The 230686-nt window shown below is 30.5% G+C and carries 189 protein-coding genes, 6 tRNA genes and 36 pseudogenes (2 of these 231 cut by a window edge); 105 read left to right on the top strand and 126 right to left on the bottom strand.

Features of this window, described 5'->3' with window-relative positions:
• Positions 1–1487, top strand: the 3' portion of a protein-coding gene (locus JJC03_RS06650) for a S9 family peptidase (RefSeq protein WP_235874199.1). 430 nt of this gene lie to the left of the window's left edge; only the last 1487 of its 1917 coding nucleotides appear in the window; the start codon falls outside the window, past its left edge; its stop codon occupies positions 1485–1487.
• A 58-nt stretch (positions 1488–1545) separates the two neighbouring features.
• On the opposite strand, the pseudogene glmS reads toward JJC03_RS06650, so the two are convergent.
• From glmS to JJC03_RS06630, 4 genes and pseudogenes are all read right to left on the bottom strand, one after another.
• Positions 1546–3390: pseudogene (glmS, locus tag JJC03_RS06645) on the bottom strand (glutamine--fructose-6-phosphate transaminase (isomerizing)).
• A gap of 1 nt (position 3391) precedes the next feature.
• Positions 3392–3667: a DUF4270 family protein gene (locus JJC03_RS06640; protein ID WP_258932487.1), complete on the bottom strand. Its 276-nt coding sequence runs from the start codon at positions 3665–3667 to the stop codon at positions 3392–3394.
• Positions 3649–5028 carry a DUF4270 domain-containing protein gene (locus tag JJC03_RS06635; RefSeq protein WP_235874197.1) on the bottom strand — a complete coding sequence of 460 codons (1380 nt, stop codon included), beginning with the start codon at positions 5026–5028 and terminating at the stop codon, positions 3649–3651. Before JJC03_RS06635 ends, JJC03_RS06640 begins: the two co-directional genes overlap by 19 nt.
• A gap of 4 nt (positions 5029–5032) precedes the next feature.
• Positions 5033–5842: a glycogen/starch synthase gene (locus JJC03_RS06630; protein ID WP_088397509.1), complete on the bottom strand. Its 810-nt coding sequence runs from the start codon at positions 5840–5842 to the stop codon at positions 5033–5035.
• A 107-nt stretch (positions 5843–5949) separates the two neighbouring features.
• Between JJC03_RS06630 and panC the strand changes: the two genes are divergently transcribed.
• The 11 genes from panC (at position 5950) to JJC03_RS18720 (ending at position 15162) form a co-directional block, all read left to right on the top strand.
• Positions 5950–6798: a pantoate--beta-alanine ligase gene (gene panC, locus JJC03_RS06625; RefSeq protein WP_235874196.1), complete on the top strand. Its 849-nt coding sequence runs from the start codon at positions 5950–5952 to the stop codon at positions 6796–6798.
• Positions 6799–6812: 14 nt separating this feature from the next.
• Positions 6813–7163, top strand: coding sequence for an aspartate 1-decarboxylase (panD, locus tag JJC03_RS06620; RefSeq protein WP_088397511.1), 351 nt, complete (start codon positions 6813–6815; stop codon positions 7161–7163).
• Position 7164: 1 nt separating this feature from the next.
• Positions 7165–7827, top strand: a complete 663-nt coding sequence (locus JJC03_RS06615; RefSeq protein WP_258932482.1) for a lysylphosphatidylglycerol synthase transmembrane domain-containing protein — start codon at positions 7165–7167, stop codon at positions 7825–7827.
• Between the two features lie 20 nt (positions 7828–7847).
• The gene (locus tag JJC03_RS17510) at positions 7848–8126 is read left to right on the top strand and encodes a hypothetical protein (RefSeq protein ID WP_258932480.1); all 279 of its coding nucleotides are present in this window, start codon (positions 7848–7850) and stop codon (positions 8124–8126) included.
• A gap of 131 nt (positions 8127–8257) precedes the next feature.
• Positions 8258–9523 (top strand): alpha/beta hydrolase, encoded by a 1266-nt coding sequence (locus JJC03_RS06610; RefSeq protein WP_088444962.1) that lies wholly within the window; start codon positions 8258–8260, stop codon positions 9521–9523.
• Between the two features lie 6 nt (positions 9524–9529).
• A complete protein-coding gene (gene radA, locus JJC03_RS06605) occupies positions 9530–10891 on the top strand; it encodes a DNA repair protein RadA (protein ID WP_088397514.1) in 1362 nt (453 codons plus the stop codon).
• 99 nt (positions 10892–10990) lie between these two features.
• A complete protein-coding gene (locus tag JJC03_RS06600) occupies positions 10991–11506 on the top strand; it encodes a hypothetical protein (RefSeq protein WP_088397614.1) in 516 nt (171 codons plus the stop codon).
• Position 11507: 1 nt separating this feature from the next.
• Positions 11508–13484: a transglycosylase domain-containing protein gene (locus JJC03_RS06595; RefSeq protein WP_258932476.1), complete on the top strand. Its 1977-nt coding sequence runs from the start codon at positions 11508–11510 to the stop codon at positions 13482–13484.
• A gap of 58 nt (positions 13485–13542) precedes the next feature.
• Positions 13543–13854, top strand: a complete 312-nt coding sequence (locus JJC03_RS18730) for a DUF4140 domain-containing protein (protein WP_309597766.1) — start codon at positions 13543–13545, stop codon at positions 13852–13854.
• Between the two features lie 143 nt (positions 13855–13997).
• Positions 13998–14219 (top strand): hypothetical protein, encoded by a 222-nt coding sequence (locus JJC03_RS18725; RefSeq protein WP_309597765.1) that lies wholly within the window; start codon positions 13998–14000, stop codon positions 14217–14219.
• Positions 14116–15162 (top strand): DUF4139 domain-containing protein, encoded by a 1047-nt coding sequence (locus tag JJC03_RS18720; RefSeq protein ID WP_309597790.1) that lies wholly within the window; start codon positions 14116–14118, stop codon positions 15160–15162. Before JJC03_RS18725 ends, JJC03_RS18720 begins: the two co-directional genes overlap by 104 nt.
• Before the next feature lie 70 nt (positions 15163–15232).
• On the opposite strand, the pseudogene JJC03_RS06585 reads toward JJC03_RS18720, so the two are convergent.
• The 3 pseudogenes from JJC03_RS06585 to JJC03_RS06575 all read right to left on the bottom strand — a co-directional run bounded on the left by JJC03_RS06585 (position 15233) and on the right by JJC03_RS06575 (position 18099).
• Positions 15233–16266: pseudogene (locus JJC03_RS06585) on the bottom strand (aldo/keto reductase).
• Between the two features lie 87 nt (positions 16267–16353).
• Positions 16354–17321 (bottom strand): annotated as a pseudogene (locus JJC03_RS06580) (OmpA family protein).
• Positions 17322–17341: 20 nt separating this feature from the next.
• Positions 17342–18099, bottom strand: a pseudogene (locus JJC03_RS06575) (exodeoxyribonuclease III).
• A gap of 254 nt (positions 18100–18353) precedes the next feature.
• On the opposite strand from JJC03_RS06575, the pseudogene JJC03_RS06570 reads away from it, so the two are divergent.
• From JJC03_RS06570 to JJC03_RS06560, 3 genes and pseudogenes are all read left to right on the top strand, one after another.
• Positions 18354–20163, top strand: a pseudogene (locus JJC03_RS06570) (lysophospholipid acyltransferase family protein).
• 91 nt (positions 20164–20254) lie between these two features.
• Complete coding sequence (locus tag JJC03_RS06565) at positions 20255–20677, top strand: hypothetical protein (RefSeq protein WP_088397520.1); 423 nt, start codon at positions 20255–20257, stop codon at positions 20675–20677.
• A 217-nt stretch (positions 20678–20894) separates the two neighbouring features.
• Complete coding sequence (locus JJC03_RS06560) at positions 20895–21314, top strand: septal ring lytic transglycosylase RlpA family protein (protein WP_309597789.1); 420 nt, start codon at positions 20895–20897, stop codon at positions 21312–21314.
• On the opposite strand, the gene JJC03_RS06555 is transcribed toward JJC03_RS06560, so the two are convergent.
• Positions 21252–21725, bottom strand: coding sequence for a CYTH domain-containing protein (locus tag JJC03_RS06555; protein WP_088397522.1), 474 nt, complete (start codon positions 21723–21725; stop codon positions 21252–21254). The two genes, JJC03_RS06560 and JJC03_RS06555, sit on opposite strands and share 63 nt — an antisense overlap.
• Positions 21726–21808: 83 nt before the next feature.
• Here JJC03_RS06555 and dinB point away from each other — a divergent pair, with 83 nt between their 5' ends.
• A complete protein-coding gene (dinB, locus tag JJC03_RS06550; protein ID WP_088397523.1) occupies positions 21809–22885 on the top strand; it encodes a DNA polymerase IV in 1077 nt (358 codons plus the stop codon).
• A 5-nt stretch (positions 22886–22890) separates the two neighbouring features.
• Here the strand turns inward: dinB and pyk are convergent.
• From pyk to JJC03_RS06500, 11 genes and pseudogenes are all read right to left on the bottom strand, one after another.
• Positions 22891–24323: pseudogene (gene pyk, locus JJC03_RS06545) on the bottom strand (pyruvate kinase).
• Positions 24324–24325: 2 nt separating this feature from the next.
• Positions 24326–24595, bottom strand: coding sequence for an IPExxxVDY family protein (locus JJC03_RS17505; RefSeq protein WP_258932472.1), 270 nt, complete (start codon positions 24593–24595; stop codon positions 24326–24328).
• A gap of 38 nt (positions 24596–24633) precedes the next feature.
• Positions 24634–24810: an IPExxxVDY family protein gene (locus tag JJC03_RS17500; RefSeq protein WP_258932470.1), complete on the bottom strand. Its 177-nt coding sequence runs from the start codon at positions 24808–24810 to the stop codon at positions 24634–24636.
• A gap of 553 nt (positions 24811–25363) precedes the next feature.
• A complete protein-coding gene (gene bioA, locus JJC03_RS06535; protein ID WP_088397526.1) occupies positions 25364–26635 on the bottom strand; it encodes an adenosylmethionine--8-amino-7-oxononanoate transaminase in 1272 nt (423 codons plus the stop codon).
• Between the two features lie 52 nt (positions 26636–26687).
• Positions 26688–27304 (bottom strand): annotated as a pseudogene (bioD, locus tag JJC03_RS06530) (dethiobiotin synthase).
• A gap of 384 nt (positions 27305–27688) precedes the next feature.
• Complete coding sequence (locus JJC03_RS06525) at positions 27689–28579, bottom strand: DUF3078 domain-containing protein (protein WP_088397528.1); 891 nt, start codon at positions 28577–28579, stop codon at positions 27689–27691.
• Positions 28580–28590: 11 nt separating this feature from the next.
• On the bottom strand, positions 28591–29097 hold the full coding sequence (locus JJC03_RS06520; protein WP_088397529.1) for a DUF2480 family protein: 507 nt from the start codon (positions 29095–29097) through the stop codon (positions 28591–28593).
• A 71-nt stretch (positions 29098–29168) separates the two neighbouring features.
• Positions 29169–29492, bottom strand: coding sequence for an SUF system Fe-S cluster assembly protein (locus JJC03_RS06515; RefSeq protein ID WP_014166706.1), 324 nt, complete (start codon positions 29490–29492; stop codon positions 29169–29171).
• A gap of 76 nt (positions 29493–29568) precedes the next feature.
• The gene (locus tag JJC03_RS06510; RefSeq protein ID WP_088397530.1) at positions 29569–29988 is read right to left on the bottom strand and encodes a SufE family protein; all 420 of its coding nucleotides are present in this window, start codon (positions 29986–29988) and stop codon (positions 29569–29571) included.
• Positions 29989–30009: 21 nt separating this feature from the next.
• Positions 30010–30540 carry a hypothetical protein gene (locus JJC03_RS06505; protein WP_088397531.1) on the bottom strand — a complete coding sequence of 177 codons (531 nt, stop codon included), beginning with the start codon at positions 30538–30540 and terminating at the stop codon, positions 30010–30012.
• 13 nt (positions 30541–30553) lie between these two features.
• A pseudogene (locus tag JJC03_RS06500) lies at positions 30554–31767 on the bottom strand (aminotransferase class V-fold PLP-dependent enzyme).
• A gap of 480 nt (positions 31768–32247) precedes the next feature.
• On the opposite strand from JJC03_RS06500, the gene JJC03_RS06495 reads away from it, so the two are divergent.
• Entirely contained in the window at positions 32248–33588 is a 1341-nt protein-coding gene (locus JJC03_RS06495) for a serine hydrolase domain-containing protein (RefSeq protein WP_235874195.1), read from the top strand.
• Between the two features lie 132 nt (positions 33589–33720).
• On the opposite strand, the gene JJC03_RS06490 is transcribed toward JJC03_RS06495, so the two are convergent.
• The 9 genes and pseudogenes from JJC03_RS06490 to JJC03_RS06455 form a co-directional block, all read right to left on the bottom strand.
• Positions 33721–34467 carry an SH3 domain-containing protein gene (locus tag JJC03_RS06490; protein ID WP_088397534.1) on the bottom strand — a complete coding sequence of 249 codons (747 nt, stop codon included), beginning with the start codon at positions 34465–34467 and terminating at the stop codon, positions 33721–33723.
• A gap of 108 nt (positions 34468–34575) precedes the next feature.
• Entirely contained in the window at positions 34576–36372 is a 1797-nt protein-coding gene (locus JJC03_RS06485; RefSeq protein WP_235874194.1) for a BatD family protein, read from the bottom strand.
• Between the two features lie 67 nt (positions 36373–36439).
• The gene (locus JJC03_RS18715; protein ID WP_309597764.1) at positions 36440–36715 is read right to left on the bottom strand and encodes a hypothetical protein; all 276 of its coding nucleotides are present in this window, start codon (positions 36713–36715) and stop codon (positions 36440–36442) included.
• Complete coding sequence (locus JJC03_RS18710; protein ID WP_309597763.1) at positions 36712–37056, bottom strand: tetratricopeptide repeat protein; 345 nt, start codon at positions 37054–37056, stop codon at positions 36712–36714. The genes JJC03_RS18715 and JJC03_RS18710 overlap by 4 nt, the downstream gene beginning before the upstream one ends.
• A gap of 207 nt (positions 37057–37263) precedes the next feature.
• Positions 37264–38301 (bottom strand): VWA domain-containing protein, encoded by a 1038-nt coding sequence (locus JJC03_RS06475; protein ID WP_088397536.1) that lies wholly within the window; start codon positions 38299–38301, stop codon positions 37264–37266.
• 42 nt (positions 38302–38343) lie between these two features.
• Positions 38344–39344, bottom strand: a pseudogene (locus JJC03_RS06470) (vWA domain-containing protein).
• A complete protein-coding gene (locus JJC03_RS06465) occupies positions 39344–40942 on the bottom strand; it encodes a BatD family protein (protein WP_088397538.1) in 1599 nt (532 codons plus the stop codon). The pseudogene JJC03_RS06470 and the gene JJC03_RS06465 overlap by 1 nt, the downstream one beginning before the upstream one ends.
• Positions 40943–40948: 6 nt before the next feature.
• Positions 40949–41815 (bottom strand): DUF58 domain-containing protein, encoded by an 867-nt coding sequence (locus tag JJC03_RS06460; RefSeq protein ID WP_088397539.1) that lies wholly within the window; start codon positions 41813–41815, stop codon positions 40949–40951.
• Between the two features lie 75 nt (positions 41816–41890).
• Positions 41891–42895, bottom strand: a complete 1005-nt coding sequence (locus JJC03_RS06455) for an AAA family ATPase (protein ID WP_088397540.1) — start codon at positions 42893–42895, stop codon at positions 41891–41893.
• A gap of 174 nt (positions 42896–43069) precedes the next feature.
• Between JJC03_RS06455 and JJC03_RS06450 the strand changes: the two are divergent.
• Positions 43070–44205, top strand: a pseudogene (locus JJC03_RS06450) (ATP-binding protein).
• Positions 44206–44226: 21 nt separating this feature from the next.
• Here the strand turns inward: JJC03_RS06450 and rnc are convergent.
• The 3 genes and pseudogenes from rnc to JJC03_RS06435 form a co-directional block, all read right to left on the bottom strand.
• Positions 44227–44912: pseudogene (rnc, locus tag JJC03_RS06445) on the bottom strand (ribonuclease III); the annotation flags it as partial.
• 67 nt (positions 44913–44979) lie between these two features.
• On the bottom strand, positions 44980–46230 hold the full coding sequence (gene fabF, locus JJC03_RS06440; RefSeq protein ID WP_088397543.1) for a beta-ketoacyl-ACP synthase II: 1251 nt from the start codon (positions 46228–46230) through the stop codon (positions 44980–44982).
• A 195-nt stretch (positions 46231–46425) separates the two neighbouring features.
• Positions 46426–46662, bottom strand: coding sequence for an acyl carrier protein (locus JJC03_RS06435; protein ID WP_014166687.1), 237 nt, complete (start codon positions 46660–46662; stop codon positions 46426–46428).
• Positions 46663–46881: 219 nt separating this feature from the next.
• Here JJC03_RS06435 and purN point away from each other — a divergent pair, with 219 nt between their 5' ends.
• Positions 46882–47448, top strand: a complete 567-nt coding sequence (purN, locus tag JJC03_RS06430) for a phosphoribosylglycinamide formyltransferase (protein ID WP_088397544.1) — start codon at positions 46882–46884, stop codon at positions 47446–47448.
• A gap of 13 nt (positions 47449–47461) precedes the next feature.
• Positions 47462–47940, top strand: a pseudogene (gene rnhA, locus JJC03_RS06425) (ribonuclease HI).
• 177 nt (positions 47941–48117) lie between these two features.
• Here the strand turns inward: rnhA and JJC03_RS06420 are convergent.
• From JJC03_RS06420 to gdhA, 8 genes and pseudogenes are all read right to left on the bottom strand, one after another.
• Entirely contained in the window at positions 48118–48711 is a 594-nt protein-coding gene (locus JJC03_RS06420; RefSeq protein WP_088397546.1) for a lipoprotein signal peptidase, read from the bottom strand.
• A 112-nt stretch (positions 48712–48823) separates the two neighbouring features.
• Positions 48824–49204: a TraR/DksA family transcriptional regulator gene (locus JJC03_RS06415; RefSeq protein ID WP_088397547.1), complete on the bottom strand. Its 381-nt coding sequence runs from the start codon at positions 49202–49204 to the stop codon at positions 48824–48826.
• A 55-nt stretch (positions 49205–49259) separates the two neighbouring features.
• Positions 49260–52654: pseudogene (gene ileS, locus JJC03_RS06410) on the bottom strand (isoleucine--tRNA ligase).
• 90 nt (positions 52655–52744) lie between these two features.
• Entirely contained in the window at positions 52745–53158 is a 414-nt protein-coding gene (gene recO / locus JJC03_RS18705; RefSeq protein WP_309597788.1) for a DNA repair protein RecO, read from the bottom strand.
• Entirely contained in the window at positions 53140–53457 is a 318-nt protein-coding gene (gene recO / locus JJC03_RS18700) for a DNA repair protein RecO (RefSeq protein ID WP_309597762.1), read from the bottom strand. Before recO (JJC03_RS18700) ends, recO (JJC03_RS18705) begins: the two co-directional genes overlap by 19 nt.
• Positions 53458–53461: 4 nt before the next feature.
• Positions 53462–54115, bottom strand: coding sequence for an acyltransferase family protein (locus JJC03_RS06400; protein ID WP_374226247.1), 654 nt, complete (start codon positions 54113–54115; stop codon positions 53462–53464).
• Positions 54116–54461: 346 nt separating this feature from the next.
• The gene (gene porZ, locus JJC03_RS06395) at positions 54462–56750 is read right to left on the bottom strand and encodes a type IX secretion system anionic LPS delivery protein PorZ (protein ID WP_235874192.1); all 2289 of its coding nucleotides are present in this window, start codon (positions 56748–56750) and stop codon (positions 54462–54464) included.
• Between the two features lie 115 nt (positions 56751–56865).
• Positions 56866–58209: an NADP-specific glutamate dehydrogenase gene (gene gdhA, locus JJC03_RS06390; protein ID WP_088397552.1), complete on the bottom strand. Its 1344-nt coding sequence runs from the start codon at positions 58207–58209 to the stop codon at positions 56866–56868.
• A gap of 210 nt (positions 58210–58419) precedes the next feature.
• Between gdhA and JJC03_RS06385 the strand changes: the two genes are divergently transcribed.
• Entirely contained in the window at positions 58420–59208 is a 789-nt protein-coding gene (locus JJC03_RS06385) for a THC0290_0291 family protein (RefSeq protein WP_235874353.1), read from the top strand.
• A 61-nt stretch (positions 59209–59269) separates the two neighbouring features.
• Here the strand turns inward: JJC03_RS06385 and JJC03_RS06380 are convergent.
• The 4 genes and pseudogenes from JJC03_RS06380 to JJC03_RS06365 all read right to left on the bottom strand — a co-directional run bounded on the left by JJC03_RS06380 (position 59270) and on the right by JJC03_RS06365 (position 64133).
• Positions 59270–60417: pseudogene (locus JJC03_RS06380) on the bottom strand (cystathionine gamma-synthase).
• 392 nt (positions 60418–60809) lie between these two features.
• Positions 60810–62378 carry an L-piperidine-6-carboxylate dehydrogenase gene (amaB, locus tag JJC03_RS06375; RefSeq protein WP_088397617.1) on the bottom strand — a complete coding sequence of 523 codons (1569 nt, stop codon included), beginning with the start codon at positions 62376–62378 and terminating at the stop codon, positions 60810–60812.
• 77 nt (positions 62379–62455) lie between these two features.
• Positions 62456–62986, bottom strand: coding sequence for a 3-hydroxyanthranilate 3,4-dioxygenase (locus JJC03_RS06370; RefSeq protein ID WP_088397555.1), 531 nt, complete (start codon positions 62984–62986; stop codon positions 62456–62458).
• A 54-nt stretch (positions 62987–63040) separates the two neighbouring features.
• A pseudogene (locus tag JJC03_RS06365) lies at positions 63041–64133 on the bottom strand (endonuclease/exonuclease/phosphatase family protein).
• A gap of 136 nt (positions 64134–64269) precedes the next feature.
• On the opposite strand from JJC03_RS06365, the gene JJC03_RS06360 reads away from it, so the two are divergent.
• The 6 genes and pseudogenes from JJC03_RS06360 (at position 64270) to JJC03_RS06335 (ending at position 73614) form a co-directional block, all read left to right on the top strand.
• On the top strand, positions 64270–67080 hold the full coding sequence (locus JJC03_RS06360) for a carboxypeptidase-like regulatory domain-containing protein (protein WP_235874191.1): 2811 nt from the start codon (positions 64270–64272) through the stop codon (positions 67078–67080).
• 10 nt (positions 67081–67090) lie between these two features.
• Complete coding sequence (locus JJC03_RS06355; RefSeq protein WP_235874190.1) at positions 67091–67723, top strand: choice-of-anchor J domain-containing protein; 633 nt, start codon at positions 67091–67093, stop codon at positions 67721–67723.
• Positions 67724–67729: 6 nt separating this feature from the next.
• A complete protein-coding gene (locus JJC03_RS06350) occupies positions 67730–69175 on the top strand; it encodes a DUF5689 domain-containing protein (RefSeq protein WP_088397559.1) in 1446 nt (481 codons plus the stop codon).
• Positions 69176–69272: 97 nt separating this feature from the next.
• On the top strand, positions 69273–70493 hold the full coding sequence (hflX, locus tag JJC03_RS06345) for a GTPase HflX (RefSeq protein WP_235874189.1): 1221 nt from the start codon (positions 69273–69275) through the stop codon (positions 70491–70493).
• A 208-nt stretch (positions 70494–70701) separates the two neighbouring features.
• Complete coding sequence (locus JJC03_RS06340) at positions 70702–71628, top strand: PfkB family carbohydrate kinase (RefSeq protein WP_088397561.1); 927 nt, start codon at positions 70702–70704, stop codon at positions 71626–71628.
• Between the two features lie 88 nt (positions 71629–71716).
• Positions 71717–73614, top strand: a pseudogene (locus JJC03_RS06335) (amidophosphoribosyltransferase).
• Positions 73615–75450: 1836 nt separating this feature from the next.
• On the opposite strand, the pseudogene JJC03_RS06330 reads toward JJC03_RS06335, so the two are convergent.
• The 5 genes and pseudogenes from JJC03_RS06330 to JJC03_RS06310 form a co-directional block, all read right to left on the bottom strand.
• Positions 75451–77315 (bottom strand): annotated as a pseudogene (locus JJC03_RS06330) (M1 family metallopeptidase).
• A 62-nt stretch (positions 77316–77377) separates the two neighbouring features.
• Positions 77378–78987, bottom strand: a pseudogene (locus JJC03_RS06325) (S8 family peptidase).
• Positions 78988–79047: 60 nt separating this feature from the next.
• Positions 79048–79907, bottom strand: a pseudogene (locus JJC03_RS06320) (MBL fold metallo-hydrolase).
• Between the two features lie 187 nt (positions 79908–80094).
• A complete protein-coding gene (locus JJC03_RS06315; protein WP_235874188.1) occupies positions 80095–81096 on the bottom strand; it encodes a M48 family metallopeptidase in 1002 nt (333 codons plus the stop codon).
• A gap of 91 nt (positions 81097–81187) precedes the next feature.
• Entirely contained in the window at positions 81188–82147 is a 960-nt protein-coding gene (locus JJC03_RS06310; RefSeq protein WP_088397567.1) for a YjgN family protein, read from the bottom strand.
• 161 nt (positions 82148–82308) lie between these two features.
• Here JJC03_RS06310 and JJC03_RS06305 point away from each other — a divergent pair, with 161 nt between their 5' ends.
• From JJC03_RS06305 to sufD, 5 genes and pseudogenes are all read left to right on the top strand, one after another.
• Positions 82309–82638 carry a HesB/IscA family protein gene (locus JJC03_RS06305; RefSeq protein WP_088397568.1) on the top strand — a complete coding sequence of 110 codons (330 nt, stop codon included), beginning with the start codon at positions 82309–82311 and terminating at the stop codon, positions 82636–82638.
• A gap of 100 nt (positions 82639–82738) precedes the next feature.
• Positions 82739–84187 (top strand): Fe-S cluster assembly protein SufB, encoded by a 1449-nt coding sequence (gene sufB, locus JJC03_RS06300; RefSeq protein ID WP_088397569.1) that lies wholly within the window; start codon positions 82739–82741, stop codon positions 84185–84187.
• Between the two features lie 19 nt (positions 84188–84206).
• Positions 84207–84641 (top strand): HAD family hydrolase, encoded by a 435-nt coding sequence (locus JJC03_RS06295; RefSeq protein WP_235874187.1) that lies wholly within the window; start codon positions 84207–84209, stop codon positions 84639–84641.
• A 20-nt stretch (positions 84642–84661) separates the two neighbouring features.
• Complete coding sequence (gene sufC / locus JJC03_RS06290; protein ID WP_235874352.1) at positions 84662–85414, top strand: Fe-S cluster assembly ATPase SufC; 753 nt, start codon at positions 84662–84664, stop codon at positions 85412–85414.
• 68 nt (positions 85415–85482) lie between these two features.
• A pseudogene (sufD, locus tag JJC03_RS06285) lies at positions 85483–86798 on the top strand (Fe-S cluster assembly protein SufD).
• A 301-nt stretch (positions 86799–87099) separates the two neighbouring features.
• On the opposite strand, the gene JJC03_RS06280 reads toward sufD, so the two are convergent.
• On the bottom strand, positions 87100–87510 hold the full coding sequence (locus JJC03_RS06280) for a CvpA family protein (protein WP_258932591.1): 411 nt from the start codon (positions 87508–87510) through the stop codon (positions 87100–87102).
• Between the two features lie 286 nt (positions 87511–87796).
• Here JJC03_RS06280 and JJC03_RS06275 point away from each other — a divergent pair.
• From JJC03_RS06275 to JJC03_RS06265, 3 genes and pseudogenes are all read left to right on the top strand, one after another.
• Positions 87797–88158, top strand: a pseudogene (locus JJC03_RS06275) (hypothetical protein).
• A 97-nt stretch (positions 88159–88255) separates the two neighbouring features.
• Positions 88256–89275: a phenylalanine--tRNA ligase subunit alpha gene (gene pheS / locus JJC03_RS06270; protein ID WP_088397574.1), complete on the top strand. Its 1020-nt coding sequence runs from the start codon at positions 88256–88258 to the stop codon at positions 89273–89275.
• 70 nt (positions 89276–89345) lie between these two features.
• Positions 89346–89753: a hypothetical protein gene (locus tag JJC03_RS06265; RefSeq protein WP_088444506.1), complete on the top strand. Its 408-nt coding sequence runs from the start codon at positions 89346–89348 to the stop codon at positions 89751–89753.
• Between the two features lie 68 nt (positions 89754–89821).
• Here the strand turns inward: JJC03_RS06265 and JJC03_RS06260 are convergent, their stop codons facing one another.
• On the bottom strand, positions 89822–90817 hold the full coding sequence (locus JJC03_RS06260) for an NAD(P)H-dependent glycerol-3-phosphate dehydrogenase (protein WP_235874186.1): 996 nt from the start codon (positions 90815–90817) through the stop codon (positions 89822–89824).
• A 180-nt stretch (positions 90818–90997) separates the two neighbouring features.
• On the opposite strand from JJC03_RS06260, the gene JJC03_RS06255 reads away from it, so the two are divergent.
• On the top strand, positions 90998–91873 hold the full coding sequence (locus JJC03_RS06255) for a nicotinic acid mononucleotide adenyltransferase (protein ID WP_088397577.1): 876 nt from the start codon (positions 90998–91000) through the stop codon (positions 91871–91873).
• A 127-nt stretch (positions 91874–92000) separates the two neighbouring features.
• Here JJC03_RS06255 and JJC03_RS06250 read toward each other — a convergent pair.
• A pseudogene (locus JJC03_RS06250) lies at positions 92001–93162 on the bottom strand (iron-containing alcohol dehydrogenase).
• Positions 93163–93519: 357 nt separating this feature from the next.
• Here JJC03_RS06250 and JJC03_RS06245 point away from each other — a divergent pair.
• The 15 genes and pseudogenes from JJC03_RS06245 (at position 93520) to JJC03_RS06180 (ending at position 105109) form a co-directional block, all read left to right on the top strand.
• Positions 93520–94211: pseudogene (locus tag JJC03_RS06245) on the top strand (NUDIX hydrolase).
• A gap of 75 nt (positions 94212–94286) precedes the next feature.
• On the top strand, positions 94287–94988 hold the full coding sequence (prs, locus tag JJC03_RS06240) for a ribose-phosphate diphosphokinase (RefSeq protein WP_309597761.1): 702 nt from the start codon (positions 94287–94289) through the stop codon (positions 94986–94988).
• A 161-nt stretch (positions 94989–95149) separates the two neighbouring features.
• Positions 95150–95953, top strand: a complete 804-nt coding sequence (locus JJC03_RS06235) for a TIGR02452 family protein (RefSeq protein ID WP_235874351.1) — start codon at positions 95150–95152, stop codon at positions 95951–95953.
• A 20-nt stretch (positions 95954–95973) separates the two neighbouring features.
• The gene (locus tag JJC03_RS06230) at positions 95974–96819 is read left to right on the top strand and encodes an ADP-ribosylglycohydrolase family protein (RefSeq protein ID WP_235874185.1); all 846 of its coding nucleotides are present in this window, start codon (positions 95974–95976) and stop codon (positions 96817–96819) included.
• 2 nt (positions 96820–96821) lie between these two features.
• The gene (gene ybiA / locus JJC03_RS06225) at positions 96822–97370 is read left to right on the top strand and encodes a riboflavin biosynthesis intermediates N-glycosidase (RefSeq protein WP_235874184.1); all 549 of its coding nucleotides are present in this window, start codon (positions 96822–96824) and stop codon (positions 97368–97370) included.
• On the top strand, positions 97354–98274 hold the full coding sequence (locus JJC03_RS06220) for an ADP-ribosylglycohydrolase family protein (RefSeq protein WP_235874183.1): 921 nt from the start codon (positions 97354–97356) through the stop codon (positions 98272–98274). Before ybiA ends, JJC03_RS06220 begins: the two co-directional genes overlap by 17 nt.
• A gap of 13 nt (positions 98275–98287) precedes the next feature.
• The gene (locus JJC03_RS06215) at positions 98288–99232 is read left to right on the top strand and encodes an ADP-ribosylglycohydrolase family protein (RefSeq protein WP_235874182.1); all 945 of its coding nucleotides are present in this window, start codon (positions 98288–98290) and stop codon (positions 99230–99232) included.
• Positions 99233–99298: 66 nt separating this feature from the next.
• Positions 99299–100168, top strand: a complete 870-nt coding sequence (locus JJC03_RS06210; protein WP_235874181.1) for an MBL fold metallo-hydrolase — start codon at positions 99299–99301, stop codon at positions 100166–100168.
• 309 nt (positions 100169–100477) lie between these two features.
• Entirely contained in the window at positions 100478–100777 is a 300-nt protein-coding gene (locus JJC03_RS18695) for a macro domain-containing protein (protein ID WP_309597760.1), read from the top strand.
• Positions 100758–101000, top strand: coding sequence for a macro domain-containing protein (locus tag JJC03_RS18690; RefSeq protein ID WP_309597759.1), 243 nt, complete (start codon positions 100758–100760; stop codon positions 100998–101000). Before JJC03_RS18695 ends, JJC03_RS18690 begins: the two co-directional genes overlap by 20 nt.
• Before the next feature lie 64 nt (positions 101001–101064).
• Positions 101065–101625, top strand: coding sequence for an RNA 2'-phosphotransferase (locus tag JJC03_RS06200; RefSeq protein ID WP_235874180.1), 561 nt, complete (start codon positions 101065–101067; stop codon positions 101623–101625).
• 47 nt (positions 101626–101672) lie between these two features.
• Complete coding sequence (locus JJC03_RS06195; protein WP_088397589.1) at positions 101673–102398, top strand: metallophosphoesterase family protein; 726 nt, start codon at positions 101673–101675, stop codon at positions 102396–102398.
• 119 nt (positions 102399–102517) lie between these two features.
• Positions 102518–102895 carry a GxxExxY protein gene (locus JJC03_RS06190; protein WP_235874179.1) on the top strand — a complete coding sequence of 126 codons (378 nt, stop codon included), beginning with the start codon at positions 102518–102520 and terminating at the stop codon, positions 102893–102895.
• Between the two features lie 152 nt (positions 102896–103047).
• Complete coding sequence (locus JJC03_RS06185; RefSeq protein WP_235874178.1) at positions 103048–104496, top strand: nicotinate phosphoribosyltransferase; 1449 nt, start codon at positions 103048–103050, stop codon at positions 104494–104496.
• Positions 104497–104542: 46 nt separating this feature from the next.
• Complete coding sequence (locus JJC03_RS06180; RefSeq protein ID WP_258932435.1) at positions 104543–105109, top strand: alpha-ketoglutarate-dependent dioxygenase AlkB; 567 nt, start codon at positions 104543–104545, stop codon at positions 105107–105109.
• 522 nt (positions 105110–105631) lie between these two features.
• Here the strand turns inward: JJC03_RS06180 and nadD are convergent.
• From nadD to JJC03_RS06145, 7 genes and pseudogenes are all read right to left on the bottom strand, one after another.
• Positions 105632–106213, bottom strand: coding sequence for a nicotinate (nicotinamide) nucleotide adenylyltransferase (nadD, locus tag JJC03_RS06175; RefSeq protein WP_088397593.1), 582 nt, complete (start codon positions 106211–106213; stop codon positions 105632–105634).
• 32 nt (positions 106214–106245) lie between these two features.
• The gene (locus JJC03_RS06170; RefSeq protein WP_088397594.1) at positions 106246–106611 is read right to left on the bottom strand and encodes a four helix bundle protein; all 366 of its coding nucleotides are present in this window, start codon (positions 106609–106611) and stop codon (positions 106246–106248) included.
• A gap of 36 nt (positions 106612–106647) precedes the next feature.
• Positions 106648–107223, bottom strand: coding sequence for a guanylate kinase (gmk, locus tag JJC03_RS06165; protein WP_088397595.1), 576 nt, complete (start codon positions 107221–107223; stop codon positions 106648–106650).
• Positions 107224–107344: 121 nt separating this feature from the next.
• On the bottom strand, positions 107345–107590 hold the full coding sequence (locus JJC03_RS06160; protein WP_258932430.1) for a four helix bundle protein: 246 nt from the start codon (positions 107588–107590) through the stop codon (positions 107345–107347).
• A gap of 31 nt (positions 107591–107621) precedes the next feature.
• Positions 107622–108483: pseudogene (locus tag JJC03_RS06155) on the bottom strand (YicC/YloC family endoribonuclease).
• Between the two features lie 89 nt (positions 108484–108572).
• Positions 108573–109475 carry a DMT family transporter gene (locus JJC03_RS06150; RefSeq protein ID WP_165624360.1) on the bottom strand — a complete coding sequence of 301 codons (903 nt, stop codon included), beginning with the start codon at positions 109473–109475 and terminating at the stop codon, positions 108573–108575.
• Positions 109468–109824: an arsenate reductase family protein gene (locus tag JJC03_RS06145; RefSeq protein ID WP_088397598.1), complete on the bottom strand. Its 357-nt coding sequence runs from the start codon at positions 109822–109824 to the stop codon at positions 109468–109470. Before JJC03_RS06145 ends, JJC03_RS06150 begins: the two co-directional genes overlap by 8 nt.
• 154 nt (positions 109825–109978) lie before the next feature.
• Between JJC03_RS06145 and JJC03_RS17495 the strand changes: the two genes are divergently transcribed.
• The 3 genes from JJC03_RS17495 to JJC03_RS17485 all read left to right on the top strand — a co-directional run bounded on the left by JJC03_RS17495 (position 109979) and on the right by JJC03_RS17485 (position 112269).
• Complete coding sequence (locus tag JJC03_RS17495; RefSeq protein ID WP_258932428.1) at positions 109979–110770, top strand: AAA family ATPase; 792 nt, start codon at positions 109979–109981, stop codon at positions 110768–110770.
• A 62-nt stretch (positions 110771–110832) separates the two neighbouring features.
• Positions 110833–111858 (top strand): hypothetical protein, encoded by a 1026-nt coding sequence (locus JJC03_RS17490; protein WP_258932426.1) that lies wholly within the window; start codon positions 110833–110835, stop codon positions 111856–111858.
• Between the two features lie 39 nt (positions 111859–111897).
• Positions 111898–112269: a helix-turn-helix domain-containing protein gene (locus JJC03_RS17485; RefSeq protein ID WP_258932424.1), complete on the top strand. Its 372-nt coding sequence runs from the start codon at positions 111898–111900 to the stop codon at positions 112267–112269.
• Here JJC03_RS17485 and JJC03_RS06135 read toward each other — a convergent pair.
• The 6 genes and pseudogenes from JJC03_RS06135 to JJC03_RS06110 form a co-directional block, all read right to left on the bottom strand.
• A pseudogene (locus tag JJC03_RS06135) lies at positions 112225–113396 on the bottom strand (aminotransferase class I/II-fold pyridoxal phosphate-dependent enzyme). The gene JJC03_RS17485 and the pseudogene JJC03_RS06135 overlap by 45 nt on opposite strands.
• 42 nt (positions 113397–113438) lie before the next feature.
• Positions 113439–113864 (bottom strand): hypothetical protein, encoded by a 426-nt coding sequence (locus tag JJC03_RS06130; protein WP_235874177.1) that lies wholly within the window; start codon positions 113862–113864, stop codon positions 113439–113441.
• Between the two features lie 89 nt (positions 113865–113953).
• A complete protein-coding gene (locus JJC03_RS06125) occupies positions 113954–114235 on the bottom strand; it encodes a F0F1 ATP synthase subunit delta/epsilon (protein WP_088397602.1) in 282 nt (93 codons plus the stop codon).
• An 84-nt stretch (positions 114236–114319) separates the two neighbouring features.
• Positions 114320–115831, bottom strand: a complete 1512-nt coding sequence (gene atpD, locus JJC03_RS06120; protein WP_088397603.1) for a F0F1 ATP synthase subunit beta — start codon at positions 115829–115831, stop codon at positions 114320–114322.
• A 188-nt stretch (positions 115832–116019) separates the two neighbouring features.
• Complete coding sequence (locus tag JJC03_RS06115; protein WP_165624359.1) at positions 116020–117624, bottom strand: SGNH/GDSL hydrolase family protein; 1605 nt, start codon at positions 117622–117624, stop codon at positions 116020–116022.
• A 23-nt stretch (positions 117625–117647) separates the two neighbouring features.
• Complete coding sequence (locus JJC03_RS06110; protein WP_088397605.1) at positions 117648–120416, bottom strand: TonB-dependent receptor domain-containing protein; 2769 nt, start codon at positions 120414–120416, stop codon at positions 117648–117650.
• 313 nt (positions 120417–120729) lie between these two features.
• Here JJC03_RS06110 and JJC03_RS06105 point away from each other — a divergent pair, with 313 nt between their 5' ends.
• Positions 120730–121191 carry a regulatory protein RecX gene (locus JJC03_RS06105; RefSeq protein ID WP_088397606.1) on the top strand — a complete coding sequence of 154 codons (462 nt, stop codon included), beginning with the start codon at positions 120730–120732 and terminating at the stop codon, positions 121189–121191.
• On the opposite strand, the pseudogene JJC03_RS06100 reads toward JJC03_RS06105, so the two are convergent.
• The 10 genes and pseudogenes from JJC03_RS06100 to JJC03_RS06055 form a co-directional block, all read right to left on the bottom strand.
• Positions 121183–122338, bottom strand: a pseudogene (locus JJC03_RS06100) (beta-ketoacyl synthase N-terminal-like domain-containing protein). The gene JJC03_RS06105 and the pseudogene JJC03_RS06100 overlap by 9 nt on opposite strands.
• Positions 122339–122507: 169 nt before the next feature.
• Positions 122508–124013, bottom strand: a complete 1506-nt coding sequence (locus tag JJC03_RS06095) for a hypothetical protein (RefSeq protein WP_235874176.1) — start codon at positions 124011–124013, stop codon at positions 122508–122510.
• A gap of 2 nt (positions 124014–124015) precedes the next feature.
• Complete coding sequence (locus tag JJC03_RS06090) at positions 124016–125929, bottom strand: type VI secretion system Vgr family protein (protein WP_235874175.1); 1914 nt, start codon at positions 125927–125929, stop codon at positions 124016–124018.
• A gap of 926 nt (positions 125930–126855) precedes the next feature.
• Positions 126856–127245 carry a type VI secretion system tube protein TssD gene (tssD, locus tag JJC03_RS06085; RefSeq protein WP_088401346.1) on the bottom strand — a complete coding sequence of 130 codons (390 nt, stop codon included), beginning with the start codon at positions 127243–127245 and terminating at the stop codon, positions 126856–126858.
• 242 nt (positions 127246–127487) lie between these two features.
• Positions 127488–127874, bottom strand: a complete 387-nt coding sequence (tssD, locus tag JJC03_RS06080) for a type VI secretion system tube protein TssD (protein ID WP_088401344.1) — start codon at positions 127872–127874, stop codon at positions 127488–127490.
• Between the two features lie 312 nt (positions 127875–128186).
• A tRNA-Gly gene (locus JJC03_RS06075) sits at positions 128187–128259 on the bottom strand.
• 113 nt (positions 128260–128372) lie between these two features.
• Positions 128373–128445: transfer RNA gene (locus tag JJC03_RS06070), tRNA-Gly, on the bottom strand.
• 257 nt (positions 128446–128702) lie between these two features.
• Positions 128703–129272, bottom strand: coding sequence for a PhnA domain-containing protein (locus tag JJC03_RS06065; RefSeq protein WP_088398354.1), 570 nt, complete (start codon positions 129270–129272; stop codon positions 128703–128705).
• Positions 129272–129769, bottom strand: coding sequence for a DUF6646 family protein (locus JJC03_RS06060; protein ID WP_088398355.1), 498 nt, complete (start codon positions 129767–129769; stop codon positions 129272–129274). The genes JJC03_RS06065 and JJC03_RS06060 overlap by 1 nt, the downstream gene beginning before the upstream one ends.
• A gap of 33 nt (positions 129770–129802) precedes the next feature.
• Positions 129803–130528 (bottom strand): metallophosphoesterase family protein, encoded by a 726-nt coding sequence (locus JJC03_RS06055; RefSeq protein WP_088398356.1) that lies wholly within the window; start codon positions 130526–130528, stop codon positions 129803–129805.
• Positions 130529–130631: 103 nt separating this feature from the next.
• On the opposite strand from JJC03_RS06055, the gene JJC03_RS06050 reads away from it, so the two are divergent.
• From JJC03_RS06050 to JJC03_RS06030, 5 genes are all read left to right on the top strand, one after another.
• Complete coding sequence (locus JJC03_RS06050; RefSeq protein WP_088398357.1) at positions 130632–130838, top strand: hypothetical protein; 207 nt, start codon at positions 130632–130634, stop codon at positions 130836–130838.
• A gap of 104 nt (positions 130839–130942) precedes the next feature.
• Complete coding sequence (locus JJC03_RS06045; RefSeq protein WP_088398358.1) at positions 130943–131146, top strand: hypothetical protein; 204 nt, start codon at positions 130943–130945, stop codon at positions 131144–131146.
• A 239-nt stretch (positions 131147–131385) separates the two neighbouring features.
• Complete coding sequence (locus JJC03_RS06040) at positions 131386–132585, top strand: tetratricopeptide repeat protein (RefSeq protein WP_235874174.1); 1200 nt, start codon at positions 131386–131388, stop codon at positions 132583–132585.
• 20 nt (positions 132586–132605) lie between these two features.
• Complete coding sequence (locus JJC03_RS06035; RefSeq protein WP_235874173.1) at positions 132606–133349, top strand: sensor histidine kinase; 744 nt, start codon at positions 132606–132608, stop codon at positions 133347–133349.
• 20 nt (positions 133350–133369) lie between these two features.
• Positions 133370–134023: a response regulator gene (locus tag JJC03_RS06030; protein ID WP_088398360.1), complete on the top strand. Its 654-nt coding sequence runs from the start codon at positions 133370–133372 to the stop codon at positions 134021–134023.
• Here JJC03_RS06030 and rnpA read toward each other — a convergent pair.
• From rnpA to JJC03_RS17480, 3 genes are all read right to left on the bottom strand, one after another.
• Positions 134016–134411: a ribonuclease P protein component gene (gene rnpA / locus JJC03_RS06025; protein WP_088398361.1), complete on the bottom strand. Its 396-nt coding sequence runs from the start codon at positions 134409–134411 to the stop codon at positions 134016–134018. The genes JJC03_RS06030 and rnpA overlap by 8 nt on opposite strands.
• 203 nt (positions 134412–134614) lie before the next feature.
• Positions 134615–141037 (bottom strand): S8 family serine peptidase, encoded by a 6423-nt coding sequence (locus JJC03_RS06020; protein WP_235874172.1) that lies wholly within the window; start codon positions 141035–141037, stop codon positions 134615–134617.
• A 160-nt stretch (positions 141038–141197) separates the two neighbouring features.
• Positions 141198–141398 carry a heavy-metal-associated domain-containing protein gene (locus JJC03_RS17480; RefSeq protein WP_374226262.1) on the bottom strand — a complete coding sequence of 67 codons (201 nt, stop codon included), beginning with the start codon at positions 141396–141398 and terminating at the stop codon, positions 141198–141200.
• 227 nt (positions 141399–141625) lie between these two features.
• On the opposite strand from JJC03_RS17480, the gene JJC03_RS06010 reads away from it, so the two are divergent.
• On the top strand, positions 141626–142492 hold the full coding sequence (locus JJC03_RS06010; RefSeq protein ID WP_088398364.1) for a DMT family transporter: 867 nt from the start codon (positions 141626–141628) through the stop codon (positions 142490–142492).
• Between the two features lie 285 nt (positions 142493–142777).
• Here JJC03_RS06010 and JJC03_RS06005 read toward each other — a convergent pair whose 3' ends face one another.
• The 6 genes from JJC03_RS06005 to trmB form a co-directional block, all read right to left on the bottom strand.
• Complete coding sequence (locus JJC03_RS06005) at positions 142778–143836, bottom strand: NAD(P)/FAD-dependent oxidoreductase (RefSeq protein WP_088398365.1); 1059 nt, start codon at positions 143834–143836, stop codon at positions 142778–142780.
• A gap of 104 nt (positions 143837–143940) precedes the next feature.
• Positions 143941–144183 (bottom strand): NifU family protein, encoded by a 243-nt coding sequence (locus JJC03_RS06000; protein WP_088398366.1) that lies wholly within the window; start codon positions 144181–144183, stop codon positions 143941–143943.
• Positions 144184–144239: 56 nt separating this feature from the next.
• A complete protein-coding gene (locus JJC03_RS05995) occupies positions 144240–145367 on the bottom strand; it encodes an Mrp/NBP35 family ATP-binding protein (RefSeq protein WP_088398367.1) in 1128 nt (375 codons plus the stop codon).
• Positions 145368–145536: 169 nt separating this feature from the next.
• Positions 145537–145878 carry an MGMT family protein gene (locus tag JJC03_RS05990; RefSeq protein WP_205729698.1) on the bottom strand — a complete coding sequence of 114 codons (342 nt, stop codon included), beginning with the start codon at positions 145876–145878 and terminating at the stop codon, positions 145537–145539.
• Positions 145872–146453 (bottom strand): LysE family transporter, encoded by a 582-nt coding sequence (locus JJC03_RS05985; RefSeq protein WP_165782023.1) that lies wholly within the window; start codon positions 146451–146453, stop codon positions 145872–145874. The genes JJC03_RS05990 and JJC03_RS05985 overlap by 7 nt, the downstream gene beginning before the upstream one ends.
• Before the next feature lie 317 nt (positions 146454–146770).
• Entirely contained in the window at positions 146771–147445 is a 675-nt protein-coding gene (gene trmB / locus JJC03_RS05980; RefSeq protein WP_088398369.1) for a tRNA (guanosine(46)-N7)-methyltransferase TrmB, read from the bottom strand.
• Between the two features lie 86 nt (positions 147446–147531).
• Here trmB and JJC03_RS05975 point away from each other — a divergent pair, with 86 nt between their 5' ends.
• A complete protein-coding gene (locus tag JJC03_RS05975) occupies positions 147532–148599 on the top strand; it encodes a glycosyltransferase (protein WP_088444652.1) in 1068 nt (355 codons plus the stop codon).
• Between the two features lie 95 nt (positions 148600–148694).
• On the opposite strand, the gene JJC03_RS05970 is transcribed toward JJC03_RS05975, so the two are convergent.
• The 3 genes and pseudogenes from JJC03_RS05970 to JJC03_RS05960 form a co-directional block, all read right to left on the bottom strand.
• The gene (locus JJC03_RS05970; protein ID WP_088398371.1) at positions 148695–149015 is read right to left on the bottom strand and encodes a toxin-antitoxin system YwqK family antitoxin; all 321 of its coding nucleotides are present in this window, start codon (positions 149013–149015) and stop codon (positions 148695–148697) included.
• Positions 149016–149162: 147 nt separating this feature from the next.
• Positions 149163–150206, bottom strand: a complete 1044-nt coding sequence (locus JJC03_RS05965; RefSeq protein ID WP_088398372.1) for a sensor histidine kinase — start codon at positions 150204–150206, stop codon at positions 149163–149165.
• Positions 150206–150888: pseudogene (locus JJC03_RS05960) on the bottom strand (response regulator transcription factor). The gene JJC03_RS05965 and the pseudogene JJC03_RS05960 overlap by 1 nt, the downstream one beginning before the upstream one ends.
• A gap of 191 nt (positions 150889–151079) precedes the next feature.
• Here JJC03_RS05960 and JJC03_RS05955 point away from each other — a divergent pair.
• The 6 genes and pseudogenes from JJC03_RS05955 to JJC03_RS05920 all read left to right on the top strand — a co-directional run bounded on the left by JJC03_RS05955 (position 151080) and on the right by JJC03_RS05920 (position 159125).
• Entirely contained in the window at positions 151080–153746 is a 2667-nt protein-coding gene (locus JJC03_RS05955) for a TonB-dependent receptor (RefSeq protein WP_309597787.1), read from the top strand.
• 36 nt (positions 153747–153782) lie between these two features.
• A pseudogene (locus JJC03_RS19475) lies at positions 153783–154833 on the top strand (beta-helix domain-containing protein).
• Between the two features lie 210 nt (positions 154834–155043).
• Positions 155044–155385: a T9SS type A sorting domain-containing protein gene (locus JJC03_RS05935; protein WP_088398376.1), complete on the top strand. Its 342-nt coding sequence runs from the start codon at positions 155044–155046 to the stop codon at positions 155383–155385.
• A 364-nt stretch (positions 155386–155749) separates the two neighbouring features.
• Positions 155750–156721 carry a T9SS type A sorting domain-containing protein gene (locus JJC03_RS05930; protein ID WP_103714566.1) on the top strand — a complete coding sequence of 324 codons (972 nt, stop codon included), beginning with the start codon at positions 155750–155752 and terminating at the stop codon, positions 156719–156721.
• A gap of 266 nt (positions 156722–156987) precedes the next feature.
• On the top strand, positions 156988–157644 hold the full coding sequence (locus JJC03_RS05925; protein ID WP_235874167.1) for a T9SS type A sorting domain-containing protein: 657 nt from the start codon (positions 156988–156990) through the stop codon (positions 157642–157644).
• Between the two features lie 290 nt (positions 157645–157934).
• Positions 157935–159125 (top strand): C1 family peptidase, encoded by a 1191-nt coding sequence (locus JJC03_RS05920; RefSeq protein WP_088398379.1) that lies wholly within the window; start codon positions 157935–157937, stop codon positions 159123–159125.
• A 125-nt stretch (positions 159126–159250) separates the two neighbouring features.
• On the opposite strand, the gene accC is transcribed toward JJC03_RS05920, so the two are convergent.
• The 6 genes and pseudogenes from accC to pdxA form a co-directional block, all read right to left on the bottom strand.
• Positions 159251–160600: an acetyl-CoA carboxylase biotin carboxylase subunit gene (accC, locus tag JJC03_RS05915; protein ID WP_088444655.1), complete on the bottom strand. Its 1350-nt coding sequence runs from the start codon at positions 160598–160600 to the stop codon at positions 159251–159253.
• A gap of 95 nt (positions 160601–160695) precedes the next feature.
• Positions 160696–161193 carry an acetyl-CoA carboxylase biotin carboxyl carrier protein gene (gene accB / locus JJC03_RS05910; RefSeq protein ID WP_235874166.1) on the bottom strand — a complete coding sequence of 166 codons (498 nt, stop codon included), beginning with the start codon at positions 161191–161193 and terminating at the stop codon, positions 160696–160698.
• A 28-nt stretch (positions 161194–161221) separates the two neighbouring features.
• Positions 161222–162216, bottom strand: a pseudogene (locus JJC03_RS05905) (beta-ketoacyl-ACP synthase III).
• Between the two features lie 166 nt (positions 162217–162382).
• On the bottom strand, positions 162383–162577 hold the full coding sequence (gene rpmF / locus JJC03_RS05900; protein WP_014165712.1) for a 50S ribosomal protein L32: 195 nt from the start codon (positions 162575–162577) through the stop codon (positions 162383–162385).
• Positions 162578–162586: 9 nt separating this feature from the next.
• Complete coding sequence (locus JJC03_RS05895; protein ID WP_088398383.1) at positions 162587–163105, bottom strand: YceD family protein; 519 nt, start codon at positions 163103–163105, stop codon at positions 162587–162589.
• A gap of 184 nt (positions 163106–163289) precedes the next feature.
• Positions 163290–164328: pseudogene (pdxA, locus tag JJC03_RS05890) on the bottom strand (4-hydroxythreonine-4-phosphate dehydrogenase PdxA).
• A 54-nt stretch (positions 164329–164382) separates the two neighbouring features.
• On the opposite strand from pdxA, the gene JJC03_RS05885 reads away from it, so the two are divergent.
• Positions 164383–164973 carry a riboflavin synthase gene (locus tag JJC03_RS05885; protein ID WP_088444657.1) on the top strand — a complete coding sequence of 197 codons (591 nt, stop codon included), beginning with the start codon at positions 164383–164385 and terminating at the stop codon, positions 164971–164973.
• Positions 164974–165025: 52 nt separating this feature from the next.
• On the opposite strand, the pseudogene atpG reads toward JJC03_RS05885, so the two are convergent.
• The 13 genes and pseudogenes from atpG to JJC03_RS05830 all read right to left on the bottom strand — a co-directional run bounded on the left by atpG (position 165026) and on the right by JJC03_RS05830 (position 176078).
• Positions 165026–165882, bottom strand: a pseudogene (gene atpG / locus JJC03_RS05880) (ATP synthase F1 subunit gamma).
• A gap of 71 nt (positions 165883–165953) precedes the next feature.
• On the bottom strand, positions 165954–167531 hold the full coding sequence (gene atpA, locus JJC03_RS05875; RefSeq protein WP_088398387.1) for a F0F1 ATP synthase subunit alpha: 1578 nt from the start codon (positions 167529–167531) through the stop codon (positions 165954–165956).
• A 32-nt stretch (positions 167532–167563) separates the two neighbouring features.
• Complete coding sequence (gene atpH, locus JJC03_RS05870; protein ID WP_088398388.1) at positions 167564–168097, bottom strand: ATP synthase F1 subunit delta; 534 nt, start codon at positions 168095–168097, stop codon at positions 167564–167566.
• 12 nt (positions 168098–168109) lie between these two features.
• Positions 168110–168610, bottom strand: a complete 501-nt coding sequence (locus JJC03_RS05865) for a F0F1 ATP synthase subunit B (RefSeq protein WP_088398389.1) — start codon at positions 168608–168610, stop codon at positions 168110–168112.
• 91 nt (positions 168611–168701) lie between these two features.
• Positions 168702–168896, bottom strand: coding sequence for an ATP synthase F0 subunit C (locus tag JJC03_RS05860; RefSeq protein ID WP_014165720.1), 195 nt, complete (start codon positions 168894–168896; stop codon positions 168702–168704).
• Between the two features lie 51 nt (positions 168897–168947).
• Complete coding sequence (gene atpB, locus JJC03_RS05855) at positions 168948–170162, bottom strand: F0F1 ATP synthase subunit A (RefSeq protein ID WP_088398390.1); 1215 nt, start codon at positions 170160–170162, stop codon at positions 168948–168950.
• 162 nt (positions 170163–170324) lie between these two features.
• Positions 170325–170696 (bottom strand): hypothetical protein, encoded by a 372-nt coding sequence (locus tag JJC03_RS05850; protein ID WP_088398391.1) that lies wholly within the window; start codon positions 170694–170696, stop codon positions 170325–170327.
• On the bottom strand, positions 170696–170926 hold the full coding sequence (locus tag JJC03_RS05845; RefSeq protein WP_088444659.1) for an AtpZ/AtpI family protein: 231 nt from the start codon (positions 170924–170926) through the stop codon (positions 170696–170698). The genes JJC03_RS05850 and JJC03_RS05845 overlap by 1 nt, the downstream gene beginning before the upstream one ends.
• Entirely contained in the window at positions 170916–171302 is a 387-nt protein-coding gene (locus tag JJC03_RS05840) for a bactofilin family protein (RefSeq protein WP_088398393.1), read from the bottom strand. The genes JJC03_RS05845 and JJC03_RS05840 overlap by 11 nt, the downstream gene beginning before the upstream one ends.
• A gap of 3 nt (positions 171303–171305) precedes the next feature.
• Complete coding sequence (locus JJC03_RS17475) at positions 171306–172163, bottom strand: hypothetical protein (RefSeq protein WP_258932393.1); 858 nt, start codon at positions 172161–172163, stop codon at positions 171306–171308.
• A gap of 74 nt (positions 172164–172237) precedes the next feature.
• On the bottom strand, positions 172238–172882 hold the full coding sequence (locus tag JJC03_RS17470; RefSeq protein ID WP_258932391.1) for a hypothetical protein: 645 nt from the start codon (positions 172880–172882) through the stop codon (positions 172238–172240).
• A gap of 26 nt (positions 172883–172908) precedes the next feature.
• On the bottom strand, positions 172909–173832 hold the full coding sequence (gene porW, locus JJC03_RS17465) for a type IX secretion system periplasmic lipoprotein PorW/SprE (RefSeq protein ID WP_258932389.1): 924 nt from the start codon (positions 173830–173832) through the stop codon (positions 172909–172911).
• A 227-nt stretch (positions 173833–174059) separates the two neighbouring features.
• Positions 174060–176078 (bottom strand): discoidin domain-containing protein, encoded by a 2019-nt coding sequence (locus tag JJC03_RS05830; protein WP_235874165.1) that lies wholly within the window; start codon positions 176076–176078, stop codon positions 174060–174062.
• A 162-nt stretch (positions 176079–176240) separates the two neighbouring features.
• Here JJC03_RS05830 and JJC03_RS05825 point away from each other — a divergent pair, with 162 nt between their 5' ends.
• Entirely contained in the window at positions 176241–177296 is a 1056-nt protein-coding gene (locus JJC03_RS05825; RefSeq protein ID WP_088444662.1) for a ferredoxin--NADP reductase, read from the top strand.
• A gap of 38 nt (positions 177297–177334) precedes the next feature.
• Here the strand turns inward: JJC03_RS05825 and JJC03_RS05820 are convergent, their stop codons facing one another.
• Positions 177335–178363 carry a glycosyltransferase family 9 protein gene (locus tag JJC03_RS05820; RefSeq protein WP_088444669.1) on the bottom strand — a complete coding sequence of 343 codons (1029 nt, stop codon included), beginning with the start codon at positions 178361–178363 and terminating at the stop codon, positions 177335–177337.
• A 99-nt stretch (positions 178364–178462) separates the two neighbouring features.
• Positions 178463–179065, bottom strand: a complete 603-nt coding sequence (locus JJC03_RS05815) for a DUF4254 domain-containing protein (protein ID WP_088398398.1) — start codon at positions 179063–179065, stop codon at positions 178463–178465.
• A gap of 30 nt (positions 179066–179095) precedes the next feature.
• Between JJC03_RS05815 and JJC03_RS17460 the strand changes: the two genes are divergently transcribed.
• From JJC03_RS17460 to upp, 3 genes are read left to right on the top strand one after another with little or no spacing between them, the layout of a single operon-like run.
• The gene (locus tag JJC03_RS17460) at positions 179096–179707 is read left to right on the top strand and encodes a hypothetical protein (protein ID WP_258932383.1); all 612 of its coding nucleotides are present in this window, start codon (positions 179096–179098) and stop codon (positions 179705–179707) included.
• Positions 179674–180090, top strand: coding sequence for a glycosyltransferase (locus JJC03_RS17455; protein ID WP_258932381.1), 417 nt, complete (start codon positions 179674–179676; stop codon positions 180088–180090). Before JJC03_RS17460 ends, JJC03_RS17455 begins: the two co-directional genes overlap by 34 nt.
• A 3-nt stretch (positions 180091–180093) precedes the next feature.
• Entirely contained in the window at positions 180094–180747 is a 654-nt protein-coding gene (upp, locus tag JJC03_RS05805) for a uracil phosphoribosyltransferase (RefSeq protein ID WP_088398400.1), read from the top strand.
• Here the strand turns inward: upp and JJC03_RS17450 are convergent.
• Positions 180742–181293: a DUF6427 family protein gene (locus JJC03_RS17450; protein ID WP_258932379.1), complete on the bottom strand. Its 552-nt coding sequence runs from the start codon at positions 181291–181293 to the stop codon at positions 180742–180744. The genes upp and JJC03_RS17450 overlap by 6 nt on opposite strands.
• Before the next feature lie 426 nt (positions 181294–181719).
• Here JJC03_RS17450 and JJC03_RS05795 point away from each other — a divergent pair, with 426 nt between their 5' ends.
• Positions 181720–181950, top strand: a complete 231-nt coding sequence (locus tag JJC03_RS05795; RefSeq protein WP_088398402.1) for a DUF6341 family protein — start codon at positions 181720–181722, stop codon at positions 181948–181950.
• Between the two features lie 251 nt (positions 181951–182201).
• Here the strand turns inward: JJC03_RS05795 and purD are convergent, their stop codons facing one another.
• On the bottom strand, positions 182202–183476 hold the full coding sequence (gene purD / locus JJC03_RS05790) for a phosphoribosylamine--glycine ligase (protein WP_088398403.1): 1275 nt from the start codon (positions 183474–183476) through the stop codon (positions 182202–182204).
• Positions 183477–183573: 97 nt separating this feature from the next.
• Between purD and JJC03_RS05785 the strand changes: the two genes are divergently transcribed.
• Positions 183574–184485: a hypothetical protein gene (locus JJC03_RS05785; protein ID WP_235874164.1), complete on the top strand. Its 912-nt coding sequence runs from the start codon at positions 183574–183576 to the stop codon at positions 184483–184485.
• A pseudogene (locus JJC03_RS05780) lies at positions 184485–185792 on the top strand (phenylacetate--CoA ligase family protein). The gene JJC03_RS05785 and the pseudogene JJC03_RS05780 overlap by 1 nt, the downstream one beginning before the upstream one ends.
• On the opposite strand, the gene JJC03_RS05775 reads toward JJC03_RS05780, so the two are convergent.
• The 8 genes and pseudogenes from JJC03_RS05775 to JJC03_RS05740 form a co-directional block, all read right to left on the bottom strand.
• On the bottom strand, positions 185787–186554 hold the full coding sequence (locus JJC03_RS05775; protein ID WP_088398406.1) for a glycosyltransferase family 2 protein: 768 nt from the start codon (positions 186552–186554) through the stop codon (positions 185787–185789). The pseudogene JJC03_RS05780 and the gene JJC03_RS05775 sit on opposite strands and share 6 nt — an antisense overlap.
• Positions 186555–187538: an exopolysaccharide biosynthesis polyprenyl glycosylphosphotransferase gene (locus JJC03_RS05770; RefSeq protein WP_258932589.1), complete on the bottom strand. Its 984-nt coding sequence runs from the start codon at positions 187536–187538 to the stop codon at positions 186555–186557.
• Positions 187539–187889: 351 nt separating this feature from the next.
• Complete coding sequence (locus JJC03_RS05765) at positions 187890–188873, bottom strand: UDP-glucuronic acid decarboxylase family protein (protein WP_088398407.1); 984 nt, start codon at positions 188871–188873, stop codon at positions 187890–187892.
• Positions 188870–189730: a dTDP-4-dehydrorhamnose reductase gene (rfbD, locus tag JJC03_RS05760; protein WP_235874163.1), complete on the bottom strand. Its 861-nt coding sequence runs from the start codon at positions 189728–189730 to the stop codon at positions 188870–188872. The genes JJC03_RS05765 and rfbD overlap by 4 nt, the downstream gene beginning before the upstream one ends.
• Positions 189724–190275, bottom strand: coding sequence for a dTDP-4-dehydrorhamnose 3,5-epimerase (gene rfbC / locus JJC03_RS05755; protein WP_088398409.1), 552 nt, complete (start codon positions 190273–190275; stop codon positions 189724–189726). The genes rfbD and rfbC overlap by 7 nt, the downstream gene beginning before the upstream one ends.
• A 70-nt stretch (positions 190276–190345) precedes the next feature.
• Entirely contained in the window at positions 190346–192565 is a 2220-nt protein-coding gene (locus JJC03_RS05750) for a polysaccharide lyase family 8 super-sandwich domain-containing protein (protein ID WP_235874162.1), read from the bottom strand.
• Between the two features lie 246 nt (positions 192566–192811).
• Positions 192812–194494, bottom strand: coding sequence for a DUF6909 family protein (locus tag JJC03_RS05745; protein WP_088398419.1), 1683 nt, complete (start codon positions 194492–194494; stop codon positions 192812–192814).
• 181 nt (positions 194495–194675) lie between these two features.
• Positions 194676–196687 (bottom strand): annotated as a pseudogene (locus JJC03_RS05740) (M13 family metallopeptidase).
• Between the two features lie 191 nt (positions 196688–196878).
• Between JJC03_RS05740 and JJC03_RS05735 the strand changes: the two are divergent.
• The 9 genes and pseudogenes from JJC03_RS05735 (at position 196879) to JJC03_RS05700 (ending at position 204047) form a co-directional block, all read left to right on the top strand.
• Positions 196879–197555 (top strand): annotated as a pseudogene (locus JJC03_RS05735) (SCO family protein).
• Between the two features lie 26 nt (positions 197556–197581).
• Positions 197582–198544 carry a leucine-rich repeat domain-containing protein gene (locus tag JJC03_RS05730; RefSeq protein ID WP_235874161.1) on the top strand — a complete coding sequence of 321 codons (963 nt, stop codon included), beginning with the start codon at positions 197582–197584 and terminating at the stop codon, positions 198542–198544.
• Positions 198545–198580: 36 nt separating this feature from the next.
• Positions 198581–200182, top strand: a complete 1602-nt coding sequence (locus tag JJC03_RS05725) for a fumarate hydratase (protein WP_088398413.1) — start codon at positions 198581–198583, stop codon at positions 200180–200182.
• Between the two features lie 178 nt (positions 200183–200360).
• Positions 200361–202232: a M1 family metallopeptidase gene (locus JJC03_RS05720; protein ID WP_258932372.1), complete on the top strand. Its 1872-nt coding sequence runs from the start codon at positions 200361–200363 to the stop codon at positions 202230–202232.
• A gap of 75 nt (positions 202233–202307) precedes the next feature.
• The gene (locus JJC03_RS05715) at positions 202308–203366 is read left to right on the top strand and encodes a M50 family metallopeptidase (RefSeq protein WP_309597758.1); all 1059 of its coding nucleotides are present in this window, start codon (positions 202308–202310) and stop codon (positions 203364–203366) included.
• 23 nt (positions 203367–203389) lie between these two features.
• Positions 203390–203656: a site-2 protease family protein gene (locus tag JJC03_RS18685; RefSeq protein ID WP_309597757.1), complete on the top strand. Its 267-nt coding sequence runs from the start codon at positions 203390–203392 to the stop codon at positions 203654–203656.
• Between the two features lie 72 nt (positions 203657–203728).
• Positions 203729–203802, top strand: a tRNA-Asn gene (locus tag JJC03_RS05710).
• Positions 203803–203838: 36 nt separating this feature from the next.
• Positions 203839–203912, top strand: a tRNA-Asn gene (locus tag JJC03_RS05705).
• Positions 203913–203973: 61 nt separating this feature from the next.
• Positions 203974–204047, top strand: a tRNA-Asn gene (locus JJC03_RS05700).
• A 127-nt stretch (positions 204048–204174) separates the two neighbouring features.
• Here the strand turns inward: JJC03_RS05700 and JJC03_RS05695 are convergent.
• The 3 genes from JJC03_RS05695 to JJC03_RS05685 form a co-directional block, all read right to left on the bottom strand.
• A complete protein-coding gene (locus tag JJC03_RS05695; RefSeq protein ID WP_258932370.1) occupies positions 204175–205023 on the bottom strand; it encodes an ISAon1 family transposase in 849 nt (282 codons plus the stop codon).
• A gap of 125 nt (positions 205024–205148) precedes the next feature.
• Positions 205149–205505: an ISAon1 family transposase N-terminal region protein gene (locus JJC03_RS05690; RefSeq protein ID WP_235874160.1), complete on the bottom strand. Its 357-nt coding sequence runs from the start codon at positions 205503–205505 to the stop codon at positions 205149–205151.
• Positions 205506–205706: 201 nt separating this feature from the next.
• Positions 205707–205780, bottom strand: a tRNA-Asp gene (locus JJC03_RS05685).
• 327 nt (positions 205781–206107) lie between these two features.
• On the opposite strand from JJC03_RS05685, the pseudogene JJC03_RS05680 reads away from it, so the two are divergent.
• Positions 206108–206595 (top strand): annotated as a pseudogene (locus JJC03_RS05680) (nuclear transport factor 2 family protein).
• A gap of 1 nt (position 206596) precedes the next feature.
• Here JJC03_RS05680 and JJC03_RS05675 read toward each other — a convergent pair.
• On the bottom strand, positions 206597–207550 hold the full coding sequence (locus tag JJC03_RS05675) for an NAD-dependent epimerase/dehydratase family protein (protein WP_103715427.1): 954 nt from the start codon (positions 207548–207550) through the stop codon (positions 206597–206599).
• Between the two features lie 116 nt (positions 207551–207666).
• Between JJC03_RS05675 and JJC03_RS05670 the strand changes: the two genes are divergently transcribed.
• The 4 genes and pseudogenes from JJC03_RS05670 to mfd all read left to right on the top strand — a co-directional run bounded on the left by JJC03_RS05670 (position 207667) and on the right by mfd (position 211653).
• Complete coding sequence (locus JJC03_RS05670) at positions 207667–208296, top strand: hypothetical protein (protein ID WP_088400869.1); 630 nt, start codon at positions 207667–207669, stop codon at positions 208294–208296.
• 5 nt (positions 208297–208301) lie between these two features.
• Positions 208302–208712, top strand: coding sequence for a hypothetical protein (locus JJC03_RS19115; RefSeq protein WP_374226246.1), 411 nt, complete (start codon positions 208302–208304; stop codon positions 208710–208712).
• Positions 208713–208729: 17 nt separating this feature from the next.
• Positions 208730–209712 (top strand): annotated as a pseudogene (locus JJC03_RS19110) (CarD family transcriptional regulator); the annotation flags it as partial.
• The gene (mfd, locus tag JJC03_RS19105; RefSeq protein WP_374226261.1) at positions 209701–211653 is read left to right on the top strand and encodes a transcription-repair coupling factor; all 1953 of its coding nucleotides are present in this window, start codon (positions 209701–209703) and stop codon (positions 211651–211653) included. The pseudogene JJC03_RS19110 and the gene mfd, both read left to right, overlap by 12 nt.
• Before the next feature lie 88 nt (positions 211654–211741).
• Here the strand turns inward: mfd and JJC03_RS05660 are convergent, their stop codons facing one another.
• The 3 genes from JJC03_RS05660 to JJC03_RS05650 form a co-directional block, all read right to left on the bottom strand.
• Entirely contained in the window at positions 211742–212404 is a 663-nt protein-coding gene (locus tag JJC03_RS05660; RefSeq protein ID WP_088400865.1) for an aspartate kinase, read from the bottom strand.
• Between the two features lie 163 nt (positions 212405–212567).
• A complete protein-coding gene (locus tag JJC03_RS05655) occupies positions 212568–212927 on the bottom strand; it encodes a YraN family protein (RefSeq protein ID WP_088444810.1) in 360 nt (119 codons plus the stop codon).
• Between the two features lie 76 nt (positions 212928–213003).
• A complete protein-coding gene (locus tag JJC03_RS05650) occupies positions 213004–213963 on the bottom strand; it encodes a S66 peptidase family protein (RefSeq protein WP_088400861.1) in 960 nt (319 codons plus the stop codon).
• A gap of 315 nt (positions 213964–214278) precedes the next feature.
• Between JJC03_RS05650 and metG the strand changes: the two genes are divergently transcribed.
• The 13 genes from metG to JJC03_RS05585 all read left to right on the top strand — a co-directional run bounded on the left by metG (position 214279) and on the right by JJC03_RS05585 (position 227927).
• Complete coding sequence (metG, locus tag JJC03_RS05645) at positions 214279–216348, top strand: methionine--tRNA ligase (protein ID WP_088400859.1); 2070 nt, start codon at positions 214279–214281, stop codon at positions 216346–216348.
• A 380-nt stretch (positions 216349–216728) separates the two neighbouring features.
• The gene (locus JJC03_RS05640) at positions 216729–217238 is read left to right on the top strand and encodes a ferritin (RefSeq protein ID WP_088400857.1); all 510 of its coding nucleotides are present in this window, start codon (positions 216729–216731) and stop codon (positions 217236–217238) included.
• Between the two features lie 262 nt (positions 217239–217500).
• Entirely contained in the window at positions 217501–218184 is a 684-nt protein-coding gene (locus JJC03_RS05635) for an HAD family hydrolase (protein WP_088400855.1), read from the top strand.
• A gap of 37 nt (positions 218185–218221) precedes the next feature.
• Positions 218222–218848: a chloramphenicol acetyltransferase gene (locus JJC03_RS05630; protein ID WP_088400877.1), complete on the top strand. Its 627-nt coding sequence runs from the start codon at positions 218222–218224 to the stop codon at positions 218846–218848.
• A 313-nt stretch (positions 218849–219161) separates the two neighbouring features.
• Positions 219162–219575 carry a response regulator gene (locus tag JJC03_RS05625; protein WP_088444812.1) on the top strand — a complete coding sequence of 138 codons (414 nt, stop codon included), beginning with the start codon at positions 219162–219164 and terminating at the stop codon, positions 219573–219575.
• A 10-nt stretch (positions 219576–219585) separates the two neighbouring features.
• Positions 219586–220128 carry a heme NO-binding domain-containing protein gene (locus JJC03_RS05620; RefSeq protein WP_088400629.1) on the top strand — a complete coding sequence of 181 codons (543 nt, stop codon included), beginning with the start codon at positions 219586–219588 and terminating at the stop codon, positions 220126–220128.
• 4 nt (positions 220129–220132) lie between these two features.
• Positions 220133–221278: a PAS domain S-box protein gene (locus tag JJC03_RS05615; RefSeq protein ID WP_235874159.1), complete on the top strand. Its 1146-nt coding sequence runs from the start codon at positions 220133–220135 to the stop codon at positions 221276–221278.
• On the top strand, positions 221218–222069 hold the full coding sequence (locus tag JJC03_RS05610; RefSeq protein ID WP_309597786.1) for a sensor histidine kinase: 852 nt from the start codon (positions 221218–221220) through the stop codon (positions 222067–222069). The genes JJC03_RS05615 and JJC03_RS05610 overlap by 61 nt, the downstream gene beginning before the upstream one ends.
• Complete coding sequence (locus JJC03_RS05605) at positions 222066–223196, top strand: FIST signal transduction protein (protein WP_235874157.1); 1131 nt, start codon at positions 222066–222068, stop codon at positions 223194–223196. The genes JJC03_RS05610 and JJC03_RS05605 overlap by 4 nt, the downstream gene beginning before the upstream one ends.
• Positions 223196–224245 (top strand): sensor histidine kinase, encoded by a 1050-nt coding sequence (locus JJC03_RS05600; RefSeq protein WP_088444814.1) that lies wholly within the window; start codon positions 223196–223198, stop codon positions 224243–224245. Before JJC03_RS05605 ends, JJC03_RS05600 begins: the two co-directional genes overlap by 1 nt.
• Entirely contained in the window at positions 224229–224546 is a 318-nt protein-coding gene (locus JJC03_RS05595) for a histidine kinase (protein WP_088400621.1), read from the top strand. The genes JJC03_RS05600 and JJC03_RS05595 overlap by 17 nt, the downstream gene beginning before the upstream one ends.
• A gap of 7 nt (positions 224547–224553) precedes the next feature.
• Complete coding sequence (locus JJC03_RS05590) at positions 224554–225174, top strand: LytR/AlgR family response regulator transcription factor (protein ID WP_374226245.1); 621 nt, start codon at positions 224554–224556, stop codon at positions 225172–225174.
• A gap of 221 nt (positions 225175–225395) precedes the next feature.
• Positions 225396–227927 (top strand): DUF6923 family protein, encoded by a 2532-nt coding sequence (locus tag JJC03_RS05585; RefSeq protein ID WP_258932359.1) that lies wholly within the window; start codon positions 225396–225398, stop codon positions 227925–227927.
• A gap of 196 nt (positions 227928–228123) precedes the next feature.
• Here the strand turns inward: JJC03_RS05585 and JJC03_RS05580 are convergent, their stop codons facing one another.
• Together JJC03_RS05580 and JJC03_RS17445 are read right to left on the bottom strand one after the other, a co-directional pair.
• Positions 228124–229623: a tetratricopeptide repeat protein gene (locus tag JJC03_RS05580; RefSeq protein ID WP_258932356.1), complete on the bottom strand. Its 1500-nt coding sequence runs from the start codon at positions 229621–229623 to the stop codon at positions 228124–228126.
• Between the two features lie 17 nt (positions 229624–229640).
• Positions 229641–230108, bottom strand: coding sequence for a tetratricopeptide repeat protein (locus JJC03_RS17445; RefSeq protein ID WP_258932354.1), 468 nt, complete (start codon positions 230106–230108; stop codon positions 229641–229643).
• Positions 230109–230321: 213 nt separating this feature from the next.
• On the opposite strand from JJC03_RS17445, the gene JJC03_RS05575 reads away from it, so the two are divergent.
• Together JJC03_RS05575 and JJC03_RS18680 are read left to right on the top strand one after the other, a co-directional pair.
• Positions 230322–230624, top strand: coding sequence for an STAS domain-containing protein (locus tag JJC03_RS05575; protein ID WP_103714875.1), 303 nt, complete (start codon positions 230322–230324; stop codon positions 230622–230624).
• 11 nt (positions 230625–230635) lie between these two features.
• Positions 230636–230686, top strand: the 5' portion of a protein-coding gene (locus tag JJC03_RS18680; protein WP_309597756.1) for a hypothetical protein. Its footprint extends 321 nt past the window's final position; 51 of the gene's 372 nt are visible here — the first part of the coding sequence; its start codon is at positions 230636–230638; its stop codon lies off the right edge, out of view.

Below are 230686 nucleotides of genomic sequence, written 5' to 3'. Positions count from 1 at the left end.
TTTTTGGAGGAGTAGCTGCTCCTAACGTTCGTTTAGCCCCTCCTATAGATATCATGGAAGGTGAGCCTTACGACTCCCCTCAAAAACCTTTTGGAGGTGATGAAGATTATATTTGGTCTCCAGATAGCAAGAATATTATTTATGTTTCTAAAAAAAAGACTGGAACAGCTTACGCTACAAGTACGAATACAGATTTATATCAATATAATATTGAAACTAAGGAAACTTTAAACCTAACTCCTAATAATCCTGGTTATGACACCCATCCTGATTTTTCACCTAATGGCGATCTTACTTGGTTACAAATGAAACAGGATGGTTATGAAGCTGATAAAAATGATATTATTGTAAAACACAAAGGAACTGAAATTAATCTAACTGCAAACTGGGACGGAACTGTTGAAAGTTTTAAATGGAGTAAAGATGGTAAAAAAGTTTATTTTTTAGCTCCTATAGATGGAACAAAACAATTATTTGAAGTTAATTTCCCTGGACTAACGAAAGTAGCAATTAGTGTCAAACAAATTACAAATGGCGATTTTGATATTACCCAAATTATAGATTTTACACCTGATCAGATTCTATTATCCCGAAACGATATGAATCATGCTTCAGAAATTTATTCGTATGATTTCAAAAATAAATCGTGGAATCAAATAACTCATGTTAACACAGAAGCTTACAAAAATTTAGCCTTATGTAAAACAGAAAAACGCTATGTTACAACAACTGATGGAAAAAAAATGCTTGTTTGGGTTATACTGCCTCCTAATTTTGATCCTTCAAAAAAGTACCCTACTTTATTATATTGTCAAGGAGGGCCTCAAAGCGCATTAACTCAATACTATTCTTTCCGTTGGAATTTTCAAACCATTGCTTCACAAGGTTATATTGTAGTTGCTCCAAACCGTAGAGGAATGCCAGGTCATGGGGTAAAATGGAATGAACAAATCAGCAAAGACTGGGGAGGTCAGGTTATGAATGATTATTTATCAGCTATTGATGAGGTAGCTAAAGAATCGTATGTAGATAAAACACGACTAGGTGCAGTAGGTGCAAGCTACGGCGGTTATTCCGTATTTTATTTAGCAGGAATTCACAAAAATCGCTTTAAAACTTTTATTTCTCACTGCGGTATCTTTAACACTCAAAGCATGTATGGCACAACAGAAGAAGTTTTCTTCACAAATTGGGATTCAGGAGGTCCTTATTGGGAAAAAAATAATATTACTGCGCAAAAAACATATACTGAATTTAATCCTATTAACTTGATTAATAACTGGAACACTCCTATTTTAATTATTCAAGGCGGAAAAGACTATAGAGTTCCACTAGGACAAGGTCAAGAAGCTTTTCAAGCAGCTCAACTAAAAGGTATAAAAAGTCGTTTTTTACACTTTCCAGAAGAAAATCACTGGGTTTTAAAACCACAAAATGCACTGGTATGGCAACGTGAATTTTTCAAATGGCTTAAAGAAACTTTATAAAAAATAAAAGCGGTAGTTTTTAGACTACCGCTTTATAAACTTATTATATAGCAAACAATTATTCTACTGTTACCGATTTAGCTAAGTTTCTTGGTTGATCTACATTACAACCTCTAAACACTGCTATATGGTAAGATAATAATTGTAAAGGAATAGTTGTTAATAATGGTGATAAGGCATCTGAACACTCAGGAATTTCAATTACGTGATCTGCTAAAGAACGTACTTGCTCATCTCCTTTAGTTACCACTGCAATTATTTTACCACTACGTGATTTAATTTCTTGTATATTACTTACTACTTTATCATAATGCCCTTGTTTAGGAGCGATAACAATTACCGGCATTTGCTCATCAATTAATGCAATAGGGCCATGTTTCATTTCTGCTGCTGGATATCCCTCAGCATGTATATACGAAATTTCTTTTAATTTTAAGGCTCCTTCTAAAGCAACTGGGAAGTTATATCCTCTACCTAAATATAAACAATTTGTAGCATCTTTATAAACCTCTGCTATTTCCCTTGAAACTTCATTTGTTAATAATGCTTCTTCAACTTTATCTGGTATAGACTCTAATTCAGATAAATAACGATGGTAATCCGATTTAGATAAGCTTCCTTTTGCCTTAGCTAAACGTAAAGCAATCATGGTTAAAACCGTAATTTGAGTTGTAAATGCTTTTGTAGAAGCTACCCCAATTTCTGGCCCAGCATGAGTATAAGCTCCTGCATGTGATTCTCTAGAAATAGAAGATCCAACCACGTTACAAACACCAAAAACAAAAGCTCCTTTTTCTTTTGCTAACTTAATAGCCGCTAGAGTATCTGCTGTTTCTCCTGATTGTGATATAGCTATTACTACATCTTTATCACTAATAATAGGGTTTCTATAACGGAATTCAGAAGCATACTCTACCTCTACAGGGATGCGTGCAAATTCTTCAAAAATATACTCTGCCACTAATCCTGCATGCCAAGAAGTACCGCAAGCAACGATTAAAATTCTATTTGCATTAGTAAATTTTTCTAAATTATCTTCAACACCAGCCATTTTAATGATTCCTTCATTAGAATGCAAACGTCCTCTATAAGTATCTTTAATTACGCTAGGTTGTTCGTAAATTTCTTTTAACATGAAATGATCATAACCTCCTTTTTCAATTTGCTCTAAGTTCATTTTCAACTCTTGAACATAAGGATGTACTAATGAATCATCTTTAATTTTTCTCACTTTTAATCCTTTTTCAGACGAATAATAGCCATTTCTTCGTCTTCTAAATAGATTGCATTTGAAGTATATTCAATAAAAGGTGAAGCATCTGAAGCTATAAAAATTCATTTTCAGCCACTCCAATTGCTAAAGGACTACCTAATCTTGCTACAACAATTTCATTTGGTTTTTTCTTATCAAAAACACAAATTGCATAAGCTCCTACAACTTGGTTTAAAGCAATTTGAACTGCTTTTCCTAATTTAATATTTTCTTGTTTTTGTACTTCTTCTATCAAGTTAACTAATACTTCAGTATCTGTATCTGAATGAAAAACGTAACCTCTTTTAATTAATTCTTTTTTAAAGGCTCATAATTTTCAATAATTCCATTATGAACAATAACTAGATCTCCTGAATTAGAAGTATGAGGATGTGAATTCACATCGTTTGGAACTCCATGTGTAGCCCAACGAGTATGTCCGATACCTATGGTTCCGTTTAACGATATTTCATTTTTAGATTTATCTTCTAGATCCGAAACTTTTCCTTTCGTTTTAGACAATTTCAAATCTTCTCCATCGTACAACACTAAACCAGCACTGTCATAACCTCTATATTCTAATCTTTTTAATCCTTTTACTACAATAGGATAAGCTTCTCTATATCCTATATAACCTACGATTCCACACATATTAATTTCGTTTAGTATAGCTTATTTTAAATTGAACTTTGTTTTCTCCCTGCATTCCTCCCAAGACAATTCCTAAAGGGGTTATTACACTACCTGATGGAATACTTTTCAGAATACCTGTTGTATTTTTTAACGTACTTATAGCCGATAGACCTTGTACTTCAGGAGTAATATAAATACTCTCTGTAACTGCAAGCCCCAATCTTACATTTGTATATATACCTGTTTTATCGTTTAAAATCTGATTAATATGATCTGTCAAACGAATTCTATACATATATTTTCCATTGACTTTTTGCAATATCCCTCCATGAACATATTTATCTTTTTAGGAAAACCATTCACTTTGGTAATATCAGTTGAATAATCTAACAATGATCTCGTTTTTTCTGCATTAAATAAATATAAACGCATTGGATTCAAATAATAAAAAGAATTATTCGCCGCACTAGTTAATGAACTTACGTAACTTGGATCTACTGTAAAATATAAACTAGCGTCATTAACTAAGGCTCCTTTATTTTTTAAATCATCTATTAAAGCTTGATCTATTTTAATTTCCGCTATTGATCCTTGACCTCCTTTTAAAAACAAATTATCTGTTGGAGCACTTGATGATAAGGCATTGGCATATGCTGCTGCTTTAGTATGCTTTAAAACATTTAAAGTATTACCTGTCATTTTTAGGACTAAAGTTTTCATCTCTTTTCCTGTTGTTCCATCAGCCTTATTTTGTTTATAATGTATTGTTACATCACCTTTTTTAAAATCCAAAGCCATCATAAAACCCTGGTTTCCTGATACTTTAAAAGTTAATCCCTTGTAATAATTTACAAAAGCATTGTTATTAATTAAATATTTTGAGTCTGCATTTATAATAGTATTCTCAAAATGAGACTTATCCAGATGCAAACGCATACGAGGAGAAAAACGAGCATCAACGTTAGCAGGAATATCTTTTATAGGCAATAAATTTTGATCTGCATCAATTTTTGGCTTTTCAAATTCCGCTTGATTGGGTCTAAAATTAACATTTTCACTTTGATTAGTTGAATTGTTCAATTTTGCTCCTACAACTACGTCTAATATATTTTCTTGATCTGAATAATATTTTGCACTTTTTGTAATATCATTTACGTCATAATCATTCAAAGCAAAATTATTTCTAAAAACTTCTAGACTAAAAGTATTTAATTTATCTGTCTTAAAATCTGTATAATAATCTTTTGTACTACTGTAAATAGAATCTAATCTATAAGATCCTTTACCATTAGCATCAGTGCTTAACTTAGTACTAAAATAGGGTACTGAAAGAATTACACTATCTACAACAACACCACTATTAAATACAGGTGCCACATCTGCTAATTGCAGCTGGGTAACAAAAGAAGCTGTTGTTTCTCCAAAATCATCATTTTTTAAAAAGCCTAAATGATTTATAGGAAGGTTATTAGTCTGAACTGCACCTAAATCTAGATCGTTAATAGTTATACTACTTGATTTATCTTCGCCTGCTAAAAAACCAAAAGTCTCACCTCCTACTAAATCAGCCCCCAATGTATTAAAGTCTTGATCACAAGACAAGAAAAAAACAGAAAGCAAAGCTACTGAAATTTTTTCAAAAGTATTGAATTTCATTCTATTAACCTAATATTTGAGTTTTATAAAATTCTGTATAAGCTTCAGCAAATACATCTTTAGGTGCGAAAGGTAAAAAAGGTTTTTTAGAAGCTTCTATAAATTTTGTTAAATTTGGAGATATTTCTTCTGACCCCATCACTACCCCATCTGAATGATTAATAGCAGCCATCATCAAACTCTCATAAGTTGGATTATCTAATTCTTGAATTGCCTCCTGCGGGACTCCATCAAATTGGACTTTTTTAGAGATTTGAGCATCTAGTATACCTTCATAACCTTCCTTAAAAATAGATGTAACTATTTTGGTTTCAGAAAACAAGGCATCATCTTTATAATAATGTTTCATATAAATAGGCAATAGAGATGCCATCCATCCTTGAACATGAATAATATCTGGAACCCAGTTTAATTTTTTTACTGTTTCAACAACTCCTTTTGCAAAAAAAATAGCGCGTTCATCATTATCTTCAAACAAGACTCCTTCTTCATCAGTAAAAGTAGACTTACGTTTAAAATACTCATCATTATCTATAAAATACACCTGAATACGCTCTTTGGGTATAGAAGCAACTTTGATAATCAGAGGCATATCAACATCATTGACCACTAAATTCATTCCTGAAAGTCGAATTACTTCATGTAACTGATGCCTTCTTTCATTTACATTTCCATAACGCGGCATAAAAATTCTAATTTGCCCTCCTTGGTCGTTAATCATTTTTGGCAAATCAAACGACATCAAAGACACCTCATTTTCAGGCAAATAGGGCACTAATTCGGATGATACATACAATATCCTTTTATCCTCCATCTTTACTTTACTGTTTTGTTTATTGGACACAAATCCACGCAAAATTACAAATTTTTACGGAGATAACGACTAAAATAGTAATTTTGCACTTATTTTAAGAATTTTATATGCCTTTATTTACCCAAAAAAGCGAATTAAAAAGACATTTACATACTTTTTTAGACCAAAAAAAGACAATTGGTTTTGTTCCTACTATGGGAGCATTGCACCAAGGGCATCTGTCATTAATACAAGAAGCTTTAGCTCATAACGACCTTGCTGTTGTGAGTATTTTCGTAAACCCTACACAATTTAACAACTCGGAAGATCTTGAGAAATACCCTAGAACGCTAGAAGAGGATTTAAGTAAAATTAACTCTCTCAATTCTAACGTTATAGTATATGCTCCTAATATTGATGATATATATGAGGGCAATACTGTGTCAACACATTTTAAATATGATGGTCTAGAATTTGAAATGGAGGGAAAACATAGACCTGGTCATTTTGATGGTGTAGGGACTATTGTTAAAAAATTATTTGAAATTGTAAATCCTACAAATGCTTATTTTGGAGAAAAAGATTTCCAACAATTACAAATCGTTAAAAAGCTAGTTAAAAACTACCTTATTCCGGTCAACATTATAGGCTGTGCAATTTACAGAGAACCTAATGGACTAGCAATGAGCTCAAGAAATCAACGATTATCTCCGAAAGAAAAAGCAGAAGCATCATTTATTTTCAAAACATTAACTACGGTACAAAATAATTTTCATAACCAAGCCCCTGAAAATCTAACAAAATGGGTTGAAGAAGAATTTTCAAAACAATCTTTATTTGAACTAGAATATTTTGAAATAGCAGAAGAAGAAACCCTAAAAACCTGTAAAGAAAAAGAATCTAACAAACTGTATCGCGCTTTTATAGCCGTTTTTATAAACAATATACGTTTAATTGATAACATTTCATTAAAATAATATAACTTTGCACCATGCGAATTGAAGTTGTTAAATCAAAAATTCACCGAGTTAAAGTAACTGGTGCCGATCTAAATTATATCGGGAGTATCACTATTGACGAAGTGTTAATGGAAGCCGCAAATATTTTTGAAGGCGAAAAAGTATCCATTGTTAATGTAAACAATGGAGAACGTTTAGAAACCTATGCTATCAAAGGTCCTAAAAACAGTGGTGAAATCACATTAAATGGTCCTGCTGCACGCAAAGTACATCAAGGAGACATTATTATTATTATTTCGTATGGAAGCATTGAAATGAGTGAAGCTAAAAATTTCAAACCTTCTATTGTTTTCCCTAACGAAGAAAATAATTCACTACAATAACGTGAGTAGTAAGATACGCTCTTATGCTAGTTTGATCATTCCATTACTTTTAGGTGCTGGACTGACTTACTATACCTATAATTCATTTACGGAAAAGCAAATTGCTCAAATGAAATTGTATTTTACGACGGCTAATTACAATTACGTTACAATTTCTTTATTTATTGCTATTTTGGGGTGTATTTTCAGAGCTTATCGTTGGAAATATGCACTCCAAGAAATAGGTGTAAAACCTAATTTTAAACTTAATTTCCTAGCCGTTTGTATAGGTTACTTCGTAAATCTAACTATTCCTCGATCTGGTGAATTTTCTAGAGCTCTACTTCTAAAAAAATATCAAGATGTCCCTTTTGACAAGGCTTTTGGAACTATTATTGCAGAAAGAATTGTAGATTTAATTTTTCTTTTATCATTCGTCTTTAGTGCTCTAATGTTAGAGATTAACACTCTTAAAAGCTTTTTATTGACCTACATACCTATTGAGAAATTAATTATACTTTTAGCTGTAGGTGCTGTGTTAGGAATAAGCTTTCTACTCCTTTATAGCTATTCTAACTGGAAATATATCTTACTTTTTAAATCTAAGGTTGCAGGGTTAAAAGAAGGAATTTTCAGTTTGTTATATATGCCAAACAAATGGAATTATCTTTTTTCACATTCCTAATTTGGTTTTCTTATGTACTAATGTTTTATATTACAGTATTTGCTTTAAAAGCTACTAGCTCTATTAGTTTCGGAACTATTCTTGTTGCTTTTGTCATAGGAGGTCTTACTATGTCCTTTACAAATGGCGGGTTTGGATTTTTCCCTGTCTTAATAGCAAAGATTTTAGTACTCTACCAAATTCCTATAGAAGCAGGAAATGCTTTTGGATGGATTGTTTGGACATCGCAACTTTTAATAACAATTCTTTTAGGTATATTTTCATTTTCTGTTTTACCAATCGTCACTAAAAAAAAATAATTTAGTAACTTGCTTCGCCAAGTTAACAGGTAATTTCTCTATAAAACTAACGCTAATATAAGTTTACATAAATCAACTTACTATTAGAGTCAGTTTCATATACGAGGCTATAACAAATAAAATTCACACCTATGAAAAATTTTATATGGGCTTTTGCCTTCTTTTGTTCATTGACTCTATCCTCTCAAACAACTGTAGATCATTTTTTCTCAGCAAAACTTAATACAAAAAGAGATATTACAGTTAAACTACCTACTTCTTACGGATCCAATCCAGAACGTGCTTATCCTATGATATTAGTACTTGATGCTGATTTTTTATTTTCTTCTTTTGAAAGTACTTTAAAATATGGTAATTATTGGGACGATTTACCAGAAGTAATATTAGTAGGTATCAACCAAAACAAAAATAATGAGCGTTATGATGATTCTCAATTTGACCCAGCTGAAGGCTTACCAAGTAAGACAGGAGCTAATTTCTTTGAGTTTATTGGAACAGAACTCCTCCCTCATTTAGAAAAAAAATACCGTATAGCCCCTTTTCGTATAATAGCAGGTATGGATGTAACAGCTGGTTTTTTAAATGCTTATTTATACAAAGAAAACCCTATATTCGACGGGTATATTTCCATCAGTCCTGAACTTGCAAACGGGATGGAAGGAATGGTAGCTCAAAGACTTTCAGAAACTAAAAAACCTATTTTTTATTATCAAGCTACTTCTGATGGCGATTTAAAGAAATTCCAAAAAAACATTAGAACACTAAATCAAAATATACAAACGATCAAAAATGATCTTTTAAACTATAAATTTGATGATTTCAAAGGTTTAGCTCATTACGGAATAGCACCTAATGCTATTCCAAGCGCACTCTATCATTTTTTCGGAATATATCAACCTATTACAGCCATGGAGTATCAAGATAAAATTAGTCTTTTAAAAGAAGGATTTGTAGATTATCTTAATAAAAAATATGAAGTAATAGAAAAATCATTAGGAGTAAAAACAAATATACGCTTTAGTGATATGAAAGCCATTGAAACGGCTATTAAAAAAAATGAAGCTTGGTATGAATACGAACTTCTAGCTCAGATTTCAGGTCAACAATATGAAAAAACAATGTTGTATGAATATCACATGGGAATGTATTGGGAAAAAAGAGGCGAAATAAAAAAGGCATTAAAATTTTATCAGGATTCTTTTAACAAGCTAGAAATTGGAGACATCACAAAAGATTTTATGATGAACAAAGCAGAAGAGCTTAAAGCTAAATTACCTAAAAAAAATAAAATGAAAGGTGGTAAAGCTAAAGATACAAAAACAGAAGAAAACAGCTTAGAAACTCCTTCCGAAACATCGACTGAACCTGTTAAAGAAGAAAATAAAAAAGAGAATTAATATCCAATGGCTAAAATAAAAACATCTTTTTTTTGTCAAAGTTGCGGGACTCAATTTGCCAAATGGCAAGGTCAATGTACATCCTGTAAAGAATGGAATACTCTAGTTGAAGAAATTGTACAAAAAGAAGAAAAAGTTAATTGGAAAACAGATAGTCCTTCTCATAAAAGAGTTTCTAAACCTCTTTTAGTTCATGAAATAGATTCTACTGAAGAGATTCGAATGAATACAACTGACGGAGAGTTAAATCGTGTTTTAGGCGGTGGATTAGTTCCTGGTTCACTCACCTTGTTAGGAGGTGAACCAGGAATAGGCAAAAGTACTTTATTACTCCAAATATCACTTAAATTACCTTACAAAACACTATATGTTTCCGGTGAAGAAAGTCAGAAACAAATAAAAATGCGAGCGGAACGTATTACCTCTAACAATGATAATTGCTACATACTAACCGAAACAAAAACACAAAATATATTTAGGCAAATTGAAGTAATAGAACCTGACGTAGTCATAATTGATTCGATACAAACTTTACAAACAGACTATATAGAATCCTCTGCTGGTAGCATTTCCCAAATTAAAGAATGTACAGCAGAATTAATAAAATTTGCTAAAGAAACAAATACTCCTGTTATTTTAATAGGACATATCACAAAGGATGGAACCATTGCAGGTCCAAAAATTCTAGAACACATGGTAGATACCGTGCTACAGTTTGAAGGCGATCGAAATCATATTTATCGAATTTTACGCTCGCTCAAAAATCGCTTTGGTTCTACATCTGAATTAGGTATTTATGAAATGCTTGGATCAGGACTTAGAGAAGTGGCCAACCCTTCTGAGATATTAATATCTCACAAAGAAGAAGAATTATCAGGCACAGCCATAGCCACTACGATGGAAGGTATGCGCCCTTTAATGATTGAAATACAAGCTCTCGTTTCTACAGCAGTATATGGTACTCCTCAGAGAAGCACTACAGGTTATAATGCTAAAAGACTAAATATGATACTCGCTGTTTTAGAAAAAAGAGCTGGTTTCCGATTAGGATCAAAAGACGTTTTTCTAAATATAACAGGCGGAATTACAGTAGATGACCCAGCTATTGACCTTGCTGTTGTTGCTGCTATACTTTCTTCAAATGAAGATATTCCTGTAGGAAAGGATATGTGTTTTGCAGGTGAAGTGGGCTTATCAGGTGAAATACGGCCTGTAAACAGAATAGACCAACGAATACAAGAAGCTGAAAAACTGGGATTTTCAACAATATTTGTTTCTAAATACAGTAAAATATCATTAAAAAACCATCTAATAGCAGTTAAACAAGTAGCAAAAATTGAAGACGTAGTCAGCGAATTATTCGGATAATATCAAAGTTTATGAAACAACGATTGATACATTTTTTAACACTAACTACTTATTGCTACCAGATATGATATGTTACCTCTAAAAACAAAATCTGAACATATGAAGCCATTTAGTGAAATTTTACAAACAATACAAACTTACCATGAATTAGGTCAGACTGTAGCGTGTGCTGAATATGTCATTAAAACATTTGATATCGTACATCCTAATTTTGAAGGATTTGAACTTCGAGAAAAAGCAAGTCCTAAGTATATATTAATGACTACAGAAGGTGAATTTGGGAAACCTCAAAAAATACGTATCCCTGAAAACACTTTTGAATTTGAATTCAAACTAATGCTAAATTTAATAGCACATGAAATGATACATGTAGGACAAAAATCACCTAATAACTTAGTTTGGGATAAAAATGAAAGAGAATGGCAAGCCTACTACGAAATGCTCTTTCATAAAACTTACCCACAAATACCAAGTCCTGCTAATAACCAACAACTTTTTTTTGCTAATAAAGCGATAGAATATTACAACCGTATGGAAAAAGAAGGCTCTCTTCAACAAAAATATGCAGAACAAAAAAAAGAAGTAGAAGATTTTATAGCTTTGTTACCCCAATAACTTGATTTATGAAAACAAAAAGAAATGGTTATTTTTATTTATTAAAATATTACCTGTTATACTTATATTATTTCTAGGTATTCTATATTTTTTTCGTGATACCTTATTAGAACAAGCTATTCTAAAAACTCAAAATAAATTTAAAGCTGATTACGAAACAACTTTTAAAATAGGAAAAGCATCTTTTTCAGGCACTTCTAGTGTTATTTTAGAAGATATTCAATTACTTCCTATTAATAAAGACACTCTATTATCCGTAAAAAAAATTGAAACAAAAATCAACCTTTTTAAAATTATAACAGGTGATTTACAGCTCCAAAATTTAAAAATTGAAAGTGGTTTTATTCAATTAGTAAAAGATGAAAAAGGGAGTAACTTTAGTTCATTTCTTAAAAAAGATAAATCAGAAGAGATAACAAGCGGAAAACGAAATTATGCTCAACTAGCTAATCGTATTTTAACTCGATTATTAAATCTTATACCTACCGAAATGCGTTTACAAAACTTAACCCTTCGCATACAGGATATGGATAAAAAATTAACTTTTCAAATGAAAGATCTTTCTTTAGAAGGAGAAAAACTAAACACTCAAATACAGATTAAAACAGATCATTTTTATCAAAAATGGAACATACAAGGATATGCAAATGCTCGTAAAAAACAAACAGATCTTTTAATACAGTCAGCAGATACTACACAAATAATGCTTCCTTATTTACAAGAAAAATGGGGATTAAAAACTGGTTTTGACAAAATTCGATTAAAAGTTGATCAAATTGAGATGAATTTTGGAGAACTAACTATTAATGGATTGGCTTCTATCAACAACCTTACTATTAATCATCCTAAAATAGCTAATAAAGATGTAGTCATTAAAGAAGCTGAATTTGACTATCAATTTATATTAGGAAGTAATTTCATTTCACTCAGTCAAAACTCTTTAGCAAGACTTAACAAAATAAAAGTAAAACCTTATTTAGAATACAATACAGCAGAAGATACACTTTACAAGCTAAAAATAGATTTAGAAAAAATAAAAGCTCAAGACTTCATTACTTCTCTACCTACTGGGCTTTTTAGCCATTTTGAAGGAATGCAAGCACAAGGTGATTTTGATTATCATTTAGACTTTGAAGTAAATATTAACAAACCTCATCAGTTAGTTTTTGACAGTAAGCTAAACAAACATAATCTACAAATTCTGAAGTATGGACAAGCTAATTTAGAAAAATTAAATTCTGATTTTGAATATAGGGCTATTGAAAACGGAATACCTCAACGAGCCATTTGGGTGGGCAATACCAATTCTCATTATACCCCTTTTGACTCTATTCCGTCCTATCTAAAAAATGCTGTTTTAACAAGTGAAGACCCCTCCTTTTTTAGACATAAAGGATTTATTACGGAAGCTTTTAAACAATCTATTACTAAAAATATTCGTACTAAACGCTTTGCAAGAGGAGCAAGCACTATAAGTATGCAATTAGTAAAAAATGTTTTTTTAACACGTGAAAAAACATTATCTCGCAAACTAGAAGAAATATTATTAGTCTATATTTTAGAAAATAATCAAATAGCCTCTAAACAAAGAATGCTAGAAGTTTATTTTAATATAATTGAATGGGGACCTAATATTTACGGAATAAGTGAAGCAGCAGAATTTTATTTTCAGAAAAAACCACAGTATCTTAGCTTAAATGAATGCTTATTTCTAGCTTCCATTGTGCCTAAACCTAAAAAATTCATGTATCAGTTTAATGAAGAAGGAAAACAAAAATCAGGAGCTGAACGACATCAAAGGTTTATAAAAAATCTTATGCTAAAAAGAGCTTTAATAATTCCTGATGATACTATTGGACAATCAAATCCGATATACATATCCGGAAAAGCTCGGAATTTACTTCGTATTAAAGCACCAAAAGATACAACTAGTTTAGATAGTATAATAATAACTGAAAAAAAATCAATTATTTTTTAGTTCTATTCCCAACCTTTTGCAATAAATTGTACTCTTTCTAGATATCAAACTTTATAGTATGCAAAAGATTTTTATAAAACTCATCTTATTATCCTCTGTTTTTGCTTGGTCACAAAAACCTGTTTTTGTCCAAGCAAAAATAAAGGAAACAACTGTTTATTTCAACTCTGCTGAAATAATACATCAAGCCAATGTTCCTTTAACAAATGGCACTCATGAAGTTGTCATTAAAAACGTAGCTAATTATTTAAATGAAAATTCAATTCAAATAAGTGCTCCATCTCATGTTACCATTTTATCTATACAATTTACAAATGATTATATTTCTGAATATGATGGAAACGAAACTTCACCCGAAATAAAAAGGTAAAAGATAGCATCTTAACACTCCAAAAAGAACTGCATAAACTAACTAACAGTCGAATTTCAGAACAAAAAATCATTGAACTTTTAGATAAAAACCAACAAGTCTATGGCCAAAATTCAGGTTTAAACGTATTAGAATTATCTAAAATGGTAGAATATTACAAATCTAAACGTACGGAAACGAGCAATAACATTAATCTATTTGAAGAAAAGGAAAAGAAGCTAACAGAACGATTAAATCAATTAAATACTAAACTAGAAACAAATAATTCAAAAGACGAAAAAAACAACAACAGGCAAATTAGTAATACAATTAGTCAACACATCTGCAGGAAACATTCCTCTAGAAATATCCTATATAACTCCTAATGCTAGTTGGGTTCCTCTTTATGATCTGCGTACGGAAGGTATAAAAGACACTATAAACTTAATCTATAAAGCTCAAGTCTACCAAAGTACTGGACTAGACTGGAAAAAAGTAAAACTAACACTCTCTTCCGGTAATCCTAGTCAAAACAATCAGGCTCCTCTCTTAAGCAGTTGGTTCCTTACTTATGGCTATCCTAATTATAGTTATCAGAAAAAAGGGGTGATAAATCAAATACAAAGTCGTGTAACAAGTCTACAACTAGATAAAGTGGAAGCAGAATCTGCACCAAGTGCTTTATCCTCTATTAATAATTATACTGATATTCTAGAAAATCAATTAAATACCTCTTTTGAAATAGATATACCATATGATATCCTCTCTAATGGAAAAGCACATAGTGTAGCTCTAAAAGATTTTAGAATACCTGCATCTTTTAAATACTATGCTGCTCCTAAAATAGAAAAAGAAGCTTTTTTGATGGCTGAAATAAAAGATTATACTAAATACAACCTCTTAGCAGGAGAAGCTAACATTATTTTTGAAGGCTTATATGTAGGAAAAACATATATTAACCCAAATCAAACATCAGATACTTTAAATCTGAGTATGGGAAGAGATAAAAAAGTATCTATCAAAAGAGAAAAAGTAGTTGACAAATCAGGCATTCGCTTTTTATCTTCTAAAAAGGAACAAACGTTTACTTATGATATTACGATTAGAAATAATAAAAAAGAGAACATTTATATTCTTCTGAAAGATCAGTATCCACTTTCTACCGACAAAGAAATTGAAATTGAACTCACGGAAAAAGATGGAGCAAAGGTAAACAACGAAACGGGGATTTTAACTTGGGATGTACAACTAAAACCAAATGAAATTCGTAAAATAAGAATTAGTTATATCGTTCGATATCCAAAAGATAAGAGCATAAGTAATCTATGATAAAAAAACGGTCCAAAAATATATAGTGCTATTTTCGGACCGCTTCTTATTTTTTAGAATGGTTCAATTTTTATGGTGCTGGATTAGGATGTAACTCTTGTATTTTATTTACTTCAGCTATAACCTCATCTGTAAGTCTTACTTCAAAAGCATTGATATTTTCTTCTAATTGATCTAATGAAGTTGCTCCTATTATGGTAGACGTTACAAAGGGTTGATGATACACAAATGCTATTGATAACTCTGTTAAAGTAAGCCCTAAAGTATGTGCTAATTCTTGATATTTAGGGGTTACTTTATAGCAGTTTTCATTGGTATAACGAACAAAATTAGGAAATTTTCCCATGCGTGAATCAAGTGGAGTTCCATTTAAATATTTACCTGTAAGAAAGCCAAATGCTAAGGGAGAATAAGCTAACAGGGCCACTTCTTCACGCATACAAATTTCAGATAGTCCCACTTCAAAAAGTCTATTCAATAAAGAATAAGGATTTTGAATACTAGCTATTCTAGGCAAATTATGTTTTTCTGCTTCGATAAGATAACGCATAACACCCCAAGAATTTTCATTAGAAACGCCTATGTTTCTAATTTTTCCTTCTTTAATTAAACCATCAAAGACTGTTAACACTTCAAATATTGAATCCCTCCATTGAGGATCAATTTCAGTCATACCTCTTTTACCAAACATATTCATGACTCTTTCTGGCCAGTGCATTTGATAAAGATCTATATAATCTGTTTGAAGATTTTTTAAGCTTAAATCAACTGCTTGATGTAAACTCTTTTTGAAAAATCTAATGGCTGACGAATATAATCTAAACCTCTGTTAGGCCCTGCAATCTTAGTAGCTAAAATAACTTGATCACGCTTACCTGATTTTTTGAACCAACTTCCTATGTAGCGCTCTGTATTTCCAAATAATTGTGCATTTCCTCCTATAGGATACATCTCAGCAGTATCAAAAAAATTAATACCTCTTTCAAAGGCATAATCCATTTGAGCATGAGCTTCTACTTCTGAGTTTTGATTCCCAAAAGTCATTGTTCCTAAACAAATATCGCTTACTTCTAATGCTGTATGAGGTAATTTGATGTACTTCATCTATAATTTTTTAATACCTTCAATCGTATGATTGATTTTTAAATTTAAAAAAACTAGCTTGATTAATAAAATTCTATTTTATCTCTTCTATAATTCATTTAATGCTTTAGTCAACTCATCTAATTTAGGTGTAAGAATAATTTCAATACGACGATTTTTAGCTTTACCATCTGTTGACTCATTTGATACTAGCGGACTATATTCACTACGACCTGCAGCAGTCAAATTTTCTTTTTTGATTTTTGGATTAGATGATAATAAATTCACAATAGCAGTAGCTCGTTTAGTAGATAAATCCCAATTATTTTCTACTCCCCCACCTAGTGTTCCTGTTATTTTATCATTATCTGTATGTCCTTCAATTAGAATTGAAATATCAGGATTATCAGCTAAAACTTTTGAAACTAAATCAACCGCTTTTTACCTTCTGTCCCTACGGTCCAGCTACCTGATTCAAATAATAACTTATTTTCCATAGAAACATATACTTTACCATCTTTTTGATGGATTAAAAGACCTTTTCCTTCAAAAGCTTTTAATGATTTGGCTAATGTTTCTCTTAATTTTTTCATAGAAGCTTCTTTTGCTGCTACTAAATTTTCTAATTCTGTTACACGATCAGAGCGATCTTTAAACTCTTTACTCAATTTATCTAAACGTGCTTTTTCTGCTGCTAAGGCTTTTTCTTTTGCCTCTAATTGTGCTAATAATTCACGATTTTTATCCATATTAGCTTTCAAAGCATCATCGCTATTCTTTTCTAAAGCATTATAAGAGTTCTGCAATGTGGCTAAATTATTAGACGTAGCAGTATAATCAGTTGCCAATTTATCACGCTCTGCCTTTATTTTTTCTAATTCTGCTTTTACTTTTGCTAAATCTAAATCTGATTGACTTTTACCTGATTTGAGTAATTCATTTTCATCTGCCAAGGCATTGCGTTCTTTTTTTAATTCAGCAAATTTATTCTCTAAATCAGTATATATTTTTTTTGAAACACAAGAGGAAGTACTTAACGCTAAAAAAAGTAATCCTATAGAAGTTCTTTTTATCATATTTAAAACATTTGGGGTTATTAAAATTCTACACATACAGGACAATGATCAGAATGCTTAGCCTCTGGTAAAATATAAGCTCTCTTCATTTGATCTTGTAAAGGCTCATGAACTAAGCAATAATCAATCCTCCAACCTTTATTATTAGCACGCGCATTAGCACGATAACTCCACCAACTATAATGATGTGGATCCGTATTAAAAAATCGAAAACTATCTATGAATCCTGACTTTATAAACTTATCCAGCCATGCTCGTTCTTCTGGTAAAAAGCCAGAAACTTTTACGTTTCGTATAGGATCATGTATATCAATAGCTTCATGACATATATTATAGTCTCCACAGATTACCAGATTAGGAACTTCCTTTTTTAACTGATTTATATAGTCATAAAAATCATCCATATACATAAATTTATGTTCTAATCTATCTATATTCGTTCCAGAAGGTAAATATAAACTCATAATAGAATAACCTTCAAAATCTAATCTTAGATTACGTCCTTCTTTATCCATATGCTCAATACCTGTTCCATACACGACATTTTTTGGCTCTATCTTAGACAGAATAGCTACTCCACTATATCCTTTTTTTCAGCAGGAAAATAGTATTGATAAGGATAACCCGCTAATTCAATATCCATCACTGGAATTTGATCTTGAGTCGCCTTTATTTCTTGTAAGCAAATTACATCAGGATTTGCTGCTTGTAACCACTCTAAAAAACCTTTTGTAATGGCTGCACGAATACCATTTACGTTATATGATATAATTTTCATAAAAAAGGAATTAATAAATTAAACCTAAATCACTCATTATGAATAGTATTAATACACCATTCATAGTATAATTGATTTTTTCAAAAGTATAGAATATTTTAGGAGTGTAAACTATTTTTTTAAACAATTAACAAACATTTGAATATCAAACAAATCAGAATAGATTTAATAAAAAAATAAATGATTCATTGTTAAACCATTACATATTATACGACTTTTGCTATATTTGCAACTTGCATTAATCGTAAATATAAATGGGTTTAGTCACTGCCAAAGAAGTCGCAAAAGCAATTAAAACTGATAATTATGGTCCTATTGGGACTTTTTCGGGTTGGTTGTTAATGAAAGCACTTCAGATATCAACATTAAATAAAATTTATGACAGGAATAAACATCTATCCGATGTGGAATTCTTGAATGCAATTTTGGATGAATTCCAAATTAAATTTGAGATTCCTGAAGAGGATCTAAAAAGATTACCTAAAGAAGGACCTTATATAACCATCTCGAACCACCCACTAGGAGGTATAGACGGTATATTACTTCTAAAACTAATGTTAGAACGTGAGCCTAATTTTAAGATTATTGCTAATTTTCTACTACACCGTATAGAACCCCTAAAACCTTATATTATGCCTGTAAATCCTTTTGAAAATCATAAGGATGCAAAATCAAGTGTAATTGGATTAAAAGAAACATTTCGTCACCTGAGTGATGGTAAACCACTAGGAATGTTTCCTGCCGGTGAAGTTTCTACTTATAAAGATGGAAAACTTATAGTAGACAAAGAATGGGAAGAAGGCGCTATTAAAGTTATCAGAAAGGCTCAAGTCCCTGTAGTTCCTATTTATTTTCATGCTAAAAACAGTAAATTATTTTACTTTTTATCAAAATTAAGTAGTACACTACGAACAGCGAAACTTCCTTCTGAATTATTAACACAAAAAGATCGTGTCATAAAAGTTCGTATAGGAAAACCCATTTCTGTAACAGAACAAAATGAATACACTACGCTAGAGGATTACACAGATTTTCTACGCAAAAAAACATATATGCTTGCTAATGCTTTTGCCGAAGAAAAAAGCTCTTTGAAGCACCTATTCTAAAGCCTACTTCAAAACCTGCAAAAGCAATTGTAACTGGAGCTAATCAAGAAAAAATGATTGAAGAAGTAGAAAAACTTCGAAAAAAAGATGCTCGATTACTCCAAAGTAAAAATTATGAAGTTTTCCTAACAGAAGCTAGTGAAATCCCTAATATCTTACACGAAATAGGTCGTTTAAGAGAAATAACATTCAGAGCTGTAGGTGAAGGGACAAATGAATCTATTGACTTAGATGAGTTTGATGACTATTATCATCATATGTTCTTATGGGATGATGATACAAAACAAATTGCGGGTGCTTACCGTATGGGATTAGGCTCAAGAATTTTTGCAAAATACGGAATAAATGGTTTCTATTTACAAAACTTATTCCGTTTTGAACCTGAACTCTATGATATGATGAGTAAATCAATTGAAATGGGACGTGCTTTCATATGCAATGAGTATCAGCAAAAACCAATGCCTTTATTCTTATTATGGAAGGGGATTGTACATACTACCCTAAGACATCCAGAACACAAATTTTTAATAGGAGGAGTAAGTATTAGTAATCAGTTCTCAGAATTCTCAAAATCATTAATGATTGAATTCATGAAATCTAATTTTTACGATCCTTATATTGCTCAATACATTCACCCTAAAAAGAATACAAGGTAAAACTAAAAGATGCTGATAAAGATTTTGTATTTAATGAAGCAGAATCTGATTTAAATAAGTTTGACAAAATAATTGATGAAGTAGAACCGGGTAATTTACGTTTACCTGTACTAATCAAAAAATACATTAAACAAAATGCTCGAGTAGTTGCTTTTAATGTAGACCCATTATTCAACAATGCTATTGACGGTTTAATGTACATTAGAATTGCAGACTTACCAGAAAGTACAGTAAAACCTGTAATGGAAGAATTTCAAGCAGAATTAGAACGAAAAATGAATGAAGAACTGCAATCTAAATAAGATTACAGTTTTTTTAAAAAAGGAGAGGCACTATAAATTTTTTCTATTTAGCCATTTTTTACTTATATTTGTTTAAACTAAAACATTCAAAATGTACGAATTCTTACAAAAATTTCACTCAGGGTGGGCTTATGTAGCCTTAGCTTTATTAGTTTTTGCTATTATTAATAGTTTTCTAGGCAATTCTTCTAATAAAGAGTTTACAACTAAAGATAGAAAAATTGCACTATTTGGTTTAATTGGAACACATATCCAACTTTTAGTAGGTATTTTTTTATATTTTACTTCTCCAATTGGTTTATCAGGTTTTAATATGAAAGATGCTGCTTTAAGACTTACTTCTATGGAGCACCCTATAATCAATCTGATCGCTATTGCCTGCATTACTATTGGATGGTCTAAACACAAAAAAATGGAAACGAGCCATGATAAATTCAAAAAAATAGCTGTTTTTTACAGTATTGGACTTATCCTTATTTTATCTCGTTTACCATGGTCATCTTGGTTAGCATAAAAAACAGTAAGCCCTTTTAATGGGCTTATTTTTTTATAGTATCTTTTTCATAAATACTTAAAAAGAATAAAATTATGGTTAATCGTATTTTAATGGGTGTTTCTACAGTATTGGCGATTGTTCTAACATCCAATTTTTCATTTAGAAAATTTGATTCAACTTCTTTTGAGCCTATTAAAATAGCCCAAGACACAATCAAAAAGATTCTTTAAACCCCATTTCTGACAGTTTATCTATAGAGGAAGGTCTTTACAATTACAAACTATACAAAAGTAAAGGACATGCTTCTTATTATGCCAATCGCTTTAATGGTAGAAAAACGGCTAGTGGAGAACGATTTTACAATCACAAATTCACCGCTGCACATCGGAAACTACCTTTCGGGACAAAGGTTAGAATAACCAATTTAAAAAATGGGCGCAAAATAATTGTAAAAATAAACGACCGTGGACCTCATATTCGCAACCGTGAAATTGACTTATCCCATAAAGCCTTTCAACACTTAGCAAAAGGAAAAGGTGGAGGAGAAATGCCTGTAAAGATTGAAATAGCTATAAAAAAGAAAAAAAATAAATTATTTACCCCATTGATTATAAGGATTTCTACTCAAATAAGCATTATAAAAACGAGGATCTGAAGTAACTTCTTGTCCTAACCATGAAGGTTTTTGAAAAATCTCACATTCTGTCTGTAATTCTATTTCGGCTAAAATAAGCCCTTGATTTACTCCTAAAAAAACATCTACTTCAAAAAAATGTTTTTCAAAAGGAACTTCATAACGTATTTTATCAATTACTCCTTTTTCACAAAGAGGTAAAAGGAGTTCTGCTTCACTCAATAAAATTTCTTTTTCCCATTCCATCCTAGAAATTCCGGTTTCATTACTAGCTCCTTTTACAGTAATATATCCTTTTTCACCTTTTATTCGCACTCTAACTGTTCGTTCAGGAACAGAACTCAAATAACCTTGAACAATTCTATTATGAGTTTTACTTATTTCTAAAAATTGATTATTTGTAACTAAAAATTTACGTTCTATTTCAATCATATTTTTTTTTAAATAACTAAGCGAAGATACTCTAAGTTTTTAAAACCTGTACACTTTTACTAAAACATTAGTAATTTTACAGAATGGAAAGTCTTATTCGCAAAATAATTCATATAGATATGGATGCGTTTTATGCGTCAGTAGAACAAATGGATCATCCTGAACTAATAGGATTACCTATAGCCGTAGGAGGAAGCGAAATAAGAGGTGTAGTATCTGCTGCAAGTTATGAAGCTCGAAAATTTGGAGTACGAAGTGCTATGACTGGTATGCAAGCGAAACGCCTATGTCCTAACTTAATCTTTATAAAACCACGATTTGAACGATACAGAGAAATTTCTCTGAAAATTCGAAAAATATTTTATGAATATACAGATCTTGTAGAGCCTCTTTCTTTAGACGAGGCTTATTTAGATGTAAGTCAAAACAAGAAAAATAATCCTAGCGCAACTCTTATTGCATCAGAAATTAGACAACGTATATTTGATGAAATTGGTCTAACTGCTTCAGCAGGTATTTCTATTAATAAATTTGTCGCAAAGATAGCATCTGATTATAATAAACCCAATGGTCAAAAAACCATTCATCCTAATGAAGTAACTGCTTTTTTAGAAAGTTTAGATATTAAAAAATTTTATGGCATAGGAAAGGTTACAACTGAAAAAATGTATCAATTAGGCATTTATACAGGCGAAGATCTAAAATCTAAAACATTAGCATATCTAGAAGAATATTTTGGAAAGAGTGGCAAACATTATTATTATCTTGTTAGAGGTATTTCTAATAGCCCTGTTAAACCCAATAGAACTTCTAAATCAGTTGCAGCGGAACACACTTTTTATACTAATTTGACTTCTGAAATCTTTATGGAAGAAAAATTAGAACGTATTGCTGATGAATTATCTAAAAGATTACAAAAACACAAATTATCAGGCAAAACAGTAACTCTTAAAATAAAATACTCTGATTTTACCCAACAAACTAGGAGTAAAACACTTCCGTATTTTATCACAGATCGAAATTTACTATTAGAAACAGCTAAAGAACTACTTTATCAGGATCGGATGAAAGATTCTGTTCGTTTATTAGGAATTTCGCTTTCTAACTTAAATACAGAAATAAAAAAAACCGTAGTAGTACAACTACGGTTTGATTTTTAAGTTTTTTATTCTATTTCTGAAATCCTTAATGTGTTTACCATCCCTTTTGCAACAACAGGCATAGCTGCTAAATTCACTAAAATATCCCCTTGGGTTACAAATCCTTTTTCTACCGCTATTTTATTAATATCATCTATGGTATCATCTGTACTAACAAATTTATCATACATAAAAGCATGAACCCCCCACAATAAGTTTAATTGTGTTAGAATGCGCGGATTGGATGTAAATACTAAAACATGTGCGTTAGGTCTCCATGCTGAAACCTGAAAGGCTGTATAACCACTATTAGTTAATGTTGTAATAGCTTTAGCTTCTATATCGCCAGCTAAAATAGCTGCATGATAACAAATATGTTTTGTTATAAAACGATTTGTTTTTACTTGTGGTTGTTTTTGTGGTACGTGTATTAGTGGTGAATCCTCAACTGCTTCAATAATTTGAGCCATTTTTTCAATTACTTGCACTGGATAATTACCTACTGATGTTTCTCCTGATAGCATTACGGCATCTGCACCATCCATTACAGAGTTAGCTACATCATTTACTTCTGCACGAGTAGGCGTAAGACTGGTAATCATAGTTTCCATCATTTGAGTTGCTACAATAACAGGAATACGAGCTAACTTAGCACGGTTAATAAGTTTTTTTGAATTAATGGAACTTCATGTGCTGGCATTTCTACTCCTAAGTCACCACGCGCTACCATAAAACCATCACAATGAGCTACTAATTTGTCTAAATTTTCAATAGCTTCTGGTTTTTCTATCTTAGCAATAACTGGAATTTTATGATCTGAATTTTCTTCTATTAATTCTTTAAGATCTTTAAGATCTTCTGGAGTTCTGACAAAAGATAATGCAATCCAATCTACTTTACTTTCAATTGCAAATAAAGCATCTCGAATATCTTTTTCAGTAAGGGCTGGCAATGATACTTTTGTATTGGGTAGATTAACTCCTTTTTTAGATTTTAATGGACCTCCTTGTATTACTTTACAAACTACTCTACTGGTTTCAATATTACTTGATACTGCTTCAAAAATGAGTTTCCCATCATCTAATAAAATACGTTCTCCAGGATTTACATCTTTAGGGAATGCCTTATAGGTCATATATATATTATCCGGTGTTCCTGGTACATCTTCTACTGTTTGAAAGGTTACTAAATCACCTTCATTTACAACCACATCTTCTTTCATTACGCCCACACGTAATTTAGGTCCTTGTAAATCAGCTAATATAGCGGTAGTATAACCATATTCTTCGTTTAATTCTCGAATAATACGTATGCGTTCTGCAACATCTGTATAGTCTGCATGGGAAAAATTGATACGAAATACATCTGCCCCGGCATCCATCATTTTTTTAATCACTTCTTTCGAACTACAGGCTGGGCCTAAAGTTGCTACTATCTTTGTTTTTTTTTGTGTACGCATTCTTAAAATATCAAATTATTTTTAGATTTAATTTCATTCGGATTTACTTCGTAAACAGCTGAAATCAAATCAATTTTGTTTAACTTATAAATTATTTCTTTTAATTCTATTTGTTCATCATGTTCAATTTTTAATACGAAATCAACTTTTTTTAAATCTGTTACCAAATTTACCTGAGTTGTTATACTGTTTTCTTGAAATAATGAATTTCCTATAATTGAAGGGGGAAGTTCTATCTCTTGCTTATTTTGTATTAGATCCCAAGTCATCATTGTTTCATCATCTTCATATGTAAATCTAGAAAAAGTAGCTAATTGTTTATTGATTTCGACCGAATTTCATTCTCATTTTTGAAAAGTAAAATTCCTAAATTTTGATTGATCTTATAAGCCAATCTATAATCTTCTAAAGTAGTATGAATAGCAAGTAGGTCGTAATCTACCTGATCAAAATCCCCAAGATGAATTTGATGTTTAAGTTTTGTCATACTATTCAACATTGAAAACAAAGGTAAATCTTTTTTAAAAAAGCATTAATATTTATCGTTAAAAAATATCGACAAAAGACAAATTAAGAACCGATAAGATAGATTTCTTATTTTTTAGCTATCTCTTTATATGCGGTTGTACTTGATCAGTAATTTTAAAATTTATACAGAATTTTCTTTATTTCTAAATCTTTTAGAAATTAATACTATTAAAAGATTTTTTGATGACTCCTGAATATAAATAGTAGATCTTTAATAAAAAGATTGCTCCTTTTAAAAAAGGAGCAAGTAATAAAAAGTACCTTTTATTTTTTAAAACCTTTAGTTGTATAGTAAATATTATTTAACATGATGGCTTATGATAAATCTACAACATTTTTTTAAATCCAATTGCCTAAAATCATTTTTTTAAGATAATTTTATATTTTTTTAACAGATATTTCCTATTTTTACAATCTTAGGACACTCCTTGCTTATATTTTGAATGTTATCAAATAAATTTTTTAAATTAATGTAAATCATTTTCTTTAAAAAATTTAACAAAAGAGTTTTATTAAATGATTGACAATGCCTCTTCAATCGTGCTATATATTTTTTCTAACTGTTGATCTGTTATAATATAAGGAGGTAATATATAAATAATATTTCCTACTGGACGAAGTATAATCCCTTTTTCAATAAAAAAATTGTATAATTTATTACGAATAGATCCGTAATAAGAGATTTCTTGATTTGTAACAACTTCTAGTGCAAAAATTACTCCTTTTACTCTAGAGGTTTTTACTTTTGGATGTAGCTTAATTTTTGATTGAAAAAGTAAATGTTGTTGATGAATTCTATAAATATTCTTTTGCGTTTCATCTCTTTGTAATAACTGAATACTAGCTAAAGCTGCAGCACAACCTGTTGGATTAGCCGTAAAAGTATGTCCATGAAAAAAAGCATGATTAACGGATTCATTTTTGAAACCATTAAAAATAACATCCGTAAAGGAAGTAATAGCCATAGGAATTGTCCCTCCTGTTAATGCTTTAGACAAACACATCATATCAGGATTTTCTTTAAGATAATGACAGGCAAAAAGTAGTCCTGTTTTGCCAAAACCAGTCATAACTTCATCAGCTATAGTAAATACTGAATTATTTTTACAAATTGTAATTAATTCATCTAAAATAGCTGGCTCATACATAATCATTCCTGCCGCTCCTAGAACTAGGGGTTCAAAAATAAATGCTGCAACTTGATGCTCTTGTAAGGCTTTTTGAATTGCTTTTTTAGAAATTTCTTCTTTTCCTTTTATTGGAACGGGAATTCTAATAACTTTTATTAATGAATCCTGAAAAGCTTCTGTAAATAACCCTATTCCGCTTACTGCCATAGCACCAAAAGTATCGCCATGAAAAGCGTCTTCAAAAGCTATTATTGTATCTTTTTTAATTCCTTTATTAAAAAAATATTGAAAAGAAGCTTTTATAGCTATTTCAACAGCTGTTGATCCATTGTCTGAATAGAAAAATTTTTTTTGGTTGGGTGGTAATATTTCAACTAATTTTTCAGCTAGTTCTACTGCCTTATTATGTGTAAAACCTCCAAATAGAACGTGTTCTAAAGTAATTAATTGATCATAAATAGCTTTTGCAATAAATTCATTTGAATGACCAAAAGGATTTACCCACCAAGAAGCTATAGCATCTATATATTCTTTGTTTTGCTGATCCCACAATAGGGCATCTTTTCCTTTTACTATAGCTGGTAACGTTCCTATTGTTTGATGTTGTGTGTAAGGGTGCCAATTATATAGTTGGTCTTTTTCAGATAAAGTCATAAAATTATTTTATTTAACTCAATAGATAAGTATCTTTTAATTTTAAAAAATCTTATAGTTTTAATAAATGATCTCGGAATTTATCAGCATAATAGGAAATTACATTTTCATCAAAATACGGTTCGTTCTCTATACGTCCTATCATTTGTAGATTTGATTTATTCAGAATAATGGTTTCTGTTGGAGGGTTTTCATCTCCTGAAAAAATAATTCCTGCAACTTTTATATTTCTAGTTTTAAACAATTCTAAAGTCATTAAGGTATGATTAATACTCCCTAAATAATGTCTAGAAACCACAACCACTTTATAATCAGGCTTAATTAAATCAATAACGTAATCTGACTCGTTTAACGGAACTAAAATTCCTCCAGCACCTTCAATTACTAAATGGTTATCTGTTAAGGGTTCTACAATTTTTTTAAATCTATTACAACATTATCAATTGTAGCTGCAAGATGTGGGCTGGCAGGAGTATTTAATGCGTAAGCATTAGGGTGTATTTTTAACTTAGGATTTGCAACTCTTATTTTTATTTTATGGCTATCTGAATTATCTAAATCACCTGCTTGAATAGGTTTCCAATAATCTGCTTCTAATGCTTGTGTAATAATAGCTGATGCAACTGTTTTCCCTACATCAGTCCCTATACCTGCAACAAAAATTTTCATTTTATAACATTTTTTTATTACAAAAATAGGAAAAACACATACTCATACTATATTTTGATAATATTCTTTATTTAAATGAACAGATTGCATTAGGCTTTTAACTCCTTATTTTTCAATCTTTTTTTATAGATAGGAAATTTTTATATAGGGGGTAATTCTGAATGATACTCTTTTTCTTAATTAGTAATAATGCACTAAGTATTTGTAAAATAAACTTTTGAGATTGTATTGAGAATATAAGTGATTAAATGAGGGTGTCCAAAAAGTAAAAAATCAACATCTAGTTTATGATTCTTGAAGAATCTGTTCTTTTTACTAAAACAAGAAGGATTTATTTTTCTGGACACCTTCATAAAATTTTATGTGTGCTATTAAAAATTTTTATTAAAAGCCATAATTAAATCCTAGACCAAATACTTCTCTAATTTGAAAAGCAGCAACAGCATTATCATCATAAATAGCTTGAAAAGCTAAATTAGTAGATATATATTTATTAATTTTCATTACTACGTTTGCTTGGTAATCAATATCTACATTTTGTGGTTTATCTAAATAGTTAGCGTATAAGTTTAAAATGTTTTCCCACGTAACATTATCCATTAGTTTAAATTTGTAGTAGCCTTGTAAACCCGCACCAAACTCAAAACGAACAGATTTTCCTTGTTCCACGCCAAAAGAAGTGCCATTTTCAGTAAAATGTGAATGAACTAAAACTAAACGAGCGGTTGCAGGAGCTATATTAAATTTAAAATTTTCATGTTTTTTCCACATCATACCAGGTCCTAATTGTAAATAAGCTGGCGAGAAAAAATGAGATATTTTGTTTCCGTTCGTATCAAAACCAGAATCCATTTGTGTTTTAAAATCTAAGAAAGCGGAATAAAACCAATATCCTTTTGCTCTTTTTCCTAATACTGAGTTATATAATAATCGATCATCAGATTTACGAATAGGAGCATCTTTTAGTTTTGTTAAACCGTAAGCAACAATGATTTTATTATCCCAAATTAGGTCTTTTGATTTATAATTGAAGTCATAATTAATATTAATATTACCTGCAATACTAGAAGTTCCTCCAGCACGCCATTTATCATTGAATGCTGATTGGTTAAATAAGAAATTAAAATTACCTCCTTTTTTCCAGCCTACACTCGTTGTGTCTTGTGCTTTTTTTTCTGTTTCTGAAGTTCTTTTTATTAATTCTCCTTCAGTTGTTTGTGCATTAAGCAAAGTTTGACATGCTAAAATAGCCAAACATAAAATTGATTTTCTCATAATGTAAATGTTTATTTGGTTCTCTTAAAAATCGGAACTGCTGAACAGGCTTCACCAAACATTACACTTTTTGCCACTTTTTGTAATTGTGCAATTGCCATGATGTATGCTTCTTTCGGAACAGGTTTTTTCGAGCAACCTTTCAAAATTACTGGTTTATCAAGGTATTTACTGAAATCGATTCGTAGAATTTCTTCTATATATAAATTTATATCAATTTCTTCTATATTTCCAAGTATAATTTTTTTTGCGTATTGATCTAAATAAGAAGCAACTAATATAGGGGCCCAAGTGGGTAAAATAGCATCTGAACTACAATAAATGGCGCAATAATGATCTTTATATTGTGACCAATCATGATTTTTTAGGGCTTCTCTAAATTGTTTTTCTCTTAATAAAAAACCTTCTATAAGCCACTGACTTATATCAACAGTAGTTCTTGTACCTATTGGGTAAAAATCTTCAAGATCAAATACTTCAAGTGAGCTATTAGCTACTTTATTTACTATTTCTTCCATATTTTTTTCATGTAAAAGATAAAAAGTCAAAAGATATTGCTTAAATATTTTTGACTTTTTATAAGGTGCGATTAAAGCATTCCTAATTCTAATTTTGCTTCTTCACTCATTAAATCTTTACTCCAAGGTGGGTCAAAAGTAATTTCTACTTCACATGATTTAACCGCTTCTAATTTTTCAATTTTTTCTTTTACTTCATTAGGGAGTGTTTCAGCCACAGGGCAGTTAGGTGATGTTAACGTCATCAGAATTTTCACATCCATGTCTTCATTAACAAAAACATCATAAATTAAGCCTAATTCGTAAATATCTACGGGAATTTCAGGGTCGTAAATACGTTTTAAAACTTTTACTACTTCTTCTCCTAGATTAATGTTGTCGTTGAATTCTTCCATTACTATTCAGTTTTGAGTCATCTTTTTGAATCACAATAAAGACTTGTATACGATGATTACAGATATGACTATAATTTTATTTTTTACTCAAAAATGCTAATGCGTACATTTTTATTTGTTTAATCATTGATACTAAACCGTTGGCTCTTGTGGGTGATAAATGTTCCTTTAAGCCTATTTCATCTATAAAGTCTGTTTTAGCATCTAGGATAGCTTGTGCGGGTTGATTAGAAAATGTTCTAATTAATATCCCTATAATTCCTTTAGTCAAAATAGCATCACTATCAGCTGTAAAAACAATGTTTCCTTCTTTTTCTTCTGCATGAACCCATACTTTAGATTGACAGCCTTTGATTATATTTTCTTCTGTTTTGTATTCTTCTTCAATTAGGGGTAATGATTTTCCTAGCTCAATTATGTATTCATAACGTTGCATCCAATCATCAAACATTGAAAACTCATCTACAATTTCATTTTGAATTTCTTCTATGGTCATTCTTAATAGAATTTATTTCTGTTAATTATTGCTTTTTATATAAGAAACTAATTTTGATACAAATTTTTCAATCTCTACAGGTGGATATCCGTGATCAAAACCTGCTGATTGATATTCTTGACCGTCTTTTGTTATTTTTAGATCAGCATGAGGTGCTCCATCATGATAACGGAGTTGAGTAGGAGCTTTTAGTTTATTTAACTCCTTTAAATTAATTTGGCTTAACAAATTTTGCAACTCATTTATTTGTGTATTTGTTAGTTTTATCTCTCTAAGATGTTCTTCTTCTCGATTTTCTGTATAACTTAAAGCATCATTAGTTAGTTTAATTTTTAAATAATAACCTCTTGTATTAGCAATATATTCAACAAACATTCCTTTTTCCTGTTTATTTGTTATACTATTCTCAACTGACTTAATAGAGGTATCAATGGGTTTATTTTTTTCATCTGTTACTACAGTTGTTCCAGATGTGGTTAAAGTTGTTTTTTTGCATTTACAAGAAACCAATAAAATAAAAACTGAAAATAAGGTGAGTGCAATTTTTTTCATCTGATTATTTTTTTTAAGATAACATCATTTTTGCTTTTTTTACAGCTTCTACAAAGGTATCAATCTCTTCTTTTGTATTATAAAAAGAGAAACTTGCTCTTACAGTCCCTGGAATTTCAAAGAAATTCATGATGGGTTGTGTACAATGATGACCTGTTCGAACGGCTATACCTAATTTATCTATAATTGTGCCAATATCATATGGATGAATCCCTTGAATATTAAAAGAAATTACAGATGTTTTGTTTTCTGCTGTTCCAAATATTTTTAAACCTTCTATTTCTAATAATTTTTCGGTAGCGTATCTTAAAAGTTCTTTTTCTTGTTTCTGGATGTTTTCAAAGCCTATTTCATTCAAATAATCAATTGCAATACCCAGAACAATTCCATCAGCTATATTAGGAGTTCCAGCTTCAAACTTATGTGGTAATTCAGCATAAGTAGTTTTTTCAAATGTTACTTCTTTTATCATCTCTCCTCCTCCCATATAAGGAGGAAGCTTATTTAACCACTCTTGTTTTCCATATAAAATTCCAACTCCTGTTGGTCCACAAATTTTATGTCCAGAAAAGACATAAAAATCACAATCTAAAGTTTGCACATCTGGTTTTAAATGGGGTGTAGCTTGAGCTCCATCAATTAAAACAGCAGCATTTACTTGATGTGCTTTTTGAATAATATATTCGATAGGATTTATTGTCCCTAAAGCATTTGAAATATGATTAACGGAAACTAGTTTAGTTTTATTAGAAAGTAATTTATCAAATTCTGATAAAATTAGCTCTCCTTTTTCATTCATTGGAATAACAACTAATTTAGCTCCTGTACGCTCACATAGCATCTGCCAAGGTACTATATTGCTATGATGTTCTAATGTGGAAACAATTACTTCATCATCAGGATTTAAAAGAGTTGTAAATCCATTTGCTACTAAATTAATTCCTTGGGTAGTTCCTGATGTAAAGATAATCTCATAATTATGTTTTGCATTGATGTGTGTCTGAATTTTATCACGAGATTCTTCATAAGCATTAGTTGCTAATTGACTCAAAGTGTGTACTCCACGATGAATATTAGCATTGATTTCGTTATAGTATTTAGAAATAGCATCTATTACTACTTTTGGCTTTTGAGCAGTAGCTCCATTATCAAAATATATTAAGGGTTTCCCATTTACTTTTGTTTTAAAATAGGAAAATCTTCTCTAACTTTTTGGATATCAAACATATTATTTAGAAAAATTCTAAATGCAAAATTAGTTAATTAGTTAGGATATTTTATTAAAGTTTTTAAAAACTTTCATTTCTTCCTGTTCTATTAAAGCTTTCTTATTTAAATTCAATGGGGATTTTTTTATGTTACTAAGAACATTTCTATTATAATAAGTAATAACTGAATTTGTTTTTAGTAAATGAAAATTTATTGTGTTTATACTTTTCTTTTTAAAGTTATTAATTTTTTGATTCATTAAATAGGTTATTAGGAATGATATTATCCATACAAATAGTAAAATATTTTTAGTTATTAAAAATATCTATTTCTTAAAATTATCTTTAATAAGAAAAATCATTTTTTTTATGATAGTAAAAAACTTTATATTGCAGTAAATAAATATTTTTTAAGCAATATTCTTTAACTAGACAATGTATATAATTTCATACAAATAAAATAAGGATTGCTACTATCTAATTTAATATCATTACACAGATGAAAAAAATACTAGGATTTATCACATTCGTTTTTATAGGTGTTTTAGGGATTGTAATATTTCAAAATTATCCAAAGCTAGATTTAATTTCGGGGTTTTCAGCAAAAAGTGTTGCTTCTGGTCATTTTTTAGATAATCGGCCCCTCTCTATTATTGAAAAAACAGATAATGATATTAACTTAATTGATTTAGCTAAAAATGAAATTAATGATGAAAATAAATTTGCTGAATCATCAGTATACGGATTTAAGAAAAGAAAAGCGGTATACAGAGAAGGTTTAGGAACAGTATTAATTAATGATGATTATGACCCAAACAAACCTTATTTAGTTCCTAAACGAAATTTTACAATTAACAAAAAAATACCTTTCCCATATGGTGGTGGTGAACCATCTAAACCTGATTTTACCAACATTAATTATGATCGTTTAAACAAGGCTGTTTCTCAAGGATTTGAACCTAATAAAAAAGGGAAGAGATGTACTCGCGCAATAGTAGTAGTTTATAAAGACCAAATTATTGCTGAAAAATATGCTCCAAATTTCACTAAAAATTCAAGATTATTAGGATGGTCCATGACAAAAAGTATAACTGGAACTTTATTTGGTATTCTTCAAAAACAAGGTAAATTAAATATTAATCAACCTGCTCCCATTACTGAATGGAAAAATGATGCGCGTAAAAACATTACTATCCATAATCTATTACAAATGAATTCAGGTCTAGAATGGGATGAAAATTATGATAAAATATCTGATGCGACTAAAATGTTATTTCAAGAGAGTGATATGACTAAATCTCAAATAAAAAAACCATTAGTTGGAAAACCTAACGCTAGTTGGAACTACTCCTCTGGCACAACAAACTTACTTTCAGGAATCATTCGTTATCAGTTTAAAACACATCAAGAATATTTAGACTTTTGGTATAGTGCGCTAATTGATAAAATTGGAATGCATTCAATGATAGTTGAGACAGACTTAGCTGGACATTATATAGGCTCTTCTTATGCTTGGGCTAATGCTCGTGATTGGGCAAAATTTGGTTTGTTATATTTACATAAAGGAAACTGGAATGGTGAACAATTATTCGATCCCAGCTGGTCTAATTATGTAGCTACTCCTACTCCTACTTCTAATAATGAATATGGTGCTCAATTTTGGTTAAATGCAAGTGGTGTATTACCTGATTGCCCTAAAAATATTTATTATGCTGATGGTTTTCAGGGACAACGTGTGTTTATAATACCTTCTCATGATATGGTAATCGTTCGTTTAGGCTATGGTCATATAGACTTAAATACTCTAGTAAAAGACATTTTAGCTAGTATAAAACAATAATCTATAAAATAGTTACCTGTCTTTATCCGAATAATATTTATAGATTATTCGGATAATAAAGTATAACACATAAAATGCTTTTGTTTTCTAGATATAAAGAATTAAGAGATATAACTTTAAATATATCAAATATTATTTTTTAATTTCCTTAATATCACTTCGTATTAACCACCCTTCTTTTAAATCAGCTATTTGAATTTTGTAGTAATTATCTAAACTTTCAATAATTTTTACTTTTGTTCCGGCATGCAGAGTAAAAACATTACTTGATGTTGCGTTAGGTTCACTTTTTACATTAACCAGATCTGCAAAAACAATAGCTAGCTTTTCTTTTTGCAAACGATTATATTCATAAAAACCTGCAAAAAGACTTAATAAAACGAAACATAAACCTAATAAGATTCCTCCAAAGAAAATTCGTTTTAAAATTGTCTTATCCGAATAATAATAAACTACAAAACACGCTAATGTGAGGAAAGCAAAAATAATAGCAATCCATCCCCAAGTGTCATAGTGAAAGATTGAGGTAAAATCTGCTATAATTTTAGAAAAACCAACTTGTGGCACTTCCTGAATATCATCAATTGCCATTTTTTGAGCAAATGCCAAGTTGTTTTGTATTTCAGCATCATTAGGACTTAACAACAACGCTTTTTCAAAATTAAAAACGGCTGGTGCCACTCTATTTAATTTATAATAACAGTTCCCTAAATTATAATATACTTCAGCTGACTCTTGTCTTTCTGACAAAATACTTTCATAAGCTTGAATTGCTTCTTGATATTTTCCTTTTTGATAAAAATCATTTCCTCTTTCAAATGGACTGTTTGCCCAAATAAATTGTGATAGGAATAAAAATATATAGACTAATTTTCTCATTCTCTGTTTATTTTATTTACCTAAAAAATAAAATTACAATTCTTTGTAAAACTCTGTAAAGCAACATCTATAAGATACAGTTTGACAATGCTTTTCAATTTCATTAAATTAAACTAACTGCTTTTCTAAATTAGAAATAATGCTTACTGCTAAATTATAATCATTCTGAATACTTGTACTAGTAGATGGTGCATATCGAGCAAACTCGCAACTCTCTATTAAAGCAATAAATTGCACTATAGTATCATCTGTTGCTTGTTTTTGCATTAATAATTCACGGATTTTGTCTTTACTCATATCGGTTGTTTCGATATGTAGTTTTGCTTTTAAGAAATTATGTAATGCACGTTCTAAAGCGATATAGAAGGGTTCTTTATTTGCTAATTGTTTTTGAGCTTCTGATAAGTATTTTTTAGCTAATTTATTTGACAACTTGATTCTATTACCTTCCAAATCTGCTTTTCTTTCTTCTTCCTTACGACGTAAGGTAATAATAAATGGAATTGCTAAAAATGGCGCAATTAATAGTGCATAAAATAAACCTGATCCTAAGAAATCTGAAATGTTTTGTGATTGTAAAGTGGTTTTTGTTTTAATAAATCTAAAGGTAGAAGCTGCTGTTACTTTTGATTTATTAAAATTTGTTGAATTATTTGCTAAAATATCTCCTTTGTCTACGAATAATGTTATTTCTTTAGATGTAATTGATTTATACGTTTTTGAATCTAAATCAAAGTAAGTAAAAGTCATCGGCTTGATTAAATATTTCCCTTCACTTTGTGGAATAATTGTATAAGTATCTTGAATATTACCAGTCATTCCAGAAAGTGGTGTTTGCACCTTTTCTTGATGTTGAGGGTCATACATTTCTAATGAAGAGGGCACAGTAGGTTTAGGCAACGTAAATAACTTTAAGTTTCCTGTTCCTGAAACTGCTATTTTTAAATCAATGGATTCTCCTGCTTTAACGCTAGTTTTAGATGGAATTACTTTAAAATCAAAACTTCCTACTGCTCCTGTAAAATCAGTTGGTTTTCCTGCTTCAGGAAGTGCTTTAACCATAATGGTTTTCGCTCCTGCCGAAACTTTCTTATGTCCCATAGTCATAATCGGACGACCAAAAAAATCTACATCCCCAGAAGGAACTTCTACTTCTACATCTAAAGTTAATGGTTCTATAACTAATTTACCTGATTTTTGAGGATATAAAACGGTTTTACGTAGCACTGCATAGCGATACATTTCTCCTTTAAACTTTCCTTCTTGTACTTGTAATTGTTTAATATCTATATTTTGACTCCAGAAGTTGTTATACTTAGGATTTTGAGTCTCTTGCCAACCTCCTACTCCTGAACGATGACTAACATAGATCTTATAAACTACGGTAATAGGTTCATTGAGATATGGATTACTATTGGAAATTTCAGCAACTAAATGTACCCCTTCTTTTCCCATAGCTGATGAAGTTGGCGCTTGTTGGCGTTGTTGTTGATAATAAGGACTACCTCCTCCGTATGGATCATAAGGATCACGTTCTTCAGGAACTGGATTTCCTACAGTTATTTTAACAACATTAGACTTATAATTTTGGCCATTTATTTCAATAGAAGCACCTTTAATAACGAAAGTTCCTTTTTTAGTGGGTTGTAAGAAATAGGAGTAGGTTTTCTCATAGGATTTTCTTCCATTAATCCACGAATAGCTAACTGATTGATTAGGTCCTCCTATTATTCGGAACCCATCAAATGTTGGAGGATCAAAATTATCTCCATCATCATTCATTGTGAAATCAATTCGTAAACGCTCGTTTATACCCAAATTGTTTTTGCTCACGTTAGTCACAAACTGGACTTGAGCAGTGATTTCCACACAAAATAATATAAGTATAAAAAATAGTTTCTTCATTCTTCTTGTTTTCTTTTCTACCAATCTTTTCCTTCTTGTTTAGGAGCTCCTTTTACTTTTCGAGCATTCACTCGATCTTGAATTTTTTCTCCTCGTTATTTACCGCATCTAATAAATTTTGCATCCTATCTTTCGGAACATTATTAGGTTTAGGTTGCGGATTATTCTGGTTTTGACCTTTGTCTTGATCTTTATTATCAGGTTTGTCTTGCTTGTTTTTATTTTTATCGTTCTGATTTTTGTCCTTATCTTGATTTTTATCTTGATTTGGTTTTTTATCAGGACTATCCCCTTTTTTATCCTTTTTCTTATCATCATTTTTTGAAGGTGGATTTTCCTTCAATAATTTTTTGCTAACGCATAATTATAGCGTGATTCTTCATCAGCTGGGTTATTACGTAGGGCATTTTTATAGGCTTCAACTGCTTTATCATATGTTTTTTCTTTCATATAAGTATTTCCTAAATTATGATAAGCATATTGTTTTTCATTCTTTGTCGTGGCAATTTCTGTTGCCTTAGCATAAGCAACCTTTGCTTCTGATGCTTGATTTTGCTTATAAATAGCATTTCCTAAATTATAAGCGGACACTGCTTTTTTAGGATTATTACTTTTTGAAACTCTAAAATTTGCTTCTGCTTGAACATATTGTTTTTTATCAAATTGCGAAACACCGTCAGGCAATTCAAAATCTTTTTCTGCTGCGCAAAAATACTAACAGAAATTGATAAAACGATATGTAAAATAATTCTTTTCATTTCCATTTAACCAAAAAGGTTTAATTTTTTATTTAAAAATCACTAGAATCTTAATATTTAACAATAGTCACAAAGTTATGATTGAGCTATTTTATAAGCTTTATGCTTTGCTTATGTTTTTATGGTTAAAATTTTATTTCTTTTCATTAAACAAATCTAATTTTTGCACCCATTTTGTTTTTCGTTCTAAAAGAAATACATCTAATAACAACAAGAAAAAACCTATTCCTAAAAACCATTGAAACTGTGATTGAAAATTAGCCATCTCAGTTGCTTCAAATTGTGTTTTTTGAATATTATTCAATGATTTTCGCATAAAATCAACTACTTGTTTGGTATTTGCACCGTTTATATAACCTCCATTAGCGGCTTTAGCAATAGCTTCTAAAGCTTCTGGTCGTAACTTAGTAGTAACGGTTTGTCCTGTTTCTTTGTCTTTATGGTATTCAATAGAATTACCATTTCTAATAGGAATAGGTCCTCCATTAGGAGTTCCTACACCAATAGTAATGATTTTTATTCCTCTTTTACGAGCTTGTGCAGCTGCTTCTTGGGCTTTTTCTGAATGGTCTTCGCCATCTGTCACCATGACTAAAAGTTTACTTGTATTACCGCTCCCTTCAAAGTATTTTTCAGTCAATTGAATTGCTTCATCTAAATTACTTCCTTGCGAAGAGATCATTCCTGGATTCATTCCTTGAAGAAACATCTTAGCGGCATTATAATCTGTTGTTATTGGCAACACAGGAAAAGCACTTCCCGAATAAGCAATAATACCTATACGATCATTTCCTAACCCGTTAATAATTTGAGACACTAATTGTTTACTTTTTTCTAAACGACTGGGGGCTATGTCTTCACAAAGCATACTTTTAGAAATATCAATTGCAAATACAATATCAATTCCTTCTCGTTTTACTTTTTCTACTTTCGTACCAATTTTAGGGTTAACTAATCCTAAAATTAGCATTACAGATGCAAAGAGTAATATTCCAAATTTTAATATTGGTTTAAAAGTTGATTTTTCAGGACTTAATTTTTTAAGCAATTCTAAATCGCCAAACTCTTGTTGCTTTTTTCTTTTCCAAAATTGGTTCCAAAAGAAAAACCCTACCAAAATTGGTAATAAAAGAAATAAATACAGGTATTTTGATTCGTCTAATTCGTACATCTTTTTTTAAATTTCAATTGCAATTTTTAATAACAATTTCAATTATATAAAACTTCTAAAAACTGTTTTTCTTAATATTATTTCTATCAATAACAACAAACCTGCGAACCAAACCCAAGGACGGTATTTTTCGTCATAATTAACGAATTTTAATTCATCTACTTTGGTTTTTTCTAATTTGTTGATTTCATTATAAATGTTTTCTAAACTTGAATTATTTGTTGCTCTAAAATATTTTCCTCCTGTTTTTTGTGCAATGCCTTTCATTAATTTTTCATCAATTTGAACGGGCATCATTTTAAACAAAAAACCTCCGTTAGGTGCATACGCATATGGAAATAAAGCATTACCGTTTGTTCCTATTCCTATTGTATAGACCTTAATCCCTAAATCAGCCGCAATTTCAGCTGCTGTTTGTGGATCTAATAAACCTGCATTATTAACGCCATCCGTCATCAAAATAATAACTTTACTTTTTGCTTTACTATCTTTTAAACGGTTAACAGCTGTAGCTAATCCCATTCCTATACCTGTCCCGTCTTGCAAAACATTATCATATTTAATATCATCAATGGCTTGTAACACTACAGCCTTATCACTCGTAACTGGTGTTTTGGTATAAGCTTCAGCCGCATAAACTACTACTCCTATACGATCATTAAAACGTTCTTTTACGAAACTAGATGCCACTTCTTTTAGTGCCTCCATTCGATTAGGTTTTAAGTCTTTTGCTAACATACTTCCTGAAACATCAGATGCAATTACAATATCAATACCAAAAGTACTATTTGTTTTATTACTTACATCTACTGTCCTTGGTCTTGCCATAGCTATTATTAAGGCACTTAAAGTAAATAACCGTATGGCAAAAAGAACGGGTTTTAACTTAGGCAAAATGGATGTTGTTGCTTGAAAACCTTTTAATGAACTTACCTTTAGTGTTGGTTTTTCTTTTTATTCATAAAAAAATACCACGTAATTACTAAAGGTAGTAATAAAAATAACCAGAAAAATTCAGGATTTAAAAATGTTACATTCTTCATTAGGGTGCTTTTTTAAGTTCAACAGATTGTAACATGCGATGGGCTATTTTTTCACCATTTTTATCTCCTTCTCTAAAGGCAATCATTATTTGTTGCAAACCGCCTTCTTGACTAAACAATAATACTTGATAAATCATTCGGTCTCCATTTTTTGTTAAACTACCATATCCTTTTAGACCTTTTAATCCTTCTTTAGTTTTAAAATCTTCTTGTTTTACTACTATATCTTCACAATCTTGATTTTGTAAAGTTTGAATCATTCCTGTTAAAGCTTGTCCTAAGTCTACATTCGTTTTTTGTTTAAATTCTGTTGATGAAATGGCAATATAAAACCCTTGTGATAAACTTCCGTAATCAAACATTTGAGTGGTTTTTACAATACCTGCTGCATCATTCGGAATAGCTTTTGAAACATCAGTACGTGTTAATACTTCAGGGGTTTCTATCACAATGGCTGGATTTCCATATTCTGATTTTATCCAATCTGTATTAACTAATTCTTTAGTAGATGGACCTGTAAAACCATTTTTAATAAAATCAATACCTTTTGTAATTCCTATAAAAATAAAGGCTGATAGAATTAAGAAGCCTACAATACCTACAATAGCGGTTACTTTCCTTTTTTGTTCTTGTTTTTTACGAATTTCTTCTTGTTCCTTTTGCCACTTCACGCTGGTTTCATCAACTACAACAGGAATTGATTTGTGGATATTGATAATACTTGATTCAATTTTTTTTCTATCATCTGCAATTTCAAAATCTAAAGGTTTTGACTGCGCAAACTTTACTAAATCGGCTTGTTTTAGAACTCTGTCTAAACTCTCAACGGTTTCACGAGAAAGTTTTAATTTTCTCTTTTGTGCTGCTTGTCGTAAACTTACAATGAGCTCAGAGGTTGTACTTTCTTTTGCTGGAATTTCTATAGCCTCTTCTATATATTCTCGAGCAATATCTGTTAGTTCAGAATAATAGGCTTTTATTTCTCCTTTTACTAAAAAATCTTTCTTTTCTAATAATTGTAATAACCCTGTTGCTTTTTCGATAGGTGTACTGTATATAGTTTCAGAGGAAACTGGTTTTTGATATTTTTTATACAATTTATATGCTAAAAAGCTTAAACTGATTAATGCTAATATCCCTAAAAGATATTTCCACCAATTACCCACTGGTTTTTCAGCTTCAATAATTGGTTTAATATCATACATTTTTTGTTTTAAGGTATCTACTTTTACATTAAATACTTCTACTTTGATACTATCTGAAAAATAAGGTTTATTATTAATTAAAACAGGGATTTTAGGAATAACAAATTTACCTGAATCAAACTGAATTAAACCGTATTTCTTAATAAGTTCAAACTTTGATTCTTCTTTGATTGTATCTATAGGATACGATTCAATTACTTCAAATGAACCAAAAGTCTTATCTTTAGGAAATACGACATTCGTTTTTTGATTTGATTTTACTCTTAAACTTAAAGTAAATTGTGCACCGATTTTGTTTTTAGTTGTATCAATTTTTGTTTCTAAAGATTGTGAATGGACAACCGTTTGAATTAATAGAAATAATAAAAAACAATATTTTTTAATCAAATTCATCTATTTTTATCTTGATTTAAAATAACCCAACAATTTTTTCACATAACTTTCATCAACTCTTGTATGCACCGTTCCTGCACCACATTTTGAGAAAACATCCTTAAAATAACTTACTTTCTCTTGGTAGTATTTCTCATATTGTAAACGAACATTTTTTGAACTGGTATTTATCCACTGTATAGCATCTGTTTCAGCATCTTGCATAGCTACTAAACCTACATCTGGTATTTTTTCCTCACGAATATCAAAAACCCTTATGCCTGTAATATCATGTTTTTTACTGGCAATCTTTAATGTTTTTTCATAATTATCATCAGTAATAAAATCAGAAATCATAAATACAATTGCTTTCTTTTTTTGTGTTGCAGAAAGAAATTCTAAGGCTTTACCTACATTCGTTTGTTTGCTCTTAGCTTCAAACTCAATTAATTCTCGAATAATACGTAATACATGTGATTTTCCCTTTTTAGGAGGAATATATAATTCAATTTGGTCTGAAAATAAAATTAACCCAATTTTATCATTATTCTGGGTTGCTGAAAAAGCTAATGTTGCTGCTATTTCAGTTACAATTTCACTTTTTAATTGATTTTTAGTACCAAAACTTTCCGAACCCGAAATATCTACCATTAACATCATAGTTAATTCACGTTCTTCTTCAAAGACTTTTACATAAGGTTCTTTGTAACGTGCCGTAACATTCCAGTCAATAGCACGCACATCATCTCCATATTGATATTGACGTACCTCTGAAAAAGTCATACCACGTCCTTTAAAGGATGTGTGATATTCTCCCGAGAAGATATGATCACTGAGTCTTCGGGTTTTGATTTCTATTTTACGAACTTTTTTGAGTAAATCTTTTGTTTCCATTTTTAAGGCAATAAGCAATAGACAATAGGCAATAAGCCTTTTACTTGTGGCTTATCACTTATGGCTTGTGGCATTCTATGGTACTTCAATTTCGTTTACAATTTTATTAATAATATCTACTGAGGTTACATTTTCTGCTTCTGCTTCATAAGTAATACCTATACGATGACGTAATACATCATGTACTACCGCTCTAACATCTTCTGGAATAACATAGCCTCTGCGTTTAATAAAAGCATAACACTTAGCTGCTACAGCTAAATTAATACTTCCACGAGGTGAAGCTCCAAAACTAATTAAGGGTTTTAATGATTCTAATTTATATTTTTCTGGATAACGAGTAGCAAAAATGATATCTAAAATATATTTTTCAATTTTTTCATCCATGTATACCTCGCGTACTGCTTCTTGTGCACGAAGTATTTGCTCTATAGAAACAACTGGCTTTACTTTATCAAAACCTCCATTTAAATTTTGGCGGATAACGATTCGTTCTTCTTCCATTTTAGGATAGTCTATTACCGTTTTCAACATAAAACGGTCAACCTGTGCTTCAGGTAATGGGTAAGTACCTTCTTGTTCTACCGGATTTTGTGTAGCTAATACTAAAAATGGTTTATCTAATTTAAAGGTATTATCACCAATTGTCACTTGTTTTTCTTGCATGGCTTCTAACAAAGCTGATTGAACTTTTGCTGGAGCACGGTTAATTTCATCTGCTAAAACAAAATTAGCGAAAACAGGTCCTTTTTTAATAGAAAAAGCATTATCCTTAATATTATATATCATAGTCCCTACCACATCTGCAGGTAATAAATCAGGCGTAAACTGAATACGGCTAAAACTACCATAAACTGCCTGTGATAAAGTATTTATAGCTAATGTTTTGGCTAAACCAGGTACTCCTTCAAGTAAAATATGCCCTTGTCCTAAAAGCCCTATTAGTAACCGTTCTACCATGTGTTTTTGCCCGACGATGACTTTATTCATTTCCATCGTTAATAGATCAATAAAAGCACTTTCTCTCTCTATTTTTTCATTAATAGCTCTAATATCTAAAGTAGTGGTATTCTCTTCCATCGATTGTTTTTTTAAAGTCGTGAAATTAATATCTTATTCAATATGATGCAAATTGAAAATTTAATTGATTTTAGGCTGTTAACAATCAGTTAAATATTTTCAATTAGACCTTATTCAGACTCATTTTATGAAAGCTTTTTAGTATTTTTAAGTAATTTTTAGGAAAATGGAGATATGATTAATAAAAGACTTCTCATAAAAAATTTACTAGCTCATAATGATGAGAATAGTTTTTATGACAAAAAAAGGCAACTAAATCTTCATAATCTAGAAGGGAAGGCTAAATTTTTGAAGCATATTTGTGCTTTATCTAACTCTAATCCTAATAATAATTCTTATTTAGTTATAGGTGTTGAGGATGAAAGCAATGAAATTGTGGGGGATGATTTTTTTGATGATAGTAGAATACAAAATTTAGTAAATGCTTTTCTTCAAAATCCTCCAAAAATACAATATGAAAACATTCCCTTTCCTCATTTACCAAAAGAAAAAGTAGTAGGATTAGTTACTATTAAACCTAATCATAAAGTTTCTTATTTTAAAAAAGGAATACACTCTATAGAAACAGGAAGTACTTTCAAAAGAATTGGAAGTAATACGGTTCCAACACATGAGAAAATAGCTTATAGTAAACAAAATACAGAAACGGTGATTAGCATTGAAAACAATTCTAGAAATAGCATTGAACACACTCTTGAGGCTGTTTTAGATTTCATGAATATTAGACACAAGGACATGGCTACTCAATATAAAGTTTTTAAGGAACTTTTTATTGTATGCTGGGCTGGTAATAAAAAGAGTGGAAAGGTAAAACTTATTTTTCAAGAGTAGATATTGAATTAATTAATGAGCAGATTAAACTTTTTTATTCTGCGTTAGACGAGGTTACAATTGAATTCTCTGAAAACATTTTTATGATTACTGAATTTATACAACTTGGACTGAATGATAAAACAAGTTATTACCCTCTTGAAAAGGTTAACATTATATTCTTTGACAATGGATACTATAAAATAGAAAATGAGATTCTTTTTGAACCTCCTCAGTTTAACAAAAAGCTATTACAACATGTTTATAAAACTAACGAACTATTATTAGGAAAGTTAAATAAAGGAATACTTCTTACAGAAAAAGATTTAAAGGATCTTGAAAACCTCCCCCATACGTTAATGCTTTGTTATTTAAATGGTTTTGAAAATGCCAAGCAAAAATTAATTGAATCGAAGCCTCTTTTAAAGCCTTATCATAAAGTATATATTTCTTTTAAAGAGGCTTTGAGGGTATTACGAAAAATGAAGTATAATCATTAATTAAAAAGAATGAAATTAATCTTATTTATTATTAATTTGTGACTGAAAAACAAAATAAGCTCTCTTAGATGCTATTTCTTCTGCCTTCTTTTTAGAAGTAGCACGGGCTTTAGCCACAACTTCTCCGTTTAAATGTAATTTTACTGCAAAATACTTTACATTTCCAGCTGCATTATCATCATAAGTTTCATAATGAAAAGATTTTTTTCTTTCTGACACCATTCAATAAAAAGGCTTTTATAGCTAATTACTTTTCCTTCTAATCGATCAATATCTACGTAAGGTTTTATTATTTTTTTCTGAATAAATTGTTCACAAAAATTAAACCCTTTATCTAAATAAATGGCTCCTATAAAGGCTTCAAAAATATTTCCATGTACATTTTCTCCAAAGTGTTGCGCTGAGACTTTAGTTTCTACAAATTCAATTAATTTAAAGTCTTTTCCTAATTCATTTAAATGCTCACGAGAAACAATTTTAGAGCGCATTTTAGTCAAATAACCTTCGTCTCCATTAGGGACTTTACTAAATAGATGGGCCGCTATTACAGAACCTAACATTGCATCACCTAAGAATTCGAGACGTTCATAGTTTATTGGATAACCTTTTTCATCCGTTTTATTCATAGATCTATGAGTAAAAGCACGACGATAATGCTCTATATTGTCAGGTTTAAAACCTAAAATAGTAGTTATTTTTTTAAAAAAACTCCGTCTTCAGGATTTTGAAAACGGTTTTTTTAAATATTCTCTTAATAATTCTCATAAGATAGAATTATTCTATTTTCTTAAACAAAACACAGGCATTATGACCACCAAAACCAAAAGTATTACTCATAGCTACTTTTATATCTCGCTTTTGAGCTTTATTCAAAGTAAGGTTTAAATTTGGATCAATATTTTCATCTATCACATTATGATTAATAGTAGGTGGAATAATACCATTTTTAATAGCTAAAATAGAGGCTATTGCTTCAATAGCTCCTGCTGCACCTAACAAGTGCCCAGTCATAGATTTAGTAGAATTAATATTAATATTTTTAGCATGTTGACCAAAAACAGAACTAATAGCTTTTAATTCTGCTACATCTCCAAGAGGAGTAGATGTACCATGTGTATTAATATGATCTACATCTTCTGGTCTTAACCCTGCATCCTGTAGTGTGTTATTCATTACTGCAATAACTCCAATACCTTCTGGATGAGGAGCTGTTAAATGATAAGCATCAGATGACATACCACATCCTCCTACTTCGCAGTAAATTTTAGCGCCACGTGCTTTTGCATGCTCATATTCTTCTAACACTAACGCTCCAGCTCCTTCACCTAAAACAAATCCATCACGAGTAGCATCAAAAGGTCTTGATGCTGTTTCAGGACTTTCATTTCTTGTCGATAAGGCCTGCATAGAATTAAATCCTCCCATACCAGCAATCGTAACGGCTGCCTCAGATCCACCTGAAACAATTACATCACACATTCCTAGACGGATATAATTAAAAGCATCTACTAAAGCATTAGCTGATGAAGCACAAGCAGAAACAGTTGTATAATTAGGTCCCATAAAACCATTACGCATTGAGATGTGTCCTGGTGCAATATCAGCAATCATTTTTGGAATAAAGAATGGGTTGAAGCGTGGTGTTCCATCACCTTTAGCATAGCTTAAAACCTCTTCTTGAAAAGTCTCTAATCCTCCAATTCCTGCTCCCCAAATAACACCAACACGGTATTTGTTTATCTTATCCAATTCTAAACCAGAATCTTTAATAGCTTCGTCACTTGCTACAATAGCATATTGAGCGAATTTATCCATTCTTCTAGCTTCTTTTCTATCAATAAACTCCTCTACTTTGAAATTTTTAACTTCACAAGCAAATTTAGTTTTATGTTTTTCAGTATCATAATAAGTAATAGGAGCAGCTCCGCTTTTCCCATTAATTAGCCCTTCCCAGTACTCTTGAAGGTTATTCCCGATAGGCGTTAAAGCTCCTAATCCGGTTACTACTACTCGCTTTAATTGCATAGTTTAGCTGGTTTTGTTTTAATATAAAAAACCCCAAAGCACTTTTAATAACAACTAAAAGAAACAATGGGTATTACAGAATATGGTATGATTGTAATACAATCAATGTTTTTTACAAATCTAAAAAAGATTTTGATAAAGTCAGTAAAAAATAAGAACATCTGTAAGCTCTTTACTTACAGATGCAATTATTTATTATTTTTTAGCTTCTTCGATATAAGAGATCGCTTGACCCACAGTAGCAATGTTTTCAGCTTGGTCATCTGGAATTTGAATATCAAATTCTTTTTCGAATTCCATGATTAGCTCAACAGTGTCTAATGAATCAGCTCCTAAATCGTTAGTGAAGCTTGCTTCAGAAACTACTTCGTTCTCGTCAACACCTAATTTGTCCACGATAATCGCTTTTACTCTTGATGCAATGTCTGACATAATCTTTAATTTTAAATTTTAATTAGTTGGCAAAAATAAAAAAATTATTTAATTACTCCTTTTTTGTTTCATAAATCTGATCACGAAATTATAAAATTAATTTTATAAAGAAGTGTATTTTTTTGATTATTTGTCATGAATTATTCTTTTTTTGCAGTTTTAAACGCTTTTAATTTTAATAAGATTTAACTTTACTACTGTAACAACACTTAAGAAATCATGAAAAAAATTGTAATATTTGCTTCCGGTTCAGGATCTAATGCAGAAAAAATCATATTACACTTTGAAAAAAACTCTGAAATAAGCGTAAATTATGTTTATTCCAACAATTTAAAAGCTAAAGTATTAGAACGTGCTAAAAATCATAAAATACCGACTCAGACTTTTACAAAAGAGGAATTAAATTCAGGAGCCGTTCTAACTCATTTAAATAAGGTAAAACCTGATTTAATCGTTTTAGCTGGTTTTTTACTAAAGTTTCCAGAGGAAATAATTAAGGTCTATCCAAACCAAATTATTAATATACATCCTGCACTTTTACCTAAATATGGTGGAAAGGGAATGTACGGAATGAATGTACATGAAGCAGTGTTAAAAAATAATGAAAAAGAAACAGGTATTACAATTCATTATGTAAACGAACACTATGACGAAGGTACTATTATTGCACAACATGTAACTAATATAGAAAATTGTAAGAAAGCAGAAGAAATAGCTACAGCTATTCAGCTATTAGAACACACTTATTTTCCTATTGAAATTGAGAAACTTTTAAATACTATTTAATAAATTCAAAAAGATGACATACCAAGTACATATTTACACAGATGGAGCAGCAAAAGGAAACCCTGGGCCTGGAGGGTATGGCTTGGTAATGGAGCTTGTGGGAAGTTCGTATAAAAAGGAATTTTACGAAGGTTTTAGACGAACTACTAACAATAGGATGGAACTTTTAGCTGTAATTGTAGGATTAGAAAAATTAAAACAGCCTAATCAACGGGTATTAGTTATTTCTGACTCAAAATATGTAGTAGATGCTGTTGAAAAAAGATGGGTTATAGGTTGGGAAAAAATAGGCTTTAAAGGCAAAAAAATCCTGATTTATGGATTCGTTTCTTAAAAACATACCGCCAACATCAGGTAGATTTCAAATGGATAAAGGGACATAATAATCATCCTCAAAATGAGCGTTGTGATGAACTAGCGGTTATGGCATCACAACAAAAAAAATTATCTATTGATACTTTTTACGAAGAAGAAAGTTCTAAATTATTATAATTGAATAGAAAAGATATCTTAAAAACAATCAAAAACAGTAATTACTCAACCACAAAAAAACAAAATTAGTGGTTGTTTATTTTATTTAAGCCTATTTTATAAATTACGAATAGGAAAGGAATCACTTAAGAAGAATTTGTATTTTAAGATATCTATCATATATATGATCTTGCTTTTTTATTTCCCGAAAACTTTTTTATTAAAAACAATTAATATCCCTACTCCTGTAGATATCGCAATATCAGCTACGTTAAAAATAGCATTAAAAAAAGTAAAATACCTACCCCCAAAAACAGGGATCCAAGAAGGTAATTCTCCTTGCCAAATAGGGAAATAAAACATATCTACAACCTTTCCGTACAACCAAGTTCCATAGGGTTTATCTGAAAAAATAGTAGCTAACTGTCCTTCACTATGATCAAAAATAACACCATAGAATACGGAGTCTAGGATGTTTCCAAAGGCGCCTGCTAATATTAATGAAATAGCTACTATTAATAAATTAGAAGCTTTTTCTTTTACCGATTGCCACAACCAATAACCAATTCCAAAAACTGCAAAAATTCGGAAAGTTGTCAAGATTAATTTACCGTATATACCTGGTAGTTCAACACCCCAAGCCATCCCTTCATTTTCTACGAAAAGAAATTTAAACCATTTAGTAATAACAACTTCTTCATGTAGCATGAATTTTGTTTTTACATATATTTTTGATATTTGATCTATTAATAAAACTAGGAAAACTATTAAATAGGCTTTTTTTAGATTCATTTTTTAACTTTTGATAGGCAAAAATAAGGAATATTGTAATACAAATTAAGGAAACTTAAATAAGATAAAAAACGCTCCTTTGGGGAGCGTTTAGTAATTTGTCTTCGATATGTTATTTTTGCAAATTTTTAGCTTCGATACTCATCGTAGCATGTGGAACTAATTTTAAACGCTCTTTTGCAATTAATTTACCAGTCACTTTACAAATGCCATACGTTTTATTTTCAATACGAATTAAGGCATTTTTTAAATCACGTATAAACTTTTCTTGACGAGTAGCCAATTGAGAGTTAGCTTCTTTACTCATTGTTTCGCTTCCTTCTTCAAATGCTTTGAATGTAGGCGAGGTATCATCTGTACCATTATTCAAATCGTTTAAGTAAGCACTTTTTATAAGTTCTAAATCTACTTTGGCTTTTTCTAATTTAGTCTGGATTAACTCCTTAAATTCCGCTAAATCTGAATCCGAATATCTAATTTGTTCTTCCACCATAATTTAATGCGTTTTTGGTTAATATCTAGTTTAGTTTGTTTTCGAAAAACTATTTTTATTTTGTTATATAAATTTTTGTTTTGAGGTTATCAAACTCAATTTCTGTGCCATTTTCTAAATTTTCAGCAAAAATTAATTCTTCTGTTAATGTCTCTGCTTGAATATACTCTAAATTATTTGCAACAGCTCCTTCTATTTCGTTTTGATTGACCATGGTAACTTTAATTTTATCTGTTACTTCAAAACCAGAATCTTTACGAATATTTTGAATACGATTTACCAATTCACGTGCAATTCCTTCATTTCTTAATTCATCTGAAATGGTAATATCTAGTGCAACTGTAATACCTCCTGAGTTAGCCACTAACCAGCCTTCAATATCCTGAGAGGTAATCTCAACATCTTGAGGTGTTAAAGTAACACTATTTCCTGAAATAACAATACTTATCTCACCTTTTCTTTCTATTTCTGCAATTTGCTCTTGTGAAAAACCTTGAATTTCTTTAGCAACTCCCCCCATATCTTTACCAAAACGAGGCCCTAAAGCTTTGAAATTAGGTTTGATTTGTTTCACCAAGATACCAGAAGCATCGTCCAACAATTCAATTTCCTTCACATTAACTTCCGCTTTAATCAAATCAGATACGGCTTCAATTTCGGCACGTTGTACTTCATCTAAAACAGGTATCATAACTTTTTGAAGTGGTTGACGCACTTTAATCATTTCTTTCTTACGTAAAGACAATACCAATGAAGAAACTGTTTGCGCTTTCAACATCTTACTCTCCAACGATTTATCAACATAACTTTCAACAGAAACTGGGAAAACAGCTAAGTGTACACTGTCAAAACTTTCCTTTTGTGTGGCAGCATTCAAATCTTTATACAAACGATCCATAAAGAATGGAGCAATTGGCGCAGATAATTTTGCAACTGTTAGCAAACAAGTATAAAGTGTTTGATACGCTGCTATTTTATCTGTTCCGTATTCCCCTTTCCAGAATCTACGACGACATAAACGCACATACCAGTTACTTAAATTTTCTTGAACGAAGTCAGAAATAGCACGAGCTGCTTTTGTTGGTTCATAATCAGCATATGCTTCATCAACTAATTGAATTAACGTTTGCAATTCTGACAAAACCCAACGGTCAATTTCTGGTCTTTCGTTTAATGGAACTTCTGTTTCTGCGTATTTAAACCCATCAATATTAGCATATAACGCAAAGAAGGAATAGGTATTATATAAGGTACCAAAGAACTTACGACGAACTTCCGCTACACCTTCAATGTCAAACTTCAAGTTATCCCAAGGGTTTGCATTGGAAATCATATACCAACGCGTTGCGTCAGGTCCATATTCAGCAAGTGTGGTAAACGGATCTACGGCATTACCCAAACGCTTAGACATTTTTTGTCCGTTTTTGTCTAATACCAATCCGTTTGACACTACATTTTTATAAGCTACTTTATCAAAAACCAAAGTTCCGATGGCGTGTAAGGTATAGAACCATCCACGTGTTTGATCCACTCCTTCTGCAATAAAATCAGCTGGGAATGATTGATTACCATCTATTAACTCTTTATTTTCAAAAGGATAATGCCATTGTGCATACGGCATTGCTCCTGAATCGAACCAAACGTCTATTAAATCCGTTTCGCGATTCATAGGTTTTCCAGAAGCTGAAACTAAAACGATGTTATCCACCACATTTTTATGCAAGTCGACTAAATCATAATTTGTTTCATCCATGTTGCCAATCACAAATCCTTTGAATGGATTTTCGGTCATAACACCAGCTGCAATGGCTTTTTCAATTTCATTATACAATTCCTCAACTGAACCCACACAGATTTCCTCTGTTTTATCTTCTGTTCTCCAGATAGGCAATGGAATTCCCCAGTAACGAGAACGAGATAAATTCCAGTCATTTGCATTTTTCAACCAATTCCCAAAACGCCCTTCGCCTGTAGCTTTTGGCTTCCAGTTGATCGTTTCGTTTAGGTCGAACATTCTATCTTTAACCTCAGTTACTTTGATAAACCAAGAATCTAATGGATAGTATAAAATTGGCTTGTCAGTTCTCCAACAATGTGGATAACTGTGCACATATTTTTCAACTTTGAAAGCTTTGTTTTGCTCTTTTAATAAAATTGCGATTTCTACATCTACTGATTTTTCAGGAGCTTCACCTTCATTATAGTATTCGTTTTTCACATATTTACCACCAAATTCGCCCATTTGAGCTACGAATTTTCCTTGTAGATCTACTAAAGGAACAGGATTTTCATTTTCATCCAACACTAACATTGGCGGCACTTCTGGCGTTGCTTCTTTAGCTACTTTAGCATCATCCGCCCCAAAAGTTGGTGCCGTATGTACGATACCCGTACCATCTTCAGTCGTAACAAAATCACCTGAGATTACTCTAAACGCATTTTCAGGATTTTGATAAGGCAATGTGAATGGCAATAATTGTTCATATTTTATTCCTACTAAATCTACTCCTTTTGCTTCAGCAATGATTTGATAAGGAATTTTCTTATCTTCTAATTTATAATTTGCAAAATCTTCATCAGATTCAGCAACAAAATATTTTCCACCAAATTGTTTTCCAACTAATGGTTTAGCCAAAATCACATTGATGGGCTCAAAAGTATATTGGTTAAATGTTTTTACTAAAACATAATCAATTTTAGATCCTACTGTTAATGCTGTATTACTTGACAAAGTCCATGGTGTAGTAGTCCAAGCCAAGAAATGTATAGTACCAAAACCTTGTAAGAAACTTGGCAAGGTTGCATCTAAAGCTTTGAATTGCGCAACAATAGTCGTATCCGTTACGTCACGGTAAGAACCCGGTTGATTTACTTCATGCGAAGACAAACCTGTACCTGCTTTTGGTGAATACGGCTGAATAGTGTAACCCTTGTACAACAAATCTTTAGTATAAATTTGTTTTAACAACCACCAAACCGACTCCATATATTTGGATTTATAAGTCACATATGGATCTTCCATATCTACCCAATATCCCATTTTTTCTGTCAAATCATTCCATACATCTGTATAGCGCATCACGGTACGCTTACACGCTTCGTTATACTCAGTTACTGATATTTTAGTTCCGATATCTTCTTTCGTGATTCCTAATTCTTTTTCGGTACCTAATTCAACAGGCAAACCGTGAGTATCCCAACCTGCTTTACGCTTTACTTGGTATCCTTTTTGAGTTTTATAACGACAAAAAATATCTTTAATCGCACGTGCCATTACGTGATGAATACCTGGTAAACCATTAGCTGAAGGAGGTCCTTCAAAAAATACATACGGGGTAGCTCCTTCACGTGAAGTTACTGATTGTTCAAAGACATTGTTTTTTTCCAAAAATCAAGTACTTCAGACGCCACTGTAGGCAAGTCAAGTCCTTTATATTCGTTGAAATTCATATCGTTATATTCTATTAAAAATCAATCGGCGAATGTAATGATTTATAAATCAATAGCCAAAGAAAGATGTATAATATTTAATGGATTATGTTAATAAAACAACTCTTTTAAAACTTCAAGTGATTTAGGTTTTTTAAAATTTTCTAAATGTAATTGATAATATTGTATTAAAATATCTAAGAGTTTTTGTCTTTCTTGTTGTTTAAATATTTTTTCTTGATTAGAAAATTCTAACAAAACTAAACGCTTAAATAAAAGGGTATCTTCAATAGTTAGGGTATGGATATCTAATGAATCCCTAAACATGCCATTATATAAATCAAAATAAGGAGCTTCTCGTTCATCTGTATCAGGGAAAAAACCTAATAATTTTGTAATTTTAATTAAAAAAATAAGGTGAAAATTAGCAATTTCTTCGTGATTATCTAACCATACAATAGCTGTTTCTAAGAATACGTACAAGGAAGTATTTTTTGTTTCTTCTTTTAAAACTTGATGAAGAATTTCTGATAAAAAAGAACAATGGAGTGCTTTACAATATTAAATGGGATAGTTTGAAAATGTATAGCTACTCCAATCTCTTTAAAATGCTCTAACGTTCCTTTATTTTTATGATTTGCTACAATATCTAATATTGTTAATGGTTGAAAGTATGCTATTTTTTGATTTGACTTTTTAGCTGAATAAGCTGAAGATACAAAATATGTTTTGATACCATCTGTTTCGGTAAAACATTTTACAATCAAAGATTTTTCTTGATATCGAATAGCGCTTAAAACGATTGCTTTAGTTTTAGTTAACATAAAATTAAGGTCTATTTAAAAAGCGTTTTTCAATTAGATGCCATGAAAAATAGGCTAATACATAAGTTATTAATATTACTATCAAACTAACGATTATAGGGTTGTATTTTTTGAAGTATCCAAAATAAATAACGATTTGTATTAGAGGAAAGTGATAAAGATAAATACCATATGTATAATCTGCTTTTGCACTAAATTTATTCAAAAAAGGGAGTGAATACGCTAGAAACAAAATGGTTACCCCTAATATAAAAGGAAAAAATAAGTCAATATTTAAAAAATAAACTTGAATCAAAAATAAGAACCATGCTGCTATTAAAAATTTCGATTTATTTTGAATAAAGAAATCAAAATTTAGATAAATATAGATTCCTATGGAAAAATAGGATAATTTTCCTGGAAGTTGTTTTTCTAACAATGGTAAATTTAAAAACTCTAACATTATATAAGAATATAAAACAGAAGCTAAATAAACAAACGCTAATACTGATGTTTTGTTCTTAAATTTATTAATTAAGTAAAATAGTATGGGAAGGATAATATAAAATCCTTCTTCTATTTTCATTGTCCATAGAGAACCATTTATAAAGGGAAGGGGGTTTGTACTAAACACATTAGGAAGGCAGGGCTCTATAAAATTTAAAAAAATAGATTCCAAAAGAAATAACGATATGTCATTCTATTTGTAAAATAATCTAAATATGATAAAGTAGAAATACTGGAAAGAATTAATACTGAAAGAATTATTGCCGTTATGTATGCGGGTAAAATTCGTTTAGCTCTTTTTAGAAAATAAATTTTAAGACTAGGTGTATTTACTAAGCTTTTAGTAACTAAAAAACCACTTAAAACGAAAAAACTACTAACAGCTAAATTCGATTTACAAAAAGACTTAAGAAATTAATTGTTTTATCTTCAGTTAGGACTACTAAATGAGCTAACATAATTATATTAGCCATTAAAAAACGAAGAAAATTAATACTATTATATTTCAACAACATTATTTATCGAATAACTAGTAATTTTTTGACAACTGTATCCTCCCCATTTTCATCAGATATTAATACAACATAAACACCTGATGACACTTTTGTTTTAGCAAAAGATAAGGTATCCCATTCCAGTGTTCCTCCTTGCGAGATTACCTCAAATACTAAATTCCCTTCTATATCTGTAATTTTAACGTTGCTTTTATCTTTTAATCCTGTAATTTTAACCGTTTCTTTATGTTCTGGTCGGTAGGGATTAGGATAGATATAAGTATTTGAATAATCTTTGGTTCCCACAGTTGGTAAACTTTGATAAGACACAGTTCCATTATTAGTAGCAAAATAAACTTTACCTGTTATTTGATCAATTTCTATATCATCTACTATATCACTAGGTAAAGGAGAATTTTCTTTTGTAAAATGTAATTTAGTTTGTTGTCCATCAGGTGAAATAAAAAAAACACCTGATCCTTCAACAGAAACCCATTTATTATTTGCTCCATCAACTTCTATATCTAGGATATTAGATTGATAGAAAAGTTCTTGAGCAGTTCCTTCTTCAAGTAAAATAATTTGTTTAGCATCTAAACTGGTATCCGTTAAAAATGAATTAACATTTGGCAAATAACGCAAGCCGTTAAATGTACCTATCCATAATTGATTGTTATTATCCAGAGCTAAAGAACGAACATCATTGTCTGGTAAACTACCTTTTCCTTTTATATTACTAATAATAATATTTTTATTTAATTTTTCATTAAACCCTATAACTCCTGTTTTAAACGTACCAAGCCATTTTGTCCCATTTTTATCAATTTTCATAGCAGAATAACTTTCAGCTAAGGGTTGAAGTACTATATTTTTTAAAGAATAACTTTTCCAATTATTGTTTTTATCAACAGAAAAAAGAGCTTTTTCCGCTCTACTATTTGTAATCCATAAATCCCCATTTAAATCAAAATTAGGTGTATTTACAAGAACTACATTAGGAATTAACTCATCTTTTAATGGACTATTCATCTGATTATACAAATTAGTAGCTGTAAAATTATCTAGCTTCAACAATCCGCTGAAAAAAGAACCAATAAAAACTTGATTTTTATCTTTAGGATTAAAAGCAATACTAGATATAGCTCTAGTTCCTAATAAATTTTCATACGGAAGGTTAATCCATTTTTGATCAGAATAAATACTAATCCCTGATTGACTAGGTCCTCCACAACAGTACTCATAAGGATTATAATATAGCGAATACCCTCCATAAACACCCCATAAAACATCATTATTCACCTTTATTCTAAAAAAACGATTTTTTTCTGGGCAGGAAGGTGTCAAATTAGTTATTACTTCTGTGTTATCTAAGTCTACGGAAAACAAACCATTACTTTCTGTTCCTGTATAAATTTTATTATTTTTAAAGGAAGAATTTGTAAAAAATGATTGAAATTTTTTATCCCAAATTAATTCTTTTACTGGATTTAAATTTTCGTCAAATATGTTAATATAATTAGACGAAGTAACTATTAATTTATCCTGATTATAATTAACATCTTTAGGAATTTGTAAAACAGAAGTTATATAGGAGATTGAATTATCTGATTTTAATTCATGTATAGCTCCCATATCAGATATTAAAATTTTTTTTGTTTTGGTAGACTTCAAGAAAAGCCAATTGCCTGGTTGAACAATATTCCATTGAGCAAAATCAATCAAAAAGGGATTAGTTAATCTAGCGGCATAAATTCCGTTTGATTTAACAATAGCATAAATCGTATCATTAATAATAGAGGTACTTAAAACATCTTGCTCAGTTCCTCCTACTCCTATAAAAAAAGTATCTCCAAATTGAGATTTATCCATATCTAAAACGGTAATTCCATACCCTGTAGATATATATATTTTTCCATTATATTCTTCAAAATGATTTATTCTTTTTTTATTAGGTAAAATATTAGGTTTATCTTCTATTCCTTTTAGATAAAACATGGAACCATCTGTTTCATCAACAATAATAACTAATCCATTAGAGTGCCCTACAATGGTTTTATTATAAGTTGGGCTATAATGAATTTGAGTAATAGGATCTCCAGAAAGACCTTCGGCAGTTGAAATTTTTTTAGTTTGATTTGTGTTTAAATCAGATAAAAAATAAGCATTATCAGCAGCTATCAGTATATTATTACCTACTAATTCAAGATCTTTAACCATGTTATAGGAGTAGTAGCCTTTCCAAGAGTTAATTTCTTGAGCAAAAACGTGAGAAAAATTTAGCAATATAAATAAAAATGTAACCCAATTCTTCATGTCTTTCTTATTTGTGTTGACAAATATACTCTAAAAACGAAATAAGTTAATTTTTGGTATGAATAAAAAAGGCACTTGATAACAAGTGCCTTTAAATTATATAACCTTAAGAAGTTTATACTACTCCTTGTGCTAACATAGCATCTGCTACTTTCACGAAACCAGCAATATTTGCTCCTTTTACGTAGTCTACAAAACCAGACTCGTCTTTACCATAAGTAACACATGCTTCGTGAATATCACTCATGATACGTTGTAATCTTTGATCTACTTCTTCTCTAGTCCAGCTTAAACGTAAAGAGTTTTGCGACATTTCAAGACCTGAAGTAGCCACACCACCAGCGTTAGAAGCTTTACCTGGAGCGAATAAAATTTTGTTTTTAATGAAGATTTCAACAGCTTCTGGAGTTGACGGCATATTAGCACCCTCAGCCACACAAATACATCCGTTGTTTACTAATAATTGCGCTTCTTCTCCATTTAATTCGTTTTGAGTTGCACATGGTAATGCAATATCACATTTTACTTCCCAAGGGCGTTTTCCTTCTACAAATTTAGCATTTGGATATTTAGCAACGTACTCATTAATTCTTCCGTATCTTACATTTTTAATTTCCATGATGTAAGCTAATTTATCTGCATCAATACCATCAGCATCATAAATATAACCAGAAGAGTCAGAAGCTGTAACAACTTTAGCTCCTAATTGAGTTGCTTTTTCAATCGCATACTGTGCCACATTACCTGATCCAGAAACTACTACTGTTTTTCCAGTAAAACTTTCTCCTTTAGTAGCCAACATGTTTTGTGCAAAATACACATCTCCATAACCAGTAGCTTCAGGACGGATTAATGAACCACCAAAAGTGATTCCTTTTCCAGTTAATACTCCTGTGAACTCGTTACGTAATTTTTTGTATTGACCATACATATAACCTACTTCACGACCACCAACACCAATATCTCCAGCAGGAACGTCAGTATCAGCACCAATATGACGAGATAATTCAGTCATGAAGGCTTGACAAAAACGCATGATTTCATTATCTGATTTTCCTTTAGGATCAAAGTTAGAACCTCCTTTTCCTCCACCCATTGGCAAAGTAGTTAAAGAGTTTTTGAATACTTGCTCGAATGCTAAGAACTTTAAAATACTTAAGTTTACAGAAGGGTGAAAACGCAATCCTCCTTTGTAAGGTCCTATAGCTGAATTCATTTGGATACGATATCCTTTATTTACTTGAGTTTGCCCTTTATCATCTACCCAAGCTACTCTAAACATAATTACGCGTTCTGGTTCTACCATACGCTCTAATAATGTTTTCCCTTGGTACTTAGGATTAGCTTCAATAAAAGGTATAACTGTTTCTGCAACCTCTCTTACTGCTTGTAAGAATTCTGGTTCGTTTGGATTGTTTTTTGCAACTGCTTCAACAAAAGCTTCAATACTTTGTGACATAATTTTATTCTTTTATTTTCGTTTTAATCTTAAAAACGTTTTTTCGTTTGGTGAGCAAATATACAGCTATCTAAATAATTTACATAGTAAAAATTTAATAAACTTCAAGCCTTTTTTTAAATATTTTCAAAAATTTATCTACAAAGTGGGTGATGTTTTTATATATTTGTCTAATCAAGTCAAAAAATAAGTTTATGCAAAAGATATACTATTTTGTTTTATTTTTTTCTTTTAGGAGCAAATTATAATTTATTTGCTCAATATGGCTTTTCTAATGAGCTAGGGGTAGTCGTAGGACCTGTTGCTTTTCAATCAGATTATGGACAACGTAATAATTTAGAAACAGATGCAGGTAACACGGGGATAGGAATTGGACTTGTTCACTTTTTAAATTTTTCGTATCGCTCTGATTGTAATTGTTACACACCAGACACTTACTTTAATGATCACTTCAAAATAAGAACAGAATTATCTTACAATAAAACAAAATTAAATCATTTTGGACAATCAGCAGATAAAAACTCTATTGGAGGTAAACAACTAAGAGCAATGGAAGGATCTACATCTGTAACTAATGTAGGTATGCAATTAGAATATTACCCTTTAAGCATTCGTGATTTCTCAGCTTATGAAGGAAGTTTTGCTCCGTTTGTAAGTTTAGGTGCTCAATATAGTTTTTACAATCCCGAAGTTAAAACATCTTATGGAGATGGAGTTCTCTTAAATCAAAATAATATTTTTCAAAAATACTGGAGTCCTTCAGATGGAAAACCTCATGGTTTTTCTAATGATTCTGGAAGTACTTGGTCTATTGTGGGAAGCGTAGGATCGAGGTATAAACTAAATTTAATGTCTGACTTAATCATTGATTTACGTTGGCAATATTTTAATTCAAACTGGATAGATGGCTTAAATCCTAATCAAAATTTATACCCTGAAAACAAAGCAAACGATTGGCTAGTTTGGTTAAATTTCGGTTATATCTATTACTTAAATTAGGATCATATTATACTATTAAAAAACAAAAGCCCTGATTTTTCAATCAGGGCTTTTGTTTTTATTATGCTAATGCTTGTTGTAAATCTTCTATTAAATCTTCAATATCTTCTACTCCTACACTCAAACGTACTAAATCATCTGATATACCTATTTCTTTTCTTTTATCTTCAGGTATTGAAGCATGAGTCATGAGGGCTGGATGATTAGCTAATGATTCTACCCCTCCTAAAGATTCTGCTAATGTAAAGACTTTTAATTTCTTTAAGAAGTCTATCGCATCTTGTTTAGCTCCTGATTTAAAAGTAAAAGTCACCATACCTCCAAACCCCCTAGCATTTGTTTTTTTGCTACTTCATGAAAAGGATGATTTTCTAATCCTGGATAATACACTTTTTCTACTTTAGGATGATTTTCTAAAAAATCAGCAATTTTCGCTCCATTTTCGCAGTGACGTTGCACTCGTAAATGCAATGTTTTAATTCCTCTTAAAACTAAAAACGAATCATTAGGCCCCAAAGTAGCTCCTGTAGCAAATTGTTGAAAATGCAATTGATTTCCTAACTCCTCATCTTTTACTATTAAAGCTCCTGCAATTACATCAGAGTGTCCTCCTAAATATTTAGTAGCAGAGTGCATTACAATATCTGCCCCTAAATCTAGTGGTTTTTGTAAATAAGGGGTTGCAAATGTATTATCGACTGCAAAAAGAATATTTTCGTGTTTTTTAGTAATTTGAGCAATAGCTTCTATATCAGCTAATTTCATCAATGGATTAGTTGGAGTTTCAACCCAAACTAAACGAGTCTTTTCATTAATTAATGATTCAAACTTTGGTAGATCATTCATATCTACAAAATGAAATTTAATTCCTGATTCTTTATAAATACGGGTAAACATACGATAAGTCCCTCCATATAAATCATCCATCGCAATTACTTCATCACCTGCCTTTAATCCTCTTAAAACACAATCAGTTGCAGCTAAACCAGAAGAAAAAGCTAACCCTCTAGCTCCATTTTCAATACTTGCTAAAGCATTTTCTAAAGCTGTACGAGTAGGATTTGCAGCTCTACTATATTCGTATCCATTATTAGGAACGCCTGGATCATGCTGTGCAAATGTAGAAGTATTATAAACAGGAGGCATAACAGCTCCTGTACTTGGGTCATGTTGTTGACCACCATGTATGGTTTTTGTATTAAATTTCATAATTTTAATTTTAAATCAAAAATAATTTTATCCCTTAATTCTTAATCTTTTTACTCGACTACAAAGATCGATGGATTTAGCAAAACAAAAATAATTAATTAAACACTAGAGCAACATTTTTTATAAATGTTTCTTTTATCAATATTAAAATTCATTAATATTAGATATTAGAAACTGTAAACATATTATTTAATAAAAAAGTTAAACAATTCATATATTTCACTTTATTATTTGAATACTAAAAAAATTAGATTATTATAAATATTTTAAAAAATTATTTGTTTTCTATTTAGAATAATTTAGGCTATCTATATTTGATTTCAGAGCGACATAAATGAAATAAAAAGAGACTTTCTTTCGAAAGCCTCTTAAAAAAATATAATTTACAATTATTACAAATCAAACTTAATACCTTGTGCTAAAGGCAAATCAGTTGTATAGTTAATTGTATTTGTTTGTCTTCTCATATACACTTTCCAAGCATCAGATCCAGACTCACGTCCACCACCAGTTTCTTTTTCACCACCAAAAGCACCACCAATTTCAGCACCTGAAGTACCAATGTTTACATTCGCAATACCACAATCTGAACCTACATGAGATAAGAAAGCTTCTGCTTCACGTAAATTATTCGTCATAATAGCAGATGATAAACCTTGTGCTACTCCATTTTGAATTTCAATAGCATTTATAACATCTCCACTATATTTTAACAAATATAATACAGGAGCAAAAGTTTCGTGCTGAACAATTTCAAAATGATTTTGAGCTTCAGCAATTGCTGGTTTTACATAACAACCACTTTCATAACCTTCTCCACTTAATACTCCACCAGGAACAATAATATTACCGCCTTGAGCAACTACTTTTTCTAAAGCTTCATTATAAGCAGCAACAGCTCCGGTATCAATAAGTGGCCCTACGTGATTATTTTGATCTAACGGATTACCAATTCTTAACTGACCATAAGCGGCAACGATAGCGTCTTTTACTTTATCATAAATATCTTCATGAATAATTAAACGACGTGTAGAAGTACAACGTTGACCCGCTGTACCAACAGCTCCAAACACAGCACCTATTACAGTCATTTTAATATCAGCATCTGGTGTAACTATAATTGCATTGTTTCCACCTAATTCTAACAATGAGTTTCCTAAACGTGCTGCACAAGCTTGAGCAACCATTTTCCCCATACGAGTTGAACCTGTAGCAGATACTAAAGGAACTCGCTTATCATTAGTCATTAATTCACCTACTTTATAATCACCATTAATGATACAAGAAATACCTTCTGGTAAGTTATTTTCTTTTAATACTTCAGCAATTATGTTTTGACAAGCTATTGAACACAAAGGTGTTTTTTCAGATGGTTTCCACACACATACATCACCACATATCCAAGCTAAAGCTGTATTCCAAGACCAAACAGCAACTGGGAAGTTAAAAGCAGAAATAATTCCTACTACTCCTAGTGGGTGGTATTGCTCATACATTCTATGTCCAAAACGTTCAGAATGCATGGTCAAACCATGTAATTGACGAGAAAGACCTACTGCAAAGTCACAGATATCGATCATTTCTTGCACCTCACCTAAACCTTCTTGGTACGATTTACCCATTTCGTAAGAAACAAGTTTCCCTAGAGGTTCTTTATATTTTCTTAATTTTTCACCAAATTGACGAACAATTTCTCCACGTTTAGGAGCTGGCATTACTCTAAAAGTTTTGAATGCTGCTGTAGCTGCTTCCATCACTTTTTCATAATCTTCTTTTGTAGAAGCTTGAACTTTACCTATTAACTGACCATCTACTGGTGAATATGACTCAATAATTTCACCATTAGCAAACCAATTTAATCCTGTTGAAGTACCTAAATTGATTTCTTTTACTCCTAATTGTTGTAACGCTTCTACAATTCCAAATTGTTGCGCTACTGTTGACTGTGTTATTGTTGACATTGTAACTTTTTTATCTGATTTTGTTAAAATAAAATGCAAATTTAAAACTTATTATCCAATTAAAAAGCTGTTAATCGCTAATCTTGAATAAATCGGGGGTCGGTTGCCATAATAGTACCACATTTCTTACAAGTACGTTTCTCTTCAGAGCTGTAAAAATCTTTGAAGTGCTGTAAAAAATCCTTTTCTATATCTTGCAACTCAAAATAAACTTCATGTAAGGGATGATTGCAACTATCACAATACCACAATAACCCATCTTTTCCAGTGGTTCGTTTTCTTTCAATCACTAAACCTATTGAGCCTTCTGTTCTATTAGGTGAATGTGGAATTTTAGCAGGATGTAAATACATATCACCAGCTGTAAGTTTTATTGTTTGTTTTTTACCATTTTCTTGAACATAAACTGTTATTTCTCCTTCTAATTGATAAAATAATTCTTCTGTTTCATTGTAATGATAGTCTTTACGAGCATTAGGACCACCTACTATCATTACGATATAATCATCTGAATGGATATATAAATTTTTATTAGCTACAGGAGGTTTTAGAAGATCGCGATTTTCTTCTATCCATTTATTTAGATTGAATGGTTTTGTTACTGACATTTTTTACGTAAAATTATGAATAAAAAAATCCCGTTTAGCCGGGATTTTAAATTTTTAGAATTCTTTAACTAAGTATATATAAGATGGGAAATGATCTGAAAATCCAGGTCCTTCATTTGTATTTCTAAGAGCATACCCTTTATACTGTCCTGTTTGTTGAATCATAAATGATTTGTTATATACACCTGCTTTCCAATATTTCCAAGTTGAGTAATCATTATTACGAGGTAATAAAGCTTCTGTAAAAATAATCTGATCAAAGAAATCCCATGCGTCACGATGTGCTAAGGTTCCTATTCCCTTTTTCAGCATTTTTTCTGCTGGATTATATAATCCTTGAGGTTTTACATCTTCTATTTCTCCTTTAGCACCTAATACTTCCTTAATACTTTTATTAAACGGGCCATCATTTAAATCTCCCATAGTAAAAATCTTAGCATTAGGATTAACTGCTTGTAATGAATCAATAATTTTTCTATTTAATGCTGCTGCTGCTTCGCGTAATGGGCTACTTGCTTTTTCACCACCACGACGAGAAGGCCAGTGATTTACGATAAAACTCATTTCTTCTCCATCAAGAATGCCTGTAACTAGAATCTGATCTCTTGTATAAATTCTTTTCGTTTTAGAATCCACAGCATTATCGTCTGTCTCTCCTTCATTTCTATCCTTGTCTTTTGCTTTAGTATCTTGTTGATCTTCTGATATAATTAAAGGATAATTCTGATAACTAGTTGGATTGAAATGCTTTTTTTTGATACAAGAAACCACAATCAATACCTCTACGATCTGGAGAATCAAAATGTACAATTCCATAATTTAAATTAATTAACAACGGATGTTTAATAAGATCTTCCAAAACACGACGGTTTTCAATTTCAGCAACCCCCAATACAACAGGTGCATTTGTTTGTTTTTCACTTGTTCCTAATTGCGAAATAACACGGGCCAAATTATCAATCTTCTTTGCGTAATTTTCTGGGGAATAAACAAAATCTTCATCATTCGTATTAGGGTCATTTACGGTATCAAAAAAGTTTTCTAAATTGTAAAATGCTACTGTATTAACAGCGACTCTTTTTGTCTGTGCAACCCCATTAATAGCTAGTAACATAAAAAACAGACAGGTAATTTTAGTAAATTTCATACTTTTATATTAAAAAATCATTAAAACGCAGAATATTTTAGGGTCAAAAGTAAATAATTATATCAAATGTCATACATTTGTCGCCCTATTTTTAACGATTTAAATGGGAAAAGTAAATTAATTTTTAATTTTATTTATGAAAAAACTAGTTTTTAGTACCTTGTTGGTACTACAGGCAGTTTTAGTTTTTGCACAACAACCAACAGGAATTTCAGGAAAGGTTATTGACTACAAAACTAATAAGCCTCTACAAAATGTAGTGACTACTATTGAAAACACCAGTTTATCGCAATTAACAAATTCAAGCGGTAAATTTAAAATAACAGGTGTTAGCGTAGGTAAGCAGCTTTTAAAAATTAAAAGTGATGGCTACAAAGAACAGCTTTTAGCTTTAGAAATTATTTCCAATCAAATTTTAGATTTGGGAGTAATCGTTCTTGAAGATGATTCTCAAAATCAAGAGCAACAGCTAAGCTTAGTTACCTTAACAGAAAATGACTTGGGCGATGATAATAGTGGTTCAGAAAGTACGTCAGGTCTTTTACAGGCTACAAGAGATACTTATCAACAAGCTGCTGCATTTAATTGGGGAGGAGCTCGTTTTAGAATTAGAGGATTAGACAACGAATATGGAAATACCATGATAAATGGTGTTTCTATGAATAAAATATGGGATGGTCGTCCTCAGTGGGGTAATTGGGGAGGACTAAATGACGCTACTAGAAATCAAGAATTTACTATGGGTACTGCTGCATCTGACTATACCTTTGGTAACATATTAGGTACTCAACAAATAAACACTAGAGCATCTATGTACAGAGCTGGAACTCGCATTTCGTTTTCAGGAACAAATACTAATTATAACTGGAGAGGAATGGGAACTTATGCTTCTGGTTTAGACAGTAAAGGCTGGTCTTTTGTTGTTTCTGCTAGTAGAAGATGGGCTCAAGAAGGTCATTTTGAAGGAACAGATATGGCTGCTAACTCATTATTTGCAAGTGTAGAAAAAAGATTTGGCAAAAAACATGCTTTAAACTTTACTTCAATATATGCTGAAAACAGAAGAGGAAAAACATCTCCTAACACAAGTGAAGTAACAGATATTAAAGGATATAAATATAATTCTTATTGGGGCTGGCAAGAAGGTAAAAAACGCAACAGTAGAGACCGCATGATAAACGAACCAATTATGATGTTAAATCATTATTGGAAATTTAGTGAAAGAACTAAATTAAATACAAATTTAGCTTTCCAATCAGGTTCTGTTGCTAATTCAAGATTAGAATATCCGGGAGGTAATAATCCAGACCCTACCTATTATAAAAAATTACCTAGTAACTATTTAAATTTAACAAATGAAAGTACGGGTGAGTGGATTCCTGACTATGCAAAAGCAGCTATTGCTTTAACAGATTTTAGAAATAATGGTCAAATTAACTGGGATGAAATGTATTATGCTAATACTAACCCAAATAATATTACTGGAAAAGCCTACTATTTGCTAACAGAGCAAAGAAATGATGATACTCAAATTACAGCAAACACAATATTAAACTCGCAAGTTTCCGAAAATATAAGTATCAATGCAGGTGTAAATTTTAAAAAATTAAAATCACATCAATATGCTGTTGTAAGTGATCTTTTAGGAGCAAAATATACTGAAAACTTTGATCCTTTTTATGAATCAAAAGGAGATTTTGCTCAATATGATCTAAATAATCCTAATCAAAAAATTCAACTTAACGATATTTTTGGATATAATTATAACTTAAGAGCTACTGTAATTGATGCTTTTACACAATTCAAATTTAACTTCAAAAAAGCTGATTTTTATTTATCACAAAGTTTTTCTAAATCCGAATATCAAAGAGAAGGCTTATATAAAAATGGAAAATACGCATCTAATTCATTCGGAAAGAGTGAGCGTCCTACTTTTGAAAACTTCGGTTTAAAAGCTGGAATAACATATAAACTATCTAGCCGTCATTTATTTGATTTTAATGGCGCTTACTTAACGAAAGCCCCTAACTTAAGAAACACTTTTGCTAATGCTCGTTACAACAACAACTTAACACTTGATCTTACAAGTGAAAAAATAGTAAGTGCAGACGCAAGTTATATTATTCGCACTCCAAAATTTAAGTCTAGAATTACAGGATTTTATAATAAAGTATCTGGCGCAACAAATATAGCCTTCTTTTTCAGTGAAGGAATTGCTGATGAAGATACAAATAATGGTAATGAGGATGCTTTTGTAAGTGAAATTGTAACAGGTATAGACAGAAAAAACATTGGAGGTGAACTAGGTATAGAATATCAAATTAGTTCAACTATTAAAGCTACTTTAGCTGGTTCATATGGAGAATACACTTATGATAATAATCCAACATTAAGAGTAAATAATGATGCCGCTGCAACAGTATCTAACACTTATCCTGTTGAAGATTTTGGAAAAACATACTTAAAAGGGTATAGAGTAGCTGGTATGCCACAAGTAGCAGGGTCTTTTGGCTTAGAATACCGTCACCCAAAATTCTGGTACATAGGTGCTAACTATAATTATTTTGACCAAACTTATGTTGGTGTTTCAAATATTTTAAGAACAAATAATTTTACAATTGATGATAAAACAGGTATTTCTTATGATGGTGTTAACGAAACTTCCGTAAGAAATGCGCTTCAACAAGAACGCCTACCGGCCTATTTCTTATTAAACTTAAGTGGAGGTAAATCTTGGAGAATTAAAAGAGGGGTAACATTTGGCTTTTTTGCTACAGTTAACAATGCTCTTGATAAAGTATTTAAAACGGGAGGATTTGAACAAGCAAGAAAAGCAACATTCCCTCTATTAAATCAAGATTCACAAAGTGGCATCAGAACCTTTGGTTCAAAATACTTCTATGGTTATGGAAGAAATTTCTTTGTGAATTTGTACATTAATTTCTAAAAGAACAACTATGAAAAAGTTTTTAAAATCAATTATCACTTCAGTTATCGCTGCTGGATTATTCATAGCTTGTGATAAAGAAAAGGATTTCGATATCCCTGAAATTAAAGTAGCTTATCTATTCGAAAACTTTGAAGGGACAACATATGGATCTGGATCAACAGAAGTTCCTATCAATCTTAAAGGATGGACTAATTATAATTTAAGTACTACTGGAACTCGATTATGGAATAGCCGTTTATCTGACTCAAATAAATATGCTGAATTTTCATCTTTTTATTCTGCTGCTAACACAACAGATGAAGCATGGTTGATAACCCCTAATGCTAGTATTGATAACCAAAAAGAAACATTCTTTTCATTTGACACAAAAGTTAGGTTTTGGACAGGTAGCAATTTAACCGTATTAATTTCTGAAAATTATGACGGCACAAAAGCGGGTATAAATACGGCTACTTGGACCCCTCTAAATGTTACATTACCAACTGCTACAACAGTTGATAAATTTATTTCCAGTGGTACCATTAGCTTAGCTGCTTATAAAGGTAAAAATATCCGAATTGCATTTAAATATGTCGGAAACAAGACAAGTGGATTAACTACTACTTGTCAGTTAGATAATATTAAACTTTTTATGAACTAAAACGTTATGAAAAATATAAATATTAAAAGTTTTTTGGCTTATTCGTTTATACTATGTACAAGCGTAGCCTGTGTAAATGAAAAGTTTGATACACCTAGAGCGGAAAGTCTTTGTGAAACTTTAACTCCTAATAAAAAAGTAAGTGATTTTACAGAGAAAGCACCTACAAGTGGTTTTATAACTAACAAAACAGATGATATTATTGAGGCAATTGTTACTTCAAGTGATGAAGGAGGTACTTTTTATAAATCAATCTCTTTTGAATCAGTTGATGATAAATTTGGAGTTAGCACTGTTGGATTTAGCATATCTGTAGATCAAAGTAATTTACATACTGAATTTGAGCCCGGAAGAAAAGTTTATATTAAAATGAATGGCTTATCTTATGTGAGTAAAAATGGATCTACGGTAATAGGTGAAATTTTCAATAATGGAACGCCTAACAATACTACTGATGATCAAGTTGGTAGAATTTCTTTTGTGACATATAAAAACATTATTAGAAAGTCATGTGAAAATGTAGGTGAAGAAAAAATTGTAAAAAAACCTTTGTTCATCAATCAAATATTAAATGATTCATATATCAATAAATTAATTGAATTAAAAGATGTTCAGTTTTTAGATGCGTCAGTTGGTAAAAAATATTTTGATCCAACTCTCAACAACTTAGGTGGTGCAACAAACCATTTAATAACAGATTTAAATGGGAATAAAATTATTGTAAGAATTAGTGAATTTGCAAAATTCGCTAGTAAAACCATTTCTAATAAAAATGGTAAAATAAGAGGTATTTTAACAAAATTTGGTTCTGACTATCAATTCATACCACGTACAGAAAAGGACATTCAATTAACTGAAGATAGAAAAGAAGTTGATTTAGCACCTGCTTTAGGAGGTTCTTCTTTAGCATATTTAGGAGCTTTTACAGAAAACTTTGAATCTTACATTGCTGGAACAAGTGCTACAACAGGAACAAAAAACTTCCCTAAATATATTAATGATCCTTTACTAGGATCTAAATATTGGTATGTAACTAGCTTTAGTAATAATAAATACATTGTTATGTCTGCTTTTAACAGTGCTTCTACTGGTCAAGATCTCAATAATAAATCCTATTTTATTGTTCCAGTAGACTTTACAGCAGCAAACAGTATGTCATTCAAAACACAAGATAGATTTAATACTGGAAGCGTTTTAAAAGTATACTATTCTACTAACTACATTCCTCTATCAAAAGTAAGTAGTGCAACTTTAACAGACATTACATCTAATTTTACGATTGCTTCAGGTACTTTAACAGGAACTACTAAACCATTTGTTAATAGTGGTATATTTAATTTCCCTGCTAATTTAACTGGTAATGGATATATCATCTTTGAATATTCTGGAGGATATAGCTTTAATCCTGCTATAACCACCACCATCCATATTGATGATATCGTTATAAATTAATTTTTTTAAGAAATATTATTAGAACCCAGTTCATCATGAATTGGGTTTTTTTATTTCTATCGTTTTATTGCTTAATTTTGCATTTCAATTAAATACAATGTTAGAAAAAGAAAAACATATTTTTGAAAGAACAGTAATCGTAGGAATCGTAACCCAAAGTCAAAATGAAGACAAACTAAATGAGTATTTAGATGAACTGGAATTTTTGACTTTTACTGCTGGTGGTGAAGTGGTAAAACGTTTCACTCAAAAAATGGATAAACCAAATCCAAAAACTTTTGTAGGAACAGGAAAGCTTGAACAAATTAAAATATACATCAAAGAAAATGATATCAAAACTGTTATTTTTGATGATGAGCTTTCACCTGCACAACAAAAAAACATTACCCGCGAATTAGATTGCAAAGTATTAGATCGTACAAATCTTATCTTAGACATATTTGCTCAACGTGCTGAAACGTCATATGCCCGTACCCAAGTTGAACTAGCGCAATGTCAGTATTTACTTCCTAGATTAACGGGTATGTGGACACACTTAGAACGTCAACGAGGTGGAATTGGAATGCGTGGTCCAGGAGAAACAGAAATTGAAACGGATCGTCGTATTGTACGAGATCGAATTGCTTTACTAAAAGAAAAAATTAAAACGATAGATAAACAAATGGCCATTCAACGTAGTAACAGAGGAGCCATGGTTCGTGTTGCACTGGTTGGATATACTAACGTTGGAAAGTCAACTCTAATGAATACTGTTGGAAAAAGCGAAGTTTTTGTTGAAAACAAACTATTTGCAACTTTGGATACTACTGTAAGAAAAGTAGTTATCAAAAACCTACCTTTCTTATTATCTGATACAGTAGGTTTTATTCGAAAATTACCTACCCAACTTGTTGAATCTTTTAAAAGTACATTAGACGAAGTAAGAGAAGCTGATCTTTTATTGCATGTAGTTGATATTTCACATCCTGAATTTGAAGATCATATTGAATCTGTAAATCAAATTTTACAAGAAATTAAAAGTGCTGACAAGCCTACTATTATGGTTTTTAACAAAATAGATTCTTATCAATACTTAACAATAGCCGAAGATGATCTAATTACAGAAAAAACAACAAAACATTACACGCTTGAAGATTGGAAAAACACTTGGATGAATCGCTTAGGCGAAAATAATGCACTATTTATTTCAGCTACGGAAAAGCATAATTTTGAAGAATTTAGAGAAAAAGTATATGAAGCTGTAAGACAAATTCATATTACACGATTTCCTTATAACAACTTCTTATATCCTGATTATAAAGAAGCTGATGGAGAATAAACTATTATATGGTTTCTATATTTTTAAAACTAAATATAGAAACCTCTTTTTAGACACCCCTTTTCTTTTTAGTATTTTTATGAAACTTAAGATCTATTTGTTTCATCAAATTTCTTCTTTAATAATTAGCTATTCTTTTTCTAGTATTTAAAACTTTGCACTTTACAACATATAATTGTAACTTTGCGCTCTAATTTTCAATTCGTTTATGAACAAATTATTGATTGTAGGAACAGTAGCTTTTGATGCTATTGAAACGCCGTTTGGTAAAACTGATAAAATTTTAGGTGGAGCTGGTACCTTTATTGGTCTATCTGCTTCTAATTTTAATTTACAATCAGCCATCGTATCTGTAGTAGGTGAAGATTTCCCTCAAGAATACATTGAATTATTAAAATCTAGAAATATCGATGTAAGTGGCTTAGAAATTGTAAAAGGAGGAAAAACTTTTTTCTGGAGTGGAAAATACCATAATGACTTAAATTCTCGCGATACATTAGTAACTGAATTAAACGTGTTAGCTGATTTTAAACCTGTGGTTCCTGAAAATTTCAAACATGCAGATGTAGTAATGTTAGGTAACTTACATCCATTAGTACAGTCTAGTGTATTAGACCAATTAACAGAAAAACCGAAATTAGTGGTTCTAGACACCATGAATTTCTGGATGGATTGCGCCTTAGAAGAATTAAAAACAGTAATGAAGCGAGTAGATGTAATCACAATTAACGATGAAGAAGCACGTCAATTATCTGGTGAATATTCTTTAGTTAAAGCTGCTGCTAAAATTCATGAAATGGGACCTAAGTATGTTGTAATTAAAAAAGGTGAACATGGTGCCTTGTTATTTAATGAAAAAGAAGTCTTTTTTGCCCCAGCACTTCCTTTAGAAGAGGTATATGATCCTACAGGAGCAGGAGATACTTTTGCAGGAGGTTTTTCTGGCTTCATTACACAAAGCGAAAATATTTCTTTTGAAAACATGAAATCCGCAATTGTTCACGGATCAAATTTAGCCTCTTTCTGTGTGGAAAAATTTGGAACTGAACGAATGGTAAGCTTAACAAAAGAAGAAGCCCAAAATCGTTTAAAACAGTTCAAAGCCTTGACACAATTTGACATAGAATTATCATAAATTTACGCCCCGTTTTTTCGGGGCTTTTTTAATTAAATTTCATAAAAACCGATGCTTTTCGGTCATAACTACAGACAACAACAACACAATGAGCGATGCAATTAAACACGAGTGCGGTATAGCACTTTTGAGATTAAAAAACCCTTGGAATATTACAAAGAAAAGTACGGCACTGCTTTCTATGGGGTTGAAAAAATGTACCTGCTTCTTGAAAAACAACACAATAGAGGCCAAGATGGTGCTGGTTTAGCAAGTATCAAACTAGATGTAACTCCAGGAGTACGTTATATCAGCCGAATACGTTCTAACCAAGCACAACCTATCCAGGACATTTTTGCACAAATTAATTCACGCATCAATCAGGAATTAGAATCTCATCCTGAATATAAAAACGACACTTCCTTATTAAAAGAAAATATCCCCTATATAGGAGAAGTTTTTCTTGGACACGTTCGCTATGGAACCTTTGGAAAAAACAGTATTGAAAATGTACATCCTTTTTTACGTCAAAACAACTGGATGAACCGCAACTTAATTGTTGCCGGAAATTTCAATCTAACCAACGTAAAAGAATTATTTAGTGATTTAGTACGCTTAGGACAACACCCTAAAGAAATGGCTGACACAGTAACAGTTATGGAAAAAATTGGCCATTTTTTAGATGATGAAGTAACTGATTTATACCAAAAATGTAAAGAAGAAGGTCTTACAAAACAAGAAGCTTCACCAGTAATTGCAGAACGATTAGATGTTGGACGCATCTTACGAAGAGCTTCAAAAAATTGGGATGGCGGATACGCTATGGCTGGTTTGATAGGTCATGGAGATGCTTTTGTAACACGAGATCCCGCAGGTATACGTCCTGCATTTTATTATAATGATGACGAAATTGTAGTAGTAGCTTCTGAACGACCTGTAATCCAAACAGTATTTAATGTTCCTTTTGAATCCATCCAAGAAATCACACCAGGTCACGCTATTATAATAAAGAAAAATGGTCTTGTTATTGATGAAAAAAATAAGAGAAGCAACTATTAAAAAAGCATGCTCTTTTGAACGCATTTATTTTTCCAGAGGAAGTGATGCTGAAATTTATCAAGAACGAAAAGATTTAGGAAAACTAATCCTTCCTCAAATCCTAAAAAACATTGATTACGATACTGATAATACTGTTTTTTCTTACATACCAAATACAGCTGAAACTTCATTCTTCGGAATGATAGAAGCAGCAAATGATTTTTTAAATCAACGTAAAATAGATACTATTCTTCAACATAAGGAACAATTATCACCAGATAAACTAAAAGAAATTTTAGATGTAAAAATACGTTCTGAAAAAATTGCTATTAAGGATGCAAAACTTAGAACTTTTATCACAAATGATGATTCTCGTGATGATATGGTCGCTCATGTTTATGATATAACTTATGGGGTAGTAAAAAAATCAGACAACCTAGTTATCATTGATGATAGCATTGTAAGAGGAACAACCTTAAAGAAAAGCATTATTAAAATGATGGATCGATTAAATCCTAAAAAAATAATCATTGTATCCTCTGCTCCTCAAATACGCTATCCTGATTGTTATGGTATTGATATGGCTAAATTAGAAACATTAATTGCCTTCCAAGCTATGCTAGCTTTACTAAAAGAAAATAATATATATCATTTAGTAGAAGAAATTTATACAAAATGTAAATCACAAGAGCACAAACAAGACTCAGAAGTTATAAACTATGTAAAGGAATTATATGCTCAATTTACAGATGAACAAATTTCTGATAAAATTGCTGAAATGCTGAAAGAGCCTACAATAAATGCAGAAATAAAAATCATTTTCCAATCAGTTGAAAATTTACATAAAGCTTGTCCAAAAATTTGGGGGACTGGTATTTTACAGGAAATTACCCTACCGATGGTGGAAATCGCGTTGTAAATAGAGCTTTTATAAATTTTTATGAAGGCAAAGACATGAGAGCATATTAAAGAAGTATGTATTTTGTCGGTTTTTTTAAACACTTAAACGATTATTTTTCAATATAACTCAGACTCTCTATAAATTTGAGCCACCATTACAATAAGTAGGTTAAGTTTATGGTAGATTTAGGGCAAAAAAGACAGAATTAGGTTCTGTCTTTTTTATTTTAATACTTCCCCCTTCCTTTCTACGCCCTTAAAAATCAATAAAATAAAACTATTCAATAATTCCTACTTTCAACGATTATTAATTCACTTAGACGATTATTTTTGGAAAAATTCAATCACTACGCTAATTTTGGTTTACCATTGCAGTAAGTAGGTTTAGTTTATGGTAAAAATTTGGGGCAAAAAAGGCAGAATTAGATTCTGCTTTTTTTATTTTTAAAAAACAATATACTAAACTAATAATTTATCTGATAAAAAAACTACGTTTATACACTTTAAACAATTATCAATCTTTTTAATGATTCTTTTTAAAAAACTCAACCATTACACTAGTTTTAACTCACCATTACAATAAGTAGCTGCTTAAGTTATCGTAAATTTAGGACAAAAAGAGGCTGTTCTAAAAGTAAAAAATCAACACACAGTTTGTTACTCTGACGGAAGGAGGATTTTCATAGTCAGTACTATGTAATTTCTCCCTTTGGTCAAAATGACAAGATTTTGGACTTTTTGGGAGAGCCTCTTTTATTTCATACCTTTGATGTTATTTACAAAAGTAAAGTAGCTTATCAAATTAATAATCAAATAGATAAGAAAATTCACCTTTGAATACACTTTCAACGATTATTAGTTCTTTTTAACGATTATTTTTGGAAAAACTCAACCACTACACTAGTTTTGACTCACCATTACAATAAGTAGGTTAAGTTATGGTAGATTTGGGGCAAAAAAGACAGAATGTAATTCTGTCTTTTTTATTTTAATACTTTTTATATTTTTTTAAAAACATATCTCCTTAACAAACAAATAGATACCAAAAAATTATTTATTATACTTTTACCGATTATTAATCCTTTTTACCGATTATTTTTGGAAAAATTCAACCACTACACTAGTTTTGACTCACCATTACAATAAGTAGGTAAGTTATGGTAGATTTAGGGCAAAGAAGACAGGATTACATTCTGTCTTTTTTTATTTTTATTTCTTTTATATTATTTACAAAAGTAAAGTAGGTTATTAAATTAACAATCAAACAGATAAGAAAATTCACCATTCACTACACTTTCAACGATTATTAATTCACTTAGACGATTATTTTTGGAAAAATTCAATCACTACACTAGTTTTGACTCACCATTACAATAAGTAGGTTAAGTTATGGTAGATTTGGGGCAAAAAAGACAGGATTATATTCTGTCTTTTTTATTTTTATCCCGTTTATACTATTTACAAAAGTAAAGCAACCTATACAACTAATAATCAAACAGATAAGAAAATTCATTATTTCCCAGACTTTCAACGATTATTAATTCATTTCAACGATTATTTTTGGAAAAATTCAATCACTGCACTAGTTTTGACTCACCATTACAATAAGTAGGTTAAGTTATGGTAGATTTGGGGCAAAAAAGACAGGATTATATTCTGTCTTTTTTATTTTTAATACTTTCCGCATGATTCTAAAGGGAACTACAGTTACTAATAAAAAGAAGAACAATTCATTTCATACTACTTTTAACCATTATTAGTCTACTTAAACGATTATTTCAAAAAAATAGCATAACATTAGATTTACTTTACCGTTGCGGTAAGTAAATTTAGGACAAAAGAGAAAAGGCTTAAATAGATTTCTTCTATTTAAGCCTTTTTTATAGATAAAATAAGAAATTATAATTAAAGTTTATAAGACTGGTTTTCTTTTTTTACATCAGCCATTGCTCCTTTTTCATCAATTACTATTAATTTTATATTTTGCTTCAAAGAAGGTATATTAAAATCATAAGTAGGATAAGCCCAATCCCAGCTTTCTAAATCATTTCTTTTAATTCCTGTTTCGTTTGGTTTTATCCAACGCATAGCTGTTTGAGGGATGTAATATAATTCTTCGATTCCATTTTGATAATAAACTTTTACTTCAAGAGGCATGGCGATTCTTCCAATACGTTCTAAAGTAACTTTTGTTGATTGATTTTCTTCAGTTACTTGCTTAATTGCATAATCAATTGTATTAGTTGTCTTAGTCCATTCTGTTAAATACCAATCTAAATTAGCACCTGTTATTTTTTCAGCAGTATGAATAATATCTGTTGGCGTTGGATGTGTAAATTTAAAATCCGTATAATAACGTCTTAAAACTTTTAATAGGTTTTCTTTTCCTATAAGATATTCTAGTTGTGTTAAAAACAAATTACCTTTACTATAAGCTTGCACACTATAAGGTCTGTTTTCATCGTAGTGGTCTGCATGAGTAGTCTGTGGTTGTTCTTTTCCTGACTTAACTAATGAAAAATATGATTTATAAGAGTCCTCATGTGGGTTTTCTACTTTTTTATCTGCTATTTCATTTAAACCGTAATTTTCTAACCAAGTAGTAAAACCTTCATCCATCCAACTATATTTACTTTCATTTGTTGCTAATATATGTTGAAACCATGAATGTGCCATTTCATGAGCTGTCACTCCAACTAAACCTTCTTCAGTTCCTTCTCCTAGAATTAAAGTACACATAGCATATTCCATACCTCCATCACCTCCTTGAATAACTGAATATTGTTTATAAGGATACTGCCCAACCGTTTTGTTGTATACATCCATTAACTGAGAAGTTTTAGCTTGTAAATTTTTCCAATTCTGGATAAATTCAGATTTATTTTGGTACAAAAATGTAGCGTAACTCCATCAGGGCGAACTAATTTATCATGAAGGTATTCTTTATCAGCGGCCCATGTGAAATCATGAACTTGAGGCGCAACAAAGTGCCATGTTAAAGTTTTGGACTTTTTAGGGTAAGACACATTAACTTCTTTATCTTCATACCCTTTCCCTACTTCATTTGCATTCTGAAGGTAACCACTAGCTCCTAACACATAATCTTTATCAATTGTGATTTTAACATCAAAATTACCCCAAACCCCATGAAATTCACGTGCAATATAGGGATCTGCTTGCCAACCATCTACATCATATTCTGCCATTTTAGGATACCATTGTGCCATTGAAAATTCAATTCCTTCCTTGTTATTTCTTCCATTTCTACGAATTTGAACAGGCACTTGTCCATCAAAATCCATTGTAAAAGTTGTAGAGGTTTTAGGCATCAAAGGCTTGGCTAAATCTACTTCTAAAATAGTACTCGCCTGTTTACTTGCTACTACCATTCCGTCTTGTTTGATATTGTTTACTACCAAATATCCTATTTCATTAGGTTTTAATAAACTTATTCTGCTTTCTTTTATTTCTTTGTCTCCTATCTTCACTTTATTTACCATACGTCCATCTGGGTCTTTAATTGACTTCAAGCGGGCATCCATAGGACTATTAGGTTGAAAAGCATTATTATACAAATGAATATATACTCTTTTTAAAGTATCAGGAGAATTATTAGTATATACTAATGTTTGTTTTCCTTTATATTGATAGTTTTTCACATCCATATTGATTTCCATTTTATAATCAACATGTTGTTGCCAATAACCAGGGTTAGGACTTTTTTGAGCTAAAGTCAATAAAGGGAAAAAGAATAATACGTATTTTTTCATATCTATAAAATAAAAAAGAAGGGATAAAAATCCCTTCCAAATATAACAATTTAAACTAATAGTTACTTTTTTGCTAATTTTTCAGCCATTATTAGGGCATTATAAGCATTTACTATTTTACCTGATTTAGAAATTTTATCTAAAGTAGTAGGTTCTGTATTTTCACCTGCTAAAGCAAAGGTATTAGTTAATGGGATACCTGATTCCATTAAAATTTGTTTTACTTGAACAGCTTTTAATGATGGATAAAAAGCTCTGATTAAGGCTGCTACTCCTGCAACATTAGGTGATGCCATTGAGGTACCTTGTAAATATTCGTAATGATTATTGGGTACTGTTGCATAGATTTTAACTCCTGGAGCAAAAACGTCTACATTTTCTTTTCCATAGTTAGAAAAATTAGCCATTACTTTTGATCCATACTCATAATTTAAAGCTCCTACTGTAATTACATTATTTGCAAATTCAGGATTACTCCCTTCTGCATCATTAGGAAAATTAGGCTTTATATCAATATTTTCTGCATCATTACCTGCAGCGTGTACAAAAAGCACATCTTTAGAAGCTGCATATTTAATAGCATCATACACCCATTCTTTATTAGGAGAGAATGCTTTTCCAAAACTTCCATTAATTACTTTAGCTCCATTATCTACAGCATAACGTATAGCTAAAGCAATATCTTTGTCATATTCATCTCCATTTGGAACTGCTCGTAATGCCATGATTTGGACATATTCTGAAGCTACTCCATCTCCTCCTTTTCCATTTCCTCTAGTCTGAGCAATAATACCGGCAACGTGCGTTCCATGTTTACCACTTTCTTTTTTAGGCCCCATTACATTACTGTTTCCATATTGTGTTTGAGTAATATCATATGGATTATCCCCTACTGGTTTACGTCCATCAAACTCAGTATTTAAATTATAGTTTAGCTGATCATAAACGTATTCTTTATACTCACCTATTTCAGCATCAAATTTTGATTTATCTCCCCCCATATTAGATAATATTTGACCAATAATATTTTGGGATTGAAGTAAAGATTGATTTATTGTTTTGATAGCTTTTACTTCCGCAAGAGTATAATTTTTCTTTTTTAAATATTCTGCAATATTCTTATCTGCATTTACAATGGCATCAATTTGATTTTTTTGAGGTTCTAACTCTGATTTTTTTGAGTTAGAAGAGCTAAAGCATTTTCATATTGAGCTGAACCATCGTTCCCTTTTTTTACAATACGGGTTAATTCTAATTGTTCATTATCAGCATCTCCTAAAAAATTCCATCCGTGTATATCATCAATATATCCATTATTATCATCATCTTTTTTATTTCCTGGAATTTCTTTTGTATTTTTCCAGATGGCTGGTTTTAAATCTTCATGCTCAATATCAATTCCTGAATCAATAACTCCCACAATAATTTTATTTGCTTTTTTACCTTTTAATAATTGGGTATAAGCTTTATCAACTCCCATTCCTGGAATTGTATCTTTAACAAGATCTAAATGACTCCAACGTTGTAAATCTTTTTCTTTAATTGGGGTCATTTTCAAAGGCATTTGATCAATTTTTTTAGGATCAATGCTTACAATTCCTTTTGGTGCGCTACAACTAGCTATCATCATTGCTATAGAGCCTGTAAAAGTTATCGTTCTTAAAATTCTCATAAATATAATTTTAGGCTGTAAATATCTTTAGTTTATTTAATATAAAATGTTGTTTTAACATTAGATTAATACATCTTCTAATTGAAAAGTTTCGTTTAATCGAACTCCTTTTTCTGTTCTTTCAACTGTAATAATAGGATTATGCGCATCATGCTCTAACCATAGATAAAAATTCTTTTCAGCAGCTAAATTCAAAAACTTTTCTTTTTCTGATAATGTTAATAACGGACGAGTATCATATCCCATTACATATGGTAAAGGCACATGACCTGCTGTAGCCAATAAATCTGCCATAAAAACGATCATCTTATCCTTATATTGTATATGGGGAATCATTTGTTTTTCAGTATGTCCATCAACATATAGAATACCAAAGTTTAATTCCTCAGAAATACCATAATCTGAGTCAGGCTTGTTTATAAATTTTAGCTGGCCACTATTTTGAATTGGTAAAATATTTTCACTCAAAAAGAAGCTTTTTCACGAGCATTAGGATTCGTTGCCCATTCCCAATGATTTTTATTAGTCCAGTAAATAGCATTTTTAAAAGCGACTTCATATCCTGTTTTATCTTGATTCCAGTTTACACATCCTCCACAATGATCAAAATGTAAATGAGTCATAAATACATCTGTTATATCTTGACGATGAAAACCATATTTAGCTAATGATTTATCTAATGTATCATTTCCCCATAATGAGTAATAACCAAAGAATTTATCTGACTGCTTATTCCCCATTCCTGTATCAATTAAGATTAAGCGATTTCCTTGTTCGATTAACATACAACGAGCTGCTATATCTATCAAGTTACTAGCATCTGCTGGATTAGTTTTATTCCAAATAGTTTTAGGTACAACCCCAAACATGGCTCCTCCATCTAATTTAAAATTTCCAGATTCTATAGGATATATTTTCATATACGTATTTTTTAATTGTTCTAATTATTATACAATTGTTTTTTAAAACAAATACTTCTTACAAGAAGTTTACCAAAAGCAAATTCAATAGTTAATTTATAGTTTTTAAGATTTTATATTCTATTAAAATAATTCTACTCAATAAAGGATAGGATAGTTTTTGAATTGCTAAAATATAAAAAACCACTCATTTAGAGTGGTCTTCTTGTTTCAATTGATTAAAAATACTTTCAAGCTTTTTATTTTTTTTAAAATTATATTGCTTACTCGAAATTAACTTTTGTATAGTTTTTATTCGGTCCTGAGTTATAGGATGTGAACTTAGAAATTCTGGAACATTTATACCTTCCTGATGTTCTTCTTCTTCTAAAGCTTCAAATAATTTAATCATTCCTCTAGGGTTTATCTTGTTAGCTAGCATCAGCTTAAACCCTTCTTCATCTGATTCTTTTTCGAAATTCCTTGAAAAAGAGAGTGAATATAAACTATCCGCATGTTGTCCTATTATAGACATTATTCCATTAATATCGCCCAATATTGCAGACAAAAATAGATAACCTGATAAATCTCTACACAATAACTTTACAGAATGCCTGTTATTAATATGAGCCGTTTCATGTCCTATTAATGCTGCTAATTCTTCATAAGTACTTATTTTATCCAGCATTCTTTTATAAACTACCACATTTCCATCTGGCAATGCAAAAGCATTTACTATAGGTGAATTGACTACTGTAAGATGTAATTTTTTAGTATTATTTAGATTTAGATTATCAGAAAATTCTTGTAGTAATTTAGATTCTTTTTGATTTTTATTTTCAGTTAATATGAAGTGATGAAAAGCAGATTTTCCTAATTCATCATCAAAACTTTCTGGTAACAAAATAGCTGCTTTTTCCCCAAACCAAGGAACTACATAAAGATAACTTATAATAATAAAAACAAATAAGACTATAGCAACGGAAAGTAGTACTCCTAAATTTAGTTTTCCTACTTTTTGATACCAATCAAGTTGTCTATTATCTGATAAATATTGCTTAAAATCTTTTATAAATTTCTGATCTGTAATCTGAATACTTTGTGAAATATCCAAATTATAATGTAAGGATACTAAATTAGATTGTGAAGTCAATTTCACTTCATGAATTGACCAATTTAACCAACCTTTTCCTTCATTTTCGAAATACAAACAATTTTTCTTACGATCTAAAAAAGTTCGATATGATGAGGCTTGGAAGAAACCCCATCATAATATACAGCTTGTACCTTAGTTACTATCATTATATAACTAAATCAATATCTAATAAATCTTCAATATCCTCTCCAGTAGCATCTTTATAAATTTCTTCTGTTTGATTAATTGTATTGAGATCAATCGTTCCTTCTAATTGTATAGAAGAAAATAAGAATTTCATCATACGCATTTCAACCCAAGCTGCACCTAAACCTAAAGTAAACATTAAAATCAGTATATTTACTATAGTGAATTTAAAAATCCCACCACCTGTAATATTAGTAGTAAAATCTAATTCATCATCTCCCTTATGCAATTTTAAATTATTGACATAGTATTCAATAATATCTTTTTGCCACCAAAAACCATAAATTCCTAAAGTAAATAAAGTTAAAATATATCCTTTAATATTTATCACAAAATAATCTCCCCCATTTCCTTTATAATCCATTTTTATATCTCCAAAACGGATATTTTGGATTATATATCTTCTTAAATTAATGGTAAACCAAGCTCCATAAAACCCTAAAGTCAAAACAGTTAAACCCATCCATCTTAAAAAATTAACAATTAACTCATTACGTTTTCCTCTATAACCAAAACGAATACCCCTCCAAGAAGTTTTAGACATTCTATAACGGTATGATCCATGTATAGCAAATGGAACAATTACTACCAAAACGCCTATTAGTAATAAAGTAGCGATAACTTGGTAATCCAACATATAAAAAGTTCCAACGATAATGCCAATACCTAAAAAAACTGCTATACTAACTAGAAATCCCTTAAACATTTCTTTCCCTGTTCCATGAAACTCAAAAGGACTTCCATCTAAAATAGTTTCACTATACAAATATTTCAATCGTTTTTCTTTAGCCCAAGGATAGTAAAATCCTAAAGTAATTATACTTAATACCCAATTAAGAATTATAATTCCAAAAAAGGTTTCTCCTTTACCATCAAAATTCATTTGATAGCTCTTAGTTTGTTTTAATTTTTGATCCATTTTTAAATAGTTAATTTGTTTAAAAACGCAATATAAAATATTTTAATAATTCAGTATAATTATTTTTTATTATAAAATTGATTACAAAAATGTTAGAGATTATGAAAAAGAATTTTTATGTTGTACCTTTGCCATTAATTTAGACAAAATCAAAATAAGAAATGATAAAAGTTTCAGAATCAGCAAGTAAGAAAATCATTGATATGATGAAAGAAGATGGCTTTGATGCTTCAAAAGATTTCGTCCGTGTAGGAGTAAAAAGTGGTGGTTGTTCAGGCTTATCTTATGAACTTAAGTTTGACAAGGAAACCTCTGAAAATGATAAGGTTTTTGAAGACAATAATATTAAAATAGCTGTTGAAAAAAAATCATATTTATATCTAATAGGCACAATACTTGAGTATTCAGGAGGCCTTAACGGTAAGGGTTTTGTTTTTAATAACCCTAATGCCCAAAGAACATGTGGCTGCGGAGAGAGTTTCTCTCTTTAAAAGCTTCCTTAACCCCTCATGAAGAGGAACCTAAAAGTAAAATAAATAAATCCTATTTACCCCTAATAGGAATTACCCCTTTGGGGACTAGGGGGCTAGTATGAGCAAATATACCGAAGACGATTTAAAAATAGAGTTAGAAAATAAAGAGTACGAATACGGCTTTTATACTGATATTGAATCTGAAACCTTTCCCGCGGGTCTAAACGAAGAGATTGTTCGTGCTATTTCCAAAAAGAAAAACGAACCTGAATGGATGACAGAATGGCGTTTAGAAGCATTTCGCATTTGGAATGAAATGACGGAACCTGAATGGGCAAACGTTCATTATGAAAAACCTGATTTTCAAGCAGTATCTTATTATTCAGCACCTAAGAAAAAAGACAAATACAACAGCTTAGACGAAGTAGATCCTGAATTACTCGAAACATTTAAAAAATTAGGAATATCTATTGACGAGCAAAAACAATTAACAGGTGTGGCAGTTGATATTGTAATGGACTCTGTTTCTGTTGCAACAACTTTCAAAAAAACCTTAGCTGAAAAAGGCATTATTTTCTGTTCGATTTCGGAAGCCATTCAAGAACACCCAGAATTGGTTCGTAAATATATAGGAACAGTAGTTCCTCAGAAAGATAATTTCTATGCAGCTTTAAATTCAGCTGTATTTTCTGATGGAAGTTTCTGCTATATCCCAAAAGGCGTTCGTTGTCCTATGGAATTATCTACCTATTTCCGTATTAACCAAGGAGGTACAGGTCAGTTTGAAAGAACTTTAGTAATTGCTGACGAAGGGAGTTATGTATCATACCTAGAAGGCTGTACTGCGCCAAGTCGTGATGAAAACCAATTACATGCAGCAGTTGTTGAATTAATTGCTTTAGATAATGCTGAAATTAAATATTCAACAGTTCAAAACTGGTATCCAGGCAACAAAGAAGGAAAAGGAGGCGTTTATAACTTCGTTACAAAACGTGGTTTATGCGAGAAAAATGCGAAAATTTCTTGGACACAGGTCGAAACAGGTTCAGCAGTAACTTGGAAATACCCTTCTTGCATATTAAAAGGGGATAACTCAATTGGTGAATTCTACTCAATTGCTGTTACAAACAATTTCCAACAAGCAGATACAGGTACTAAAATGATTCACTTAGGCAAAAACACTAAGTCAACCATTATTTCTAAAGGTATTTCTGCTGGAAAATCACAAAATAGCTATAGAGGTTTAGTGCAAGTTAGTTCACGTGCCGAAAATGCACGTAATTTCTCTCAGTGTGACTCTTTATTAATGGGAAACAATTGTGGCGCACATACTTTCCCTTATATTGAATCAAATAATTCAACAGCAAAAATAGAACATGAAGCAACCACTTCTAAAATTGGTGAAGATCAAATTTTTTACTGTAACCAACGTGGTATTCCTACCGAAAAAGCAATTGCATTAATTGTAAACGGTTTCAGTAAAGAAGTATTAAACAAGTTGCCTATGGAGTTTGCTGTGGAGGCTCAAAAGTTATTAGAAATCTCATTAGAAGGAAGTGTGGGTTAATAAATTTAAAAATAGTTGAATGACAATTTCTTTTGATTTAGATGACACATTGATTCCAACAACTTTTAGATTTGATGTAGAAAAGCAAAATTTTTTACAGAGAGTTTTTAAAATTGAAAAGATAAGAAAAGGAAGTATTAAATTGTTTAAAGAATTAGAAAAAAGACATATCAAAGTAAATATTTACACAACTTCGTATAGAAGTAAATCAAGAATTAAAATTATGTTTATGTCTTATGGAATCAAAGTACATAAAATAATAAATCAACAAGAACATAATAAATATGTAAAAATCCAAAGCTCAAAATTTCCACCAATCTTTAATATTGATATACATATAGATGATTCAACTGGAGTTAAATTAGAAGGGGAGAAATATAATTTTAAAACAATTATAATTGACAAGGAAAATAATAATTGGGTTTGTGAAATATTTAAAAGCATTAGTAATTAAAGAGAAGCATAACAACACATATCTATGTTAAGTATAAAAATTTACACGCCTCAGTTGAGGATAAAGAAATATTAAAAGGAATCAACCTTGAAATTAAAGCAGGAGAAGTACACGCGATTATGGGACCTAATGGTGCGGGTAAATCAACGTTATCTTCTATCATTGCTGGAAATGAAAACTATGAAGTTTCAGAAGGTGAAATCGTTCTTGACGGTGAAGATATTTCAGAGATGGCTCCAGAAGAAAGAGCACACAAAGGTGTTTTCTTATCATTCCAATATCCAGTAGAAATTCCAGGTGTTTCTGTAACAAACTTCATCAAAACTGCTATTAACGAAAAACGTAAAGCAAACGGCGAAGAAGAAATGCCAGCTAACGAAATGTTAAAAAAAATCCGTGAGAAATCAGAATTATTAGAAATGGATAGAAAGTTTCTTTCTCGTTCTTTAAACGAAGGATTCTCAGGTGGTGAAAAGAAACGCAACGAAATCTTCCAAATGGCAATGTTAGAACCTAAAATTGCTATCCTTGATGAAACTGATTCAGGTCTAGATATTGATGCCTTACGTATTGTAGCTAACGGTGTAAATAAATTAAAAAATGAAAACAACGCTGTTTTAGTAATTACACACTATCAACGCTTGTTAGACTATATCATTCCTGATTATGTACACGTACTAATGGATGGTAAAATTGTAAAATCAGGAACTAAAGAATTAGCTCTTGAATTAGAAGAAAAAGGATACGATTGGATTAAAAATGAGTTAGTTTAACTGTTTATAGTTTATTGTTTATAGTTCTCTAACTATAAACTAATAACCATAAACCATAAACACAAAAAATGGATTTAAAAGAAAAATTACTTTCCTCTTTTATGGCATTTGAAGAAAAGGTAGATGTAACAACTGAGTTACATGATCTTCGTACTTCTGCATTAAAGAATTTTGAAGCTAAAGGTTTTCCAACAAAAAAGAGGAAGCTTGGAAATATACATCGCTTAATGCGATACTAAAAAATGATTTTAGCATCTTTCCTAAAAAGAAAATGCAATTGAAATTAAGGATGTAAAAAAATACTTCATCAATAATGTCGACACTTATAAAGTCGTATTCATTGATGGTATTTTTAGTACTTTCTTATCTTCAACCACTCATGATGGATTAGATGTTTGCTTAATGTCCTCCGCATTAACAAAACCAAAATACAAAATGGTTATAGATAATTACTTCAATCAAGTTGCAAGTAAAGAAGAATCATTAACCACTTTAAATACAGCCTTTGCATACGAAGGAGCTTATATTAATATTCCAAAAAGCAAAATAGTTGAAAAACCTATTGAAATCATCTATTTTTCAACTGGGATTGAAAATGCTTTAATGATACAACCTCGTAATTTAGTTATTATAGGTGAAAACGCACATGTACAAATTATTGAACGTCATCAAAGTTTAAATGAAAATCCAGTATTTACCAATTCCGTTACGGAAGTTTTTGCTCAAAAACGTGCAATTATAGACTACTATAAAATTCAAAACGATTTACAGTCAGCTAACTTAATTGACAACACTTACATTGCTCAAAAACAAGAAAGCCGAGTTGCTGTACACACATTTTCTTTTGGAGGAAACATTACACGTAATAATTTAAATTTCTATCACCAAGGAGAACGTATTGATTCTACTCTAAAAGGTATTACAATTATTGGAGACAAACAGCATGTTGACCATTATACATTAGTACACCACGCACAACCTAATTGCGAAAGTCATCAAAACTACAAATGTATTTTAGACAACCATGCTACAGGTGTATTTAACGGCAAAATTTACGTAGAAAAAGAAGCTCAAAAAACAGATGCTTTCCAACAAAATAACAACGTATTATTAAGTGAAAAAGCATCAATTAATGCAAAACCTCAATTAGAAATATTTGCAGATGATGTAAAGTGTTCGCACGGATGTACAATAGGTCAATTAGATGACAGTGCATTATTTTATATGCAACAACGCGGTATTCCTAAAAAAGAAGCCAAAGCATTATTAATGTACGCTTTTACTAGTGAAGTTACATCAAGTATTAAAATACCTGAATTAAAAGAAAAAAATTGGCAAAATCATCGCTACCAAATTAGGTGTGAATATGGGATTTGATTTATAAAAGTTTTAATAAAATAGAAAATATTCAAAACATCTATTTTAAAACTTTATGACACTAAAATAAGAACCCCCGTTTTTAGCTATTTAAGTTAAAAACAGGGGTTTTCTTAAAATATCAACGTTTACTCTTCCTCTAATGATTTTTAAAAATGATATATTTAAGAAACAATAATCTAAACCTTTCCAAATCATTAGTCTTCATAAGTTAGATTTTACTTTTCATCTAATATCTCTTTACGGGCTTTATTTTTTAAAAATTACTAAAGATATTATTATAAAGTACGAAGTAAAAAATAAAATTATTAAACACTATCCTTAACCTCATCTCTATTCTGATCAGAAGGTTGCTCCCATTTTTCTGTTTTCTCTTTTAAGTCTGTAAACCAATCACCTAAAACAGGTAATAAAGTTTCAGAAGTTTTCATACAAGGATTAAAAAACAAAGAACTGTCCTGCCTTTCTCTGCTTACTATCATATTATTTATATTCACTTTTTGAAAAAGATTTAAAATAATCCCAATAAGTAAAATCATCTTTAAAGCTCCAAAAATACCACCAGCCAATGTATTTGCCCATCCTAAAAAAGCAAAACTAGCAATACCCGAAAGTAATTTAGCTATTAAATGCACTCCCACTATCACCAAAGCTAAAGTGATTACAAAAGCAGAAACTTGAATAGTTTTACATGACCACAAAACATTTTTTTCTAAAATACCACTTACAATATAGGAAAATTTTATTGCGAAAAGTATCCCTACAAAAAAGCGACAAGCGAAGCTAATTCAACAAATAAACCATTTTTAAAACCTTTGTAAAATCCAAAAACCAATAAGGCACTGATGACAATATCTATAAATCCCATTCTCTCTTTTTTTCAAATATAGGAAAATAGATAAAAGAATAAAAAAGCTGGAATGAAGATTCAGTTTTTATTAGTCTTATATTTGCATAAAAAAATAATGACTTTATTTTTTTCCTTTCTTCTTTTTCTAAATAAAAATGAGCCGAGATATACAATTAAAAAAACGTTGGGAACAAATCGTTAAGTTCCTATCTAAAAAATTTGCCGATGGTGATGAACTTGATTTAGATGCTATTATTTATTTAATAGGTGTACAAGAATTGGGTAAATTTAATCGTTCTTTTAAAAAGATGAGAAAGTCAACTTGATGCACATAGCCATTTGTAGGCTATTAGAACCTTATGGTTACTATGAATTTGACTATTTTGACACAGAAGGTTGGCCCCATTATAAAATAAAAGAAGAACTTCCCGCGTTAAAAGCAGGAGAACAATCCGTTTTAATGAAAGAAGCGATTGTTATCTATTTTATAGAAAAGGGAATTTTAGATGAATTCTGAATTGTAAACACCTAATTTAAAAGTTTATTTTCTAAAGACTAAGCACTAGGTACTATTAACTAAAAACTGTAAATTTGCACCTTTCAAAGGAGAACCGATGATAGATAAGATTAAAGAGTACATTGCAGAAGCGCAAGCATTTGATACACAAGACAAGGAAAAATTAGAAGCATTCCGAATTAAGTTTCTTGGAAGTAAAGGATTAGTAAAAGATATTTTTGCTGAATTTAAAAATGTTCCGAATGATCAAAAAAAAGAGTTTGGTCAAATCATCAATACATTAAAAAATACAGCTGAAGAAAAAGTAAAATCAATCCAAGAAATCTTAGAAAGCAAAGAAGAAATCAAAGGAATCTATGGCGATTTAACGCGTCCAGCTGAGCCTATTAAGCTAGGCTCTCGTCATCCGATATCGTTAGTAAAAAATCAAATCATTGACATCTTTGCTAACATAGGCTTTAATGTATCAGAAGGTCCTGAAATTGAAGATGATTGGCATAATTTCACTGCTTTAAACTTACCAGAATATCACCCTGCTCGTGATATGCAGGACACCTTCTTTATTCAAACCAATCCTGATATTTTATTACGCACCCATACTTCATCAGTACAAGTACGTTATATGGAGTCTAATAAACCGCCTATCCGTACAATCTCTCCAGGACGTGTATTTCGTAATGAGGCAGTTTCTTCACGTTCACACTGTATATTCCATCAAGTAGAAGGTCTATACATTGATAAAGATGTTTCTTTTGCTGATTTAAAACAGACCTTATTATATTTCACTAAAGAAATGTTTGGCAAGTCTAAGATTCGTTTACGCCCTTCTTATTTCCCTTTTACAGAACCAAGTGCCGAAGTGGATATTTATTGGGGGCTAAAAAATGAAATAGATTACCGTATTACCAAAGGAACTGGTTGGTTAGAAATTATGGGCTGTGGAATGGTAGATCCGAATGTGTTAAAAAATTGTGACATTAGCCCAGAAGAATACAACGGTTTTGCTTTTGGTATGGGTATTGAACGTATTGCCATGTTGTTATACCAAATTGGCGATATCCGTATGTTTTATGAAAACGATGTACGCTTCTTAGAACAATTTAAATCAAGCATATAAAGTCTAATATTGAAAGTCAAAAGTCTAAACAAAAACTTTTGACTTTCAACTTTTTAACATTATAACTAAAATGAAAAAAGACATTATAATTCCCAAAGTAGAAAATGTTTTTCTTGCTGCTGTACAAGAATGGAACGATGATTTTATGGACAAAGTATGGAATGTTTATTTAGTCAATGATTCTGATTTTGAATTAGAAAACATTATTGTAGTTTCTAAAGCTTATGGAAAAATTGATGGAGAAATGCGTAAAAGCTCTTTATTACGTCATGGATTCAAATTACTACCAAATGTTTCTGCTTTAAAGATTGAGATGATAGAAAATAGTGTATTAGCACTTAATAATGAGTTTATGGTTACTTATTTTATTGGAAATACATTATACGATAAAAAATTTACTTTCCGCCAAAATACTATTAACGAACGCGCTACTGAAGAAGTACCTCATTTATGGGTTAATGGAGTCGTTGTGAAATAAACACAAAAAAAAGAGAAAAGATTTTAACTAATTAAACAATATCTTTTCTCTTACTTCCTTTCAAAAAACTAATCCAATTTTTCAGTTAATTTTTTAAATGTTTTTTTTGCTTCTTTACCCTCATATAATACTTGGTAAACAGCATCTAAAATAGGTGTTTTGGCTTGATATTCTTGATTGAGTGTCCAAGCACTTTTAGTAGCATAATATCCTTCCGCAACCATACTCATTTCCATTTGAGCTGATTTTACAGTATAACCTTTCCCAATCATATTTCCAAACATACGATTTCGTGAAAAAACAGAGTAACCTGTAACTAACAAATCACCTAAATAAGCTGAATTATTAATATTACGTTTCATTCTATGTACTTGTTTAATAAAACGCTTCATTTCACGAATTGCGTTACTCATTAATACTGCTTGAAAATTATCGCCATATCCTAATCCATGAGCAATACCTGCAGCTATAGAGTAAATATTTTTTAATACGGCTGCATATTCCGTACCTACTATATCATCTGAAGTTTTAGTTTTAATATAATAACTTGATAAATTGGCAGCCATTATTTTTGCTTTTTCCATATCACCACAAGCAATTGTAAGATAAGAAAGACGTTCTAATGCTACTTCCTCAGCATGGCATGGTCCCGTGATAACCCCTATATTTTCATATAAGATATTGTATTTCGTATGAAAATGCTCTCCTACAATCAAACTACTTTCAGGAACAATCCCTTTGATAGCAGAAAAAACTACTTTTCCTTCTAAACTCTCCGTCATCTTATCAAGCTCTGCACTTAAGAAAGCTGAAGGTATTGCAAAAACTACGTAATCGGCATCTTTTACAGCCTGATTGATATCATTTGTAAGTTGTAATTTATTAATATCAAACGCTACAGAACTTAAATAATTAGGATTATGTTTGTGTAATTTCAAATGTTCTAGTGCGTAAACACTTCGCATATACCACGCAATTTGATCTACATTTTCACATAACATTTTCACGATTGCGGTAGCCCAACTACCACCACCTATAACGGCAAATTTGGGTTGTGTATTCATACTTTATGATTCCCGATCAATTTTTACTACGCTCGAGGCAAACGCTCACTTTCCTATCTTTTAAATTCAGACGAACGAGCTTACCACCTAAACATACGATTTTAAATAAAAATCCAAAGTTACAAAAAAATGGCACGCATATTGGTTACTTAACTTAGGAAACTTCAAAATCTTAATAGTATGAAAACTATAAAAATATTTTTGTTGATTATAATTACTCCATTTATATTCCAGTCTTGCACTAATGAAATAATTGTTGAAGACCATAATAAACCCACAAATAATAACATAAGCTTATCTAAACTGATGGAAAGTTATGATTTATGGTATATAGATTATAATGCAACGCAAGGCTCTGGAAATATTCCTTTCTTAACTCGTGCTTTTACCATTTCTTTTTTAAATGGTGCTCTATATGCTAATAATAATCTAGCAGGAATTGGATCTACTGGCAACGGATTTGGAACAAGAATAGGCGCTTACAACTATTATCCTAATTCAATTCGTGTTTTTCATGATCTGTATGGAACATTTGAATTAGATGTTTATCAATTAGCAAATAATAAAATTAAAATATCTGATCCAATTCACAAAGTAACCTATTATTTAGTAGGCTATCAGAGGAGTAATTTTGACTATAATAAATTATTCAATGATAACATCCATTATTTTTTACAAGAATACAAAGCTTGGGAAAAAGTATATGCTAGTAGAATAGGCGCTTTAAATGATTTTGACAAAGAAAATTTTATACAATTTTTAGCCGGAGGAACAGATAATCATTTCTGCTCTTCAAAAGATTTACGCGGAACTAATCCGAACAATATTTATTGGGATTTTACAGGTTTTTATGGTATTTCAAAGAATCTGAATCCATATACTAAAAATTTAACATTAGATTATGATTTTTGGGGCAATGAATCTTTTACGCTAAGCGTTATTAATGACCATCGCATTCGATTATTTCATACTCCAAGTGGTACGACATACGAATTTGAAGGTAGAGGATTCATACAATATCTTAGATTAGCTCCTGTAGTACAAAAACAGATGTAGAAAAATAATTGGGTTAAAAGTTAAGTTACGTTTGTTTTTGGTGTTTAGTAAAAAAGCGCACATTGAATATTCAAGTGCGCTTTTTGAATTTATATTTATAAGACTATTTTTAATATTATCTTTAAAATTAATAACTCATTTCTATGATAGCTCTTACCTTTTCTGGTGTAATATTTTGTTTTTCACCTAAAGCCAACCACCCTCTCTCTTCAAAACGATTTACAATTATAGAAGCTGTTTCAGCATAGCTTTCTGTATTTTCAGATAAACGAGTAAGCATTCCCATTGTGTGGAAAAACGCCGTGGTTTTTACAATTGCTTTTTGAGCAATTTCATCATCAGATCCTGTTAATCCCCATACTCTTTTTCCATACTGCGCTAATTTTTCTTTTTAGTATCAAACATTACTTGATATAAATTAGGCCCTATAATAGCTAAAGTTCTTGCATGATCTATTTCATATAAAGCTGTTAATTCGTGACCTATCATATGAGTAGCCCAATCAGAAGGAACTCCTTTTTGAATTAAACCATTTAATGCCATAGTACAACACCACATAAAATTAGATGCTAACTTATAATCTGTTGGATTTTCAACCACAGACGGACCTATTTCAACTAAAGTTTGTAAAATACTTTCTGCTATTCTATCTTGCAGTATTGCATCATGTGGGTAAGTCAAATATTGCTCCATCACGTGAGTAAAAGCATCTACTACACCATTTTGTAACTGACGCTTAGGTAATGATTCTATCACTGTTGGATCACAAATAGAAAATTTTGGAAACAAAGCACTACCTCCTAAAGTCAATTTTTCCTGTGTTTCTTCAATAGTAATTACAGCACCTGAGTTCATTTCAGATCCAGTAGCAGGTAAAGTCAAAACTGTACCGAAAGGAATTACCTCATTAGCATCTTTAAATAATACTCTTTGACGAAGAATTTCTACTTCATCTCCCTGATATTTAACCGCTCCTGATATAAATTTAGTACCATCTATTACACTCCCCCTCCAATAGCAAGGATAAAACCAATGTTTTGTTCACGAATAATTTGAACCGCCTTCATTAAAGTTTCAAAACGAGGATTAGGTTCAATACCACCAAACTCAACGACTTCAAATTGTTTTAAAGCAGTTTTTACTTGGTCATAAATTCCATTTTTAAAGATACTTCCTCCTCCATAAGTAAGTAAAATCTTAGTGTTTTGAGGTACTAACTCAGTTAATTTTGTTATTTGTCCTTTCCCGAAAATATAATTTACAGGATTGTATAACTCAAAGTTTGTCATGTTTTTCTGTATTTAAAAGTATAAAGGTAGAAAACAATCTATCAGATTTTTTATAAAATAAAGTTAAAAATTAACGTTTTTACTTACCTGTCTGTGATTTTTTATCATAACAATAACTAAAAAGCTGTTCAATAGCATTTTACAAAAAGCAATTGCTGTAATTCTACATTTTTCAATCTAGAAAACAGACTCAAAACAATATAAAATCAGAATTTTTAAAAAAATATTTACTACCTGATCCAAATTAACTCTAATTATATTTCAATTAAGGAAATTCACCCAATCTTTTTAGTATATAAACCTATCTTTTTAAAATAAAAACATATTCTATACATTTGCGTAGAAATAACGCAAGACATGAGTTTCTCACAAAATATACGTATAGCAGTTGATGGAGTTGTTTTTGCTTATGCAAATTCATCATTATATGTGCTGCTAATTCAGCAAAAATTTGGAACCAATACTTTACATTGGGCATTGCCGGGGGCTTAGTTAAAGCCAATGAGCCTTTAATAGATGCTGTAAAACGCGAAATTAAAGAAGAAACCAATGTGACCGTAAATTATATAGAACAACTTTACACCTTTGGTGATGATATATATCGTGATTCGAGAAACCGAGTAATTTCTGTGGCTTATTTCGCATTGGTAAACCCCTCCCATTTGAAACTTATGGCCAATACTGATGCTGATGCAGTCGCTTGGTTCAAAATAGACGAAGTCCCTAAACTAGCTTTCGATCATAATAAAATACTTGATAAAGCTCGTGAACGTTTGCAAGCTAAATTAACTTACCAACCTATAGGTTTTGATTTACTTCCTAACGAGTTTTTATTTTCCGAACTCGAGCATTTATATACTTCCATCATTGGGAAAGAAATAGATCGTCGTAATTTCAGAAAAAAGATTTTAAGTCTGGGTTTTATCGAAGAAACAGAACACATACATCATTCGAAATCAGGCAGACCTGCTAAATTTTTCAAATTTAATATTGCTAAATACAAGGAACTTACAAACGAAGGAATGGTATTTGAAATCAAGTTTGCGTAAAAAAAAACACAAAATGTTTTGTTAGTCTAAAAATGTATTTTATATTTGCGTAATATTAACGCAAAATTATACATTATGTTCCTTATAAATTTAGATAAAAACTTTACTCCTTTTGGCACTGAAAATGAAATTTCTTTTCAAGCTTTTACATTTTCAGGGGGAGAACCACATATTAAAATTCAACATTTCGATACTACCCAAAAAGTGATTATTACGCATCGTGCGAATAGTTTTAACGATTTTGGTTTAATTATTCTTACGATAGATGCATTAAAACGTATGGACGTGAAAGAAATAGAACTTTTTATTCCGTATTTTCCAGCAGCAAGACAAGATCGTGTAATGATACCAGGCGAACCATTATCTGTAAAAGTGTATGCAGCTATTTTGAATAGTCTAAATCTTTCTAAAGTATATGTTTTTGATGCACATAGCGAAGTAACACCTGCTGTACTTAACAATTGTCAAGTGATTACCAATTATAAATTTATTGAAAGAGTGATTGAAAACATAGGTCAAGAAGTGATTTTGATTTCTCCAGACGGCGGAGCACTAAAGAAAATTTATAAGGTTTCTGAATATCTAGGCGGTGTCGAAGTGGTCGAAGCAAGTAAAAGCCGAGATGTGAAAACGGGAAAACTTAAAGATTTTAAAGTTTACACCGATGATTTACAAGGAAAACCTTGTTTAATAGTAGATGATATATGCGACGGAGGTGGCACGTTTATAGGCTTAGCCGAAGCTTTACAAAAAAGAATGCTGGCAAATTATATTTAGCCGTAAGCCACGGAATTTTTAACAAAGGATTCGATCAATTACAAATTTTTGAAAAAATCTTTACAACCAATTCGTTTAGAGATTTTAACGAGGAAAAATTAATAGTAATTGATTTGAATAAAATCAATTCAATACATTATGACAAATAAAAAAGAAAATATATAGCAAACGAAACACTTACAATCCTAGAAAACGGATTTTACATTCACCAGAACGAAAAAATAGAAGTAGCTCTCCTAATTGAGCAATCTATTAACGATACGTTTACCATTTTACCTGCACAATGGGAGGAAATCGAAAAACAAGATATCCTCAAAAACGAAAACAAAACCATCATTGAATTTAAAAATCTATCGACTATTGAGGCTTTAGTTGAAGAGAAGACCAACGGAAAAGTAGGACTTTTAAATTTTGCTTCTGCTAAAAATCCAGGAGGCGGATTTTTAGGTGGTGCTTCAGCACAAGAGGAAAGCCTAGCGCGATCTTCTTCATTGTATGCTTCTTTAACAAAAGACCGCACGATGTATGAATACAATAGAAGCCAAACTACTTTTTTGTATTCTGATTATATGATTTATAGCCCTAATACGATTTTTTGGTTTGATGATGAAGGCACAACGTTACCACAACCTATTATTGCTGATGTAATTACATCGCCTGCGCCAAACAAAGGTGCAATGCTTCATAGGGAAAGAACTAATGAGTTGCCTCAAATTGAAGAAGTCTTTAGCCAACGAATAAAAAAAGTGCTCCACATTGCCAACCAGCAAAAAGTTGATACGCTAATTCTAGGCGCTTGGGGTTGTGGCGTATTTAGAAATGATCCACAAATGGTAGCGGAGCTGTTTAAAAAAGTGATAGATAAAGAATATGCCAATGCTTTTAAACGAATTGTTTTTGCCATTTATGACAGAAGTAAAGAAAAACTAGTACTAAAAGCTTTTGAAGCAGTTTTTGATAAATAAAAATTTAAATATTAGTAGATATGATTTTAGAAGCGGCAATAGGAGATGCCTATGGGGCAGGTTTTGAGTTCAGAGATATAGATTTTATTCAAGAATTTAATAAACTAGAAGAATATCATCCCCACGGTTTATACACGGAGATATATAAAAAATATACAGATGATACTCAAATGGCATTGGCTATTGCCGAATTGCTTTTGGAAGACCTTGACTGGACCGAAGAACGTGTGGCTCAAAAGTTTGTGGAGGTTTTTCATAGAGACAAAAGAAGAGGATATTCGGATAGAGTTTATAATGCACTTGATCGAAGCAAGAATGGAAATGAATTTATGGCAAACTTAACTTTTCAAAGTAGTGGTAATGGTTCGGCGATGCGAGCTTATCCTATTGGGTTTGTAAAAGAAATTCCAACGTTGTTAAAGTTATGCGAAATTCAGGCTAAAACCTCGCATAACACCACAGAAGGAATCCAGTGTGCAAAACGTATAGCTTTGGCAGTTCATTTTTTTAGATATGGTTTAGATGCAAAATACAATTTGATTGATTTTATTAATAAAACTTTGGACGAAAATGAAACGTATGAAATTATCGCACCTATAGATATGCACGGTTATCCTACTACAAAAGCAGTGATTAAACTAGTATCGGAAGCGACTTCAATGTATAATTGTTTACAAGAAGGAATAAACTATGGAGGAGATACAGATACAGTTGCTGCCTTATGTATGGCAATACTAAGTGTAAAAAAAAGTGGAATAAATGATTTACCCTCTTTTTTGTATGAAGAATTGGAAAACGGAAGTTTTGGCAAGGATTATTTAATAAAAATAGATAATCAATTAAAAAACAAATTTTTAAAGGAGTAAAAATGAAATACAGTAGAGATATATTGATCAAAGAAAACAAAAGTTACAAATACCTTTTCTTTTGGGGGCATCAACCCTCAAAGGATGGAAGTATTACAAAAACCTGTTTTAGTCAGTGGTGGGAAAGTTTATTTGAGGTAAATGGAATCACCTATAAAACTGCTGAACATTGGATGATGGCAGAAAAAGCTCGTTTATTTCAAGATATGGAAATGCTCGAAAAAATTATCGCAGCGAGTTCACCCGCACAAGCTAAACAATTCGGACGTGAAGTAAAAGGTTTTACTACTGAGTTATGGAATAAAAAACGTTTTGAAATTGTCGTGGAAGGTAATTACCACAAATTTTCACAAAACGAAGCATTAAAAGAATTTTTGTGCAACACAAACGATAGGATATTAGTCGAAGCAAGTCCAGTGGATAAAATTTGGGGTGTCGGTTTAACAAGTAATGATGAAAAGGCTGAAAATCCTAAGTTATGGAAGGGGTTAAATCTTTTAGGATTTGCATTAATGGAAGTTAGAGATAAGTTGAATGAAAACAACAAATGAATTAGTTAGATTAGGCTTAGCTAAAAAATCAATAACAGGTATAGCAATTGGTGATGCTTTTGGAGATAGTTTTTTTGGGGAATCAGATTTTATTGAAAATGCAATTGGCAATAAAATTATTCCTGAAACAAAATGGGAATTTACAGATGATACCGTGATGGCAATTCCATTATTGAAATCTTTGGAAAAATTTCAGGAAATTAATCAAGATTTTATTGCAAATGAGTTCGCTATCAATTATGAAAAAGATTTTAGGAGAGGATACGGGCCTTCTATGCATCGAAAGCTAAAAGAAATGAAAGAGACCTCAAATTGGTTAAATATTTCAAAGTCTAGTTTCAACGGCGAGGGATCTATGGGTAATGGAGGAGCGATGAGAGTAGCTTTGTTGGGAGCGTATTTTTATGATGATTTTTTTATTCTTTCAGAACAAACAAAAAAATCGTGTGAAATTACTCATTACAATAAAGAAGCTATTGCGGGATCAATTTCGGTGGCTATTGCTTCAGCCTTATGTACACGAATGTCATTAGGTGAAAAAATTGAAAAGAAAGATTGGTTAGCTATTGTTATCGAAAATACACCTGAAAGTGATTTAAAATATAAGCTTAAGAAAATAGAACAATTGCCAGAGAATTATCATATAAAAACAATAGTTGCTACTTTAGGTAATGGTACAAAAATGTTAACACAAGACACGGTTCCTTTTGCAATTTGGAATGTTTATCATTTTATGGATAATTTCGAAAATTGCCTTTGGAGCACAGTTTCAGGTTTGGGTGATAGAGATACAACTTGTGCAATCGCAGGGGGTATAGCTATAATGAATACAGAACTTAACAAAGTAAATCCTGTTTGGTTAAAATCTGTAGAAAATTGGGAGGAAAGTATTTTTTATAAGTGAAAAAGAATTACAAATGAAAACAAAATTAGTACATAGCGCATTATTTGGAGTAGCAGTTGGTGATGCATTAGGTGTTCCAGTAGAATTTAAAGATAGAAACGAATTAGCAAGATTTCCAGTTCAAGGAATGAAAGAATATGGATCACACGGACAACCCGCTGGAACTTGGAGTGATGATAGTTCGTTAACTTTTTGCTTAGCCGATAGTTTGTGTGATGGTTACAATACCAATCAGTTGGCTCAATATTTTGTCAATTGGCGAAATGAACAAATGTGGACACCCCACGGCAGAGTTTTCGATATAGGAATTGCTACTAGTAATGCTATTTATAGAATATCTCAAGGTATTGATCCTATTTTGTGTGGAGGTTTTAATATTGAAGACAATGGTAATGGTTCATTAATGCGAATACTTCCTTTAGTTTTTTATATAAAAGATAAAAGTATAGATGAAATTTATCAAATAACAAAAGAAGTATCTTCCATAACTCACGCGCATTTTCGTTCTGTTTTTGCTTGTTTTATTTATCTTGTTTATGCATTAGAAATTATAAAAGGTTCAGATAAAGAAAAAGCATACACTACTATGCAACTTATAATAGCAGATTTTTTAAAAGAAAAAGATTTCAATAAAAATGAACTTTCTCTTTTTGATCGCATTCTGAAACAGAATATAAGTAGTATAGAAGAAACCAATATCAGTTCATCGGGTTATGTTTTACATAGTTTAGAAGCAAGTTTATGGTGCGTACTTACTTCAAACAGCTATAAAGAAACTGTACTCAAAGCGGTGAATCTTGGCGGAGATACAGACACCACTGGAGCCATAGCAGGAGGTTTAGCAGGATTAATTTATGGTTACGATGCTATTCCAACCGAGTGGATCAATGTCTTGGCAAGAAAAACAGATATTGAAAATTTATGTGAGCGATTGGCTAAAAAATATACAATCGATTAACATCATTAATAACCTTGCAAACTTAGCGTAAACCTTTGCGTCTTAGCGGTTAAAAAATAAAAAAATATGAACTTAACCATACACGGCTATTCCACAGCACTATTTGCAACTTGGTACTTTATCGAGGAACTCGGTATTTTATTTGATGCTGGCGATGGACTAGTTTCTAATTTAATGGGAAAATGCGGAAAAATCAAACACGTATTTATTTCCCACGCAGATCGTGATCATCTCACTGGGTTGTTACAGTATAATCAAATTTATGCTGGACAATCTCCAACAATATATTATCCTAAAGAGGCAAAGTCGTTTCAGTTTTTGGAAACATTTTCAAAAAACTTCGATCCGCACGTAGCAGGAACATATTGGATCCCACTCGAAGCCCATCAAGAAACAAGAGTCAAAGACAAAATTTCGGTTGAACCTATTATAAACGAACACGTTTTTACGCCCAACGGAGAAATAAAAAGTTTTAGTTATAAAATTTGGGAAACCAAAAAGAAACTAAAACCCGATTTTTTAAATTGTTCTTCTACCGAATTAAGAAACCTCCGACAAGAAAAAGGAGAGGCAGCCTTGTTTGAAGAACAAAAATCAGTGGTGTTAGCTTATTCAGGAGATACACCTGTAACAGATTATGAGCGTTTCCATAAAACTAAAATCCTTATTCACGAAGCGACTTTTTTAACAAAAGAAGAAACCGAAACAAAGAATCACAAAAACAGGCATAGCTCTTTGGAAGAAGTGATGCAAATGGTCGCTTCAATAGAAATTGAGCAATTGGTTTTAGGGCATTTTTCATCACGATATGAGCACCAGCAAATCGTGGATGCCATCAAAAAATGGATTGCCTACTACCAAATAAAAATCCCAGTTTTCTTAGTACCCGTAGGTAAAACAAGAAGAGATATTTTAAATGGCGAGTCGGTGAATTAAAGGTAAAAAGCAAGGCATTCGCTTTTAAAATTATTTTGAGATATTTTGAATTGATAACCACAGATACACAGATTTTACCAAAAATAATCTAGTAAATAAATCATAAAATTATCCGCTTTGCGGAAATAAATATCAAAATTTATATTTTATGAGTTATTTTTAATCTGTGCATCTGTGGCAATTTTTTAAATGCGAATGCCGTGGGTAAAAAGGAAAAAATGAGTTTATTTCACAGAGATCCACAAAGAAACTCAAAGACACACAAAAAAATAAAAACTTTGAGAAACTCTGTGTAACCAAAATATAAAAATGAAAACAGCATTACAAAAAGCAGATATAACCAAACTAGTCGTAGATGCCATTGTCAATGCCGCTAATTCCTCCTTATTGGGCGGAGGCGGAGTCGATGGCGCTATTCACAGAGTTGGTGGAACACAAATTTTAGATGAATGTATCCAAATAAGAAACAAACAAGGAGGTTGTAAGGTTGGAGAAGCCGTAATTACCACCGCTGGAAATTTACCATCATACTATGTAATTCACACAGTAGGTCCCGTTTGGAATGGAGATAAAGACGAGAAAAAAACAATTGTTAGCCAGTTGCTATAAAAATTGTTTAGACCTAGCCGAAGCAAACCAACTAAAAACGATTGCTTTTCCTAACATAAGTACAGGAATATACAGATTTCCAAAACAAGAAGCTGCAAAAATCGCTCTAGAAACAGTAAAATCATATTCGTTTGAAAATATAGAAGAAGTGATATTTGTTTGTTTTGATGATGAAAATTATGAGATTTATGAAGAGCTTCTAAATAAAAATGAATTACCATAAAGAAACAGATAAACCAAAAAAATCTGTGAATCTGTGGCATAAAAACTATAAAAATTAAATTGCAATGAACGAAAAAGATATAAAAAACATAAGTAAATTTCTGAGTTATGTCCTTCGACATTCGCCAGAAACCATTAATCTGAATTTAGATGAAAACGGTTGGGCAATCGTTGACGAACTAATTGAAAAAGCCAATAAAAATAGAAACGAATTTCATAAAGAATTGGATTTTGAAATTATTAACCAAGTTGTAGAAACAAACGACAAAAAGCGTTTTGCTTACAATGAAGACAAAACAAAAATTAGAGCTAGTCAAGGCCATTCTATTTCTGTTGATCTAGAACTGAAGCCAGTAGTTCCACCAGATTATTTGTACCACGGCACAGTAGCCAAATTTTTAGAATCCATAAAAACAAACGGAATCCAAAAAATAAGTCGGCAACACGTACATCTAAGCAAAGATCGGGAAACCGCTGTAAAAGTAGGAAGCCGCAGAGGAGCTCCAATAATTTTAAGTATCCATTCCTCACAAATGCATCAGGATGGATTTGTTTTTTATCAATCTGAAAATGGCGTTTGGCTAACCGACGAAGTTCCATCAAAATATATTGAATTTAAGAGCTAAATAAGTTAAATGAAAAAGGTTTAATTTGGGATTATTAAAATAAAAAAATGAGAACATTAGTTATTGGTGATATACACGGCGGACTTCGAGCATTAGTGCAACTGTTAGAAAGAGTCCAACCCCAACCAGAAGATCATCTTATATTTTTGGGAGATTACGTAGATGGCTGGAGCGAATCGGCTCAAACTATCGAATATCTCATACAACTAAGTAAAAATCAAAAATGCACCTTCATTCGTGGTAATCACGATTTGTGGTGTGGCAGATGGCTTAATTTAGGCGCATCGAATCCCGTTTGGGAAGAACACGGCGGGAAAGCAACCATAAAAAGTTACATTACGACAGGATATTTAACATCCAGTGAACATAAAGCGTTCTATGAAAATTTGGAGGATTACCATATAGACAATCAAAACCGATTGTATATACACGCTGGATTTACCTCAATGCACGGAGTCCATAAAGAAGAAAATAGATTAGATTTTTGTTTCGATAGAACACTTTGGGAAATGGCATTAACAATGGATAAAAGAATTGAAAAAGATTCTAAATTGTATCCTAAACGATTATTAGTGTATAACGAAATATACATAGGTCATACCCCTACATTAAATTATGATGTTGAGGTACCTATGCAAGGTTGTAATGTTTGGAACATAGATACAGGTGCAGGTTTTTATGGAAAACTAACTTGTTTAGATGTAAATACTAAAGAATATTGGCAAAGCGATCCAGTGAAAGATTTATACCCTGAGGAAAGAGGAAGGAATTAAATTCGTAAACACTAATTTATATTTAATTTATTGCCACAGATGCACAGATGTTTTTTATCAATCTAATCGATTAAGATTTACATATAGCTGTAATTAAGTAAATAACAAATAAAAAGAATATGGAATATTATCCTTATAAAAACAAAACATACAAAATAATTGGAAAATGTATGGAAGTCCATAATAATTTAGGACCTGGGTTTTTGGAGGTAGTTTATAAAGACGCACTAGAAATTGAATTTATAAAAGCTGGAATTCCTTTTGAAAGAGAAAAAGAATATGAAGTGAATTATCAAGGAACTATTCTAAAACATAAGTTCTATGCAGATTTTGTTGTTTTTGATGAAATAATACTAGAAATAAAAGCTGTGAAAGAATTTTCAGATGCTTTTTACGCACAATGCATCAATTATTTGAAAGTATCAAATAATAAACTGGCATTATTAATCAATTTTGGGCAGTTAAAACTAGAACAAAAAAGAATTATTTTATCATAGTAATACGAATCAACATCTGTGCATCTGTGGCAAAAGAATTATTATAATATTTCATAAAGTAATCATTCACAGCATTAGCAATAAATTTTAAGCATAGGTAACAACATCCGTAAATAAGTCGCAAAAAAAACATTAATAGTAAAACAAAATATATGAATCCATTATTATTAACAGACGGCTACAAAGTAGATCACCGTCGTCAGTACCCAGAAAACACCTCTTTAGTATATTCTAATTGGACACCGCGCAAATCAAGAATTCAAGAAGTGAACGAAATCGTATTCTTCGGGTTACAATATTTTATAAAAAAATACATCATCGAAGATTTTCAAACCAATTTCTTTAATCAGCCCAAAGAAACCGTAGTCGCAAGATATGCCCGTAGGATTAACAACTACTTAGGAGAAAATCAAGTAGGTACAGCACATATCGAAGCACTACACGATTTAGGATACATCCCTATGGTATTCAAAGCCTTGCCAGAAGGCGTAAGTGTACCTATACGAGTACCAATGTTCACGATGTATAATACTCAATCAGAATTCTTTTGGTTGACTAATTATTTCGAAACCCTTTTGTCGGCTGTAGTTTGGTTACCTTGTACTTCGGCCACCATAGCCAAGCAATACCGAAAAGTATTAAGTCGATATGCACAAGAAACTTCTTCTTTACCAGAATTTGTAGATTGGCAAGGACACGATTTCTCTATGCGAGGAATGGGCGGAATCGAATCGGCAGTAATTTCAGGAATGGGACATTTGCTAAGCTTTACAGGAACAGATACTATTCCAGCCATCGATGCTTTAGAAATGTATTACAACGCAAATTCAGATAACGAACTCATAGGAGGTTCAGTAGCCGCTACAGAACATTCTGTAATGTGTATGGGAACAACCGAAGGCGAGTTTGAAACATTCCAACGCTTAATTAAAGAGGTTTACCCAAAAGGAATTGTATCCATTGTTTCAGATACTTGGGACTTATGGAAAGTACTTACCGATTATATGCCAAGATTAAAAGAGACCATTTTAAGTCGGGAAGGAAAAGTCGTGGTACGACCAGATAGTGGCGATCCAGTATTAATACTTTGTGGTAACCCTAACGGGAAAAACGAACAAGAACGAAAAGGAGTGGTTGAATTGTTGTGGGACGTTTTTGGAGGAACTACAAACGAAAAAGGATTCAAAGAACTAGCACCACAAATAGGCGCAATTTACGGAGATAGCATCACCGTTGAAAGAGCCACAAACATTTGCGAACAATTAAAACAAAAAGGATTTGCTTCTACCAATGTCGTATTAGGAATAGGTTCTTATACCTACCAGTACAACACGCGAGATACCTTTGGATTTGCTATGAAAGCCACTTATGGCGAAGTGTCAGGTCAAGGAAGAGAAATTTTTAAAGATCCAGTTACTGACGATGGTACAAAGAAATCAGCAAAAGGATTAATGAAAATAGAAAAAGTAAATGGTAAATATCAATTAATAGATCAAGTCTCTTGGGCAGAAGAGCGACAAGGCGAATTAAAAGAAGTATTCCGTGATGGGAAATTATTGATTGACCAAAGTTTAAGCGAGATTAGAAGCCGAATTAAATAAGAAATATACAGATTTACTCATTTGGTGGTAGATTAAGTACTACCAAATGAGTTATTTCGTAAATCGAAAGCGAATTATTTACACTGATAATAGAATGATTGAAGGAATTACATTTATAGAAAAATTCATAAAAAATCCAAAAACATTATTTACTCCTTTACAAGGTATTGCTTGGGATGAGCGTATGCAAGCTCGTAAAACAGCTAGTTTTGGAATAGCCTATAATTATTCCCAAATAAGTTACCCCGAAATACCCATACCAAATGAATTGCAAGATCTAATTCAAAAAATGACTGCTGTAGTAGGTTTTGAGCCTAATAATTGTTTGATAAATTATTATTTAGATGGAAAATCAAAAATGGGATTTCATTCAGATCAAACAGACATTCTTTTCGAAAATACTGGAATTGGAATCGTATCCTTAGGTGCTGAAAGAATTTTACGTTTTCGCAACATAGCAAATCCAGAAACAATCATTGATTTTGCGTTACCCTCAGGATCATTAATTTATATGACGCAGGAAGTACAAAGTAGATGGGTACACGCTATCCCAAAATCGGATACTGATCAAGGAAGAATGAGTTTAACGTTTAGGAAGATTAAAAGTAATTAAAAATATCAAAAAATAAATTATTTAAAAAACAAGAAGTTAAAAACAAAAAAACATAATTATCCTTCAATAATTACAACACCGATAACTATTAGAGTGATTCCAAATATTGTTCCGAAAAAATTTCCCAATTCATCAGATGGAAAAAAATATCTATTTTTAGGAAAATTTGTATCGTAAAAAATTTTGTTTTTTTTTCCTACATAATCCATCATTCGCGAGGTATTACTTTTTACTTCGTATATAGTACCATCTATATGTTTAAAAGTATAATAACAATCCAAACTATAAGTTAGAGGAAGAATTTCGATATTTTTTCTCTATTCTTGTAAGAATTGCTGTTGTACAAATACCACACCTTTTAATTTTAAATGAATTTATAATCGCAAATAATCTACTGCACCGAAGAAAAATCTACTAATAATCAAAATAAACCCTAGCCACATCTTTATTAAGAATTATTTTTTCTTACAACCTCTTAAATTTTTAGAATAACTTTTTAGACATTAATTTGTCTTTAAAACTTTATTTCTGATAAAACAAATTATGCTCCACATATTCCCAGACTTTGTTGGGTAGCATAGGAATCACGTTATTATTGTTTTTAATGCACTCCCGAATAAAGGTTGAGGATAATTCAATTACAGGAGCGTTCACTTCATGTATTTTAGGATGATTCGTAAACTGCTCATCCATTTTACCTGAGTTCAAACGCGGATATACATAAATATGGTGATTGGCTAATATATACTCATAATTTTTCCACTTGTGTAATGAATTCAAATTGTCTTCACCCATAATCAGTGCGAATTCATGCTGAGGAAATTTTTCCTGTAAATATGCCAATGTATTAACCGTATAGTTTGGCTGTGGCAATTTGAATTCAATATCACTAGCTTTGATTTTTGAAAAATCTTCAGTAGCCAAATGTACCATATGCAAACGCTGGTAGTCGTCTAGCAAGGTGTTTTTTTGTTTATGCGGATTATGAGGTGTAACCACCATCCAGATTTGTTCCAAATCAGAATGCTCCGCCATATGATTAGCGATTATCAAATGCCCAATGTGAATGGGGTTAAATGTCCCGAAGTATAGTCCTATTTTCATTGTTTTAGTGAAAAGTGATTAGTAAAGAGTGATTAGCTTTTAAGTGTTTTAGAAAAAGCATTTATCATTTTTGACTCTTCTTCAATTAGCAATAAAATTTCATTGTATAAATCTATATCAGAAACAAAATCGAGTTCTTTGGCAATAATGAGTTGTGTTTCTAACTCATTTAATGAGCCTCGTGAAATATCAACAAAATAGCTAAAAGACTTGTCAGTATTTCTGCCATAACCCTCAGCAATATTTGAAGGAATTGAAACAGCTGCCCTTTTAATTTGTGATGTTAAAGCATATAATTCTTCTTGTGGAAAAGATTTAACCAATTTATAAACCCTAACAACTAAAACAATTCCTTTTTGCCAAATTAATAAATCTTTATATGAATTTATATTTCCCACTCTACGGACTATTTACCAATTACTTTTCACTAATTACTATTTCGATACAAACCCTTTAACCAACTCATACGCTTCTTGCTTAGCTACATCTAAATCATAATTTTTGATAATTTTATCAAATTGAGGAGCTGTCGCTAATTCTACGTGGGCTTTAGCAATACGCATATTAATTTTATCTTCGCTTTCTGTAGAACGTTCTTTTAAACGACGTTTTAATTCGTCTACACTTGGTGGTTTTACAAAAACGGCCAAGGTCTGCTCAGGGAACTTTTTCTTGATACGTAAACCACCAGCTACGTCAATATCAAAAATTACATTTTTCCCCATTGCCCAAATGCGTTCTACTTCTTTTTTTAAAGTACCATAAAAATTATCACGGTACACTTCTTCCCACTCCACAAAATCTTCTGCTTTGATATGTTTTTTGAAATCTTCAATAGACATAAAATAATAGTCTTTACCATTAACTTCCTCACCACGTGGTGCACGAGTAGCAGCGGAGATCGAGAATTCTAGATTTAATTCATCAATTCCTAATAAGTGTCTTACTATAGTGGTTTTTCCCGACCCTGATGGTGCTGAGAATACGATTAATTTTCCGTTATTGTTCATATTAATAAAAGTGAAAAGTAATTAGTAAAAAGTGAAAAGTCTTTTATTTAGGTGATTTTGAGAATGAATTTATCATTTTTGATTCTTCATTTATTAAATTCAATTCTTTAGTAATAATCAATTATATTTCTAGTTCATATAATGAATCTCTAGGTATATCTATAAAATGACTAAACGATTTATCAGCATTTCTACCATAACCTTCTGTTATATTTGATGGAATTGTAACAACAGCTCTTTTAATCTGTGATATTAAAGCATATAGTTCTTCTTGTGGAAATGTTTTAAGTAATTGATAAATTTTAATAACTAAAACAATTCCTTTTTGCCAAACTAATAAATCTTGATAAGAATTAATATTACCCATTTTCTAAGACCTTTCACTCTTTACTAATTACTTATAATACGTTAAGTACCTGTTCCTTAATTTTTTCCAATTCATCTTTCATCATCACTACCAATTTCTGCATTTCAGAATGGTTAGATTTCGATCCCATCGTGTTGATTTCTCGTCCCATTTCTTGTGTAATGAATCCTAATTTACGACCATTGGCTTCCGTTCCGTTTAGTGTTGCTAAGAAATAATCTAAATGATTGCTTAAACGTACTTTTTCTTCTGTAATATCATATTTTTTCTAAATAGAAAATCAATTCTTGCTCAAATCGATTTTCATCTACCGTAGCTTCTAACTCTTCAAGAGCAGTGCGCAAACGTGTTTTTACGGTTGTGATGCGTTCGCTGTCATAAGCCACGGCATCTTGCATCAGTTGTCGGATATTAGTAATGCGTGTTATAAACTCATTTTCTAATGCTTCTCCCTCATCTTTACGGAATTGGTTAATGGCAACAAGTGCTTCATTAATAGTTTTTTGAATTTCTGTCCATTCAGTTTCATCTATTTCTTCGCGTTCCGTTTTTAAAGCATCAGGCATACGAACTGCCATTTTCATTAACTCTGTAGAATCTGCCTCAGGTAAAATTTCCTTCATTTGAGCTATATAAGCCTTTACGATAGGGGCATTTATTTTAGAAGTGGTCTCCTCCCCCGTTACTTCTAGGTATAATGAAAAATCTACTTTTCCTCTTTCTAAATTTTGAGAAATTTGATTACGAAGTCCTAATTCCATTTCACGATATATAGAGGGCATACGAACATTTAGGTCTAAACCTTTGCTATTTAAGGATTTAATCTCAACGGTGATTTTTTTAGTTGGCAATTGAATACTTGCTTTCCCAAAACCGGTCATTGATTGTATCATAGGTGAAAAAAATAAGGTGTAAAGATACTAAAGTAATTAGTAAATAATGACAAATGACAAGTGCTTTCTTACAAGCAAATTACACTTTACTAATGACTTTTTTTCATGGTAACAAGATAAACTCCAATAAAAATCAAAAATGCTGAACCTATTTTCACCCAACTTAGTTCATCTTTACCCAAACCAATAGCAAAAACAGACGCAAAAAAAGGCTGTAAGTATATAAATACGGCTACTGTTGTAGGTTTTAATTCACGCATAGATAGCAAATTCAACAAATAAGTTAAGAAGGTCGAAAAAATCACTACAAATCCTATTTTTAGATAAGCAAGAGTTGGAATTAACTCCCATTTTATAGCCTGAAATTCATTCCATCCAAAAGGCATAATCATCAAAAAACCGAAAAAATAAATCCATTTAACAAAGGAAAAGGCTTGATACTTATCCATTAATTTCTTGACGATAATGAGATAAAACCCATATGAAATAGCATTTACAAAAACTAAAAAATTACCTAATGTGGCATTAGGTGCATTCTTTAATGATTTTCCATATAAGATTAAGGTAATAGTCCCTGCCAAACCTAAAAGGATACCTATTCCTTTCTTTTTTTCCATTTGTTCTTTCATAATAATAGCAGAAAGAACTAAAACAATCATTGGAGTAGTTACCATCAATACAGCTCCCATAATAGGAGATGTATAACTTAATCCTTTAAAAAAAGTAAGCATATTAAATGCTACTCCAAAAAATGAGGCCGCTATGATACGTGGAAAATCAGCTTTTGCTATTTTTTGATTCTGATCAGGTTGAAGTAATCCTATACCGATTGATGTTAACCAAAACAACAACAAAGAACCTCCAACACGTAAAAAAATAAAACCAAAAGGTTCTATATATTTTGGCATTACATCTTTAGCAATGGTAAAAGTCATCCCATAAATAATAGCTACTAACCATGCAGCTAATAAAGCCCAAGCCCTTTTAGTCATTCTTCAAAAAATTTTGAGCGGCTTCAACTACTTTAGGACTGTTTCCTACAAAAATTTTTCCATCAGCAATAATTACGGGACGTGATAAAAAAGTATAGTGTTCTAAAATATATCGTTTGTAATCTGTTTCTGTTAAAACTTGATTTTTTAACCCCATTTCTTTATACAAAGTGGCTCTTTTACTAAATAGAGCTTCATAACTACCGGCTAATTCTTTCATTTCATCAACCTGCTCTACTGTCATAGGTTCTGTTTTTATATCCTGTAAAACGAAAGTATCTATTTCTGGTAATGATTTAAGGATACGCTGACAAGTACTACAGGTCTTAAGGTGATATATTTTTCTCATACAATCTTTTTCTACAAAATTAAGGAAGTAAATTTTAAAGTAGTCTTATACTATTGAAAATATACAAATTAAGAGAAGGTTTTTATTAAGTTAATTTTTTAAAACTTTATAATGGAATAATTTTATACATTTGATAATCAAATTTATATGCCACGTGGAAAATATATCAGACATCGCTTGTTTTGCTTTGCAATTTGTAAACCAAACCCATAAAAGTATTTTTCTAACAGGAAAAGCAGGTACAGGAAAAACTACTTTACTTAAAGAAATCATTGCTACTTCCCACAAAAACACTGCAGTAGTTGCTCCTACGGGAATTGCAGCACTTAATGCTGGCGGAGTTACTATCCATTCCTTATTTCAACTACCATTTTCTGCATTTATACCTGATTATATATCAGATCATTTACAAAACGAATCCATTCGTTTTGAAAGCAAAACAAGTTTAGGCAAATTATTTAAGATGAGTACTTCAAAAAAACAGGTACTGCGAAATCTTGAATTATTAATTGTAGACGAAGTTTCTATGTTACGTCCTGATGTTTTGGATGCAATGGATTTTATATTACAAAAAGTTCGTAAATCAGATCAAGCATTTGGGGGCGTACAGATACTTTTTATTGGTGATTTATGGCAGTTACCTCCTGTTATAAAACAGGAAGAATGGTTCTTTTTACAGAAATATTATCCAGGTTCATATTTCTTTTATGCAAAAGTTTTACAAGATGTTCCTCCTTTGTATCTGGAATTAGATAAAATTTATAGACAATCAGATAATTTATTTATAGATATCCTTAATAATTTACGAAATAACACAATCACAGCAGCAGATGTGTGTACTTTAAATCAATATGTCCAACCTAATTTTGACATAAAAAAGATCAAGGAACCATTGTTATTACAACTCATAATGCTAAAGCAGACACTATTAATAAAGAAGCCTTAGAAGCTTTAGTTACAGACAGTGTATTATACACCCCTGAAATTGTAGGTAATTTTCCCGAAAAAATGTACCCTTTAGATTCTGTCTTAGAACTAAAAATAGGTGCTCAAATAATGTTTATTAAAAATGATAATACAATTGAAAAACGATATTATAATGGCAAGATAGGAATTATCAAATCACTTTCTAAAGAAGAGGTTTTAGTTGAATTTCCAGAAGAAAACAAAGTAATAGAAGTTGATCTATATACTTGGGAAAATATTCATTACGAAGTTAACACAAACACACAGGAAGTTGAAGAGAAAGTAGAAGGCACTTTTAGCCAATATCCATTAAAATTAGCATGGGCTATTACGGTACATAAAAGTCAAGGGTTAACATTTAAAAAAGCGGTATTAGATGTAGCTTCTGTATTTGCCCCAGGTCAAGCTTATGTAGCTCTTTCTCGGTTAGAAAGTTTAAATGGCTTGACATTATTAAAACCAATTCAATTACAAGGGATTCCTTCGGATCAAGCGATAATTAATTATGCTCAGCATAAAGCCAACAGCACTATTTTACCTACTACATTAGATTTAGAAACTAAGAATTACTTACTTCTAGAAATTATAAAAGCATTTGACTGTCAAAACATAACGCAATTATGGCGTAATTTTTCATTCTCTTTTAAAAATGAATTACCTAATTCTCCAAAATTAAAATATAAAGCTTGGGCAGAAAAAGTATTAGAAAACTTATCAGAACTTTCAGGAACTTCTAAAAAATTTATTTCCCAATTACAGAAAATAGGAAGTCAACCTACAATTGACATTCCTTTTTTAAATGAACGCACTCAAGCTGGATATCAATATTTCTTTGAGCAATATGATAATCAATATAGTGAATTACTATTAAAAATAGTAGAAATTAAACAATTAAAAAAAACAAAAACACTTGTAGATGAATTATTAATTTTAGAAGAAGAATTTCTAAAAACTATTCTAGGATTAAAAAAATGCGTTTGCTACTTAAAAATATGCAAAATGGAATTCCTCTTTCCAAAAAGAGTATGCAATCCGATGAAGTCTTGTATTATAAAATTAATAAAGTAGCTCAACTTTCTGAGCAGTTTAAACAAATTACAGGCTTAATTGATACGGATTATACTCCTAATCTTAATCGTACTGGCAAAACAAAAAAGAAAAAAAAATAATGAGACTAAACAAAACACAATAGAAATAACACTTAATTTATGGAAACAGAACAAATCAATTCATGAAATTGCCAAAGAACGAAAACTCACTAATCAAACCATTTATAATCATTTTTCTAAATTAATTTTAGAAGATCAAATCCAATTATCTGATTTACTCTCATCAGAAAAAATAGAAGAACTGAATAATGCTTTTAAAGAATATCAAAATGAGAGTTTAGGAAGCCTGAAAGAACAATTTGGAGATCAGTTTACATGGGATGAATTAAGACTCTACATAGCCTCTATAAAAAGAATAAAGACCATTTAACAATGTCCTAATTTCTTTAGCAGTATTATAAGAATGAATGCAAAAACGCAAACGTTCTTGACCTGCTGGTACTGTAGGTGATAGTATAGGCTTTACATCAAACCCTGCTTGTTGCAATTGAGTAGCTAAAAATTTAACCCTATCATTTCCCTGTATTATTGCACATTGTATAGCTGATTTACTATAAACAAATAAAGATTTTATTCCTAGCATTTGCTTTTCTTGATTAAAGCAAATAATATTTGATTTTAATTGTTCAACTACAACTGAATGAGCTACTAACATCTTATATGCGGTGTAAATAGTAGCCACAGAGTGTGGAGACAATCCTGTAGTATAGATAAAACTTCGGGTAAAATTAATCATATAATCTTTTAACCTTTGACTTCCTAAAATGGCTGCCCCATGACATCCTAACCCTTTACCAAAGGTCATTATACGAGCAAAAATAAGATCTTGTAAGTTTAATAATTGAATTAATCCTTCTCCATAATCACCAAAAACGCCTAAAGCATGAGCCTCATCTACCACTAAAAGACAGTTGTATTTTTTAGCCAGAACAGCAAGCTCTTCTAAATTAGGAGAATCACCATCCATAGAATAAACAGATTCTATAACAATATAAATATCAACCGCTTCTTCTGTTAATTTTCTTTGATTTTTTTGAATTAATCGTTCTAAATCTTCTAAATCATTATGCTGAAACTTATAGGATTTAGCATTGCTTAATCGAATTCCGTCTCGAATAGAAGCATGACATAATTCATCATACAAAATAACATCTCCTCTTTGTGGAAGGCTTTCAAAAAAACCAACATTAGCATCATAGCCTGAATTAAAAATTAAGGCAGCCTCTGCTTTATGGAAATCAGCTATAAAATCTTCCGTTTCTATATAAAGTAAATGATTCCCTGTTAATAAACGAGATCCTGTTGCACCATTTATTTTAATTTTTTTTCAACTAACAATTGATGAGTTTTATCAAAAAGAGCTTCTGATTTTGAAAAACCTAAATAATCATTTGAAGAGAAATCAATTAGAGAGGATTGATAACTAAGCATTCGTAAAGCATTAGTATCTACACGATGAGTGAGCTTATTGCTTAACTTACTGGGAAATTTGACCATAATTAAAACTCAACTCCTAAACGCTTAACATTTTTAAGATTATCAACATCTATAAAAAGGAAAACCGTTACTATCTTTAATTTTAAACTTATAATCGGCAAAATAAATTTTTTTAATTTGTTCATATTTTGCTTCAACTTCTTCAAACAAAGTTCCAATAGTAATATTATTCAGTTTCCATTTTTTATTAGTAATAGTAACATTTTTAAACTGATTATCTTGCATAATCATAGTTAATCCATCATAAGTAAAGCTAAAAACAGGTGGTTCATTTTTTTCTTGAATTTCTTTATCTAAGGTAATTGCCTTTCCTAAAATAGCTTCTACTTTATCAGGATCTATTTTTGTACAAATATTAATTTTTTTTCCTGTTTTAATATTTGTTAACTGTAAAACACAGTTTGTTTGAGCAATTCCTGAGTTAATCATTAAAGTTAAAAGAGTAAAAAGGAAGTATATTTTTTTCATAGACAATTTATTTAATAGATTATAAAAAACTAAATTAATAAAAAAAAGCCAAACATACTGTTTGGCTTTTTCTCTATCTTACTATTGTTTTAGTCTGCTAAAACAATAATTTTATTATCATTCATTTCAATAGTTCCTGAATTGATAGGCAACCAAAATGTTTGCTCATTAACTTTACTAAATTTATCTTGAAATTCTTTAGCAATTTTAATATTTGAACCTACAATCTTTACATTACCTTTTGCTAATAACGACACGATAGGCGCGTGGTTATTTAACATTTGGAACTCGCCATTAACCCCAGGAACAGCTACCGAAGTAACTTCTCCTTTGAATAATGTAGCTTCTGGTGATACTATTTCTACAATCATAACTTTTAGAGTTATTAGTAAATAGTAAATAGTAAATAGATTAAGGTTAACTAATTACTTTTCACTAATCACTTGTTACTTTTTTTATGCTTCAGCTAACATTTTCTGACCTGCTTCAATTACATCTTCGATGGTACCTTTTAAGTTGAAAGCAGCTTCTGGCAAGTGGTCTAACTCACCATCAATAATCATGTTAAATCCTTTAATAGTGTCTTTAATATCAACTAATACTCCTGGTATACCAGTAAATTGTTCAGCAACGTGGAATGGTTGAGATAAGAAACGTTGTACACGACGAGCTCGTGATACAGCTAATTTATCTTCCTCTGATAATTCTTCCATTCCTAAGATAGCAATAATATCTTGTAATTGCTTATATTTTTGTAAAATTTCTTTTACTCTTTGAGCACAGTTATAATGATCAGCTCCTAATATTTCTGGAGTTAAGATACGAGAAGTAGAATCTAATGGATCTACCGCTGGATAAATACCTAACTCAGCAATTTTACGTGATAATACGGTAGTAGCATCTAAGTGAGCGAAAGTTGTAGCTGGAGCTGGGTCAGTTAAGTCATCCGCAGGTACATAAACTGCCTGTACAGATGTAATTGAACCTTTTTTAGTTGAAGTAATACGTTCCTGCATAGCTCCCATTTCAGTTGCTAGTGTAGGTTGATATCCTACTGCAGATGGCATACGTCCTAATAAAGCAGATACTTCAGAACCCGCTTGTGTAAAACGGAAGATGTTATCTACGAAGAAAAGTACGTCTTTCCCTTGATCTGAACCTGCTCCATCACGGAAATATTCAGCGATAGATAAACCTGACAATGCAACACGTGCACGTGCTCCAGGTGGCTCGTTCATCTGACCGAATACGAAAGTTGCTTTAGAATCTCTCATTCCAGCTTTATCAACTTTAGTCAAATCCCATCCTCCATTTTCCATAGAGTGCATGAAATCGTCACCATATTTGATAATACCAGATTCTAACATCTCACGTAATAAGTCATTTCCTTCACGTGTTCTTTCTCCTACTCCTGCGAATACAGAAAGACCACCGTGACCTTTAGCGATATTATTAATTAACTCCTGAATTAATACTGTTTTACCTACACCTGCACCACCGAATAATCCAATTTTACCTCCTTTTGCATAAGGTTCAATCAAGTCGATTACTTTGATACCTGTAAATAAAACTTCAGAAGATGTTGATAAATCTTCGAATTTAGGAGCTTGTCTATGGATTGGCAACCCATTAGCACCTTCTTTTGGTAAATCACCTAAACCATCAATAGCGTCACCTACAACGTTGAACAAACGACCGTAGATATCACCCCCGATTGGCATTTGAATAGGAGCACCTGTAGCTACAACATCAACACCACGGCTTAAACCGTCAGTAGAGTCCATAGAGATAGTACGCACTGTATTTTCTCCAATGTGTGATTGTACTTCAAGTACTAATTTAGTACCATCTTGATTAGTGATTTCTAATGAATCGTAAATTTTCGGAAGTTCAACTTCTGCAGCATTGAAAACCACGTCTACTACGGGACCAATGATTTGCGCAACTTTTCCTATTACCTTAGACATACTTATGTATTTATTAAATAGCTATTTAGTTATAAAAAACGCTGTGTTTTTTCAGATTGCAAAGATAATTTTAATATTGTGAATTCCAATATAAAAATTTTCTTTTTTTTAAAATATAAATTCTAACCTAAATCATATAAAAAAACCTCCTAATTCAGAAGGAGGTTTTAAGGAAAATCACTTTTAAATTAATTTACATAATTTCCAGCTGGAATACTAACAGGGAATAAAGCTGGTTTTTTTCCTAAATCTATCATTCGTAAAGTAGATTTATATTGTGTATTAATTGCTTCTATCATTTTATTTGCAATAAAACTATATCCTCTAGGACTTGGATGAACTCCATCTAATGAAAAAGCGCCTCCTTTAATAAAACTAGCCCCTAAACTATAATTACCGAAACGCACATCTCCTTTAACTAGTTGATTCATTGCTTGTCTTGCATCAAAAAATGCTAAACCTTTAGATTTAGCTGTATTTTCTATAATTTGATTATAGGCTTCTGTAGCTCTAGCTATTTTAGATGCTTCATCAATTGTTAACACTAAAGCATCTTGTAATGGATATGATATTCCTCTAACTGCAAAATCACTTGGAATTCCTGGTTCTATATTATTAAGAGGATCTATCAAAGCTCCTGTTGATAACAAAATATAATCTCTCCCATCAACATTATTTTTAGCGTGACGTGCTTTACCATAAAGATTGCCTACAAAAGTTGCAGTCTGTAATCCTAAAGCAGGAGTTAAATTATCTCTTATAAGACTTGATAAATCAGCTAGTTCTTCATCTACAATTAATAATGGATTTGATTTTTCAACTGTATTGGAATTATTATCGTCTTCAGAAATCACTTCAAATCTATTTGGCAAATTCAATGCTTTCGTAATTTGATTTATCACTCCAAACAACTGATTTAAAGAGTTAGCCTTACTCTTAGGCAAAGCAGGTATAGGGTTATAAGGCAAGGTTGTAAAAAATGGTAATGTATTTACATTAGGCAAATTAGCAACCACTCCCTTTCTTCCATTTGCAGTTAAAAGATCTATAGCTCCATTAAACGCATTTGAAAAAACAGCTGGATCCGTAATATCATTTGAATTATATGTTCTAGGATCTAAATTTCCTGTTCTATCTACTCCTGTTCCTCCAGAGGTTGCATAGGTTAATACATCATTTCCTCCTATCCATAAAGAAAAGAAAGTAGGTTGTTGCAACAAAGCATCTGACAACATACTGGCTCCTTGAGAAGACGCGAAACGTCTAAAATAAGGATTTCCTTGAGCACTACCATATCCAATAAGACCAATATGGTATGATTTTGCTCCTGGCACTGATATATTATTAAAAGGACCTGAAATTACGGTCGTAGCTTCTGTTGTTTGAGTTCCTTGATTTGAAACTAAATTTATAATAGGCTTACTTGTATCATTACCGAAAAATCCTCTAAAAACTAAACGAGGAGCAAACTGTGTTGGATCAATAGGAAAAGGAGCTCCTCCAAAAAGTAATCCCCCTGTATTATCTGCCATTAATGGTGATTTAAAAACACCTCCTCCAACTGCTGCAAATTGTCTTGCCATTTGCTCTGGATAAGAGTTTAATTGCCCTGCAACAAATAATGAACCATCACTAAAACCAGCTCCGTAAGAATCTCCAATTGCTATGTATTTTGAAAAATTAGCATCTCCTGCTGTTACGGGCACATCTGTTACCACCTCTTCTTCTAAATTAGTCTCACATGCTACAAAAGCACAAGAAGCTAACAAAATCCATTTTATATTTTTAATCATAATCATTCATTTTTCATTAAACATTACGGATTGATCGTCCATGAAATATAATATTGTTTTCCTATCATACCAGCTCCCGGCACTTGAATATAATCTTTTCCAAACAGATTAGTACCTCCAAGCTTTATGATTGATTTAAGAACAGGAATAGCAGTATTAATTTGCGCATCATAAACATAATTTTCTGGAACATACGCATCTATCATGGTTGATTCCCATAAATACTTAGAATTATAACGAGCATTTATATTAAAGCCTAATCCTTTAAATATATTTTCTGCTCCAAAAGATGCTTTTGCGCGATGCTTAGGCGTATTAAATCCAGCTTCAAAATCAGGATCTAAACTATCATCATATTTAAAATCAGAATAATTATAACTTGCACTTAAATTAAATTTACCTATTTTACGACTTGCTCCTACTCCTACTCCTAATGATGTTACTTGTTTTTTAGAGTTTGTATAAACTTGAAATGCACGAATATCTCCATTTTGCAAAGCTGACACAGCGGTTAATAAATTAGTTCTTGCATCACCATAAAGAGGGGTTACTACATTTGAATTACTGATAAAATTATTATATATATTATAGTAAGCATTTAAATCAAATGAAATTTCTTTAAAGATTGAACGATACCCTACCTCAAAAGCTTGTACTTGTTCTGGTTTTACTAATGAAATATCAGCGGCCTTTAGATCCGCAAAATTTAACGATTGTTTGAAGGCAGCAACTGAGGTTGCTGTAAATGATTTAGTATAAGCATCACGTCCAGTTACATTAACTAAATTACCATTTGAGTTTAATTTAATTGTTTCTGAATACCTATCTAAATTATCAGGAGCAGAACCTATTAGTACTAAAGGACCTATATTTAATCCTATGTATTGATCTTGTGTTGTTGGATTGCGAAAACCTGTTTGATAGGAAGCTCTAAAATTATGTTGTTTATCTTTACCAGCAGCGTAGGATATTGATAATCGAGGGGAAATATTTCCATTAAAATTTTGCGATTTATCATAACGCATAGACGCTGTAATTTTTACTCTTTCTTCTAGAACCTTTTTCTGAATTTGTGTATAAATTCCATATTCATCATAAGTAATAGGCTGTCCTATCTTATCTGTAAAAATAGAACCTCTTGAATCCATAGTATATCTACGAGCTGATCCACCAACTTGAATTTCTGCAAATTGGATTAAGTCTTTAAAATTATAATTAAGGTCTGCATGATGAATTCTAGAGCGATCTACCAATTTAGCTCCTGCATTTAAATCTGAATTTGACAACACTTTTGTCAATGCTTGGTTAAAAGCAGCCGTTCCTGGAGTTAGGCGAGGATTACCTCCTGGAGTAAGGGGTATTTCAAAAGGAGTATTATAGTCAGCAAAGGCGCGGGCTCTTTTATCTGCTTGATCCGTTGGCAGTCCTAATAAAACACTTGACATGATAAAAGCTGTACCATAATCTGTAAACCATGCTTTATCTGATTTTGCTTCTCTATTTACATTCCAAGCAGCAAAACCTAAGTTATATGAATTTCCGGCATCCTCTCCTGATCTATAAATACGAGCAAAGAAATTATCTCCTCTGACTTCGACTTTAATTTGATCCATAAAGAAGTCTTTTAAAGCGTAACGATTAGCCCCTTGATATAAAGTATTTCCGATTCCTACTTTATATTGTCCTATAAGCTCAATATTTTTAGCAAACTTAGAATCTGAATTAGCCCAAGGACGCAAATGAATTGAAGCATCAAATTTAGCACTATTTATTTTACCATCTGACAATTCTTTTTCCGCATATCCTGTACGACTTACTTGTCCTACATTAGGAATAAATGTACTGACTTCATCTCCATAAGTATTTAGTCCATCATAGTTTCTGTTCACTTGATGACCAATTCCTCCTGGTGTCAAACTACGTCTATCATCTGCCATCCATTCAGTTGCTTCCATATAAGAAAAGTTTGCTTTAGCGGCCAAATAATCTGTAAACTTTTTAGCAGCTCTAACACCAAGGTCGAAATAATTATTTGTACCTGCTACATCTTGAGTTGTTTGACCGTATTTAAAATAAGTCGAAAGCCCTTCTTTTGTAAAAGGACTACGGCTGGTCATAAACATAATTCCATTAAAGGCATTAGCTCCGTAAAGGGCTGATGAAGCTCCTGGTAAAATTTCTACACTCGCAACATCTAAATCTGAAATACCTAATAGATTTCCTACAGCAAAATTTAATGCTGGAGATGCGTTATCCATACCATCTACTAACTGCATAAATCGAGTATTTCCAATAGTAGCAAAACCACGGGTATTAACTGACTTAAAATTAAAACTAGAAGTATTAAAATGAACATCTTTTAAATTTTCCAAACCTTCGTAAAAAGAGGGAGCGGTTGTATTTTTTACTTCTCTCAACCCCATCCTTTCAATAGTTACGGGAGATTCGATAATTTTCTCTGGAGCGCGTGATGCTGAAACGACTATTTCATTTAAAGAAGTAGATTGTTCAACTAGAACAACTTCTATTTTCTGATCCTTTGAACTAACAGTCAAAGTTTTACTAGAATATCCCATCATGGAAACTTCTAAGGTAAGGGGAATTTGTGTATTCGTTTTTAATGTAAACTTTCCATCAAATCCAGACGATGCTCCCGAGGTAGATCCTACAATTTTTACATTTGCACCTGGTATAGGCTGATTTTTATCATCAGTCACAGTTCCTGATATTGTATTTTGCGCAAAGGTTAGGACGCTAAAAAACAATGTTAAAATAGAAAAATAGACTCTCATTCGTTGAACGTTTTTGATTGGGTTTATAGGTAGCAAAGTACAATATTTTTTTTAAAAATTAAACAAAACATAAAAAAAGTATAATTTTTCATTAACCTAAGTAAAGAGCTCCGGTTATCTAAAAACACAAAATTAGCTTTATGTTTTATTTTCTGTTTTTTTATACTTTGACTTATAAAAAACATTTATTATACAAATAAAACCATTACTTTTAATACAGTTTACTTAGTAAATATTTATATTGATCTATCCCTAAGATCCTTAAATTTGTAGCCTAATAAATTTTTGTAATCACCTTCTTTAAAAAAATAAAATGCTTTATCCTTCTATATTAAAAAAACTAGAATCCTATTGTGCTTATCAAGAAAGATCACATAAGGAAATCAAACTTAAATTAAAATCATTAAAAATAGAGGAGGAATTAATCGAAGAATATATTGTTTATCTAATTGAGCATAATTATTTAAATGAAGAACGTTTTGCCTATGCTTTTGCCAGAGGTAAACACAACTATAAAAAATGGGGTAAAATGCGAATTACTAATGAACTTAAGTTACATGGAGTATCTAGTTACAATATTAAAGGTGCTCTTAATGAGATAAAAGAAGAAGATTATCTATACAACTTTAATGAATTAGCCGAAAAAGAATGGAATAACATTAAGGAATCTCATCTTCAAAAAAAGAAACGAAAAGTAAGTGATTTCCTTTTTAGGAAGGGCTATGAATCTTATTTAATTTTAGATAAAATAGAAGAACTGTCTGCTTCATACTGACAATAAAATGCTTACTGCATTTCCTCCAAATCCTACTGCATTAACTAATACTTTTTTGATAGCTTTAGGTTTATTAGGAATATTTAAATAAGGAATTCCTATAAAATACTGTACTTGCATCATTAAAATAGCCATTTCTACACTTAATAAACCAGAAGTTCCAAAAAGTATGCCCTAATTTCCATTTGTTCGTTGTCAAGAGAGGCTGTTTATCTTTAAATATTTTTTGTATTGCTTTATATTCTGATAAATCGCCTTTAATTGTTCCTGGAGCGTGCATAACAACCACATCAACAGAATCTAAAGAAGTATTAGCTAAAGCCATTTGCATTGATTTTTGAAAGCATAATGCTTCTTCTGAAATGGATATATTGTGTTGCAACTCATCTGTAGCAAACCCTACTCCTTCAATATAGGCTAGCGCGTGAGCAGCTTCATCTGTATCTAAACAAATGGAAATAGCTCCTTCCCCTAACACCATGGTATTTTTAACTTTCTGTAAATCAAGTGCACGACATGGATATTCTTGATTTTGTTTAGCATATATTTTAAGTGCATTCATTTGTGCAAGAGTAAAATTTGTTAAAGGAGCCTCACTTGCTCCTATAAGAAACTTATCCATCATTCCTGCTTGTAACCAAGCTACTCCATTTAATAAAGAATGCAATCCTGTAGAACAAGTTATAGAATGCGAAATAGCTAAACCTTTGTTTTTTAAATCATGTGCTACCCAAGAAGATATATTCCCTAAAGTTGTTGTAGGTGAGGCTAATGTAGCTGTTTTTCCTGTTTCTAAAAAATCTTTATGATAATATTCAAAAAGCTGAGTTGCTCCTCTAGAGGAGCCTATATTTATTCCAAAATCATTACCTTTAACCCAACCAGCCTGTTTTACAGCATTACGAGAAGTTAAAATTGCCATTAAAACGGTTTGATCTAATCCTTTATATTTCAAATCCGATTGGCGCAAAACTTCTAATTCAGTTTTACAGTTTAAGGGGATTTTTGCTACATATTCTTCTTGATTATTAAATTTTTCAGTCGTAATACAACTAGAATCTAATAAATAATTATTCCAAATTTGTTCTGATTGATCACCTAAAGCAGAAATAGAAGCTAAAGAAGTAATGGCTATTTTTTGTTTCAAGGCATATAAAATTTGGGCAAAGTTCGCAAAGTTTTTAAAAAAACGCTAAAAAACTTCTTATTTTGATATAAGTATTTTTTATCTATCTTTTAGACAAATTAAATCTTGGCTTTAGTATTAACTCTTAGCTAGCTCTCTAAATAATTCAACCATTAGTTTTTCTTTCACCTTACATTGATTTTGTAAATAAAATTACTACAATGTTATTTACTGGAGCTGACCCTTTATGAGAGTAGTCCATAATATCCTCTGTTTTTTGTGCTTGATAAACATAATGTTGACCAAAAAATGAATGAGGAATACCTAGACCATGTAGTGTTTCATGCGCTATTGTTTTGTCATCGTGAGTAGAAAACATTATACCATAATTTGAATTTATTCCAGAGTAGCCATTTACACCACCGTCAATGATTTCATTTTCTGTAGTATTATCTATTTTGAAATTTATTTGAGTATTTTCTAAGAAAAATAATTTGAAATGATTATTGTAATTATTTCTATAATCTCTATTAAAAGTATCTAAAAGTATCCTGTCTACAGGAGTTTTTTGTAATATATTAGGGGGAGTTCTAGTTGTTTCAACTCTACATAAAAAATTAAAATCCCAATTATTAAGGTTATGTTGAGGGTTACTTAAATCAATTTTAATTTCATCATTACGTCCGTTTACTCCAATATGTTTAGTTACTATATTCAAATTAATCAATGCTTGTTTTGCAATCAATCTTAGTAGGTCTAAAGATGCTTTATTGCCAGTTCCTGCTGATGTCTTTACTCTAATAATAACTACATTTTTAGTTATTTTTTTACTAGGCGCAATTACTTTTAGCACACCCGCTAATGATTTTACTTCGTTACCCGCAGCGTCATTACTAATAGCATATACTTCTACTGTTTTATCAGCTTGAAATTCGGTCTTACAAGTTAGTTCGATTTCTATTTTCTCATTTATATCTTTCTCTTCGATTGTCGGCTTATCAATTTCAATGTAGGGATTGTTACTGTCTAAAAGCACTCCATTTGCTTCAAATAGTATTTTCTTCGGTTTTACGGCTTTCCCATTTTGATAATCAAATTGTAAATACAATTGTAACTCAGCTTTTCCTGTTTCGATAAACTTTTTAGGCTTATTAGGGTCTCTCTGTTGGGCGAACAAAGCGATTACAGGTTTGTAATATTCTTTAGTTTGTAGTACCCCTTTATCATCAGTAAGCTGAAAATACTCTATACCGTATAAACGTTTTAGCTGTTGTAGCCTATTGTGTTGCGCAAAGGCAGCAGATTGAGGGTCTCTCTCAAAATTTACTGACCAACTATTATCATCAGTAAAAATTGTTGTGGCAGGATCAGTTATAGGCAGACTATAATATTGTCCTACGATAGTATTGTAATCTACATCGCCTTTTATACCAGTATCTCCTAATCGGAACCAATCAAAACCAAATTCTCCTTTCCAACCATTCTTTGGTCTAAACTGGACTATGCATTTAGCAGGTAAGGTAATATTAGCCTGAATTACAGGGGGGCTCTCTGGTTCACCATATACTGTACCTCCTTCTGCATTCATAATGATTTTACCATTTGAGTGAAACTCTATCCCTTTTTTTGCAAATATTCTATACGTACCACCAGTAATCTTGATTAAATTACCGCCTACAATTCTTGTTCTTGACATAATTAATGGGTATTGTTTTTTTCTGCTGCATTCTTTTTTAATTCAGCAGGTGTGTGTAATTCTGTATCTTTTTGGCTCTGAGTTATTACTTTTCCACCAACTATTTCATTTCTTTCATTTTTAGATTCAGTATTCACATCTCCTTCAATGACTTCCGTTAAACTCCCCCTTACATTACTTATCATATCAAGTAAAACGACTGTGTTTTTTGTTCCGCCTATGGTTTCCGTTTTATTCATTCCAGTACTTTCTGATACATTCATTCCCACATTAGTAATCATGTTTTGCGACACATTTATAAGCATATTTTTACAATTAAAGGACATGGTTTCAGGTGCTGTAATGGTAATATTGCTCCCCACAGTATCAAACTGAATGGTATTGCCAGATTGGTCTGTAATTATAATACTTTCATCTTCTGTAAATTTTAATATGTGACCACTGCGAGTATGAATTGTTTTTATATCATTTCCTGGGGTGTGGTACCCGCTGGTTTCGCTTCCGTTGTAATGAGTCCCTAATACAAACGGTTTTTCGGCATTGCCGTTTTCAAATCCTACAAGGACTTCTTCGCCTATTTCAGGGATGAAATGAAAGCCTTTGCCAGCTCCTGAGTGGGGTTGTATCAAGCGAATCCACGGGTTTTTTTGATTCTTTTTTTCTTGCCAAGGAAATTGTACGCGTACTCTACCCATTCTTATAGGGTTGTTGTTATCTACTACGCGTGCGGTTTGTTCTTCGCAGTTAGAATGGATGTTGTCGTCAAAATAAGGTGGGGTCCACATATCAGGGATTCCTACAAATTCGTTGTAATAATCCTTTCCGTTATGAAAATGGTTGATTTCTATGATGCGGTAGGTTTCCATGGGTCTGTCGTTAATGTCAATCAGCTTGGTTAGAACGCCTTGTTTAAGTTCGGGATCTTTGCTTTTGCCTTTTACGATCATCAGGTTTTCTCTGTGTTCTTTTTGTTTTCGTACGGCCTCTTGTAGTTCTCTGTCTGTTTTATTATTAATACCCGTTGGGTTGTAGTGTTTATTGGGTTTTTTATGGAATACGTCTTTTGAGGCGTTTATTGCGGTTACTTGGTAGGGGTTGAATTTGTTTTGTAATTGGGCTGAGGCGCTATCTCTTTGTAGGGTGCTGCCTGATTCTACATCGTAGGAGGTGTAGGTAAATTGCTGGGGTTTTACAGATATTTCAAAGGATGCGTGTACTAGGTCTGCCCCTTCTTCTAGTTGGATGATTTTAGGGCCTACTTTGTTGCCTAATACTAGGCTTTGTCCGTTGTAATAGAGGTATTCGCCATAGCGTATGGCCAGTTGTTTTAAAAATTGGTAATCTGTTTGATTGTATTGTACGGTGTAGGGCAACACGTGTTGGGTGTTGTTATTTTGGGTAATGAGGTTGAGTGTCTTGGGGTAATCTGTTGCTATTTGTTGGGCTATTTCTCCTAGGGTTTTGTTTTCAAAGCTTTGGGATTCAAGGCCTTGTTCTAGCATGATCGTTGGGGCGTGTCCTGTTATGTAAAGTCTGCCGTAACCGTCTTTTTTTAAGAGGTTTAGGTGGGTTATAATTCCTGTAAAGGTTTGTTTTATTTCCCCAAATCGGTGTAAGTGGATCTGTAGGGTTTTGCCTAGATAGCTTTTAGAATTTTCCATGATGTACGCCTCTTCGTTGTCTAGAGAATCAGCACGGGTATCTAGGGTAAAGCTGTCGTGGTCGTTAGTCTTTTGATGGAATGCTAGGTTAAAATGGGATTTTTCTAAAAAGTCTTTGCCTTCTATACTTAGGGTGCAGTACACTAAGAAATCAGATTTGTCTGTTAGGTAGTCTTTAAAGGTGCGTAATTTAGCGTATTTGGCTAGGTCATCTGGGTGGTTGAGCCTTCCATAATCACTGTTGTAATTTTCCATAGTTAGTTAGCTTGTTTAGTTCTTGTTTTTTTTATTTAAAAACAGTGTTTATTATAACACAACGCATTGTTTTATTTTACAGTAACTTAAAAATACAATATTTTGTATTAAAACCAAGATTGGTTAATGGGTTTGTTTAGGGGTTTAATAAAATTAATTCAAAACGTTAAACCTCGCATATAAGTGTTGGGAATTTATTATTGTTAAAATAGCTTTGAATCGAAAAAAAACACTCCATTTTTTGTCTTCAATGGAGTAAAACTAGAACTACGGAAAAAATTGCGGTTCATATTCCTCTTTTGTTCTGCATTGCAAAGTCTGTTGTCTAATTTGGGTTCAGTCTATTGATGGGGCAATGTTTTTGTATGCTTACTGAATTTTTTGTGTGGAAATTTTTTTTACAAAAAAAACTACACAAAGTTGTGTGGAAAAAAAATTTTCAAAAAAAACTACACAACTTTGTGCGGAAAAAATATTTTAAAAAAAATCCACACAACTTTGTAGATACTCCAAATAGAGGCTGTCCTAAAAGTAAAAAATCAACACACAGTTTGTCTCTCCAACGGAAGGAGGAGTTTCATAATCAGTATTATGTGATTTGGCCTGTTCGAGCGGAACTCTCGGGTCTCCCTTTGATCGACTAGAGCAAAGCGACTGGACGAAGTCAAATGACAAGATTGCGGACTTTTAGGACAGCCTCGTTTAGATCCACAGTTTTTGATTTTTTTTCTTGCCAAGGAAATTGTACGCGTACTCTACCCATTCTTATAGGGTTGTTGTGATCTACTACATATGCGATTTGTTCTTGGCGGTTAGGATAGATGTTGTCGTCAAAATAAGGTGGATCCAGATATCAGGGATTTCTACAAATTAGCTGTAATAATCGTTTCCGTTATGAAAATGGTTGATTTCTATGGTTAATTAGTTTATTCTTTCCATTTTTTTTCGTGAGTGGCATCATTCAGTGTAAAGCGTTTAGCCATGAGTCGCATTGCAATTTGTAGGGGCTCGTCGCTTTTAGCATCAAAATGTTCTGAAAAAGAAACGCAATAGGCTTTTTCAAAGCTTAATTCTTGTAATTTGCTCATGGCATCTCTTCGAAAGAATATGATGGTTCCATTTTTAGTTTGGCTATGATCAAGCATCCATTGAAGTAAGTTTGATTTTCCATTGCTTTCTATTCGAATGCTGATTTCTCCTCCTTGAGGCATACCTTCTGGTTTTCCTGTGGCATCTATTTCTTGTGTAAAATGATAATCACAACTTAAGATATTATAAATATTGCCGTCTAGTTCTAATTTTGCTAAAAATGACATAGGTTAATTTTTTATGATGTTGTTATTTAAAATAAAAAAAGAGGCTGTCTAAAAAGTCCGCAATTTTGCCATTTAAGATCGTTTAGCTGTTTTGCTTTAGTTGACCAAGGGAAACTCAAGGGCTACGTTTAAGTAAACGAAGCAAATCGCATAATAGAGATATGGAACTTTTCTTGGGTTTGCATGACAAAAGGTGCGTTTGTTTTACTTCTCGGACACCCTCTTTTTGTTTACTTAGTTAATTATACCCACTCGTTTTCGTAAGCACCGTTTCCTAATTCAATTTTTTTAGCTGAAATAGTGAAGGTTTCAGTTAGAGGGTTTACGCCTGTAGAATCAAAGTTTTCTCTGAATTTTACTACATATGCTTCTGAAAATTTTAATTCTTTTAAAACAGCATCGCTATCTCTTTTGAAGAATTTTACGCTACCGTCTTTTCTTTCAAAAGAATTGGTCATCCACTCAAAGAAAGAAGTGTCTGCTGTTCCTTCAATAGTTAATTCAATTTTACCACCTCTAGTAACGGTAGAGGGTCTACCTGTTGCATCAGTTTCTTGAAATAAACCATAATTTACGTTTAGTACAGTGTACTCTTTTCCAGCTACTGATAGTTTTGATTTAAATGACATAATATAAAAATTTAAAAAAATTACATAACAATAGTATGTCCATAAGGTGTATGGAGGTGTATTAAAAAAAATAATTTTGGAATGAATCAGGGGATATCCCTTTTTTAATTCTTTAAAAGTGAAGTGTCATAGCCTATTTATTTTTGAATAATAACAACCAATTATGGAAATACAACTAAATCAAATATAAAACACATTTTCAATAAAAACAAATGTTTTGTTAAAAAAAATACTTGTAAGTTTTTTTTTAAAAAGGATACAACAAAAAATAGAAATAATAAAAAGCCCTAAAACATAAGTTTTAGGGCTTTGAGCGGAAGACGAGGCTCGAACTCGCGACAACCAGCTTGGAAGGCTGGAGCTCTACCAACTGAGCTACTTCCGCATTGCGAGTGCAAATATAAACACTTTTTCTTGATATTACCAAATTTTAAATGTTTTTTTTAACAATAAAGATAAGGTAAAAAAAAGCCCTAAAACGTATGTTTTAGGGCTTTGAGCGGAAGACGAGGCTCGAACTCGCGACAACCAGCTTGGAAGGCTGGAGCTCTACCAACTGAGCTACTTCCGCATTGCGAGTGCAAATATAAGCACTTTTTATTAATATTACCAAACGTATAAAGATATTTTTTTAAAAAAATTAAGGTGTTTTTTTTAAAAACTAACTATCAAGATTATCCGAGTTTATTTTAAACGTTTAATTTGTCATCCCGAAGTAAGGATAAATCTTAGTTATTATAAAATAAACTATTTATTCCTATCTTTTTCAGAAATTTTAAATACTCCTTCCATCGGAATGACAAGCTTATAAACTTTATTGAACAATATTTATTTTGTCTTCTTAATGTATTGGGTTAAAATAACAATATATTGTCCTTCAACTCTTCCTTCTATTTGTTCAGGATTATCCCAAACTAACTTAATATTATGTACAGCAGCTCCTCTTTTAGCTATAAAATTCGCTCCTTTTACATCTAAATCTTTAATTAAAACAACTGAATCACCGTCTTGAAGTACATTTCCATTAGAATCTTTATGTACTATTTTGTCTTCTTGTACTCCTTCTCCTGTTGCTTTTGCCCATTCTAATGATTCATCATCTAGGTACATCATATCCACTAGATCTGTTTTATTTAAACGGGTAAGCATACGCCAAGATACAATTTGCACTGGTAAATGCTCATTCCACATAGAATCAGATAAGCAATGCCAATGATTTGCATCTGTTAATTCAGAATTATTAATTTGTTCTATACAGGTTTTACATGCTAGTATTGAATCTTCTAAGCTTTCTATTGTTCTAGGTGCTACTGTATAAACTTGTAAATCATGTTCAGTTCCACAAAGTTCGCATTTTGAGTTACTACGATCCTTTAGTTTTTTTTCAATAACACTCATTACAGATTAAAAACAGCACTTAAATTAACATAGAATTGATTGTTTAAACGATCAAAACCTACTGGATCTTTTGTGTACTTAGCAAAAGGAACCCCTGTTTCTACTTGTAAACCAAATCCTTCTGAAAAGAAATAACGAGCTCCTAAGTGTCCTCCAAAATTTCTTAAACCTAAGTCTAAACCTGGATACACATCTAACTGTTCAGGTAATGTTAATACTTTTCCAATATTTGCATTAAATCTAGCTTTAAGATCTGCTCTATCTAAAAAGTCATAACTATCACCTTCAATTGGTTTTACGTCTAACAAATAATTTGCTACAACACCTACTGAAATATTTTCTCCTAATCCAAAATCTGTTCCTACATTTAATCCAGTTCCTCCTGATTGCAAATTAGCACCAACATGAAACTTTGTATCTCCTTTACCCTTATAAGCTTCTTGAGCCTGTGACATGAATCCTATTAGAGTTGCTACTAAAACAAAAACTTTTTTCATAATTATTTTTTTAGCAAAGATATAAACTTGTATTTAATTTCTACCTTTTTCATTTGGGTAGAGTGTACAGATAGGATCACTTTGCCAAAATTGCTTTGTTTCAATATTTAAAATCGTAATACAACCACTAAAAGCGGCTCCTGTATCTAGATTCCAAACATTAGCTCTTTTTATAGGAGTGGTTACGCCTAAATTTGTAACAGGAGTGTGTCCTATAAAAATTTCTTGATACAGAGCTAAACGCTTAGGATAAAAAGGACTATCAACACTTATGGAAGGATCTAAACACAAAGCCATTTCCCACAGTGTTCTATCCCAATAGAGTAATCTTGGATAATATTCGTGTGTTACTCCTTTTAAATTTGTAAACCCAGCATGAACAAAAAGTCTATTTTGATTATCTATATAATAGTCTTTTAAACTAGATAAAAACTCAATATGCTTATCCTTAATTTCTTTACTTATATTTTTATAAGCTTCAATTGTTGATTGTCCTCCACTTTGGTACCACAACACATTTTCTTCCTGATTTTTTAACCAATCTAAGAGTAACTCATCATGATTACCTCTTATATAAATACAATTATAATGGTTATTCAGATCTATTAAAAGATCTAAAACCTGTGGACTCTCACTCCAACCATCTACATAGTCACCTAAAAAAATAATAGTATCACCTGATTTTAAAGGCGTTACAGCTATCAACTGCAATAATCCTTTATAAGCTCCATGAATATCTCCTATAATATAAATCGCCATAAATGTTAAAATATTTAACAAAATATACGGAAAACCCGTAATACATTCGAAAAAAAAACAATTAATTTCACAAACTAATTAACAAACTTAAAATCAAGTAATTATGAAAAAGTTCTATTTATTTTCAGGCATGTTTTTATTATTTATTTCTCCTATAACTTGTACAGAAAATGCAGACGGATCTTATTCTATAGACCCTACCGCTAGAATGACTGAAGAACAAAGCAGCCTTCTTAATCAATCTAACTATACTTTAGAGTATCAAGCAGACGGTGAACCTATACTTAAACCTACAAAACCACAACAATAACAATACGCTCTTTATTTTTAAAGGAACTTTTTAACTATCCGTAAAAATCTATACTAAAAATTCCTCTAAAATAATAACTCTATTTAAACTCAAAATAATAAATTATGAAAAAGTTATATTTATTTTCGGGTATGTTTTTATTATTCATTTCCCCTATAACTTGTACTGAAAATGGAGATGGATCTTATTCTATAGACCCTACCGCTAAAATGACTGAAGAAGAAAATACACTTCTTAATCGATCTAATTACAGTTTAGAATATGACATGGATGGAGAACCTATAATTAGACCTAGAAAACCAGAATAAAAACAACACAAATATATTCGTCTTTCTATAAATCTAAACAACTACAGAACTCATTTCAATTAATTTATCACAATGTACTAATTTTTTTAAAATTATAAGTAACCTTCAAATGTTTTGCCATCATTTTAAAAATATATGAATAAAGTTTTTCTTAATTTTGGTAAAAAAAACTTGAACAAGTACCTTATAATAATTTTCTTAATTTTTTCTTCGCTCTTTTCTTGTAAAAAGAAATAGAGATGAGTGATGATATAAAAATCGAGAAATATTTAGACAGTGCGAATAACCCTAATTATTCGGCAAAAGATAAAGAAAAACACATTCGCATCATTGAAAATGAGCTCCAAAAAAGTACACATAATACTTCCAGCCTAAGAGAACGCTATTTCAAACTGGCTGGAAGGTATTATAATCTTAATGATTCAGAAAACTACCTTCGTATTTCAAGACTAGCTTTTAAACTTTCTAAACAAGCTAAAGATTCCACAAATATTGCAAAAGGATACCATTATATAGGAGATTATTTTTATTTAAAATACAAAAACGATAGTGCTTATTACTATTTTACTAAATCTGAAAAAAATTACGAGACTCTTAAAAAGACAAAAGAATTAATTCGTGTAAAGTTTTCAAAAGCAGATATTTTACTCTATGAAAAAGATTTTTCAGGCGCAGAAGTTGAATTTATCAAAGTATTAAAAATTGCAAAAAAAATTAACGATACTAGACTTGTTTACGATTCTTACTTAAATCTGGGTAATGTTCTTATAGGTTTAAATAGTCCTGATGAAGCGATAACCTATTACAATAAAGCCTTATCAACAACCAGTTTATTAACAAAAGATCCACAATACCAATCATTAAAAGCACAGGTTTATAACTTTTTAGGAAAAGCTTATGCAAAAAAGAAAGCGTATCATGAAGCAATTGTTCAATACGAAGAAGGTTTATTTTTTACAGATCCCGAAAAAATTAGTTCTTATACCTACTCATCGTTGATTAGCAATAAGGCATACGCAGAAATGCAGTTAGATAATTTAGAAATAGCTGAAGAAAAATTTTACGAATCGTTAGCAATTCGAAAAAAAGACAACAATATACCTGGAATTGTACTTTCAAATATATATTTAGGAGAGCTTTATTTGTATAAAAAAGATATTCCAAAAGCTATCAGTTTTTTAAAAAATGCGAAACAAATTGCTTCTAAAAATAAAATTCTTGAAGAAGAACTAAGGGCACTTAGGCTTCTTTGCAAAATTGACAAGAAAAACAGATATGATTTATACGAAGAGTACATTAATTTAAATGATAGTATACAAACTGCTGAATTTAATAAACGAAATAGTTTTGCAAGAATTGAATATGAGACAGATGAAATTTTAAGCGAAAAAAAATTATTCAAGAAGAAAAAGATCAGATTTCTTCTCAAAGATGGCTAATTTTATTTGGTAGTACAGGTATGATTATACTTTTAATTTTGTTATACAACAATAAAAGTCAACATAGTAAAAATAAGCAACTCCAATTTGAACGAGAACAGCAAGAAAGCAACGAGCAGATTTATAAATTAATGCTTCAACAACAACACCTAATAAATGACACTAGACAACAAGAAAAAAAGAGAATATCACAAGAGCTACACGATGGAGTAATGAGTAAGCTAACAAGTACTCGTTTAAATTTGTTTATATTATCTAAAAGACAGGATACCGAAACGATTCAAAAATGTTTAAAATATATTGACAATATTCAAAACATAGAAAAAGAATTACGCAATATTTCACATGATTTAAACCAAGATACCTTCTTAGAAAAAGAAAGTTTTAAATTAATTATTCAAAATTTATTTGAGGACTATTGTAATGCAATTAACATAGAATATATACTAGAAATAGATTCTAATATTGTTTGGGAAGCTATTGAAGCATCTGTAAAAATAGACATTTATAGAATTTTGCAAGAATCTCTTCAAAATACGTATAAATATTCTCATGCAACATTAGTAATTTTATCAATCAAAAAAGTACTAGATCGATTAATAATAGATATAGAGGACAATGGAGTTGGTTTTGACATAAACAAAGTAAAAGAAGGAATAGGTATTAAGAATATTAATTCGAGAGCCAAATCAATGAATGGGGAGGTAAAATTTTATTCAACTGTTAACAAAGGAACTCATATTAATCTATCATTGCCATACTAACAAAATTAACTTTAAATAACATGGACATTAGAATACTTATTGTAGATGATCATCCTTCTATGATTGAAGGTTATAAAGTAATTCTTTCATACAACGATTTTGGATACAATATAAACACTACGGCTGCTTATAATTGTGAGAGTGCTTTAAAAATTATAGAATCAAATGCTCATTTTGACGTTGCTTTTTTAGACCATAACTTACCAGCATATAAAGAAGGTCACATAGAAAACGGGATAGATCTAGCTAAAATAATTAGAAAGCACAGACCCAATACAAAAATAGTTTTCCTTACTTCTCATTCTGAATCTATTATTTTGTTAGACATGATAAAAAGAGTAAACCCAGATGGAATATTAGTAAAAAGTGATTTTACAGCTGATGAGTTATTAATAGCTTTTGACAAAATAATAAAAGGAGAAAATTATAGAAGTCTTACGGTAGATCATAATGTAAAAGAATTATTGTCAAATAAGGCTTATTTAGACGAAACAAACCGTCAGATCATATCATTACTTTCTAAAGGTATTAAAACAAAGAATATTCCAAATTATCTAAATCTTTCTATGAGTTCAATTGAAAAAAGGAAAGCAAATATTAAAAAGTTTTTAGATATAGAAATAGGGAGCGATGAGGATATTGTAAGGGCAGCAAGAAAAGCAGGAGTTATTTAAACTCCTGCTTATTTATTTGTTCATTAAATTTAATTAATAACCTTTTCACCTTATCATTAATTTCATGAAAATCTAAACGGTCTTTAGTTTGATACATTAGCATCATTATGTATTTTTTTTCAGAAATTGGTTGCAAAAACTCTTGTTTATTCAAGCGATATACTTCTCTTAATACACGCTTATAATAATTTCTATCTACAGCTTTTTTAAAATATCTTTTGGAAACAGATACTCCTATCTGCAGACTTGTATTAGTATTTTTTAATTCAGATACCTCAACAAAAACTAAACGCAAAGGATATTTTGAAACGGATTTTCCATTTGTAAATAAATAGTCAATGAGTGTTCTACTCTTTAATTTTTCGTAATTAGGATAATTCTGCTTCATCCGAACAAAGATAAAAAGTATATTAAAAGAGCGCATAACTTATAATAAAAAAGAGGCCCTCTAAAAAGTTCTTCACCTTATTTCTTCAACCAAGGATAAAATCTCATCTTTTGATTCTGAGACTCCTCTTAATATTGAAGTGACAAACTTGGTGTCGTTTTTTTACTTTTTAGATAACCTCTTTAGTTGTAAACCAATAGAAATTATTTAATCACTATTTTTTTACGTATTTTATTTTTATTATCAGTAGTTAATTCTAACAAATAAGTACTTGGTTTTAAACCTGATAAATCTAATATTTTATTTTTTTCTTTAGATTCTAAGACTTTTTTACCTAGTAAATCATATATCACTACTTCTCCTTCCATGCTTAATGTTATTGCCTGACCTTCAGCTACTGGATTGGGATATACAGAAATCATTTCACTTTCAAAATCATTATTAGAAAGAGCTGTTTCTAAACTTATTTCGTAATAAGTTCTTGACAATGTATTTTCTGCAACTACACAAACAACTACTAATTGTTTATCATAGTTTAATGCAATTGTTTTATTATTTAATTGTTTTACTCCATCTACAAAAAGAGTAGCGTTAGGAGAGGTTTCAAAAGTTGCAATCAAATTTGAAAGATTTGCATCTCCTGCATTACCAACTACATTTACGCCATTAATAACCGTATCTATATTTTTACCTAAAACGTTATTATCTGTAGCTAAGAATTTATAACTAATTAATTTTGATTCTGGATTTAAACCTTTTTTAATTTTTATCGTGTAATTTTCAGATAATTCTGCATTTAATCCTGTACCCTGAACTGTAAATACAAATTCCGTAGGAACATCATTTTCTGTTACATTTGAAACTTGGATAAGATTATTAACGGTTGCATTAGAATACATATTAGTTACAAAATCAAATCTAGTTTTTGTCAAATCAAAAGTATCAGAGACATAAACAGTATACGATTTATCTGCTTCATTATATACTTTATCTAATTGTCCTATTACATTAAAATTACGTAATAATTTAGGAGCTTCAAAAAAGTTTACTTCTGCATTAGTCACTTTAGCTGTATTATCTAAAGCTGTTTTATCATATGCAAATATTCCTTCTGACTCTGCTACAGGAAGATAAAATAATAAATTTGGTTCATTTCCTGTGAGTTTTACATTTTGGTTATTTGCAATGTCTGTTGCTGATCTTTCAGTATTCCAAACTCTAATTTCATCAATATTTCCATTAAATCCTCTATTTAAAGCAACACTATTACCTATCACTAAAGGAGAGGTATTGTTAACTCTTACAGGACCTACTGTTCCAGACACGAGTCTTGCAGCAACCTCAACCCCATTAATATATACTTTATATTGATTAGTAGTACTTACTGTAACAGCAATATGAGTCCATTCATTTAGCTTAATGGTATTAGTATCTGTATTTAAAGCAAATGTTCCAGAATCTTTAGTTATACTAACAATTAAACTATTTTCTTTATAAAGTGAATGTCCTGGATTATTATTTACAAACGCAGTAATGTTTCCTTTATCAAAAAATCTACCAAAACTTGAAGAAGGCCCTTTCTGATTAATCCAAGTTTCAAAAGTAAATCCATTAGTTAATTCAAATAAAGGATTAGTTTTAGTAATTAATATATCATCATTACCATCAAAATTAGCTACCTTATTTGGTGCATTTTGAGCTACATGCTTAATTGTTAGAACCTTCTTATCATTACTAACATTTTCATCACCAGGTAATTTAGTATATGCTTCTATTGTATATTCCTGAACTGTTCTTAAATCAGCTTCAGTAGTAAAAGAAACAATAGCTTCACTAGCAGGATTTATAGGTGCTGTTATTGTTTGTACAACTTCTACTCCATTATTAACTTTATAAGCAATATCAAAGTTATTTAAAGCAACTGATGAATTATTTTTTACTTTAACTGTTACAAGGCTTGTATTATTAAGTCTTGGGCGTAGATCTATAATTTCAACTAACTCAGCATCAGCTACAGGCAGTTCTTGAACATTTAAAGTATATTCTTCAATTTCAAAATCATTTCTTGAAGTGGTTAAGCCATCTTTAGTCGGCCCTAATACTACGTTAAAAGATTCTGCTTGATCTCTAAACATATGTATAAAACGAACTGGATGATTTCCTACAGGCACATCAGATGGAATAGAAACACCTACTGTATTAGTCGCAACATTTTTAAAGTAATGTGTACTTCTAGTAGAAGCAAAATTTGCTTCAGTTGCTTCTGTATTTACCCAATATTTCCCTGCATAATATTCATCACCAAAGTTTCCATCATTATTTAAATCAACAACCATAAGTGTAAACACACCTGTACTTAATGTCAAAGATCGAGTTAAAGGCAAATCTGCTTTAGAGATATTAACATTAGGTGTATAAACTTTAGTTTTAAATACGGGAATAGATAAATTTTTAAAATTTGAATATCCTGTTACACCACTTGCATTATTAAAATTATCCCAATTTAAATTGGTGATAGCATAACCATTAGTATTTACATTTCCAGGTAGGGTATGTTTATTATATACTTTTTTATCTTTTGTATTATTAGCTGGATTAGCATCTAATTCGTTAATTCCTGCACTAATTACATATGCAAAATTTTCATCAGGATTAGTTGTTAAATCTGCTTTAGCAATAAAAGTATATTCCTTTTGTTCTAAACCATTAATAGAGGCAATAACTTCTTCTACTTTAGGACCTCCATTAATTTGATAAAAAACAGGTAAATTCACTCTATTATCAGATGAATAATTTTTTACTATAACTGTTACAGCAACTTCTGTTGATTTTTTACCAAGTGTTTCGGGTTTTGTTATAGATACAATTCCTGCATCTGAAAAAGGAACATAATCAGCGCATGTAATATTAGCTACCCAACCGCCTTGTGCTACTGCATCATCTGGTACAAATTCAAATGTTAATTCTCCATTAGGAGCTGATGAAGTTATAGAAGCAGGAATAGATTTTCCTGAATAAGAGGCAATAAGAGGCGAATTTTTACTTGGACCATTGTATATTTTTAAATAATCCCAACCTTCTTCTAAATCAAAATTTGTAAAATCAACTTTAACTTTTTTACCAGCAACAGCAGGCTTAAAAATAGCTATTTTAGCAGATGTTGGGCTTAAAATATTTGCATAATTTCCAAAACGACCACCATCATCTGTAAATACAGCATCGCACGTTGTATAAGTTACTTTTGTTAAATCTGAATTAAGGCTTATTGCAATATCACTACCATTATTAACACGATTAAAAGTATATGCGTTATTAGCTAAATTAGTATCTCCTACCATATTAGCACTTACACTTATATCATACTTACCTAAAGCACTCATGTTTTGAGTTGTTACAAAATCATAACTTAAACGTCCCATAGGCGCAATAGGTCCTGGCACGACCTCGTTAATAGGTGCTCCATTATTTATTGTGTATGATACAGGTATGTTAGAGACTTCATTAGGACTATAATTTAAAAGACTTACCGAAATCTTTACAGCGGTTGAAGCAGTTGACAAAGGTGATGTTGTATTAGTACTAGCAAAAGTAACCGCTACATCATTTGTTGCTTCATAAAGCATTATGTTATCTAAGCTAAGTGTATTTGTCTTTTTACTATTAGAGACAACTTTAACATCTTTATCATCCATAACGGTTTCAAAAACTAGGTTTATCTTACCGCCCGCATAAGGACTTAAATCATAAATAGGTGTTCTAGAACCTATTCCACCTGTAATAAATTTATACCCTTCATCACTTACTAATTCTGTACCATTAACTAAAACTCTTAAGAAAATCTTATTTAGTGAAATATTAGGATTTTCATAGCGTACATCATATTTCAAACGTATTTTCTTACCTGCAAGTGAGGTTGCATCAAATTCACAAAAAGTAGCTTTTTTGATATAGGTTGGATTATCTTTAAAAGCATTTGTAGTTGATGTACCTCCAAATCCTGATACAGAAGAGTTAACCCATGGCACAGCTCCTGCTACTCCATTACCTGAAAACACAATTCCATTTCTTTCTTTAGGACTCCAATAAGCAATAGAAGCTTTACCTGTTTCATTACTTGTCAAAGTAATATTATTAAGGCTTAATGTTTCAAAATCTTCTTTATAAGGCAAAGTATTAACCGTTAATTCTTTTTCCCCTAAAGAATTAATAATAATTGCAATAGCTCTTTCCGAAATAGCACTAGATGTTAAACTAATTGCTCTAACAGTATAAACATTACTATTTACTACATTATTAAGAGTATATTCATTTGTAGTTGTTTCACCTATTACTTCAAAATCTTCACCATTAGAATTTAATTTTAAGACTTCATATTTAGCATTTGCAATAGCATCCCAAGTTAATTTATGATTAGTAACACCACAAGCGACAATAGTTTCTGATTTAAAATTTACTGGTCTTGGCATTAAAGTAAATACCTGTTTAGAAGAAACTATTTTTGAACCACTTAAAATTCTTACTTTAAAGTTAGTCCCTACTTCATTTGGTATTGTCCAAAGATAAGTTCTTGCTTGAGCGGGTAATTCTACGATTTGTTTATAACTATTTCCGCCATCATTTGAATATTCTAATATAAAAGGTTTTGAATCTCCTACGTAATCCCAACGAATAAATTCCTTCGTTCCTGGTATTAATTTTTCATTTCCAATAGGATATGTTAATTTAAAATCAGGTTTTACATAGTCATATACTACTGAAAATTCTTGAGAATCTAAAGGAATGTTTTTTCCATCAATAATGATTGTATAATCGCCTGCTTCAGGATTATCAATTGTAACTTGTTCAATATTATTTAGATTATCAACCCCTTTAGTTGCTGGATTATTTGCTTGATTAGGATCTAATATCCAAGGTAAATAAATTTGTCCATTACGTAAAACTTTCAGATCCAAATTATTAACTAAAATAGTACTTGTTCCTGGGACACCTGGTAAATCTGTATAACAAAGCATTACTTTAAGTTGTTTTGTACCAGCTGGAACTGTAATTGTCTTTTGATTATCAGCTCCATTTATTACAGATCCAGTGTAAAATCTATTTTCATCAATAGCTTGAACAGCTCGTAATCCATTAATTTTCCCGTATCCATATTTATAATCTGGTCCAATATTTCCTAGCTCATCTGCTGTATTACATACAATGGCCTTCATTAGAGATCCTAATGGTCTTTGTCCAAATTTATTTTTATAACGTTCATATAAAAGGGCTACTGTACCTGTAACTCCTGGTGTAGCCATAGAAGTACCACTCATTACTTCATATGAATTATTATAACTCATAGAATATACATCTGAACCTACAGCAGAGATTTGAGGAACTAAACGACCATCTGCCGTAGGACCAAAACTACTATAATCACTTATACTTTCGTTAGGATCATTTGCTGCTACATGTAGTGCGTTTTTGGAGTTTTTAGTAGAAGTATAAAAACCTGAACCTGCTGGATTTGCTGACTGCGAATTTCCGTTAGAATACATGGTTAATAAATAGTTTTTTCTAACCATAACATCATCATCTCCTCTATCAGAAGCATCATATCTGGTAGTACTATAACCTTTATCAAGAGGACTACCATAAGAATTTTGTGTTAATTCAATCCCATCATTATCAGCAGACAACAATCGTTCTTCATATACCTTTAACCCGTTTGATTGAACATTAAAATTCCAAGCATATACCGTAGCTTTAGGAGCCATTCCTTTTGCAAGAGGATCTATAATACCCGCCCCTGCCATAGTACCAAAAACGTGGCTACCATGTGTACTTGGTGATTCAAACTCTCTAGTAAAAAGTCTGTTTGTTGCATCTTTGTGAGGTTCAACATTACCGTCCCAAATACCAATTTTCACGCCTTTTCCTGTTAATCCATAACCTAAGCCATTTATATTAGATGACAGTAAATTTACTTTATGAGAGGTTCTACCTGGATTATTTTCTAAGACTGCAGGTGCTGGAGCCAATTCAACATTTTGAATAACTCCTAATTCTACTAGTTTTAAAATTTTATCTCTTGATATTTTACAAAAAACTTGATTAAAATTTTCACTTATTCTAAAGTTTTTTACTCCTATGCTACGAAAATCTTGATCTAACTGATTTTTGCTACCATCTTTATGATAGGTAACTACTACATCAAGTAATTCTCCATCCTTAGCATAAGCTGGGATATCATTTTTAACAATTTCGGATGCAATTTTATATTCTGGCTTAATTGCAAAAATTGTTTTAATATTAGTATTATTAATATTTTTCTCATAAAAACCTGGCTCTAATTTAGCATAGTAGGCATTATTAGAAAAATAGCTTAACAAATTAATCCCTTTTTGGGATAAACTTTTTTGTTCACTTTTACTCAAATTTTTTTTAAACTGAATAATCAGAACCGATTCATCTGTACTTTTTTTTCTTGCAGAAATCATTTTTTCTTTTGAATAATCAGACTTCAGACTTTTAAAATCGTCCATCGAATTTATTCTATTACCGTTGATAGTAATAAAGTTACCATCTTGAGCAAAACTAAAAAATGAAAATGCGAAGAAACTAAAGTTTAGTAATTTTCTTCTCATTTTATTATTTTTTTCGCAAAACTATCAAAAAATAATAAAATAACAAGTTTAAATACAAAATACAAACAAAAGAATAAAAAATAAACCTAAATAAATAGAAATATAATAATTCTAAATAAATATTTTTTTTTACATTTTTTTAAAAGAACTCTCTATTTATTTATTCAACCTTATATGTTTTACCATCCGCTACATTTTCTATAATTTTAATTAACGACTGTTTTGAATGTATAGAACTATCGTATTCAATTGTAGCTAACTTCGAATCAAAATCAACTTTAGCTTTTAAAACACCATCTAATTCATTGAGTTTATTTTCAATGGTTTTAGCACACCCAATAGCACAAGTCATTCCATTAATCTTTAATGTTATTTTTTTGCTTTGGTCTGTTCTGTTTTAATATTTGACTCCGAATTTGAATTCATTGTTTCATTTGTATTTTTACAACTAATTACAATAAGCATTGTAGTTATTAAACAAAATAGTTTATTCATAATCAATATTTTAAAATTATTAAGAACAAAAGTATATATTTCAATAGTCTAATTAAAAAAATTAGCAGAATTTTGGCTTTTAAAAATTACATTATGTTAAGCAAAAACAATAAATGGTTTCTTTTGTTTTTACTATCTCTTATATGGGGTAGTTCGTTTATTTTAATAAAAAGAGGTCTGGTTGGACTTAATCCTTATCAGTTAGGAGCTTTACGTTTGATTTTTGCTTTTAGCTTTTTAATAGTTGTTGGTTTTAAATCTCTTTTCAAAATCCCTTCGTATAAATGGAAATATGTTATTTTAACTGCTATATTCGGAAATGGCTTACCTGTATTTCTTTTTGCATATGCGCAAACTGGAATGAAAAGTTCTGTTAGCGGTGTTCTTAATTCGTTAACACCTCTTTATACTTTATTAATAGGAGCTATAGCTTTTGGCTTAACTTTTCTAAGAAATCAGGTCATAGGTATATTACTAGGACTAATAGGTTGTTTATTTTTAGTTTATTTTGGAAAAGAGAGTAATGAGGAAACACATTATTTTCACGCATTATTAGTTGTTATTGCTACTGTTTGTTATGCTCTAAATGTAAACTTAATAAAGAAATACTTACCTGACGTTAGTCCACTAAGCATTTCAACTGGAAACTTTTCGGTAATGTTAATCCCTGCTCTTATTATTTTATTTTACAATGGATATGGAGAAATTATTTTAGAGACTAAGACTATACATTCCACACTATTTATATTAATACTTGGTATGGTAGGAACAGGTATTGCAAATATTTTATACTATCAACTTATACAAATATCATCTCCTCTATTTGCTTCATCTGTTACTTATTTTATTCCAATTATAGCATTAAGTTGGGGGATCTTAGATAATGAAACCTTAAATCCTATGCAATTAGTTAGCACAGGAATTATATTAAGCGGTGTATACCTAGCAAGTAAAAAATGAGGGGATATTAAAAATCAAAGGCATTGTATAAGAATTGTTTATTTGAAAACTTCTTTGAGTGATTAAAATCTGAACTATTTTATCTTAAAAAAGTATAATTCTACTATTCAATTGAAAAAAGAAATTCATAATCTATTACGGATAACAAAGAAATCTAGTCTAATTTAAAAATAATGAGCCCGATACAATATCGGGCTCATTATTCTGATGATTAATTATAAAATTTATCTAAACTTTTGAGTGCAGTCTAACAATTACACTACCTATTTTTTATTAAAATATTTGCTACTGAATTGCTTTCACAACGGCTTTTTCAGCTTCTTTTCTTGAACCATCAAAACCGTCAATTCCTGAAACGGTTGTATATTTTAAGACGTATTTTTTACCTGGATTTAGTTTATTATAAACACTCTGACACATGAGAGTTGCTTCATGAAAACCACATAAAATAAGTTTTAGTTTACCTGGATATATATTCACATCTCCTATAGCGTAAATTCCTTCTACATTTGTTTGATAATCTAATGCGTTATTTACTTTGATTGCATTTTTTTCAATTTCAAGTCCCCAATTTGCAATAGGTCCTAACTTAGGTGTTAATCCGAAGAGAGGAATAAAATAATCACAAACTACATTCATTCTAGCTGTTCCTACTTGAATATCTACAGATTCAATTCGTTCAGAACCTTTAAAACCACAAACTTCAGCCTCTGTAATTAGCTTAATTTTTCCTTTTTGCTTTAATTCTTGTACTTTTTCAACAGAGTCTAAAGCTCCTCGAAACTCATTACGACGATGTACTAATGTTACTTCTGAAGCTACATTTGATAGAAAAATAGTCCAATCAAGAGCAGAATCACCACCTCCAGAAATAACAATTTTTTTATCACGAAATTTCTCAGGATCTTTTACAAAATATTCAATCCCTCTATCTTCTTGTTCATAAAATTCTAAATCTTTTAAAACAGGTTTTCTAGGCTCAAAAATACCTAGTCCTCCCGCAATAGCCACTGCTTTAGCATGGTGCTCTGTTCCTTTATTAGTTGTAACTATAAAAGTACCATCTTCTAACTTTTGAATCTTTTCAGCCACCTCATTTAATGTGAAACCAGGTTGAAACTGTTTAATTTGCTCCATTAGGTTATCAACCAAATCACCTGCATTTACAGATGGAAAACCTGGAATATCAAAAATAGGCTTTTTAGGATATAACTCTGTTAATTGACCTCCTGGTTGTGGTAAACCGTCTATTAAGTGACACTTAAGTTTTAATAAACCTGCCTCAAAAACAGTAAAAAGTCCTGTAGGTCCTGCTCCTATAATAAGTATATCTGTTTCTATCATTACATTTAATTTTTAAAAGGGAAATTAAGAGTTTAAAGTTCTACTAAATATCAGATAAAAATCATGATATTTATCAAGGCAAAAACTATTAACTTGTATCAGATTTATTGACTAACATTAATTACGCTTTCAATTTGTGGCGCATATTTCTTAATGGTTGTCTCTACTCCTGCTTTTAATGTACTAATGCTTAAATTACAATTTGTACAAGCTCCTTCTAAACGAACTTTAACTAGTTTATCATCTTCTATACTAATTAGTGTTATATCTCCACCATCAGATTTGAGAAAAGGACGTATTTCGTCTAAAGCTTTTATAACGTTTTGCTCTAATTCTTGATTTGTCATTTTTCTTTCGATTTATAGACACTACAGTAACAAAAAAATTATACTGTTACTGAAAACTATTTTTTTACAGCTGAACAACCAGCCATTGTTGTTATTTTTATTGCTTCTGTAGGTGGAAGATCTTCATTTCTTTTAACCGTTTCTTCTACTACGTTTCGAGCAATTTCTTCAAATACTTTTTCTAAAGGGGAAGCGGTTTGTAAAGCTGCTGGTCTCCCATAATCTCCTGCCTCACGAATACTTTGTACGATTGGCACTTCTCCTAAAAATGGCACTTCTAAGTCTTTAGCTAAATTCTTAGCCCCTTCTTTACCAAAGATATAGTATTTATTATTTGGCAACTCTTCCGGTGTAAAATAGGCCATATTTTCAATAATTCCTAATACTGGTACATTAATACTTTCTGACAAGAACATAGAAACTCCTTTTTTAGCATCGGCTAATGCTACTGCTTGTGGGGTACTTACAACAACTGCTCCTGTTATAGGTAAAGATTGCATAATAGATAAATGAATATCTCCTGTTCCTGGAGGTAGATCTATCAGTAAAAAGTCTAAATCTCCCCAAGCGGCATCAAAAATCATTTGATTTAAAGCTTTTGCTGCCATAGGACCACGCCATATTACCGCTTGACTAGGTGCTGTAAAAAACCCTATAGAAAGTAATTTAATTTCATAACTTTCTATTGGTTTCATTTTTGATTTACCTTCTACCTCTACTGATATTGGTTTTTCATTTTCAACGTCAAACATGATTGGCATAGAAGGACCATAAATATCAGCATCTAAAACCCCTACTCTAAATCCCATTTTACCTAGGGTAACAGCCAAATTTGCTGTTACTGTTGACTTACCAACTCCTCCTTTACCAGAAGCAACTGCAATAATATTAGAAATCCCTGGAATTACTTTTCCTTTTATTTCATTTTTTTCAGGGACTTCTACTTTTATATTTACTTTTACGGTAATTTCTGAAGAAAATGTTTCATTAATTAATTTACGAATATCATCTTCTGTACGTTTTTTAATGTGCATAGCAGGTGTAGCTAATGTAACATCTACTACTACTTCGTTTCCAAAAGTTAATACATTTGTCACCGCACCGCTTTCCACCATATTTTTACCTTCACCGGCAACCGATATATTTTCTAGTGCTTTTAATATTTCTTTTCTATCTAGCTTCATCTTAATAACTATTAACAGTCTATTTAATCAGTTTATCTTTATTTAAACTGATTTTAGATTGCAAAGATAATGAGAAGTTTAGGAGTTTGAAACTTTAGAGGTTTAAAAGTTTTTATGTCATAATAAATGAAAACAATGAATAGCTATTTTTGATAAAATGAATATTAAATTATAAATGAATTTTAGGTTCCCAAAAGTGTTTTTTAAAATCAACAATTTGATTGTCTACTATTTTAATTCCTTCATTTTCTAAAAGTTGTTGCATTAAATTAGAACCTCCAAAATGGTGTTTACCTGTTAAAAATCCATTTCTATTTACTACTCGATGTGCAGGCACATCTTCGATTTCATGGGAAGCATTCATAGCCCAACCTACCATTCTAGCAGATCTAGCGGCTCCTAGTGCTTTAGCTATGGCACCGTACGAGGTCACTTTTCCGTAAGGAATTTGTCTTACTATTTCATAAACACGTTGAAAAAAATTTTGATCAGAAATTTCAGGAACTACCATTTGTATAATGTAAATAAAACTATCATTCCAGTAACTGTAGCAATAATAAAGTTAACATTTTTAACAAAAAATGAAATTCTATTCTCCCATTTTTTAAAAAGAAAGGCATATAAAACATATACAAATGCACTCCCTAAAGTTGCTCCTAAAACATATGCAATTCCAACAATAGGGGTGAAAAAGTCTGGAATAAAAGCAGAAAAATATAAACTTAAAAAGGCGTAATAAGGAATAGGAAAAACGTTTAATATTGATAACGTAATCCCTTGATAAAAGGGAGAAAATTTACTTTTAGTTTCACTTGTTTCTAATTTACTAGCTTGAATTACATTTTGTATTCCTTTTCCTAAAAAAAAGATAGTTAGAGCAATGAATATAATCATTCCAACTAATTTTAAGTTCTTTGTTAACTGTGGATGATTTTGAAAAAATGTAGCGAAATAAAATCCTAAAAAACTTTGCAATGCCACAATAATAGATACCCCTAAGATAAACTCTTTAGCCTTTTTTATTGACTTCTTAATACTGATAGCTGCGACACGCATATTAAGCATACCTGGTGGTAAAACTCCCATACTTGAAAAAAAAGTGGCCAAAAAAAAGGCTAAAAGAATAGACATCTTGTATTGTTTGGTTTATTTGAGCTCGCTCAAAAGAAAAGATTTTTGTTTCCTAATCTAAAATCGTGATTAAAATTTTAATTTTATCTTTTAAATCCGTCTGTATTAAATTTTTAAATCTGTCTGAATCAGAGGTTAATAATTTATTAACCGTTAACTCTTCTTCAAATTGCGAAATTACATGATCTTAATCGAATAAATGAATGGATTTTTGTAGTAATTTTTCTAAAGGTGAACTCTAGAAATATCTAATTTTCTAAAAAATCTTTTCATTACTTAATTTTAAAACGAATATAAGTAATTGCTTTATTAATTTCTAAATATTGTTGTTCATAAAATGTTTGTATTTCCATTACTTCACTAGGAGCTCCTTCATTTTTATATACATTATGATTAGCATACAAAACTTCATGTCCTTCACCATGCAATAAACCTAAAGTATATCCGTGCATAAATTCACTATCTGTTTTTAGGTTTACAACACCTTGAGGTTTTAAAATTCTCTTGTACATTTTTAAGAACTCCGTGTTAGTCATACGGTGTTTTGTACGTTTATATTTTATTTGTGGATCTGGAAATGTAATCCAAATTTCATCTATTTCATGTGCGTCAAAAATCTGTTCTATTAATTCAATTTGGGTACGAACAAAAGCCGTATTATTCATACCAGTTTCTACCGCTGTTTTAGCTCCTCTCCAAAAACGAGCTCCTTTAACATCTATTCCTATATAGTTTATATGAGGATTTCTTGATGCTAAACCTATTGTGTATTCTCCTTTACCACATCCTAACTCTACAATAATAGGATTGTCATTTTTAAAAAATGTTGAACGCCATTTTCCTTTATAAGGAAACTCACCATTAACAACCTCATCACGAGTAGGTTGAATTACATTATCAAATGTTTCGTTTTCTTTAAAACGTTTTAATTTATTTTTACTTCCCACAATTTCTTAAAGTTTTGACAAAATTAAATAAATATGTTGTATTATGAAGCGTTTTATTTTTACCTTATTTTTATAATTTTAACTATTTGAAAACTACTAAAAACATACTTATAGCACCTTTAAATTGGGGGTTGGGTCATGCAACTCGTTGTATTCCTATTATAAAGGCTCTTCTAGCTCAAGATCTAAATCCTATTATTGCATCCGATGGTTCAGCTCTTGAATTACTAAAAATTGAATTCCCTACTTTAACTTTTATTGTACTTCCTTCCTATAAAATTGAATATGCTAAAAAAGGGAGTTTTTTTAAATGGAAGTTAATTCTAAATAGCCACAAAATTATAAGGGCAATTCTATCTGAACGATTAGCTACAAATAAAATTATTAAAACCTATAAAATACAGGGTATTATTTCTGACAATAGACTAGGAGTCTATTCACAAAAAATACCCTGTGTCTTTATTACCCATCAACTAAATGTTTTAACTGGGAATACTACTTGGATTACTTCTTGGTTACACCAACAAATTATTAAGAGATATACTATTTGCTGGGTTCCAGATTACAAGGGGAATGATAACTTAACAGGTAATTTAGGTCATCTTAAAAAACCAATACAAAATGTTTCTTACTTAGGTCCTATCAGTCGATTTAAAAAACTAGATTTAGAGATTAAGTATGATATTATGGTTATTTTATCTGGACCTGAACCACAAAGAACTTTATTAGAAAAAAAATTAATTACAGAACTAACTAATTACAATGGATCTATTTTATTTATAAAAGGAGAAGTTAATTCTCAACAAAAGATTAGTACCGAAGGCTTTTTTACTTTTTACAATTTTATGAATACGGAACAATTAGAGATTGCCTTTAATACAAGTAAACTGATTATTTGCCGCTCTGGATATACAACAATTATGGATCTAGCTTATTTAGGTAAAAAAGCTTTTTTTATTCCTACTCCTGGACAATATGAGCAAGAGTATTTGGCTAATAAACTGAATGATGAAAGAATAATTCCTTATTGTCTTCAAGATAATTTTACTCTTAAAAAACTAGAAAACATATCTAATTTCAAAGGGTTTGATCTGTTTAAAAATGAAATTGATTGGAAAAAACATTTTGAAATTTTTCAACAAAGTCCTTTTTAATTTTATTACAAATCATTATTTACTCATTTTTAAATAAAATGATAAGACAATATACCAAAAATAAAAGAAGACTTATTTATTTAAAAAGTCTAGGATTATTTTTTTTTGAATTTAACTAAACTATTATCATTATAATCAACTTGAGCAATAACTCCTTCTTGTTTAAAGAACCAAATTCCTACTTTTTTTCCTAATTCGTATTGTCCAATGGCAGATTCTTTACCTTCTACAGTATACGAAGTCCATTTACCGTGAACTTTTCCATCCTTATAAAAACCTTCTTGCATGACTTTACCATTATCATAATAATAAGTAGCTTTTATTAAATCATTTTGAATCTCATATTTAGGCTCTATTAACTGAGAAAAACTAACTACTGTAAATAATAAAGCAACGATTGACATAAATTTTTTCATAATTTAAAGTTTTAAAGGTTACTACAAATACTCTTTATCAAATTTAAAAAAAATAAAATTATTAACAATTATAAAACATTAAATTTACAATTTCTTAACATTATAAAACAAAAAAAAAAGCCCAAAGGCTTCATTATGTCTATATTATTAATTAACTGCTTGAAGAGTAAATAAAAATTCAGAACCTCTTTTAAAAGTACTTTTTACATATATTTTTTCTTGATGGGCTTCAATAATATGTTTTACAATTGCTAATCCTAATCCTGAACCTCCTTCCATACGGGATCCGCTTTTGTCTACTCTAAAAAAACGCTCGAATAATCTAGGAATATGTTTTCGTTCAATTCCTTCACCATCATCCATAACCCGAACTAATACTTTATTATTTTCTAATTCATCTATACAAATTTCAGTTGATCCTTTTTCTTTACCGTATTTAATAGAATTTACTACTAGATTAATTAAAACTTGTTGGATTTTTTGTTTATCAGCCATTACATAAATAGGTTTGATATACTTTTCATCAAAACTCAAGGTGATTTCTTTTGTATTTGCTTTAATTTCTAATAAATCCATTACTTCTTGAGCTAATGCAACGATATCAAATGACTGGATATTTAATGTTTCATCTCCTAGTTCTAATTTAGCAATCATATCTAAGTCATTAACAATATAGACCAATCTTTCAACTCCTTTTTCTGCTCGTTCTAGGTATTTTTTTCTAAGTATTTTATCTTTATGTGCACCATCTAACAAGGTAGAGATATAACCTTGTACAGTAAAAAGGGGCGTTTTTAGCTCATGAGAAACATTTCCTAGAAATTCTCTTCTATATTCTTCTCTATCTTTAAGCATTTCAATTTCCATTTTTTTATCTGTTGCAAACTTTTTAACCTGCTTGGTTAAGGTGGCCATATCAGTGGTTATAGCTTGATTTTTAAAATCTACAGCATCTAAAAATGAGATTTCATCATAAATTTTCTTCACCCTTTTATAAATAAACTTTTCTACTCGATATTGTAAGACAAAAAACGAGAAAGACATCGTAAAAAGAGCAAACAAGAATATAAACAACCCGTTAATTGAAAAAAACAAATAGGTTAGTAAAAACACTAATCCTGTAGAAAACAAGGTAATGTATGTTGATGATCGAAAAGCGAACTTATATGATTTTTTAAGTTTTAACCCCATTAGTATTCAAACTTATACCCAACTCCTTTGATAGTTTTAAACAAATCTTCTCCTATTTTTTCACGTAATTTTCGGATGTGAACATCTATAGTTCTTCCTCCTACTACTACTTCATTCCCCCAAACTTTATCTAAAATTTCTTCTCTTTTAAATACTTTACCTGGTTTAGATGCTAACAAATAAAAGAGCTCAAATTCTTTTCTTGGAAGTATGATTTCTTTACTATCTTTATAAATTTTATATTCTTCTCTATTTATTTCAATTCCTCCCAAATCTAGTTTTTCAACTGATATTTCTACTTCTTTAAATCTTCTTAATAAAGCTTTTACTTTACTAACTAAAACTTTTGGTTTAATAGGTTTAGCTATATAATCATCAGCACCTGCATCAAAACCTGCAACTTGAGAATAATCTTCACTCCTAGCTGTTAAAAATGCAATAATAGTATTTTGTAATTCTGGAGTATTACGAATAATTTCACATGCTTCCATTCCATCCATTTCAGGCATCATAACATCCATTAAAATTAAATGGGGCAAATATTTTTTTGCTTTCTCTACCGCTTTTTACCATTTTCAGCTGTAAAAATTTGGTACCCTTCTTGTGAAAGATTATAGCCAACAATTTCTAAAATATCAATTTCATCGTCTACTAAAAGAATTCTAATATCCTTCTTTTTCATCACTATGTTTGTGTTTGTTCGAATGTAAAATTAGTTATTATTCAAGACAAAAACTTAACCTTACATAAATTTAATATGTTAACGATTAGGTAACATTTCCTAAACTTATTTATAATATCTGAATAACTTCCTTTTTACATAGCCAAGATTACTTTGCAACGAAATTAAACACACAACGAAATGAAATTTAAATTTTCTTTATTGTTCCTTTTTTTACAATAATAACATTAGCTCAAAAAGCTACTATAACAGGAACAGTATCAGATAAAGATCTTAACAATGAAGCTTTACCGTTTGCTAACGTTATTGTAAAAGGTTCTTCTACTGGAACGACTACCGATCTACAAGGTAAATACAAATTAATGATTCCTTCTGGTGTACATACATTAATATTTAGTTTTTTAGGCTATGAAACTAAAGAAGTGAAAATCACTATCAATCCAGGAGAAATAAAAGAAATAAATCAAACTTTAGGTTCTGGTAGTGTAACTATGGAAGATGTTGTAGTAAAAGCCACTGTGAGTCGTGAAAAAGAAACGGCTTTATTATTAGAACAAAAAAATGCCGTGGAAATGAAACAGGTAATTGGAGCTCAAGAAATGAGTCGAAAAGGAATAAGTGACGCACAAGCTGCTGTTACCAAAATATCGGGTATTTCTAAGCAAGAAGGAGTAAAAAACGTTTTTGTTAGAGGTTTAGGAGATCGTTATAATTCAACTACTTTAAATGGGTTTCCTATTCCATCTGAAGACCCTGAATACAAAAATATTTCCTTAGATTTTTTTGGTACTGATATCATAAAAAATATTTCTGTAAACAAAGTATTCAATGCTACTAAAATTAATGACGTAGGTGGAGCTAACATAGATATTTCTTCCAAAGAACTAAACAATTCTTCTGTTTTATCTTTAGATCTTTCAACAGGAAGCAATACTAGAGTAGTAGGCACTAATTTTAAACAACAATCAGGTGTAGATTATTGGGGAATGTCTAACGTAACTAATCCAGGCTTGACTAGTCAGAAATATAATTTTCCTAACCTATTAAATCCTACAACAAACCCTTCTCCTTATAATCATTCCTTTGGATTAACGATAGGTAAAAAAATCAGATTTAGAGAAAATAGCTTTACCGCTTTCTTAGTTGGATCTCATTCAACCGATTTTAATTATACTAAACAGTTTGTAAAAAACACTACTACTACTGGAACTATATTTAGAGATCAAATAGGTGACAAATTTAATCGTGGCATTAATCAATTAGGATTATTGAATTTGTCCTTAAAATTAAACAAATACCGCTTTGATTATAATGGCATGGTAATTCATAATAGTAATCAATATTATTCTAAATTTTACGGTCTAGACAATGATAAATTTCAAGGAGGTCTTGATGATAAAGGATTAATGATTAGGCAACAAAATAATGATAATTTATTAATTGTAAATCAATTACTAACACAATTTCAGTTAAGCAAAAGCACAAACTTAAATGCAGGTCTATCATATAATATTACTTCAGGAAAGGAACCAGATAGAAGAGTAAATAACTTAACTCAAAGAAGCGAAAAAGATTTTGTTTTTACAGGAGGAGATGGTAGACAAACCCGAACTTTTTTAAATTTAGATGAAACTGATTTAAATACAAAATTAGAAATATTACATAAATTAAATTTTAAAAACACTGATGATAAAATCTCCCTTGTCAAATTTGGTTATAACGGCAGACAAGTTGACGATAAGTTTACTTCAACCTTATACAATTTTAGAGCAATACCGGGTATATATGACGAAAATATTAATTTAGATATAGCTTATAATAAACAAAATTTTATAGATGGAAAAATAACTTTTGATGCCAATAGAGATCAATACAACGCACAAAAAAACATACATTCTGGATATGCTGATCTAACTTACTTAGTCAACCCAAAACTAACCGTAAATATGGGAGCTAGTGTAGACTATGTAAACTTAACTGTACAATACAACGTAAACGAAGGGGGTACTATAGGAAAATCAACTATAAAAAACACATTCGTATTACCTAATGCCAGCTTAAAATGGGATGCTTCTGAAAAAAATTCATTCCGTTTAGCAAGTAGTAAAACTTATACACTTCCTCAAGCAAAAGAAATATCACCTTATATCTACATAGATGTCAACTTTAATAGTCAAGGAAATAAAGATTTAAAATATTCTGAAAATTACAATCTAGATGCTAAATGGGATTTTTATATTAGTAAATCAGAATTATTCTCTTTAACTGGTTTCTACAAACATATAGAAAACCCGATAGCCCGCGTAGAAGAAGGCGGTTCTGGCGGATATTTAACCTATAAAAACATTTCAAAAGAAGCTAAAGTACTAGGGGCAGAAATTGAATTAAGAAAAAACATTCTTGAATCACAATTCAATTCCTATGATTCTAAATTAGCATTTGGCATTAACGCTTCTTATATCTATTCAAAATTAACATTAGATGTTTTAAATACTCCCAAAAAAGAAACTCAACTAGAAGGATCTTCTCCTTTCCTAATTAATTTTGATTTATCTAACACCTTATCAAAAGATGATAAAAATTTCACCAACACACTTGTTTTAAACTACTTTAGTGATCGCATCTATACTATCGGTACTTTAACTTATGAAGACATCATAGAAAAAGGAGTAGTAGGATTAGACTTCATTTCAACCTCAAAAATCAATAAACATTTAGCAATTAAAATAAAAGCTAGAAACTTATTAGATCCTACTTATTCATTAAGCAGAAAAGGAATTAGCGGAGGAGAAAACGTTGTCTTAAAATCCTTTCAAAAAGGCATCAATTTCAGCCTAGGTTTAACTTATGATTTTTAAGATTATATAATTACTCATTAAAACAACTAACAAAAGATGAAAAAATCAGTTTTAAGTTTATTAACATTACTAACAGTATTAGGTACTATTGTAACATCTTGTACTAAAACAACAGATGATGAAGCAATTGTAGGTATAATTGCTCCAGCGGGAACTGAAAATTTATCAGGTACTATCACCAATACAACAACTCTTGACCCTTCTAAAACATATTACTTAAATGGATCATTAATTATAGATAATGGAGGTATTTTAAATATACCAGCAGGTACCATAATTAAATCCAAAAAGGTTTTAGTAATTATATTTTAGTACTACAAGGAGGCAAAATAAATATAAACGGTACAGCAGATAAACCCGTAATTATGCAAGCGGATATAGAAACTACAGAATCAGGATACTGGGGAGGTTTAATCATTAATGGTAAAGCAAAATTATCAGATGCTACTCCAACTGGATCAACCGAAATAAATTCAGCCTATACATACGGAGGAAATGATGATACGGATAACTCAGGTACAATTCGTTATTTAATATTAAACAATACAGGATCAAAATCATCCGCTAATATTGAACACAACGGTTTAACACTAAATGGTGTAGGAAATGGCACTATAATTGAAAATGTATTCGTAAAAAACTGCGCTGACGATGGTGTTGAATTTTTGGAGGAACAGTAAATGTAAAAAATATTTTATGTATTAACACTGATGATGATATGTTTGACTATACGCAAGGATGGAGAGGTTCTCTAGACAATGCTTATGGGATTTGGGAAAAAGGCTTTGTAAGTACTGAAGCAGACCCAAGAGGATTAGAAGGAGATGGTAATTTAGATGGCAATGCTCCTACTTGTAATTTACAATCTAACAATATTATTAAAAACATAACAATTGATCTTAAAATTGATCCTATAACTACAAACGATATTTCAAAACAAATGATGGATGCGTTTATGATTCGTCGTAATGCAAAATCTATCGTAACAAATGCTATTGTAAAAGGATCTGGCTATATTGTAACTTTAGTTAATATGAACGACAAAAAGGATCTGGTGATGCTACATCAGAAATTACTGTTAATCTAAAAGATTTAACAACACCTCCAGGCAAGGAAATTAATGGAATAGGAATTCTAAATAAAAACGAAATCAATACAGGAGCTGATAAAACAGCTTTTAATTGGACAAAGTATGCGTTTTAATTTTTAGAATTATTTAACAAAAGAAAAGCTTCTATTTTTGAGGCTTTTCTTTCAACTAATTTTTTTTTACTAACTTTGCTTAAAGTAATATTGAATGAAGAAAAACTACTTGTCCAGTATTTTTATTTCCACCCTATTTGCTTTAGTCTTACAGGCTCAAGATAGCAAGGATGTTCCCTATGGCGGAAAATTTCAAGAACAACCTCTTGATAATCTTACAATATACCCAAATCCTTCCAGCACTGGGAGAATTTATATCACTTCTAGGTCTAGTTCCACAAAAGAAATAGAAGTTTATGATGTACTGGGAAAACTAGTACTTCAAACACTACTAACCTCAAAAGAACTAAACATTACAAGCCTAAACGAAGGTGTTTATATTATAAAAATAAAAGAAGGTGAACAACGAATTACCAGAAAACTTATTGTTAAATAATTCCTTTCACTTAATTACGTTTTTTATTTTTAAAATACTTTCGTAACAAATAAAACACATCTATTCATAAAAATTCTATACAGAAATTTTATATAAAAATAATAAGCAAACACTTCTCCTATTCTTTTGCTTATTATGATCAACTAGCATTTCTCTTTTTGAGCAGAAACATATCTTTAGCACCTTACACAACCCTCTTTTCGGAAAATCATTTTTTTGAATAAATAGATTTTTCTTACAAATAAATCAAAAATAACACCAATTACTTTAATAAAACAAAAAAAATAACACTAAAAAACAAATTTAATACATTTTTAATTAAATTTATTGCGCTATTTTTTAAACCAAAATTACAAAACAACACATGAAAAAAATTCACCTAATAGGAGCATTATTATTTGTAGAATTTGGATTTTCTCAAATCTCAATCTCAGCGTTAAACACTCCTTACAATCAAGATTTTAATACGATGACCGATGGCACAACAGCTCCTGTATTACCAGCTAATTGGTACATGGCAAGACTTTCAGGCACATCAACAACTCCATTAACAATAACGAATAATGATGGATCTACAAACAGTGGAGGAGTCTATGCAGCCGGAATCAATTCAACCAGTGAAAGATCATTAGCCGTATTAGCATCATCTGGTACAATCCCAGGAATTGGACTAAACCTTGCTAATAACTTAGCACAAAATATTACCCAAATACAAATTAGCGGAAAAGCTGAACAATGGAGACTAGCAACCAGCTCAGTTGTTGAAAAAATTTTATTTGCCTACAGTTATGACGCTACATCTTTATCAACAGGAACTTGGACTAGTGTAACAAACTGCGACCTCACAGAGGTAAACGCCCCTACTAACACGACCATCCCTACAAATGTCACAGCCAATATTGACGGCAATGCTCAAGGAAACAATACCAACTTTAATTTCACTTTTGGACTAACAGGTGCTGGCTGGCCAGCCAACGGAGGAACTCTTTGGATTAGATGGGCAGACACAAATGACACTGGAAATGATGCAATGATAGGTTTAGACGATTTTAGCTTTCAAGCAACATCAACAGACCCTCTATTATTATCAAATGAAAAATTAAATGAGATTTCTGGTTTACAAATTTTTCCTAATCCATCAAAATCTATTCTAAATATAACATCAGATAGTTTTGCTGAAAAACAGATAGAACTATATGACACTTTAGGCAAAGTAGCACTATCTACTAAAACAACCAACCAAAATATAAATATTACATCTTTAGCAAAAGGAGTTTATGTAGCTAAAATAACAGAAGAAGGCAAAACTACTACTAGAAAAATTGTAATTGAATAACCAATAAAACCTATCCTCTTTAAACAAAGATTTAAAGAGGATTTTTTCATACTTTTGTAAATAAAAACAAAACTATCAAAATGAAAAAAAATCTTTATGTCTTCTATTTAACTTATGTTTTTTAACAACTAGTTTCTTTGCTCAAACAACCTTAACTTCATGGAGCTTTGACAATAAAAATTCTACCCCTAATATAGGTACAGGAACATTAAACTTAATTGGTGGAGTAACCGAAAACCTTTATCAAACTGGAAACAGCGGAGGATTTGCATATAGTATTAAAAACTTCCCTACACAAGGAACAAATTCGAACAGCTGGCTATCAATTCATGACTAGCACAAATGGATATTCAGAAATTATTATAGAATTTGACCAAAAAGGACAAGATTTCTCTTCTAAATGGCAAGAGTATCAATATACTATTGATGGAGGAAACACTTGGATCTCTTTAGGAAATAACAGTGGAGATCTTACAAATGGATTTACAAACTCTCCAATGAAAGTATTTTTAATTAACGATCCTAAATGCAATAACAATCCTAATTTCGGTTTCAGAATTGTTTCTATTTTAGCTCCAAACACTAACACGTATGAAGCTATTTTAGGAGTTTACGATCCAACAGCTAACTGGAGAATAGATAACGTAAAAATTCAAGCGAACTCTATTTTTTTAAATAATGAAAAAAACAGTGAAATAGAAGGCTTATCAATTTATCCAAATCCTGCAAATTCAGTTTTAAATATCACCTCAAATAACTTTAAAGAGAAACAAGTTGAGCTATATGATACTTTAGGCAAAAAAACCTCTTCATTTACAACAACAAACGAAACAATTAACATTTCCTCTTTGAGCAAAGGAATCTATTTTGTTAAAATTACTCAGGATAATAAAACAACAACTAGAAAAATTATAATTGAATAATCAAATCAGAGCTATTTTATCTTAAAAAATACACAATCTTACAATAACGAAAGAATTTAATTAATTTCAGACAAAATGAACCCGATACAATATCGAACTCACTATTATCAAAATTAATTATAAATTCATCTAAAGTTTTGGAGGCAGTCTAGTTCAGACTGCCTTTTTTTAAAAAAACATCCTAAATTAAGATAAAAAAATCAATCAAAAGGATAAAAAGTCGTTAAATTAAAACCTTATTCAGCCAGTATTCTTATTTTTACCTCGAAATATTAAAATACAAAAACTATATGTTTAAAATTAGAAAAAACATTGCTCTTACAGCTTCATTTATTATAACAGCTGGTGCATTTGCACAAGACAATTTAGTTAATTCACTAAAAATAAATGCAAGCGAAAAAAGTAAAGAATCTTTCAAATTTACTGATGTTATAAATATTGAAAATACACCTATAAAAAACCAAGGTTCTTCTGGAACATGCTGGAGCTACTCTGCTAATTCATTCTTAGAATCTGAAATGATACGCATAGGCAAGAAACCCGTAGAATTAGCTCAAATATATTCAGCTCGCAATGCGTATATAGAAAAAGGAAGAAATTACGTTCGTATGCACGGCTCAGTAGCCTTAGGTGATGGTGGCGCTTTTCACGATGTAATTAACATGTATAAAAAATACGGAGCAGTTCCTCAATCTGTTTACACTGGTTTAAACTATGGAACAGATAAAAATAAATTCGCAGAAATGGGAGCTCTAATTGAAGCTTTTTTAAAGACCGTTGTTACCAACCCTAATGGAGAATTAACACCTAATTGGGAAAAAGCTTATACTGCAATGATTGATGCTTATCTTGGACAAGTACCAAAAAATTTTCAATACGAAGGTAAAACCTATACTCCTGAAACTTTTGCAAAAGAAGTAGTAGGTGTTAACGCTGATGATTATGTAGAAATTTCTTCTTTACAAGAATACCCTTATTATTCTAAATTTGTACTAATGGTTCCTGACAACTGGAATTTTGATCTTGTGTACAATGTAAAAATGAATGAATTAACTGATATTATCGATAACGCTCTTAAAAACGGTTACTCAGTAGCATGGGCTGGAGATGTTAGCGAAAAAAGTTTTTCATGGAAAAATGGTGTAGCTTATGTTCCTGAGAAAAAATTTGAAGACATGTCTAGTGATGAAAAAGCAGATATGTTCAATGGTCCTAAAAAAGAAATGGTTGTAACTGAAGAAATGCGTCAGAAAGCTTTTGATAATTACACAACAACAGATGATCATGGTATGCACATTGTGGGTATCTCTAAAGATCAAAACGGCAAAGAATATTACATTGTAAAAAATTCTTGGGGCACAACAAATGATTATAAAGGATATTTATACATGACTAAAGAATTTGCAAAATATAAAGCAACAGCAATCATGTTAAATAAAAAGGCAGTACCTTCTAACATAGCATCCAAATTAAAACTATAAAAAATATATTTTAGGCTTGGCTTTCCAAGCCTTTTTTTATCACTTAACTTTATTAAAACATAAAAAAGAGAGTTATAAAATACTTTAAAACAAAGAGGCTGTCCTTACTGCACAGCCTCAATATTTTAATTTCTAGGTTCTTTCATTTTAAAAGACTCCATAAATTTTGTAGTATAATTACCAGCCACATAATCTGGCTCATCCATTAACTGTCTATGGAAAGGAATAGTTGTTTTAATTCCTTCTATTACAAATTCATCTAAAGCACGTTTCATTTTAGCAATTGCCTCTTCACGAGTCTGTGCTGTAGTGATCAATTTAGCAATCATTGAATCATAATTAGGAGGAATTGTATATCCTGCATAAACATGTGTATCTAAACGCACTCCATGACCTCCTGGCGCGTGTAAAACAGTAATTTTACCTGGAGATGGGCGGAAATCATTATAAGGATCCTCTGCATTAATACGACATTCTATAGAATGCAATTGTGGCAAATAATTTTTACCAGAAATTGGCACACCAGCCGCTACTAAAATTTGTTCGCGAATTAAATCGTAGTCAATAACTTGTTCTGTAATTGGGTGTTCTACTTGGATACGTGTATTCATCTCCATAAAGTAGAAATTACGATGCTTATCTACTAGAAACTCCACTGTACCAGCTCCTTCATAACTAATATATTCAGCAGCTTTTACAGCAGCTTCTCCCATTTTATGACGTAGTTCATCTGTCATAAACGGAGAAGGTGTTTCTTCTGTTAATTTTTGGTGACGACGTTGTACTGAACAATCTCTTTCTGATAAGTGACACGCTTTCCCGAAAGAATCCCCTACAATTTGAATTTCTATATGACGAGGTTCTTCAATAAGTTTCTCCATATACATTCCATCATTACCAAATGCGGCAGCAGCTTCCATACGAGCTCCTTCCCAAGCTTTTTCAAGCTCTTCTTCCTTCCATATAGCACGCATACCTTTACCTCCACCTCCAGCAGTAGCTTTCATCATTACTGGGTATCCAATTTCTTTAGCTACTCTTTTTGCTTCTTCTAACGACTCTAAAATCCCATCAGAACCTGGAACACAAGGTACTCCTGCTGCTTTCATAGTAGCCTTAGCAGTAGCTTTATCTCCCATTTTTTCGATCATTTCAGGAGAAGCCCCAATAAATTTGATTCCATGTTCCTGACAAATTTTAGAGAATTTAGCATTCTCTGAAAGAAACCCATATCCTGGATGGATAGCATCAGCATTAGTAATTTCAGCAGCAGCGATAATATTAGCCATCTTTAAATAAGACTGGTTACTAGGAGCTGGCCCTATACAAACAGCCTCATCTGCAAATTTTACATGCAAACTGTCTGCGTCAACTGTAGAATAAACTGCAACTGTCTTAATTCCCATTTCACGACAAGTTCTAATTACGCGAAGCGCAATTTCTCCCCTGTTAGCGATTAGTATTTTTTTAAACATCTTAATCAAATTTTAAATGTTGATTTATTAATTTTAAATTATCTGAAGGTAAATAACTTGATCTCTACCATTCAAAATTTAGCATTTAAAATAACTTATGATGGGTCTACTAAAAATAATGGTTGATCAAATTCAACAGGCGAAGCATCATCTACTAAAATCTTAACAATTTTACCAGATACTTCACTTTCTATCTCGTTGAATAACTTCATTGCTTCAATAACACATAAAGTATCACCTTTAGAAATTAAAGAACCCACTTCTACAAACATTGGTTTATCTGGAGCTGGTTTACGGTAAAATGTTCCAATCATTGGTGACTTTACAGTAACGTACTTAGAAGTATCTTCAGCAACTGATTCTGTTACAACCGGAGCAGCTGGAGCTGGAGCAGCAACTGGCGCTGAAGCAGCAGCAACTGGCATTTGTGGGATAGCCGCTTGCATTGGCACCTGCTGTACAAACGTAGCAGTTTCAGCACCTTCAGGTGTAGTTTTGATAGTGATTTTAAAATCATCCATCTCTAGTTTTACCTCAGTAGCACCTGATTTAGCTACAAACTTAATTAGGTTTTGAATTTCTCTAATATCCATGATATTTCGATTTTGGTTTATTATGTTTTTATGAATTATACGCCCATTTTAAATAAATAGCTCCCCATGTGAAGCCTCCACCAAATGCAGCAAAAACGATATTATCTCCTTTTTTCAACTGTTTTTCAAAGTCGCATAATACAAGTGGCAAAGTAGCTGACGTTGTATTCCCATAACGATGAATATTAATTAAGACTTTTGAATCATCTAGTCCCATACGTTCAGCTGTAGCATCGATTATACGTTTATTCGCTTGGTGAGCAACTAACCAATTTACATCATCATGTGTTAGTTTATTTCGTTGCATGATTTTTTCACTCACATCAGCCATCCCTGAAACAGCATATTTAAATACGGTTTTTCCATCCTGGAAAACAGTATGCATTCCTTTTTCGACTGTTTCTTTAGAAGCAGGTAAAATTGAACCTCCCGCATCTATTTTAAGATATTCACGACCAATACCATCACTTCTTAAAATTTCGTCTTGTAAACCTAAACCTTCTTCATTAGGTTCAAAAGAACAGCACCTGCACCATCTCCAAAGATAATGCAGGTAGCTCTATCTGTGTAATCTATAATTGAAGACATCTTATCTGCTCCAATTAATACTACTTTTTTATATCTTCCTGATTGTATATAGGCCGCTGCGGTAGACATTCCAAATAAAAAGCTAGAACAAGCAGCTTGAAGGTCATAAGCAAAAGCATTAACAGCACCTATTTGTGATGCAACATATACTCCAGTAGACGCGACAGGCATATCAGGAGTGGCTGTTGCCATAATAATCATATCAATATCCTTGGGATCAATTCCTGATTTTTCAATTAGGTTTTTGGCAGCTTGAATAGCCAGATAGGAAGTACCCGCTCCTTTTTCTTTTAAGATTCTTCGTTCCTTGATACCTGTACGTGTGGTGATCCACTCATCCGTAGTATCAATCATTGTTTCCAAAACTTGATTGGATAACACAAAGTCTGGAACATAAGAACCTATAGCAGTAATTGCGGCAGTAATCTTATTCATAAAGTCTTATTTTGAACCCTTAAAAGGTCAATTCTAAAAGTTGATGAAATTACAAAATTTCTACAAATGACATACAAAAATGGCTCATTTTTTTCAAAAATGAGTCATTTTCAACAAAAAAACTCTCACAATGTGAGAGTTATTTATGTATTTTTAAAAAAATATATTAAGCAACAGCTACTGATTTATCAATAACTACTTGACCTCTATAATACATTTTGCCTTCATGCCAGTAAGCTCTGTGGTATAAGTGAGCTTCACCAGTTACTGGGCAAGTTGCAATCTGAGCAACAGTTGCTTTATAATGAGTTCTTCTTTTGTCTCTTCTTGTCGACGATTGTCTTCTCTTAGGATGTGCCATTTTACAAAATTATTTATCCGTTAATAGTTTCTTTAATGCTGCCCAACGCGGGTCAATTTCTTCTTCTTTTATGTCTTGCTCTTCTGCAATTTCAGTTTCTTCAAAGGCATCCTCTTCTTCTAAAGCCTGAGGACTTACTCTTTTAAAAGGTATTGAAAGAACAATCATTTCATATATATATTGTGCTATATCAATCTGATGCTCACCAAAAGGAAGAATTAACAATTCTTCATTTTCATCATTATATGCCTCTCCAAAGCGTACAATTAATTTTAACTTTCCTTTTACAGGCAAATCAAAAGGTTCACCTGTTACATCACATAACACATTTACAGTCCCTTTATGCTTAAAATTTAACTCAAGCATGTTACTTTGCTTTTCTAATACCAAACTTACTTTTATATCGACTGAATCAAATTCGTCATATTGAAAGTAATCAAAGAACGCCTTACTAATTAGGTATTCAAACTGGTGCTTTCCTATTTTTAATCCTATATAAGGAATTAAATATTCATTCGTAACTCTCATCAGACAAATCTACATTTTTAACAGGTTCAGACCGAACGTTATTCTTTAAAACCTCTCAATCAAAGACTTAAGCCCAATTACGTTTTACTCCAACAACAACTTGCTCCTTAATTAGGGTGTGCAAAGATATAAATTATTTATAAAATCAAAAGGGTTATGAACATTTTTTTGTTTATAACTCATTTTATTTGGTTTTTAATGGATTTGCCGCTATTTCTTTATAAATATTCCTAGCTTTAAAAATATCTAAAGCAGCATAAATTGCTTCTGTAAAAGAGGCATGATTTGCTAATCCTTTTCCTGCTATATCAAAACCTGTTCCGTGATCTGGAGATGTGCGAATCTTATTTAAACCCGCAGTATAATTTACACCTCTACCAAAAGACAAAGTTTTAAAAGGAATTAATCCTTGATCATGGTAAGTAGCTACTACTGCATCATATTTTTCATACTGAGCACTTCCAAAAAAAACCATCAGCTGAATAGGGACCAAAAACCATTATTCCTTCTTCAAATAATTTCTTTAATGCAGGTTTTAAGATTATTTCTTCTTCTTGACCTATTACACCATGATCTCCAGAATGAGGATTTAAACCTAGAACTGCTATTTTAGGTCTATTAATTTGAAAGTCTTCAATTAAAGAACGATTAATTGTTTTTATTTTTCTCATAACAAGATCTTCAGTCAGATAAGATGCTACTTCATTAATAGGTACATGATCCGTTAATAAACCTACTCGCAAAGTATCTTGAATCATCAACATTAAAGCATCTCCTTCTAATTCTTGATTTAAATAATCTGTATGACCTGGAAAAGAAAATTCATCACTTTGAATATTAACTTTACTTATAGGCGCAGTAACTAGAACATCTACTTTATTTTCTTTTAACGCTTGTGTAGCAGCTATAAAAGATTTTATTGCATATTTTCCTACATTTTGATCTTCTATTCCCCATTCCAAATTTACTCCTTCTTTCCAAACATTTAGCACGTTTACCTTACCAACTACAGCTTGATCAATTTTATCAATACCATGCAAATTAACATTTAGATTGAGTTGCTTTTTTAAATAAGAAATAATCTTAACATTAGCAAAAATAATAGGCGTACACAATTCAAGCATACGAGTATCTTCGAATGATTTCAAGACAACTTCACTACCAATACCATTTAGATCTCCTATTGAAATACCAATTATTATATTTTCAGGCTTTTTTGTCATCGCTTTAATATTTGTACTAATTTTGAATACAAATTTACTAAAATTAATCAGTTAATGTTTACAGGAATTATAGAAACTCTAGGTAAGATTGTAGCGCTAGAAAAAGAAGGTGAAAACATTCATGTTTCAGTACAATCTTCTATAACAAAAGAACTAAAAATAGATCAAAGTGTTGCTCATAACGGCATATGCTTAACTGTCGTTAATCTAAATGATGACATATATACTGTTACTGCAATTAAGGAAACAATTGACAAAACCAACCTAAGCGAGTGGAAAATAGGAGATCTTATTAATCTGGAACGAGCAATGAAATTAGGAGATCGACTAGATGGTCACATAGTACAAGGACATGTAGACCAAATAGGAATTTGCAAACAGATAGAAGAAGCAAATGGCAGTTGGTATTTTACCTTTGAATACAATAAGGATTTGAAAAATATTACAATTGAAAAGGGCTCTATAACGGTTAACGGAACGAGTCTAACTGTAGTCAATTCAAAATTAAACGAATTTAGTGTTGCAATTATCCCTTACACTTATGAACATACAAATTTTCATACTTTTCAAATAGGAACAAAAGTAAATCTTGAATTTGACGTAATAGGAAAATATGTTACTAGATTGCAATCTTTTAATTTTTAAAAATAAAAAAGTCCCGAAATGGGACTTTTTTATTTTAAGTAAATATTTACATTTATCCATTTAAAGCTTCTGCTCCTCCAACAATCTCTAAGATTTCTCCAGTAATTGCTGCTTGACGCGCTTTATTATAGGTCAATTTCAACTGATTTCTTAATTCTGTAGCATTATCAGTTGCTTTGTGCATAGCCGTCATACGCGCCCCATGTTCAGAGGCAAATGAATCACGGATTGCTTTATATAATTGTGTTTTTAATGACTTAGGAATTAAAGTCATTATAATTTCCTCTTTTGAAGGTTCAAAAATATAATCGCCAGCAACTGCATCTCCTTTAGTAATAGGAGCTAAAGGTAAAAATTGTTCTGTTTTTACTACTTGAGTAGCAGCATTTTTAAATTGATTATAAACTAATTCAATTTTATCATACTCGCCAGTAATAAATTTTTCAGTTAAATTAGAAGCGATAGTTGCAGCGTTATCAAAAGTTAAATTATCAAAAATTGAACTCTCATTCGCCACGACATTGTGCGTTTTACGTACTCCATCATTTCCTTTTTACCGATAGTTAAAATATCTAAAGCAGCACCTTGGTATTTTTCTGTTAGATTTTTAACTTCTTTAATAACGTTAGCATTGAAAGCACCACATAAACCTCTATTTGAAGTAATAACTACTAAAAGTACTTTTTTAACTTCACGTTGAGTAGTATAAGCTCCCCCTACCTCACCTTCTAATGTAGCAGAAAGATTTTGTAATAACTCCGTTAATTTTTCAGCGTAAGGACGCATAGCAGTAATAGCATCTTGTGCTTTTTTTAGCTTTGCAGCCGATACCATTTTCATCGCAGATGTAATTTGCATCGTAGATGAAACGGATGTAATTCTGTTACGGATTTCCTTTAAATTCGCCATTTTTTTTTAGTAAATAGTAACTAGTAAATAGTGATTAGTTAATGACTAATCACTACCCACTATTCACTTTATTAGTTATACTTTGCAGCTACTTCTTTTGCTACTTTCTCTAAAACATCTGTGATATTATCATCAAACTTACCAGCTTTTAAAGCGTCTAATGTATCTCTATGTTTGTTATTTAAGAATTCTAAATAATCTTTTTCGAATTCTTTAACTTTAGCTACAGGTACGTTTCTTAATAAATTTTTAGTACCAGCGTAGATAATAGCAACTTGGTCTTCAACAGTAAACGGAGAGTTTAAACCTTGTTTTAAGATTTCTACGTTACGTTTACCTTTTTCAATTACGTTTAAAGTAGCAGCATCTAAGTCAGAACCGAATTTAGCGAATGCTTCTAATTCACGGAACTGAGCTTGGTCTAACTTTAAAGTACCTGATACTTTTTTCATAGACTTGATTTGTGCGTTACCTCCTACACGAGATACTGAGATACCTACGTTAATTGCTGGACGTACTCCTGAGTTAAATAAATCAGACTCTAAGAAAATTTGTCCATCAGTAATTGAAATTACGTTTGTAGGGATATATGCAGAAACGTCACCCGCTTGCGTTTCGATGATTGGTAAAGCTGTTAATGAACCACCACCTTTAACGATTGGTTTTAACGATTCTGGTAAATCATTCATGTTTTTAGCAATATCGTCATCAGCAATTACTTTTGCAGCTCTTTCTAATAAACGAGAGTGTAAATAGAATACGTCTCCAGGGTAAGCTTCACGTCCTGGTGGTCTTCTTAACAATAAAGACACCTCACGGTAAGCAACTGCTTGTTTAGATAAATCATCATAAACAATTAAAGCAGGACGACCTGTATCACGGAAGTATTCACCAATTGCAGCACCTGCCATTGGAGCATATACCTGCATTGGAGCTGGATCAGAAGCATTAGCAGCAACAATAACTGTATAAGCCATTGCTCCTTTTTCTTCTAAAGTTTTAGCTAAAGCAGCAACAGTAGAAGCTTTTTGACCTACAGCAACATAGATACAAAATACTGGTTTACCAGCATCGTAAAATTCTTTTTGGTTAATAATAGTATCTATACAAACTGTAGATTTACCTGTTTGACGGTCACCAATTACTAACTCACGTTGCCCACGACCTACTGGAATCATAGCGTCTACTGCTTTAATACCTGTTTGTAATGGTTCGGTTACTGGTTGACGGAAAATTACCCCTGGTGCTTTACGCTCTAAAGGCATTTCGTATAAATCACCACCGATAGGTCCTTTACCATCAATTGGAAATCCTAAAGTGTTTACTACACGACCTACCATTTGCTCACCAACTTTTAAAGAAGCAATACGTTGTGTTCTTTTAGCAGTTGAACCTTCTTTGATACCTGTAGAAGGTCCTAATAAAACCACCCCTACATTATCTTCTTCAAGGTTCAACACGATACCTTCCATACCGTTTTCAAAAACCACTAACTCACCATATTGTACATTAGAAAGCCCATAAATACGAGCAATACCGTCTCCTACTTGAAGAACAGTACCTACTTCTTCTAAAGTAGCACCAGATTCAAAACCTGATAATTGTTGCTTTAATATTGCTGAAATTTCAGCTGGTTTGATTTCCGCCATTGTTTTATAATTTTTACACTTTCGTGTTATAATTAATTACTCAATTCTCTTTTTAATGTTAATAAACTATTAGCTACTGAAGCATTATATTGCTTGTCACCAATTCTTAAAATAAACCCACCAATAATCGCTGGATCTACAATATTTTTTAAAGTAACTTTTTTAGATGTAAGTGTAGCTGCTTTAGCTAATACTTTTGCTTCTAGTTCAGTTGTGATAGCTATAGCAGTAGTTACTGTTGCTACTTCTACTCCGTTAGCTTCATCATACAATTTTGTATATTGAACAGCTATTTTATCTAAAAGTTCAAATCGTTTATTTTCTAATAACAACTGAAATAAAGATTTAGTTACAGCTGTAGTATCTTTGAAAACTTCTAGCAAAGCATTATTTTTTATTTCAATTTTCAAAGTTGGATTGGCTATAAAAGAAGCTAATTCAGCATTATCTTGAATAGTTTTAGCAATCAAAGTCATATCATTGTTTACTTCAAGAGCGAAACCCTTAGAAGTAGCAAGATCTAAAATTGCTTTTGCATATCGTACTGCGGCTCTGTTACCTGACATATACTTTTATTATTAGTTTAATTTTACTTCATCTAACATTTTCTCAACTAATTTAACTTGAGAATCGTTGCTTGATAATTGATCTTTTAAAATTTTCTCTGCAATTTGTAAAGATAAAGTTGAAACTTGTGTTTTTAATTCTGCCATTGCAGCATTTTTTTCACTTTCGATAGAAGCTTTAGCTTGTTCAATTAAACGAGAACCTTGAGCTTGTGCTTCTTCTTTAGCATCTGCAATCATTTTTTCTTTAATCTCACGAGCTTCTTTTATCATATTATCACGTTCTGCACGTGCTTCATTTAAAGTACGCTCATTATTTGCTTGTAATTCTTGCATTTGTTTTTTTGCATTTTCAGCAGCTTGTAAAGCACTACGAATACCTTCTTCACGAGCTTCAATAGATTCCATGATCGGTTTCCATGCAAATTTAGCTAATAAAACGATTAAAATTGCTAAAATAACAACTAGCCAAAAGAATAGACCGTATCCAAAATCATTAAATATTTTTTCCATTATTGATGTTTTATGTTTAATTAATAAAATAATAGGTTAAATAAAATTACACTTTGCAACCAACCGTTGCAAAGCGTAATTTACATCTTGATTAAGCACCTAAAATTAAGGCACCGAATGCTAAACCTTCTAATAAGGCACCGATGATGATCATCGCTGTTTGGATTTTACCAGCAGCTTCTGGTTGACGAGCAATAGCATCCATTGCAGATCCACCAATTTTACCTAAACCTAAACCAGCTCCGATTACGATTAAACCAGCACCTACTAAATTTGGAATTGTCATAATAAAAGATTTATATAATAATTAAACAATTTTTTTAAATTTCTTTTTCTATTAATGATGATCATCATGATGGTGATCTTGAACCGCCATGCCAATAAATAATGATGATAACATTGTAAAGATAAATGCCTGTAAGAAAGCTACTAACAATTCAATCACAGAGATAAATAATGTTAAAGCTAATGAAACCCCTACTGCACCACCTGGTGTCAATTGTTGCTTGAACAAGAAAATGATTGCAATTAAGCCCATTACTACTGAGTGACCTGCTGTAATGTTAGCAAATAAACGAATCATTAATGAGAAAGGTTTTGTAAAAATACCTAAAACTTCAATTGGAGCCAGAACGATCTTCATTGGAACTGGTACACCTGGCATCCAGAAGATATGTTTCCAATAATCTAAATTAGCACTCACATTTGTTATAACTAAAGTACACAATGCTAAACATAAAGTCACCGCAATATTTCCAGTAACATTAATCCCTAATGGAGTTAAACCAATTAAGTTTAAAGTCCAGATCAAGAAGAAAACAGTTAGTAAATAAGGCATGAACTTTTTGTATTTTTTTTCGCCAATATTTGGACGTGCAATTTCGTCACGAACATAAATTACTAAAGGTTCTAAAACACGACCAAAACCAGTTGGTAAAGTATTTCCTTTTTTATAGGTTTTTGCTAACGATGTGAAAGCAAAGAAAATTAAGATAGCAGTTACTAATAACGAAAATACGTTTTTAGTGATCGAAAAATCTAATGGTTTAGCATTAGTTGGATGACCATGTTCGTTAGTTGTAACAGTACCCTCAGCATCTGATTTGTAGATTACACCGTGAACCATTTTGTAGAAGTTACCATCTACTTCAGCTAATTCTTTTTCATTATGAAAAGCTGACGACATAAACACATGAAGACCATTATCAAATAAAATAACTGGCAATGGAAAACCTACATGGTGTCCCGTTTCTCCATCTGCATACAAATTAAAATCATGCGAATCCAATAAGTGATGTTTAATAAATGCTTGTACTTCTGGTTTCTCATTAATAGGACCTTCATGATTTGACTGATGTTCCACAGCATGAGCTTTATCAGCGTGTGCGGCTGTAGTAACATGTGTACTATCATGCGCCATAGCGTGTGCTTCATGAGCTGTTTTTTCAGTTACATGAGTAGAATCTGTCGTAGGGTTAGCCATTGCTACCCAAGAGAATAAGCCTATAAAGGCAGACATTAGTAATGACACAGGTTTTCTTGTAATCATCATAGGAATGAAAAATTTCTATGTTCGTAAATTTCGGTGCAAAGGTACATTTTTTATTTATATGAAAAACGATTGCTGAAAAAAAATACATCAATCTTTATTCTATTTTAAACTCAAAAGTCTGAGAAGGCTACAAAAGCCCTTTAAACACACTTAATCAAGTAGTTAAAATTTTATCTGATTTAATTTTTTACCTACTAAAAAAGTTATTGTAACTAGATAACCTATAAATAAAATAAAGAAGTTCCATTTAGAAAATAAGAAATTCTTTTGTAATAACCATCTATTGAAAATATAGGTAAAAATAAAAAGATTGGTAATAACTACTAAAAAACCTACTCCTACGAGATCTTTTTTATTTTCCAACAAGAATGCCATGATTGAGATTCCTAATAGATAAAAAAACAAAAAGAAAACATGTATTATGTAAAAAGCTGGAGTAATTATCTGATTTGATAAAAATAAGTATCCAAAATTGAGTAAGTAAAAAGCCATTCCTACAAGGAATAGCTTTTGTAAAAATTCTTTAATAAGCATTATTTATTAATTTCATTAACTTGTTTGATAACATTATATAAAGCTATAAAGACTCCGAACAGTGTCAAAACTTTAGCATAATAAAAATAAGAACTTGGATAAGATTTATCTACCCATTCTCCTAATTTATAAAATAAGTAGATAGTAACTCCCATTTGCGAAGGAATGGTGACCAAAGAAAGCCATTTATTTCCTTTAGACTTTTCTTTTTCTTCTTTATTATTCTCCATTTACTACATTTAATGAGGGAGCAATGGTTTTCATTACACAAGTTGCTGTAAATTTTGCTCCAGGTTCAACTGCTAATTTACCACAACTTACATCTCCATTTATGGTAGCTGTTGCTTTTACATTTAATATTTCTTCTACTATTATTTTTCCTTCTGCTTTACCTTCTATATCCACATTTTGGGCATTTATATCTCCCAAAACACTTCCTGCTGGTCCTACTACCAGTTTAGCTTTTGAGTTAAAGTTACCGATTAGATGACCATCTAATCTAAAATCTGCAATTGATTCAATATCCCCTTTTATTGTAGTTCCTTCAACGATGCGATTTGTTTTTCCTAGTAGGTCTGTATAATTTTTGGGTTTTTTGTCAAACATAAATTAAAGTTTTAGTTGTAGATATTCATTTAAATTTTTCTTGGTCTGAATAACTGAATAATTTTGAGTTGATATAACAGTAGCACTTTCTTTAACTTGGTAACCTTTTGTCTTAGCTAATAATTCTACTAAAAAACGGGCATATTCACGAGAAGATATACCATGAATTACAACAAAATTATCGGTTTCATTATAAACATCGTAAGATACAAAAAACTTATAATATTGTTTCTCTTTTATATATTTTTCTAACTTATCTATTAAATTTTTAGTAGCGGCATCTTCTTTTAACCCTACTTTATACAATATTTTCCACTTAGTAGATAGTGTATCTGCTGAGAGTATCATCTGCTCCATCTTTGGAATATCTAAGCGTAAAATCTCTTCTGCTCTTGTAGCTTCTTCTGTATCAGGGTATGTGCTTATTACTTTTTGAACTCCTTCTCGGTAGGCATTCAAACCGAGTAATTTCCCATTTAATGAAGCTTTCAATAATTCAAATTTTGGCAATAAAGGATCACCTGAAAATAATATCATGGAATCATTTATCTTATTTAATGCTGGTTTATACTCTTGATTTTCAAACATTGCATGACAATCCTTATATACTTTAGTTGGAGCTTCTGAATCATTTTTTTCTGATATTTGCCCATTAACTAATTGCGCATATCGAGTATTTGGATAGTTTACTATAATTTCGTTCTTTAATTGCTGTGCTTTTTCTGGGTTAGAAATTTCGTATAAACGAAATAAATTATATTTGGCTGGAAGAATAAAGCGTTCTTCCGGATTATTAGCTAGTAGCTTTTCAAAACGTTCTTCTGCAACTTTATTTTCAAAAAATTTTTCTTTATAGATCAAACCTAGGTTATAATAGGCATTATTTCTTTCTTTTATTAAACTATCGATTACAGTTTTTGAAGAGGGAAGCTTATTTACATAAAAATCTGGTGTATATTTTTCATTAACAGCAACTGTTTCTGATTCTTTTTATTAGCTTCTGAATCTGTGGGATTTATTTCCTTATTTTTCTGACTTTGTGTTTGGACGGACCATCTCCAATTATCAACTAGAGCTCGTTTTCCCCATTTTTTTGCAAATTCAATTTTCCCATAAGCAACAGTTGAAGGATTATAGAAATAAAATAAATTTTTAGAATTATCTAATCCTAATGGGGTGATATTTCGGGCTCCTCCTGGAGTAGGCACAAGATTTGGATCAAAGAAAAGATCATCGTTTTGCTTAAGATTCTGTTGGCGATTTTCTTCTACAACCTGCTTTTTTTTATTTAAGGCTATTTGTAATGAATCTGTTTTTTTAAGTTCTAATATAATTTTTTGAAAGTAAGAAACACGTTCCTCATCAGACATAGCCAATAAAGAAATAATACTATCATTATGTTTAGCTATACTTTCATATTTTATTACTTGGTCTAGATTTTTTCTTTTCTTCTCTATTATAAAGTATTCCCTATTTTTCTTTGTAAATTTAGTTAGAGTACTATCATAATATTTACCTGCTATTTCGTATTTAGTTTGATCAAAATAAATTTTGGCTAAATTTCTATAATTAGAAGCCACTAAATAGCTATCATTTGAAACAGATTTTAATGATTTGTTATAATATTTTTTGGCCTTTTCTTGTAGTTTAAATTGATCGTAAAAAGGGCAACTTGATGATTTAAAACGTCTAAATACGGACGATTTTCTCTATCTTTTAATAGTTTGGCATATTTTTTTGTAAAAATTAATGTATCTTTTGTTACATCTACTAAACTGGCTTGCTTAGCGTGAGCCTGAATAACATATAGACGAGGTGATTGTCTTTTCATGTCAATAACTTCTTGAAAGGCTACATAGGCACTATCTTTATATTTTAATTCTTCATATAATTGTCCTAAAATAAAACGATAACGAGCTCGTTCTTCTTTATTAGCGGTATATTCAATAGCTTTTTTTATTGGTTTTACTGCTTTTTGTTTTTCTTCAAGATTAATATAGGCTTGAGCTAACAATGCATTAGCGTCTGCTTTTATATGAAAAGGTAAATCATATCTTTTTAGAAGTAGAGTTAAATTTTTAACTGCTAGAGCATCATTTTCTAATCGCACATTTGTTTTCTCTCTCCAAACTTTTGCTTCATAAATTTTATCTGAATTAGAGTATTTATATAAGATATAATTAAAGGCCTCTAATGCGGGGATAAATCTTTTGTCATAATATCGTGCTTTCCCTAACAACAAATGGGCTTCATCCATTTGTGAATTTCGTTCTCTACCTTCAATATTCATAGAGTGTTTTTGAATAGCTTTTACGGCTTTATCTTCTGCACGTGTAAAATTAGCATTTTTACTCTTTTGACCTGGTAAAAAATTTTCTTCTTCAATTTGCATACGTTCAACAGGTAAGATTTCCCAAAAATTATCAACATATCCTTTTTTTAGTTCTTCTATACCTGCTTTTAATGAAACATCTCCATTGTACACAGTATTATACTTAGAGTTTAAAGCATGCCAATTTCTAGATATCAATGTATCTTTTTGGTAGAACAAGCAATTATAAATGCGCACAATCCAAAAGACGCAATATATATTAAACGGTGATTTTTCAAATGACTATATTTTTTAATATAAACTCTAAATTTTTTTTTTTAGTATTCTAACTGGTAAAAGTACACTTCTTTTAAAAAGTAATAAAATAAAAATAAAAAAACCTTCTTTGCTATCACAAAGAAGGTTTATATATTTAGAATAAAAAACTATTCTATAATTAATCTTTCTGTCTTATAATCTAGTTTTAGAATATAATTTCCTGATGGTAAATTAGAGGTATCTATTGTTTCATTTTCTTTTAAATTTAATTTAGTTAAAATCTTTTTACCATTAAGATCAAATAAGGATACTTCATTTATGTTTCTGGTATTATTTAAATCAAGTTTATCTCCTTTTTTTATTGGATTTTTAATAAAAAATAGACCTCCTTTTTCATCTGATGAAATTCTATTAGATGCAGAGGAAATAGTTCCATAAACCATAAATTCTGCAATATGAACCCCTTGATTGACTGAATTATAAAGCATGTCTACCTTAAAATATCTGGCTTGCACAGGTTTACTGAAAGGAAAAGATGTTCCAGCACTATTTGACAAACTTATATTACTTGAGTAATCAGCAACCATTGTCCAATTTACATTATCTGTAGAAGCATAAACTTTGTATTTATAAGAACGTGTGTCCCCGAAATAATTAACGACTTTGATTTCATCAACATTGTACGAATTTTGTAAATCAACCTGCCAAAATTGTGTATAGGGTGTATTACCCCAATAAGTATTTAAATTTCCATCATTAGCTTTAGGCCCTTCAGTACCTAATTCTGATCCTGATACTGTAGTTGGTTTGTTTAATGCAATATTAGTACGAGTCTCTGGCACTAAATCTCCATGTGCAATAAATTCAGCTATATGAACACCTTGATTAACGGAATTATAAAGCATTTCTATTTTAAAATATCTTGCTTGAACTGGATTAGAAAAATTAAACGTTTTCCCTTTATTTGTTGACAAATCAGTATTTTTAGAGTTATCAGCAACAACGATCCAATTTATATTGTCTGTAGAAGCATAAACTTTGTATTTATAGTAACGGGAATCTTGAAAATAATTAATAACTTGAATATCTTCAACATTATACTTGTTTTGTAAATCAACCTGCCAAGATTGAGTATAAGGTGTATTACCCCAGTAAGTATATACGTCACCATCATTAGCTTTTGATCCATCATGACCTGCTTCTGAACCTGAAACAGAAGAAGGTTTATTTAATGCAATATTAGGTTTATTGTAAGGATTTCCTCCTAATTCATTACTAAGGTTAATTAATTCATTATGGATATTTGCATCTCTTATATATTCTGAAATAAACCAATTAGTATAAGATAAATGTCTATTCGCTCTATAACCTTTCGTTCCGATCCCTGAAATCATAGCTCCAAAAGTAGAAATCTTTTTAATTTTTTCAGTTTCTGTAAGATTTGGATTTTTATTAGACAATTCATAATCTGTATGCAATTTAGAACTAAATCCTGGCAAACCGTCCATTGCTTGTAGTGCTAATACTGATGTGATATAATGATCCGCATGATCACCTGGGTTTTTTGATAAATCAACATCTGTGGAGTAAACAGTAGATATAGAACCTTTTTCAGTTTCAAAAATAGCTTTGATTGTATTTTTTAACTCTGTCCAAGTATAAGTGGAAGTATTCGTTACATTGGTAATTGTTTCTATAGTACCTTTTCTTAGTTTTTCAATTGACTGGCCATTATTAGCCGGATAACCATCCATATTTAAACTACAACAATTACCATTTGGTAAATCTAAAAAATACATTGTAATATTGTTTCCATACGTCCATTTTCTAACTTTTTTCCCAGCAAAAGTTACTTCGACAGTTGTTTCACTAAAATTTAATGGCAAATTATCATTTGTATAACAATATTCTAATGCTTTTTTATAGCCATAATCTCGAGCTTGATAAAATGGTGTTGTTATATCTATTCCTGCATCAGCAGTATAAATACCATCATGTGCTCCTTGATCTGATGCACTTGTAAGAATAGCTACTGTTTTTACTCCACTACTAACCTTATCAAATAGCGGTACGCCACAAAAATAGACTGCATCATCCTGGTGTGCGTGAACAAAAAAAGCTGTCTCTTGAGCCTTTATTGATAGACTGGTTAAGAAAACAGAACATAAAATGTAAATTTTTTTCATAAGCATTGATTTTTTTCAAATCTAATTATAATATGTTTTAAAAAAATTACTCTAAAAGCTCAAAAAAGAAAAAATAGTAAAATAGGATTATTTAATATTGAATGTCTAATTTCTAATTGATGAAGCTTATATTTTTTACCTTTGTATTATAAAACAAAACCTATGTCAGTATTCTATAAACTCTCAATAAAAGAGGTAAAAAGAGAAACACCTAACGCTGTTTCAGTTGCTTTTAATATCCCTTTAGAATTTAAAGATTTTTACAAATTCACAGCAGGTCAATATGTTACCTTAAAATTAACTTTAGATGGTCAAGAAATTAGAAGAGCATATTCTTTATGTACAGCTCCTTCATCTGAAGAGTTTCGTATAGCGATTAAAGCTGTAAAAAATGGTACGTTTTCACAATTTGCCAACACCGAATTAAAAGAAGGGCATGTCCTAGAAGTTGGTCTACCTGAAGGGCGTTTTACATTTGAACCCCAATCGGACCGTCAACGAAACTATATGGGATTTGCAGCAGGTAGTGGGATTACTCCTATAATGGCTATAATAAAAACTGTGTTATTGCAAGAGCCTAAGAGTTCATTTGTATTAGTCTACGGAAATAAAACGCGTAATGAAACTATTTTTTATGATCAATTAACGGAATTACAAACGCAATTTTTAGGTAGATTAACGGTTCATTATGTATATAGCCAAGAACAAATAGAACATCAATTGACTGGAAGAGTTGACAAATCAATTGTTAATACAATTCACCAAAAACATATTGGTCAGGAATTTGAGAAATATTATTTATGTGGTCCTGAGGAGATGATCAATGTTATCAATAAGACTTTAAAAGAAAAAGGAGTAAGTGAAAAAGACATAAAATTTGAATTATTTTCAGCTTCATCAACATCTGAAAATACTTTATCTAATGCTAATTCTTTTGAACACACAAAAGTTACAGTTATACTAGATGGTGACACTGAATCTTTTGAAATGTCTGCCAAACAAACTCTATTAGAAGCTACATTAAAACAGGGAATGGACGCTCCTTATTCATGTCAAGGAGGTGTTTGTAGTAGTTGTATAGCACGAGTTACTTCTGGAAGTGCTACTATGAAGAAAAATTCTATTCTAACAGATAAAGAAGTAGCTGACGGCTTAATTTTAACCTGTCAAGCGCACCCTACATCAGCTCAAATCACAATAGATTTTGATGATGTATAATAAATAAAAATAGTAATTATAAAGAGGGTTTGGTTATTTTATAAAACTAAATCCTTTTTTATTTTATTGACTACCTGTTGTGGTTTTATAGTACGCATAACCTCTTCGTATCCCTCTACTTTTTTATTTCCGTAAACAGATGTGGGTAACATTGGATACTTTTCTCTATCGGCTGTTAAACAATTTTCTAAAGGTTGATTAAATGGGCTAAATCCAGAATATGGATGGGTGGCTCCCCAAAGAGTTACCACTTTAATTCCTAACATAGAAGCAATATGACCATTTCCTGAATCCATAGAAAGCATTAAATCTAAATTGGAAATTAAATCTAATTCTTCTTGTAACTTAATTTTACCTGCAACTACTTCAACATTAGTATAATCTTTTTTAAGTTTATACAATTTTTCTATTTCCAACTTACCTCCGCCAAATAAAAAAATTTTAACTGTTTCTTTTTGCAAACTATCGATAACTTCTTGCATTAAGTCTAAAGGATATATTTTCGACTCATATTGAGCAAAAGGAGCTATCCCTATCCATTTATAATTCTTATTCCCAGTTATTTTTAGAATTTGATCGGACAATAACGCTTTACTTGGAAACTGAGGGTTTAATAAATCAAAAGAAAATCCTAATCGTAAAAGGGTATCTTTATGTCTTTCGAACATAGATTTCACAGGTACAAAAACTTTATTTTTAGCACGGGTTAATGCTTTGTTATCTTTACGTTCTTTATCTGTAAATGCAACTTTTTTCCCACTAACAGCAAATAATCCTCTAATAACTTTTGAACGAAGTACATTATGAAAATCTGCAACAGCATCGATATCTAATTTTTTTAGATCGTTATACAATCGTACAAGCCCAAGCATTCCTTTATGTTTTTTATTGAGATCAACTGAAAAGAAGTTAACATTTTCTAGATCTTTAAAAAAAGGTTTAAAGAAAGGACGTGAAACTACTGTAATTTTCAACTCGGGATACTTTAAAGACAAAGCCCTTAAAACAGGAACCGTCATGGCAACGTCTCCCATAGCCGATAAACGAATAATCAATAGATGCTTCATAGTAAACTTTAAAATAACAAAACCACTAATAATTATAAGTAAAATCAAAAAGAAAAAAACTTAACTTAGTAATGGTTTTGCAAAATTAAATTATAATCATTATTTATTTTGGTATAAGATAGGATTTAATTCTTCATCATTGTACATTTTCATTTGTTTGTACACTTTCATATACTTGTCTCCCTTTTCTATATCCTCAATTAATTGGCTAATCGAAATAAACATATCTTTCTTTTGCTCTAAAAGTATATTTAATTTTTCCTGACATTTTGCTCTATGCTCTTCAGTAGCTGTTAATCGAGTAGCTTCTTCGTTCATATGATAAATCTTAAGTGCTAAAATAGATAGTCTATCAATAGCCCAAGCAGGACTTTCTGTATTGATACGAGCGTCTGACTTTACTTCAACAGTAGCATATTTATTAAGAAAGTAACCATCTATGTATTCTACCATATCTGTACGAACTTGATTAGAAGCATCAATTTTACGTTTTAGATCTAAGGCGGCTATTGGATCAATCTGAGGATCACGTATGATATCTTCATAATGCCATTGTACCGTATCAACCCAATTTTTTGCATACAACAAATGCTCAATAGAGCCCTTTCCGTAAGGATTCATAATTTGTTGATAAACATCGTCTTTTATGTGGTATTCTTGAATACTTCTTTCAAATATAGGAAAAGCAAATTCTGCGAACATAGATAGGTTATTAAAATGTTCCACAAAATTATGTATTTTTACGAAATTAATTCATCTTATATGAACCTTAATTTTTTATTTAATAGTGGAAAAAACCCTAAATGGAAATATTATCTAAACAATATTATTCTAAATTCTTTACCAAAATCTATTTTTAGAGATCAATATTATAAGATAATTAATGATTTTAACTCTAGAACAGACAAAGATTATATACTAGAAAGAGTAAATTACTATAATAAGTTAAATAAAAACAAGGATCTTGCTTCAAACGCTAAAAAATTAAAAGAAAATAAAATAGATAAGGCGGGGTCTGTATACTATTATGATACAGAATTTATAACTAGATATTTTAACCCTTCTCTTAAATTTTTTACTTGTTATGGAGATATAATTGATATCCCTAAAGAACCTTCTATTCTAAAAAGCAGACCTATACTAGGGAATAATGAAAATAGTGTATTACTAAATCTTGACAAAGTACGTCATTTTATTTTTTTAAACGATAATAAAATTTTTGAAACGAAACTTAACAAAGTAATCTTTCGAGGAAAAATAATAGGCAAACAACAAAGAGTAACCTTTATGAATACTTTTTTGACAATCCTTTGTTTGATCTTGGGGATGTTTCAAAACACATAACAAAAAAGGAATGGAAAGTTCCTAAAAAAACACTATGGGAACACTTAGATTATAAATTTATTATGGCATTAGAAGGTAATGATGTTGCCAGTAATTTAAAATGGGTAATGTCATCTAATTCAATTGCTGTAATGCCAAAACCAACATACGAAACTTGGTTTATGGAGGGTAAATTAATCCCAGATGTACATTATATAGAGATTAATTCTGATTTTTCTAATCTAGAAGAAAAAATAAATTATTATATAGAAAATCCATCAGAAGCAAACAAAATTATTCAGAATGCAAATGCGTATTGCCAACAATTTCTTGATTTAAAAAGAGAAAAAATAATTGGGCTACTTGTAATGAAAAAATACTTTGAAAAAACTAATCAAATTTAATCCATGAAAATACATCACATATCAGAACAAAATAGCATTTTAAATCATTTTTTAACAGAAATAAGAGATATAAATATACAGAAGGATCGTATGCGTTTTAGAAAAAATATAGAACGTATAGGTGAAATTATGTCTTATGAAATAAGTAAAACACTGGATTATAAAAATATAGATATAAAAACACCTTTAGGAGTAAAACATACAACAAAACTCGCTAATCCTATTGTTTTATGTTCAATATTAAGAGCAGGACTTGCGTTACACCAAGGATTTATTAATTATTTTGATGAGGCCGAAAATGGGTTTATATCAGCCTATAGACACCATTATAACAATGATGATAATTTTGAAATATTAGTAGAATATCAAGCAACCCCTTCTTTTCAAGATAAAAGTCTTATCCTTATTGATCCTATGTTAGCAACTGGGCAATCTATAGTTGCTGTACTTAATAAATTATATCTAGAACACAAACCGAAAGAAATTCATATAGCTGTTGTTATTGCTGCTCCAGAGGGTATACAATACCTAGAAAATAATTTACCTAAAAATAGTCATTTATGGATTGCCTCTATAGATGAAAAACTTAATGAAAAAAATTATATAGTACCTGGTCTTGGAGATGCAGGAGACTTAGCATATGGTGAAAAGCTATAATATTTGTAATAAATAAGCTACTAAACTAGCTATCATTAAGAAAAGAACTATTCCTTCTTTTAACCAAATTTTCTTAATTGTTTCTAAATAGTTTGTCAACATAATAGCTACAGGTACAAAAGTATATATCAAGTAGCTATTTTGTTTTTGAGGCATTACAAAATAAACTCCTAATGCTATTAAAAAAGCGAATATAATTTTACGATAAGATGAAATCAGATGAGACATCTTACTTTGTAAAATAAATAGCATGCTTATAAAAGCAATTAAAGCGACAATTACATAAATTGCTACTGCCATATTTTGAAAAACATTGGTTAAATCATTTACAGTAAAATCAATATAAATTTGCTTAGGATATAACGTTAAAAATTCTGGATAAAGAGCTAAAGAAAACATTAAACCAATTACTAAAACGGTAAAAAAGGCTATAAAGGGTATAAGCCAATTTCTATAATCTCTTGATACATGAAGTATAATAGATGAAAAAACTAATAGTAAAAAAAGTATACACCAGAAATTAATTAATGAAGCCAAAAAATCCATAATGAAGCATCAAAAATTTTTTCTTTAGGTGTTATCATTGAATGCATTGAAATTAACCTTCTCAAAGCTAATAATATAAAAGCATTAGATAAAATTAATTTTAAATCAGAGAGTGTATTAGGAAAAAGTATTAAGAAAATAAAAAATAATAAAAAAGTATAACTATTATCTTTACTTAACCCATTTTTTTTTGTAATAAAATTAGTAATTAATAAAGATCCTATTAATAACAATAATAATAATATTTTTTTCCAATCTCTATTGTTGTTAAACCTAGGGGGCTAATATTGAATTGGTAAAACAAAAAACAAACTACCAATAAAATTATAACTATTACATAATTTATTGGTCGAGATTTACTAAAAACACTTGTAATCATAAGTATATTTTATATTTTTGCTGTGTAAATATAATACATTCGTCATGATGAAATCAATTTTTGAAGCAATTCAATGGTTATTTGAAGCTGTTTTATTTGCTCCACACGACTTAATGCGCTCCACAGAGTTAAAAAACTGGTGGATTGCTAACCTTATTAACTGGGTATTATGGGCTATTATTTGTTATTATATTTGGTATTGGATCAAACAATTAAAAATATTTAAGGACAATAACGAAGATCAGCAAGATACTACAGCTCATTCGTTTTTGAAATAATTTATCTTTTAAATTGAAAGATCATAAAAGCCTATAAGATTTTCTTATAGGCTTTTTTATATTCTCCGTTATTGAAAGATCATTTGTTCTATTAACTAAATAAATGAAATTACCCAATAAAAGCTTTTTTATCATTTTAACCAAAGAATAAATCTAAAACCATTTAATCCTGAAAGTCCTCCTATATATCATCGTAAAAAACTAAATGTCTCTTTTAATTTTTAAAGAGTCTCTTTTTTTATATTCAATTTTTATTGTAAATCTTTTCCAATATCTTTTCTAAAATACATTTTATCAAACTGTATTTTATTAATACTTGTATAAGATTTTTGTAAAGCCTCTGAAAATGTTTTTCCGTAAGAAGAAACGGCTAATACACGTCCACCACTAGTTACGATTGTATCATTTTCTTTTTTAGTTCCTGCATGAAAAACAATAGAGTTCGTCACGGTATCAAGACCTGTTATTACTTTTCCTTTTTCATAATCTTCTGGATAACCTCCTGAAGCAACGATTATGGTCGTAGCAGCTCTTTCATCTATTTCTAAAGTTTCGAAAGCTAATTCTTGTTTACCTATTGCTTGAAATAATTGAACTAAATCAGATTTTATACGAAGCATTACTACTTCTGTTTCAGGATCTCCCATACGTACATTATATTCAATCACCATAGGCTCACCTTTTACATTAATAAGACCTATAAATATAAATCCTTTGTAATCAATATTATCCTTTTGCAATCCTTCAACAGTTGGTTTTACAATACGGGTTTCTACTTTTTCCATAAAAATGGGATCAGCAAATGGTACTGGTGAAACAGCTCCCATACCTCCTGTATTTAACCCTGTATCGCCTTCCCCTATACGCTTATAATCTTTAGCTGTAGGTAAAATTTTATATGTTTTACCATCTGTAAGTACAAAACAACTTAACTCAATGCCCTCTAAAAATTCTTCAATTACTACTTTTGAAGAGGCATCACCAAATTTAGCATCAACTAGCATGTTACGTAATTCTTGTTGTGCTTCAACTAAATTATTTAAAATTAAAACTCCTTTTCCAGCTGCTAATCCATCTGCTTTTAAAACATATGGTGATTGTAGTGTAGTTAAAAACTGACATCCTTCTTCTACCGTTTCTTTCGTAAAACTTTCGTAACGAGCAGTTGGAATATTATTTTTAACTAAAAACTGTTTTGCAAATTCCTTACTTCCTTCTAATTGAGCTCCTATTTTTGAAGGGCCTATTACAGGAATATTTTTTAACTGTATATCTGCTTTAAAATAATCATAGATTCCGTTCACTAATGGATCTTCTGGACCTACTACGACCATTTCAACTTTGTTTTGAATTACAAAATCTTTAACTGCATTAAAATCTAATGGATTTAAAGAAACATTTGTTGCTATTTTTAACGTACCAGCATTTCCTGGTGCAACAAATAGCTTTGTACATTGTGAGCTTTGTAGCATTTTCCAAGCTAAAGCGTGTTCTCTTCCGCCTGAACCTAAGAGTAAAATTATCATAGTGTTGTTGTGTTGTTGTAGCCTCATTGCTATTAAACATAGCATCAATTAGCTAACGATTAATTTATCTTGCAAAAATAGTTTGTTTAAAATGATTATGAAAGCTTGTGTTTTCTTATTTTTGGAAAAATCATTTACTACAATGAACCATAAATTAAAAACATATGTTTTTAAAACACTTGAAATTTTACCCTCAAAAATAGGATATTGTTTATATCATTTTCTTCAAAATTTATCAGAGAATAAAAATATTCATTTAAAAATAAAGAGTTCTGAAGAAACTTTTAAAACTTTTTTAAGAATTACTTCTGAATTAAATATTTCTCTAAAAGGAAATTCAATAGCTGAAATTGGATCTGGATGGTTACCAATTATGCCTTATTTATTTATCCATAAAGCGGCTATAAAAAAAGTATATACTTATGATTTAAATAAACACTATGAAAAAAATGCAATAACCAAGTTTAATAATCTTTTTCAAAAAAATTATAATGTTGTTATAAAACCAACTAATCCTTATCAGCTTCCAAATGAAGTACTTTATTTTCCTAATCAAAATATTGTAGATCAAGATCTACCAAAGGATATTAATATTATCTTTTCACGTTTTGTACTGGAACATGTAAGACCTGAGGATATGGTAAAAATGCATCAGCAGTTCAAAAATTCTTTACAACCTGGAAGTTTTATTATACATTTTATCTCACCTAGTGATCATAGAGCATATAGTGATACTAGTTTGTCCTTACAAGATTTTTTACAATATAGTCAAGATGAATGGAATAAAATTCAAACTTGTTTTGACTATCATAATCGTTGGCGATTACCTCAGTACCTTGATTTATTTAAATCTTTAAATTACTCTATTGAATATTTACATTTTGATAGTGTAAAATCAGATAGCCCTCAAGAAGGTTTATTTAAAAAGGTAAAGTTGCATCCTGATTTTAAAAATTATTCAATTGAAGAGCTAACTGCTGGTAATATTATAATTATTTTAAAAGTATAATGTTTAATTTATTTGACATATCACTCAAAATCAATGGTTTTCCTTTAAAAGAAGCTAAAAGGGAATTAATTAAAATTACTCAATTATCTGATGAATCGCATATTGAGTTTGTTAAAAAAAAGAAACATGAAATTGTAAATTTTCATTTACAGAATAATGATTATTACAAATCTTTTTTGGTGAAAAAGATTTAAAAAATTGGGAAGATATTCCCATAATGACTAAAAAGACTTACAAAAACCTTTAAAAGAACGTTTATCTAAGAATTATTCAATAAATAATGTTTACATAAATAAAACTTCTGGTTCTAGTGGTACTCCTTTTATTTTTGCAAAATGTAAATATAGTCATGCTATGACATGGGCATCCAACATATATCGTTTTAGTTGGTATCAAATTGACTTTAATCGTTCTTATCAAGCTCGATTTTATGGAATTCCTTTAGACAGATTAGGTTATTATAAAGAACGCCTAAAAGATTTTTTATCTCATAGATATCGTTTTCCTATCTTTAATCTATCAGATTTTTTTTTAGAAAAGGTATTAGGTAAATTCAGAACTTCCAATTTTGATTACATAAATGGATATACAAGTTCAATCGTTTTATTTGCAGAATTTTTAAAGAGAAAAAATATTACTCTTAAAAGTATATGTCCTTCCTTAAAAGTATGTATCGTTACTTCAGAAATGCTTTTTGAAGATGACAAATTACTATTAGAAAAACAGTTAGGAATTCCTATTGTAAATGAATATGGAGCGTCTGAACTAGATTTAATAGCATTTCAATCTCCTAATAATGATTGGTTAATAAATACAGAAACACTATTTATTGAACTATTAGATGAAGAAAACAAGCCTGTAGAATTAGGTCAACCTGGGCGTATAGTAATTACTTCATTATATAATAAAGCACATCCATTTATACGATATGACATTGGGGATATAGGTGTTTTTGATGAAAGAAGTACGTGTCAAAAACCTATTCTCAAAAAATTAATTGGAAGAACTAATGATGTTGCAATTTTACCAAGTGGTAAAAAATCGCCAGGATTAACTTTTTATTATGTAACCAAAAGTATCATTAAGAATGATGGGAATGTCAAGGAATTTATTATCAAACAAACTAAAATAGATTCTTTTGAAATAGATTATGTAAGTGATACAGAATTAAGTGACGAAAACAAATTAAATATAGAAAAAGCTATTTATCTTTATCTAGAACCCAATTTACATTTTAGTTATAACCGAAATCTACGTTGATTAGAAGTAAACGTGGTAAATTAAAACAATTCGAATCACTGTTATAACTTTTTTATATACTTGGCTTTTATAAAAAACTGTACATATAAAAAAACTAACATACTAAAAAACGATTTTACAAGGCTAAATTTATGAAAATCTCTATAAACCAAATAATTATGTTTTAACAATCTCCATTTAGAAGTAGACAATGAATCTCTTCTGATTCTATAAAGAGCTAAACTTTCAGGTACAGGTTCAGCTAATCTAATTTTTTTAAGGATCACTAACCAAAGCATCCAATCTTGTCTTTTTCTTTTTATTGGAATCGGTATTTTTCCAAAAAAATCTACATCATAAATACCTGTCAGGTTACCTATGAAGTTACAATAAAATAACTGATCATAAGTTATTGGATTAGGTGATTGAACTCTTTTTCCTAGAAAATTTGAATCATCATCTATACAATCAAAAAATGAGAATGTAAAAGGCAAATTTTTAGATTTCATAAATTCTATTTGTTTCTGTAATTTTTCAGGTTTCCAAATATCATCTGAATCTAAAAAGGCAATATATTTTCCATTAGCTAAATCAAGTGCTTTTTGACGAGCAACTCCAGTCCCTTTATTTTCAATTAACTTGATTATTCTTATACGACTATCTTTATTTATGAATTTAAGAATAATGTCAATTGTTTTATCAGAAGAAAAATCGTCTACAATCAACATTTCCCAATTTATATATGTTTGTGATTGAACTGACTGTATTGTTTCTGCTATATATTTTTCAGAATTATAAGTTGGTGTTATTATAGAGACTAATTCACTCATTTAACATGCTTTTTCGTCTCCTAAAATAAATTTTTTAAAAGTCACAAGAATAATTTTCACATCAAGTAACAAAGTCCAATTTTCAATATAGAACAAATCAAATTTCAAGCGATTTTCTATATCTTGATCTGTAAGAATTTCTCCTCGAAATCCTTTTATTTGAGCTAAGCCAGTTACTCCTGGTTTAATATAATGACGTTCCATAAATTTATCAAAACGTTGAGCATAATCTTCATTAACACTTAACATTTGAGGACGAGGACCTACTACTGACATATCGCCTAATAAAACATTAATAAATTGAGGCATTTCATCAAGACTTGATTTTCTTAAAAATTTACCAAATAACGTAATTCTTTCATCATTTTTAGAAGCTAATTGCACATTTGCCAGTTCATTAATTTTCATAGAACGAAACTTAAAACAATCAAATTTTTGATTATTGATTCCATGTCTTTCTTGTTTAAAAAAAACAGGTCCTTTAGAATCTATTTTAATCATAATAGCTATTAAAGGTATAAGCCAAGAAAGTATAAAAAGAATAACCAATGATGAAAAAATAAGATCAAACACACGCTTTATCCAATGATTAAACCACAATTCTAAAGGTGTTTTTCTTATTGAAATTAAGGGAATATACCCGTAATAATCTAAAAACATATTATGAGAAAGCGCAGAATCATCAGGTATTAATTTTATAGTTTTAAAATGATTATGTGCATAGGCAATAACTTCATCAGAATATTTTTGTGAAACACTATTTAAATCACAATAAATCTCATCTATTGATTCTTGTTGAATAATTTTTTTTAATTCTAGAAAAGAAGTCCTTTCTGAAAATAAACCATGCAATCTATACCCTAGGTCTTTATTGCGTTTAAAAAAATCAGCCAACTCTAGTGCTCGTTCTTTTTGTCCTATAATAATTACTCTTCTAAAATTACCTCCTAAAAACTGACGGTATTTTCTTAGCGCATAATAAATACCAAACTTAAAAAAAGTAACAAAAAAGTAAGATACAAAAGGTATTTAAAAACGAACTGAGGTATAATTTCCTTTTGTAAAACAAAAATAAGTGTAACAAATATGAAGGAAAATATTGATAACTGCTTGGAAATTTTAAAAATAATTTTAGTAGGAGCTGTAAACCGAAATACTTCGTAAAATTGTGTAAGATTAGACGTAATCGTCCAAATTAAGAATAAAGAAAGAATTTCTTTTAGATCAAATATAGGGATAGGAAATAATAATAGCAGTAGCCAGACAATCAATAGAAAGTCTATCATATAAGAAATAGGTCGTATGTATTTAGAATATCTACCTACTGCCATTTAATTAACGAATATAATCTTTAAAATCTTTATGTTCTTCTTTTAGTAATTCTTCCTTCGGTAGTGATCTAAAATACTCATATGTTAATTTCATTCCTTCACTACGAGGTACCTTAGCTTCCCATCCTAAAATTTCCTTTGCCTTAGTTGTATCAGGTTGACGTTGTAAAGGATCATTTTCAGGAAGAGGTTTGTATATAATTTTTTGATCTGTACCTGTCAATTTAATAATTTCCTCTGCAAAATCTTTGATTGTTATTTCATCAGAATTTCCAATATTTACAGGATAAGGGTAATCCGACAACAATAGGCGATAGATTCCTTCAACCTGATCATCTACATAACAAAAGGAACGTGTTTGACCTCCATCACCAAAGATAGTCAAATCTTCACCTCTAAGTGCTTGACCAATAAAAGCAGGAATAACACGACCATCATTAAGACGCATTCTAGGACCATAGGTATTAAATATACGTACAATGCGTGTTTCTAAACCATGAAACCGATGGTATGCCATAGTAATAGATTCTTGAAAACGTTTCGCTTCATCATATACTCCTCTAGGCCCTATTGTGTTCACATTACCAAAATAATCTTCCGTTTGAGGATGAATCAGTGGATCACCATAGACTTCAGAAGTTGAAGCAATTAATATACGGGCCTTTTTTACTCTAGCTAAACCTAATAAATTGTGAGTACCTAAAGATCCTACTTTTAAGGTTTGTATAGGTATTTTTAAATAATCAATTGGCGAAGCTGGTGAAGCAAAATGAAGAATATAATCTAATTCACCAGGAATATGTACAAACTTTGAAACATCATGATGGTAAAAATCAAAAGTTTCAAGTTTAAATAAATGTTGAATATTTTTTAAATCACCTGTAATTAAATTATCCATACCAATAACATGGTAACCCTCTTTAATAAAACGATCACATAAATGAGAACCTAAAAATCCTGCAGCTCCAGTTATAAGAATTCTTTTCATTGTATTTTTGTTTGTGCTAATGCTTCCTTCCAATCTTTAATAGCAATTTTAAAATTAGTTCTAATTTTTGATTTATTCAATACACTGTATTTAGGTCTCTTAGCTGGTGTTGGATAAGACTCTGTTGATATTGGGTTTAATCTTATAGAGATTGAATTTAACCGGAAAATCTCCTTTGCAAAATCAAACCAAGAACACACTCCTTCATTACTAAAATGATAAATACCAAATAATTCTAAATTATCTATTGAAAATTCTTGATTTAAAATCTTTAAAATTACATGTGCTAAATCTACTGCATTTGTTGGCGTTCCAATTTGATCTGCAACAATATTCAATTCATCTCGATCTTGAGCTAATCGAAGCATAGTTTTCATAAAATTATTTCCAAACTGAGAATATACCCAAGACGTTCTTATTATAAAATGCTTGGTACAATTAGTTCTCACTTCATTTTCTCCTTCTAATTTTGTTTGACCATATACTCCTAGTGGATGGGTCTGATCTGTTTCAAGATACGGTTCTTCATGTAAGCCATCAAAAACAAAATCAGTAGAAACATGAACTAACACTGCTTTCTTTTTTTCGCAAGCAATAGCTAGATTTTTAGGACCAATAACATTAACTAAATATGCTTTTTCTTGATCTGACTCAGCCTTATCTACAGCTGTATAAGCAGCTGTATTAATACAAAAATCAATTTTATTATTATCAAAAAAAGCCATTACTTGATCTTCATTTGTAATATCAAGGTCTTGTGAACTAGCAAAAACAAATTGCATCTCAGAATACTGAGATGCAATAAATTGTAATGATTGTCCTAGTTGACCTGAAGCTCCTGTTACTAAAACTACCATACTTTTCGGGCATTTTCTAAGGTTGGTAATATTTTATCTTTTTCAGATATAATTAAATCTGTTTCAGGCATCCCCCAATCAATTGCTAATGTTCGATCATTATAAATAAGTCCTCCTTCACTATCTTTATTATAAAAATTATCACATTTATAAAAAAAGGTAGCCGTGTGACTCAATACAATAAAACCATGAGCAAATCCTCTTGGAATATAAAACTGTTTTTTATTTTCAGCTGTTAATAAAATACTATAATATTGACCATACGTATCAGAATCTGGACGTAAATCTACCGCTACATCTAATACCTCTCCTTCCAACACTCGTACTAATTTAGCCTGAGCATATTCTCCACATTGATAATGTAAACCTCTCAAAACCCCTTTTGAAGAATAAGATTGGTTGTCTTGTACAAAATTTACTTCTGCCCCGATTCCTTTATTAAAAGTATTTTGATTAAAACTTTCCATGAAATAACCTCGTTCATCATGAATAACTTTAGGTTCTAATACAAAACACCCTTTTAGTTTGGTCTCTATAAAATTCATTATTAGAATATCTTTATTGTTTTATTTTCGTTAATTTTTAATATAAGAATTCCTTCTTTACCTGTTACATCTATAGATACTTGGCGATCATTAATATTCTTTTTATGAATATTAATCTACCGTTAATATCATATAATTCTATATTTTTAATCTCTTCTTTTGATTCTATTTTTAGTTTTCCTTCTAATCTAGCAATATTAACATTTTCTTCTGAAGATAAACCGTTATCTAATCTTGCTTGTATTACACCAAGAGTTGAATAACTATATTCAAAAGTTTTACCACTTTCATTTGTTTTGATAATTTGAATAGAATTATCAAACAAAGATCTTGAATTTTTGGTAATAGATAATCTTATATTTTGAAAATTTGCTTTTTCACCATATGGATTTGAAACATAAAATTTACTATTATTGTTATTTATTATTATCATACATGGATTATCCACTTTAACAACTAATCCAGTTGACAAATTTAAAGTATATGGTTTAAAAAAAGCAATATAATATTGAGAAGTTACAGAATCATATACCGCATGACAAGATTCATTTTGAGCTTCAATTCTTAAATTATTTTTTGCTTTTGTCACTTCATTTAAAATAGTAGCATCAGTTACATTTGGCATTAATAAATAAGCATAGCTTGATTTAGTTGGGTTAACTCCATGATTTATATACATTTTAAAAAGATCATTTTGAGTAGAAACAGTATATGAATTACTATCAAAAGGTACATAACCAATGCCAGAAGATAAAACAACTGTATTAGCATTATTTACCATATTCATATTAGCGTTTATTTGAAAACGATTATTGTTTTGAAAATATGATACTTTAGAAGCTTCTAAATTTGTTTGATTAAGCGTTGTATAAACATCTGATGTACCATTATTTTGAGATATTTCGGAACCTAATGCAAGTACTACATTTCCTATAAAAAACCATGATTTATTAGCGGTTATTCCTTGCTTATCATAGATCATAGCTGATGCTCCGTTCGTTCCGTCAGACACTCCTCCTGCAAAATCATTATTATTTTTACCGTCTTTTCCCCAATTAGGCACAGGTAATGTTACTGCGTTTTGCTCAACTGTTGTTCCTGGAAATTGTTTTGAATTAAATTTAGAAAAATAAGTTCCATTATACTCGTTTCCTGTATGAATTGTATAATTAACACCAGCACCTGCATAGTAATTATAATTACCTGAACCATTACCTGCTTCAGCACCTACTGTTCTAGTTGAAGTCATTCGCACTGTAGATAAGAAATTTGTTCTTTTATGTGCCATATAATCTCCTCTCCAGAACATTTTATTACCTTCCAAATCTTTTTTCTGTCCCGAAATTCTATCATATGCTTCTTGTAATGCTGATTTATTAACTGTATTTAAAGAAACCATTTTAGTAACAATGTTTTTTAATTCATTCATATACTCAAAAGTATTATTGTATCTTCCTGTTGGATTTGGGTCGTAATTTCCTTCATGAAAAAGATATTGGGCATGATCAATTATCATTTTTTCTAAATTAACTAAAGTCTGAACATTATACTGTGTTCCTTTTGTAAATAGGAAGTAATCAAGTACTGACTTTAAATATTCTTTTCCATATCCAAAAGTGTATATTTGTCTACCATTACCACTATGGCTATAAAAACCAAAGTCTTTTTCAATTCCTTCTCCTCCATCTTGAACAGATGTTAGCACTTTCATTAGATCACTAAATTCTTTTAATAAATTTGTATCTTTTTCTGCTACTGCTGCAACAAATGCTCCTATAATTTTATCCGCTCCATTAGCTCCCTCCATATGGTCTTTTTGTAAATAAGCCCATTCTTGGTAGGTAATAATATTTCTATAAAGACTTGGATTTTTAGTTTTAATTTCTTCAATTAAAAAAACAAGACCTTTATTCATTTCCTTTGGATATGCAATATGCCTATACCACCAATTAGAAGGTGTATGATTCTCGTTAATCCAGAATGTAATAGCCTTAATATAATCATTATAAACTGTTTGATCTTTATAATATGTATTATTTGGATTTGAATAAGCTTGAGCTAATTGAGACATTTTACTCAAGTGACTTCTTAAATCTTTATCTTTAATTGTGTAATCGATACCATTAAACGAACCATCTACTTTTAGATTCTTTCGGATATCATCAATGCTCTTTTTATTTGGATTTTGAGTATATTCACTTTTAATATTATCTAAAATTTTATCAAAATCAGTGGTCTGCGCATTAATCCCTAATGCAAACAGAAAAAATAGAAAAATTGTTTGTTTCATAATTGTTGTGAATTATAAAAACAGCTCAATATAAATGGCTTGTTTTTAATTTATTAATATTTGATTTATTTGCGCGCCACAATATGTACAATAAGAAATACATATTGTAGCACTTTTGGTTTATTTAAAGTCTTTTAATGGAAATCATAAATTTAAAATATGAAGTGATTTTAAATTTTTACAAATGATTTTAAATTCCATTAATCATTGTTAGTATAGAATGTAAGTAAGAGGAAATGTTATATTTTAATTAAATATTTGCTCTAAAATTTTTATTGTAATTAAATAGGTAGGTTTTACACCTGTAGTTCCTAATCCTCCTGAAGCTAATGTACTTCCTGTCTCTAAAGGATTATCTGATGCGTAATACGCATAACGTACTTTTACATCTGGATTAATACTTTTACGTATTTTTGAAGCTGATTGAATAGCTTTTTGATAATAAGCGCCTTCCATTTCTAAGCCTATAGCTGCCCATGTAGACTCATGAAAGAATTTTAGCAAATCTCTATTTTGTAAAGATGTTCCTAAAACAGTTATCATTGGTCCTTCATAAACAGGAATGTCATTTCCTTCAAATAATTCTTTTGTTAATTCATTTTCAAAAGGATAATTATCTGCTGTACCTTCATTAACATGGGAATTAGGAATCATAATATCTCCTTTACCTCCTTCAAGAATACCTGCTTTACCCATAATAGAAACAGATTCTACATTTAAGAATACTTTTCCTTTTTCTGTTTTATATGGTTTCAATAACTCGTCAATTGTTTCAAAGGCTTGTTCCCCGAAGGCATAATCCATAACAATCAATACTGGAGATTCTCCATTGATATTAGCTGAAGGAAAAGCTGTTTTCTTCCAGTCAAATTTAGCTGTATCAAAGATCTGAACGTCAATATTCGTTCCTGAAGTATCGGGCATTGAGATCATACCGTTTTGTAGAGCAAAATCTTCTACTTTCTTACGTAGTTCTTTACTATTAGAAGCTGATAGATCTTCATAAATTTGATACTCTCCTTTTCCTTTATATTTAGAAGCTAAAACGTAGGGAGCAAAAACTGAATTCATAACGCTATGCATATTGGCACTAATAATATGAATAGGTCTTTCTAATAAATTATTATCTGCTAATGTTTTTTTAATATTAGTGGCCCAAATATCTCCATAAATATGATGTCCTAAACGTTCTCGTAAAATAGGACTAAAAGTTATGGTACGTTTGTTATTATCTACGACTTCTTCTATTGCTAATTTTCCTAACCAATAAATTACATGCAAGAAACGATCAGGTTGCGATGCGTTTCCAAAAGCATCATAGATACTATTTACTTCAGCAAAAGTTCTCCCTAAGACATTAGCCGCATGTGAAATAGCTTTTTCTCGTTCTACTAAAGTTAGTTTTTTTGTTTGTAGTGCTGCTTGTTCTAGTTTTTGCCAATCACGTGAAACTTTTCCTTCATCATCAATTAATACACGGTCTTTAATTTTATGTGATTCAATAAAAATAAATGTTAAGTGTGTTAAAATATCATAAATATCTGAACGACCACGTGTGATTTCTACATTCATTTGTTCATCATCTATTCTGTAGCAGTTTCTACGACGTTTAGGAGGAACAATTGGTTGAAAATGTGAATTAGAGTAACCTTCATCAGAAGTTAGGTTAATATAACGACATTCTTCAATTCCTACTGGCAAACGTTCAATTACGTACAACAAACCGTTTAATTCTACCTTTTCCTCTGCAATGGAACCATAAATTTCTGGGCGAAGCTCTAATAAAGCTTCTCTTAAAGTATCACCTGAAACACCCATTGGCTTATAAAAACCTCTATTAAACAAATGTCTCATAGTAATGTACAGTCGTTCGATAGCCGCCGACGACTCTTGCGCTCTAGAGCGCGAAATGTTCTTGATTTCTATCATCATTTATATTTTTCTAACCTACAAATGTACCATTTTATTTGAGCAATTTATAATAAAAATAAATAAGAATCAAAGTACTTCACAATATTGTATTTATTTTAACACTTCAGATCTATATAAAAAAACCCTTGAAGGTATGATTACTTCAAGGGTTTAGAATTTGATTAAACTATTATTTAGATTACCAAATCTTAATTCTATTCTCAGGTTTAACGAAAAGTTTATCTCCTTCTTTTATATTAAAAGCTTGGTAGAAAGCATCTACGTTAGTAAGCGGTACATAAGCACGGTACATACCTGGAGAATGCGGGTCTGTTTTTACCTGATTTTTAATTGCTTCATCTCTCATTTTAGAACGCCATATTGTTCCCCATGAAATAAAGAAACGCTGTTCTGGCGTAAAACCATCAATAGCCACTGGTCTACCGTTCTTACTTAAGAATAATTGTAAGCCGTCGTAAGCCGCATTAACTCCACCTAAATCACCAATATTTTCACCTAGAGTAAATTTACCATCAACAAAAATACCAGGTAGTGGCTGTAATGCACTATATTGTGAAGCTAACGCGTTTCCAAGACCTGTAAATTGTTTTAGATCTTCATCTGTCCACCAATTTTTTAAGTTACCATCAGCATCATAACGAGAACCTGAATCATCAAATCCATGAGAAATTTCATGTCCTATTACAGCTCCAATTCCTCCATAATTTACAGCTTCATCTGCTTTGTAATCATAAAATGGAGGTTGTAAAATTGCAGCTGGAAATACAATTTCGTTATAAGTAGGGTTAAAATATGCGTTAACTGTTTGTGGTGACATACCCCATTCTGTTTTATCAACTGGTTTATTTAGTTTGTCCACATCTTCTTGATAAGCCCATTTTGCTACATTTTTCATGTTTTCAAAATAGTTTCCTCCCGCTTCTTTTGCTACAATTTCTAATTTAGAATAATCTTTCCATTTATCAGGATATCCTATTTTTATAGTTGATTTTCGTAATTTTTCTATAGCTCCTTTACGTGTTTCTGGAGTCATCCAAGGAAGTTTATTAATACGATTTTCAAAAGCTAAAAACACATTTTCAATCATGGCTTTTGCTTTTGCTTTTGCTTCTGCAGGGAACTTTTTTCAACATATAATTTACCTAATGCTTCCCCTACAGTGGCATTTACTACTTGTAAAGCTCTTTCTTCTCGTGGCCTTTGTTTAAGAGCTCCTTGCAAAGTTTTACTATAAAAATCCCAATTAGCTTTTTCAATTTCAGTAGTCAATTCATTTGATGATTCATCAAGTAAAATCCAACGTAAATATGCTTTCCAATCTTCAATTTTATTAGCTTTAAAAATGGTTTCTAAAGCTTCCATATATTTAGGCTGTGAAACAATCACTTGGTCTATTTTACCAAGCCCAATACCTTGTAAGTAAGCATTCCAATTTACAGATGGTGCCAATTTTTGTAAATCTGCAACACTCATTGGATTATAGGTATTTCTTCTATCACGGCGCTGTACTCTATCTAATCTAGGTCTAGCCATTTCTATTTCTAAGGCTAATATTTTTTCTGCATTTTGCTTAGCTAATTCTGGTTTTTCTCCTAAAAACTGTAGCATACGTGCTACATGCAGAACATATTTTTCACGTTTTTCTTTAGAATCTTTATCATCAGAAATATAGTAATCACGATCTGGTAAGCCTAAACTACCAAGACTGATATAAACTACGTTTTTATTAGAATCTTTAGCATCAGGCCCAACTCCTGCATTATAAAATCCTATTCCTCCTTCAGGTGTTAGTTCCGTTATTAATTTATTTAAATCTTGTACATTTTTAATTTTATTAATTTTTTCTAAATAAGGTTCTAAAGGTTTAATACCTCTTTTATTTCTTGTAATCGTATCCATATACGTTTTATACACGTTTACGGCCTTTCCTTGATCTGATTTTATATCTAAATTTTTAGACACTGCTTCTTTAAGAATAGCTAAAACATCTTTATCTGTATTAAAACGTAATTCATCAAAACTACCCCAACGGGTTTTATCTGCTGGAATTTCTGTTTTATCATACCAAGTTCCATTTACATAGCGAAAGAAATCATCACCTGGTTTTACTTTTTTGTCCATGTAATTCAGGTTGATTCCTGGTTTTTCTTGTGCTACAGTACTTATCGAAGTTAATGATAATAGTGCCATAACACTCCATACAGTTCTTCTCATATTTTTGTTTTCTTCTATATTTTAATGATGGTTAGTATCCTTTATTATAAAAAAGTTACATAAGGATTGTCAAAAATACTATTTCTAAAGTTTTAGAAAATTAAATTAAGAAAGAATTAGTATTTGCTGCTCAATATAGGATTTATACCTTTGTATAAAGTTTAGTTATGATTGAAAGAATAAAAAAGTATCGTATTTTTTTAATTACATTGAGTGTAATTTCTGTGGTGTGTATTTCTCTTTTTTATATGGCCTTAAAACCTAAAAAGACATTACCAATCTACACCCCTTCAATGGTTAATCCAGAACTAGTAGACACGACAGTACAACATATTGCAAACAAACATCTGATTTCTGATTTTTCTTTTACTAATCAAGACGGAAGAATTGTTACTCAAAAAGATTATGAAGGTAAGGTATATGTGGCTGATTTCTTTTTTACTAGTTGTAAGACAATCTGTCCTTTAATGACTAATAATATGTCTTGGTTACAGGATCAAATTAAAAATAATCCAAAAGTTATGCTTCTTTCTCATTCAGTAACTCCAGATATAGATAGTGTACCTGTTTTAAAAAAATACGCATTAGAAAAAGGTGCTATCAGTGGTAAATGGAATCTAGTTACAGGTAATAAAAAGGATATTTATTACATAGCCAGAAAGTCCTATCTAGCAGTAAAAACCGGAAAACCTGAAGAACTATATGATATGGTACACACTGAAAACTTTGTTTTAATAGATCAAAAAAACGAGTAAGAGGCTTTTATGATGGCACTAAAAAAGAAGAAGTAGAAAAATTATTAAAAGATATAGAATTTTTATGTACTGACGAAAAAAAACAGTAAATTCACCTACCCCCAAATTATAAACTATGACCAAAAGATTAAACGGAGTATTTTATTTACTCCTAATTTTCAGTGCCTTAACAAACGCACAAAGTAATCAACGCGTTGAAAATGACTTATTTTGTGAAAATCCTGCAACAGTTAAAATATTAGATTTATCTAATAAACAAATGACCAAAATCCCTCCTGAAATTGGTAATTTTATAAATGTAGAAAAGCTGTATTTAAAAAACAATTTTATTGTTTCTCTACCTATTGAAATAACAAATTTAACCAAGCTAAAAGAGATTTATTTAACTAATAACTTAATTCAACGCTTTCCTATAGAAATATGCAAATTAGCTTGTTTAGAAAAACTAGAATTGAATAAGAACAAAATGGAATATGTTTCCCCATCCGTTGCGAAACTAAATAAACTAAAAAAATTAGATATCAGTGGTAATAAAATTTCTGATCTACCTGTAGAAATGGCAGGCATGATTAATCTTACTGAGTTGAATTTTTCCTGTAATACTATTAAAAATTTTTTTCTAGGCATAGAGAACTTAAAGAATTTAAAAATATTAAATGCAGAGAAAAATAAACTAGAAATGTGTCCTATTGAAATAGGTTTTCTTACAAATCTTACAACACTTAACCTAAATCAAAACAAAATAACGATATTACCAGAAGAAATAGGCAATTTACCTAAACTAAACTATTTGAATTTAGAAAAGAATATGATTAAAAAAATACCTAGTTCAATAGGTAAATGTACTTCTATATCCTATCTAGATTTAGATGAAAATCAATTACGAACACTACCGGAAGAATTAAATCAAATCACATCATTAAAAGAACTATACCTTGGTACGAATCCGTGGACTTCTTTTCCAGAATCATTAAAACCGCTATTAGAAAAAATGCTTTACGGACAATCAGACGAAGTAAAAAAAAATAGTAACGCAAAAATAAATCCACAGCTGACGTTTTGTCGGCTGTTTTTATAGAAATTAGTATATTTACCCAACAAAAACACATACAAAATGGACTTTTTATACCAAGATCCGTATCCTATTTTAAAAGATGATACACAATATAAAAAATTAACTTCTGATTATGTAAAAGTAGAACAATTAGGAGATCGTGAAATTCTTAATATAGATCCTAAAGGATTAGAATTATTAGCAGAAGAAGCGATGAAAGATGTTTCATTTATGCTTCGTTCTTCTCATTTAGAAAAACTTCGTAATATAATTGATGATCCAGAAGCGACAGATAATGATCGCTTTGTAGCTTATAATTTATTACAAAATGCTGTTGTTGCAGTGGATGGTGAATTACCATCTTGTCAAGATACAGGAACAGCTATTGTAATGGCTAAAAAAGGAGAAAATATTTACACAGGGGCTGATGATGCTGAATGGTTATCAAAAGGTATTTTTAATACTTATCAAAATAAAAACCTACGTTATTCTCAAATTGTACCAATCTCAATGTTTGAGGAAAAAAATTCAGGTTCTAACCTACCTGCACAAATTGACATTTATGCAAAAAAAGGCAACTCATATGAATTTTTATTTCTAGCAAAAGGCGGTGGTTCTGCAAATAAAACCTTTTTATATCAGAAAACTAAATCCCTTTTAAATGAGAAATCAATGGATGAATTCATCCGGGAAAAAATTATGGATTTAGGAACAGCCGCATGTCCTCCTTATCACCTAGCAATTGTTATTGGAGGAACATCTGCAGAAGCTAATTTAGCAGCTGTTAAAAAAGCATCTGCAGGTTATTATGATAACTTACCTACATCAGGTAATATGTCAGGTCAAGCTTTCCGTGATTTAGAATGGGAAGCAAAAATTCATAAAATTTGTCAAGAAAGTGCAATTGGCGCTCAATTTGGTGGTAAATACCTCGCGCACGATGTACGTGTGATTCGCTTACCTCGCCATGCCGCTTCCTGCCCTGTTGGAATGGGAGTATCATGTTCAGCAGATCGAAACATTAAGGGTAAAATAACCAAAGAGGGAATCTTCTTAGAACAATTAGAAACAAATCCAAAACGTTTCTTACCTGATACAGCTCCTCATTTAGAAGAACCTGTAACAATAGATTTAAATCGCCCAATGAAAGAGGTATTAGCTGAACTATCTAAGTATCCGATCAAAACACGTCTAAAATTAAATGGTACCTTAATCGTGGCCCGTGATATTGCACACGCTAAAATCAAAGAGTTATTAGATACAGGTAATCCTATGCCTGAATATTTTAAAAACCATCCAATATATTATGCAGGTCCTGCTAAAACCCCACAAGGAATGCCGTCAGGTAGTTTTGGTCCTACTACAGCGGGCCGTATGGATGTGTATGTAGATGAATTTCAAGCTGCTGGAGGTAGTATGATCATGTTAGCAAAAGGTAACCGAAGCAAAGACGTTATGAATGCGTGTCATAAATATGGAGGTTTCTATTTAGGTTCAATAGGTGGTCCTGCCGCAATTTTAGCAAAAGAAAATATCCTTTCCGTAGAAGTAGTTGATTTTGAAGAACTAGGAATGGAAGCTGTTAGAAAAATTGAAATAAAAGATTTTCCTGCTTTTATTATTACAGATGATAAAGGAAATGATTTTTTTACAAATTTGTAAAAAATAGACTTAATTAAGATTTTTCTATTTGGTGTTTAGCGGACTGATTTTTATGTAAATTTGTCCGCTAAATACTATCAAATGAAAAAAGTAGCTTATCTTTTTTTGCTATTATCTACTTTAGGTTTTTCTCAAAATAATGAGGAGCCCTATACAGAAAAAAATAGCGGTATCAGAAATGAAATCTGCCGCAAAAAAAATAAATTTCAAGGTAAATTCTAATACTCAAAATTACGACATTACCTATCATAAACTTGAATTTACAGTTAATCCTACTCTTCTTGCCATTACAGGAAAGGTAACAACTAATTTCATAGCATTAAGTAACCTGGACACTGTAACTTTTGAATTAACTAATTCTCTCCTTGTTAGCTCAGTAAAAGTCAATAACACAAACACTACTTTTATTCAAAATTCTAATTACGAGTTGATAATAAATTGTCCTTCTACTATTATAAATGGAACTAATGCAACTGTAGAAATTTCATACTCCGGTACACCAGCCAATAGCGGATTTGATTCTTTTAAAATAACTACTCATGGTAACAAATCACCTATTTTATGGACTCTTTCTGAACCTTATGGTGCTCGCGATTGGTGGCCATGTAAGCAAGATCTAAATGATAAAATAGATAATGGTATAGATATTTACATAACAGCTCCTTCACAGTACAAAAGTATTTCTAATGGTATAGAACAATCTCAAACAATTTTGGGTTCAAATACAATCACACATTTTAAACATTCATATCCCATACCTGCTTATTTAGTTGCTATAGCTGTTTCAAATTACCAAGTATATAATCAACAGGGAGGATTAGGCACTACAGAAAATCCTTATTTTCCTATCACTAATTACATTTACCCTGAAACAAGTGACACTATGATCCCTAGTTTAGCTCCTACTCCAACTATTATAAATTTTTACGAATCAATTATTGGAAAATATCCATTTCGAAACGAAAAATATGGTCATGCGGAATTTAGTTGGGGTGGAGGAATGGAACATACTACTGTTTCATTTATGACAGCAAATAATGGCATTATGGATCGATCTTTAATAGCCCATGAAATGGCTCACCAATGGTTTGGTGATAAAGTAACTTGTGGTTCTTGGAAAGACATATGGTTAAATGAAGGATTAACTGAGTATATGTCAGGTTGTGTAATTGAAAATCTAGATGGTAGTACAAGTTTTAACAATTGGAAATACTCAAAAATTAACAGTATTACTTCAGCAATAGCGGGTAATTTATATTTATACGATTTTCAACTAGCAAATACAAACAGAATTTTCAGCAGTCGCATAACATACAATAAAGGTTCTATGGTTGCTCATATGTTACGTTACATTATGGGAGACACTAACTTTTTTCAAGCGTTACGTAATTATTTAAACGATCCTGTATTAGCGTATAAATATGCCTTAACACCTCAATTCCAAACACACCTAGAAGCAGTTCATGGTAGTAGCCTTCAAGAATTTTTTAATGATTGGGTATACAATGAAGGATATCCTATTTACACTATTAACGCTTATAATTCAGGACTAAATCAAGCCAAAGTAAAAATTCAACAAACACAATCTATTACGGATAGCACACAAACTGGATATGTTTCTTATTTTGAGATGCCTGTACCAGTAAGATTAATATTAGATAATGGCAGTTATTTAGATTTAAAACTAAACAATACTTTTAATGACCAACTCTACACTATAGACTTACCTGTAGGTACATCTATAACAAATGTTATCTTTGATCCTAACAAGGATATTATTTCAAAAGGCAATACAGCTAGTTTAACCAATGAAAATTTTGAATTATCTGCAAGTATTAATTTATTTCCCAACCCAAGCGAAGATCAAGTATATATTCAATTACCTGATAAAACTGAACTACAAAAGGTAAGATTTTTAAATCATTTAGGTCAAGAAGTATTAAAAACTGACCAAAAAGAAATCAGTATTCATCACCTTACTAATGGTCTTTACCAAATATTAATAGAGACTACAGAAGGTAAGGCTCATAAAAAATTCTTAAAAAAATAAGACTCAATTAGATATTTTTAAAAAAGTAAGACGAAAGTCTTACTTTTGCTTTTATAGAAACACTAAAAAGTAAAAATGGATACACTTATTCAAATCGCACAAATTCTATTTATTCTTTCCGTTCTCGTTATTTTACATGAGTTTGGTCATTACTTACCTGCTAAATTATTTAAAATACGGGTTGAGAAATTTTATTTATTTATGGATCCTTGGTTCTCTTTACTAAAAAAGAAAATAGGTGATACGGAATGGGGAATTGGATGGTTACCCATTGGAGGTTATGTAAAACTTGCTGGAATGATGGATGAAAGCATGGACAAAGAACAAATGGCCCAACCTGCTCAACCTTGGGAATTTCGCTCAAAACCAGCTTGGCAACGCTTAATTGTAATGTTAGGTGGTGTAACTGTTAATATTATTTTGGCTTGGTTTATATACATTATGCTTTTCACGACATATGGACAAAAATATGTTGCAATGAACAAAATCCAACAAAATGGGTTAGCTTTCAACGAAGTTGGTAAAAAGATTGGTTTTAAAAACGGTGATAAAATAATTGCTATAGACGGCGAAAATGTAAATAAAAATTTAAGAAAAGCAAGTATTGATGTATTATTTGCAAATAAAGTAACTGTAGAAAGAGCTAATCAAAAACTAGATCTACCAATAAATGATACACATAGAAGAGAAATCATTTCATCTGAAGGAAAGAATTTTATTACACCTCGATTAGAGTCTGTAGTAGTCGATTCTATCATTCCTGGTCTTCCTGCTGAAAAAGCTAAATTGGAAAAAGCAGATCAAATTATATCAATCAATGGTCAAAAAATAAACTATTTTGATGAATTAAAAGATGCACTTCAAACACAAAAAAACCATACAATTCAATTAGGGGTTTTACGTCAAGGAAAAACAATTACTTTAGAAGCACAAGTAACACCTGAAGGAAATTTAGGATTCACTAACAAAATGCCTTCAGAAGAGGAAATAAAAGCAAAATACTTAGTAACGAATCAAATTAGTTTTATACAAGCTGTTCCAGAAGCAATTGAAGAGTCTTACAGCCAAATTAAATATAAAATAAAGGAATTCAAATTATTGTTATCCCCTAAAACAGGTGCCTATAAAAAGTAAAAAGCCCAATTGGAATAACAAAAATGTTACCTACCGTATGGGATTGGGAATTTATTTGGGGCTTTACAGCCATGTTTTCTATTGGATTAGCTTTCATGAACCTACTTCCTATACCTGGTTTAGATGGTGGACATGCTATTTTTACTCTAGCAGAAATGATTACTGGAAAAAAATTAAATGATAAAGCTGCAGAAATTGTTCAAACCATAGGAATGGTTATATTACTGAGTTTAATGGCTTTAACATTTGGAAAAGATATTTTTGAAATAATTGCTCAAAAATTTTTTTAATTTTTGAGTAAAAAGTGTTTGTATAATTAAAAATCTGTTTTATATTTGCACTCGCTAAAACGGCAATAACATTCCTCCTTAGCTCAGTTGGTTAGAGCATCTGACTGTTAATCAGAGGGTCCTTGGTTCGAGCCCAAGAGGGGGAGCAAGTTTTAGTAAAAGTTTACAACCCATGAGGTTATTCCTCCTTAGCTCAGTTGGTTAGAGCATCTGACTGTTAATCAGAGGGTCCTTGGTTCGAGCCCAAGAGGGGGAGCAATTTTTTTAGCATTAAAAAACCAGTAATGCCTTTTTAAAAAAACAATATACGAGGTTATTCCTCCTTAGCTCAGTTGGTTAGAGCATCTGACTGTTAATCAGAGGGTCCTTGGTTCGAGCCCAAGAGGGGGAGCAAATACAAGTAAGGCTTTACATAAATGTAAAGCCTTTTTTATTTCACCTAAATTTACCTAACCTATACCCTAAAAAAGGGATCAATACTAAAAGAATCAATACCAAAAGTTGTGGGGGAACTCAAATTACGCATAAATTTTAGTTAGCCTAAAAAGGAAAAATTCTATACTACGCACACCTCTAAATTGCGCTCTAAATGCTTTTATTTTTGCGTTAAAGGATTCTGCAGAAGCATTAGTGCTTCTGTTATCAAAATAAATTAATATGGTTTGATAATGATTCTCGATTGTTCTAGATATTATATTAAATGACTTAAAACCTGATTGATTTACCTTTTCATGCCATTTAGCTAATTTGGTATAAGCGACAACTTTATCAGTTGTTTTGTTAAATATCTCACGTAAATCCTGGGTAAGGTTATATACTTTTTCTATATCTGGATAATATTGAAACAATATAGTTGCTCGCTGTTTTTGATTTTGCGACCATTTCGATTTGTTTTTATACAAAAAATAACGACTTCGAGCTAAAAGTTGTTTGAAAGTATCATCATTAGACAATATTATTGGTTGATATTTCTCTTTACATATCTTCGACTTCTCTATAGCTTCGTTTTCTTGATCTATAGCTTGCCAACCGTATTTGATTCTGATTTCTTGCAATGCTTCTATAGCTAACTTTTGAACATGGAAGCGATCCGTAACAAGGGTTGCCTTTGGAAAGCATCTCTTAGCAATCAACCCCATATTTCCTGCCATATCTAGAGTGATTTCACAGACTAAATTCCGTGCTCTTAACGGTATTTTGTTGATGATCTCTATAACTGTTTCTGCCTTGGTACCAGCTATCATCGCTACTATTGTTCCTTTCTTACCTTTAGCCGTTTTGTTAGTCAGTACTGTATAAAGCTCTCCATTAGAAAGGGAGGTTTCATCTAATGACAAATATTTACCTATGTCTTCAGGAAAGAGCAACCACTCTTTTGCGCGTTTTAATTGATTCCACGATTTAAATTCACTTAGAAATTCCTTAGTATTGATATTGTAAATTCCTGCTATTCACCCCATAAAATGAAGCTATTGCATTACAGTCATTTGGTTTAGAATCTATTGATTTCTTTTAAAAAAGCCGCGAACTCCTTAGTTCTTCGAGTACCGTTGGCTACTAAATCCCAGTTTCTAAAAACTACTTGTCTAGTATCTTCGTTAAGCCATCTTCTACGGGTGATATGAAGATAAACTTTATGACCTCGTATAGGAAAATCTTGAACCGTTATTTCTTCGAAGAATCCTTTCGAACTTAACTTTGCATCACTGTACTCCTTAGGAATTGAGTTGATCTTACGTAGATAAAGATAAAGGATTTCTTCGCCTTTTTTAAAGGAGATTAGTTCGAAATAGTCGACAATTATTTCGGGCAATAATATCTTGATAAGATCAATAAAAGAATCTTGCATTTATGTTGATTTTAGAAATGCAAAAATCACTATTTTGATATTCTCCACAACTTTTAGTATCGATCCTTTTTGTCCTGATTTTTAAGGCAAAAGGTTAAATTTGGAAAAGACTGAATATTGAATTCTTTATTTATTTCGAGGCAATTAGAATTATATAGAAATGGTAAAAAAAAGAAAAGCTCTTCTTTAGAAGAGCTTTTGCGGTCTGGACGGGACTCGAACCCGCGACCCCATGCGTGACAGGCATGTATTCTAACCAACTGAACTACCAAACCTTACTAACAGTGTTCCTGTTTTGTGAGTGCAAATATACGACTGTTTTTTAGATCTGCAAGTAAAAAAAATGTTTTTTTTTGAAAAAAAATCAATTTAAAATATAACTCATTGATTTGTAGTGTTTTTTTCTCTAAAAAATATTTATTTTTTTAGAGAATCTTAGGGTTTTAGTTTTGTTGTAAAGTGTTTTTTATAGTTTAATTAAGCCCTATAACTTTATATTACCAATCCACCCATTAAACTTCTTATTTTAATTAAATCTTTTAATATATTTGAATAAGGAATTTCCTTCCTACTATTTAAAATATCATTTAAAAACAAGTAGTATGAACAAAACCTTTGTTTTATTCTTTCTTACAACTTCTTTTTCTTTTGCTCAGACAAAAGAAAATACAGAAATTAACGCGCTACTAGACAACTGGCATAAAGCTGCCTCAGAAGCAAAATTTAAGACTTATTTTGACGCCATGTCAGAGGAATCCTTTTTATCGGTACTGATGCTACAGAAAATTGGAACAAAAAGGCTTTTATGGATTTTGCAAAACCTTACTTTGACAAAGGTAAAGCATGGAACTTTTTTGCGTTAGATAGAAATATTTATTTATCTACTGATAAAAAAACAGCTTGGTTTGATGAATTACTTAACACTCAAATGAAAATTTGTAGAGGTAGTGGTATTCTTATTAAAGAAGGAAAAAAATGGAAAATTAAGCACTATATCTTATCTATGACAATACCTAATGAGAATACAAATGAGGTTATAAAAATTAAAGCGCCTATAGAAGACGCTTTAATTGAAAAATTCAAAAAATAAATTATTTATAAATATTTTCTTTTAATTGTTTAAACATTTCTACCGTCATTGATTCTAAATCAAAATCATTTTTCCAATTCCAATCTTGTCTTGCAGAAGAATCATCTATACTTGCAGGCCAACTATCTGCAATTTGTTGACGAAAATCAGGAGCGTAATCAATGGCAAAATCAGGGTAATGTTTTTTTATTTCAGTCGCTATTTGAGCAGGAGTAAAACTCATAGCCCCTAAGTTGTAAGAGGATCTTATCTTAATATCTTCAGCGGGAGCCTGCATAATGTTAATCGTTGCTTTTATAGCATCATCCATATACATCATGGGTAAACCTGAATTTTCTGATAAAAATGATGTAAACTTACCTTCTGTAATTGCTTTATGATAAATATCTACTGCATAATCAGTAGTACCTCCTCCTGGAGGAGTACTCCATGAAATTAATCCGGGATAACGTAAACTACGGACATCCACTCCATATTGTTTGTGATAATACTCACACCATCTTTCACCTGTTTGTTTACTAATTCCGTAAACCGTAGAAGGCTCCATAATTGTATATTGAGGCGTATTTTCTCTTGGAGTAGTAGGACCAAAAACCGCTATGCTAGATGGCCAATATACTTTTTTAATTTTCCCAGCTTTTGCTAAATTTAGAACATGAAAAAGAGAGTTCATATTTAGGTCCCAAGCAAAAGCAGGATTTTTTTCAGCAGTAGCTGAAAGTAAAGCTGCCATTAGATAAACATCTGTAATTTTATATTTTTCAATTAGAAATTCTATTTGATTGTAATCTAATGCGTTTACAACCTCAAAAATTCCGTCATTTACTACATCTATATTCAATTTTCTAATATCAGAAGCAATTACATTTTCTACTCCATAAAGTTGGCGTAATTTTTGTGTAAGTTCGGTGCCTATTTGTCCACAAGCCCCAATGATCAAAATTTTCGTGTCCATTTATAAATAGTTATTCGACAAATATACGTAATTATGAGCTTGTAGCTTTAAGATCTTCTATACATTTAGTTTGCATTACACAAAAGTTGTATTTTTGTAATCTATAAATTTAAAAAATGAAATCTTTTTTTCTCTATAATTTAATCTTAAGTTTACTTCTTGTTTCTTGTAAAAAGGAAGAAGAAAACAATTCTATCGAAATACAAAAATCAATCAAACAAAAAGAATTAATTTTTAATTCATTAGATAAAGCTTGGACTTTTTCTGAAAGAAAATTAACTCCTGAATCTGAAATCATCGCTCTAAACTGGAATGAATGGCGTTTATTTATTAATGAATTAAATCAGAAACCTAAAAGTTCTCTTAGTGCTTTTAAACTAAAGACTAAGAATTTAGTACAGAAAGTAGATATTTTATCTAATACAATTCCTTTAAAGCTTGAAAAACCTCAAATCAATGTAAGACTTTCTGCTATAATTACAAAGGTTAAAGCTCTAAATATGTTCTTAAATATTGACAAAATTCCTGAGAAAAGAGTAATTAAATTAGTTTCTGATTTAAATTTAGAAGTAAATGCCTTTAATGATCAAATAGAAGAAATTGTACGTCGTAGCCACATTCAAATGGAAGAAGGTGAAGAAGATATGATTAAACAAATAGGTGGAAAAAAATCAGAACCTTTAATTGCCCCTGATATTCAAAATCCACAAAAAGAAGAAGTCCCATCATTTGAAGAAATAAAATAATTATTTTGAATACCGATTATATAAAACAGTTGTTTTTCAACCAATCTAAGATTAATCAAATAACCCATTTACTAAAGGGTGACAACAAGATTCATCTTAAAGGCTTATTAGGCTCTTCTTTATCTTTTGTTATAGAGGCCTTATTTGAAAAATCAGACAAGACTTTTTTATTATTAGCAAATGAAAAAGAAGAAGCTGCTTATTTATTAAATGATTTAGAACAACTAATAGGTGAGAAAGATGTACTGTTTTATCCTAGTTCATACAGAAGACCTTATCAGATTGAAGAAACAGATAATGCTAACGTATTACTTCGTTCTGAAGTATTAAACAGAATTAATTCTAGAAAAAAACCTTGTATAATTGTTTCATATCCTGAAGCTATTTTTGAAAAAGTAGTCACTAAAAAGAGCTAGAAAAAAACACTTTAAAGATCTCTATAGGCGATAAAGTTTCAATTGATTTTATCAACGAAGTATTATTTGAATACGATTTTAAGCGTGTTGATTTTATTACTGAACCAGGCGAATTTTCAGTACGTGGAGGTATTTTAGACGTGTTTTCTTTTTCAAATGATAATCCATATCGAATTGAGTTTTTTGGTAATGAAGTAGATAGTATAAGAACTTTTGATGTAAGCACTCAATTATCAATTGAAACTAAAAATAAGATTACAATTATTCCTAATTTTGAAAATAAATTATTAGAGGAAAAACGTGAAAGTTTCTTAGAATATATTAATCCTAAGACTTCTATTTTTATTCAAAATGTAGATTCTTTATTAAATAATCTAGACAAACTCTTTAAAAAAGCAGAAGAAAGTTTTGAAAAATTATCAAAAGATATAAAACATGCCTCTCCCAATGAATTATTTGTAAACCAAGAAACGTTTATTAAAGAAGCATTAAACTTTTCAGTGGTAGAAATGTCTACTAGACCCACTTTCCGAATTCAAAATGTTTTCGAATTTAATACAAGACCTCAACCTTCTTTCAATAAACAATTTGATTTATTGATGGAAGATCTAAAAAATAACCGCCAAAATGGTTTGAAAAATTATCTATTTTGTGCTAACGAACAACAGGCTAAACGCTTTCATGATATTTTTGAATCAATGGATGAAGAACAACATGAGCATTTTGCTAAAGATTACGAAACCATTGTACTACCTTTATACCTGGGTTTTATAGATGAAGAAAATCAAATAGCCTGTTATACAGATCATCAAATTTTTGAGCGTTATCATAAATTCTCTATTAAAAATGGATATGCTAAAAAACAAAATATAACATTAAAAGAATTAAATTCTTTAACTGTAGGTGATTATGTTACCCATATTGATCATGGAATTGGAAAATTTGGAGGTTTACAAAAATTCAAGTTGAAGGAAAAACACAAGAAGCTATTAAGCTAATTTATGCTGATAATGATATTGTTTATGTAAGCATACATTCATTACATAAAATATCAAAATATAATGGTAAAGATGGAGCTCCACCTAAAATATATAAATTAGGTTCAGGTGCTTGGAAAGCTTTAAAACAAAAAACGAAAGCTAGAGTAAAACACATTGCATTTAACTTAATTCAATTATATGCGAAACGTCGTTTAGATAAAGGATATGCTTTTGCCCCTGATAGTTATTTACAACATGAGCTAGAAAGTTCCTTCATTTATGAAGACACTCCTGATCAATTAAAAGCAACTCAAGACGTAAAAGCTGATATGGAAAATGAACGTCCAATGGATCGTTTAGTCTGTGGCGATGTTGGTTTTGGAAAAACAGAAGTCGCTATTCGTGCTGCATTTAAAGCAGTAGATAACAGTAAACAAGTAGCTATTTTAGTTCCTACTACTATCTTAGCCTATCAACACTTTAGAACCTTTAAATCTCGTTTAAAAGATTTACCCGTAAATATTAGTTATTTAAATCGTTTTAGAACTACTAAACAAAAAAATGAAATATTAAAAGACTTAGAATCTGGTAAACTAGACATTCTTATAGGTACTCACCAATTAGTCAATAAAAATGTAAAATTTAAAGATTTAGGTTTACTTATTATTGATGAAGAACAAAAATTTGGTGTAAATGTTAAAGATAAACTAAAGACAATTGCAACGAATGTAGATACGTTAACCTTAACGGCCACTCCTATTCCAAGGACTTTACAATTTTCTTTAATGGCAGCAAGAGATTTATCTGTTATTAGCACACCTCCTCCTAATCGATATCCTATTGACACACAAGTAATCGGTTTTAATGAAGAAGTAATTCGGGATGCTGTTTCTTACGAAATTGAAAGAGGAGGACAAGTATATTTTATAAACAATCGTCTTGAAAATATAAAAGAAATTGCAGGAATGATCCAACGTTTAGTACCTAATGCAAAAGTAGGCATTGGTCACGGGCAGATGGATGGAAAACAATTAGAGGAGATTATGCTTTCTTTTATGGAAGGCGAATTTGACGTATTAGTTGCTACTACAATTATAGAAAGCGGTTTAGATGTTCCTAATGCAAATACCATTTTTATTAATAATGCTAATAATTTTGGACTATCTGATTTGCATCAAATGCGTGGGCGTGTAGGACGAAGTAATAAAAAAGCTTTCTGCTACTTTATTACTCCCCCTTATTCTGCTATGACCGAGGAGGCTCGTAAACGAATTCAGGCATTAACACAATTTAGTGAACTAGGAAGTGGTTTTAATATTGCAATGAAAGATCTTGAAATTCGTGGTGCTGGTGATTTACTAGGTGGTGAACAAAGTGGTTTTATTAATGAAATTGGTTTTGAAACTTATCAAAAAATCATGCAAGAAGCCATCGAAGAATTAAAAGAAAATGAGTTTAAAGATTTATACCCTGAAGAAAGTAATATTGAAACCAAGGAATATGTAAAAGATTTACAAATAGATACTGATTTTGAATTACTTTTCCCTGATGAATACATTAATAATGTAAGTGAACGTTTGAGTTTGTATAATGAATTAGCTATTATTAAAACCAATGAAAAACTTATAGAATATCAAAAACAATTAGAAGATCGCTTTGGAAAATTACCTAAATCTGGTTTAGCTCTACTGGATAGTTTACGTTTAAAATGGAAAGCTACCCATTTAGGAATTGAGAAATTAGTATTAAAACAAAGCAAAATGGTATGTTATTTTGTAAGTGATCAGCAAAGTGATTATTATCAATCATCTCGATTTCATAAAGTATTACAATTTGTACAACAAAATTCAAACCTTTGCAAAATGAAAGAAAAAGAGACCAAGAATGGTCTCCGTTTATTATTAACTTTTGAAAATGTAAAATCAATTAAGAAAGCATTAGAATTAATTGAAATGATCTAGAATATTTTATTTAAGAAAAAAACCATCAAATAGACCTAATTTATTTGATGGTTTTTTAAATTAAGATCGGACACCTTTAGTTGAAATTCTATTTCGTCAACTTTAAATCTTTAATTATTTTAAAAGCTTTATCTACAACATTGTCATCTACTAATACTGTAAATTCATTAGAAGTAGAAATTACTTCATATATCACAATACCTTCCCAAGCAAGACGCTGGAAAATAAAATAATAGATACCTGGGGTAACGGTATTTTCCTTAGGAAGCTTAACCGTTATAGAAGAAAGGTTTTCTAATTTTTGAGTTAATTTTTCATCCTTAAAATATTTATCAAGAAGTTCACTTACAGAATCACTAACAACTATGTTCGTTTCATTAACACCTCTAGAAGAAGTAAAAAACACATCTTGACGTTTATTAAGCTCAGATATTAATTCGGCTTGTTTTTGAAAAATACTATCAGAAACTAAATACGTATAATCATTCAAAGAAGATCGAACGGTTATTTCACCGATTTCCCTTAAAACCTTAGTGATTTTATGGTTTACCTGAAAGCTTAAATCTTCCGAAAGTCTCTTAAGAGCCATGATTATAGCACCTTGTTTTACATCCTTTCCTAATTCTGCTTCGAGTTCTTCAGTGATTAATCTTGCTAATGAAGTAAGATTGATGATACCTTGTGATAACGCATTTAATAAAAATGGCTTAGACTTGATGTAGTTTTCTACTACAGAAGAAATTGTTTTCATTTCTGGGGAATTTAAATTTTAATTTTCACTCATTGTTAGTTTGTTTTTTAGAATGTATAATATAAAATAAAAATTTCAGGGCATGCAAATATATTCATAATTAATAAAATAAATGCAAGCTTTTTATTAAATATAATTAATTGTTTGATTTTTTTGATTTTTATTAAAAATAATAGAACGCATCAACTAAGTGTTCTATTGTGTTATTTTCATTTTTTTTTATTACGGATATAATATCAAAACGGATTTCAAGATCTAGATTTGTTTTTTCTACATATTCATCTATTGCTTTTACCAGTAATTTTATTTTCTTTTTATTAACAAAATCTTCAGGGTTACCATATTCAACAGAAGTTCTAGTTTTGACTTCAATTACAATTAGCCAATCTTCTTTACGAGCAATGATATCTATTTCTCCTTTTCTAGCTTGATAATTTTGTTCTAAAATTTCATACCCATTTTTCAATAAATAGTCTACTGCTATTTGTTCTCCTTGTTTTCCTAAATCGTTATGTTCTGCCATACTGATTGAAGATTTTTTTGATTAATGATTCTATATCTAAAATTATAAGACTAGTAATCTGTAATATTTGTATTTTTTATCGTTCAAAAATAACCTTAGAACATTCTGAATTTACATCTAAAGTAATCTGGGCTCCCAAGGTTAAAGCTCTATTATCTCGAATATGTCCTGCTGGAAATTCAAAAATAATTGGTATGTCATATTTTTTAGTTACATCATCTACAATTTGAAGGGCATCTTTGCCCCAAGGAATTTCATTATCTTTCATTTTTGTCATTCCTCCTACTAAAATCCCTTTAATACTTTCTAAACAACCGTTTCGTTTTAAATTCATCATCATTCTGTCAATATGATATAAATACTCATCTAAATCTTCTATAAATAGAATTTTATCTGTACAATCAATGGCAGATGGTGAACCAAATAAACTATACAAAATAGATAAATTACCTCCTACTAACTCACCTTTTGCTTTTCCTAAACGATTCATAGGATGTGGTAAAATTTCATATTCTAATTGTTCGTCACCAAATAATGCTACTCGTGTAGATTCTTTTGCTTCTTTAGTTGCTTTAGCTACTGTAACGGGCATTATTCCATGAATAGATTGATAACCCATTGTGTTTAAATGACTATGTAAAACGGTTACATCACTAAAACCTACAATCCATTTTGGATTTTTTTTAAACTGAGTAAAATCCAATAAATCAACCATACGTACTGTTCCATAACCTCCACGTACACACCAAATCATTTTAACATTAGGATTGTCTAGCTGCTCTTGGAAATCCTTTGCACGTTCCTCATCAGTTCCTGCTAATTGATTTAAATCTAAACCAATTGTATTACCAATTTTCACTTCTAATCCCCAACTCTTTAATAATTCTATGGCTGGTTTTAAATTATCATCTACATTTTTACGAGCTGTAGCTACAATAGCCACAGTATCTCCTTTCTTTAAATACGGCGGTATAATCATTTTTTTTTGTGAATAAGAATAACAAAAGGTTAAAATAAATAAAAGATAAAATTTCATATTTCGAAAAACACTTACATGGTACAAAACTAAATAATAAAGATAAACAAACGATTATGAAAATATTTTTTACTTGTACTCTTATTTATAATTTTAGTAAATAATTATTTAAAATTTGATTAGTTATATATTAACAGAGCTAATATTTCTTAAGATCTATGATTTTAAAATTCTTATTTTATTCATTGTGATTTAAGTATTAAATTAGAGTTATTACATTATATGTGCTTTTATTATCTCAATATAAAATAGAATAGTATTTTTGCAGCCTTAAACTTATACTTGTTTCAGATCGTTTTAAAAAATTGATTTACTATGATAACGAATCCAAAAAGATATACAATTACAGCCGCTCTACCTTATACTAATGGTCCTATCCATATTGGTCATTTAGCTGGGGTATATGTACCATCTGATATTTACGCTCGCTATTTACGTTTACAAGGTAAAGACGTAGCTTTTATATGTGGGAGTGATGAACACGGTGTAGCCATTTCTATGAAAGCTAAAAAAGAAGGTATTACACCACAAGAAGTAATTGATAAATACGATGGAATTATTCGTAAATCATTTCAAGACTTCGGAATTTCATTTGATAACTATTCACGCACTTCAGCTCAAATACATCATGAAACCGCTTCTGCCTTTTTTAGAAAAATGTACGAAGAAGATAAGTTTATAGAAGAAACTACTGATCAGTTATTTGATGAACAAGCACAACAATTCTTAGCTGATCGTTTTGTTACGGGAACTTGTCCTAAATGTTCAAATGAGGAAGCATATGGTGATCAATGCGAAAAATGTGGAACTTCTTTAAATGCAACGGATTTAATTAATCCGAAATCGACAATTACAGGGAGTACTCCTATTTTAAAATCAACAAAACACTGGTTTTTACCTTTAGACCAATATGATACTTTTTTAAAGGAGTGGATTATTGAAGGACATAAAAATGATTGGAAATCAAATGTATATGGACAAGTAAGCTCATGGTTAAATGATGGATTAAAACCACGTGCTGTAACACGCGATTTAGATTGGGGAATTGATGTTCCTGTAGAAGGAGCTGAAGGAAAAAAATTATATGTTTGGTTTGATGCACCTATTGGTTATATCTCTTCAACTAAAGAATGGGCACAAAAACAAGGTAAAGATTGGGAACCCTATTGGAAAGATCAAGACACTAAATTAGTTCACTTTATTGGAAAAGATAATATTGTTTTCCATTGTGTAATTTTCCCTGCTATGTTAAAAGCTCATGGAGACTATATCTTACCGGATAATGTGCCTGCTAACGAATTTTTAAATTTAGAAGGAAACAAATTGTCTACTTCTAAAAACTGGGCAGTATGGTTACACGAATATTTAGTTGATTTCCCTGAAAAACAAGATGTATTACGTTATGCTCTAACAGCTAACGCACCAGAAACAAAAGATAATGATTTTACTTGGAAAGATTTTCAAGCACGAAATAATAGTGAATTAGCCGCTATTTATGGTAACTTCATTAATCGTGTAGTAGTACTAACACACAAGTATTATGATGGTATTGTTCCAACTCCTAATAATTTCACAGAAATTGACGAACAAGTTTTAGCTGAACTAAAGGCCTATCCAGACGTAATCGCGTCTTCAGTGGAACGTTATAGATTCAGAGAAGCATTAGGTGAACTAATGAATGTAGCTCGTTTAGGAAATAAATACTTAGCAGATGAGGAACCTTGGAAAATGATAAAAACAGATCCAGAACGTGTAAAAACTCAAATGTATGTAGCCTTACAAATTGCATCTGCATTAGCCATTTTGTCTGAACCTTTTTTACCATTTACAGCTACAAAATTAACTAGAATTTTAAATATCGAATTTAATAATTGGAATTTAGAATTTGATAATTGGAACTTAACAAAAGCAGGACATAAAATTGGTCAAGCCGAAATACTTTTTGCTCAAATTGAAGATACTGATATTCAAAAACAAATTGATAAACTAGAAGCTACAAAAACAGCTAATAAGGCTGAAAATACTTTAAAAAAACCAAATATTATGCCACAAAAAGAGACTGCTACTTTTGATGATTTTTCAAAAATTGATTTACGTGTAGGAACAATTATAGAAGCTGAAAAAATGCCTAAAGCAAATAAATTATTAGTACTAAAAGTAGATACAGGTATTGATGTACGTACTATAGTTTCTGGGATTGCAGAACATTTTACTCCAGAAGAGGTAATTGGAAAAAAAGTAACCGTTTTAGTAAATTTAGCCCCAAGAGCTTTACGTGGAGTAGAAAGTCAAGGTATGCTTTTACTCACCCAGAATGCAGAAGGTAAATTGGTTTTTGTGAATCCAGAAGCCGAAGGAGTTGAAAATGGAGCTACTATAGCTTAAAATCATACAATTAATTTAAAAATAGTTAAAGGCTATCCTGAAAATTTGTAACTAATTATATCATTTGATGACTTTGTATGATCCAAACAAAGAAAACCAATGAAATAATTATGATAATAAAGTTAATTCTAAAAATTTAGAATCTGATTTTTTCTTTTCGGATAGCCTTTATTTTACTATTTATGTTCTTATATAAACAGTATAAATACCTTTTTTAGATCTTCTTTATATTTTCTTATCATAGCATTCCTATGTGCAATCTCTTTTATCATATTAGCCTCTTTCTTGTTTGATCTGTTAGAAATAATTAAGGAATTTAAATAACTTAGAAACAGACCAACATTTTTTCGTAACTTTGACAAGTAAACAAACTTATTTTTATGTTGCAAAAGAATATTGAAGACGCATTAAACAAACAAATTAGAATAGAAGCTGAATCATCACAAGTCTATTTATCTATGGCTTGTTGGGCGGAAATACATGGTTTTGAAGGAATTGCTCGTTTTATGTATTTACAATCTGATGAGGAACGAATGCATATGCTTAAATTAGTAAAATATGTAAATGAAAGAGGTGGACATGCTTTAATAACAGATTTAAAAATGCCGAAAACATCTTTTAATACTTTTCAAGAGATGTTTGAGGAGTTATATAAGCATGAATTATTTGTATCAGATTCTATCAATGAATTAGTTCACATTACTTTTGAAGGAAAAGATTATGCTACGCATAATTTCTTACAATGGTATGTAGCAGAACAAATAGAAGAAGAAGCTCAAGCAAAATCTATCCTAGATAAAATAAACATGATAGGAGATGACAAAGGTGGATTGTATTTATTTGATAGAGATATACTTCAAATAACAAATAAAAATAATGAAGTAAAATAAAAGCTTGTTTTGAGCAAAAAGGAAAAAAATAAGGATAAGCACGAAAAAGCTTTAGAAAAATTACATAAAAAAGCAGAAAAGTGCAAATCAAAATGTTGTGAAAAATACAAAAAAAAGAATCAAAAAGGTGTAAACGTTGCCCTATGTTTGATCTAATAGAAAAAATCAAGACTCCCTCTAAATGAGGGAGTCTTTCATTTAAAATCATTTATTTTAAAAAACTCCTAAACATAATACTATTCAGTTCTTAAAACAATTATACATGACACCTAAAATAATAGCTTTTGATGCAGATGATACTTTATGGCATAACGAATCCTATTTTGATGAAGCGCAAGAAAAATTTTGTGCTCTATTTCATGGTTATGCCTCACATCAAGAAATTCTACAACTAATATTAAATCATCAGATTAAAAATTTGCCTTTATATGGTTTTGGTATAAAAGCTTTTACACTCTCTATGATAGAATGTGCATTACAATTAACTCAAAACCAAATATCTGGAAACGCTATTAATAAAATCTTACAAATAGGAAAAGATTTATTATTAAAACCAGTAGAATTAATTCCCGAAGTAGAAGAAGTCCTTAAAGAATTAAAAAATAAATATAAGTTAATTGTAGCTACAAAAGGAGATTTAAAAGATCAACATAGAAAATTACATGATTCAGGATTAGGCCATTTTTTTCATCATATTGAAGTAATGACTGATAAAACTGAACTAGACTATAGCAAAATGTTAGGAAGATTAGATGTAAATCCACAAAATTTTATAATGATTGGTAATTCTTTAAAATCGGATGTACTACCTGTCTTAAACATAGGAGGTCACGGTATACATATCCCCTATCATACTACTTGGGCTTACGAAAAGATAGATTTTGAAATTAAACATGAAAATTTCAGGTCTATCAACTCTATTAAAGAGCTCCTCCTTTTACTATAAAAAATTATGTAATACACATCATAAAAAAGTTACAGATATGAAAACTAAAATAAATATCGAAAATTGGAATAGAAAAGAACATTTTGATTTTTTTTCACAAATGGAAGAGCCTTTTCATGGTATAACTGTTACCATTGATTGCACTTTAGCGTATCAAAAAGCAAAAGAACAAGGTATTTCATTCTTCATATATTATCTACATAAAACACTTAAAACTGTTAACGCGATTGAAAACTTCAGGTATCGCATAATAGATAAAGAACTTTATTGTTATGATAAAATTAATGCTTCTACTACCGTAATACGTTCTGATAAAACATTTGGATTTTCATTGATAGAATTCAAAGAAGATATACACGTTTTTAATGAAATGGCTCAAAAAGAAATAGAAAGAATTCAAAATACTTCTGGTCTTTTTACACGCGATTTTTCAGAAACGAATTTAATCCACTTTTCTGCTCTTCCTTGGATTAATTTTACTTCGCTATCTCATGCAAGAGGTTTTTCCTATCCAGATAGCTGTCCTAAAATTTCCTTTGGAAAATTAATAGATCAAGACAATAAAAAAACAATGCCTTTATCTATTCATGTTCATCATGGATTAATAGATGGTTATCACGTAGGGTTATTCCTAGAAAAATTTGAAGAATATATGAATAATTAATATAGATTTCCAATACTATCTAATTAGTATTCTTAGTGTAAATAATTTACTACCTGATTTTTAAAATATTCATCATTAAAAAATATAAAACCTTTTTAATAATGAATATTTCGTTTTTACAACAAGCCTTTACAAAATAAAATATCTATTTCTTATTTTAAGATAAGACAATCTATTTTTGACCTTCGTCGATACATTTGTGTTATTAATCTTTTTATGGTAGCCAGTCAACTAAATAAAAAGAATAAAAATTTATCAAATTATTATTTTTGATCGTTTATTACTATAGTTTTTATTAAATAATTTTTGGGGGATGAAAAAATTGCTAAACATTCTTCTTTTAGAAGATGATAAAATTGAGGTTATGAAATTTAATAGAGTAATTAAATCTTTAAATCTAATTCATAAAGTTATTGAAGCAAATAATGGTGTTGAAGCGTTAGACATCTTAAAAAATAAAGAAGTTTTACCAGATATAATTGTATTAGATTTAAATATGCCAAAATTAAACGGAATAGAATTTCTAAAAATATTAAAAGAAGATGAAAGATTAAGGTATATCCCTTCAATAATACTCTCTACATCTAGTAACCACAAAGATTTGTTGGAATGCTACAAGATTGGAATAGCAGGCTATATCATTAAGCCTCTAAAATATGAAGAATATGTTGAAAAGGTTCAATCTCTTTTTGAGTATTGGAGTCTCAATGAATTAATTTTACACTAATTTAATCTTTATGTATGGAATTGTAAACAAGGCTATTCAAGATTTAATTATATCAAATTTTGGAGAAGAAAAATGGAATGAAATCCGAAATAAAAGCGGTATTGATCATGATTTTTTTATAAGTGGACAGTCCTATGACGATGATGTAACATACAAATTAGCCAATACAACTGCTCAGGAATTAAATGCAACAGTTGATGAAATTTTTGTAACTTTTGGAGAATGGTGGATTTTAAAAACAACTCAGGAAAAATACCATGGACTAATGGAATCTGGCGGTACTTCATTAAAAGATTTTTTAATTAATTTACCCTTATTTCATAATAGGGTGATGCTTATTTATCCTAATTTAACTCCTCCTGAGTTTAAAGTTTCTGATATTTCAGAAAAAAGTCTTAACTTACACTACTTCTCCGTAAGAGAAGGTTTACAAGCTTTTGTAAAAGGTTTAATTCAAGGATTAAGTATTTTATTTAAAACTCCTGTCAAAATTAAAATTATCAAAAGCCGTAATAAAGGAGATACTCACGAGATTTTTAATATAAGTTGGTAGAATTATGAATAATATTCAATTCAATTTTAACGTAGAGGAGTTTAATTCAATTTTCCCTTTTCACATTTTAATTGATGACAAATTAAAAATCATAAGCTTAGGAAAAACATTAAATAAATTATTACCTGGAATTGAATTAAACACTTTTTTTGTAGAATCATTTAATTTCCAAAGACCCCATTTTGAAAATATTGATCTGAATAATTTTATTCAAACATTAGATCAATTAGTTATAATACACACAAATAACAAAAAGGTAATTCTTAGAGGTCAAATAAACCAACATGGAAAATATTATCTTTTTACAGGTTCTCCGTGGTTTAATTCTGTAAAAGAAGTAGTTGATAACAATCTAACATTTCAGGATTTTGCATTTAATGATCCGTTAATTGATCTATTACATGTTTTAAAAAATCAAGAAATTCAAAATCAAGAATTAAATGAATTAGTACTTAGAATCAATCAACAACAAAAAATACTTGAAAAAGACAAAGAAGAGCTTCAAGTTTTATCTTCTATTGCAAGAGTAAACCTCAACGCTGTTATTATTTGTGATAAAGAAGGAAAAATAGAATGGGTAAATGAGAGTTTTGAAAAAGTTACGGGATATAACAACCAAGAAGTTATTGGAAAAAAACCAGGTTCATTCCTCCAAGGTGAAGAAACAAATAAAGATACTATTGCTTATCTAAAAAAACAATTAACTCTTGGTGAACCATTTAACTGTGAAATATTAAATTACACGAAAAATAAAACAAAATATTGGGTCAGAATTCATGGTCAAGCCCTAAAAAATAACGACGGACAAATTATCAAATTTTTTGCTATAGAAGAAGATATTAGTAATGAAAAATCCTACCAAGAGGCTCTGAAGTATGAAAAAGAAAAATACAGTAGTATAATTGCTAATATGAATTTAGGACTACTTGAAGTAGATAATAACGACAGCATATTATTTTCAAATCAATCATTTCTCGATATGAGTGGTTATACTATAGACGAATTAATAGGTAAAAATGCCACTCAATTACTAGCAAATGACAATAGTAAAGCACTCTTAGCTAATCAAAATAATGCGAGAAAAAAGGAATCTCCGATTCTTATGAAGTACTGGCTAAAACTAAAAATGGAGATGATAGATATTGGGTAATTAGTGGAGGACCTAATTATGACTCAAAAGGAAACATAATTGGTTCAATAGGTATTCATTTAGATATAACTCAACAAAAAAATCTTGAATTACAAAAAGAACGATTACTACTTAGACTAAAAAAACAAAATCAACAACTTAATGACTATGCACAAATAGTTTCACACGATTTAAAATCACCTCTTAGGAGCATTCATTCATTAATTTCTTGGATCAAAGAAGATAATTTAAAAGAATTCAGCGAGCAAACTTTAAGCTATCTTGAAATGATTGAAAGCAAAGTTGAAAAAATGGATCATTTAATACAGGGAATTTTAACCTATTCTAAAATAGATACATTAGAAAGTGTATATGAAGAAGTTGATACAAATGAAATCGTTCAGAATACCATTCAAATAATACATATTCCAGAAAATGTTCAAGTTATAATAGCAAGTACTCTACCAACTATTACAGCTGACAGATATAGAATGCAACAATTATTTCAGAATCTAATTAGTAATGCTGTAACGTATATAGACAAACCTCTAGGAAAAGTAATAGTAGATTATGAAGATAACCATGATAGCCATTTATTTAGTATAAGTGATAATGGACCTGGAATAGCTCCTGAAAATCAAGAAAAAATTTTCACAATATTTCAATCCTTTACAAAACATGAGAAATCTACAGGAATAGGGCTATCTATAGTAAAAAAAATTATTGAAAACTATAAAGGTCAAATATGGCTTGAAAGCCAAGAAAATATAGGCACCACTTTTTTTATTAAAATTCCAAAAAAAATAACATGAAAATAATACAAGCATTTCTAGAAAAAGGCCTTGAATGGAATTATCAAACGAATAAACAAAAATTAAATCATCCTTTAGTTTTGGTTTTGGGTAATAGGCTGTTACTAGAAACTCCTGAAATTATTGAAAAAGTTAGAGAAGAATTTCCTTACGAACATTTAGTTTTTGGATCAACTTCTGGTGAAATTATTGATACTAAAGTTCTTGACCAAACAGTTCATGTAACAGCTATAGAATTTGAAAAATCCCATTTTATCATAAAAAATAAAAACATTCAAGATTATAATTTAGATGCTTATCTTCTTGGAAAAGAACTATCTAATAAAATACCAAAAGAAGGTCTTAAACACATACTAGTTATTTCGGAAGGTAGTTTCGTTAATGGTAGCTCATTGATAGCAGGTATTGAATCTGTAATATCTAATATTCCAATCTCAGGAGGTATTTGTGGTGATGATGATAAATTTCAAAAAACTCTAGCTTCTTATAAAGAAAACCCTAAAACAGGAGAAGTTATTTTAATTGGATTATACGGAGAAACATTAGATATATCAGTAGCTAGTTATGGAGGCTGGATTACATTTGGTCCTGAAAGATTAATTACAAAATCAACAGCTAACATATTGTATGAAATAGATGACAAACCAGCTCTAGAACTTTATAGAAAATATCTAGGAGACAAAGCTAATGAATTACCTAAAGCATCACTTTTATATCCATTATATGTAAAAGCAGAGAACAAAGAAAAAGCCGTAGTAAGAACGGTACTGAGTATAAATGAAGATAATAATTCTATGACTCTTGCTGGTGATGTACCAATTAACTCTAAAGTCCAATTAATGATGACATCAGTAGATGGACTTTCTGAAGGAGCTCTAAAAGCCGCGCAAGAAGCAATGAAAAATAGGATTAATAAACCAGAATTTGCTCTACTAGTAAGCTGTATTGGTAGAAAATTAGTAATGGATCAAAGAGTCGAAGAAGAAATTGAAGAAGTAAAAAAAACAATTGGAAATCAAACATTTATAAGTGGTTTTTATTCTTATGGAGAAATAGCTCCTTTTGGGAAAAACTCAAACTGTGAGCTGCACAATCAAACAATGACTTTAACTTTAATAAGTGAATAATGAATTCTCTACTGAGTAGACAAATAGATAAATATTTAAAAAAAGAGGGTACGGAGTTATTAATAAATCAGGATTTTATTAATGCCATTAATGACTCATATAATAATTATGATGAGCAATTAAAAATGTCTCAAAGAGCTATGAAAATAAGCTCTGATGAATTATATGAAGTGAATGACAAACTAAGACTTGAAACAATTAATTTAAAAGAGATTAATAAAAACCTTGAAGAGATTATTAATTCAATGGCTATTAAATCTACACTAAACGAAATAGAAAATGAAAAAGACCTTGTAGAAAAATTAAAAAAACAAACGATAGAAATTATTTCAATAAATAAACAAAGAGAAGCCTTATTAAAAGATCTAGAAGAACAAAATCAAGAATTAAATGAGTATGCTCATGTAGTTTCTCATGATCTCAAAGCTCCTTTACGAAATATACATACATTAGTAAGTTGGTTTATTGAAGATAATAAAGACCGTATAGGAGATGATTGCTTAAATTCTCTCAATTCTGTATTAGTTAATGTAGAGAAAATGGACTTGTTAATCAAAGGTATTTTAGAATATTCTACTATTGATAAACTAGAAACGGGTGACAGACTTGTTGATTTTAATATACTCTGTGAAGAAGTTCTAAAAACTTTTCATGTTTCATTGAATACAAAAGTTCATTTATCTGAAAACCTTCCAAAAATATACGGAAATACTATTCGATTCAAACAAATTTTCCAAAATCTCATAGAAAATGCCTTAAATTCAATTAATAAAGAAAACGGTACTATTGAAATAGGTTATGAAAATAAAAAAGAAGATCATTTATTTTATGTAAAAGATAATGGAAAAGGAATTAGTCCAATATATTTTGATAAAATCTTTAATGTTTTTACAAAATTAGAAAGTAACAACAAATCATCAGGTATAGGTTTATCTATCGTTAAAAAAATTGTACAATTTTATAATGGTACAATTTGGGTAGAAAGCCAAGAAAATGAAGGTGCAACATTTTATTTTACTTTACCTAAATTATATGGAAAATCCAAATGAAAACTATATCAGACAATTATCAGGAGATAATACTGATTTTCGAGCAAAAATTATTACGATTATAAAAGAAGAATTTCCTGAAGAAACTAGTATTTACAAAGATCATATAGACACTAAAAACTTTCTACAAGCAGCTTCATCTGTTCATAAACTTAAACACAAAATTTCTATTTTAGGAATGGAAAAAAGTTATTATATTGCTGAAGAGTTTGAGAAAAATTTATTGGAAAAATCAACAAATTTACAGATAGAATTTGAAGCTATTTTAAAGACTATGCAAGAATTTATTGATCAATTATGATATAAAAATGAATTGTATTATTGTCGATGATGAAACTTTAGCAAGAACCATAATTTATCAAATGGTTTCTAATTATTCAGAAATTAATGTAGTTGAAGAATTTTCTAATGCAATTCAAGCAATGAAATATTTAAATCAAAACTCAGTCGATCTTATATTTCTTGATATTCATATGCCCGATTTTACAGGTTTTGATTTTATACAAACAGTTAAAAATCCTCCAAAAATAATTTTAATTACTTCTGATAAAAATTATGCAATAGAAGCTTTTGAATACGACTGTATTGTAGACTATATTGTAAAACCTATAACTCAAGCACGTTTTGATAAAGCTATTCAAAAATTAAAATCTTCATTAGTAACACAAGATCATATAATATCCTCAATTGAAAGCTCTACTAAAATTCAAGATCAATCTAATGACTTTTATATAAACATTGATAGACGACTTATAAAAATTAATTTTCAATCCATTAACTTAATAGAAGCCAAAGGTGATTATATATTAATTAAAACAGAAAACAAAAACTATACTGTTCACTCAACACTTAAAAAAATTGAAGACAAGCTTCCAAATGATTTATTTCTAAAAGTACATCGTTCTTTCATAATTAATGTAAAAAGATAATAGATATAGAAGATAATAGTGTGCTTATAGGCAAAGAAGTAATACCTGTTAGTCGTTCAAATAGACCTGAATTAATGAACAGACTAAATTTACTTTAACATTATTAAATATTCATCTATAGATAATTACATTTTATCTATACTTTATATACAACAAACAAAAATCAAATTTAATCACTGATCTTATTTCTAACTTTACTAACAAATTAAAACAGTAAGGTTATGAAAAATAGTGTTTTATCATCAGTAAAATATGGATTAGCAGTTATTTTAAGCCTTGCTAATCTATCTTCATTTAGTCAAAATCAGCCTTTTAATTGTGATTATAATGCTTACCTGTTTCAAATGAATGATTTATATGCCATAAATCTAGCATCAGGTACTGCAACCTTAATTGCTACTGATATTACTCCTGGTACAATTAATGCGGCGGGATATAATCCTACTGATGGTTATATGTGGGGCTCTTTAAGCACTCCTGCAAATACCATTGTAAGAATAGGAGCTGATTTTCAAACTACTTCGTATTATATACCTGAATTACCTATAGGTAATAGATTTGTTGGAGACATTCGTTCTGATGGAGTTTATTTCTTAAAAATAGGCAGCTTTATCTATCAAATAGATATTAATCCTAATTCTGCTACTTATGGACAGTATATCACTTCTTACCCACTCAGTGCTTCTATAAATGTTTATGATTGGGCTTTTAATGCAGCTGATGGATACTTATATACTGTAGAAAAAAGTACAAATATTTTATATAGGATTACTCCTTCAACTGGAGCTGTACAAAATTTAGGTGAAGTCCCTATCATGGCAGGATTAAATTATACTTATGGTGCAGTCTATTTTGATGTAGATGGTAACTTTTATGTTTCATCAAACGATACTGGCACTATTTATATTATAAGAGCTGTACAAAACTTAACAGGTTCAAACATAATTAATTCTAACTTATTTGCTTTTGGCCCATCCAGTTCTAGTAATGATGGAGCTCGTTGTCCTACAGCTGCTGTATTACAAGAAAATTGTTCAAACGGCATTGACGATGATGGTGATGGATTAGTAGATTGTGATGATCCTTCTTGTTCTGGAACTGGCTCTTGTCCTGTTGTAGATGAAACTTCAGGGGGTAATAATGGTGGTTTAGAAAGTAACAATAGATTAGGAGATATTATTAATAAACGTAACTATAACCGAGTTAAAACAAATTATAGTTTTGATCGCAACAAAGCTGCTAGAGTAGAAAAAAATGCACGTTACGCAAGTAAAAATGCTAACTTTACTCTCCAATCTTTTATACCATTACAAGTAATTAACGAGGACGTTGTTATTGAATCAACTCCTTTTGATTTAACACAAATTACAAACGCAACAGATATTTATGCTGTAGATTATATAAAAAACAATAAAACTATTGGAAGCATAATTGCAATCAAAACAAATAATAGCGTTTACGAACATACTAAATACATCTGTGATCGTTTATTGGGTGCTGAAATTCTATCTGTTTCCACTATACAATTAAATGAACAAAATTTTATTCGATCTATTTTAAAAAATGCTGATGGAAATATTGAATACTCCATAAGCTTAGCCGCTAGATTAACTAATAATGAAAATAACTTTTCAATAGATAGTCATTGGAATCTAGATAAATATCAACGAAATGCAGATTATTATAATTTTCAAATCTGGACAAACTCTCTAGATAATTTATACAAATTAGGTTCTGAGTTACTCACACTAATAAATAATCAAAAAACAATTATAGAATATAATGTATCTAATCCACCTACTGTATTTGTTAAAAAAGGTAAATATTCTAACGGAAAACTATATTTAGACATCATCAATCCTTCTGGTTTACAAACTGTAGATTTTGATGGTGGAAAAAGACTTTCTGAAACCTCTTCTTTTGAAAATTTTACTACAAATGTTAATTTGGATAAAAAGTTTTTAGTACAACATGATTATCCTATTGGCTCTCTATTTGATGTAGGGATGAGAATAGGTAAAAACACACCTGTACCAGACGATTTATTTTTATCTGATGGTCCATGGGGATTAGATAATTCTGCTAAAGGAACAACGATCTTAAATTATCAAATAAAACCTAATAGCTATGAAGTTTTAAGTAATGAGTTTCCTATTGAACGAAATGTAAGCTTAAATGCTAAAGTAACTAATTATGTAAGCGTATATCGTGCTTTGACTCCAAGATTTAAAGCCGTTGATTTATCTGACTATAACAGTTTTAAATTTAAAGCGAAAGGGAATGGTAATTTAGAAATTCGTTTTATAAAAGCTAGTATCTCAAACTGGGAAAGTCAACCTTATACTACTGTGAGATTATCAGATAATTGGAGAGAATTTAATTTATCTATATCGTCTTTGATTAATCCTTCTAGCACTGTAAAATTAAATGATGTCAAAACAATAGTTTTTATTATGTCTACAACTAATGGTCAGGAAGTTATAAAAGAATTAACTCTTGAAAATATTCGATTCTCAAAAGAAAGAGCTTTAATAAATGATGAATCATCAGAGGTTGCAATCTATCCTAATCCAGTAAATAACGAAGCGACGATTCAGTTTATAGCAAACGAAACTGGCAACACAAAAGTAGAAGTGTTAGATCAATTAGGAAAAATTGTACTCCAATTTGATGTGAATACAAACGCAGGATTTAATTCTATTCCTCTATCTAAAAAGAATTATCAAAAGGAATGTATCTTTGTAAAGTTATAAATACTAACAATGAATATAAAACTACTAAATTATTCGTTAATTAACATATAATAAAGCTGTTCAAAAAGTACAAATAAAAGTCTTTTATTACTTCTATATTAAAGATGGATTTCATAATAAATATGATATATTTTTTATCTGTAAAAAACAAAGGAAGTAACAAAATGAAATAAATGTCTTTTTTGAACAGCTTTTTTTAATTTAAAGATTTTGAAAATAACCACTTTAATCCTAAACCTATTTCAGTATACGTAAACCCAGCAGCTGTACTTGATGCAATATTACTCTTTAATCCATAAATATGTAAATTTAAACGAGAACTAAATTTATACCCCATTTTACCTTGTAATCTATAAGTAAGCTGGTTTCTATTATCCTCTATAAATTGTGTCCCTCCTGCCATAATAAAATGATAATACATCCCTTTTGTTTCAATAGATTTATCATCTTTAATTATATCTGCAAAAACTTCATAAGTATTAAATCTTAAAGGACTAAAATAAAAAAGAGGTTTTTGTTCGCTAAAACTTATAAATTGGTAATTAATTCCTGTTTTTATAGTAGGTTTTGATAAGACTGTGTAATATACTGATGCAAATAAAAGATTTCGATTATTACGATCACTTTGTTTTGTTTTAAAATACTGAAAGAAACCTCCCAAATTAAAATTTGTTGCAACACTATAATTCATATACAAATGATTATTTACAATTTTTTTATCCATTAATTCAGCATTAAAATTTTGAATTTCACGTAAATATCCTCCTTCAACCTCTTGAAGTTTAAAAGGTTTTAACTTTAGTGAAACTTGTGCTAAAAATTGATTATAATCTTGTGAAAATGAATTTATCGTGGTTAATCCTCCTAAAGCATTTAAATTTAATTTAGGTAATAACTCGTAATTAATACCAACCATAAAGTCATTAGAATATGCTAATTGATCATGAATAGTGCTTTTTGTTTTTCTATAACTATATTTTCCTATTAAAGAAGTTTTTAAATTAATAGGATAATTCAAAATTGTTGAAGAAGAAATTGCGGTATTCTTATTGTTATCAAATGAATAACTTATTTTTTCTTCAATAGATGGTCTAAATTTATCTTTTAATTTATTTAGTAAATTATTAGCATCTTGTTGACCTTCAAAGAGGGTTAATGTCTTATGTATTGCTTTATAAGCTTCTTCAATTTGATTATTTGCATAATAGGCATTAGCAATTCCTAAGTTTCCATCAAATGAAATTGAATCTTTTAGTAAAAGATTTTTATATTCACTAATTGCCTCTAAAAAATCACTTTTATAAACGTTTAACATAGCTTGAAGTGCAATACTTTGAGCATTTTTTTGTGTTTTTATTTTAAAATCATCAATTTCAGTTTGTGCTTTCTTATATTTTTTATTCCAAATTAATGCTTGTATATATCTTTCAGTAGTTTGATTACTTAATGAAATATCTGAAGATTTATCTGATTTTTGTTTGGCTTTAATAGCCAAACGTAATGCTTTTTTTTCATTATTGTCTAAATGATTTACTAAAGATAATCCGTTAAAAGATTGTATAGAATCTTTTTGATTTTTATTTATTTGAGAATATGTGGCTTTGGCATTTGAATAATCTTTTTTTATTAACAATAAATTTGCTTTATTAAGAAGTGTTTCTGTATCGTCTGAATGATCTATTAAATTATCATCCAAAAGTTTTAAGGCCTCTCCTATTTGATTTTTTTTGATAATTGATCTGCATAACCTAATCGTATATATTTTCTTGAAATTAGTCCGTTTGGATTATTTTGGGAAATTTCTAATGCTTGATTTACATATGATAATGCTTTTTCATATTCCCGTAAATTAGATAAGCAATTAGCATATCCTAAAACGGCAGGAAAACTTTTTGAATTTAAAGTAATTAAATTTTCATAATATCCTCTTCCATCTATAAATTTCTTATTCCATAATAATGATTCTGCATAATTTAATTTTATTTCAAAATCGTTAGGATATTCAATCAAAAGTTTTTCAAACAAATTCATAGCTTCTTGAGGATTGTTATTAAGTCCAACAGCTCTTGCATAACAAATCCTAGCGGTTTTATTCTGTGAATCATTTTGAAGTATTTCTCTAAAAAACATTTCTGCTTTTTGAAATTCTCCTTTTTCAAGATAATTAAAACCAACTCCCATTTCTTGTGAAAAACAATGACAGGTAAAAATAAAAACACTGATATACTTTATAAAATTTAGCATAGATATAATGTATTATATCACTAAGTTAATCATAATTCATCGTAATTTAAACTAAAGGAAAACGTTATTCGTCGAAAAATAGTTTCTTTCTTTTTTGCTATTTAGAAATTTGTAAAATAAACGGAGTATCAAACTTTAAAATCATCAATTATGTCACTTAAAATTACTTGCAATTCAGGAGTTTATGAAATAAATGGAAATATGGGGGCACAAAATGTAAGCTCTGTAGTAAATTATTTCAATTCATTAATAGGAACTCATCCTAAACAAATTCAAATTTTATTTGAAAAAAATCAAGAAATTGATAGAACGTGTGTAAGAGCATTATATTCATTATATAAAAAAGCAATTGCAGAACATGTCGTTTTTCAAATATTTTCAAAAAGTAAAAAAATTGAAAAGATGTTTAAAGATGAAAAAATTAACCATATCTTAAGAAAAGTAAACTTGTGAAAAAATATATAATGAAAGCACTATTATTAAATAAAACCTTTTTATCATCACTTACATTGAGT

Source organism: Flavobacterium oreochromis (genome assembly GCF_019565455.1).
GTDB classification, from domain to species: Bacteria; Bacteroidota; Bacteroidia; order Flavobacteriales; family Flavobacteriaceae; genus Flavobacterium; species Flavobacterium oreochromis.
The sequence above is the reverse complement of the archived record's forward strand: the minus strand, read 5'-3'. Positions and strand labels throughout refer to the sequence as shown.

Bases quoted from the DNA above. Each gene is read 5' to 3' on its own strand.
- JJC03_RS06630 (WP_088397509.1), bottom strand. From the start codon at position 5,842: ATGGAGGATAAAAGGATATTGTATGTATCATCCGAATTAGTGCCCTAT.
- prs (WP_309597761.1), top strand. From the start codon at position 94,287: ATGTTCCTTATAAATTTAGATAAAAACTTTACTCCTTTTGGCACTGAA.
- JJC03_RS06020 (WP_235874172.1), bottom strand. From the start codon at position 141,037: ATGAGAAGAAAATTACTAAACTTTAGTTTCTTCGCATTTTCATTTTTT.
- JJC03_RS05840 (WP_088398393.1), bottom strand. From the start codon at position 171,302: ATGTTTGACAAAAAACCCAAAAATTATACAGACCTACTAGGAAAAACA.
- pheS (WP_088397574.1), top strand. From the start codon at position 88,256: ATGATAGATAAGATTAAAGAGTACATTGCAGAAGCGCAAGCATTTGAT.
- JJC03_RS06000 (WP_088398366.1), bottom strand. From the start codon at position 144,183: ATGACAAATCAAGAATTAGAGCAAAACGTTATAAAAGCTTTAGACGAA.
- JJC03_RS05970 (WP_088398371.1), bottom strand. From the start codon at position 149,015: ATGAAAAAATTTATGTCAATCGTTGCTTTATTATTTACAGTAGTTAGT.
- accC (WP_088444655.1), bottom strand. From the start codon at position 160,600: ATGTTTAAAAAAATACTAATCGCTAACAGGGGAGAAATTGCGCTTCGC.
- JJC03_RS05720 (WP_258932372.1), top strand. From the start codon at position 200,361: ATGAAATCTGCCGCAAAAAAAATAAATTTCAAGGTAAATTCTAATACT.
- tssD (WP_088401346.1), bottom strand. From the start codon at position 127,245: ATGTCATTTTTAGCAAAATTAGAACTAGACGGCAATATTTATAATATC.
- JJC03_RS06635 (WP_235874197.1), bottom strand. From the start codon at position 5,028: ATGAAATTCAATACTTTTGAAAAAATTTCAGTAGCTTTGCTTTCTGTT.
- JJC03_RS06295 (WP_235874187.1), top strand. From the start codon at position 84,207: ATGACAATTTCTTTTGATTTAGATGACACATTGATTCCAACAACTTTT.
- JJC03_RS18730 (WP_309597766.1), top strand. From the start codon at position 13,543: ATGCAAAAGATTTTTATAAAACTCATCTTATTATCCTCTGTTTTTGCT.
- JJC03_RS06090 (WP_235874175.1), bottom strand. From the start codon at position 125,929: ATGGAAAATTACAACAGTGATTATGGAAGGCTCAACCACCCAGATGAC.
- JJC03_RS05995 (WP_088398367.1), bottom strand. From the start codon at position 145,367: ATGAAGCTAGATAGAAAAGAAATATTAAAAGCACTAGAAAATATATCG.
- JJC03_RS06555 (WP_088397522.1), bottom strand. From the start codon at position 21,725: ATGATTGAAATAGAACGTAAATTTTTAGTTACAAATAATCAATTTTTA.
- JJC03_RS17500 (WP_258932470.1), bottom strand. From the start codon at position 24,810: ATGACAAAACTTAAACATCAAATTCATCTTGGGGATTTTGATCAGGTA.
- JJC03_RS05990 (WP_205729698.1), bottom strand. From the start codon at position 145,878: ATGGTAGTTCCTGAAATTTCTGATCAAAATTTTTTTCAACGTGTTTAT.
- JJC03_RS05885 (WP_088444657.1), top strand. From the start codon at position 164,383: ATGTTTACAGGAATTATAGAAACTCTAGGTAAGATTGTAGCGCTAGAA.
- JJC03_RS05585 (WP_258932359.1), top strand. From the start codon at position 225,396: ATGAAAAATAGTGTTTTATCATCAGTAAAATATGGATTAGCAGTTATT.
- JJC03_RS06095 (WP_235874176.1), bottom strand. From the start codon at position 124,013: ATGTCAAGAACAAGAATTGTAGGCGGTAATTTAATCAAGATTACTGGT.
- JJC03_RS17510 (WP_258932480.1), top strand. From the start codon at position 7,848: ATGTTTTATATTACAGTATTTGCTTTAAAAGCTACTAGCTCTATTAGT.
- JJC03_RS05615 (WP_235874159.1), top strand. From the start codon at position 220,133: ATGAATAATATTCAATTCAATTTTAACGTAGAGGAGTTTAATTCAATT.
- JJC03_RS06360 (WP_235874191.1), top strand. From the start codon at position 64,270: ATGAAAAAACTAGTTTTTAGTACCTTGTTGGTACTACAGGCAGTTTTA.
- JJC03_RS06220 (WP_235874183.1), top strand. From the start codon at position 97,354: ATGAAAACAACAAATGAATTAGTTAGATTAGGCTTAGCTAAAAAATCA.
- JJC03_RS06185 (WP_235874178.1), top strand. From the start codon at position 103,048: ATGAATCCATTATTATTAACAGACGGCTACAAAGTAGATCACCGTCGT.
- JJC03_RS05830 (WP_235874165.1), bottom strand. From the start codon at position 176,078: ATGAAAAAAATTTACATTTTATGTTCTGTTTTCTTAACCAGTCTATCA.
- JJC03_RS06515 (WP_014166706.1), bottom strand. From the start codon at position 29,492: ATGGAAGAATTCAACGACAACATTAATCTAGGAGAAGAAGTAGTAAAA.
- JJC03_RS17490 (WP_258932426.1), top strand. From the start codon at position 110,833: ATGTACCCTTTAGATTCTGTCTTAGAACTAAAAATAGGTGCTCAAATA.
- JJC03_RS05795 (WP_088398402.1), top strand. From the start codon at position 181,720: ATGAAATCAATTTTTGAAGCAATTCAATGGTTATTTGAAGCTGTTTTA.
- JJC03_RS05660 (WP_088400865.1), bottom strand. From the start codon at position 212,404: ATGAAAACAATTTCTTCTGTAGTAGAAAACTACATCAAGTCTAAGCCA.
- rfbD (WP_235874163.1), bottom strand. From the start codon at position 189,730: ATGGTAGTTTTAGTAACAGGAGCTTCAGGTCAACTAGGACAATCATTA.
- JJC03_RS06230 (WP_235874185.1), top strand. From the start codon at position 95,974: ATGATTTTAGAAGCGGCAATAGGAGATGCCTATGGGGCAGGTTTTGAG.
- JJC03_RS06370 (WP_088397555.1), bottom strand. From the start codon at position 62,986: ATGTCAGTAACAAAACCATTCAATCTAAATAAATGGATAGAAGAAAAT.
- JJC03_RS05750 (WP_235874162.1), bottom strand. From the start codon at position 192,565: ATGAAACAAACAATTTTTCTATTTTTTCTGTTTGCATTAGGGATTAAT.
- upp (WP_088398400.1), top strand. From the start codon at position 180,094: ATGAAAATACATCACATATCAGAACAAAATAGCATTTTAAATCATTTT.
- JJC03_RS06005 (WP_088398365.1), bottom strand. From the start codon at position 143,836: ATGATAGAAACAGATATACTTATTATAGGAGCAGGACCTACAGGACTT.
- JJC03_RS05860 (WP_014165720.1), bottom strand. From the start codon at position 168,896: ATGACAATTCCAAATTTAGTAGGTGCTGGTTTAATCGTAATCGGAGCT.
- JJC03_RS18725 (WP_309597765.1), top strand. From the start codon at position 13,998: ATGGTAGAATATTACAAATCTAAACGTACGGAAACGAGCAATAACATT.
- atpB (WP_088398390.1), bottom strand. From the start codon at position 170,162: ATGATGATTACAAGAAAACCTGTGTCATTACTAATGTCTGCCTTTATA.
- JJC03_RS05600 (WP_088444814.1), top strand. From the start codon at position 223,196: ATGAATTCTCTACTGAGTAGACAAATAGATAAATATTTAAAAAAAGAG.
- JJC03_RS06610 (WP_088444962.1), top strand. From the start codon at position 8,258: ATGAAAAATTTTATATGGGCTTTTGCCTTCTTTTGTTCATTGACTCTA.
- JJC03_RS06045 (WP_088398358.1), top strand. From the start codon at position 130,943: ATGAAAAAGTTATATTTATTTTCGGGTATGTTTTTATTATTCATTTCC.
- rnpA (WP_088398361.1), bottom strand. From the start codon at position 134,411: ATGAAGCAGAATTATCCTAATTACGAAAAATTAAAGAGTAGAACACTC.
- JJC03_RS06055 (WP_088398356.1), bottom strand. From the start codon at position 130,528: ATGGCGATTTATATTATAGGAGATATTCATGGAGCTTATAAAGGATTA.
- JJC03_RS06200 (WP_235874180.1), top strand. From the start codon at position 101,065: ATGAACGAAAAAGATATAAAAAACATAAGTAAATTTCTGAGTTATGTC.
- JJC03_RS05575 (WP_103714875.1), top strand. From the start codon at position 230,322: ATGTCACTTAAAATTACTTGCAATTCAGGAGTTTATGAAATAAATGGA.
- gmk (WP_088397595.1), bottom strand. From the start codon at position 107,223: ATGAACAATAACGGAAAATTAATCGTATTCTCAGCACCATCAGGGTCG.
- JJC03_RS06495 (WP_235874195.1), top strand. From the start codon at position 32,248: ATGAAAAAAATACTAGGATTTATCACATTCGTTTTTATAGGTGTTTTA.
- JJC03_RS05815 (WP_088398398.1), bottom strand. From the start codon at position 179,065: ATGTTCGCAGAATTTGCTTTTCCTATATTTGAAAGAAGTATTCAAGAA.
- JJC03_RS06305 (WP_088397568.1), top strand. From the start codon at position 82,309: ATGATAAAAGTTTCAGAATCAGCAAGTAAGAAAATCATTGATATGATG.
- JJC03_RS05730 (WP_235874161.1), top strand. From the start codon at position 197,582: ATGACCAAAAGATTAAACGGAGTATTTTATTTACTCCTAATTTTCAGT.
- hflX (WP_235874189.1), top strand. From the start codon at position 69,273: ATGTTAGAAAAAGAAAAACATATTTTTGAAAGAACAGTAATCGTAGGA.
- JJC03_RS05590 (WP_374226245.1), top strand. From the start codon at position 224,554: ATGAATTGTATTATTGTCGATGATGAAACTTTAGCAAGAACCATAATT.
- JJC03_RS05930 (WP_103714566.1), top strand. From the start codon at position 155,750: ATGAAAAAAATTCACCTAATAGGAGCATTATTATTTGTAGAATTTGGA.
- JJC03_RS05690 (WP_235874160.1), bottom strand. From the start codon at position 205,505: ATGCAAGATTCTTTTATTGATCTTATCAAGATATTATTGCCCGAAATA.
- bioA (WP_088397526.1), bottom strand. From the start codon at position 26,635: ATGACTTTATCTGAAAAAGACCAACTATATAATTGGCACCCTTACACA.
- radA (WP_088397514.1), top strand. From the start codon at position 9,530: ATGGCTAAAATAAAAACATCTTTTTTTTGTCAAAGTTGCGGGACTCAA.
- JJC03_RS06340 (WP_088397561.1), top strand. From the start codon at position 70,702: ATGAACAAATTATTGATTGTAGGAACAGTAGCTTTTGATGCTATTGAA.
- JJC03_RS17445 (WP_258932354.1), bottom strand. From the start codon at position 230,108: ATGGGAGTTGGTTTTAATTATCTTGAAAAAGGAGAATTTCAAAAAGCA.
- JJC03_RS06415 (WP_088397547.1), bottom strand. From the start codon at position 49,204: ATGGTGGAAGAACAAATTAGATATTCGGATTCAGATTTAGCGGAATTT.
- JJC03_RS06490 (WP_088397534.1), bottom strand. From the start codon at position 34,467: ATGAGAAAATTAGTCTATATATTTTTATTCCTATCACAATTTATTTGG.
- JJC03_RS06105 (WP_088397606.1), top strand. From the start codon at position 120,730: ATGCTTTATCCTTCTATATTAAAAAAACTAGAATCCTATTGTGCTTAT.
- atpA (WP_088398387.1), bottom strand. From the start codon at position 167,531: ATGGCGGAAATCAAACCAGCTGAAATTTCAGCAATATTAAAGCAACAA.
- JJC03_RS06060 (WP_088398355.1), bottom strand. From the start codon at position 129,769: ATGAAAAAAGTTTTTGTTTTAGTAGCAACTCTAATAGGATTCATGTCA.
- JJC03_RS06010 (WP_088398364.1), top strand. From the start codon at position 141,626: ATGTTAAGCAAAAACAATAAATGGTTTCTTTTGTTTTTACTATCTCTT.
- JJC03_RS06510 (WP_088397530.1), bottom strand. From the start codon at position 29,988: ATGACCATAGAAGAAATTCAAAATGAAATTGTAGATGAGTTTTCAATG.
- rpmF (WP_014165712.1), bottom strand. From the start codon at position 162,577: ATGGCACATCCTAAGAGAAGACAATCGTCGACAAGAAGAGACAAAAGA.
- JJC03_RS06255 (WP_088397577.1), top strand. From the start codon at position 90,998: ATGAAAACTATAAAAATATTTTTGTTGATTATAATTACTCCATTTATA.
- atpH (WP_088398388.1), bottom strand. From the start codon at position 168,097: ATGTCAGGTAACAGAGCCGCAGTACGATATGCAAAAGCAATTTTAGAT.
- JJC03_RS06030 (WP_088398360.1), top strand. From the start codon at position 133,370: ATGGACATTAGAATACTTATTGTAGATGATCATCCTTCTATGATTGAA.
- JJC03_RS06265 (WP_088444506.1), top strand. From the start codon at position 89,346: ATGAAAAAAGACATTATAATTCCCAAAGTAGAAAATGTTTTTCTTGCT.
- purD (WP_088398403.1), bottom strand. From the start codon at position 183,476: ATGATAATTTTACTCTTAGGTTCAGGCGGAAGAGAACACGCTTTAGCT.
- JJC03_RS17505 (WP_258932472.1), bottom strand. From the start codon at position 24,595: ATGATGACTTGGGATCTAATACAAAATAAGCAAGAGATAGAACTTCCC.
- JJC03_RS06600 (WP_088397614.1), top strand. From the start codon at position 10,991: ATGAAGCCATTTAGTGAAATTTTACAAACAATACAAACTTACCATGAA.
- JJC03_RS06475 (WP_088397536.1), bottom strand. From the start codon at position 38,301: ATGTACGAATTAGACGAATCAAAATACCTGTATTTATTTCTTTTATTA.
- JJC03_RS06505 (WP_088397531.1), bottom strand. From the start codon at position 30,540: ATGAAAAAAATTGCACTCACCTTATTTTCAGTTTTTATTTTATTGGTT.
- accB (WP_235874166.1), bottom strand. From the start codon at position 161,193: ATGGATATTAGAGAAATTCAAAACCTAATTAAGTTTGTAGCTAAATCA.
- JJC03_RS06150 (WP_165624360.1), bottom strand. From the start codon at position 109,475: ATGACTAAAAGGGCTTGGGCTTTATTAGCTGCATGGTTAGTAGCTATT.
- JJC03_RS05635 (WP_088400855.1), top strand. From the start codon at position 217,501: ATGACACCTAAAATAATAGCTTTTGATGCAGATGATACTTTATGGCAT.
- JJC03_RS06460 (WP_088397539.1), bottom strand. From the start codon at position 41,815: ATGGAAACAAAAGATTTACTCAAAAAAGTTCGTAAAATAGAAATCAAA.
- nadD (WP_088397593.1), bottom strand. From the start codon at position 106,213: ATGAAAATAGGACTATACTTCGGGACATTTAACCCCATTCACATTGGG.
- JJC03_RS06310 (WP_088397567.1), bottom strand. From the start codon at position 82,147: ATGGATCAAAAATTAAAACAAACTAAGAGCTATCAAATGAATTTTGAT.
- JJC03_RS05825 (WP_088444662.1), top strand. From the start codon at position 176,241: ATGTCAGTATTCTATAAACTCTCAATAAAAGAGGTAAAAAGAGAAACA.
- rfbC (WP_088398409.1), bottom strand. From the start codon at position 190,275: ATGAATTTTATAGAGACCAAACTAAAAGGGTGTTTTGTATTAGAACCT.
- JJC03_RS06485 (WP_235874194.1), bottom strand. From the start codon at position 36,372: ATGAAGAAACTATTTTTTATACTTATATTATTTTGTGTGGAAATCACT.
- JJC03_RS06040 (WP_235874174.1), top strand. From the start codon at position 131,386: ATGAGTGATGATATAAAAATCGAGAAATATTTAGACAGTGCGAATAAC.
- JJC03_RS05675 (WP_103715427.1), bottom strand. From the start codon at position 207,550: ATGGACACGAAAATTTTGATCATTGGGGCTTGTGGACAAATAGGCACC.
- JJC03_RS06520 (WP_088397529.1), bottom strand. From the start codon at position 29,097: ATGGAAGAAATAGTAAATAAAGTAGCTAATAGCTCACTTGAAGTATTT.
- JJC03_RS06210 (WP_235874181.1), top strand. From the start codon at position 99,299: ATGAACTTAACCATACACGGCTATTCCACAGCACTATTTGCAACTTGG.
- recO (WP_309597762.1), bottom strand. From the start codon at position 53,457: ATGTTAACTAAAACTAAAGCAATCGTTTTAAGCGCTATTCGATATCAA.
- JJC03_RS06565 (WP_088397520.1), top strand. From the start codon at position 20,255: ATGTACGAATTCTTACAAAAATTTCACTCAGGGTGGGCTTATGTAGCC.
- JJC03_RS05640 (WP_088400857.1), top strand. From the start codon at position 216,729: ATGTTGCAAAAGAATATTGAAGACGCATTAAACAAACAAATTAGAATA.
- panC (WP_235874196.1), top strand. From the start codon at position 5,950: ATGCCTTTATTTACCCAAAAAAGCGAATTAAAAAGACATTTACATACT.
- amaB (WP_088397617.1), bottom strand. From the start codon at position 62,378: ATGTCAACAATAACACAGTCAACAGTAGCGCAACAATTTGGAATTGTA.
- JJC03_RS05625 (WP_088444812.1), top strand. From the start codon at position 219,162: ATGAAAAAATTGCTAAACATTCTTCTTTTAGAAGATGATAAAATTGAG.
- JJC03_RS05745 (WP_088398419.1), bottom strand. From the start codon at position 194,494: ATGATAGAAATCAAGAACATTTCGCGCTCTAGAGCGCAAGAGTCGTCG.
- JJC03_RS05605 (WP_235874157.1), top strand. From the start codon at position 222,066: ATGAAAATAATACAAGCATTTCTAGAAAAAGGCCTTGAATGGAATTAT.
- JJC03_RS06355 (WP_235874190.1), top strand. From the start codon at position 67,091: ATGAAAAAGTTTTTAAAATCAATTATCACTTCAGTTATCGCTGCTGGA.
- JJC03_RS06465 (WP_088397538.1), bottom strand. From the start codon at position 40,942: ATGAATTTGATTAAAAAATATTGTTTTTTATTATTTCTATTAATTCAA.
- atpD (WP_088397603.1), bottom strand. From the start codon at position 115,831: ATGTCTAAGGTAATAGGAAAAGTTGCGCAAATCATTGGTCCCGTAGTA.
- JJC03_RS05865 (WP_088398389.1), bottom strand. From the start codon at position 168,610: ATGGAAAAAATATTTAATGATTTTGGATACGGTCTATTCTTTTGGCTA.
- JJC03_RS06420 (WP_088397546.1), bottom strand. From the start codon at position 48,711: ATGAATCTAAAAAAAGCCTATTTAATAGTTTTCCTAGTTTTATTAATA.
- JJC03_RS06145 (WP_088397598.1), bottom strand. From the start codon at position 109,824: ATGAGAAAAATATATCACCTTAAGACCTGTAGTACTTGTCAGCGTATC.
- JJC03_RS05895 (WP_088398383.1), bottom strand. From the start codon at position 163,105: ATGAGAGTTACGAATGAATATTTAATTCCTTATATAGGATTAAAAATA.
- JJC03_RS05765 (WP_088398407.1), bottom strand. From the start codon at position 188,873: ATGAAAAGAATTCTTATAACTGGAGCTGCAGGATTTTTAGGTTCTCAT.
- JJC03_RS06035 (WP_235874173.1), top strand. From the start codon at position 132,606: ATGATTATACTTTTAATTTTGTTATACAACAATAAAAGTCAACATAGT.
- JJC03_RS06260 (WP_235874186.1), bottom strand. From the start codon at position 90,817: ATGAATACACAACCCAAATTTGCCGTTATAGGTGGTGGTAGTTGGGCT.
- JJC03_RS06215 (WP_235874182.1), top strand. From the start codon at position 98,288: ATGAAAACAAAATTAGTACATAGCGCATTATTTGGAGTAGCAGTTGGT.
- JJC03_RS06190 (WP_235874179.1), top strand. From the start codon at position 102,518: ATGGAATATTATCCTTATAAAAACAAAACATACAAAATAATTGGAAAA.
- JJC03_RS06180 (WP_258932435.1), top strand. From the start codon at position 104,543: ATGAGTTATTTCGTAAATCGAAAGCGAATTATTTACACTGATAATAGA.
- JJC03_RS17450 (WP_258932379.1), bottom strand. From the start codon at position 181,293: ATGGATTTTTTGGCTTCATTAATTAATTTCTGGTGTATACTTTTTTTA.
- JJC03_RS05775 (WP_088398406.1), bottom strand. From the start codon at position 186,554: ATGAGTGAATTAGTCTCTATAATAACACCAACTTATAATTCTGAAAAA.
- JJC03_RS06125 (WP_088397602.1), bottom strand. From the start codon at position 114,235: ATGATTGTAGAAATAGTATCACCAGAAGCTACATTATTCAAAGGAGAA.
- JJC03_RS06050 (WP_088398357.1), top strand. From the start codon at position 130,632: ATGAAAAAGTTCTATTTATTTTCAGGCATGTTTTTATTATTTATTTCT.
- metG (WP_088400859.1), top strand. From the start codon at position 214,279: ATGATAACGAATCCAAAAAGATATACAATTACAGCCGCTCTACCTTAT.
- JJC03_RS17460 (WP_258932383.1), top strand. From the start codon at position 179,096: ATGTATTTTTACGAAATTAATTCATCTTATATGAACCTTAATTTTTTA.
- JJC03_RS06065 (WP_088398354.1), bottom strand. From the start codon at position 129,272: ATGAGTGTTATTGAAAAAAAACTAAAGGATCGTAGTAACTCAAAATGC.
- JJC03_RS05785 (WP_235874164.1), top strand. From the start codon at position 183,574: ATGAAAGCTTGTGTTTTCTTATTTTTGGAAAAATCATTTACTACAATG.
- panD (WP_088397511.1), top strand. From the start codon at position 6,813: ATGCGAATTGAAGTTGTTAAATCAAAAATTCACCGAGTTAAAGTAACT.
- JJC03_RS05595 (WP_088400621.1), top strand. From the start codon at position 224,229: ATGGAAAATCCAAATGAAAACTATATCAGACAATTATCAGGAGATAAT.
- purN (WP_088397544.1), top strand. From the start codon at position 46,882: ATGAAAAAAATTGTAATATTTGCTTCCGGTTCAGGATCTAATGCAGAA.
- JJC03_RS05845 (WP_088444659.1), bottom strand. From the start codon at position 170,926: ATGGAGAATAATAAAGAAGAAAAAGAAAAGTCTAAAGGAAATAAATGG.
- porZ (WP_235874192.1), bottom strand. From the start codon at position 56,750: ATGAAGAATTGGGTTACATTTTTATTTATATTGCTAAATTTTTCTCAC.
- JJC03_RS06640 (WP_258932487.1), bottom strand. From the start codon at position 3,667: ATGTATAGAATTCGTTTGACAGATCATATTAATCAGATTTTAAACGAT.
- JJC03_RS05725 (WP_088398413.1), top strand. From the start codon at position 198,581: ATGGACTTTTTATACCAAGATCCGTATCCTATTTTAAAAGATGATACA.
- JJC03_RS05655 (WP_088444810.1), bottom strand. From the start codon at position 212,927: ATGGCAGAACATAACGATTTAGGAAAACAAGGAGAACAAATAGCAGTA.
- JJC03_RS05850 (WP_088398391.1), bottom strand. From the start codon at position 170,696: ATGCTTATTAAAGAATTTTTACAAAAGCTATTCCTTGTAGGAATGGCT.
- tssD (WP_088401344.1), bottom strand. From the start codon at position 127,874: ATGTCATTTAAATCAAAACTATCAGTAGCTGGAAAAGAGTACACTGTA.
- JJC03_RS06525 (WP_088397528.1), bottom strand. From the start codon at position 28,579: ATGAGAAAATCAATTTTATGTTTGGCTATTTTAGCATGTCAAACTTTG.
- JJC03_RS06130 (WP_235874177.1), bottom strand. From the start codon at position 113,864: ATGAAAAAAATATACTTCCTTTTTACTCTTTTAACTTTAATGATTAAC.
- JJC03_RS18685 (WP_309597757.1), top strand. From the start codon at position 203,390: ATGTTACCTACCGTATGGGATTGGGAATTTATTTGGGGCTTTACAGCC.
- JJC03_RS06350 (WP_088397559.1), top strand. From the start codon at position 67,730: ATGAAAAATATAAATATTAAAAGTTTTTTGGCTTATTCGTTTATACTA.
- JJC03_RS05920 (WP_088398379.1), top strand. From the start codon at position 157,935: ATGTTTAAAATTAGAAAAAACATTGCTCTTACAGCTTCATTTATTATA.
- JJC03_RS05670 (WP_088400869.1), top strand. From the start codon at position 207,667: ATGAAATCTTTTTTTCTCTATAATTTAATCTTAAGTTTACTTCTTGTT.
- JJC03_RS06110 (WP_088397605.1), bottom strand. From the start codon at position 120,416: ATGAGAGTCTATTTTTCTATTTTAACATTGTTTTTTAGCGTCCTAACC.
- JJC03_RS06115 (WP_165624359.1), bottom strand. From the start codon at position 117,624: ATGATTAAAAATATAAAATGGATTTTGTTAGCTTCTTGTGCTTTTGTA.
- gdhA (WP_088397552.1), bottom strand. From the start codon at position 58,209: ATGTCACAAAGTATTGAAGCTTTTGTTGAAGCAGTTGCAAAAAACAAT.
- JJC03_RS05820 (WP_088444669.1), bottom strand. From the start codon at position 178,363: ATGAAGCATCTATTGATTATTCGTTTATCGGCTATGGGAGACGTTGCC.
- JJC03_RS06160 (WP_258932430.1), bottom strand. From the start codon at position 107,590: ATGGGTAATATTAATTCTTATCAAGATTTATTAGTTTGGCAAAAAGGA.
- JJC03_RS05935 (WP_088398376.1), top strand. From the start codon at position 155,044: ATGAAGAAAAACTACTTGTCCAGTATTTTTATTTCCACCCTATTTGCT.
- JJC03_RS18695 (WP_309597760.1), top strand. From the start codon at position 100,478: ATGAAAACAGCATTACAAAAAGCAGATATAACCAAACTAGTCGTAGAT.
- JJC03_RS05650 (WP_088400861.1), bottom strand. From the start codon at position 213,963: ATGAAATTTTATCTTTTATTTATTTTAACCTTTTGTTATTCTTATTCA.
- JJC03_RS05985 (WP_165782023.1), bottom strand. From the start codon at position 146,453: ATGGGAGTTTTACCACCAGGTATGCTTAATATGCGTGTCGCAGCTATC.
- JJC03_RS06195 (WP_088397589.1), top strand. From the start codon at position 101,673: ATGAGAACATTAGTTATTGGTGATATACACGGCGGACTTCGAGCATTA.
- JJC03_RS05630 (WP_088400877.1), top strand. From the start codon at position 218,222: ATGAAAACTAAAATAAATATCGAAAATTGGAATAGAAAAGAACATTTT.
- fabF (WP_088397543.1), bottom strand. From the start codon at position 46,230: ATGCAATTAAAGCGAGTAGTAGTAACCGGATTAGGAGCTTTAACGCCT.
- JJC03_RS05965 (WP_088398372.1), bottom strand. From the start codon at position 150,206: ATGGGGTTAAAACTTAAAAAATCATATAAGTTCGCTTTTCGATCATCA.
- JJC03_RS06435 (WP_014166687.1), bottom strand. From the start codon at position 46,662: ATGTCAGACATTGCATCAAGAGTAAAAGCGATTATCGTGGACAAATTA.
- dinB (WP_088397523.1), top strand. From the start codon at position 21,809: ATGGAAAGTCTTATTCGCAAAATAATTCATATAGATATGGATGCGTTT.
- JJC03_RS05715 (WP_309597758.1), top strand. From the start codon at position 202,308: ATGGATACACTTATTCAAATCGCACAAATTCTATTTATTCTTTCCGTT.
- JJC03_RS05620 (WP_088400629.1), top strand. From the start codon at position 219,586: ATGTATGGAATTGTAAACAAGGCTATTCAAGATTTAATTATATCAAAT.
- ybiA (WP_235874184.1), top strand. From the start codon at position 96,822: ATGAAATACAGTAGAGATATATTGATCAAAGAAAACAAAAGTTACAAA.
- JJC03_RS06455 (WP_088397540.1), bottom strand. From the start codon at position 42,895: ATGGAAGAGAATACCACTACTTTAGATATTAGAGCTATTAATGAAAAA.
- sufB (WP_088397569.1), top strand. From the start codon at position 82,739: ATGAGCAAATATACCGAAGACGATTTAAAAATAGAGTTAGAAAATAAA.